Consider the following 161,581-nt stretch of genomic DNA (forward strand, 5'->3'; position numbering starts at 1 on the left):
TTCATGGATTTACTTTTAGAAGTGGGCGCGACTGGCAGTATCGACGCTGAATGCGGTAGATGCAAATTTGGCTGACCCGGCGATGAAGCCAGCGGTATTCATTTCACCAGTTCAATTGCCGTGTTCGGCTCTGGTCGAACTATAGTTGCTTGAGATACTTAATGTTCAATCACAAAAGATGTTGTTACGTTGGCCAGCCGGGCTATAGGTGTAGCAAAGTGTAACAAAATAGAGACAAAAGTATCAAAATAACCTATTGTTACTGAGGAGGAATGAATAGTTGCTTTATTATAACGACAAGTGTAATATCGATATATTGATCGGTTGCACTTGAACTTAGCGGTGCCTATTTGTTTCTGAACAAGAGTAACGAGCCCTCGGCGGCCAGTCGTCAGTTGATTGTGCAGACAGGTGATACTATTTTGAAATGTTGCAGTTTCAATAGTTTGTGAAATGCGACTACAGCATTTATGAAGGAAAAAAATGCGCAATGCATTTGAGGCATGGGCACAACGCGACGGCCATATCGTACGTCGCCGTGAGGACAAGCCTGAAGAATATCTGGTGTTCGAGACACAGCGCCGCTGGGTAATCTGGCAAGCTGCGCTCGCGCATGGCAAGACCGCGGCGGCGACGCCGAAGCCGCCCGCCAAGGCTGCTGCCCCGAAGGAGGTAGCCGCCGAGCCGGTGCGCGGCAGCGCGCAGAAGGCGCTGCAAGGCGGAAGCGACGAGGCGGCGATGCGCAACCGCGTACTCAATGAAGTGCTCGACGCGTTCAGCGACCTCGATGACGCCGCCGGTATCGAAGGCGCGCTGAAGGTCATCCAGAGCCTGAAGAAAAAGCAGAAGGCCCTGGCAGAAGACAAAGCCGAGGGCTGATGCAGTATCGGCACTACAAGGGCGGTCTGTATGAGCTGGTCTGCATGGCCACGCTCGAATCGGACCTGTCCGAGATGGTTGTCTACCGTGCGGCCGACGGTTCGATCTGGACCCGGCCCAAGGACATATTCTTTCAGCTAGTCGACGTCGACGGGCACCTGGTGCCGCGCTTCGCGCCGGTCTGCTGACATCCCCGGCCTCAGCGCCACTCTCTTTTTTCCCGGGATCCCCATGCAATTGACCAAAGCAGTAGTCGGCCTGGCTTTGTCCGGCCTGATATGCGCCGCGTCGGCGGAAACCATCGGCTCGGTCGATACCGCCTTCAAACTGATCGGCCCCGATCACAAGGTCATCGTCGAAGTGTTCGACGACCCCAAGGTGGGCGGCGTGAGCTGCTACCTGTCGCGCGCCAAGACCGGCGGCCTCAAGGGCGCAGTCGGCCTGGCCGAAGACACCTCGGACTCCTCGGTGGCGTGCCGCCAGGTCGGCCCACTGTCCTTTCCGGGCAAGGTGCCGCGCCAGGAGGAGGTTTTCTCCGAGCGCTCGTCGATCTTCTTCAAGCATGTGCGCGTGGTGCGCATGGTCGACCCGAAGCGCAATGCGCTGGTCTACCTGGTCTACTCGGACCGCCTGATCGACGGCAGTCCGAAGAACAGCGTGACGGCGGTGCCGGTGCCTGCCAACCAGCCGATCCCGCTGAAGTAATTCATGATCGGCGCTGCGCTGCCGTAAACAGCGTGAATGAATCAACGGACCGCGCTCGTGAACCCTAAACCGACAATCATACTGCTGGCCTTATTCGTCGCCGCCGCGCTGCAGGGCTGCGCCACCGTGTTCGACACCAACGAGCAGCAGCTGGAAGTGCGCGCGGTGCTCGACCATCGGGAGGTCGGTGGCGTCGGCTGCGTGCTGTCGAACCCGGCCGGACGCTGGTTCGTGGTGGCGCCAGGCCGCGTGACCGTCCGCAAGAGCCGGTCGCCGCTGGTAATCGACTGTAACAAGCAGGGCGTCGGCGCCGCCAATGAAATCGTCGACTCGAAGTTCGGCGTCGTCAAGCTGGTCGGTAATGCCGTCACGACGGCAGGCCTGGGCTACCTGGTCGACCGCGAAACCGGCGCCGGCTTCGACTACCCGGCTACCTTGACGGTGCTGATGCGCCGCGCCTCACCTGACACGCGCGACGAGGATCAGCCGGGCGCGGGTAACGCCATCTACTAAATGGAACAATCGATCAAAAAAAGGGCCGCCTGATCGAGGCGGCCCTTTTTTTCACTGCGGCGGCGTTACTGCGCGCGGTTGATCAGGAAGGTCGTCAGCAGCGGCACGGGGCGTCCCGTGGCACCTTTTGCGCCGCCCGATTTCCAGGCAGTGCCGGCGATATCGAGGTGGGCCCAGGTGTAGCTGCGGGTGAAGTTCTCGAGGAAGCACGCGGCAGTGACGCTGGCGCCGCCGGGAGAACCGATGTTGCCGAGGTCGGCGAAGTTCGACTTGAGCTGCTCGTTGTACGCCTCTTCGATCGGCAGGCGCCATGCGGTGTCGCCGGTCTGGCGGCCGGCGTCGAGCAGTTCGCGCGCGAGCGCTTCGTGAGCGTCGTCGCCGCGCGTGAACAGGCCGCTGTTGTGGTGGCCCAGCGCGACGATGCAAGCGCCCGTCAGGGTGGCGATATCGACCACCGCCGCAGGCTTGAAGCGCTCGGCATAGGTGAGCGCGTCGCACAGCACCAGGCGGCCTTCGGCGTCGGTGTTGAGCACTTCGATGGTCAAGCCGTTCATCGAGGTGACGATGTCGCCCGGCTTGGTGGCGCGGCCCGACGGCATGTTCTCGCAGGCGGCTATGACGCCGATCACATTCAGCTTCAGGTTCATCTCGCCGATCGCGCGGAAGGTGCCAAGTACCGAGGCGGCGCCGCACATGTCGTACTTCATTTCGTCCATTGCAGGACCCGGCTTGATCGAGATGCCGCCGGTGTCGAAGGTGATGCCCTTGCCGACCAGGACCACCGGCGCGTCTTTCGACTTGCCGCCCATGTGCTTGAGGACGATGAATTTCGGCGGCTCGTCGCTGCCGTTGGTGACCGACAGGAAGCTGCCCATCTTCAGCGCTTCGAGCTGCTTGCGCTCGAGGACCTCGACGTCGAACTGGTATTCCCTGGCCAGCTTGCGCGCCGTGTTGGCCAGGTAGGTCGGGGTGCAGACGTTGGCCGACAGGTTGCCCAGTTCCTTGGTCAGGTCCATGCCGTTGGCGATCGCTTCAGCCTGGGCCAGCGCGGTCCTGGCGCGGCTGTCGGCGCTCGCGATGGCCAAGGTGACCTTGCGCACGCCGGTCGGCGCCGGATCTTTTTTGCTTTTCTGGCCGTCGGTGCGGAAAACGCTCTCGTGGGCGGCGCAGACGATGGCGCGCAGCGCCCAGCCGAGGTCACGTTCTTTCACATCCGTCAGCGGGAGTGCGATAATGGCATCCGCGGCGCCGAGGTTGGCGAAGGCCTTCAGCGTGGCGCCGACGGCCGAGGTGAAGCTTTTCTCGCTGATCGTTTCGTCGGCGCCCATACCGACCAGCAGCACGCGCTCGGCGGCGCCGCTGCTGCGGCGCAGCAGCAGGGTCGTGCCAGCCTTGCCGGTGATGTCGCCGGATTTTAACGCGGCGCTGATGTCGCCGTCTTGATCGAGGGCCTTGGCCGCTTGCGACAGTTTTTTGTTTTCAAATACCGCAACGGCGATGCAGCCCGATTTGGCCGCCGCGATGGGGTTTTTTGTGTCGAATGCTTTTATGCTAAAGTCCATTTGATTCTCCGTTTCGTTTGAGACGCGCACTGCCTAACCTGTGATTATAACTTTCGAATGATCTTCCAACGCGCTCTCCGACGAGAACTGGCCAGTTCCGCCGGCGCCACCTTCACGGTGCTGTTCTCGATCCTCGTCACCTGGACGCTCATATCCATCCTGGGCAAAGCGGCCGGCGGCAAAGTCGCCTCGGGCGACGTCATCGCGCTGATCGTCTTTGCAGTGCTGAATTATCTGCCAACTATCCTGATCCTCACCAGCTTTATTTCGGTTTTGATGGTCGTCACGCGCAGCTACCGAGATTCGGAAATGGTAGTCTGGTTCGCCTGCGGCCAGTCGCTGGTGCGCTGGGTCTACCCGGTGCTCACGTTCGGCCTGCCGCTGGTGGTGCTGACGGCCGCCCTGAGCCTGTTCGCCACGCCGTGGGCGAAGATGAAAAGTACTGAATTTGTCGAGCGCTTCGAAAAGCGCGAGGACCTCAAAAAAGTCTCGCCCGGCCAGTTCAAGGAATCGACCGGATCGAACCGCGTGTTCTTCGTCGAAGGCGCCGCCGCCGGCTCGAACGCGGTGCAAAACGTGTTCGTCAATACGATCGAAAAAAACGGCAACACGGTGGTGGTGGCGAAAGAGGGCGTGATCGAGGCCGACGACAAGGGCGGCCAGTTCCTGGTGCTCAAGAACGGCCGCCGCTACCAGGGCGTGCCTGGCCAGGCCGACTTCCAGTCGATGGAATTCGAGCGCTACAGCATGCGCGTGACGACCAAGGTGCCGGTGCTCGGCGCGCATGTCCCATTCGGCAGCATGTCGAGCGCTGCGCTGCTGGTCGAACCGAACCGCTACATGCTGGCCGAACTGCTGTGGCGGATCGCTTCACCGATCATGTGCGTGCTGCTGATGCTGCTGGCAATCCCGCTCGGCTTCGTCAATCCGCGCGCCGGCAGTTCGGTCAACCTGATTCTGGCGATGCTGATCTTTATTACCTACGCTAACCTGATCAAGGTGTCGGAGGCCAGCGTCGCCCAGGGCAAGGCAAGCTTCAGCGCCGCCTGGTGGCCGCTGCACCTGCTGGTGGCGCTCAGCGTGCTGGCGCTGTTTGCCTGGCGCCTGAACGTCAACCACCGCTACCATCCGCTGGTGCTGCTGAACGCGATCAAGCATCGCCGCAACCCGCGCGAGGCGATCGCCAAATGAAGATCCTCCAACGTTATTTCGCGGTCAGTATCATGCAGGCGGTGTTCTTCGTGCTGGTGGCGCTGCTGGCGCTGACGGCCTTCATGGACCTGACGGGCGAACTCGGTTCGGTCGGGCAGGGTGGCTACATGATCCAGCACGCCTTCCTGTACGTGCTGATGCTGCTGCCGGGTCACGTGTACGAGGTGATGCCGATGGCGGCGCTGATCGGCACCATCTTCACGATGGCGCAGTTTGCCGCGAGCTCCGAATTTACCATCATGCGCGCCTCGAGCATGTCCACGCGCAGGGCCGCCTGGATGCTGTTCAAGATCGGCATCGTGTTCGTGCTGATCACCTTCGTGTTCGGCGAGCTCATTACGCCGCGCACGGCGCCGCTGGCCGAAAAGCTCAAGCTGTCGGCCAAGGGCGCGGCGGTATCGCAGGAGTTTCGCTCGGGGATGTGGACCAAGGATGTGGTGCGCAGCGACGGCATGAAGGGCACGCTGACCGGTTCGCGCTTTTTCAACGTGCGCCAGTTCCGCACCGACGGCCAGCTGATCGACGTGAAGCTGTACGAGTTCGACACCGGCTTTCGCATGCGCTCGCTGATCACCGCGGCCACTGCGACGTTCGAGGGTAATAACACCTGGCGCCTGGCCGACGTCACCGAGACGCTGTTTTCGAACAGCCAGGCGCTGCCGCCGCCGGATGCGCACGGGGCAAAGGGCGCCAGCTACCAGAGCATGTTCAGCAGCCAGGAAACCAGCGCGGTATCGACCAGGAAGCTGCCGAGCATGAAGCTGGTCTCGGAGATCACGCCGAAGATCCTGTCGGTGTCGGCGGCCGACCCGGAGCGCATGTCGGCCAACGAGCTGGCGGTCTACACGCGCCACCTGGCCGAGAACAGGCAGGAGACCGACCGCTTCAAGATCGCTTTCTGGAAGAAGCTGATCGACCCGCTGGCCATTTTCGTGCTGATGGCGATGGCGCTGCCGTTCGCCTACCTGCAGTCGCGCAGCGGCGGCATCAGCCTGAAGATTTTCATCGGCATCATGATCGGAGTGAGCTTTATGTTGACCAACACGCTGTTCTCGCACCTTGGCCTGCTCAGTACCTGGCCGCCTTTCGTCACCGCGGTGGCGCCAAGCCTGCTGTTCCTGATGCTGGCCCTGGGGGCGCTGTGGTGGGTGGAGCGACACTGATGGGGCGCGCACTCATCCTGTTTGCGCACGGCGCGCGCGCCGCGTCGTGGGCGGCGCCGTTCGAACGGTTGCGCGACCTGACCGCAGCGCGCTTGCCGGACGTGCCGGTGTCGCTGGCGTTCCTCGAATTGATGGAGCCGCGGCTGCCGGCCGAGGTGGCGCGGCTGGCGCATGCCGGGATCGACGAGATCACGGTGGTGCCGGTGTTCCTGGGACAGGGCGGACACCTGCTGCGCGACCTGCCGCTGCTGGTCGACCAGTTGCGGATCGATCATCCGGGCGTGACGATCAAGGTGGCGGGCGCGGTCGGGGAAGATCCGGCGGTGCTGGCGGCGATGACGGATTACTGCGTTGGGTCGCTCTAGCTAGCGGCGCAGGCGATTCCTGTCGGACCGGCTCAGGCGGTCAGGCGTATTGCTTCTTCTTCGGTGTCGCACTGCTGGTGCTCGCGCATTTTCAGCGCGTCGCCCAGCATGACAAGCACGGGACCGTGCGCTTCGCCGAGGCCGCGCGCCAGGGTCGCCAAAGTCAGGCGCGATATGCGCTGATCGGCGCGGCTGCAGTTTTCAATCACCACAACCGGCGTGTCGGGGCGCCAGCCTTGGTCGAGCATGCGCTGCGCCGTGACGATCGCTTCGCGCCCGCCCATGTACTGCACCAGCGTGTCCGTGTCGGGCACGTTGACCTGATCGGCGTGTTCCGGCGCCGTGCTGGACGTGAAGAAGGCAACACTGCGCGACACCCCACGCTTGGTCAGCGGCTGCTTCGTCGCCGCCGCGGCGGCCAGCGCGGTGGTAATGCCGGGGACGACTTCGACGTCGACGCCGGCGCCTTCCAGCGCGCGCAGCTCTTCGTCGGCGCGGCCGAACAGCATCGGGTCGCCGCCCTTGAGCCGCACCACCAGCGCATATTTGTTCGCGCAGTCGAGCATCTGCTTGTTGATGAACGCCTGCGCTGTCGACAGCTTGCCGCAGCGTTTTCCGACCGCGATCTTCACCGCTTGCGGGCACAACTCGAGCATCTCCGGTGTCACCAGCGCGTCGTGCAGCACCACGTCGGCTTGCGCCAACAGGCGCGCACCGCGCAGCGTGATGAGGTCCTGGGCGCCCGGGCCGGCGCCGATCAGGTAGACTTTTCCGAGTGCTTTCATGCTGTGCTCCTTAAACGTCGAGACGGATCATGCCCGCTGCAACCGTCTGGTGCGTTACTTCGTCGATCAGGATGAAGGCGCCGGTCGCCCGGATGTCGTCGTAGGCGTCGGCCGCCAGCGGCTGCTGCACCGTCAGGCCGATACGGGCGATGTCGTTCAGTTTAAGCCCTTCGGCCGGATGGCGCTGCTGGGTGTTGATGTCCAGTAGCGTGTCGACCTTGGTCACCTTGGCCGCGCTCTGGCGGGTACCGTGCTTGATCCAGTACTTGCGGCGCACGTCGAGCGGCTCGTCCGACATCCAGCAGACATCGGCCACCACGTTCTTGAGCAAGGTGGCCGGCTGCGCGGCGCCGGCCAGCAGGTCGCCGCGCGAGATGTCGAGGTGTTCGTCGAGCAGCAGCGTGATCGACTGGCCGACCACGGCCGAAGCGTGCGAGCCTTCCAGGGTCAGGATGTCCTTGACCGTCGCCAATTTGCCCGATGGCTGCACCACCAGCTTGTCGCCGACGCTGACCATGCCCGCTTCGATGCGGCCCATGTAGCCGCGGAAGTCGTCCGCTTCATGGCCGTTGTGGCGTGCCACCAGCTGGACCGGGAAGCGGAACGGCGCGTGGTGCGATTCGTCGTACACCGACAGCGATTCGAGCAGCTCGATCAGGGTCGGGCCTTTGTACCAGGCCATCTTCTCGCTCGGCGCCACCACGTTGTCGCCGGACAGCGCGGACAGCGGGATCGGCGTGATGTCCTTCAGGCCCAGCGTGGCGGCGAACTCGCGGTAGGCCTTGACGATGCGGTCGTAGACTTGCTGGTCGTAGTCGACCAGGTCCATCTTGTTGACGGCGACGACGATGTGCTCGATCTTGAGCAGGTGCGCGATGGTCGAGTGGCGCTTGGTCTGGATCAGCAGCTCAACGTCACCCTCGCCGCCGTCCTCGCGCAGCTTGACCTTGGAGACGTCGACCAGGATGATCACCGCGTCGGCGGTCGAGGCGCCGGTCACCATGTTGCGGGTGTACTGTTCGTGGCCAGGCGTGTCGGCAATGATGAACTTGCGCTTGGGCGTGGCGAAGTAGCGGTAGGCGACGTCGATGGTGATGCCCTGTTCGCGCTCGGCTTCGAGGCCGTCGGTCAGCAGCGACAGGTCGACGGCGTCGCCGACGGTGCGCTTGTGCTTCGAGCGCGACATCGCGTCGAGCTGGTCGGCGAAGATGCCTTTGCTGTCGAACAGCAGGCGGCCGATCAGAGTGCTCTTGCCGTCGTCTACCGAGCCGGCGGTAATGAAGCGAAGAAGGCCGCGTTCAGTGAGTTTTTCAGAGGGGTTGTCAATGCGGGCGTTCATCAGAAGTATCCTGCTTTCTTGCGTTTTTCCATCGATGCTTCGGAAGTCTGGTCGTCCATCCGGGTGGCGCCGCGTTCGGTGATCTGCGTGATCGCCGTTTCGGCGATGATCGCTTCGACGGTCGACGCGGTCGACGACACCGGGCAGGTGCACGAGATGTCGCCGACGGTGCGAAAGCGCACAACCTGCGTCTCGACGGTTTCGCCGTCGCGCGCCGGCGTCAGGTCGGTCAGCGGCACCAGCAGGCCGTTGCGCGGAATGACCTGGCGCTCGTGGGCGAAGTAGATCGGCGGCAGTTCGAGCTTTTCGCGCTGGATGTAGAGCCAGACATCGAGCTCGGTCCAGTTCGAAATCGGGAACACGCGCATGTTCTCGCCTGGGTGAACGCGCGTGTTGTACAGGTCCCAAAGTTCCGGGCGCTGTGCCTTCGGATCCCACTGGCCGAATTCGTCGCGGAAGGAGAAGATGCGCTCCTTGGCGCGCGCCTTTTCTTCGTCGCGACGGGCGCCGCCGATGCAGGCGTCGAACTTGTATTCGGCGATTGTCTCGAGCAAGGTTACCGCCTGCGCCGCGTTGCGCGAGTCGGTGGCCGGATTACGCAGCCGTACGGTGCCGCGCTTGATCGAGTCTTCGACCGAGCCGACGATGAGGCGCTCGCCAAGTTCGGCGGCGCGCTTGTCGCGGAAGGCGATCACTTCGTCGAAGTTGTGGCCGGTGTCGATGTGCACCAGCGGGAAAGGGAATTTACCCGGGCGGAAGGCCTTTTCGGCCAGGCGCAGCAGCACTACCGAGTCTTTCCCGCCCGAGAACAGCAGGGCAGGGTTGGCGCATTCGGCCGCCACTTCGCGCATGATATGGATCGCTTCGGATTCGAGCGTGTCGAGGTGGCGCGCGTTCATCACGTCGGAGAGCGATGGCAGGGAGTCGGTGAGTGTGTTCATTGGCGATGCCTTGTGGTGGTGGCTTATGCTGCCACGGATTTAATGCGAATCAGTTTGCCGTCGACCATGTGCAGGCCGCATTCCTTGGAATCTGGGTTTTCCCACCACCAGCGGCCGGCGCGCACGTCTTCGCCCGGCTGCACGGCGCGGGTGCACGGCGCGCAGCCGATCGACGGGAAGCCCTGGTCGTGCAGCGCGTTGTACGGCACCTGGTTGTCGCGCAGGTACTGCCAGACGTCGTCCTCCGACCAGTCGGCCAGCGGATTGAACTTGGTCATGCCGTGCGCGGCGTCGATTTCCTCGACCGCCAGTTCGGCGCGCGTCGTCGACTGGGCGCGGCGCTGGCCGGTGACCCAGGCGCGGTTGCCGGCGAGGGCGCGGCCAAGCGGCTCGACCTTGCGAATGCCGCAGCACGATCGGCGCATCTCGATGCTGTCGTAGAAAGCGTTGATGCCATTGCCGGCGACGTACTGGTCGACCGCCTGCTGGTTCGGGTGGTACAGCGTGATGTCGTAATCGTAGCGCGCCTTGACGGCGTCGACCACGGCCAGCGTTTCCGGATGCAGGCGCCCGGTGTCGAGCGAAAAAATCCCGATCGGCAGGCCGGCTTTGAGAATCAAGTCGGTCAGTACCATGTCTTCGGCGGCCAGGCTGGACGCGAACACGGCGGGCGAGAAGTCGCGCGCGATGCGCTCGAGCGTGGCCTGGGTGTCGGCGACGAGCGACGGCAGGCGGTTTGGCAGGCCATTCGTGAGGTCATTCATGCGCCGCCCCTAGATGCCGTAGCCGACGTCGGTGTTCTCGACGCGCACGTCGCGCTCGTGCCGGCGGTACAGCGGCAGGTCCTGGTCGACCGACGCCTGGTAGGTTTCGCTGAACACGGTCAGGCCCTTGAGCGCGTCATGGATGTCGCGATCCGGGCGCGTTGCGTAGGCGTCGAAACCGACGCGGTGCATCGAGAACAGCTGGTCGCGCAGGACGTCGCCGATCGCGCGCAACTCGCCCGCGTAACGCAGGCGCTTGCGCACGTTGTAGGCGATCGAGTAGCCGCGGCCATCGGTAAATTTCGGGAAGTCGATGGCGACGACGGCGAAGCGATCGAGTTCGCCCTTGATGGCATCGGCGCTTTCGTCCGGCGAAATCCACACGCCGACAGAGCCGGCAGGGCGCGCGCCGAGCGCATCGCGCTGCGCCAGCCACACGGCCAGCGGCACGATGATTTTCCCTTCAGGGACGACGGCGCCTTCCGGCGCGTCGGTGTCGTCCAGGCGCAGCACGCTCCAGTCGTCGGCGACGACTTCACGGCCCTTGATGATCTGGCTGTGGGATTCAAGCATAGTGGTCTTCTCCAACCAGGTTGCCGGCCACGATAGGGGTGGCGTAGACGTGTTCCTTGAATGGCGCGATGCCGAGGCGCTGCGCGGTGTCCACAAAATGTTCGCCTTCGATCCGGTTGCGCACGTAGACCTGCAGCAGGCGGTCGATCACCTCGGGCATCTGCAGCGCCGAGAACGACGGGCCGATGATCTTGCCGATGGCCGGCGCATTGCCTTGCGCGCCGCCGATCGACACCTGGTACCACTCGGCGCCGTCCTTGTCGACACCGAGCACGCCGATCGAGCCGACGTGGTGGTGGCCGCAGGCGTTGATGCAGCCGGAGATATTCAGTTCGATCTCGCCGATGTCGTGCTGGAAGTCGAGGTTGTCGAAGCGCTCGGCGATGGCAGCGGCGATCGGCAGCGACTTGGCGTTGGCCAGCGAGCAGAAGTCGCCGCCGGGGCAGCAGATCATGTCGGTGAGCAGGCCGATGTTGGGCGTTGCCAGGCCACGCGCCTTGACTTCGGTCCACAGCGCGAACAGGCGCGATTGCTCGACGTCGGCGAGCACGATGTTCTGCTCGTGGGTGACGCGCAGTTCGCCGAAGCTGTAGCGGTCGGCCAGGTCGGCCATAAGATCCATCTGCTCGGCGGTGGCGTCGCCCGGCGGCACGCCGGTTTTTTTCAGCGACAGGATGACCGACGCGTAGCCCGGCATCTTGTGCGGGTGGATGTTCCGCGCCAGCCAGTTGGCGAACGGTTTGCTGTCTTCGTGGCCGGTGGCCGGGTCGACGTCGGGCAGCGTGGCGTAGGCAGGCGCCGTGAAGTAGGCGGTGACGCGCGTCAGTTCTTCGGCGGTGAGCGTTTCCGCGTTGTCCTTCAGGTCGGCCCATTCGGCTTCGACCTGGCGGGTGAATTCCTCGACGCCGAGCGCCTTGAGCAGGATCTTGATGCGCGCCTTGTACTTGTTGTCGCGGCGGCCGTGCAGGTTATACACGCGCATCACCGCTTCGGTGTAGGTCAGCATGTGCTGCCACGGCAGGAAGTCGCGGATCACGCTGCCGAGGATCGGCGTGCGGCCCATGCCGCCGCCGGCCATGAACTTGAAGCCGACTTCGCCCGCCTCGTTGCGCACCATCGTCAGGCCGATGTCGTGCACGGCGATGGCGGCGCGGTCCTTCTCGGCGCCGTTGATGGCGACCTTGAACTTGCGCGGCAGGGCGATGAATTCGGGGTGGAAGGTGCTCCACTGGCGCAAGATCTCGGCGAACGGGCGCGGATCGATGATCTCGTCGAACGCGACGCCGGCGAACGGATCGGAGGTGGTATTGCGGATGCAGTTGCCGGACGTCTGGATCGCGTGCATCTCGACCGAGGCGAGCTCGGTGAGGATGTCGGGCGTCTGTTCGAGTTCGATCCAGTTGAACTGGATGTTCTGGCGCGTGGTGAAGTGGCCGTAGCCGCGGTCGTACTTGCGGGCGATGTTGGCGAACATGCGCATCTGCTTCGACGCCAGCAGGCCGTAGGGCACCGCGATGCGCAGCATGTAGGCGTGGCGCTGCATGTACAGGCCGTTTTGCAGGCGCAGCGGCAAGAATTCGGTTTCGCTCAGTTCGTCGCTGAGGCGGCGCTGCACCTGGTCGCGGTACTGGGCGATACGCTCGCGGACGATGAGATGGTCGTACTGGTCATAGCGGTACATATGATCGGTTCCTAAAAGGCGCTTGGAGCCCCAAACTAGTCCCTATGGTATTAAACTCTGCCTTTATTCCAAACTACTGAGTATTTATTTGCTTATATTCGTATCCGGCATAAGCATTCTTATAAAATGCGCTTGTCGCATGCAGTTGCCTGCGACAAATTCTCCGAAGACCACCCAATGAACCTCCACCAACTGCGCTTCGTGCGCGAAGCGGTACGCCAGAATTACAACCTGACCGACGCGGCCAAGGCCTTGTTTACGTCGCAGCCGGGGGTATCGAAAGCCATTATTGAGCTGGAGGAAGAACTCGGTGTTGATATATTTACAAGGCACGGCAAGCGGATCCGCGGGCTGACCGAGCCGGGCCGACTGGTATTGCAGTCGGTCGAGCTGATCATGCAGGAGATCGAAAGCTTAAAGCGCATCGGCAAGGAATACGCGGCGCAGGACAGCGGCAGCTTCACCATTGCCACCACGCACACCCAGGCGCGCTACATCTTGCCGAAGGTGGTGCAGGCGTTCATGCTGCGCTATCCGAAGGTGCGCTTGTCTTTACTGCAAGGAAATCCGCGCCAGATCGCCGAAATGGTCAAGGGCGACCAGGCCGACCTGGCGATCGCCACCGAATCGATCGCCGGCATCGACGGCCTGATCACGTTGCCGTGCTACCAATGGGAGCACGTGGTGGTGGTGCCGCCCGACCATCCGCTGCTGCGCTCGAAAGCGGTGTCGCTCGAAGAAATCGCCACTTATCCGCTGATTACGTACGACACCGCGTTCGCCGGGCGCAACAAGATCGACCATGCGTTCGGCCTGCGCGCGCTGAAGCCGGACGTGCTGCTCGAGGCAATCGACGCCGACGTCATCAAGACTTATGTCGAACTTGGCATGGGCATTGGTATCATAGCGGGGATGGCGTTCGATCCCGAGCGCGACAAGAACCTGCGCGCGATTCCGGTCGGCCACCTGTTCGGCATGAACGTGTCGCGCGTGGCGGTCAAGCAGGGCGCCTACCTGCGCAGTTATATCTATACCTTCATCGAGCTGCTGGCGCCGACCTTGAACCGCAAAATGGTCGAGTCGGCGATGAGCGGCGCGAAAGAAACCTACGAGCTGTAAAGCATTAAATAGAAAAGCCATGATTACTGAACAATCCGCACAGTTTTACGCCAACAGCGCTTCCAGCCATGACCTGGTGTACGACAAGCCCGAGCGCCAGGCCGACCTGGCCGCCATGCGCACCGACGTTGCCGAGGCGTTGCGCGGCCACGTGGTGCTGGAACTTGCCTGCGGCACCGGCTACTGGACCAGCATCATTGCCGGCAGTGCCGACTCGGTGGTAGCGACCGACATCAACCCGGAAATGATCGCGCTGGCGAACCTGCGCGCGCTGCCGGCCGACAAGGTGCAGTTTCGCGTCGCCGACGCCTGGAACCTGCCGGACGACATCGGCAGCTATACCGCCGTCTTCATCGGCTTCTGGTGGTCGCACGTCAAGCGAGAGCAGCAGGAAAAGTTTCTCGCGCACGTGCGCAGCAAGGTCGGCGATGTGGTGCTGGTGCTGCTCGATGATGTGTATGTGGAAGGCAGCAGCGAGACGGTCGCCCGCACCGACCTGGAAGGCAACACCTACCATATCCGCGTGGCGCCGGATGGCGAGCGTTATGAAATGCCGAAGACGTATCCGTCCGACAGCGCGCTGCGCAAGAAGCTGGCGTCGTCGGTGCGCGAGATCCGCATCACGCGGCGCGAGTATTACTGGTTGCTGACCTGCCGCCTGAAGTAAAGGACGAAAGTTAAGCGGACGGAAATGAAAAAAGGCTGGCCAGTGGCCAGCCTTTTTTCTTGCTTGCTTAGAACGTGTGGCGCACGCCGACCGTGAAGGCGGTCGGATCGGCGCCCAGTGCGGTAGCAACCGGCGTGACGTTGGTGCTCGACGAGTTCAGGCCGAAGGTGGCCAGGCCGTTGTTGCGCATCGACGCGTAGCTGGTGTACACGTTGGTGCGCTTCGACAGCGAGTAGCTGTAGGCGATCGCGAAGCCGTTGCCCTTGGCGCCGTTTTCGAACTTGTTCTGCTGCACGTTGACGAAGGCCTTGCCGGCGCCGAACGTCATCGCCGCGCCAATGTTGGCTTGCTCGAACTTGTTGTTGTTGCCGACCTGGTCGCCGACCAGGAAGTTGCCCTTGACTTCGAAGTTGCCGAACTTGTAGCCGGCGCCGAACGCGTATTCCTTGTCGTCGCCGGTGGCCAGGCGCTCGAGCACCTGGTAGCCGGCGCCGAGGAACAGCGCGCCGTTGGCATATTCGATCGCTACCCCCATCAGGTCGCCCGAAGGCTCGACGCTGCGTTCGCCTGCGCTGAAGCTTGCGCTGCCGGTGAAGCCGCTCATCTGGTTCGTCTTGTAGTTGACCGAGTTGCTGACGCGGCGGGTCAGGCGGTTGGCGTTGAACGCCGACAGGTTGCTGCCGTAGAAGCCCTGGCCGAAGATGTCCGAGCCGGCGGCGATGAACGAAATGGGCGTGTATTCGCGGCCGACGGTGACGGTGCCGAAGGCGCCTTGCAGGCCGACCACCGAGCGGCGGCCGAACAGGGCCGAGTCGCCGATGCCGGTGTCGAGCGCGAGGCCGGCTTCGACGTTGAACAGCGCTTTCAGGCCGTTGCCGAGGTCTTCCGTACCGCGAAAGCCGATGCGGCTGCTCGACTGGTTGCCGGAGTTGATGACCGTTTGGCTTTTTTCGCCAGTCGCGCCGGTGTCCTGGACTCCGACGGCGGCGTCCATGGTGCCGTATACCGCGACGTTCGATTGCGCTGCGGCCAGCATTGGCGCGGACACGATGAGGGCAACTGCCAGACGTTTGAATTGCATGTAGATCTCCAGAATGTAAAGCAACAAGATGGTTGGTTGACGATGAATACTCATGATCGACCGGGATCTTATCGAACCCATATGTCAACTTGATGACACGCGGCAATTTGGAGACAACAGGGAAATTCGGCCGGCGGCTCAGGCGTGCTCGTGCGGCTTCGGCAATGGCAGCACGATGTCGATGCGGGTGCCGGGTGGCTCGTCTGAACTGATGGTGATGTCGCCATCCATCGCCCACACGCGTTCGCGCATGCCGACCAGGCCGAGCGACTGGGCCTTTTCCATGTCGGCGGCGGCGATGCCGCGGCCGTCGTCGCGCACCGTCAGCAGCACTTCGCCGTCGACGCGGTACAGCGTGATGGTGACGTTGCTGGCGTAGGCGTGGCGGGCGATATTGGTCAGCGCCTCCTGCACGATGCGAAAGATCGCCGTGCTGGCCACGTTGCCGAGGCGCAGTTCGGCTTCGTCGGCGTATAGCGTGCAGGCAATGCCGTAGCGTTCGACGAAATCGTCGCGCAGGCCTTGCAGCGCGAAGAACAGGCCGCCCTCGTCGAGCGAGCGCGGGCGCAAGTTGGTGGCGATGCGGCGCAGCGAGGTGATGGCGGTGAGCAGGTTCTGCTCCATGCCGCGGATCAGGCGCGTGGCGGCGTCGCCGCTTTCCTGTTGCTGCAGCAGCGACAGGTCCATGCGCAGCGCGGCGAGCAACTGGCCGAGGTCGTCGTGCAGCTCGCGCGCGATGTGGGTGCGTTCTTCTTCGCGGATGGTCTGCAGCGCGGCCGACAGCTGGCGCAGCTGGGCGTGCGAGCGGGTCAGCTTGTCCTGCACCTGGTGGCGACCGGAGACGTCGCGCACGATGATGGTGTGGATCGGCGTGGCGCCTTCCACCACGGTCGACACCGAGCCTTCCAGCGGGAAAATTTTGCCGCCGCTGCGAATGCCGCTGACGGCGTAATCGGTGGCGCGCCGGCCGACGCGGCCGCCATCGCCGAAATAGGCGACGCCGCCGTCGCCCACGCTTGGCTGCGGCGTGATGAAGCGCGACAGCGGGCTGCCCTGCATGGCCTCGACGGTGCTGGCGAACATCGCCGCCGCCGACGGGTTTGCCATCAGGATGGCGTTGTCGGCGTCGGTGGAGATGATGGCGTCGCTGGCGTGCGCGATGATCTGGTCGCCGTGCTCATGGGCGCGGCGGGTCGTGCGGCGGCGGCGCGCCAGCGTGCTGCCGGCGGCCAGGCCGAGCAGCAGCATGGCCGGGCCGGGGAAGCGAAACAGTGACTTGATGAGTTCAAACATTGGCGGGCTTGCCGGTGATGGCTCGCGGATGCGGGCCCGGCGGTTACCTTACGGCGCGGTGGGATTTGGTCCTTGCGGGCGCGCAAACCGAGCGGTCAGACGGGGACGCCGAGTCCCCGATTGTTCCGTTCAGGGGATGACGGGGACGCCGAGGCCCCGGTGTAGTTGGCGCCAACGACGCCGGGGTCGCACCTGCGGACACCCTACATCTGCTTGAACAGGTGCAGGAAGCTGCGGCTCACTTCGAGCTTGTCGGACTTGCCCTTGATGAGCACCAGGTGGCGGCCGCGGATGTCGCGCGTGACGCCTTCGATGGCGTTGACGTTGACCAGCGTGGCGCGGTGGATCTGCCAGAACAGCGACGGATCGAGCTCCTCAGCCAGGTCGCGCACGGGCTTCCTGATCAAGGCTTCGAAACGCTCGGTCTGCACGCAGGTGTATTTTTCGTCGGAGCGGAAGAACAGGATGTCTTCCACCGGAATCATGCGCAGGTCCTGGCCGATGCTGGCCTGGATCCATTGCAGGTAGGCCGGCTTGGGCGCGGCCATCTTTTCTGCCAGCTGCGACAGCATCTGCGTGACACTGTCGCTGACCACCGCGGCAGCCTTCGGCTTGGCGAGGCGCTCCTTGAGGCGGTCGACAGTCAATTGCAAGCGCTCCTGCTCGGGCGGCTTGAGCACGTAATCGACCGCGCCGCGCTCGAACGCTTCGACCGCGTACTGGTCGTAGGCGGTGACGAAGACGATGTTGCTCTGGCCGCCGATCTGGCGCGCCGCTTCCATGCCGGTGATGCCAGGCATGCGGATGTCGAGGAAGGTCAGGTCGGGTTTGAGCCGGGTGACGAGCTCAACAGCCTCTTCGCCATTCTTGGCTTCGCCGACAACTTCCAGTTCGGGCCATACCTGGTTCAGGCGCATACGCAGCTGGTCGCGCATCAATCTTTCGTCGTCGGCAATAATTGCAGTTGGCATAGTCGGTTGGGCTGGTGAGGTGAATGCCAATTATTCAACGAATCGGCGCTTTAATCAATCGTTACGTGGGCTACCTGGTCGGCTGCGACGTCTGGTACGGCACTTCGACGGTGGCGATCACGCCGCTTGGCGCGTTGGCGGCGATGTGCAGATGACCCTGGTCGCCATGGAGCAGCTTGAGCCGTTCGCGGATGGTCGGCAGGCCGAGGCCGGTGCCATCGCTCGGCACCACGCCGAAGCCGACGCCGTCGTCGGCGACGATGACGCGCAGCTTGTTGCCGGCCGCTTCGGCGGAAATTTTCAAGGTGCCGCCCTCCGGTTTGCACTCGAGGCCGTGCTTGATCGCGTTCTCGACCATCGACTGCAGCATCATCGGCGGGAAGGCGGCGCTGCGCAGGTCGTCGGGGATGCGCAGGTCGACCGTCAGGCGTTCTTCCATGCGCATCTTCAGCAGGCTCAGGTACGCCTTGACCATGTCGACTTCGCGCCCGAGGTTGGTGACGACGACGTTGTCGCGCATTTGCGGCAGCACCGCGCGCAGGTACTGGATCAGGCTGCGCTGCATTGCCGCCGCGCGCGGCGGGTCGGTCTCGATCAGGTGCTCGACCGAGGCGAGCGTGTTGAACAGGAAGTGCGGCTCGACCTGCGCCTGCATCATCTGCATCTTCGCTTCCGACAGCTGGCGCTGCATCGATTCGCGTTCGACCGCGGCGTTGGCGGTCTGGGTCAGCGCTTCGGCGCGCTTCTTGCCGCCGACCAGCGCCTTGGTGGCGAACAAGGCCAGCACCAGCAGCGACACGAAACTGTTGAACCAGGTCGAGGCCTGCTTGTGGTAGCGCGTCACCTTCGCTTCGGCCGCTTCGTTGACGGCCGTCTCAATCGCGTTCGACAGCTCCTCGCCGATCTGCGGCGGCAGCGGAATGTGGACTTCGCCGCTGCCGGCGCGCACCGGCGGCACCGGCCTGGCGGGCGTTGCCGGCGGTACCGGCAGCTCGGCATCGGTGGGCGGCTCGACCGTGGCCTTGCCCTTTGCGCGCGAGCTGAACCGGATGCCGCTCTCGTCGATCAGGATGTTGCTGTCTTCCTTGCTGTTGGCCTTGTGGTCGGAGCGCACGACAACTTCCTCGCCGCCGGCGGAAAACAGTTCGTCCTGCAGGATCTTGCCGGCGATCAGCGCGACGACGGCAAAAAAGAAGAACTTCCACCACGACAGCTGGCTGACCCAGGTGGCCGTGGCGTCGAAAACGCGGTACAGCCAGCCGAGGATGCTGGTGAAAGTGCGGGGAGTGAGGCGCCTAGCTTGCATTGGGTGGTCCGTGAGCGTCGAAGATTAGTGCATCGCGAGTGTAACTGCTAGCGCCGCCGCGTGCTGCTAAAAATGCATCCCGACGCCGTCAGCACTGTTGGGATGATGCAACTGTATGCGAAGCGACGCGGCGGCGGGCGTCGTTTGCGACAGCCTGCACGATTGGCGGGGTGGATTGCATCAGGCCGCGGCGCAGGCGCGCAGCAGTTGTTCGGCGGCGTCGGCGCTGAGCGGCTCCTTGTAATAGATGCCCTGCATTGCGTCGCAGTTGTTCGATTTGAGGAAATTCATCTGCGCGCGCGTTTCGACGCATTCGGCAATCACGGTCAGGTTCATGTTGTGGCCAATGTCGATCAGGCTCTTGGCGATAATGCCGCAGTGCGTTTCGGCGCAAATCTGGTGGACCGCCACTTTCGCCAGCTTGACGTGCGATAACGGCAACTTCTGCAAATAGTTCAGGTCAGACAAGCCGTTGCCGAACGCGTCGACCGAGCGCAGAACGCCCAGCTCGCTCAGTTGCGCCAGCATTTCGGCGCCGCGCAGGTGGTTGGTGACCAGGCCTTCCTCGCGCACTTCAACGTCAAGGCTGGACGGCGCAATGCCGAAGCGCGCCAGCGTATCGGCCACCTGGTCGACATAGCGGCCGCGCGCGTATTCGCGTTGCGACACATTGATCGACACCGGCAGCTGGCCGAAGCCGGCCTTGCCGAGGCGCTGCAGGAATGCGCAGGTGTGCTGCAGGACGACGTTGCCAAACGGGACGATCATGCCGTTCTCTTCCGCGTCGGGCAGGAACGACGGTGGCAGCAGCACGCCTTTCTCTGGATGGTTCCAGCGCAGGAACGCCTCGAAGCCACTGATGTGTCCCGTGCGCAGCGAAATTTTTGGCTGGAACACCAGGAACAGTTCGTTCCTGTCGACCGCGGCGCGCATGCCATCCTCGAAGCGGTGCTTCGCTTCGCTGGTCGATTTCATCTCCTGCGAAAAGAAATGGACCTCGTTCTGGCGGGTGGCCTTGGCGTGGTACATCGCCACGTCGGCCGCGCGCACCAGCTCGAAGGCGGTGGCGCCGTCGTGCGGGTAGACGCTGACGCCGATCGCCGCGCCGACGGCGATTTGATGCGGGCCGAACACGACTGGCCGGGACATGCAGCTGCGCAAGCGCTCGACCATGCGCAAGGTGAAGCGCAGCGACGGCTGGTTGACCAGCACCAGCACGAACTCGTCGCCCGACAGGCGCGCCACGGTATCGCTGTCGCGCACCGACGACAGCAGCCGGTTGGCGACGACGGTGAGCACTTCGTCGCCGGCTTCATGGCCGAGCGTGTCGTTGATTTTCTTGAAGCCGTTCAGGTCCATCAGCACGGTGGCCACCAGCGTCTTGTTGCGCTGGGCCATATGGATCGCCTGGTCGAGCCGGTCCCACAGCAGTGTGCGGTTGGCCAGGCCGGTCAGCGCGTCATGGTGCACTTCGTGCTCGAGCAGGGCGGTGCGCTGCTTGAGTGCGGTGATGTCGTTGATGACGCCGATGAAATGGGTGATGCGGCCTTTCTCGTCGGCGACCGGGGTGATGGTCAGGTCGTTCCAGAACAGCACGCCGTCCTTGCGCTGGTTGCGGAACGTGACGTTGACTTCGCGGCGCTCGTCGATGGCGCGACGCAGCAGCAGGCGCGCTTCCGAATCCATGCCCGGCGCGGCCATGAAGCGCGAATCGCGGCCGATCGCTTCGTCGAGCCGATAGCCGGTGATGCGCTCGAAAGCGGGGTTGACGTATTCGATCGGATTGTCGCGGCCGCTGCAGCGGGTGATGACGATGCCGTTGCTGGCGGCGTGCAGCGCGCGCTCGCGCAGGCGCAGCTGCTGCTCCTGCTGGTGGCGCACCGAGATGTCGAGTCCCATGCCGCACAGGTAATGCGTGCCCTTGCATTCGATGCGTGCGCCGGTGAGCAGGTAGGGCGTGCCCTTGCCGTCCTTGTCGAGCAGGTTCGCCTCGATAAAAACTTGCTCGCCGCGCTCAAACACCTGGCGGACCTTGCCGGCGATCATGGCTCTTTCGGTCAGGTCGAACATGTCGCCGGCGTGCGCTGTGTGCATCTTTTCGGTGGAAAAGCCGGTGACGGTTTCGAGTGTTCTGTTCCACAAAGCAAAAGTGGAGTCCTCGCGCAGCACATAAAAGGTGCCCGGCAGGACGTTGATGATCGAGTGCAGCGGCATGCTGCTGATCAGTTCGCCTTCGCTGCTGTGGCGCTGCAGGGTGAACATGGCGACACAGGCGGTCGCTGCGCCGTCGGGACCTTGTTGCGGCGCAAGGGTCACTTCGGCCTGGCGGACGGCGCCATCGGCGGCGGCCAGTTCGACGTCGATGGCAAGCGGTTCGCAGGCGCCGTTCAGTGAGGCGAGGTGGCGTGCGAACGAGGCGCCGCTCGCTTCGGTGAGCAGCGACTGCGCGGCGTGGTTGGCGATGTCGGCCGCGCCGATGCCAAACAGGTCTTCACAGCCCTGGTTCCAGGTCACGATGGCGCCCGCGTCGTTGATCAGGAACGCGGCGCGGGTCGTCGGCGCGCTGGCAAGCATGGGGTCCTTCGGTTTCTTGTTGCGTTCTCGCTAGGAACTAGTTGGACAGGCGAAGTAGAGATTCGTTCCTGCACGGCTCACCCGAGCGGCTGGCGCGAAAAAAAAACCACGGCGTGCCGTGGCTTTTTCATCGCAGCGGCCGCTTAGGCGGCGACTTCTTCACGCTCGGGCAACGCGATCTGGTTGTCCTTGCTGAACTGGTAGTCCTTGAACACGTGCTCGGCCGACAGGATCTGGTACTTGCTGTCAGCGAGCTTGTGGGTCGTGTCCTTCAGCCGGTAGGTGTAATGGCCGCAGGTCCAGCAGTTGAAGTTGCGCATGTGCGTGCACAGGCAGGTCTTGTCCATCACCACGACCGTCTTCGTGTCCGGGTTGGCCAGCACTTCGCGGTTGTACGAGTTGATGTACGAACAGTTGCCGGTGGCATCGAGCAGGTAGCCGTAGGATTCGCAGCCAGGACGGATGCCGGAACCAATTGCCGGCGTGCTCTTGAGCATGCGCATCGGATAGCCGGTCGGCGAAATGCCGTTGACGATGATGTCGTCCTCGGTCGCGCGTACGTATTCCTGCTTGACGCTGTCGGGCAGGCCGCATTCGTGGGTGATGGTGAAACGGGTCGCCACCTGGACGGCGCCGGCGCCTTTTTCGAGGAAGCCGACCGCATCGGACCCGGTGAACACGCCGCCGGCCGCAATCACCGGAATCTGCAGGTTTTCGGCGCGCATGAAGGCGTGCACCTCGTCCATGATGGTGTGCAGGTCGAATTCGGCCCAGTCGAGGCCGAAGCCAAGGTGGCCGCCGGCCAACGGGCCTTCGACGATGACGTAGTCAGGCAGACGGTCGAGCTTGGCTACCTTGCGCAGGAATAGTTGCAGCGCGCGCACCGACGACACGATGATGCCGAGCTTGGCGTCGCGAAAGCGCGGGTGGTCGGCGATCAGCGCGAACGAACCGAGGTGCAGGCCGGCCGACATGGTGATGCCGTCGACGCCGGCGTCGAGCGCAGCAACCAGGCGCGTGCGCAAGGTTTCCTTCGGCGAATTCATCGTCAGCTTTTCCATGCAGTTGACGAAGATGAGGCCATCGCCACGCTTCGCTTCCATGGTCTTGCCGACGTGCAGCATCGTCGCCTCGGCCAGGCGCGCCAGGTCGAACTGGACGACTGCCTTGTCCATGTTGTTGATGTTGAACTTGTAGGTCTTGGTTTTTTCCTTGACGAAGCTCGTGTCGAACTTGCGGTCGGAAACGTCTTGCACCATTGCATCGGAAATATGGCCGATTCCGCCCAGGCGGCACACTTCCAGCGCCAGCTCGGAGGTCGAGATATCGACGCCCATGCCGCCGATCATGATTGGCACATATTCCTTATTGCCTAGACGCAGGCGGAAATCATCAACACATTTCATTGCAATCCTTAAACTACTACCGACCAAGATGACTGTTTTCTACTACCGCGCTGAACGGACGAGTTTGCGCACCCCTCAATTCTACCCTAAGCGCGTTTGGGTTTCCGGGCTGCGAACGGCGTGCGAGCCGTCCATCGGGGTCAGACCCAGGTCTGACCCCGATGGACTGTCCCTGCTCGAGGCCGGCTCGCGCGGGTCGAATCAGTCGCGGAAGTTGTTGAACTCGAGCGGCATGTCCGGCACGTCCTTGCGCAGCATGGCCATCGCGGCCTGCAGGTCGTCGCGCTTGGCGCCGGTGACGCGCACCGCTTCGCCCTGGATGCTGGCCTGGACCTTCATCTTGCTGTCCTTGATGACGCGCACGATCTTCTTGGCGTCGTCGCTTTCGATGCCATTCTTGATCTTGATGACTTGTTTGACCTTGTCGCCGCCGATCTTTTCGATCTTGCCCGGGTCGAGGAAGCGCACGTCGACCTTGCGCTTGGCCAGCTTGTTGGTCAGCACGTCGCGCACCTGTTCGAGCTGGAAGTCGGCGTCGGCGAACGCGGTCAGCTCGTTGTCCTTCTGCTCGACCTTGGCGGAGCTGCCCTTGAAATCGAAACGGGTGGTGATTTCCTTGTTGGACTGCTCGACCGCGTTCTTCACTTCAATCATGTCTGCTTCGGAGACGACATCAAACGAGGGCATGGTAAATTCCTTTTTCTTGCAGATTATGAATGGCGATAGTTTAACGGACAACCGGGCCGCAGCCCGTTGCGCCGGGCGCTTTTTTAGCGGTTCAGGCATCGTTTCCAATTATAATCGTCGAAACTACGACACCGCCATGCTCCCAGACCTCGCTATTGCCCACGATTTTTCCCTCAAATCCTGCAACACCTTCGGCATCGACGCGCGCGCACGCCGCTACCTGCGCATCCATAGCGTGGCTGAACTGTCTGCCGCGCTGGCCGATCCGGCGCTGGCGGGCATGCCGCGACTGCTGCTGGGCGGTGGCAGCAATATATTGCTGACGGGCGACTTCGACGGCGTCGTGCTGCACATGGCCATCGAAGGGCGCGAGGTGCTCGGCGAGCGCGGCGGCCACACGCTGGTGCGCGCCGCGGCCGGCGAAAACTGGCACGGTTTCGTGCAGTGGACGCTGGCGCAAGGGCTCGGCGGCCTGGAAAACATGTCGCTGATCCCCGGCACGGTGGGCGCCTCGCCGATCCAGAACATCGGCGCCTACGGCGTCGAACTGAAAGACGTGTTCGATGCCGTGACGGTGTACGACATCGCCAGCGGCCAGTTGCGCAGCATGGACGCGGCGGCGTGCCGCTTCGGCTACCGCGACAGCATCTTCAAGCACGCCGATGGCGCCGGCCTGGTCATCGTCGACGTCACCTTCGCGCTGCCGACCGCCTGGGCGCCGAACCTGCGCTATGCCGAACTGGCGCAGGCGGTGGTGCAGGCCGGCACGGCGGCGCCGAGCGCGCAGGGCATCAGCGAGACGGTGGTGGCGATCCGGCGCCGCAAGCTGCCCGATCCGGCCGTCATCGGCAACGCCGGCAGCTTCTTCAAGAATCCGGTCGTCTCCAGCGCGCGCTGCCAGCAGTTGCTGGCGGCGTTTCCGGCGCTGGTGCATCACGCGCAGGCCGACGGCAGCGAAAAGCTGGCCGCCGGCTGGCTCATCGACCAGTGCGGCTGGAAGGGCAGGAGCCTGGGCGCGGCCGGCGTCTATCCGAAGCAGGCGCTGGTGCTGGTCAACAACGGCGGCGCCACCGGGGCGGAAGTGCTGGCGCTGGCCAACGCGATCCGCGCCGACGTTGCCGCCCGCTATGGCGTCACGCTGGAAGCCGAACCGGTGTTCGTCTAGCCGAGAACGCCAGCTTTTTTTTAGCCGAAGTGGCAGATGTAGCTGAGCGTGTCGAGCGTCTCGATGTCGAACGAGGCAGTGGCGGCGACGGCGAACTGCTGGCCGGCGCCAAACTCCTGCCAGCCGGACGCGCCCGGCAAGCGCACGCGGCAACGGCCGGCGGCGATTTCCATGATTTCCGGCGCCCCGGTGCTAAACGTCAAGGTCGACGGGAAGATGACGCCGACCGACTTGCGGCTGCCATCGGCGCACACGACCGTGTGCGACACGCATTTGCCGTCGAAATAGATGTTGGCGTTGGCGGTGACGCTGACGTTGTCGAGTGTGCTCATGGTTTTTCCTCTGGTGCCGGAGCGACGATGACCTGGTTGCGGCCGTCGTTCTTGGCGCTGTAAAGGGCCTTGTCGGCGCGCGCGACCAGGCCCTCGGCGGAGCCGTCTTTCGACGGCACGATGCTGGCCACGCCGATCGACATGGTGATGATGCCTTTTGGCGACTGCGGGTTGTCGATCGCCAGCTGCTCGATGTGGGAACGGCAGGCGTTGGCGATCAGCAGCGCGCCCTCGAGGCCGGTATCTGGCAGCACAATGGCGAACTCTTCGCCGCCGTAGCGCGCGGCAACGTCGGCCGGGCGCAACAGGTGTTCGGTCAGCACCGCCGCCGCCTTTTTCAGGCACAGGTCGCCGGCCAGGTGGCCGAAGCTGTCGTTGTAGACCTTGAAGCAGTCGATGTCGCACATCAGCAACGACAGCGGCTTCTGGTCGCGCTTGCCGCGCTGCCACTCCGAGCGCATCACTTCGTCGAAGCGGCGACGGTTGGCGATGCCGGTCAGGCTGTCGAGCGCGGCCAGCTTTTGCAGTTCGATGTTGGCGTCGGCCAGATTTTTCTGGCTGGCGCGCAGGAACTGGAACGCTTCGTCGCGCTGCAGGCGCGAAATGTAGGCGGCCGAGTGGTAGCGGATGCGCGCGAGCAGTTCGAGCCGGTCGGGCAGCTTGACGACGTAATCGTTGGCGCCGACGGAAAAGCTGTGCGCCTTCAGCTTGGCGTCGTCCTTGGCCGACAGCACGATGACGGGCACATGCCGCAGGGCCGGATCGTCGCGGTAGCCGCGGATCAGGGTGAAGCCGTCCGAGTTGGGCATCACCAGGTCCTGCAGGATCACGGTCGGCTGCAGCTGCAGGGCAGTGGCGGCGGCGTCCGCGGCGTCGGTGACGTAATGAAATTCGATGTCGCTCTGGTCGCTCAGCATGCGGCGCACCGCCTCGACGATGATCAACTGGTCGTCGACCAGCAGCACGCGTACTTTGAATTGGGTAACGCCCTGGTCTTCAAAGGTGCTCGCGGCGATGACATCGGACATTTTGTTACTTTCGTGATCATGTAAACGGGACATCGTTACGGTTGACGCATGCCAATTTTACTGCGCAACGCAGTCGAAATGTTTTCTAGTGACATTATTCGTTCCGCCGCATCGAGTTCGGCCGCCGCCCGCGGCATGCCGTAGACGGCGCTGCTGGCCTGGTCCTGGGCAATGGTCGCCTTGCCGGCATGGCGCATCGCCAGCAGGCCGCTGGCGCCGTCGCGGCCCATGCCGGTCAGCAGCACGCCGGTGGCGTCCTGCGTCCAGTGCGCCGCCACGCAGCGGAAGAACACGTCGACCGACGGCCGGTAGGCGTAGTCGAGCGGATCGGCGTCGTAATGCAGCCGGTGGCGCGGCGACAAGGTCAGGTGGTCGTTGGTGCGCGCCACCAGCACCACGCCGGCCTCCAGCGCGTCGCCGTCGTCGATGGCGCGCACCGGCATGGCGATCTGCTCGCCGAGCCACTTGGCGAAGTGGCCGGCGAAGTTGGCGTCGATGTGCTGCACCACGACGATGGCGGTGCCATTCGCCGGGGTCCAGCCGGCCAGCACCTTGGCGATCGCACCCGGTCCGCCGGTGGAGGCGCCGATCGCCAGCAGGTGGCGGATGGCAGCGCCGGCGATGGGGGGCGCCGGCGATGGCGCCTGGTCGCCGGCGCTGACGCGAATCAGCTTGCCGATGGTCTTGATCTTGGCCAGCAGGGCGGTGTCGCCACCGGCCGCGCTCAGCTCCGGTGTGGCGGTGACGTCGAGCGCACCGGCGCCGAGCGCGCGAAACACCTGGCTGACATTGTCTTGCGGGCGCGCGGTGACGATCAGGATCGCGCAGGGCGAGGCCTGCATGATCTGGCGCGTGGCCTCAACGCCGTCCAGTTCCGGCATGTTCAGGTCCATCAGCACCAGGTCGGGCCGGTTCTCGGCGCACAGGCGGACCGCTTCCTTGCCGTTGCGCGCCACCCACAGCACCTCGTGCCCGCGGCCGGCCACGACCGCGCGCCGCAGCGCCTCGGCCGCCATGGCGACGTCGTTGGCGATGCCGATCTTCATGCGCCGGCCTCGCCGATCAGGTCGAGCACCGCGTCGAGCAGCGTCTCGTCGTGGAAGCTGCCCTTGGTCAGGTAGTAGTCGGCGCCGGCGGCCATGCCGCGCGCGCGGTCTTCCGGCCGGTCCTTGTACGACACGATCATCACCGGCAGCTTGTGCAGGCGCGGGTCCTTGCGGATCAGGCCGACCAGCTCGACGCCGTCCATGCGCGGCATGTCGACGTCGGTGACGACCAGGTCGTAGTCGCCGCCGCGCACCACGTTCCAGCCGTCGATGCCGTCGATGGCGATGTCGACCTGGTAGCCGCGCCCGAGCAGCAGCTTGCGCTCCATCTCGCGCACCGTCAGCGAATCGTCGACCACCAGGATGCGCTTGGCCTCGCGCTGTTCGTGCGCGCCCTGCGACATCTGGTGCAGCGCGCCTTCGCTGAGCAGCTTCTCGATCGACAGCAGCAGGTCGGCGCAATCGAGGATCAACACCGGTGCGCCGTCGTCGAGCAGGGCGGCGGCGGCGACGTCGCGCAGCTTGCCGAACAGCGGCTCGAGCGGCTGCACCGCCAGGCTTTGCTCGCCGCGGATGGCGTCTACCACCAGCGCGTAGCGCTGGTTGGCCGAACCACCGACGCCGATCACCACCACCGCCAGTTCGCTCACGCCAGGGGCCATCTGGCCCAGTTCGAGCACCTGCGCGGCCGACACCAGGCCGAGATGCTCGCCGTTGTAGTCGAAGAACTGCTTGCTCTCGAGCGTGTGCAGCTGCGACTGCGCCAGTTTGAGCACCCGCTCGACCTTGACGATCGGGATCGCGTACGCCTCGCCCTGGATGTCGATGACCAGCGCGCGCACGATCGACTGCGTCAGCGGCAGCGTGATCGAGGTACGAAAGCCGTGGCCGGGTTCGGAGTCGATGCGCACGTTGCCGTTCTGCGCGCGCACCGCCTGCTGCACGATGTCGAGGCCGACGCCACGGCCGGAAATGGCGCTGGCCGTTTCCTTCAGGCTGAAGGCGGGCAGGAACAGGAACTCCATCAGTTCGGCTTTCGACATCGCCGCCGCCATCGGCGCGCTGGCCAGCTTGCGCCGCACGACGGCGTCGCGGATGCGTTCGAGGTCGACGCCGCGGCCGTCGTCGCTGATGACGATCGACAGCATGCCATTGCGGTGGCGCGCTTCAAGCCGAACGGCGCCGGCGGCCGGCTTGCCGGCGGCGCGCCGCTCGTCGGCGCTCTCGAGACCGTGGTCGACCGCGTTGCGCAGCATGTGGTTGAGCGGGCCTTCGATATTGGCCAGGATGTCGCGGTCGACCAGCGTGTCTTCGCCGGTGATGGTCAGTTGCGCTTCCTTGCCCAGGCTGCGCGCCAGGTCGCGCACCATGCGCGCAAACGCATGCACGCCGTCGCGGAAAGGGCGCATGCGCAGCGCCAGCACTTCGTCGATCAGGTTGTTCGACACGCTCAGCACGCGCCGCTCGTAGCCGTCCAGGTCGGCCATGTGGTCGTGCAGGAACTGCTTGAGCGCGTGGGTCTTCTGCAGCGCCAGCGCCGATTTTTCGACCAGCGCCGGGTCGGCGCTGCGCACCAGCGCCTCATGCAGCTGCTCGATCGACTGGAACAGGCTGGACTGGTTGCGCTTGAAGCGCTGCAGCGACGCCATCGTCGGCTGCAGCTGGTGGGCGTTGATGCGCGTTTCGCTCGCCAGTGCCAGCAGCTGGTCGAAGTTCTGCACAGGCGCGCGCGGCCCCTGCGGCGCGGCCTCGGCCGCCGGCGCTGGCTGTGCCGGCGCCGGCTCGAGCGGCGCTGCCGGCTGCGCGGCAGGGGTGTCGTGCAGTACCGCGACCTGCGCGATCGACTCCATCGTGGCGCTGATGCGCGCCGCATTCTGGCCCAGCCAGCCGGCAACGGCGTCTTCGGCGAGGGTGGCGCACTGCACGATCAGGTCGACCGCGGCCAATAGCACGTCGATGCGGGCCGGCGACAGCTGCAAGCTGCCGCTTTGCGCGGCGACGAAGGCGTCTTCCATGCGGTGCGCCAGTTGCACCACGACGTCGAGGCCGACGATGGCCGCGGCGCCCTTGATCGAATGGGCCGCGCGCATCAGCGACTCGGTGGTAGCGTCGTCGTAGGCGCCGCGCTCGATCGCCAGCAGGGCGTCGGTCAGGATGCGCGCCTGACCGTCCGCTTCCATGCGGAACAGGTCCATCATCGAGAAGGCGCTGAGGTCGTCCTGGTCCATGCTCATCGCAGCAACCTCGCCAGCTGGTGGCCGATCAGCGCCTCATCGAGCACGCCGATGCGCATCTCGCCTTTCGCCATCACGCCCGTCAAAAAGCGGTGCAGTCCCTTGTTGATGGTCGCCGCCGGCGCCGCCAGGGCCCCTTGCGCGTAGCGCTCGATGCCGTGCAGGTCGGCCACCGGCAGCGCGAACGAGCGGCCTTCCCATTGCATCACCAGCAGGCGGGCGAACACGTGGCGCCCGCTCGCCGCCGGCGTATCGTGTTCGTCGATGCCGAGCATGGCGCCGAGCGACATCAGCGCAGTTAGCTTGCCGCCGACGCTGACGACGCCGAGCAGGCCTGGCGCGGCGCGGTGCGGCAGGCGGTGGCCGGTGGCGAGCGGGGCGACCGAACCGACGGCGCGGGTCGGCAATGCCAGCCACTCGCGGCCGATGCGAAACACCAGCGCCGACTGGTCGAGCGTGGCGCGCTGATCGGCCTTTTCGCGGAAGTGGCCGGCCCACTCGCGCCGGTAAGCGGCGTCGATCGGGCGCTGCAGGTTGCGCTGGGCGGCGGCGGAATAGACGTCGCAGTTGCGGCAGTGGACGTGCTGCGCGAGCCGGGCGCAACTCTGGTCGCCGCTGACGCCGATGCGGTTCCAGCAATCGTCGATCGCCGGCGTGTTCATCGGTTGATTCATCGGCTTTGCCCCGCGCGGCGTTCGAACAAGCGCGCGGCGCGCTGGCGAAATACGCCGGCCTGCGCGGCGTCGCCGGTCTGTTCGGCCAGCAGGGCCAGGTGGCACAGCGCGTCGTAGTGGTCCGGCTGCAGGTAGACGCAGCGGCGCCAGTAGTCGTCGGCCGCGTCGCTGTTGTGCTGGGATGCGCTGATCACCCCTAGCAGGAAGTAGGCGCCGGCCGAGTTCGGGTCGGCCGCCAGCAGCGCATGGCACGATGCAATCGCCTCCCGATAGTGGCCGCGGTCGGCCTGGCGGCGCGCGTCGGCCAGCAGGCTGGCGCAGTCGAGCGCTACCGGCGCCAGCGCGGGCGCCGCCCTGGCAGCGCCGGCCGCCGGCGCCTTCGCTGCCTTGCGTGGCGCCGGTGTCGCCGCGGCGGCGCACGGTTTGGCGACCGGCGCCGGCGTGGCGCCGGCCTTTTGCAGCGCGAACGCGCCGGGCAGGCGCAGCGGCGCAAAACCGTTGCGGCAGAACGCCGGCACTTCGGCGTAGCCGGCGAACAGCATGCCGTCGTCGGCCAGCAGTGTGCCAAGCACCGCGATGGCGGCGGTGGTGGTCGGGTCGTCGAAATAGATCAGCAGGTTGCGGCAGAAGACGACGTCGTAGCGGCCGGCCGCGCTGGCGCTGTCGAACGCGAGAAGGTTGGCCTGCGAGAAGGTCACCTGCGCGCGCAGCTCGTCGCTGATCTGGTATTCGTCGCCGCGGCGGCTGAAGTAGCGTTCGCGGAAAGCCAGGTCGGCGCCGCGAAAGGCGTTGCGCGTGTAGCGCCCGGCGCGCGCGCGTTCGACCGCCACCATCGACAGGTCGGCCGCTTCGATGCGGTAGGCGCCGGCGTGTACGCCGGCGTCGCACAGCGCCATCGCCATTGAGTACGGCTCCTCGCCGCCGGCGCACGGCACCGACAGGATGCGCATGACGCGGCCCGGCTGCGCGGCGAGCTGCTGCTGCACGAAGGCAGTGGCGGCGCTGAACGCGCAGGAGTCGCGGAACATCCACGATTCGGGCACCACCACCAGTTCGATCAGCGCCGCCAGTTCGGCCGGCGAGAGCTGCTGCAGGTATGCGGAGCTGTCGGATATGCCGCAGCGGGCCATGCGTTCGCGCAGCGCGCGCTCGACCACGTGCTCGCTCAGGTCGAGGCCACTGGCGCGCTGCAGCAGTTCGCGCGCGTTCATGCCGGCGTTTCCTGGAACAGCTGCGCGCTGACCTCGGGCGCGAGCAGGCGCTCGATGTCGACCAGCTGCAGCATGGCGCCGGTGCCCGGCGCCACCTGGCCGAGGAAGGGCGCGGCCTTGACGCCACTGTCGGCCAGCGCGTTGTCGTCGAGCGTTTCGATGCCGATCACGTGTTCGGCCAGCAGGCCAAGCTGGCGCGTGGCGCCACCGCCGAGCGGATAGTCGACCAGGATGATGCGGGTGTCGAACCAGACCTGCTCGGGCGCCATGCCGGCCAGGCGCGACAGGTCGATCACCGGCACCGGCGCGCCGTGCAGGTCCATCAGGCCGGCGACGAACCAGGGCGCCAGCGGCAGGTGCTTCAGTTCGAGCGCCGGCAGCACGCGCGCGATCGCGCCCAGGCGCAAGCAGTAGCGGTCAGGCCCGATCGAAAACACCAGCACTTTCATTGCCGTCCTTAGCTGTTGACGGCGAAGGTGGCGACCGACGACTGCAGGTCGCCGGCGGCGTACTGCAACTGGTGCACCGCTTCGCTGGTGGCCTTGAGCGACTCCACCGTCTGCTGGGTGGCGTCGTTAAGCTGCATCATGGTGTCGGAAATTTGCGAGGCGCCGACCGCCTGCGACTGCATCCCCTGCAGCACCAGGTCGAACTGCGGCGCCAGTTTCTGCACCTGGTCCATCACCGACGACAGCTGCTCGGCGACCTGGCGCACTTCGCCGACGCTGCGGCGGATCTCTTCCGAAAATTTGTCCATCCCCATCACGCTGGCCGACACCGCCGACTGCATTTCCTTGAGCATCTGGTCGATGTCCCAGGTCGACACCGACGTCTGGTCGGCGAGGCGGCGAATTTCGGTCGCCACGACCAAGAAGCCGCGGCCGGCGTCGCCGGCCTTTTCGGCCTCGATGGCGGCGTTCAGCGACAGGATGTTGGTCTGGTCGGCGACTTTCGTGATCGTGATCAGCACACTGTTGATGTTGCTGGCCTTTTCCGACAGGGCGGCCAGCTTGGCGTTGATCGAGTCGGTGGCCGAGACCATGCGCTGCATGGTCAGGTCCATGCGCTTGAGGTTATTCTGGGCGTCGGCGGTGGCGCTGGTGGTGAAGTCGGCCACCGCGGTGGCGTCTTCCATGGTGCGCAGCAACTGGGTGGTGTTGGCCGAAATCTCCTTGGTCGTCGACAGGATCTCGATGCTGGTCTGCGCCTGCTCGATGCCGGTCGCCTCCTGCTGCTTGGCCGAGGCGGCAATTTCGGTGGCCGAGGTGGTGACCTGGATGCCGGCCTTCTGCACGTCGTTGAGCAGGCGGCGCAGGTTGACAAACATGGTTTTGAGACCGTCGCCGAGGCGGCCGATGGCGTCGCTGCCGCTGATCGCCACTTCGCCCGTCAGGTCGCCCGACGCCGCCTTCGACACCACGCCGAGCAGCGAATCGACCTTGCCGCGCAATTCGTTGGTCGCCGCCAGTTCCTTGGCCTGGCTGTCCTGGATGGCCTGCGCCATGCGGTTGAATTCGACGGCGACCTTGCCCAGTTCGTCGTTGGCGCCGACGTCGGCGCGCGCGCCCTGGTCGCCGCTTGCGATCTGGCCCACCGCGCGGGTCAGGTTGTTGAGGGGGTGGAGCAGGGCGTGGGTCAATAGATAGGCAATCAGCACCGCCAGCGCCAGGCAAACCAGGCCGCCGACGCCGAGCAGCAGGAACATGGCGTGCTGCAGCGCGGCCGATGCCTCGGTGCGCATGGCGAGGAGGCGCGTTTCTTCGTCGGCGATTTCGCCGATCAGCTTGCGGATGTCCGCCACCATGCGCGCACCATTGATCACATCGGCGGCGCTGTCAACCTGCTGCGAAACGCCTGCGGTCTTGTTCAATTCGCGGCGCTTGGCGATCAGCGGCGTGATCACGTTGTTGATCCAGTTGTCGAGCATCGGCTCGAGGCGGCGCAGGCGCTGCTGCTGGGCGGCATTGTCGGCCGTGAGGGCAAGCGTCTTGGCAAGGTGGGCGCGCGCTTCTGCCTCCTCCTTTTCGATCGGCAGCACCAGCGACTCGTTACCGGTCAATATGAAGCCGCGCGTGGAGGACTGGACCTGCAGCATCGAGGTGGTGATGTGGTTCGTTTCAAGCAGCACTTCGAGGGTGTGGCGGTCCCACTGGTTCGCCTCGGATAGCTTGGAGAAGTTGTTGTAGGCCAGCGCGAGCAAGAGCAGGAAGATGGCGGCAATGGCGCCGATGCCGAACGTGATTTTGCTCTTGATGCGCAGGTCTTTAAACATGGGTTCTCCGGATACGGTATTGATCGCCGTCAATGTAACATTTTGGCGGCTCGGCGGGATGATTCCACTGAGAAACGTGGTTTTTTGGCGCGTGAAAAAAAGGCCGCCCGCAGGCGGCCTTGTCATGTCAACATGTTTACTGGCCGCGCTTGGCGCGCGCCACTGCGGCGATGCGCATGCGCAGCGCATTGAGCTTGATGAAGCCGCCGGCGTCGGCCTGGTTGTAGGCGCCGCCGTCTTCGTCGAAGGTGGCGATGTTCATGTCGAACAGCGAGTCGGTTTTCGAATCGCGCGAGACGACCGACACGCTGCCCTTGTAGAGCTTGACGCGCACCCAGCCGTTGACGCTCTGCTGGGTATGGTCGATCAGCGTCTGCAGCGCGACGCGCTCCGGCGCCCACCAGTAGCCGTTGTAGATCATCGACGCGTAGCGCGGCATCAGGTCGTCCTTCAGGTGCGCCACTTCGCGATCAAGCGTGATCGATTCGATCGCGCGGTGCCCCTTGAGCATGATGGCGCCGCCCGGGGTTTCGTAGCAGCCGCGCGACTTCATGCCGACGTAGCGGTTCTCGACCAGGTCGAGGCGGCCGATGCCGTGCTTGCCGCCGAGGCGATTGAGTTCGGTCAGCACCGCCGCCGGCGACAGGCGCACGCCGTTCAGCGCGACGATGTCGCCCTTTTCGTATTCGATGTCGAGGTATTCGGCTTTGTCCGGGGCCGCTTCCGCGCTGACGGTCCAGCGCCACATCGTCTCTTCCGCTTCGGCGCTCGGGTTTTCCAGGTGGCGGCCTTCGAAGCTGATGTGCAGCAGGTTCGCGTCCATCGAGTACGGCGCGCCGCCGTTCTTGTGCTTCATGTCGACGGCGATGCCGGCGTCCTCGGCGTACTTCAACAGTTTTTCGCGCGACAGCAGGTCCCACTCGCGCCACGGCGCGATGATCTTGACGTCCGGTTTGAGCGCATAGGCGCCCAGTTCGAAGCGCACCTGGTCGTTGCCCTTGCCGGTGGCGCCGTGCGAGATGGCGTCGGCGCCGGTTTCGTTGGCGATCTCGATGAGGCGCTTGGCGATCAGCGGACGGGCGATCGAGGTGCCGAGCAGGTATTCGCCTTCGTAGACGGTATTGGCGCGAAACATCGGGAACACGAAGTCGCGCACGAACTCCTCGCGCACGTCGTCGATGTAGATGTTCTCCGGCTTGATGCCGAACTTGATCGCCTTGGCGCGCGCCGGCTCGAGCTCTTCGCCCTGGCCCAGGTCGGCCGTGAAGGTGACGATTTCGCACTGGTAGTTATCCTGCAGCCATTTCAGGATGACCGAGGTATCGAGGCCGCCCGAATAGGCGAGAACTACTTTTTTAATGTCGCTCATGATGCTTCCGTAGAGTGGTGTTGAATTGGGATTAGCGCCCGGAGATTTCGCCCAGCAGCAGGTATTCGATCAGCGCCTTTTGCACGTGCAGGCGGTTTTCGGCCTCGTCCCAGACAACCGACTGCGCTCCGTCGATGACCGCGGCGGCCACTTCCTCGCCGCGGTGCGCCGGCAGGCAGTGCATGAACAGGGCGTCGGCGCTGGCGCGCGCCATTTTTGGGGCGTCGACCATGAAGCCGTCGAAGGCCTTCAGGCGCTCGGCGTTTTCCTTCTCGTAGCCCATGCTGGTCCAGACGTCGGTATTGACCAGGTGCGCGCCCTGGCAGGCGTCGGACGGATTGTCGAAGAAGGTGTAGCGCGTTGTCGCCACCAGCGACGGATCGATGTCGTAGCCTTTCGGCGTCGACACGTTCAGGTGGAAGCCGAAGATCTCGGCCGCCTGCAGCCACGAGTACAGCATGTTGTTGGCGTCGCCGATCCAGGCGACGGTCTTGCCGGCAATCGAGCCGCGGTGCTCGACGAAGGTGAAGATATCGGCCAGCACCTGGCACGGATGGTGTTCGTTGGTCAGGCCGTTGATCACCGGGACGCGCGAATTGGCGGCGAAGCGCTCGATGATGTCCTGGCCGAAGGTGCGCACCATGATGATGTCGCACATGCGGCTCATGACCTGGCCGGCGTCTTCGACCGGCTCGCCGCGGCCAAGCTGGCTGTCGCGCGTGTTGAGGTAGATGGCGGCGCCGCCCAGCTGGTGCATGCCGGCTTCGAAGGACAGGCGCGTACGCGTCGAGTTCTTCTCGAACACCATCACCAGGGTGCGGTCGATCAGCGGGTGGTAGACCTCGTAGTTCTTGAATTTGCGCTTGATGATCTTGGCGCGCTCGATGACGTACTCGAATTCGGCCAGCGTGAAGTCGGAGAACTGCAGGAAGTGCTTGATCGGTTTGGGCGTGGTCATACTGGCAACTTTGAGGCGAATAGCTCTTGATTATAAGGCGTTTATGGCCGAGGGGTCAGACCCGGTGTGGCATATAAAGGGTCTGACCCCTAATACAGCGTCTGTGCCGATTCGTGCAGCAGCTGGCCGTACAGTGCATGGCGGAACCTGGCGATCTTGCCTTCGGCGACAGCGGTCAGCACCGCGCACTGCGGCTCGATCAGGTGGCGGCAGTTGTAGAACTTGCAGCCGCCCAGGTAGGGCTTGAACTCGACGAAGGCGCGCTCGAGCATGCCCTCGCTCAGGTGGTACAGGCCGAATTCCTGGAAACCGGGCGAGTCGATGATCGACGCGCCGCCGCCAAGCGCGTACAGCCGCGTGAACGTGGTCGTGTGTTTGCCGGTGTCGAGCGCCGCCGAAATCTCGCGCACGGCGATGTCGGCGTCCGGCACCAGCAGGTTGATCAGCGACGACTTGCCCATGCCGGACTGGCCGATGAAGATCGACGACTCGCCCTCGAGCAGCGGCATCAGCGTCGCCACCGCGTGCTCCGGATTGGCGCGCGCCGATACTTCATGCAGCGGGTAGCCGAGCGAGGTGTAGGCCAGCAGGCGTTCGCGCGCCTTCGGCAGAAGCTCGGCGACGTCGGTCTTGTTGAGGATCAGGTGGGCCTCGATGCCGGCCGCTTCTGCCGCCACCAGCGAGCGCGAAATCAGGTCGTCGGCAAAACCCGGTTCGGTGGCGACGACGATGAACAATCGCGTCAGGTTCGCCGCCAGCAGCTTCGACTTGTACTGGTCGGAGCGGTACAACAGCGTCTTGCGCTCGGCAATCGACTCGATCACGGCCTGGTCTTCCGACGTCATCTTGAGGTTGACGACGTCGCCGACCGCGATGTTGGTCTTTTTGCCGCGGGTGACGCACTGCAGTTTGCGGCCGTCGACGTCGGCCAGGTAATGGCGCCCGTGGGCGGCGATGACGGTGCCGGTCAAACCGGTCGCGCCGCTCATGCGCCGGCCCGCAGCGCGTAGATCGCGTTGGTCTTGGCCGCGCAGATGAAGTCGTTTTGCGAGAGGGCGCCGCCGGCCGAATGGGTGTGGTAGCTGACGACGCAGTTCTTGTACGTCACGCTCAAGACCGGATGGTGGTCCTGCTGGTGGACCATCTCGGCGAGCGAGTTGACGAACTTGATCGTCTCGTGATAATCGCGGAAGGCGAAGTTGCGGCGCAGGTAGCCGTCTTCGATGCTCCAGCCGGGGACTTCAGGCAGGGCGGCGTCGATCGCCGGCTGGGCCAGCGCCGGGGCGCCTTCGATGCAGTGTTGGTCGAGCAGGGTCATTGGGCCGCCAGGTTCAGGTGCCGGATCCGCACGGTGGCGGGGGGATGGGAATCGTAGAACGCCGAGTGCAGCGGATCGGGCGTCAGCGTGGAAGCGTTATCTTCGTACATCTTGACCAGCGCCGACACCAGGTCGCGTGCGTCGGTGTGGGTGGCGGCGAAGGCGTCGGCCTCGAACTCGTGCTTGCGCGAGGTGATCGAGGTCAGGGGCGAGAGCGCGAAGGTAAAGATCGGCAGCACCAGCATGAACAGTATCAGCGCCATGGCGTCGCTGGCGAACAGCGGGTCGACGCCGAGGCCCTGGTAAAACCAGGTCTGCGTCCTGAGGTAGCCGAGCAGCGCGAGAAAACCGAGCGACACGGCGAACATGACGGCGATGCGCTTGATGATGTGCTTGAGCTTGAAGTGGCCCAGTTCATGCGCCAGCACCGCTTCGATTTCCTGCGGCGCCAAGCGGGCGAGCAGGGTGTCGAAGAAGACGATGCGCTTGTTGGCGCCGAAGCCGGAAAAGTAGGCGTTGCCGTGCGCGCTGCGCTTGGAGCCGTCCATCACGAACAGGCCCTTGGAGGCGAAGCCGACACGCTGCATCAGGCCTTCGATGCGGCTTTTCAGGCTGTCGTCGGCGAGCGGGGTGAATTTGTTAAACAGCGGCGCGATCACGGTCGGGAACAGCACCATCATCAAGAGCTGAAAGCCGCTCCACACCAGCCAGGCGTACAGCCACCACAGCGCGCCGGTTTTTTCCATCAAGGTGAGGACGATCCAGATCAGCGGCAGGCCGATCGCCGCGCCGATCAACACGCCCTTGGCCATGTCGGCCAGCCACAGCTTGCAGGTCATCTTGTTGAAGCCGAAACGTTGTTCCAGCACGAACTGGCGATAGTAATCAAATGGCAAGTCGAGCAGGCCGGAGATGGCGGCGAACGCCACCAGCAGGCTGATTTGATACGTCATGCCGGGGCCGCTGATCGGCGCCAGCGTCACGGCCAGCCACTGCAGGCCGCCCATCAGCGTGAAGCCGATCAGCACGGCGCTCGAAAACAGCAGCGAGACGAGGCCGAGCTTGGTCTTGGCAACGGTGTAGTCGGCCGCCTTCTGGTGGGCGGCGAGGGGGATGCTGGAAGCGAATTCGGCCGGTACCTGGGCGCGATGGGCGAGCACGTGGCGCACATGCCGGTTTGCCAGCCAGAAGCGCAACATCAAGGTCAAAAGGAAGAAACCGACAAACAAAACCGAAAACGCGAGTGAATACATTCTGTGCCTGTGAGAAAATGCAGGATTGATTAGGCCAAGAGAGAATTATGTCACAAGCGACCGAATTAGCCGTACCCGCGGGCGGCCACCGTCCCAACGAGTTGAACCTGATCTGGGTCGACCTGGAAATGACGGGACTCGAGCCGGACACCGACCGCATCATCGAGATTGCGGTCGTCGTCACCGACATGAACCTCAATACCATCGCCGAAGGCCCGGTGTTTGCGATCCACCAGTGCGAAGAGACGATGGACAAGATGGATGCGTGGAACAAGGGCACCCACGGCCGCAGCGGGCTGATCGAGCGGGTGCGCAACTCGACCGTGACGGAAGAGCAGGCCGAAGCGGCGCTGATCGCCTTCCTGAGGCAGTTCGTCCCGGCCGGCAAATCGCCGATGTGCGGCAACACGATTTGCCAGGACCGCCGCTTCATGGCGCGCACGATGCCGAAGCTGGAAGCGTTCTTCCACTACCGCAATCTCGACGTGTCGACGTTGAAGGAGCTGTGCCGCCGCTGGAAGCCGGACCTGGTGGGCGGGTTCAAGAAGCACCAGAAGCACACGGCGCTGGCCGACATCATCGAATCGGTGGAAGAGCTGAAGTACTACCGCGAGCATTTCATCAAGCTGTAATTTCTACGTCCACGCGAACGGCGGCAGATTGTCGCGCGCGTGGACGGGCATACTGCGGAAGCTGGACCTGTCATCAGGACAGGCTCCAGCTTTTCTTCGCCGTGGATCATGCCGAAAATTTCCGCAGCAGAAGCTCGCGCGCTCCTTGGTCGCCCTCTCCGTTGCGACGGCGATTTCGCGTGGATATCGCAAAAGGGCCTGCAGCCAGTCAAGATTCTCACTGCCGGTATTGTCGATCATGCTGGCAGGCGTCCGCATATGATGGTCGAGGTCAGTTTTACGCGCAGCGCGTCCAAGACCAAGTATCTGTTTGCTGTTCTCTTGCTAAATCGCACCAGTACTGACCGGGTGTATCAGCTCGAAGTGAGCCATACGCGGCGTAAGCAAAAGGATGCGCATGCCTTGTCCCACGAGCACATCGGCGATCGGCGCCAAGTCGGGGAGGCGGTCTGGCAGAATTGGAGCTATGATGAAGTGTTGGCGCATTTTTGCGCACAAACCAATATCAGTTTCGCACCGCTACCGCCTTCTCCGTAACGGATTATTTTTGCGAGGCAATCATGGACTGCGAATCTCTCTCCAAGATCATCGGGTACTACTGCTATCCCGTTTCCGAAGACGGCAATATTTTGCTGATCGAGACGCCTTTCCGCTTCCACGACGGTGACGATATCCCTGCATACGCCGAACTGGGTCCGCACTCGGTGCGCTTCTTCGATGACGGCGACGTCTACTGGCACTTTGCAGGGCTTGGCATTCGTATGCAGAGTGAGGAGAACAAACAACTCATCTCCGATATCGCCGAAGCGCATGGTCTTACGCGCACTGAGGTGTGGGAAGTTGAATTGGTGGCGCGACCCGACCAGGTCGCGGCAGGCTTCGCGCAGTACATCGCCGCCATGCTCGCTTTCGTGAAGTGGGAAAAGGAGCGCGATGAAGCATTGGAGGTGTTGTACCGCGAAGAGCGCGCGCGCCTCGCTTAGCAGTGGGTCCGGCCGCCAGGGCCGGACTCGGTGGACGGCTTCGAATCTGTTAGCGAGCGCCGTCAATGCAGCTGCGGACCGGCGCGCGGCACCAGTTGCTCCTCTTTGAGCATCGTCTTCTCGGTCCAGTCGCTGCCCGGCGATTGAGCGTCCCTGGCATGTTCGACGGGACTGACGCCTTTCACGCGCATGCCTTGCTCGTACACGAGCCGGCCGCCAAACCAGCCGGAAACGAGCACGCCGACGGCGGCAATGGCCGACAAAGCGAGCGAGCCTCCAGTGTGCGCCCGCTGGTCTTTGCGCATCGCTACATTTGCAGCCGTCAAGGCGAGCGCACTGCCGTTGAGGATCGCATGCATGTTGGCTGTGCGCTTGACGTCCGTGTTGGACTCGATCATCAGGCAGTCCATCGCACCGGCGGTGGCGGCGGCAACGCCGCCAATCAGTCCTCCAACCAGGCTGAAGTAGGCGGCATTCGAATAGCTCGACTTGCTCGTCGCGCCGTGCATGGCGTCGAGGATGAATCAGCATCGGGTGCAGCGGGTGGCCGGCAAAAGTTGATTTAGGCATTACGGGTCTCCTTGAATATGTTCAGGGTTCGACCGCAGGGCCGATCGGGTTCAGTGTGGCGCAGACGAACTGGCCGGAACTGCCGCTGCCGCTCAGTGTTTAACGGTGTGGGGGATCGCCATGAACACTTCGAGGAGAACGTTTCTGCACCAATCCGTCGCGCTTGCAGCCGCGCCCAATCTTGCTGCCGCGGCTCGGCATATCGTCTTGCTGGGCGATTCGATTTTCGACAACGGCGCCTACACCGGCGGCAAACCGGACGTGATAGCGCATTTGCGGCGCCGGACGCCGCATGGTTCGACTGCAACCTTGCTGGCGCGCGACGGCGCCACGACGGCCGGCATCCCCGCCCAACTGGCGCGCTTGCCACGCGACGCGACACACCTGGTCCTTTCCGTTGGCGGCAACGATGCATTGCAGCGGCAGGGGCTTTTGCAAGCGCCGGCCCGTTCAGTGGCCGAAGCGATCGAGATGCTGGCGGGAGCCGTCGGCGAGTTCGAGCCGGCGTACCGCAAGGTAAGCGACGCCTGCCTAGGGCACCGGCTGCCGCTGGTGATCAGCACTATCTACAACGGCAACTTCAGCGACGCGCGCTATGGCAAGTTGGCGCGCAATGCGGTGGCGCTGTTTAACGATGCCATCATCCGCACCGCGCTTGACTACAAGCTGAAGGCGCTCGATCTGCGCGCGGTCTGCTCGCGGCCGGAAGACTATGCCAACCCGATCGAGCCGTCGAGCATTGGCGAGGCGAAGATTGCGGGCGCCATTGTCGCGGTCGTGTCGGGATCGGCGGAAGCCAAGGGCGCGTTGCTGTTCCGCGGCGTTGGCTGACGCGCAAACGGCGATCTCGGCGGTAATGTGGTGTGGCGAACAGTCAATCAATTTATCCGCGGGTAAGCTGTGGTTTTACCCAAGGAGACCGCCATGACGAAAACCAAAACCGAACCTAGCGAGCAGTTGCATCGCGATGCTGAGCAGGCTCAGCTTGACGTCAACAAGAGCCAGCACAAGGCGGAAGAGCAGGAAGTTGTCGGCCGTCAGCAAAATGATGGCCTCAAGCCACATCAGGACACGGGCGCTCCACGCGGCCAGTAAGTGCGGCGCAACTAAAAAAAAGCCGGCGATACATCAGCCGGCTTTTTTTTCTGCAGTAACTGCTTAGCGCATCTGCGTGTAGTTGACCGGAATGAAGTCGTAGCCCTTCGATTCCTTGACGATGTGGCCGATGCCGGGGAACTGCAGGTGGGACCCGCCTACCAGGTAGCCGCCGCGCGCGGCCGCGTCGAACGCCTGGCGCCGCTCGGCGGCCGCCGTCTTCTGGTCGCTGTCGAAGGTGATCGTCACTTGGGGACGGTCGAACTGCACCGCGGCTACGTGGATCAGGTCGCCGATCAGCACCAGCTTCTGTCCCTTGCTCTCCACCAGGTAGGTTGCGTGTCCAGGTGTATGGCCCTTGCCCGACAGCGAACTGATGCCCGGCACCAGTTCGACATTGCCTTCAAACGCGGCAAACTTGCCGGCGGTGACGTAAGGATTCAACGACGCCATGGCACCCTTGAAGGAATCGGCCATCTTTGGGTTCTTGTCCATGTTGGCCTGGCTGAGCCAGAAGTCCGCTTCCTGCTTTTGCGCGCGCACGGTCGCGTTTGGAAACGCACGCTGGCCGTTGGCGGCGAGGCCGCCGACGTGGTCAGAATGCATGTGGGTAATGTAGATCTCGTCGATCTGTTCTGGCTGGTAGCCGGCCGCCTTCAGGTTGGCGACGAACTTGCCCAGGGTCGGGCCGAACAGGCCCGCCGCGCCGGCGTCGACCAGGATCAGCTTGCTGCCGGTGTTGATCAGGAAGGTGTTGACCGAGGTTTCCAGGGGGGCCTTCAGGAACGACTTGGCGAGAGCGGCGCTGATGGCCGCCGGCTTTTCGCCCTGCAGCAGCTTGTCGACCGGCAGGTCGACGGTACCGTCGTTGATCGCGGTGATTTCGAAATCGCCCAGCATCATGCTGAAGTAGCCGGGCGCGGCGGTCTTGACCATCGGTGCGGCAGCAAATACGGGGGCGCAGAATAGCGCGGCGGTTACGAGCGCGGCGAGCGCTTTTTGCTTCAGTTGTCGGGTCATCGTTGTCCTCTGGAGTGGGTCGGATCGGTCCAGCGCACGCGCCGCGCGAACGGCGTGCCGGTCCGATGTTGTAATATCGTACCTGAAGGGGCAATTCCCTGCAGGACGCGGCAACGGCGCCGGGCCGAATGCTCATTGAAGTAATGTGAAATAATTGCCCCTTGTCGCATCGGGGATCGGGAAGCATGGCTGTGTTGCAAACGAAGTGGCTGCACAAATTCATACCGACGCCGAATCACGCCAGCGGGCGCGAGCAGTTGCGCGCCGGTATCGGCGCCATCGTCGCCCTGATGCTGACCGCGTTGATGAGCTATTTTCTGCGCAAAGGGCACAGCTGCATGGCATTTCTGGTGGCGCCGATGGGCGCCACGTCGGTGCTGCTGGCCGCGCCGCTGGCCGGCGGCCTCGCCATCGTCGCCATGTTCTTGCTGCGCTGCCTGCATCCGCCGGGTGGCGCGGCACATCCTGCAGGTGCACAGTACCGACGACCTGGCGCCGACCGAACGGATCGGCGTCACGCATGAAGACCTCGACGCGGTGCTGAAAAGTTATGGCCAGGTGCTCGACATCAGCCGAGACGACCTCGAGGACATCATCCTGGCCACGGAAATGAAGGCGTACGAACGGCGCTTCGGCGTCATCACCTGCGGCGCCATCATGTCGCGCGACACTGTGACGGTGGAGTTTTCCACCGCGCTGGCCGACGCCTGGCGCCTGATGCGGCGCCACATGCTGCACGCATTGCCGGTGTTGAACAAGGCGCGGCGGGTGATCGGCGTCGTCGCGCAAAGTGACTTTCTGACGTACAGCGAGCAGGGCGAGTCGGTGTCGTTTGCCGAGCGGATGCGCCGCTTGCGGATGAATAGCCCGGACACGCATTCCGACCAGCCGGAGGTGGTGGGCCCGATCATGACGACGAAGGTGGTGACGACCAGGCCGGACAAGCCGATCGTCGAACTGGTGCCGCTGATGTCCAACACCGGCTGCACCACATTCCGGTGGTGGACGCGGACAACCGGTATATCGGCATGGTCAGCCAGTCCGATTTGCTGGCGTCGCTGTACGAAGGCCGCCTGCATGCGCCTGTTCCGGCGCCGGCCGTTAGCTGACCATTAACCGCCCCGGCATGATAGTCTGCGGCGAAACTTCGGCGGGGCTGGCGTCCACCAGCCGCAGCGGCGTGCTTGAGCGTTGCGACCGCACCACTTGTGCGCGCACTGCGTCGATCGCCTGCACCAGCATGTCGTGGCGCTTGCGCGCTTCCGAGCGCTTTTTGGAGGCGATGTCGTCAAGGCGCGGCGGCGGCAGCTGTTCGCAGTCCAGCGCAAAATTGCCATCGGCACGGCGCCTGGCCTGCAGTTCCTGCCACAGGCCGTCGTAGTCGGCGTGCACTTTGCCTTGCCGCGTCGCCGTGGTAACGACGCGGTTGCGGTTGCTCACCAACACCAGTTCGGTGCAGCCGAGCTCGTGGCCGAACTGGCGCACCATCCGCACCAGCAAGTTCTTCGGGCGCATGCCATGCAAGTCGCGCGTCGCCCGGCGCATCGCGTCGAGCCCGCCGCCGCCGGACACGCCTTGCAGGCAGCCCACGCCGAGCGCCATCGCATCGCCCTCGCGCAAGAAGGAAAAGGCGATCGACAGCAGCAGCTCGTCGCCTTGCAGCAACTGGAAAATCAGTTCGCCTTCGCGGCACAACACGCCGCCGGCACGCAGTTCGATGCGGTAAGCGCTGTCGGCCGAGCGTCCCTCCAGGTGGCACAGCGTTACCGGCTGGTGCGCCGCGCGCGCGATCAGCGGCGCCAGGCCGCGGTCGATCACCATGTCGTAGTGCGCGCGCAGCAGGTCGAGCCGGTCCTGGCAGCGCAACCCGGTACTGAAATAGGAGCGGTAAATCTTGTTGATCAGCCGCGGACAGGACGGCAGCATGGTGCCAAATAACGGGTGCGAGTTAAGCAACTGCAGCCAGCTGCCTGTCTGGCGAGGGTGGGCCAGCGCCCGTACGGTCAGTTTCAGCGATTCGCGCAGGTAAGCGACGCCGTCGAGCTCAGCGCGTAATCCTGTGCGCAGGGTGATCGGGAAGGTCATGGGGGCGGTGGGAAAATGCAGGCAAAGCAGTGGCCAGGCTGCGGGCGCGGCAGCTAAAAAGGACCATTGAAATGCGAGCGGCAGGGTCGCCAGGCGACGGCGGGTGTTTCTCTCAGAGGTGAGCGGCCCGGGGATGGGGGGCAGCGGCGCCGCGTCGAGAAGTCTGTGTGTTATTGATTTTTTGCAACTTGTAGCATCATGTGTCTGAACGTCAAGCTTGTCAATACATCGCGCCAGTTTTTTCGCCGCCCTGGACGGCGCGCGGGTTACTTGCGTTTCAGGATAGAGCCGAGCACGCCGCGAATGATTTCGCGCCCCACCGATGAGCCGATGCTGCGCGCCGCCGATTTGAGCATCGCCTGCGCCGGCGATTCGCGCTTGCCGTTGCCGCCGAACAGGCCGCCGAGCATGCCGCCGAAGGAATTGTCGGCCGCTTCGGCCTGCTTGCCGGCCGGCGCCGGCTTGGCCTGTTCTGCCTGCTGCTGCGCTTGCTGGGCGGCGGCCACGCGCGCGGCGATGATTTCGTGCGCCGACTCGCGGTCGACCGCTTGTTCGTACGCGCCGGCGACGACCGACTTGGCGATCACGGCCTTGCGGGCATCTGCGTCAAGCGGGCCGATGCGCGACGCCGGCGGCAGGATGAAGGCGCGCTCGACGATATTCGGCCGCCCCTTTTCATCGAGGAAGGACACCAGCGCTTCGCCGACGCCCAGTTCGGTGATGACCTGGGCGGTATCGAGCGCCGGGTTGGGGCGGAACGTGTCGGCGGCCGCCTTGACCGCCTTCTGGTCGCGCGGCGTGTAGGCGCGCAGCGCGTGCTGCACGCGGTTGCCCAGCTGGCCGAGCACGGTGTCGGGAATGTCGAGCGGATTTTGCGTCACGAAAAACACGCCGACCCCTTTCGAGCGGATCAGGCGCACGACCTGTTCGATCTTTTCGAGCAGCGGCTTGGGCGCGTCGTTGAACAGCAGGTGCGCCTCGTCGAAGAAGAAGACCAGCTTCGGCTTGTCGAGGTCGCCCACTTCCGGCAACTGCTCGAACAGCTCGGAGAGCAGCCACAGCAGGAAAACGGCGTACAGCCGCGGCGAGTTCATCAGCTTGTCGGCTGCCAGGATGTTGATCACGCCCTTGCCGGCGGCGTCGGTCTGCAGCAGGTCGTCGATATTGAGCATCGGCTCGCCGAAGAACTGGTCGCCGCCTTGCTCCTCGATGGCGATCAGGCCGCGCTGGATGGCGCCGATGCTGGCCGCCGAAATGTTGCCGTAGCTGGTGCGGTAGTTGCCGGCATTGTCGCCCACTTGCTGCAGCATCGCGCGCAAGTCCTTGGTGTCGAGCAGCAGCCAGCCATTGTCGTCGGCTATTTTGAACACCAGTTGCAGCACGCCTTCCTGGGTGTCGTTCAGGTTCAGCATGCGCGCCAGCAGCAGCGGGCCGAGGTCGGAGATGGTGGCGCGCACCGGATGGCCCTGCTCGCCGAACACGTCCCACAAGGTGACCGGGCAGGCGGCCCACTGCGGCGCCTCGATGGCGAGCATCTTCAGCCGCTCGTCCATCTTCGGCGAAGGGGCGCCGGCCTGCGCCAGGCCCGACAGGTCGCCCTTGACGTCGGCCATGAACACCGGCACGCCGATGCCGGACAAGGCCTCGGCAATCACCTGCAAGGTCACCGTCTTGCCGGTGCCGGTGGCGCCGGTGATGCAGCCGTGGCGGTTGACCAGGTTCGACAGCAGGCCCTGCAGGGCTGGCGGCTGCGTGGCGATGCTGGTGGCGACGGGCAATAGGGTAGACATCGTGGCGGCCTCATGGAGTGTAGAGCGATTCACTGATCGAGCGTAGAACGACACCGGCCGCTCGAAAGCGGCCGGCGGTGACTGCCTTATTCCGCCTTGTCGGCGCCGCAGCACTTCTTGTATTTCTTGCCGCTGCCGCAAGGGCAGTCGTCGTTGCGGCCGACTTTCGGCTCATCGCGCTTGATGGTTTGCACCGCGGACTTGCGCAGCGGCAGCCAGAACTTGTAAATGGCCGGCAAGTTCGCCTCGATCTCGAGCGCCAGCTTGTGGCCCTTGACCGGATCGTCGACTTCCTTCAGTTCCTCTTCCTCGATCTCGTCGGCACCGAGCAGGTAGATCGGGCGCATCAGCGGCGCCAGATCCGATTCCCAGATCGGATTCCAAGAGTCCGGGCGCAGTTCCATGCCTTCCCAGAAGCCCCAGCACCAGGCTTCGGCGTCGATCAGCGTCTCGTCGCCGTGTTCGTGTTCGCAGAACAGCGGCTCGAATTCCTTCGGCGCCACTTCGAACGTGACGGCCACTTCGTTCATGAAGCGCATGATCAGTTCGAAGATGCGGTCCGCTTCCTTCGGGTTCTTCCACTGCGGCTCGCTGTTGGCGTCTTCGCCCCACACTTTTGGCAGCCACTCGGTCGGCATGATGGTGTCCGGGCCGATCGCGATGGCTGTCAGGAAACCGTGCAGCGTATCCATCGTCATCGCATCGTCTGAACTGCGCTCGGACAACAGGAACTGGTCGAGTTCGTTGAATTCTTTTTCTGACAGGGGCTGGTCGTATTGCATCGGGTGCTCTTTCTTGAAATGAAGGCGCTAGTTTAACGCCTGCGCGCGCAAAAACCGCTACGGCGGGCATTTTAATTGCGGCTGCCGTGATGCGCGGAGTCCGACGCGGCGCGCGCCGTATCGCGCGCCACCAGCCGCGGCGGCGACAGCGCCACCGTCGGCTCGTTGCCGGTCAGCAATTGCAGCAGCGCTGCGGCGGCCAGCGATCCCAGTTCGTGGGCGTCCTGCCGGACCGTCGTCAGTGGCGGAATCGCGTGGGCGGCGGCGGGCAGATCATCGATGCCGACCAGCGAGATATCGTCGGGAACACGCATCCGGCGCCGGTATAGCGCCAGCGCCGCGCCGAACGCCATCTGGTCGTTGGCGGCAAGGATCGCGCTGAACGGCTGCCCGCCGTCGAGCAGCCGTTCGGCCGCCGCCAGGCCGCTGTCCTCGCGATAGTCGCCCTGCTGCACCAGCGCCGGGTCGTAGCGCACGCCGGCCTGGCGCAGCGCGGCGCGATAGCCGCGCAAGCGTCCGGCCGAATCGGCATGCGCCGGGTCGCCGCTGATGAGGGCGATGGCGCGGTGGCCGAGCGCGAGCAGGTGGGCGGTGGCCAGCCGCGCCCCCTCGACATGGTCGAAGTCGAGCGAAAACAGGTTCGGCGCGCGCAACTGGCGGCCGGTGACGACCACCGGCATCGTCCTGGCGAGCTGACGCAGCGCCTCGTCGCCGAGCCGGGCGCTGAGCAAGATGATGCCGTCGACGCGGCGCCCGCACAGCACGGCGACGCCGCGCGCCTCTTCGGCCGCATCCCAGCGCCCGCTGACGAACAGCGGGATGTAGCCGGCCATGCCGAGTTGCTCTTCGATGCCACGCAGGGCGACGCCGTAAAACGGACTGTCGATGGTCTGGGTGATCACGCCGACGCTGTGGGTGCGCCCGCCGGCCAGGCCGCGCGCGATCGGATCGGGTACAAAGCCGAGCGCGGCGATGGCGCGGTCGATGGCGTCGCGCTTGCTGCGGCTGACCGCGGCGGTGCCGTTGAGGATGCGCGACACCGTGCTGGGCGAGACGCCGCTGGCGGCGGCGACCATGCCGAGCGTGACCTTGGTTCCGGGGGGGGCTGCCGCCGACGGCGCGGGGGTCTTGCGCTTCATTGTTCGCGTCCTTGTGCTTGCCAAAGTGGCACCGCGTCGCATTGTGACACAGGCCGGCGCGCGCGGCTTGTGTTGACAGCGGAAACCGGCCATGGTAATTTTTGAAAGCGCTTTCATATCGGTCTGAGGCGCGCAATCACAACGACAACAACGACACGGAGACGGCGATGAAATGCGATAACTATTCGGGCAAGAGCACTACCAGGGCACTCGTTGCGGCAGGGCTGGCGATGGCGGCAGCGGCGACGTACGGGCAGCAATGCCCGAGCGCCGCGCCGCGCTTCGCGGACGAGTTCAACGGCAGCGCGGTCGATACCAGCAAGTGGGAGGTGCAGACCGGCGACGGCTGCAGCTACGGTTTGTGCGGCTGGGGCAACAACGAGTTGCAGTCCTACCAGGCGGCCAACGCGGTGGTGGCCAACGGCGTGCTGACGATCACGGCGAAAAAGCAGCGGGTCGGCGCCAAGGCGTACACGTCGGCCCGGCTGCGCACGCTGAACCGGCCGGGCGGCGGGCAGTGGACGCACGGCCGCTTCGAGGCGCGCATGAAAACGCCGAGCGGCAGCGGCATGTGGCCGGCGTTCTGGATGTTGCCGGCCAATACCACCGTGGCGTGGCCGGCCAGCGGCGAGATCGATATCCAGGAATCGACCGGCCAGAAAAGCATGTTCGCCTGGGGCACCGTTCACTACGGTTCGTCGAACGCGAACCACCAGTTCCTCAGCACCCAGATCTATCGCCAGCCCGACAGCTTCGCCGATGGCTTCCACGTGTATTCGGTCAACTGGAGCCCGTACAAGATCAGCTGGTACATCGACGACGTCTTGTACGCCACCAAGACGCCGGCGGACATGGCCAACTCGGCCGACTGGACGTTTGAATCCTACCAGTACTATTTGCTGCTGAACCTGGCCGTTGGCGGCAACCTCGGCGGCGCCGTGGACGACAGCAAGCTGCCGCAAACGCTGCAGGTGGACTATGTGCGCGGCTACGCCTATCCGCAGCCTTCGCTCAGCGGCAAGTACCTGGTCGAGCCGAACACCGCCACCACCTACGGCGTCGTCGACCAGGTCGGCACCGGCGCCACCTACGCGTGGAGCGCGCCGAACGGGCAGACGTCGAGCGCCAGTTCGTTCACGGTCAACTGGGGAACCACCGGCGGCACGGTGGCGGTCAACATCAGCGACAGCTGCGGCAGTTACACCAAGAACGTCGCCGTGACGGTGGCGCCGGTGCTCACCAGGTCGGTGGAGCTCGACGATTATGAAGCGGGCCGCAACCTGGCCTACACGACCGTCACCGGCACGTTCACCCAGGCGGTCGCCAATCCGGCGCCGGGCACGGTCAACGGTTCGGCGACGGTGGCCAAGTACGTCCGCAACGCCGGCCAGGCGTATGACCTGGTCACCGCCAGCACCAGCGCGATCGCCGACGCCTCGTTCTATGTCAGGGGCGAGAAGGCGCTCTATCTGGACGTCTACACCGCGGCGCCGGTGGGCACGCCGATGCTGATCCAGATGGAAAACAAGAACGTCGCCACGGCCAGCAATTTCCCCAGCGGGCGGCACTCGAAATACATCGGCTACACGACGCTGCAAAACGGCTGGCAACGGGTCAAGTTCCGGCTCGACGACCGGCTCGACGGCGCCACCGGCGACGCGCAGGTCAACCAGCTGGTACTGATGCTGGCGCCGACTACGCTGACCGGCGACACCTACTACATCGACAACTACAACATCTACGCCAGGTAGAGCGCGGGCGGCCGGGCCGCAGCGGCCCGGCTACCGCTTCGGCACGCCGCAGAAGCGCTCGACATACTGCTGGTGCGAGGGCAGCTGCAGCACCGTCTTGTTGACCGCGCTGCGGATGCCTTCGAGGAAGGCCAGCAGTTCGGCGTCGCCCATCAGGTCGGCCGCCTGGTGATGCTGGGCCGGCATGATGCCCTGGCCGAGCATGACCTGGATCCACGAATTTTCCGCGAACAGCTCGTTAGGGGTGCGAAACACCCGGCCGCTGTCGCGAAACAGCGCGATGCGGTGGCGCAGCGACGGCGGCACCGCCATCTCGGCGCAGGCGCGCCAGAACGGCGTGTCGCGCCGGTTCGTCACGTGGTAGTGCAGGATGATGAAATCGCGGATGTGCTCGACCTCGGCGCTGGTCTGGCGATTGTATTCGTCGACGTCGCTCTGGTGGATGCCGTCGCTGGGGAACATCTGCAGCAGGCGGATGATGCCGCGCTGGATCAGGTGGATGCTGGTCGACTCGATCGGCTCGAGAAAGCCGCTGGCCAGGCCGATGGCGACGCAGTTGCCTTTCCAGGTCTGGTGCCGCTGGCCCGGAGTGAAGCGGATCAGGCGCGGCTCGGTCAGCGCCGCGCCGTCGATATTGGCCAGCAGGCCGGCACGCGCCTGCGCTTCGTCGGTGTGGCGGCTGGAATAGACGATGCCGTTGCCGACCCGATGCTGCAGCGGGATGCGCCACTGCCAGCCGGCCTCGCGCGCGATCGAGCGCGTGTACGGCAACGCCGGCCCGGTCGATTCGGTCTGCACCGCGATCGCGCTGTCGCACAACAGCCACTCGGACCAGTCGGCATAGGCGACCTGCATGGCGCCGCCGATCAGCAGCGCGCGAAAGCCGGTGCAGTCGATGAACAGGTCGCCCTCGACCAGCGTGCCCGAGTCGAGCCGCAGCGCGGTGATGTCGCCCGATGCGGGGTCGGTTTGCACCTGGTCGATCTTGGCCTCGATGCGGGTGACGCCGAACGACTCGGCGAACGTGCGCAGGAATTTGGCGTAGCGGCTGGCGTCGAGGTGGTAGGCGTAGTTCATGCCGTTGCGCGGCAGGTGGGCGAAGCGCTGCGCCTGCGCCGCCTTCAGCTCGAGGCAATAGTCGCCGTAGTCGCCGGCCAGCGCGCGCTCGCGGCCCTTGTGCCAGAAGTGCTGGAAGCCGGCCATCCAGTGATCGGTGCCGGTCAGGCCGAACGAGTGGATGTAGTCTTGACCCGGCGCGCGCCAGTTCTCGAAGCTGATGCCAAGCTTGAAGGTGGCGGCGGTGGCGGCCATGAATTCCTGTTCGTTGATCTCGAGCAGGCTGTGGAAGTTCATCAGCGTCGGAATGGTCGCTTCGCCGACGCCGACGGTGCCGATGTCGTCGGACTCGATGAGGCGGATGTCGAGGCGGCGCCCGAGCGACTTCGACAGGCCGGCGGCGACCATCCAGCCGGCGGTGCCGCCGCCGGCGATGACGATGCGCCGGATCGGCTTGCGCTGCTGCGGGTCCGGAATGTTTGCTTGCACGGTGTCTCCTGTTAACGGTTGATTTTTTTCAGCAGTTGCGCGCGCAGCATGCGGGCGGCGTCGGCGTCGAGCGGCGCCAGCACGCGGCGCGCGGCGGCGCCGATGTGCTCGGCGGTGGCGTCGTCGGCCTCGAACACGTAATGGCGGAAGATCTCTTGCCAGGCGCGGCGCTGCGCCGGCGGCAGATCGCGCACGCTCATCAGGGCGAGCATCAGCGCCCGGCTGGGCGCCTACCTGGCGCGCATTCCGACCTACCTGATCACCGAACCGTACCCCGCGCTGTTCGGCGTGGCGGCCATGCTGGCGGCGCAAGTCGACGGCGCAGAATAATACTGGAGAGAATATGCAAACTTCCGCAAACGACGGCGCCCTGGCGCAAGACGGCGCCGGCGCGGCCAACCGCGGCGCGCTGGTGATCGTCACCATCCTGTTTTTCATGTGGGGGCTGCTGACGGCGCTCAACGACGTCCTCATTCCGCACCTGAAAGCGGTCTACACGCTGACGTACCTGCAGGCGATGCTGGTGCAGTTCTGCTTCTTCGGCGCCTATTTCGTCGTCTCGCTGCCGGCCGGCGCCCTGATCCGCAAAATCGGCTACCAGAACGGCGCCGTCACCGGCCTGCTGATCGCCGCGGCCGGCTGCGCGCTGTTCTATCCGGCCTCGCAGGGCGGCTACGGCTTGTTCCTGTTCGCCTTTTTCGTGCTCGCCTCCGGCATCACGATCCTGCAGGTAGCGGCCAACCCTTACGTGACGGTGCTCGGCGATGCGCGCACGGCGTCGAGCCGGCTGACGCTGACGCAGGCGTTCAATTCGCTCGGCACGACGGTGGCGCCGGCCCTTGGCGGCCTGCTGATCCTGTCGGCCGGCGCGCTGGCGGCGGACCAGCTGGCGCTGCTGCCGGCGGCCGAGCAGGCCGCCTACCGCGCGCGCGAGGCGGCGTCGGTGCAGGGGCCGTACCTGGCGCTGGCCGCGGCGCTGGCCGTGCTGGCGCTGCTGTTTGCCGCCGCGCGCTTGCCAAAGATCACCCACGCGGCCGCGCGCGCCGACGCCGGCGACAACGGCGGCGCCACTGCGCAGCGCCACCTGGTGCTGGGCGCGGTGGCCATCTTCCTGTACGTCGGCGGCGAAGTGAGCATCGGCAGCTTCCTGATCAACTTTCTCGGCGAGCAGAACATCGCCGCGCTGCCGCCGGCGGCGGCGGCCCACTATGTCAGCCTGTACTGGGGCGGTGCGATGGTCGGGCGCTTCATCGGCTTTGCCGTCATGCGTTATGTCAGCCCCGGCAAGGCGCTGGCGGTCAATTCGCTCGGCGCCATCGCGCTGGTGCTGTGCGCCATCTTTGGCGACGGTGCGCTGGCGATGTGGGCCATCCTTGCTGTCGGCCTGTGCAATTCGATCATGTTCCCCACCATCTTCAGCATGGCGCTGCATGGCCTGGGCAAGCATACCGGCCAGGGTTCGGGCATCCTGTGCATGGCCATCGTCGGCGGCGCCCTGGTGCCGTTCGCGCAGGGCCTGATGGCCGATACCGTCGGCCTCCAATGGTCGTTCGCGGTGCCGGCGCTGTGCTACACGTTCATCCTGTTCTACGGCATCAAGTACGCCACCTTGCACCGCACGCCGACCGCCTGATCGATCAGCGCCGATACCGCCATGACCACCACCGAGATCTTTCTGATCGCCATGCTGCTGATTTTCGCCTTGCCGTACCTGGTCTGGCGGCTCGGCAACACGGACTATTTCGCGCCCCTGGTGGTGGTGCAGATCATCGCCGGCATCCTGCTCGGTCCGGGCGTGATCGGCGCCGCCTTTCCGCAGTACTACCAGTTTGTGTTCACCCCCGCCGTGGTCGGCGCGCTCAACGGCGTTGCCCTGTGGGGCGTGATGCTGTTCGTGATGATTGCCGGTATCGAGCTCGACCTCAAGCAGGCATGGCAGCACCGCCGCGAGAGCGCGATCACCGCTTCGCTGGCGCTGGCCACGCCGATGCTGTGCGGCGCCATCGTGGCGCTGGGCATGCTCGGCTATGGTGGCTGGGCAGGGGCGAAGGCGAGCGGCTGGCAGTTCGTCGTCGCCACCGGCATGGCGTGCGCCGTGACGGCCTTGCCGATCCTGATCCTGCTGATGGAAAAGCTCGACGTGCTGCGCCGGCCGATCGGCCAGCGCATCCTGCGCTACGCCAGCGTCGACGATATCGCCATCTGGGGCGTGCTGGCGCTGATCCTGCTCGACTGGGAGCGCGTGGCGCGCCAGCTCGGCTTCCTGCTGGTGTTCGCGCTGGCCAGCCTGGCCTACCGCCGCCTGATGCTGCGCCTGCCGCCGCGCGACCGCTGGTATTGCGCGCTGATCTGGCTGGCGCTGTGCGCATTCGGCGCCGACTGGTCCGGCCTGCACTTCATGGTCGGCGCCTTTCTGGCCGGCATGGTGATGGACGGCGACTGGTTCGATCGCGCGCAGATGGACCAGCTGCGCCATCACGTGTTGCTGGTGATGATGCCGGTGTTTTTTCTCAGCACGGGCCTGCGCACCACCTGGGAGAGCGGCGGCGTGGCGGTGGTGCTCGCCGCCGGCGCCTTGCTGGTCGCCTCGGTCGGCGGCAAGCTGGCCGGCGTGCACCTGGCCGGCCGGATTCTCCGGTGGCAGCCGGGCGAAGCGAGCATCATCGGCTGGATGCTGCAGACCAAGGCCCTGATCATGATCATCTTTGCCAACATTTTGCTCGACAAGCAGATCATCACCAGCGCGACATTTACCGCCTTGCTGTTGATGGCGGTGGCCAGCACGATGCTGACGGTGCCGGTGGTGCATCCGAAACTGCATCGGATGAAGGCGCTGATTTTCCGCACTGCCTGACGGCGCCGGCGCGGCGGGCTTACAATGCCACCATGAGAACCCTGCCCGCCGTCCCACCTCCGTTTTCCTCGCTCGATCCGTCGTGCGTCCTCGACGCGCTCGATTCGGTCGGCCTGTTCGGCGATGGCCGCCTGCTGGCGCTGAACAGCTACGAGAACCGCGTCTACCAGGCCGGCCGCGAAGACGGCGGTCCGGTGGTCGTCAAGTTCTACCGGCCGAACCGCTGGGCCGACGCCGCCATCGTCGAGGAGCACGCCTTCGTGGCCGAACTGGTCGAACGGGAAATCCCGGTGGTCGCGGCGTTGACGCTGGCAGGGCGCACGTTGCACGAATTTGCCGGCTTCAAGTTCGCCGTGTTCCCCAGCCACGGCGGCCGCGCGCCGGAACTGGATGACCCGAAAACGCTCGAATGGATCGGCCGCTTCATCGGCCGCATCCACGCCGTCGGGGCGCTGGCGCCATTCCAGCACCGGCCGGCGCTGACCATCGACACGTTTGGGCGCACCCCGCGCAATTACCTGCTGGCCAACAACTTCATCCCGCCCGAGCTGCTGGCGGCGTGGACCAGCGTCGTCGACCAGGCGCTCGAGGGCGTCGCCCGCTGCTACGAACGGGCAGGGCAGCAGCCAGTGCTGCGCCTGCACGGAGATTGCCATGCCGGCAACGTCCTGTGGACCGACGCCGGCCCGCATTTCGTCGACTTCGACGACAGCCGCACCGGTCCCGCCGTGCAGGACCTGTGGATGCTGATGTCGGGCGAGCGCGCCGACATGGTGCGCCAGCTGGGCGACATCCTGGCCGGCTACGAGGATTTCGCCGATTTCGACGCGCGCCAGCTGTACCTGGTGGAGGCCTTGCGCACGCTGCGCCTGCTGCATTACTCGGCCTGGCTGGCGATGCGCTGGGACGATCCGGCGTTTCCCGTGGCGTTTCCGTGGTTTAACACGCAACGTTACTGGCAGGACAGGATTCTCGAACTGCGCGAGCAGGTCGCGCTGATGGACGAGCCGCCACTCTGGCCGGCCTAGCCATAAAGCGGGAAATGAGGCGCTTTCCCCCGTCTGCTTCGTGCGCCGCCGAAACCATTGCTGACCGATAATCGAAGCCATGACTTCCGCTGTGGAAGGCGCCCCTTCAGCTTAGCGAGAACGACCATGCAATCAGTACCGGCCCAGCACGACGACGCACATGTGAGCATTGACCTGCCGGCGGCAGAGGCGGCGCCCGCGTCCGAGGCGCCGGGCCGCGCCAAGTCGGAAATGCGGGCGATCCACGAGGCGATCGCGCGCGTCGAGGCCGAAGCGAAGGCGTCATGCGCGGCCGAGAGCCGGGCCCACGCCGAAGCGCGCGCGCGCAGCCTGGCCGAGGAGCGCGCCGCGATGGACGCCGCCGCCGCCACCGCCGCGCTGGAACACGCGCAGGCGTCGGAAGATGCGATCGAAGCGAACCGCGACCGGCTCGATTCGCTGCGCGCCGCCGCGCAAGCGAGCATGGAGCGCCTGCAGGCGGTGCGCCAGGAGACGGCCGAACTGCGCGCCCGCGTCGAAGCCGACACCAGGATCAAGCTGGCCGCCGAAGCGCGCGCCAAGTGCGAAGAAGAAGCGCGCCGCCGCGCCGCCGAACAGATCGAGGCGGAAGCGCAGATGGCCGAACGCGCCGCGCGCGCCGTCGAAGACCTCGAAGTGCACACCGAGCAGGCGCGCCTGCAGGCGCTCGAACGGGTCGCCGCGGTGCACGCGGCCAAGGAAGAAGTACTGCACATCGCCACCGCCGACGCCCGCGTGGCCACGTTGGCGCGCGAGCGCGAGCGCCAGGCCAAGGGCGCGCGCCAGACCGCCGAACTGCTCGCCGAAGCCGAAGCCGAAGCGCTGGAGCTGACGGTGCAGCGCGAGAAAGCCGACCAGGTCGCGCTGGCGTCGGCCTTCGCGCGCGCGGTCGCTGAAGCACGGGCCCTGGAAGAAGCGCGCGCGCTGGCCCACATCGAGCAGGAGCGCGAGGCGATCGCCATCGCCCAGGCCGAGTCGGAGCGGGTCGCCGCCAAGTCGATCCACCTGCGCCTGCAGACCGAAAAAGAACTGCGCGACGCCGCCATCCACCGCGAGCGCGTCGAGAAGATGGCCGCCGCCGGCGCCGAAGCGCGGCGCGAAGCGGAAGGGCGCATCATGGCCGCCACCGAGGCGCGCATCGAAGTCGACCGCCAGCTGCGCGAAGTGGCGCTGGCGCGCGCGCTGGCCGAAGCAGAAGCCGGCGACGAAGTGCGCGCCAGGATGGAAGCGGAAGCGCTCGCCATTGAAGCCGCGCGCGAACGCGCCATCGCCGAAAAAGCCGCCGCCGCCGCCGCCGACCTCGAAGCGCACGAGCAGCAGCGCGCCGGCGTGCTCGCCGGCGAACGCGCCGCCTTGTCCGAACAGGCCGCCGCGCTGGCCGCCGCCGCCAACGCCGCCGCCGCGAGCGAACTGGCCGCCGTCGCCGAGCAGGTGGCGCAGCAGGCCGAATGTGCCGCGCTGGCCAGCCGCAGGGCCGAGCAGGAACAGGCGCTCGCCGATGCCGAGCGTGCCCGCGCCGAGGCCGAGCAGCAGGCATTGCTGGCCTTGCAGGACAAGCTGGCCGCCGAACAGGAACTCGGCGCCGCCGCGCAGGCGCGCGCCGACGCGCAGTCGGCGCAGGCAGCGCTGCTGCGCCAGAAGGTCGACGCCGAGCGCCGCGCCGAACAGGCCCAGCGGGCGCAAATCGACGCCACCCGCGCGCTCGCCGAGCAGGCCGAACGCGATAGCGCGCAGCAGGTCGCCGCCGCCGACGCCGTCACCGCGCAGCTCAAAGCGGCCGCTGAACAGGCCGACGTCCAGGCCGCGCGCGCCGCCGCCGAACAGCAGCAGCTGGTGCTGGCCGAAGCAGCGCTGGCGGCCGAACACGCGGCGCTGGCGCTGGCCGAACAGCTGGTCGAGGCGCTGCGCGACAGCGCCGCCGCGCAGGCGCGAGAAAGCGCGGCGATCGAAGCGCGCATCGCGTCCGAGCATGCCGCTGCCGCCGCCGTGCGGGCGCGCCTGGCCGCCGAACAGGAAAAGGCCGATGTCGCGCACCAGATCGAGATGGCCGAGGAAGCGGCCGCGCAAGCGGTGACGGACAAGCTCGAGGCGCAGCGCCTGCTGCTCGACAGCGCCCAGGCGCACGCCGCCATGCAGCGCAAGGTGGCGATGACGACGCAGGCGATGGCCGAGGCCAGGCAGCAGCTGCTGGCACTCGAGACCGAACGCCACGCTTGCGAGCGGCGCGCGCTGGCCGCCACCAGCGAGGCCGCCGCGCAGCGCTCGTCCGAAGCGATCCAGCGCACGTCGTCCGAAACCATCACGCGCGAAGTCATCGGCCGCCTGCTGACCCAGCCCTCGTCGGTGCCGCTGAAGTAAAATGACGGCGGGGTCAGACCTCGGTGCTGCTGTCAGGGGGCTGACCCCGGTTGCGTTAGCGTCTGCCCCCCACCGGGGTCTGACCCTCAACGGAAACACCCGGGTCAGACCCCTCCGTCCTCGCGCCAAGGTCTCATGTCTTTTCATTTTCGAACCGCGCTGTGCCTCGCGCTGCTGCTGCCCCTGTCGCTCCGCGCGGCCGAGCTGGTCATCCTGGTCGACACCGCCACCGAAATGCCGATGGCGCGTTTTCGCAACTTCCAGCTGATCGAGGGCATGCACAAGGATGTCGGCGAAGCGCTCGCCGGCGCGCTCGGGCGCGAGCCGCGCTTCGTGGCGCTGCCGCGCAAGCGCATCGTCGGCGCCCTCAGCAGCGGCATGGCCGACGTGCTGTGCGGCTACATTCCCGAGTGGCTCGACGGCACCTTTCCCTGGAGCCAGCCGTTCGTGCCGCTGGTCGAAGTGGTCATCACCAGCCGCGCCTTCCCGCGCGCGCGCTTGCTGGCGGACCTGCGCGGCGAGCCGATCGGCACTGTGTTCGGCTATACCTACCCGGATCTCGAGCGCGCGCTCGGCAGCGATTTTGTCCGCGCCGACGGCCCCAGCACGGACCTGAACCTGCGCAAGCTGAGCCTGGGGCGGCTGCACCACATGGTCACCAGCAAGCACCTGATCGATTACCGGATGAAGCTGGCCGATCCGCCGCTGGCGCTGCATCCGCCGCTGGTGGTCAAGCACTACCTGACCGGCTGTGCGCTGTCGCCGAAGGGCGCCGTTTCGCCGGCCCAGATGGAGCGCGCCGTGGCCCAGCTGCAGCGCGACGGCACCATCACCGCCATCATGGCGCGCTACCAGTAATTACTGCTGCAGCGTGACTTTCTCGATGAAGTATTCGGTCTCGCCGAAGCAGGCGCTCGGCACGCCCTTGTGCTGCGAGTACGTCAGGTTGACGCGCTTGCCCATCGCCGCCATCAGCTGCTTGGCGACGAGGTCGTCGCGCACCGAAAACCCGAAGCGCTCGGGGATTGCGCCGGGCATGCTGGTGAGCAGGATTTCGCCTTCCCAGGTCTTGCAGATCCAGCCCTTGCGCGAAAACTTCTGCAGGTAGCCGGCGCGTTCGCCTTCGGCGTACGACACCTGCAGCGTGATCCAGGCGTAGGCGGCGAAGATTGCTACCGCGGCGGCAAGCACCGCCAGCAGGATGAGGGGCAAGCGTTTCGGACGGTTCATGGGCATATTCTCGCGGTGGATGAAGGGCGCGCCCATTCTGCCATGATCGTGGCAATAGTCAAACCATTAAGGACAGGCGCACTCCGCCTCGTCGCCTGCCTCCGCCTCTTCGCGCGCCATCCGCTTGCTGTGGCGCACGGACGACCACAGCGACACGCCGATGAAGGCGACGCCGGACAGGCCGGTGAACCACTCGGCAATGTGATACTCGACGCTGGCGAACATGATCAGCGCCAGGATGCCGATCGCGTAGTGGGCGCCGTGCTCGAGATACACGAATTCGTCGAGCGTGCCGCGGTACACCATATAGACGGTGAGCGAGCGCACGAACATCGCGCCGATGGCCAGCCCCAGCATGATGATGACGACATCGTTGGTAATGGCAAAGGCGCCGATCACGCCGTCGAAGCTGAACGAGGCGTCCAGCACTTCGAGGTACAGAAAGCCGCCGATCGAGCCTTGCGAGACGGCCTTGCCGAGCGCGGCGCCTTCGCCTTCCTTTTGTTCCAGCAGGCCGCTGATCCAGTCGACGCCGATGTACACCAGCACCCCGACGGTGCCGGAAATGATGACCGCCAGCTTGCGCGCCGGTGGCACCATCGTCATGCAGAAGTACACCGCGACCAGGGTCAGCAGCACGGCCAGGCCCTCGGTGCCGTACTGGCCGACCTTGCGTTCGATCCAGCCGAGCCAGTGCAGTTCCTTGTCGTCGCTGAACAGGAAGTTGAGGAACACCAGCAGCAGGAAGGCGCCGCCGAAGGCCGACACTTCGGCGTGGTGTTCGACCAGGTGGCGCGAATATTCGGCCGGCGTGTTGATCGCCATGTTCCACACGTCGACCAGACCGAGGCCCGTGGCGGCGGCCACGATCACCAGCGGGAACACCAGCCGCATGCCGAATACCGCCACCAGGATGCCGACGGTAAGAAACAGCTTGCGCCAAAATTCGTTCCAGTGGCGCAGCACGGTGGCGTTGACCACCGCGTTGTCGAACGACAGCGACACTTCGAGCACGCCGAGCACGCCGGTAATCCACAGCGCCTGCAGCATGGCGCCGGTGCCGCCGCGCGAATACCCCCACCAGCCAGCGAGCGCCATGAGGATGACGGTGACCCCGATCGACAGCCTGAAATGGCGCATGCTTTCCCTTTAATTGGTTGAAATGCCACAGTGATCGTGAGTTTAACGCGACTTGGCCCGGTCGCGGCGCGTTCGCGGTCGCCGCCGTGGCGGGCTTCTGCGATAATTCTCCACGGCATTTTCGATACACAGCGGCATTTAGGATCACACGATGGACATTTCTTACCTTGTCACCCCCTTCATCACCTGGCTGGTGGTCGGCCCGATCAAGTTCCTGATCACCAGCGTGCGCCAGCGCCGGCTCGCCTTCGACCTGGTCGGCAATGGCGGCTTTCCGAGCAACCACAGCGCCGTCGTCACCAGCATGGCGACCCTGATCGCGCTGCGCGAAGGCATCGACCACCCGGCGTTCGGCGTGGCCGTCACGCTCGCCTTCATCGTCATGGTCGACGCCAACAGCCTGCGCCAGCACGTCGGCCGCCAGGCCGCGGCGATCAACCGGCTGGCCGCCGGCGCGGCGCCAAAGCCGCTGCGCGAGCGGATGGGCCACACCTTGGTCGAGATCGGCGGCGGCATCTGCACCGGCATCGCCGTCGGTTTCGCCATCAACGCAGTGGCAGGGGCCCTGTAACAGCGCCGAAGTTGCGCCATTTCATCAGCCGGAAATGCAGTTCGTCGCCTCCCAACGCATTTCATCCCTACAAATCGGCAGGCCGAATCGCGCCGATTGACTGGTCCATACGGCTCAAGGATACTGTGCCGCTGATGATTCGTCGTGCCGCTGTCACGTGTTAAAAAATTAATATTTCCGGAGAATACAATGCTGCGTAAAACCATGCTCGTCCTCGCTATCGCCTCGGCGCTGGTTGCCTGCAGTAAGGCAGCGAAGGACGCCAAGCCAGGCGCCGACGCCAAGGCGGTCCAGTTGCAGATTGCTCCGGAAGACTTGCTGACGGTGCGCAGCAACGCGCTCGCCTCCGGCCCGGTCATCACCGGCTCGGTACAGCCCGAGCGCAAGGCCGACCTGCGCGCCGAGGTGTCGGCCGTGGTGCTGCAAGTGCTGAAGGAAAACGGCGAGCAGGTCAGGCGCGGCGACGTGCTGGTCAAGCTCGACGAAGCGGCGATCCGCGACAGCCTCGGTTCGGCCGAGCAGGCCGCGCGCGCGTCGAGCCAGGCGTTCGAGCAGGCCGAGCGCCAGGTCGAGCGACTCAAGACGCTGCGCGCGTCCGGCATGACGTCGCTGCAGGCGCTTGACGAAGCCGAAACGCGCCGCAACAACGCTCAGAGCGACGTGGCGGCCGCGCGCACCCGCGCCGTGCTGGCCCGCCAGCAGCTGCAGCGCACCCTGGTGCGCGCGCCGTTTGATGGCGTCGTGGCCGACCGCAAGGTATCGGCCGGCGACACCGCCGCCATCGGCAAGGAACTGCTCAAGGTGCTCGATCCGACCAGCATGCGCTTCGAAGGGCGCGTCTCGGCCGATCGCATCAGCGCCGTCAAGGTCGGCCAGCCGGTCAGCTTCCGCATCAATGGCTACACCGGCCAGGAATTTCGCGGCGTCGTCAGGCGCATCGACCCGATCGCCAACGAAGTCACGCGCCAGGTCGAAGTGCTGGTCGGGTTTGCCACCGGCGCCCAGCCGAAGGTGGCCGGCCTGTACGGCGAAGGGCGCATCGAAGCCGACAGCGTCGCCGCGCTGATGCTGCCGGAAGGGGCGCTGATGCGCGCCGGCGACAAGGCCTACGCCTGGCGCATGAAGGACAAGACGCTGTCGAAGGTCGACCTGGTGATCGGCACGCGCGACCCGCGCACCGGCAACTACGAAGTGCGCCAGGGCCTGGCCGCCGGCGACACCGTCATGCGCAACCCGAGTTCGAGCTACAAGGACGGCCAGAAGGTCGAGATGGCGCCGGCCCGTGTGGCCGCGGCGCCCGCCGCCAGCGCCGCCGTGCAGGGGAAATAAGCCATGTTCCTTTCCGACTTTAGCGTCCGCAAGCCGGTCGCGACGATTGTCCTGATCCTCGCCATCATGGCGCTGGGCCTGATGGCCCTGACGAAATTGCGCGTCAACCAGGAGCCGGACGTCGAGGCGCCGATGCTGTTCGTCAGTATTCCGTATCCGGGCGCCTCGCCCGACACTGTCGAACGCGAAATCATCAACCGCATCGAAAAGCCGCTGCTGGCCATTGCCGGCGTCGAGAAGATCGACAGCTTCATGAACGAGGGCAGCGCCGGCGTGCAGATCGAGTTCGCCTTCAAGAAGAACCTGATCGAAGCGTCCGACGAAGTGCGCAACGTCATCAGCAGCGTGCGCTACAAGCTGCCGACCGAAATGCGCGAGCCGATCATCACGCGCTGGGATTCGTCGGCGCAGCCGATCATGAACATGGCGCTGTCGTCGAACAGCCTGACCCATGCCGAACTGTCGCGCCTGGCCGAAGATACGCTGGCCGACCGCTTCCGCGCCATCGATGGCGTGTCCAACGTCAGCGTCGGCGGCGCCCTGCGGCGCGAGCTGTCGGTGCTGCTGCGCGCGGAAAAACTGCGCGAGTACAACGTGTCCGTCGGCGACGTTGTCAACGCGCTGCGCACCCAGAACACCAATGCGCCGGTTGGCAAGGTGCGCGGCGCGCTCGATGAAAAGAGCATCCGCCTGGTCGGGCGCATCGAGTCGCCCGAGGAATTCCAGCAGGTCGTCGTCAAGCGCCGCGGCGAGGAGGTCGTGCGGCTGGCGCAAGTTGCCCAGATCAAGGATGATTTCGCCGAAATCAGCAGCTTCTCGATCCGCAGCGGCAAGCCGAACGTCAGTATCCAGGTGGCGCGCTCGCGCGACGCGTCGACCGTGTCGGTGGCCAAGGACGTGCGCGAACTGGTCAAGAGCCTCGAGAAGGAGATGCCAAAGGGCACCAAGCTCGAAGTGACCCGCGATGGCGGCGACAACGCCCAGAAGAGCCTGAACAACGTCATCGAGTCGCTGGTGCTCGGCGCCGTGCTGACCATTTTCGTCGTGTATGCCTTCCTCAACTCGTGGCGCTCGACCTTGATCACGGCGCTGTCGCTGCCGACCTCGGTGATCGCCGCCTTCATCGCCGTCTGGCTGTGCGGCTTCACATTGAACTTCATGACCTTGCTCGGCCTGTCGCTGGCGATCGGCGTGCTGATCGATGACGCCATCGTGGTGCGCGAAAACATCGTGCGCCACATGCAGATGGGCTCGGACCGCCGCACCGCCGCGCTCGAAGGCACCGCCGAGATCGGCCTGGCGGTGGCCGCCACGACGTTCTCGATCATCGCCGTGTTCATTCCGGTCGCCTTCATGCCGGGCATGCCGGGCGAGTGGTTCCGCCCGTTCGCGCTGACGGTGACGTGCTCGGTGCTGGTCAGCCTGGGCATTTCGTTTACGCTCGACCCGATGCTGTCGGCCTACTGGGGCGACCCGGTCGACCACCACACGGCGCCGAAGACGGGCCTGTCGCGCGTGCTGCAGCGCTTTAACGACTGGTTCGACCACCAGGCCGGCCGTTACGGCAACGTGATTGCCTGGGCGCTGCACCACCGCATCTGGATGGCGATCATCGCCGGCGGCACGCTGGTGGCCGCCATCGTGTTGCAGGTCACCATCGGCGGCTTCGGCTTCATGCCGGCGTCCGATTCGGGCATGCTGATGATCGACGTGCGCACGCCGTCGTCGTCGTCGATCGACTACGGCCGCCTGAAGATGGAGAAGGTCGCCGAGATCGCCCGCACCTTGCCGGAAACGAAGGACACCAACAGCAACATCAGTGCCAGCGGCGGCCGCGTGTATGTCGACATCGACAAGCGCGCCACCCGCAAGCGCAGCGCCAAGGAAGTCGCGGCCGATCTGCGCGAGCGGATCCGCCCGGTGGTCGGCGCCGAATTCGTCGTCATCGACGACCTGAGCGGTGGCGCGCGCAAGCCGGTGCAGATCGACTTCACCGGTCCCGACTCGCGCAAGCTGCTTGAAATTACCAACGCCTACATGGAGAAGCTGCGCCAGGTGCCAGGCGCCGTCGACGTCGGCCTGTCGGAGCAGGATCCGAAAAACGAGTTGCGGATCGAACTCAATCGCGGCCTGGCCAACTCGATGGGCATTTCCGTCAACGACGCCGCGCAGGCGTTGCGGGTGGCGTTTGCCGGCGTCGAGGTAGGCGACTGGGTCGACCCGACCGGCGAGACGCGCGACGTTGCCGTGCGCCTGCATCCGGACGACCGGGTCAGCGCCGAGAACATCGAGCGCCTGCCGATCGCCGTCACCGGCACCACGCAGATGGTCCCGCTCGACCAGATCGCCACTGTGACCATGGGCAAGGGGCCGTCGCGGATCCAGCATACCGACGGCATGCGCACCATTTCGGTGTCGGCCAACGCGCAGGGCCGTTCGACCGGCGAAGTCACCAGCGACGCGATGAAGCTGGCCAAGGCGTTCGACTACCCGCCAGGCTACGGCCTGAAGCTGGGCGGCGCCGGCAAGAACCAGCAGGAGTTGTTTACCGGAATGATCATCGCGCTGCTGTCGGGCATCGGCCTGATGTACCTGATCCTGGTGATGCAGTTCAGCTCGTTCACCGCGCCGCTGGCGGTGATGATGTCGCTGCCGCTGTCGCTGATCGGCGTCGTGGTGGCGCTGTTGATCACCGGTAGCACCATTAATCTGATGAGCCTGATCGGCATCATCATGCTGATGGGCCTGGTGGCGAAGAACGCCATTCTGCTGCTCGACGCGGCGCGCAAGCGCGAGGCCGAAGGCTACGGGCGTGAAGACGCGCTGATGGAAGCGGGCCGCATGCGCTTGCGGCCGATCCTGATGACCACCTTCGCGCTGATCGCCGGCATGTTCCCGGTCGCGCTGGGCCTCGGCGAAGGCGGCGAGTTCTACCGACCGCTGGCGATCGCCATCATTGGCGGGACCATCACGTCGACTATCCTGACCTTGCTGGTCGTGCCGACCTTCTACGACAGCATCGAGATCTCGCGCGACCGCATGGTGGCCAAGTTCAAGCGCCGTGCCGCGCGCATGAACCCGGTGCTCGCTTTCTTCCAGACCTTTGTCGAGGCGATCCTGACGCTGGTGTTCGTGCGCCTGATCTTCCGCAGCATCATGTGGTTGTTCCGCAAGGTGACCGGCCGCGGCCGCCGTCCGCTGGCGGCGCCGGGCGTGACGCCGGTGGTCGCCCTCGACAAGCATTGACTCTAGCGATGCCGGCAGTCACGCCGGCATCGCCCATATGGAAACGCGTGCTTGGAGCATTGCAGCAGACAGGCCCGCTTGACGCGGGCCTTCTTGTCATGCAGCGAGCCCGTTTGCGTCGGCAGTTAGCGCGACGGTGGCGTCGTGCTTGGCGTCGTCCCGCTGCCGGTGCCGCTCGGCGTGGTGGTCGAGTCGCTCGGCGAGGTGCCCGAGGTGCCGGAAGTGCCCGAGGTGCCGGAAGTACCCGAGGTGCCGCCGGTGCCCGAAGTACCGGAGCTGCCGCTGCCGCCGGTGCCGCCGGTGCCCGACGTGCCGCCAGTACCCGACGTGCCGCCAGTACCCGACGTGCCGCCAGTACCTGAAGTGCCGCCGGTCGAGCCGCTGCCGCTGGCGCCGCTGGTGCCGGTGTCGCCGCCGCCGGTGCCGCTGGTGCCGCTGGTGCCGCTGGTGCCCGAACCCGAGCCCGACGTCGTCGCAGGCGTGGTGGCGGAGGTGTCGCCGGCTGCTCCCGGCGCGGTGTCGTTTTTCTTGCAAGCGCCGAGCATTGCAGCGAGCACGGCGGCGGAAAGGATGACTTTTGTTACGTTTGAATAAGCTTTCATTGTTTAACTCCTCGTTCACGTCTATCTTGTGCCGCTGCGGCCTGCGATACGACATGCAGGCGAACAGCAGCGCCAGGTCAGCCCCGCAATGAGCCTGATGTAGGCCCCTTCAGGGACCATCAGGGAACCAACGCAGCGAGACACGCGGCCCCGTTCAGTGCACGAATTCGACTGTAAAAATTAGACTTGGAACACGTCCGCCGGTTCGGCGATTCGCGCGATTGGCGTAAGTAAGGCGGCGTGGTTTGACGCACCTCAAACAAGAGGGCAAAACGGTCAACCGCGGGCAAACGACTCCATCAGCGCCGGGATCTCGTTGGGGATTTCGCGCGCGAGGTAGCCGAGGATGCCGAAGCGCTCGGCCAGCAGTTCGCCGGCGCGGGCATGCAGCGCCACGCCCCAGCACGCCGCCTGGGGCAAGCTGGCGCCGCGCGCGGCCAGCCCGGCAATGATGCCGGCGAGCGTGTCGCCGGAGCCGGAAATGGCCAGCCCGACGTTGCCGCCTTCGTGCTGCCAGCGCGCGCCGTCGGCTGCGATGACGAGGGTGCGCGCACCCTTCAATGCCACCACCGCGTTCCAGCGCCGCGCCGCCTGCGCCGCATGGCGGTCCGGCGCGGCGCTGATGTCTTCCTTGCTCTGGCCCGTCAGGTGCGCCATCTCGCCGGCGTGCGGCGTCAGGATGACCGGCTGCTCGAAGCGGAACGGCGCCTCGCTGTCGCCGTCCTCGTCGGGCGAGAGCAGGATTGCCATCGCGCACGCGTCGAGCACGACGCTGACATCGCTGCCGCATAAGCGCGGCAGCAGCGCGCGCACCAGCGCGGCGGTGGCCGCTTCGTCCTGCATGCCGGGGCCGATCAGGATGGCGTTGACCTTGTCGGCCAGCGGATCGAGCATGCCGACCGCCTCGCCGGTGAAGCCGCCTTGCTCGGTTTCGGCCAGGCCGATCACGCGCGCCTCCGGCAACGCCAGCGCCACCAGCTGCGCAACGCTGGCGCCGGTGGCGATGGTGAGCTTGCCGGCGCCGGCGCGCAGCGCGGCGGTGGCGGCGAGGATCACGGCGCCCGGCATTTCGCGCGAGCCGCCCAGGATCAGCACGTGGCCGCGCTGTTCCTTGTCGCCGTCGGTGGACGGCATCGGCAGCGGCCAGGCGCGCAGTGCTGCCGCGTCGACATTGACGCACGGCGGCGTAGGGGTGGAAGCAGTCTCCATCGGCCCCGGCCGCCTACGCTTTCGGAGCAGCGGGCACATCTTTAGACACCGTGATCGGCGTGCCGGCAGCTTCCAGGGGAGCGACGAAATTGACCAGTTTGAGTTGCAGCTTGCCGCGCTTGCCCAGGCTAGGGTCGAAGCTGTACGACGTTACCGAGCAGTTCGGCACGTCGCCGTTGCGGTCGTATTCGAGGATGGTGGCCTCGTCGAGCCGTTCGAGCAGGTAGCGAAAGCAGTTGACGGTGACCTGGTGGCCGACGATGAGCACGCGTTCGCCGGCGTATTCGCGCGTGATGGTGTCGAGCACGCTGCGCAGGCGCAGGATGACGTCGCACCAGCTCTCGCCGCCGGGCGGGCGGAAATAGAATTTACCGACGTGCTGGCGCTGTTCGTACAGGTCCGGGTAGCGGTGCGAGATGCCGTGCGTGGTCAGGCGGTCGAGGATGCCGAATTCCTTTTCGCGCAGGCGCTCGTCGACCCGCGCCGTCAGCTGGCCGGCGCCGTCGATGCCCTGGCGCACGATGCGCGCCGTTTCCGCTGCGCGCAGGTAGGGCGAGTGCAGCACCACGCTCGGCTGCCGGTCCGGCGCCATCGCTGCGAACCAGTCGCCCAGTGCGTGCGACTGTTGCACTCCCAGTTCGGACAACGGCACGTCGACGTCGCGTTCGGCGATGTCGATCATCAGGCCCTTGGCCGCCTCGGCCGCGTCGCGCGCGACATTGCCGGCGCTTTGGCCGTGCCGCACCAGCCAGATTTCTTGTGGCCACTTCTGTTCCATTATTGCCTGCCCATCCATGTTGACACGGAGTCATCATAAACGGATTCGGCGGGCGCTCAGCGCACGATAGCTGCGCTGCGGGCGGCCTCAGGCGGCCAGCGGTTCGCTGTCGAGTTCGACTTCGCGGTCATTGTCGAACACGGCCATGTCGGTCTGTCCCAGCAGCCGGCTGGTGAGGGTGCCGGCGGTGATCGAGCCGCTCACGTTGAGCGCGGTGCGGCCCATGTCGATCAGCGGTTCGATCGAGATCAACAGGCCCGCCAGCGCCACCGGCAGGTTCATCGACGACAGCACGATCAGTGCGGCGAAGGTGGCGCCGCCGCCGACGCCGGCCACGCCGACCGAGCCGACCGTGATGATCGCCACCAGCGGCACGATGAAGGCGGCGGTGAACGGGTCGATGCCGACGGTCGGCGCGATCATCACCGCCAGCATCGCAGGGTAGATGCCGGCGCAGCCGTTCTGGCCGATGGTCGAGCCGAACGAGGCGGCGAAATTGGCGATGCCTTCCGGCGTGCCGAGGCGCGCCGTCTGGGTCTGCACGCTCATCGGGATGGCGCCGGCGCTGGTGCGCGACGTGAATGCGAATGCCAGCACCGGGAAGATCTTCTGCACGTAGCGCAGCGGATTGAGGCCGGCGGCGGCGATGATCGCCAGGTGCACGCAGAACATCAATGCCAGCGCGCTGTACGAGGCGCCGACAAAGCTGATCAGCTTCATGATGTCGGCCACGCTGGAACTGGCCACTACCTGCGCCATCAGCGCGAACACGCCGAACGGGGTCAGGCGCAGCACCAGCGTCACCATCCGCATCACGATCACGTGGGCAACCTTGACGAAGTGGTTGAACGAGGCGAACACGTCAGGTTTCTTGACGGCGATGCCGGTGGCGGCGATGCCGATAAAAATCGAAAACAGCACCACGGCGATGGTCGACGTCTTGCGCGCGCCGGTCATGTCGAGGAACGGGTTGGCCGGGATGAAGCTGAGGATCATGCTCGGCAGCGAAATTGCCTGCGCATCGGGCAGCTTGCCCTCCAAATACGCCGCGCGCGCCACTTCCGCCGTGCTCGACGTCAGGCCGACCGCGGTCAGGCCGAACAGCTTGGCCATCAGGATGCCGATCAGCGCCGCCAGCATGGTGGTGACGATCAGCGTGCCGATGGTGAGCGCGCTGATTTTGCCGAGCGAGGAAGCGTCCTTCAGCTTGACGATGGCCGAAATGATCGACACCATGATGAGCGGTATGATGATCATCTGCAGCAGCTTGACATAGCCCGAGCCGACGATGTCGAGGTAGGCATTGGTTTCCGTCACCACCGGCGAGGCGGCGCCGTACAGCACCTGCAGCGCCACGCCGAGCAGCACGCCGAGGCCCATGCCGGCAAATACCCGCCTGGTGAACGACACGTGCGTGGCCTGCATGCGGTAGAGCGCAAAGCAGATGGCGAGCGCGACGGACAGATTCAGGATGACTGGAACGTTCATGGTTTTCCTCGGAGTGGGCGGGCAGGGCGTGGTCATAACGCCAAGCAACGAATCGATGCATTCTAACTATATTTGGGATCGAGCGCGCCGCGCCGCAATTTAGCGACTTGGCATACCCCCCGCATAAGTTACCGTCGTCCTCGCGAACGCGGCGACCCCATGCCGATGGTCAGCCATCGGTGCCTCACTTCCCCAGCACCAACTGCCAATACCCCACATCGGTCCACTTGCCGAACTTGAACCCCACTTCAGTGAAATGGGCCACCTTCACGAACCCCATCTTCTCGTGCAACGCCACGCTGGCCGCATTCGGCAGCGCGATGGCGCCGATCGCCAGGTGGTAGCCGCCGGTGCGCAAGCGGTCCAGCACGACACGGTACAGTGCGCTGCCGACTCGCTGGCCGGCGCGCTCGTGGTCGAGATACACCGAGCTTTCCACCGAAAAACGGTAGGCATGCCGCACGCGCGACTTGGTCGCGTAAGCGTAGCCGGCGATAGCGCCATCGATTTCAGCGACCAGCCACGGCAAGCCGGCGGCCTGGACATCGGCGATGCGGCCAGCCATGTCGATGGCCGACACCTCGGTTTCCTCGAAACTGATGGAGGTGGTCAAGACATAATGGTTGTAGATGGACGCGATCGCTTCGGCATCATCCGCGCGGGCATCGCGCATGTTCATTTAGGTTTCCTCCTGAACATATTCTACCCTCGGATGTCTCGCAGTATTGGAGAAGCCACTCCCTGCGGTAGGCAAAAAAAGTCGTTCCCGCGCAGGCGGGAACCGCTACCACCTCAAAACAGTGAAGGTCTCACTGATCACAGATGGCATGGATTCCCGCCTGCGCGGGAAGTCGGGTTCGCTAATGGCGGGCACGACGAGCTAACAATGGTCAGCGCGCGTCAGGCCTGTTCGAACGCCGGCTGGCGCGCCGGCGCCTTGCTCTGAAAGCCAGGGTGCGTCAGGAACAGGTCCGCCACCCACTCGACGAACACGCGCACCTTGGCCGACAGGTGGCGGTTCTGCGGATACACCACGTTCACCGGCAGCGGCGCCGAGTGCCAGTCTTCCAGCAGCAGTTCCAGCTGGCCCGAGCGCAGGTAGGTGTCGATCGTATAGCTTGGCATCTGCATCATGCCAAGGCCCGCCAGGCCGGCGCTGATGTACGCGGTCGAATCGTTGACCGCCAGGCAGGATGGCGGGGCGATCTGGATCTGTTCGTCGCCGCGCGCGAAATCCCACTCGTGGATCTTGCCCGTCTTTGAGGAGAAGTAATTGACGCAGCGGTGCCGCACCAGGTCGTTCGGATGCAGCGGGCGGCCGTACTTGGCCAGGTAGGCGGGCGAGGCGCAGGTGATGAAGTGCAGCACGCCGATGCGGCGCGCGATAAGGCTCGAATCGGGCAGGGCGCCGCCGCGGATCGCGCAGTCGACGCCTTCCTCGATCAGGTCGACCGGGCGGTCGCCGCAGCCGAGTTCCAGCGCGATGTCCGGATACAGCTCGAAAAAGCCCGGCAGCGCGGGGATGATGATGTCGTTGGCCACGCCGGTGGCGACGTCGACCCGCAGCCGTCCGCTCGGGCTGGCCCGGTTGCGCGACAGCGATTCTTCGGCTTCGCGCACGTCCGACAGGATCCGCAGGCAGCGTTCGTAATAGGCGGCGCCGTCGGAGGTCACGGTGACTTGCCGCGTGGTGCGGTGCAGCAGCTTGACCGACAGCGACAGTTCCAGCGACTGCACCAGCGTCGACACGGACGCTTTCGGCAGTTGCATGTTCTCCGCCGCGCGGGTGAAGCCGCCCGCGTCGACGACTTGCACGAACACTTCCATGGCCAGCAGTTTATTCATATTTCCCTCCATTGTTCAGAAATATGAACAATCAATTCGCTATTGTCGTCTTTATTAGTTTGCAGAACAGGTTTAAAGTACACGTACTGCATCAAAGGATGCAAGCAAAAGCAACACAAAGGAGCACGTCATGCGAATTAAAGATGCCATTATTACAGTTATTGGACTGCTGCTGAGCCTCAGCGTCCTGACCGGCATGACGTATTCCGAGCAATTCCAGCAAGCGGCAGTGGCCGAACGCGGCACTTTTGATGCACTTGCACATGACCTGTTCACCGGTTCCGAAGTCGCCAGCGCCGATCTCGCCACCGACGGCAGTGCCCAATGAACGCGATGGCCGACCTGGCGATCCGCGAGCTCGAAGTAGCCGGCGCGGCCGGGCCGCTGGCGGCGCGCCTGTACGCCGCTGCCGGCGTGCGCGGCAAGAAGGACACCCTGGTGGTATTTTTCCACGGCGGCGGCTTTGTCGCCGGCGACCTCGATGAAGCCGACGAATTCCTGCGCCGCACGAGCACAGCGGCCTGCGGCGGCGCCAACCAGCTGGTGCTGGCCTCGCGCTATACCCTGGCCACCGAACGCCCGTTCCCCGCCGCCGTCGAAGACGCCCATGCGGTGCTGAAGTGGGCGAAGAAGAACAAGGCCAAGCTTGGCTGGAACGGCACCCATCTGGTCGTCGCCGGCATCGAGGCCGGCGCCAACCTCGCCGCCGTCTGCGCGCTGATGTCGCGCGACCGCGGCGGCCCTGACCTGGCCGCGCAGATCCTCATCATGCCGATGCTCGATCCCGGCCTGACCACTTGCTCGATGCGCGAAGTGAAGCTCGATGACGCAATGGCCAGCGTGGCCGACAAGTGCGCGGCCAGCTACCGCGACTATCTGCCCAACGGCGCCGACCGCACCCACCCGTACGCGTCGCCGCTGCAGTCGAGCCGCCTGAAGAACCTGCCGCCGGCGCTGATCCTGTCGGCCGAAGACGACCCATTGCGCGACGAGGCTGAACAATACTGCGCCAAGCTGTCCGCCGCCGGCGTCGCCACCACCCTCAAGCGCCTGACCGCCGTTTCGCTGGAAGACGCCTCGGCGCGCAATGAGTGCGCCTGCGCCGAAGGCGCGATCGTTGAAATCTCCCGCTTCCTCGCTTCGCTGGCGCCGCCCCCCAGTTGACCTGAGCCCGAGTCCCTAAGTACCACCCCCACCGCTGAACCAGGCGCCCGGCCGGGCGCCAAGGGATAGCTATTGCCGTTGCTTTTGCATGTCGCCAGCCTTTGGCCGAACAAGCAGGCGCCGTTACGCCTGTCGATCTTAATAAAAAAGGAATCAACCATGAAAACCACCCACAACTTCAAGCTCTCCGTGCGCCCCCTGGCTGCTGCCATCGCGCTCGTCGGACTGACCGCGATCGGCCTGTCCGGCTGCGGCCCCGCCAACAGCAAGGCCCAGCAAGGACCGGCCGCCGGCGGACCGCCAGTGACCGCGGCCACCGTGCTCGAACGCCAGGTCAACGAGACGCAGGAGTTCTCCGGCCGCCTCGAAGCGCTGGAGCGGGTCGACATCCGTGCCCGTGTCGGTGGTTTCATCACCTCGGTCAATTTCAAGCCGGGCAGCATGGTCAACAAGGGCGACGTGTTGTTCGTCATCGACGCGCGCCCGTTCCAGGCTGAAGCGAACCGCGCCGAAGCGACCGCCGTGTCGGCGCGCGCCAAGGCCGACCTGGCGCGCCTCGAACTGGCCCGTTCCGAGCGCCTGGTGGCTGACAAGGCGATCGCCCAGCGCGAGGTCGACGAGAAGGCCTCGAGCCTGAAGGAGTTGGATGCCAACGTGCGCGCCGCCCAGGCTTCGCTCGAAGCGGCGCGTCTGAATCTGGCCTACACCCGCGTCACCGCGCCGATCAGCGGCCGCGTGTCGAAAGCAGAAATCACCACCGGTAACCTGGTCGACGGTGCAGCAATCCTGACGTCGGTGGTGTCCAACAAAGGTATCTACGCCAGTTTCGACGGCGACGAAGAGACCTACCTGCGGGTGGCCCGCGTGGCGCAAAAAGGCATCCCGGTGGTAGTCAAGGTGGGCCTGGCCAATGAAGTCGGCTTCCCGCACGAAGGCAAGCTCGAATTCGTCGACAACCGGCTCGATTCGGCCACCGGCAGCGTGCGCATGCGCGCTACCTTCGGCAACGAGGACAACGTGCTGGTGCCTGGACTGTTCGCGCGTGTCCAGCTGTCGGGCGACCCACAGGCAAAGAACAGCGCCGCCGTCATCAGCGAGCGCGCCATCGGCACTGACCAGAACCGCAAGTTCGTCTACGTCGTCAAGGCCGACAACACGGCCGAATACCGCGCCGTGGTGCTCGGCCCCGTGGCCGACGGCATGCGCGTGGTGCGCGAGGGCCTGAAACCGGGCGAAAAGATCATCGTCAACGGACTGCAGCGCGTGCAGCCAGGCGCGAAGGTCACGGCCCAGGTGGTGGCGATGGACGCCGATGCCAAGCTGGCCGTCGTCGCCATGAATACGAAGGAAAAATAACATGAATTTCTCTCGCTTCTTCATCGACCGGCCGATTTTCGCGGCCGTACTGTCGATCATCATATTCGTCGCCGGCCTGCTGTCGATCTTCAAGCTGCCGATCTCCGAGTATCCGGACGTGGTGCCGCCTTCGGTGGTGGTGCGCGCGCTGTACCCGGGCGCCAATCCGAAGATCATCGCCGAAACGGTCGCCGCGCCGCTCGAAGAGCAGATCAACGGCATCGAAGGCATGCTGTACATGTCGTCGCAGTCGACCTCCGACGGCGCCCTGGCGCTGACCGTCACCTTCAAGGTCGGCACCGATATTGAGACGGCCGAGACGCAGGTGCAGAACCGCATCCAGCGCGCCTTGCCGCGCCTTCCCGAGGAAGTACGACAGATCGGCGTCACCGCCGTGAAGACCTCGCCCAACCTGACGATGGTGGTCCACCTGGTCTCGCCGACCGGGCGCTACGACGACCTCTACCTGCGCAACTACGCCGTGCTGAACGTGAAAGACCAGCTGGCGCGTATCCAGGGCATGGGCGACGTCCAGCTGTTTGGCGCCGGCGACTACGCGATGCGCGTCTGGCTCGATCCGCAAAAAGTGGCGGCGCGCGGCATGACCGCGGCCGACATCGTCGCAGCCATCCGCGAACAGAACGTCCAGGTCGCGGCCGGCGTGATCGGCACGTCGCCGTCGAAAAACTCCGAGTTCCAGCTCACCGTCAACACCCAGGGCCGCCTGTCGACCATCGAGGAATTCGGCGCCATCATCGTGCGCACCGGTGCCGACGGCGCGCTGACGCAACTGAAGGACGTGGCGCGTCTCGAACTCGGTTCCAACTCTTACGCACTGCGCTCGCTGCTGAACAACAAATCGGCGGCGGCGATTGCTATTTTCGAAGCGCCTGGCTCGAACGCGCTTCAACTGTCCGCCGACGTGCGCGCGAAGATGGCCGAACTGAAGGCCGACTTCCCCGAAGGCGTCGAATACAGCGTGGTGTACGATCCGACCCAGTTCGTGCGCGAGTCGATCAACGCCGTCATCCACACCCTGCTTGAAGCGGTGGCGCTGGTGGTACTGGTGGTGATCATCTTCCTGCAGACCTGGCGCGCATCGATCATCCCGCTGGTGGCCGTGCCGGTATCGATCATCGGCACCTTCGCGGTGATGCTCGGCTTCGGCTTTTCGATCAATACGCTTTCGCTGTTCGGGCTCGTGCTGGCGATCGGTATCGTCGTCGATGACGCCATCGTCGTGGTTGAAAACGTCGAGCGCAACATCGAAGCGGGCCTCAGCCCGCGCGACGCCACGGTACAGGCCATGAAAGAAGTGAGCGGCCCGATCATCGCCATCGCGCTGGTGCTGTGCGCCGTGTTCGTGCCGATCGCGTTCGTGTCCGGCCTGTCAGGCCAGTTCTACCGGCAGTTCGCGCTGACGATCGCCATCTCCACCGTTATCTCCGCTTTCAGCTCGCTGACCTTGTCGCCGGCACTCGCCGCCGCGCTGCTGAAGCCGCACAGTGCCAAGAAAGATCGTCTGACGCGCGGCATGGACAAGGTGTTCGGCGGCTTCTTCGGCTGGTTCAACCGCTTCTTCGGCCGCACCTCGGTGCGCTACGAAAAAGGCGTCAACGGCGTCCTCAAGCGCAAAACGCTGTCGGTGGCGATCTATGCCATGCTGGCCATCGCCGCGGTATTCATGTTCAAGGTGGTGCCAAACGGCTTCGTGCCGGCGCAGGACAAGCAGTACCTGGTCGGCTTTGCGCAGCTGCCCGACGCCGCCTCGCTGGACCGTACCGAAGCGGTAATTCGCCGCATGTCCGACATCGCCTCGAAAGTGCCCGGCGTCGAATCGTCGATCGCGTTCCCTGGCCTGTCGATCAACGGCTTTACCAACGCGCCGAATGCCGGCATCGTGTTCACCACGCTCAAGCCGTTCGACCAGCGCAAGGGCAAGAACGAAAACGGCGACGCGATCGCCGCCGAGATCAACAAGCAGCTTGGCAGCATCCAGGATGCCTTCATCATGGTGTTCCCGCCGCCGCCGGTCAATGGCCTCGGCACCACGGGTGGGTTCAAGATGATGGTGGAAGACCGCGCCAACGTCGGCAACGATGAACTGTACAAGGCAGTGCAGGCGATGCAGGGCAAGGCGTGGGCCGACAAGAACCTGGCCGGCGTGTTCTCCAGCTTCCAGATCAATGTGCCGCAGCTGTTCGCCGACGTCGACCGCGTCAAGGCCAAGCAGCTCGGCGTGCCGCTGGCGACCATCTACCAGACCTTGCAGATCAACCTTGGCTCGCTGTACGTCAACGACTTCAACCAGTTTGGCCGTACCTACCAGGTGCGCGTGCAGGCCGACGCGCCGTTCCGTTCGAAGCCGGAAGACATCGCGCAACTGAAGGTGCGCAACGACAAGGGCGAGATGATTCCGCTGTCGTCGCTGATGCGCGTGAAGGACAGCTATGGTCCTGACCGCGTGCAGCGCTACAACGCCTACGTCTCGGCCGACATGAACGGCGGCCCCGCGCCTGGCGTGTCGTCCGGCCAGGCCCAGGCCGCGATGGAAAAGATCGCCAAGGACGTGCTGCCGAAGGGCGTGACGTTCGAATGGACCGAACTGACCTACCAGGACATCTTGTCCGGCAATACGATGATGTACGTGTTCCCGCTGTGCGTGCTGCTGGTGTTCCTGGTGCTCGCCGCGCAGTACGAGAGCTGGACCCTGCCGCTGGCGGTGATCCTGATCGTGCCGATGTCGATCCTGTGCGCGCTGGTCGGCGTCAAGCTGACCGGCGGCGACAACAACATCTTCACCCAGATCGCGCTGTTCGTGCTGGTGGGGCTGGCGTCCAAGAACGCGATCCTGATCGTCGAATTCGCCCGCGAACTCGAAGACCACGGCCGCAGCGTGGTCGAAGCCGCGCTGGAAGCTTGCCGCCTGCGCCTGCGTCCTATCCTGATGACGTCGATCGCTTTCATCATGGGTGTGCTGCCGCTGGTGTTTTCCACCGGCGCCGGCTCCGAAATGCGCCATGCGATGGGCGTGGCGGTCTTTGGCGGCATGCTCGGCGTGACGTTCTTCGGCCTGTTCCTGACGCCGGTGTTCTACGTCCTGCTGCGCACTTTCGCCAAACGACTCGACCACAAGGTCGAACCTGAAACCAGCGTGGCCGTGGCCGCGCAACCGGAAGGAGCCATCTGATGAACAAGCTCGCAATGCGCATTGCCCCGTTGCTGGCGGCGCTGCTGCTGGTGGCCTGCTCGAGCACTCCGGTGCTCGACGCGCCGGCGGTGCCGGTGCCGGCCGCTTTCAAGGAAGCGTCGCAGCCGGTGACGGCCGCCGACGGCACCACCTGGAAAAGCGCCCAGCCGGCCGAGGCGCAAGCGCGTGGCCAGTGGTGGCTGGCGTTCCATGACCCCGTCCTGAGCGCGATGGTCGACGAGGCCACGACCGCCAACGCCAGCCTGGCCGTTGCCGCGGCGCGCGTCAAACAGGCGAGGGCGCTTGCCGGCCTCGCCGAATCCGATCGCAGTGTGCAGCTGGGCGCCGCTGTCGGCGCCCAGCGCAGCGGCGCCACGTCGCAGCGAAGCACGGCGTACCAGGCCAGCCTGTCGGCAAGCTATGAAGTGGACCTGTTCGGCCGTGTGGCCGCAGGCGTGAGCGCGGCGCAGGCCGATGCGTCCGGGTCCGAAGCGACCTACCGCTCGGTGCTGCTGGCGCTGCAGGCCGACGTCGCCCAGACGTACTTCCGCATCCGCGCTACCGACGCCGAACTGGCGGCGCTGGCCAAGAGCGTCGACCTGCGCCAGCAAAGCGTGAAGGTCAACCAGAGCCGCTTCGACAATGGCGACATCGGCGAATTCGACCTGGTGCGCGCCAAGACCGAACTGGCGGCGGCGCGCGCCGAAGCGATCGGCCTGCAGCGCCAGCGCCTGCAGCTAGAACATGCGCTCGCCGTTTTGCTGGGCAAGCCGGCGGCCGATTTCGCCGCGCAGTCGAACCCGCTGCTGGAAGCGGCGCTGCTGCCGGCAATTCCGGCCGGGCTGCCGTCGGCGCTGCTGGAGCGGCGCCCCGACATCACCGCCGCCCAGCGCGCGATGGTGGCGTCGAACGCGCGCATCGGGCAGGCGCGCGCGGCCATGTTCCCGGCACTCGGCCTGTCCGCTGCCGGCGGCGGCGAATCGAGCGCGCTGTCGAACGTGCTGAAATGGAGCAGCCGCTCGTGGCTGCTGGGCGCGCTGATGTCGGTGCCGATCATCGACGGCGGCCGCAACAAGGCCAACGTCGCGCGCAGCGAAGCGGTGCTGGAAGAGTCGGTCGCGGCGTACCGGCAGAACGTGCTGGTGGCGTTCGCCGAGGTCGAGGACAACCTGGCCGGCCTGCGCATCCTGGCCGGCCAGTCCGAGCAGATCGATGCCGGCGTGGTGCTGGCGCGCCGCTCGGCCGACCTGGCGCAGAAGCTGTACCAGGCGGGCCGTTCGAGCTACCTCGACCTGCTCGACGCGCAGCGCAACCTGGCGCTGATCGAACGCAACGCAGCCCAGCTGCGCGGCAGCCAGGCGGTGACAACGGTCGCGCTGATCCGCTCGCTCGGCGGCGGCTGGGACAACGCCGGCGTCAACTAAGCTTTCGGCTGGGCCCCGGCGACGCGTATCGCCGGGGCAGGCCAATCGGTCAAACGATGGGCGCACGGCAACACAACGTCGTTCCTTGCCTATTGTCGTTATCATCGAGCCATCAACCGAGGAGCAATCATGACAATCAACAAAGACATCGAGCTGGAAGGCCAGCTGCCGATCCCGACCCATCCAACCGACCCGGCCGCCAAGCGCCACATCGACAAGGTCGTCGGCGAGGAAGTGCTGACGACGCCCGATTACAACGCGCCGCCGTCGGAAGGCGCGATCAAGTCGACCGGCCCGGCTGGCGATCCTGGCGTCGGCGGCGCCCTCGGCCAGCCGCCGCCGCCGGCGCGCGACACCGGCGACATTCCCGGCGGCGACGACGACGCCGAGATGGGCGAGCAGCAGGGCGGCGGCGACGAGATCTCCGACGAGATGAAGCCTCGGCATTAATCGAAACATTCCCGGCTAGTAAAAAACCCCGCTTCAGTGCGGGTTTTTTACGTTTGGCGAACCGGTCTCCTGGCCGGGTGCAGCGGCGGCCATCACCGCCGCCAGCGTCCTGACCGCTTCCTCGATCCGGCCCACGTCGACCTGCGCATATCCAAGGATCAACCCGTTCCAGCCGTTCTTGCGCAGGCCGGACGCATGGGCGCTGAGCGCGCGCGCGACCACGCCGCGCGCCATCGCCGCCGCGGCGATCTCGGTGTCGACCAGGCGCGGATCGACGAAACGAAACGACAGGTGAATGCCGGCCGAGCTGCCGTGGATGACGATGTCGTCGCCCAGATGGCGCTGCAGTGCATCGACCAGCGCGTCGCGCCGGCTGCGATACAGCCTTCGCATGCGGCGCAGATGCACGCCGAACTGCCCGCTACGCAGAAAATCGGCCAGCGCCAGCTGGTCAGCCACGCGCCCGTGCGGCGCCATGCGCGCCTGCACCGCGCGCAAAGGCGCCACCAGGTTTTCCGGCACCACCATGTAACCGGTGCGCAGCGCCGGAAACATCGTCTTGCTGAACGTGCCCAGATAGACCACCGGCGCGTCGCCCGACAAGCCCTGCATTGCCGGCAGCGGCGGGCCCTCGTAGCGGAACTCGCTGTCGTAATCGTCTTCGATGATCAGGGCGCCGCATGCCTTGGCCTGCGCCAGCATTGCAAGCCGGCGTGGCATGTCGAGCACCGTGCCGGTCGGGTACTGATGCGATGGCGTAATGTAGATGAGCCGCGGCTTGTTCCTGGTCCACTCGTGGGCGCCTGGATGGATGCCGTCGTCGTCGACGTCGATGCCGACGGTGCGCAGCTGGGCTGACCGGAACGCCGCCACCGCGCCAAGATAGCCGGGGTTTTCCAGCCACGCGGTGTCGCCGGCGTCGGCAAAGGTGCGCGCGCAAATTTCCAGGCTTGCCTGCGTGCCGCTGGTGACGAACACCTGGCCGGCATGACAGCGCACTCCGCGCGACGCCCCGAGATAGGCGCTGATTTCTTCGCGCAGGGCAGGGATGCCGGCCGTATCGGGATAATTGAGCTCGTCGCTGCCCATCGACCGCCAGGCCCGGTCCAGCGCGCGCCGCCACAGCGCCACCGGAAACGCATCGAGCGCCGGCACGCCTGGCGCAAAGGCGCCTGTGTCCGAGTCGGCTTCGGCCATGGTGCGCACGCCTTGCATGCGCCGCGCGATGGCGCCGTTGGCCGGCGCGCCGGCCGGCTTGCGTGGCGCCGGCAACGCCAACGCGGCCACCAGCGTGCCGCGCGCGGTCGCCCGCACCAGGCCTTCGGTCGCCAGCTGGTCGTACGCATACAGCACCGTATTGCGCGCGATGCCCAGCTCGGACGCCAGCGCGCGGCTGGCCAGCAGGCGCGTGCCGGCAGCCAGGTTGCCGCCGATGATGGCCGCGCGCAGGCAAGCGTGAATGACGCGCTGGCGCGGCCAGTCGGCCATTTGCTGCGTCTGTTCGAAGCTGCTCAGAAGAACCTTGTAATCCATCGCTGCATGCGTCGTCGAATGGTGGAACTGGCAAAGTATAGGCGTATCCGACGCAATTCAGTGGCTCTAAATTTTCATGATGGACTGGTGCTACCGGTGGGATACCTTCGTTGATAAGCTGGTGTCTTCTCCCTCGTTTGATTGGTGCCACTCGCGATGAAGCTGATCTTTTTTGGACTGTTGGCCGCGCTCTCTTGTGCGGAACCGCCGGCCGCCGCCGAAGCTGCCGCTGACGCCGTGGCCGCGAAGGTGCGCGATGGCCTCCACGATTTCGACGGCGAGATCGGCGTATGGCAGACCAGGTTAAAGCGCCTGCGCAATCCACTTGGCGGGTCAAGCGAGTGGCTCGCCTACGAAGGTACGACGTTGGTACGGCGCGCCGTCGACGAACGCGCCAACCTGGTCGAACTGGACGTCAGCGGCGCTGCCGGCAGGATTGCCGGCGTTTCGATGCGGCTCTATCATCCGGCCAGCGGCCAGTGGTCCCTGCATTTTGCCAATCTCGCCAACGGCGAGATGACCGATTCGATGCAGGGCGCCTTCACCAACGGCCGCGGCGTCTTTTACGGACACGACACGGTTGCCGGCCGGCGCGTCTTCGTGCGCTTCCTCGTCATCCCGCAGCACCAGGACCAATGGCGCTTCGAACAGGCCTATTCGGCCGATGGCGGCAAGACCTGGGAAGACAACTGGATTGCCGTCGACACCAGGTCGGTGCCGGCCGCAGATCAAAAGGTCCGCCAATGAAGCGCCTCGCTGCCGTCCTCGTATTCCTGTCCGCTCTCGAACCGGCTTGCGCCGCTCCCAAAATGCCATCAACACCATGCTGCGATGTCGTCGAACTACGCCAGTACATTACCTATCCCGGCAAGCGCGACGAACTGATCACAATGTTCGACCGCGATATCAACGATCCGCACCGCTTCACCTGGCTGCGCGGCTTTGCCTCGATGGCCGAGCGCAAGCAGGCACTGGGCGAATTCTATTTCGGGGCGCTGTGGAAGTCGTGGGCCGGCCGGGCCAGCGCGACCTTGTACGATAACGACGACGTGCTGCTGCTGCATCCGGCCGCGCCTGGCAGCGCGTTTATCGTCGATCCCGCCATGCGCGCGCCGCGCGACGCAACCGCTTCGCAGGCTGGCTTCGTCGTCGCGACGATCTACTACTCCAAGCAGGAAGCCGGCGCCGATTTCATCCGGCACTTCGACGCCGACCTGGCGCCGGTATTCACGCGCGGCGGCGCCCGCATCCTGGCGCGCTACGTCAGCGAGAAAAGTTCCAACACGTTCGAGCGCCTGCCGGTGCGCGAGAACGTCAACGTCTATGTGTGGTTCGCCCATTTTGCCGATCGCGCCGTTTACGAGCAGTACCTTCGTCATCTTGCAAATGACCACCACTGGCGCGATGACCTGTTTGCGCCGCTGTACAAGTCGCTCGCGCGCGCGCCGGAAACGCTGATGCTGACGCCGTCAGTACGGTCGCAGATCCGCTGATCGATTACACTTACCCACCACCAGGAGACAACCATGAGCAACAGCGCCGTCAAAGTTATTCCCGAAGGCATGCACAGCCTGACCCCGTTCCTGATCTGCGCCAACGCGTCCGATGCGATCGATTTCTACAAGCGCGCATTTGGCGCACTGGAAGTGAGCCGCACGGCGCAGCCCGACGGCAAGCTGATGAATGCGATTTTGCGCATCGGCGACTCCTCGCTGATGCTGATGGACGAAAATCCGCAATGGGGCGCCCTCGGTCCCGGTCTGCTCAAGGGCAGCCCGGTGAGCCTGCATTTGTATGTTGACGATGTCGACGCCGCGTTTGCGCTGGCCGTCAAGCAAGGCGCCACCGCCAAGATGCCGCCGGCCGACATGTTCTGGGGCGACCGTTTCAGCGCGCTGACCGACCCGTTCGGCCACAGCTGGTCGCTCGCCACCCATATCCGCGACATGACGCCTGAGGAAATCCAGGCAGCCGCTTCCTGCGCCGGTTCGGCCTCGGCGGAAGCGCCGCAATGAGGGCAGGGCAGCCGCTGCGCCTGATCGGCATGCTCGACTCGCCCTACGTGCGCCGGGTTGCCATCGCGCTCGACCTGTTGGGCGTGCCGTTCGAGCACGAATTACTGTCGGTGTTCAGCACCTTTGAGCAATTCCGTGAGATCAATCCGGTCGTCAAGGCGCCGACTCTGGTATGCGCCGATGGCGCGATCCTGATGGAATCGTCCCTGATTCTGCAGTTCGTCGAGGCCGACCAAGGCCGCTCGCTGTGGCCTGTCGACAAGGACGAGCGCCGGCGCGCATTCGAGGTGGTCGCGCTGGCGCTGGCTGCCTGCGAGAAAGGCGCGCAGATTGTGTATGAGCGCAATTTGCGTCCGGCGGCGGCACAGCACGAGCCGTGGGTCGAGCGCGTTACATCGCAATTGCTGGCTGCGTACAGCGCGCTGGAACAGCATGTTGTCCGATCGCCGGCGCTGTTTGCGGATTCGACCCAGCACCCTGCGATGACGGCCACGGCGGTCTGGGGTTTCACGCAAGCGATGCTGGGCGAGCTTGTGCCGGCGGCGGATTATCCCGCGCTTGCCGCGGTGGCGGATCGTACCGAGCAGACCGCGCCGTTTCTGAAGTATCCATCGGGCGGGCCAGGGGTTCCCTTGCATCCGGCGTAGCATCGCCAGACCCTTCGCGGCGAATCCGTGGCAGTGTTCGACGTCAAGCCGCGGCTGGGCCTGAGCGCTGAGCCACGCCATGGCAGACAAAATCTCCAATTGACGCCTACTAGTCCTCGTGGCTCCCGCCATCCTTCGCAGCAGTAATTTCCCCCAACAGTGTTTCCAGGTCCGCGGGAAGCACAGGCTTGGTCAGGTGAAAGTTAAAGCCAGCCTCGCGTGCCAGCCGCTTGTCCTCAGCCTGGCCCCATCCGGTCAGGGCGATCAGCACGATGCCCGCGCCCCAGGCCTGCAGGCGAATCCGGCGGGCTACTTCGTAGCCATTGAGCGTAGGCATTCCAATATCTAGAAAAATCACGTGCGGCTTCAATTGCGCCGCCATTTTCAGTCCACTCGGGCCGTCGTGTGCTGTCACCGTGTCGTTGCCCATAATCGTGAGCAACATGCTTAAGGTTTCGGCGGCGTCTGCATTGTCGTCCACCACCAAAATGTGGTGATGAGCTGAGCGAATTTCCGGGTCGGGCTGCGCGTTTCGCTCCTGCGCCGCTAGCGAGGCCGCCACGGGTAGGCGAACCACAAATTCACTGCCATTGCCGTTACCACCGCTGATGACCTCGATGGAGCCGCCGTGCATCTCAACCAAGCGCTTGACGATAAATAGACCGATACCCAGACCTCCCTTGGACCGTCCCATGCTGCCGTCAATCTGTTTGAACATGTCAAAAACGTGCGCAAGCATTAGTGTCGGGATGCCCATGCCACTGTCCTGTACCGATACCACGGCCTGCGCGCCTATCTGTTGCATGGTGACCCGGATTTGCCCGCCACGGTCGGTAAATTTGGCTGCATTGTTGAGCAGGTTGGAAAATACCTGCGCCATGCGGGTCAGGTCGGCATCGACGTAGATAGGATCGGCAGGCAACTTGATCAGCAGCTCGTGATTGGCCCTGGCGATGGCGGGTCGGCTCGCTTCAATGGCCTGATGTATTGCTGCTGCCAAGTCAATGCGATCCATTCGCAGATCGATCTTGCCATGGCTAATGCGGCTCAAGTCCAACAGGTCATCAATCAGATGCACCATCTGCGTGACTTGCCGCTCCATCATCGCGCGAACGCGCTCAGTAGCGGCTGCGTCGCCTTGCGCCATGCGCATGATTTGCAAGCCGCTACGAATGGGCGCCAACGGATTGCGCAGCTCGTGGGCGAGCGTGGCGAGAAATTCATCTTTACGCTGGTCCTCCTCGCGCAGGCGGGCGACCAGGCGCTCGCGTTCCTCCTCGTCGCGCTTTCGGTCGCTGATGTCATTAATCAAAACCGCAACCCGAGGTGTCCCGTGGCCGTCCAGGCGAAACGCGTAGATGTCGAGCCACCTTCCATCAAGCATTGGCGCATTGTTGATGAAGCGAATTGGCTCGCCGGTAGTGGCGACTCGTCCGAACGTCTCGCACCATTGCCCCCCTACATCGGCAGCAATTTCCTGCATGCGCATGCCCTCTGCATTGCGTAGTCCAGTGTGTTTCTCAAACGCGGGGTTTATTTCCAAATACCGGAAGTCAGTGGGCAGACTAGTCGCATCAAAAATCATTTCGATCACGCAGTAACCTTCGTCCATTGACGCGAACAAGGTGCGATACTTTTGCTCACTTCTCCGCAGTGCCTCCTGCACCTGCCGACGCGCTGTCACATCGCTGGCCATGCCGAACCATTCAGCGACATCGCCGTCTTTGTCCAACAGCGGGATTGCCCTTGAGAAGGTCCAGCCCAAGGTGCCATCGACGCGCACAACCTGGTGTTCGAGTTCGAAGTTGCCCTTGGTGCGGACGGCCTCGCGGATGGCGTCGATCACGCGTTGCTGATCATCAGGATGAATATATTTTTCGAGCCATGAACGGCTCGGCTCGTGGGTGTCGACGATGAATTCCCGGCCTTGGAGATGACGCATCTCGGTCCAGTCCGCGTTCATCCGATAGACGACATCGGAACTGGCGCTAACAAGCGCTCGGAACTGTGCTTCGCTGGCGCGGACGGCTTCGATACTGTCGCGCCGCATGCGTGCCATTTGGAGGTGCGCAGCCACACGTGCCAGGAGCTCCCGTCCGCTAAACGGTTTGACGAGATAATCGTCTGCGCCTTCCTGCATACCCTCGATGCGGCTGTCTTCGCCAGCACGAGCCGACAGCATGATGATCGGTACGCTTGCCGTCCGCGGGTTGTCGCGCAGCGCCTGCAGTAGCCCAAAGCCGTCGAGACGAGGCATCATCACGTCTGTCAGGATCAGATCAGGGGTGCGCTTCAGTGCCGCTGCGAGCGCCGCCTCGCCGTCCGGTACCGCTTCGGTGCGGTAATGCGGCTCCAGCATACGGACGAGGTACTGCCTCATGTCGGTGTTGTCGTCCGCGATCAGCACCGTCGGACGTTCACCATCGGCTTGCTGGGGCGCCATGACTCGGTCAATCGAAGTGTCTTGCAATGACGACAAATCCGCAGCGGGAGCAGCGGTCTGCCCGGCGCTGGGGAGCCATCTCAAAGCTTCCTCGGCAAACACATTTGCCGATGTCGTTCGCTGCGCGGCCCGGGGGCCGTTGCCGACCTGGTCTTTGGGCAGGTGCTGCGCGCCCAAGGGAATCGAGATCGCAAACGTTGTCCCTAGCCCAAGTTCGCTATCGATAGTGATTGCGCCCCCATGGAGCTTGACAAGCTCGTGGACGAGCGCAAGCCCGATTCCGCTTCCCTCGTGCGTGCGCCCCTTTGCATTTTCGACGCGGTGGAAGCGCTCGAACATCCGGGGAACTTCATCTGCGGGCACGCCGGTGCCAGTGTCAGACACGCGCAGTTCCACGGCGCGCTCTGCTTGTCGGAGCGAGACAGTGATTTTCCCCTCGAACGTGAACTTGAAGGCGTTCGACAGCAAATTAAGAACCACGGTCTCCCACATTTCCCGGTCCACGAACACCGGTTCGCTCAGAGGAGGGCAGTCGACGCAAAGTTCCAGCCCAGCCTTCTCGCAGGCCGAGCGGAAATTGCTTGTGAGCTCGGCGGTAAGCTCGGCCAGGGCGGTTGGCTCAAACGCGGCGCGGGCCCGCCCGGCCTCGATCCTTGAAAATTCCAGCAAGCTATTGACCAGGCGCTGAAGTCGCAACCCGTTGCGGTATACAACTTCCAACTGCTCGGGCCGCAACTGGGGCGAATGCTCGCCAGGCGCGGCGAGGGCGTCTTCGATTGGACCGAGTATCAGGGTCAGTGGCGTGCGGAACTCATGACTGACGTTGGAGAAGAACGAGATTTTTGCGCGATCCAGATCGGCGAGTGCCTGTGCTCGTCGCCGCTCTTCATCATATGCGCGGGCGTTCGCGACGCCCGCACTCAGCGCCGAAACAAGCAAATCGTAGAAGCTCCGATACACCTCGTCCAATTTTAAACGCGAACTGACCCCGGCTACCAAAATCGCCACCGGACTGCTGGTTCCTGGCGGGATAATCGGTAGCGCCAGCGCCTGGGTCGGCGGCTCGCCGTATGGACCAAGGGCGGCCAGGTCGATCCTTGTGGCAAGATCGTCCATCGTCACCGCCAACCCGGAGCGACAAACGTCTTCCAGCGGCCAGGGGCTCGGTTCATTGTCGTCCAAATAAAACGTCTCGGCTAGCACGCCGGGCTCGGCGATGCGGTCGGTCGCTCGAACCAATCTGCCCGAAGCGTCGGGCCCGAGTGCGTATAGCCGGGCAAAGGGCACGTCAAGCTCGAACTGCGCGAGCGTGTGCGCGGACAACGCAAGCACTTCGTTGACGGACTTGCCTTTGCTTGCATGCGCAGTTAAGTCGCGCAGCGTGCGAGTGCGGCGTTCGCTGAGCGTTTGAGCGGTCATCTCGATAACGGGGTGGAACAGGCCGCCAACTCGCCCCTCCTCGTCGCGGATCGGACTAAAGGAGAAGGTAAAGAAACACTCCTCGATGTACCCATGCCGTTCCAGAAAAATTTGCTGGCTTTCCAGGAAGGCCGTGTTCCCCGCCAAGGCCGAGTCGTGCGCTGTTCCAATTACAGGCCACGCTTCGCTCCAGCATTCCGAGAATTTCTGTCCCATCGATCGCGGATGCTTGTTTCCGCAAATGACTCGGTAGGCATCGTTGTAGATCTGCACAAGCCCCGGTCCCCAGATGACGCAGATCGGTAAATCGGAGGCCAGGCAAATACTGACGGTCGTTCGCAGGCTCTGCGGCCACAAAGCGACTGGCCCTAAAGCAGTTCTTGCCCAGTCCATCGACCGGATCAGGCTACCCATTTCGCCGCCTCCCATCAGAAAGGCGAGGGGGTTGGAAATGTCGTCGATCTTTTCAGGATTCATCTGAGCCTTGCGATGTAGGAACGGGACTGCAGCTAAGCTCGGAGTAAATAATTCGGCATCATGCGCCACAGCGCATCGCATTGCCCGCTACCTATTCGAGGCAATAATGTCAATATGCTGTTTGAAAACGAGTGCGGGAACAATGTCCACAAGAATTGAAGCAGCGGAGCTTACTGGCTCGGCTTGCAAGAATGCAAGGAACAACATAGCAGCTTACACGCGAAGACATGTAATTGTTGGAATATCGGAAAGTTGGCGATGCTGGGGGTGCAACAACCTTGCTGGTCATTCAATTTGCAATTCGGCTTGGCGAATCGCGGTTGCGGCACCTACTTATGCGGATCCGGAAACAAAAAAAGCAGTTACGATCACTCGTAACTGCTTGTCTCGACTACTGCTTATTCGTGGTAGGCCGTGCGGGATTCGAACCTGCGACCAACGGATTAAAAGTCCGCTGCTCTACCAGCTGAGCTAACGACCCGAAAGAAGCAAGATTATAGGGGCCACCAGCGTTCCTGTCAAATGCCCAAGGCCATATATTTTTGCGATTTGCCTTACTTCAGCGTTGCCAGACGGTCTTTTGCGGCGGCCGCGGCCGACGAGGCAGGGTACTTCAGCACCAGCTGCTGCAATGCCTTCTTGGCGTTCTTCTTGTCCTTCAGCTCGGTATAGCTGCTGGCAATGTTGAGGATCGCATCAGGCGCCGTGGCGCTGTCCTTGTACGTGCTGGCGACCACTTCCTGCGCCGTGATGGCGTTCTTGTAATCGCGCTGCGCGTAGTAGGCGTTGCCGAGATAATACTGCGCGTTCGGCGAGTAGCTCGAATCGGGATAGCGGCGCACAAACGCCGATAATGCATTGGCGGCCGTCTTGTAGTCGCCCGACTTGAAGATCGCCATCGCCGCTTCGTACGACTTCAGTTCGCTGGCGTCGACTTCTTCCTGCTTGCCGTCGATGTTCACTTGGCGCGGCTCGAGTTTGGCGATGCGCGAATCGAGGTCGGCGTAGAAATCCTTCTGGCGCTTTTGCGAGTTGGCGATTTCGTTGGCGAGCACTTCGAGCTGGCCGCGCAGGCGCGCGATTTCCTGCATCGTCTGTTCATGCTGGTTGACCAGCTCGAGCGAGGCGCTCTTGTCGGACTTGGTGTCGATGCGCGCGTTCATGTCGCGCGACAGGTTATCGACCTTGGCGCGCAGGTCGAGGATCGCCTTGCGCGCTTCGTCGTCGTCGAGCAGGCCGGCACTGGCATGCAGCGGAATCCAGGCGGCCAGCGCCAGGCATGCGGCTGCAATGCGGAATTTGGTATTTTTCATGGTCGTGACTTTCTGAAAAAAACGGGGCGGATGCAGTCTGCACTGCACGCCGCCCCGTTGTCAATCGGCCGTATCAGGCAATCGATTAGTAGACGATATCGGCGCGGCGGTTCTCAGCCCAGGCCGCTTCGTTGGCGCCAACTGCTTTCGGCTTTTCTTCGCCCAGCGACACCGCTTCCATCTGCGATTCGGCTACGCCCATCGTGCCCATTGCCTTGCGCACTGCCTCGGCACGCTTCTGGCCCAGCGCCAGGTTGTATTCAGTGCCGCCGCGCTCGTCGGTGTTGCCTTGAATCAGGACCTTGCGCGCCTTGTTCTTGGCCAGGTAAGCGGAGTGGTTCTCGACCGTCTGCTTGGCATCGTCACGCACGACGAAGCTGTCATAGTCGAAATAAACGCTGCGCTTGGCCAGCACGCCTTTTGGATCGTTCAGCGGATCGGCAGTGCCGGTCTCGACTGGACGGATGTCGCGGCTGTCGGCCACTGGCTGTGCGGCGCGCTCTGGCGTGCGCTCGACAACCGGTGCTTCATTCAATTTGACGGGCGAGCTGCAAGCGGACAGCAAGGCTGCGCTCGAAACGATCAAGGCCAAACTTTTAAAGTTGCGCATGTTATTTTCTCCTGGTCAGTGTTAAAAATTTACTTCATGAACGGGCCCCAGCTGGGCGCCCTGATATTTCCTGCATTCGTCGTCAGGCGCTGCTTGACGCGCCCATCCACCGACACCACGGCCAGGCCGCTGCGACCGGCCGTCGCGTACATGATGTACTTGCCGTTCGGCGAAAAACTCGGTTCGGTGGCGCCGACTGCCAGGCGCTGTTCCTGGCCGCTGGCCAGGTCCATCGCGTACAGCGAGTAGGCGCCGTCGCGCTGCGAGATCCACGCCAGCGTCTTGCCGTCCGACGAGATGCGCGGGCTGACGTTGTAGCTGCCGTTGAAGGTGACGCGGGTGGCGTTGCCGCCGCTGGCGCTCATCTTGTAGATCTGCGGGCCGCCGCTGCGGTCGCTGAGGAAATAGATGCTCTGGCCATCGGCCGAAAATTGCGGCTCGGTGTCGATGCCATTGCTGTTCGACAGCCGGCGCAGGCCGCTGCCGTCGGCATTCACGCCGTAGATCTGCGAGTGGCCATCCTTCGACAGCGTCACCGCCAGGCGCGCGCCGTCCGGCGACCAGGCCGGCGCCGAGTTGCTGCCTTTCTCGTTCGAGATGACCTTGCGCTCGCCGGTGACCAGGTTCTGCACATAGACGACGGGCTTGCGCTGCTCGAACGACACGTAGGCGACCTTGCCGCCGTCAGGCGACCAGGCCGGCGAAATGATCGGCTCCTTGCCGCGCGCGGCAACCTGCATGCCTTCGCCGTCGGCGTCGGCCACTTCCAGGCGGTAGTCGCTGTTGCTCACTTTGTTGACGTAGGCGATGCGGGTCGAGAAGGCGCCGCGCGTGCCGGTCAGCTTTTCGTAGATGTCGTCGGCGATGCGGTGCCCCTGCAGGCGGGCGTACTTTCCCGTCACCGTGTTCGACAGCGCCGACAGTTGCGACGACTTGATCGTGTCGAGCAGCTTGTAGCGCACTTCGAAGCGGCCGTCGGCGGCGCGCACGACGCTGCCAACGACGAGCGCATCGGCGCCGCGCGATTTCCACTGGGCGAAGTCGATCGCCGAGGTGTCCGACAGCGCGGTGCCGGCGTCGATCACCTTGAACACGCCGCTGCGCTCGAGGTCGGCCTTGATGACGGCCGACATCTGCGCCGGCGCGACGCCTTCATCGGCGAACGCGGCCACCGCGATCGGGATCTGGGTGCTCGAGACACCCTGGATCTCAACGCGCACCTGCGCGTGCGTGGCGCCGGCGATCAGGCTAAGTCCAAACAAAAACAGCGGGATATTTTTCTTCATGGGTCGATTCGGTCCAGGTTGGTGGAAACGGGCGCTATCATTTCAGGTCCTTCATCGCGAAAGCAATCTCAAGCGTGCGCAACACGGTACCATTTTTATTCTTTGGCAATGGCGACGATTTGAGAATGCCTTTCTCTACCGCATCATCGAACGCGGGGATGCCACTGCTCTTGGTCAGCCGCACGGAGATAATCTCGCCGCTCGGTAACTGTTCAATCTTGAAGACCACTTCCGGCTTGCCGGGCACTTCGGTGCTGCCGGCGTACGACGTGCTGCTCTTGATCTTGCTGTTGATGGCGGCCAGGTAGCTGGTGTCGACGCGCGACGCGGTCGACTTCGCCGCCTCGCCGCCGGTGCCGGCGCCGGCCATCATGCGGCTCAGTTCGGCGGCGCGCCGTTTCTCGGATTCGGCTTCTTCCTTCGCCTTGGCCAGTTTCTCGACCTTCAGCTTGTCGGCCAGCTTTTTCTCTTCCAGCTTCTTGGCCAGCTCTTGTTCTTTTTGCTGCGCCTTCTTGTCGGCCAGCTCTTGTTCCTTCTGCTGGGCCTTCTTGTCGGCCAGCTGCTTCGCCTTCATTTCCTTGGCCAGCTTCTGCTCTTCCAGCTGCTTTTCTTCTTCCAGTTCCTTGCGCTTTTCCGCCTTGCGCTTTTCGCGTTCGAGGGCGATGTCGGGCGCCTTCGGCGCGACCGGCTCTTCGACCCGTGGTGGCGGCGGCTGCACCACCTTCGGCACCGGCGCCGGCTGCGGCTCGATCACTTGCGGCGGCGGCGGTGGCGGCGGCGCCGCGCTTTGCGTCTTCATGTCCCACACTTCGGCCTCGACCTGCACCGGCGTGGTGTTCTGCCAGCTCACGCCGATGTACAGGAACGCCAGCAGACCCGCGTGCACCGCCGCGGCCAGCACGATCGACGGCCAGCGGCTCGGTTCGGGCGGCACGTGGTAGGGAGCGCCGTTGGCAGTTGTGCTAGTCATTGTGTTCGACCATTACTTGGTCGCCAGTCCGACCCGGTTGATGCCCATTTTTTTCGCTTCCGAGATCAGCTGGACGACGTCGTCGTACTTGCTCTCCTTGTCGCCGGCGATCAGCACCGGGTACTCCGGGTTTTCCGCATGCAAGCTGCGCAGGCTGCGCAGCAGGGCGGTGCGGTTCGGCATGTCCTGCGGCGCGCTGCGGTTCTTGCCGTTGATGCCGATCGACAGCGACGTGTCCGGCTTGAGCACCACGTGGATGTAATCGTCCGGCGGCAACGCCGACTTTTCCGCGCTCGGCAAGTTGATCACGCTCGGGCTGTTGGCCGGCGGCACCACCATGAAAATGATCAGCAGCACCAGCATCACGTCGATGTACGGCACGACGTTGATCTCGGACTTGAATTTGCGGCCGCGGCCACCGCGCAAGCTGCTGGAAAAGGATGCCATCTGGTTCTCCGTTCAGTGCTTAGCGCGACTGGCGCTGCAAGATGTTCGAGAATTCTTCGACGAAGCTCTCGAAGCGGATCGCCAGGCGGTCGATGTCGTGGGTGAAGCGGTTGTACGCCACCACCGCCGGGATCGCGGCGAACAGGCCGATCGCGGTGGCGATCAGCGCTTCGGCGATGCCGGGCGCCACTGCCGCCAGGGTTGCCTGCTGCACATTTGCCAGGCCGCGGAACGCATTCATGATGCCCCACACCGTGCCGAGCAGGCCGACGTACGGCGACACCGAGCCGACCGAGGCGAGGAAGTTCAGGTGGATGTCGAGGCCGTCGAGCTCGCGCTGGAAGGCGGCGCGCATGGCGCGGCGGGCGCTGTCGAGCACGGCGCCCATGTCGAGCGCGTCCTTGGCGACCTGCTTGCCCTTGATGAATTCGCCCATGCCGGCTTCGAAGATGCGGGCCAGCGCGCCGCTCTGGTCGCGCTGGCTGCTGGCGCTCTGGTGCAGGGTGTGCAGGTTGCCGCCGGCCCAGAAGCTGCGCTCGAACTGTTCGGTCTGGCGGCGCGCGGCGCGGATCGCGAACATCTTGCGGAAGATATAGGTCCAGCTGGTCAGCGAGACGATCAGCAGCAGCGCCATGATGAGCTGAACGATCAGGTGGGCGTTGCCGATCAGGGCCAGGAAGGAAAGATCTTGAGCTGCATTCATCGAGTGGTCGCTATGCTGTGAATTGGTGGGTGAGTGTCAGGCGGCACGCATTTTATCAAGGACCGCGTCGGGCAGCGCCCGCGGCGTGACGGCGCGGTCGACGCAGCCGACCTTGACGCGCGCGCTGGCCAGCAGCGCGTCACCGCGCGTTGCCTGCTGCACGAACAGAATCGACGCCCGGCCGAGCTTTTCGATTCCCAGTGTCAATGTTATAACATCATCGAGTTTCGCTGGCGCATGATAGTCGATGCCTGCCGACGTCACGACGAACATGGCGTCGTGATTGGTCGCCAGGTCGTGCTGGTCGACGCCCAGCTGGCGCAGCCACTCGGTACGGGCGCGCTCGAAGAACTTCAGGTAGTTGGCGTAGTACACAATGCCGCCGGCGTCGGTATCCTCGTAGTACACGCGGACGGTCCAGGTGAAAACTGAGGGCATTTCAATTGACATTTAGTGAACTTGAGAAACATTTTACGGCATTTTGGCTGCGAATGTGCTCTAGCGGACATAAGCGTATCGCGCGCAGCGAGCGTAGTAGACGTTAGCGCGCAAGCCGAGGCCAAGCATCGTAACAATTGCTAACAATTAGCGGCACTGCGATACATGCATCGCAGCGTTTTCTTTAGCCCCCATCCTCAACACCGTCAGTGGTGCGTGCTAGACGCGCTTGATGGCGAACGGGCCGAAGCCCTGGCACGTCGGCATCATCTCGATACTGTTGATATTAATATGCGGCGCCAGCGTGGCAATCCAGTACGCCGTCTGCGCGATGTCCATGGCCGTCAGCGGCACCGTGCCTTCATACACCTTGGCCGCGGCGGCATCGTCACCCTTGAAGCGTACGTTGGAAAACTCGGTGCCGCCACACAGCCCCGGCGCCAGGTTGGTCGCGCGCACGCCCGTGCCGACCAGGTCGGCGCGCAGGTTCAACGTAAACTGGTCGACGAACGCCTTCGTCGCGCCATACACGTTGCCGCCCGGGTAAGGATAGGCGCCGGCGACCGAGCCGAGGTTGATGATCAGCCCGCTCCCGCGCTCGACCATGGCCGGCAGCAGCGCGCGCGTCATCGTCACCAGGCCGGTGCAGTTGGTCGCGATCATGGTTTCCCAGTCGGCCAGCGGCGCTTCATGGGCCGGCTGGGTGCCCAGCGCCAGCCCGGCGTTGTTGATCAGCACGTCGACCTGGCGCCACGATTGCGGCAGCAGCGACAGCGCTTCGTTGATCGACGCCTTGTCCGTCACATCCATCACCAGCGGCAGTGCCAGGTCGCCCAGTTCCGCGGCGAGCGCGTCGAGGCGGTCCTGGCGGCGCCCGCTGATGACGACCTGGTGGCCGTGGCCGACGAACGTGCGCGCCATTTCGGCGCCGAAGCCGGCCGACGCGCCGGTAATAAATACGATCATGATGGGATTTCCGTGTGAGGAGGGGGGAGATAGCCGGCATAAATTGTAGCCGAAACGGAAGCTGTTGCCCGTGTCTGCCTCGAATTGGCCCTCGCACGGCTGTTTCCTTGCCCAAACCGGGGCTTTAACTTACAATTTGTCCTCCATTATGTCTCACGTAACTGGCGAAAAGCCGCGGCCTGTCGGGCCAGTCGGCGAAAGGTGGGCTTCCACCGGGGAACGTGAGATTTCATTAGCCGTTCGCCTGGGCAGCCACCGATGGAAGTCGCGCGATGAGGCTGCCTGTTCGGTTTTCCGGTCTCCCTCATTTCGATCCATACTGCCAGGTGCTCTGCACCGATATCCGATTGGAGTTTTTTTCATGTTTGCAAAAGATCACACGCTCGCCAAGGTTGACCCGGACCTGTTCGCCGCCATCCAGAAGGAAAACCAGCGCCAGCAAGACCACATCGAACTGATCGCGTCGGAAAACTACACCTCGCCTGCCGTGATGGAAGCGCAAGGCTCGCAGCTGACCAACAAGTACGCCGAAGGCTATCCGGGCAAGCGCTACTACGGCGGCTGCAAATTCGTCGACATCGCCGAGCAGTTGGCGATCGACCGCGTCAAGCAGCTGTTCGGCGCCGAAGCGGCCAACGTGCAGCCGAACTCCGGCTCGCAAGCGAACCAGGGCGTGTTCTTCGCCATGCTCAAGCCTGGCGACACCATCATGGGCATGTCGCTGGCCGAAGGCGGCCACCTGACCCACGGCATGGCGCTGAACATGTCGGGCAAGTGGTTCAACGTCGTCTCCTACGGCCTGACGCCGGAAGAGGACATCGACTACGAGGCGATGGAGCGCCTGGCGCGCGAACACAAGCCGAAGCTGATCATCGCCGGCGCCTCGGCGTTCTCGCTGAAGATCGACTTCGAGCGCTTCTCGAAAATCGCCAAGGAAATCGGCGCCTACTTCATGGTCGACATGGCGCACTACGCCGGCCTGATCGCCGCCAACCTGTATCCGAACCCGGTGCCGCACGCCGACTTCGTCACCTCGACCACGCACAAGTCGCTGCGCGGCCCGCGCGGCGGCATCATCCTGATGAAGGCCGAATTCGAAAAGCAGATCAACTCGGCGATCTTCCCCGGCATCCAGGGCGGCCCGCTGATGCACGTCATCGCCGGCAAGGCAGTCGCGTTCAAGGAAGCGCTCGAGCCAGCGTTCGTCGAGTACCAGACCCAGGTCGTCAAGAACGCCGACGCGCTGGCCAAGGCGCTCATCGCGCGCGGCCTGCGCATCGTGTCGGGCCGCACCGAGTCGCACGTCATGCTGGTCGACCTGCGTTCGAAAAACCTGACCGGCAAGGAAGCCGAAGCGATCCTCGGCCGCGCCCACATGACGTGCAATAAGAATGGCATCCCGAACGATCCGCAAAAACCGTTCGTCACTTCCGGCATCCGCCTCGGCAGCCCTGCGTTCACCACGCGCGGCTTCAAGGAAGACGACGCGACCACGGTGGGCAACCTGATCGCCGACGTGCTCGATAACCCCAACGACGAAGCGACGATCGAACGCGTCAAGGTCGAAGTCAAGAAGCTGACCGACAAGTACCCGGTCTACGCCGCCTGAGCAGTTTGCAGCACCCCGCGGGCCGCCTGGTGGTGGCCCGCGCCGATCAAGCAGCGCACGCAGGGCCACCATGAAATGTCCGTTCTGCCAGCATGACGAAACCCAGGTCCTCGATACGCGCGTATCGGAGGAGGGCGACGCCGTGCGGCGCCGGCGCCGCTGCGCGCAGTGCGACAAGCGCTTTACCACCTACGAGCGCATCGAGCTGTCGATGCCGATCATCGTCAAGAAGAACGGCAGCCGCACCGAGTTCGCGCCGGCCAAGCTGCGCGGCAGCTTCATGCTGGCGTTGCGCAAGCGCCCGGTGTCGGCCGAGGCGATCGACACCGCCGTCGCCACCATCGAGGAAAAGCTGCTCACCAGCGGACGGCGCGAAGTCGACAGCGGCTACGTCGGCGAACTGGTGATGCAGGAGCTCAAACGCCTCGACAAGATCGCCTACATCCGCTTCGCCTCCGTCTACAAGAACTTCGAGGACCTGGCCGAATTCCAGCAGGCGATCGCCGAAGTCGGACAAGCGCCCAAAGCGCGCAAATAGCGCCATCGTTTTTCACCTTCCCCGCACGATTGAGCCACCTCACGGCTGGCTTCAACACGCCTGATAACTTGGTTCTCAAGCGATCCAGGTCAACACGCAGCATGCAGGCTCTGCAGTAAAACTGCCGGCCGCGCACGCGCCTGAACGAGCGCAGCTTACGGAGGTGAATTGGTGCGATTGGCTTTGCGGGCGCGTTGTCGCTGTCATCCTCGTCTTCGTTGTCGCCCGCCTTCCAGCGGCGGCTACTCGCTCCTCGAAGTGCTGGTGGCGGTGTTCGTGCTCGCCGTCGGCATCCTCGGCGCCGCCGCCACCCAGCTCGCGGCGCAGCGCACGCGCCACCAAGCTAGCCTGATGTCGAGCGGCGTGCAGCTGGCCAGCAGCCTGGCCGACAGCATGCGCGCCAACGCCGAAGCCGGCGCGCCTTTGCTAGACCTCGATTACGATGCCGCTGCCGACGGGCCGCCCGCGCCGACCGGCCCGCAATGCCTGCCTGGCGACGCCTGCAGCGGCGCCGAGATGGCTGCCGCCGAACTCTATCGCCTCAAGCACGCCGTCCACGCCGGCTTTCCTGGCGGGCGCGTAGTGGTATGCCGCGATAGCGAATCGTGGGATCCGGCTCGCGGCGCGCTGCGCTGGGCCTGCAGCGGCGCCGCGTCGGCGCCGTTCGTCATCAAGCTTGGATGGCGCGGCAAAGAGGCCAACGGCAGCGATGCGCGTGACGGCGCGGGCGAATTCGCGCCCAGCGTGGCCATCGCCTGGCCGGGAGCGGCCAAATGATCGCGATGCAGCGCCAGCGCGGCGCCACCCTGGTCGAACTGATGGTCGCCTGCGCCGTCGGCATGCTGGCGATGCTGCTGGCCGGCGGCCTGCTGGTGTCGGCCAACGCCGCCTACCTTGTGCAGGTCGACGCGGCGGGGCTCGACGACAATGGCCGCTACGCGCTTGAAGTCATCACGCGCGCGGCGCGCCAGGCGGCGTTTGTCAATTGGGAGCGCGACCAGGCCGGCGCCGACCTGGCTACGGCGCCGCCGCATGTCCGCGGCATCGATGCGCGTTCGCTCAGCCGCGCCACCGAGGGCATCGATGCGCCGCTGACAGACGCCGTCAACGGCAGCGACGTGCTGGCGGTTCGCTTCACCGGCGCCGCCGACGGCAGCGTGGTCAGCTGCGCCGGTTTTGCCGTCGGCGAGGTCGACGACGGCTGGAGCATCTTCTACGTCGGCCGCAACGCCGGCGGCCAGGCCGAGCTGCGCTGCAAATACCGCGGCAAGAACAGCTGGGGCGCGGACGCGATCATCGGCGGCGTCGATTCCTTCCAGGTGCTGTACGGCCTCGATACCGATTCCCCGCCCGACGGCGTGGCCAACGAGTTTGCCAGCGCCGCGGTCGTCGACGAGCGCGACGCCGCGCTGGTACTGGTGGCCGCCGGCCCGGCGGCGCGCGAACGCGAACTGCGCCGGCGCACGCACTGGAAGCGCGTCACCGCTGTGCGGGTGGCGCTGGTTCTGCATGGCGCACGGGCGCGGCCCGGCAGCGAGCCGATCGTGTTCGACCTGTTCGGCCGCGCATATTCCGACGGTTTCGGCGGCGCCGACCGCGGTGTGCAGCTGGCCGAAGACAGGCTGCCCGACGAGCTGCGCGATCGCGAACGGCGCCTGTTCGCTGCCGACGTATTTCTGCGCAATGCGCCGGCCGAGGTGGCGCGATGAGGCGCGTTCAGCGCGCTGGCGGCGCGGCGTTGATGACGGCGCTGTTCGTGCTGGTGGCGATCACGATCGTGGGCCTGGCGGCCGCGCACACGGCGCTCAATGCCGAGAAATCGGCGCGCAGTGAACGCGACCGCCACATCGCCTTCCAGGCTGCCGAAGCCGGCCTTGCCGATGCCGAGCGCGACATCGAAGGCGGCGCCAATCCGCTGTCTGCGCGCGCCACGCTGTTCGCCGGCGGCAGCGCGTTAGGCTTTGCCGAAGGCTGCGGGCGCGCGCCGGACAACCTCGGACTATGCGCGTACGCGCCGGCGCCGCCGGCCTGGCAAATGGTGAACCTGTCCGGCGCCACCGACGCCGCCGTCCCGTATGGAAAGTTCACCGGCGCCGCGCTGCCCATTGGCGGCGGCGCGCTGCCGGGCAGGGCGCCGCGCTATGTCATCGAGTTGATGCCGCTGGCACGCGCCGGAGAGGCGGCTGGCCGGCCAGCTGCCAACGTCTATCGCGTCAGCGCAATCGGATTCGGCGTGCGTCCCAGCACACACGTGGTGCTGCAGTCGTTCTACCGCAAGGTGGCGGCGACGGGTCCGTCCGCGGCGCAGGTGTCGCTGCGCTCCGCCGACGCGCTGTCCGGCCAGCGACACGCAGCCGTCGTGTCGATGCGCGGGGCGACCGCCTCAATCAAACGCGCAGGCAGGATACGACCGGCGGCATGCATGCGCGCCGCCGCCGCGCCGCTTCAGCCAGGGCAGCGCAGTGGCCGCTCCGCGGTCGGCGTGCGCGGCAATGGGACAGCCGTGCTGCTCGAATCAAGCTTCGACGATGTGGCGTGGACCGGTCAGCTCACTTTGCGCGGGTTATCCGTTGGTGCGGACGGAGCGGTCGCTATCGACGACGCGCCGCTGTGGCAGGCGCTCGCCGTGCTGACTGGCAGTCCGGTGCAGTCTCCGCGGCCGTCGCCGCAACAGCGCAAGATCTACACGCTGCTGCGCAACGCTGACGGATCGGCGGCCAGCGTCCCGTTCAGATGGGACGCGCTGGGAAACGATGAACGTGGCGGGCTCGATGCCGGCGGCGTTGGCGCAGACAGGGTGGCATTCCTGCGTGGGGCGCGCGAGCGCGAAATCGGCCAGCCTGGTGGCGTATTGCGCCGCCGCGCCGGCGTCCTGGGCGACACCATCCACAGCACGCCGCTGTTCGTCGGCGCCCCATCGCCGGCGGTCGCGGGACCCGGCTACGATGCCTTCCACGCGCGCCACAGCGGCCGCGTGGAGGCCATCTACCTCGGCGCCAACGACGGCATGCTGCATGCGTTCGACGCCCGCGACGGCGCCGAACTGTTCGCCTACATCCCAAACGCGCTGCTGCCGGTGCTCGGCCAGCTGAGCGACCCTGACTACCGCCATCGGCCCTACGTCGACGCCAGCGTCGGCCAGGCCGAGGCGCTGCTTGGCTATCGCTGGCGCTCGGTGCTGGTGTCCGGCATGGGCATGGGCGCGCGCGGCGTCTTCGCGCTCGATGTCAGCGACCCGGCCGCGTTCGACGCCGGCGAGCGCGCGTTCTGGGAGTTCACTGAGGTGGACGATCCCGCCATTGGCCACGTCGGCCAAGCGCCGCTGATCGCCAAGGTCAAGGTCGGCATCAAGGAATCGGCGCCGCAGTACAGGTATTTTGCCGTGGTGGCCAGCGGCGCGCCGGCTTCACAGGACGGCGCGTTGTTTCTGCTCGCGCTCGACAAACCGCCCACCGAACGCTGGCAGCGTGACATCAACTACTACAAGCTCGATGTGCCTGCGGCGGTCTCCGGCCAGGCGAACGCGCTCGGCCAGCCAGGGTTGGTGCTCGCCAGCGATGGCAGCGTGCGCTACGCCTACGCCGGCGACTCGCAGGGAACGATGTGGCGCTTCGACCTGAGCAAGCTGCCGTTTTCCAGCGGGCCGCTGTTCGAGGCGCGCGACGATGAAGGCCGGCGCCAGCCGATCAGCCATGCGCCGCAGGCGGTGTTTGCACCCGGCGGCGGCTACCTGATCCTGTTCGGCACCGGCACACAGGACGAGCAGACTGCCAATTACGCCGTGCAGTCGTTCTACGCGGTGAAAGACAGCGCCGCCAGTCCGCCGGAAATGGTCAACGGGCGCAGCGAACTGGCGCGCCGCACGCTGTCGGGCGATGTCACCTACACCATCGACGGCGATGAATTCGACTACACCGGGCCGCGCGCGAAGAAGGGCTGGTATTTCGACTTCCCGTACTCGTCGATTGATGGGGAGAAGCTCGGCGCCAGCCCTGTCGTGGCGGGCGGCACTGTCCTCGTCAGCACGATCATTCAAGGCGCCGATCCTTGCGCTGGCCCGTCGACCCGCACCTATGTGCTCGACACGCTGAGCGGATTCGCATTCGACCGCAGCGGCGCGGCGCTAAGCGGCAATGCAACAGGAAAGAAGAGCAAAGGCCCGCTTCCCGTCATCCTGGAACTGAGCGCCATCAGCGCCGCGCCCACGCCAACGGGCACGGCGCGCGTCACCCGCAGGCTGGGCGTAATTCACCTGCAGGGCGACGACGGCACGGCGCCAGAGGTGGAGCAGGTCGACATCAGCGTGCCGGCTCGCCGCCTCAGCTGGCGTGAAGTGGCCAACTGGCAGGAACTGCATGAAGCCGCCACCAAATAAGATCGAGGAGAAGCGATGGAGCGGGAACGCGGATTTACCCTGATCGAGGTGCTGATCGTGCTGGCGATCGTGGTCACCCTCGCCGCCATCGCCTATCCGAGCTACGCCGGCTTCGTCACCAAGACGCGCCGGCTGGAAGGGCAGATCGCGCTGATCGAGACGATCCAGCAGCAGGAGCGCTTCTACACGCGGGCCAGCACCTACATCGGCTTTTCGTCCGAGTCGAGCGACGAGCGGGAAAAGCGCTTCAAGTGGTATTCCGGCGGCGCCGCGGCGGGCAGCGCGTACGAACTGAGTGCGCGCGCCTGCCCCGGCCGCGAGCTGTCGCAGTGCGTCGAGGTGCTGGCCACGCCAGGCACCGCCAAGGTCGACGCCAACTTCCGCGACGCCGACTGCGAAACGCTCACGCTCAACAGCGCCGGTGAACGCGGCGCCAGCGGACCGTCCGGGCGCTGCTGGCCATGAGCGCCTGGCGCCGGCGCGGCTTCACGCTGGTGGAGCTGGCGGTCGTGCTGGCGATTGCGGCGGTGACGATGAGCGTCGCGCTGCCCGACCTGCGCCAGATAATTCGTTCGCAGCAGCTGAAGGCAGCGGTCGGCGACCTGTTCGGCGCCATCGACCTGGCCCGCACGCAGGCGATCGCGCGCGGGCGCAAGGTGATGCTGGCGCCTGCCGACGGCGCGTCGAACGACTGGAGCGGCGGCTGGGTGGTGTTCGTCGACGAGGACGGCGATCGCCGGCCCGGCGGCGCCGAGGAGGTCATCATGCGGCACGAGGCGCTGGCGCCCGGCATCGCCGTCGATGGCGCATTTTCAAGCCAACAGGGCGCGGCCTATCTTGCTTATAATAGTATGGGTCGCGGCTGTTCCGATACCAGCAGCCTGGCGGCGCGCTGGGGCACGCTGTCGCTGGCGATGGGCCAGCAGCGTCGGCGCATCAAGATCAACATGCTGGGCCGCGCCCGCATCTGCGATCCGGCCCGCGACGGCGCCAGTTGCGGCGGCGACGATCCCTGATTCACCAACCGACAAGACGACCGTGCAAATACTGAACGACACCGATGGCATGACGCTGGCGCTGGAATGGGCCGCCCGCGGCATGTTCATCACCGCGCCCAATCCACGCATCGGCTGCGTGATCGTGCGCGATGGCGCGGTGATCGGCGCCGGCCACACGCAGCCGGCCGGCAAGGCGCACGCCGAAATCGAGGCGCTGCGCGACGCCGCCGCGCGCGGCAACGACGTGCGCGGCGCCACCGCCTACGTCACGCTCGAGCCGTGCAATCACCATGGCCGCACGCCGCCGTGTTCGGACGCGCTGGTGCGCGCCGGCCTTGGCCGGGTAGTGGCGGCGATGGAAGACCCGAATCCGCTGGTGGCCGGGCAGGGCCTGGCCAAGCTGAAGGCCGCCGGCATCGAGGTCGCCTCGGGCGTGCTGGCCGAGCAGGCCTACGAAATGAACATCGGCTTTTTCTCGCGCATGCGGCGCGGCCTGCCGTGGGTGCGCCTGAAGGCGGCGGCCAGTCTCGACGGCATGACGGCGCTGCACAGCGGCGAAAGCCAGTGGATTACCGGACCGGAAGCGCGCGCCGACGGCCACGCCTGGCGCGCTCGCGCCTGCGCCATCCTGACCGGCATCGGCACCGTCAAGGCCGACGATCCGCAGCTCACCGTGCGCGGCATCGACACGCCGCGCCAGCCGCGCCGCGTGATCGTCGACAGCAAGCTTGAAATCGCGCTCGATGCGCGCGTGCTGGCCGGCGCACCCAGCTGGATCGTGGCGGCCAGCGCCAATCCGGCGAAGGAAGCGGCGCTGCGCGCGGCCGGCCACGACGTGATCATGCTGCCCAACGCCGCGGGCAAGGTCGACCTGCCGGCGCTGATGCGCGAATTGGGGCGGCGCGAGATCAACGAGGTGCACGTCGAAGCCGGCTCCAAGCTGAACGGTTCGCTGATCCGCGAGGGTTGCGTCGACGAGCTGCTGGTGTACCTGGCGCCCAGCCTGATCGGCGATGCGCAAGGCATGTTCGCCATCGGGCCGCTGCAGTCGCTGGCGCTGCGCCAGCGGCTCAAATTCCACGAGGTCAAGCAGGTCGGCGAAGACTTGCGTATCCTTGCAAGAATCGCCCATATTTAGGAAGTACGCCGCATGTTTACTGGAATCGTCGCCGCCGTAGGAAAAATCAGTTCGGTCCAACCGCTCGCTGGCGGGCTCGAAGCGGGCGTGCGGCTCGACATCGACGCCGGACCGCTGTCGCTGGACGACGTCGCGCTGGGCGACTCGATCGCCATCAACGGCGCCTGCATGACCGTGGTCGAGAAGACGGCGTCGGCGTTCAGTGTCGACGTCTCGCGCGAGAGCCTGAACTGCACCGCGGGGCTCGATGCCGTCGGTGAAGTCAACCTCGAAAAGGCGCTGACATTGGCCGAGCGCCTCGGCGGCCACCTGGTGTCGGGCCACGTCGATGGACTCGGGACGGTGCACAGGTTCGAAGCGGTCGGCGAATCGTGGGAGCTGGTGATCGACGCGCCGCGCGAGCTGGCCAAGTTCCTCGCTTTCAAAGGGTCGGTGGTGGTCAATGGCGTGTCGCTGACGGTGAACCGGGTCGAGGATATCGACGGCGGCGTGTGCCGCTTCTCGATCAACCTGATCCCGCATACGATCTCGGTCACGACGCTCAAGCACCTGCGCGCCGGCAGCCGGGTCAATCTTGAGATCGACCTGATCGCGCGATATGTCGAGCGGATGCTGTCGGTGCAGAAGGCGTAAGCGGAGCTGCCGGTGACATGAAAACGCCGCGTCTCACGCGGCGTTTTTTTGTTGGCCCCAGCACGTCATCCGCGCGAGGATGATGTGAAAACGTATGCGGCGGATTCCGTGGCGGTGGCTTCGGCTCGGTCCTACTTCTTTTCGGGGTACAGCACCAGCTGCACGTAGTTGTTCAGGTCGAAGTAGCGCCTGGCCGCTTCCTTCAGGTCGTCCGACGAAACCGCTGCCAGCCGCTGTTCGTACGTCAGGATCGAATCCGGTTCGTAGTCCTGCAGCGCCGTCAGCTTCAGGTACGACAGCCAGTAGCCGTTCTCGCGCATCGAGCGGCGGTGCGTCTGCAGCAGGTTCTGCTTGACCTTCTCGAGGTCGGCCGCGGACGGCCCCTGTTCCTTGATCTGCGCGATCTCGGCAAAGGTCGCGGCGATCACCTTGTCGACGTTGGCCGGCCCGGTCGGCAGCGACACGCCAATCGAATAGCTGCCATACGGGATTTTGCTGACGGTGCCGCCCATGCCGCCGCCATAGATCAGCGTCAGCTTCTCGCGCAGGATGTCGGTAATGCGGATGTTCATCACGTCCATCAGCACGCGAAGGCGCAGCGCCTCTTCGCGCGAGTACACGGCGTCGCCGTGGAAGGTGAGCGAGACGTGGCTCTTCGCTTCCGCGCCGGCGTACACCGCTTTTTTCACCACACCGGTCACCGGGCGCACGCCGACGTCCTTGTAGCCGATCGGCAGATCGGTGGTCGGCAGGCTGGCCAGGTAGGTGGCGATCAGCGGCCGGATCTTGGCGCTGTCGAAGCTGCCGACCACGATGAAGGTCATGCCCTTGGCGCTGCTGAAGCGCTCCTTGAAGATGGCGATGCTGCGCCCGAGGCTCAGCTTCGAAAAGTCTTCCGGCCGCGGCGGGCGGGCGATCCACGGGTTGTTGTTGTACAGGGTCGAGATCAGGGTGTCCTGGAACACTGCCTCCGGCTGCGCCATGACATTGCGCGCGCCCTCGACCTGCTTGCCGAGGAACGACTTGTACAGGTCCTCGTCACGCCGCACGCCGGTGAACCGCAGGTACAGCATCTGCAGCATGGTCTCGACGTCGGCCGTGCCTGAGCTGCCGAGGACGTTGTCGGCGTATTGACCGAGGCCGACGCTGACCGAGGCGGCTTTGCCCGCCAGGACCTTGCGCATCTCCAGCAACGACATATCGGCCAGGCCCATCGTGGTGACGACCGCGCTGGCGTAGCGCGCGTTGAGAATGTCGGCTTCGGCAAACAGCGTCTGGCCACCGAAGCGGTCGGCGCTCAGGATCACCTGGTCGTTATTGAAGTCGGTCGGTTTGAGGATCACCTTGACGCCGTTCGACAGCGTCAGCGTGGTCAGGCCAAGCGCCTTGTCCTCGACTTCGCCGACGATGCTGCCGGCGGTCGGCAGCTTGGCCATCAAGGAATCGGCGACCGGCTTTTCTTCGCGCGCGGCGAGCTTCACCTTGGCTGCAGCGCCGGTCCACGCCAGCAGCTGCGGGCCGGTGGGGGCAGGCGTTTCGGCCTTGTCCGAGCCGGAATACGCCACCAGCATCGAGGTGTCGACCGGGATCGTCTTGCGCGCGAAGCGGTTCACTTCATCGACGCCGATGCCGGGCACCAGCTCCTGCACGTAGCGGTATTCGTTTTCGATGCCGGCAATCGGTTCCTGCTGCAGGAAGTTACGGATGTATTCGGCGGCGTAGACGCGCGAGTTGGTTTTATCGCGCTCGCTGTGGGCGCGTTCCATCGTGCGCATCAGGTTCTTCTTGACGCGTTCGAGTTCCTGCGCGCTGAAGCCGAACTGGCGCGCGCGCTGGTTTTCCTGCACCAGCGCGTCGATCGCCGGCGCCGCGCCGCCCTTGCCGAGCGCCGCGTTCAGCTCATACGCTTGGTAGCGCGGGGTGATACGCGACAGCGAGCTGCTGGCGGCCATGAACGGCGGCTCGGCCTGCTGCGCCATTTCCTGCAGCCGCTGGCTCATCATCGCGGCAAACAGCGACTGGATCAGCTTTTCGCGGTAGTCGGCGAAGGTGTCGCGGTCGCGTGCTTCCAGTACCGGATAGCGGATGGTGACGGTGTTCCCTGATGCTTCCTTGTCGGTGACGACGACCGCCTCGGTGTTTGACAGGGTCGGGATGCGCACCGGCTGGCGCGCGCGCGCCCGCGGCGGATTGTTCAGGCCGGAGAAGGTCGCCTTGACCAGCTTTTCGGCGTCGGCCGGCTCGATATCGCCGACCACCACGACCGCCATCAGGTTGGGGCGGTACCAGTCGCGGTAGAAGCGCCGCACGGCGTCGTGCCTGAAGTTTTTCAGTATCGCTTCCTGGCCGATCGGCAGGCGCTGCGCGTAGCGCGAGCCGTTGAAGAACTTCGGCAGCAGCACCTTGCTCATGCGGTCATCGGCGCCCTTGCCGAGGCGCGCCTCTTCGAGCACGATGCCGCGCTCCTTGTCGATGTCGTCCGGGTTCAGGGTCATGCCCTGGGCCCAGTCCTGCAGCACCAGGAAGCCCTTGCGCACGTTCTCGCCGTTGTCGGTCGGGATGGGCAGGATGTAGACCGTCTCGTCGAAGCTGGTGTACGCATTCAGGTCGGCGCCGAACTTGACGCCGATCGACTGCAGATACGAGATCAGTTCATGCTTCTTGAAGTTGGTCGAGCCGTTGAAGGCCATGTGCTCGAGGAAGTGGGCGAGGCCCTGCTGGTCGTCGTCTTCGAGCACCGAGCCGGCCTTGATCACCAGCCGCAGTTCGAGCTTCTTCTCCGGCTTGCCGTTTTTCTGGATGTAGTAAGTGAGCCCGTTGGGCAGCTTCCCCACCTTCACTTGCGGGCCGACCGGGATCTGGTCGGACAGCTTGATGGCGGCCAGCGCCGCGGAAGGGGGCATCAGCAGGGCAGCTGCCAGGCATGCGATAGTGAGGAGATTTTTCTTGGTCATCGGGGCGGTAGAATAGGAGGGGCGCGATGGCGCATTGTACGGGCGAACGGCCGGGTTCCGAATGGTCAAGATGATTAGTCTATCAGCAATGTTTCCGGACGGCGCGACGAAATTCGCTGCCGATGCGTTGAGGTGCGGCAGCGTTTAGCCTGTGGGATGCCGCCAAATCCTTTAAAATAGCGGATTGCGCAACTCGCCCGTCCCAGAGGAATCTCATATGTCTATCTCCAGCACCGAGGAAATCGTTGCCGAACTGAGCGCCGGACGGATGGTCATCCTGGTCGATGAGGAAGACCGCGAGAACGAGGGCGACCTGGTGCTGGCCGCCGATTTCGTCACGCCCGAGGCCATCAATTTCATGGCCAAGCATGCGCGCGGCCTGATCTGCCTGACGCTGACCGAAGAGCGCTGCGACCAGCTCGACATCGGCATGATGACGTCCCGTAACGGCACCTCGTTCGGCACCAATTTCACCGTCTCGATCGAGGCGGCCGAAGGCGTCACCACCGGCATCTCGGCGGCCGACCGCGCCAAGACGGTGCAGGTGGCGGTGGCCAAGGGCGCCAAGCCGTCGGACATCGTGCAGCCCGGCCATATCTTTCCGCTCAAGGCTGTCAAGGGCGGCGTGCTGATGCGCGCCGGCCACACCGAAGCGGGCTGCGACCTGACCGAGATGGCGGGCCTGACGCCGGCGTCGGTGATCTGCGAGATCATGAACGACGACGGCACCATGGCGCGCCTGCCCGACCTGCTCGAGTTTGCCAAGGAACACAGGCTGAAGATCGGCACCATCGCCGACCTGATCCATTACCGCGGGCAGAACGAGTGCCTGGTCGAGCGCGTGGCCGAGCGCCAGGTCAACACCGAGTTCGGCGAATTCCGCCTGGTCGCTTTCCGCGACACGCCAAGCGGCTCGGCGCACCTGGCGATGGTGCACGGCGAGCTGGCGCCGAACCTGGAGTCGCTGGTGCGCGTGCACCAGCCGGTATCGATCCTCGACCTGCTGGAAAGCCGCGCCACCACCCACTCGTGGACGATGGCGTCGGCGATGCAGGCGATCAAGCAGTCGGAACGCGGCGTGATGGTGCTGCTCAATTGCGGCGAATCGGCCGACCAGCTGTTTGCCCACTTTGCCGCGCTCGACACGCCGGCGGTCAAGCCAGCCGGCCGCGCCGCCAGCATGGACTTGCGCACCTACGGCATCGGCGCCCAGATCCTGAAGGACCTTGGCGTGGGCAAGATGCAGCTGCTGGCCAGCCCGCGCAAGATGCCGTCGATGACAGGTTTCGACCTCGAAGTGACCGGATATCTCGCCAAGCCGGGCACCTGAAGCGTACCATTGATGCATTCGTCCACATAATTAACCACACATCAAGAGGCCAGCCATGACGGTAGGAACTTATGAAAGCAATTTGACCGGTAGCGGACTGCGCATCGGCATCGTGCAGGCGCGCTTCAACGCCGACGTCGGCCATGGCCTGCTGTCGTCCTGCTTGGCCGAACTCAAGCACCTGGGCGTATCGGACGAAGACGTGCTGCACGTGACCGTGCCGGGTGCGCTGGAAATTCCGCTGGTGCTGCAGAAGATGGCTGAGACGCAGCAGTTCGACGCGCTGGTGGCGCTTGGCGCGGTGATCCGCGGCGAGACGTACCACTTCGAGCTGGTGTCGAACGAGTCCGGCGCCGGCATTACCCGCATCGGCCTCGACTACGGCATGCCGATCGCCAATGCGGTGCTGACCACCGAGAATGACGAGCAGGCCGAAGCGCGGATGGAGGAGAAGGGCACCGAAGCGGCGCGCTGCGCCGTCGAGATGGCCAACCTGCTGCTGGCGCTCGAAGAGTTGCAAGCCGACGAAGATTAAAACCGGATTTCAGAACAGGTAAGTACACCATGACAGACAAGACCCCGCACGCCAACCCGAGCAAGAACCGCACGCCCCGTCACCGGGCGCGCGAGTTTGCGTTGCAGGGACTGTATCAGTGGCTGCTCAATAACGAAGACGCGACGACCGTCGTCAACAACATCCGCGCCGCGCACGGTTTCGAGAAGGCCGATGCCGATCACTTCGCGGCCTTGCTGTACGGCGCGATCAAGGATTCGGTGGCGCTGCGCGAGGCGTTCGCGCCGCTGATCGATCGCGGCGTCAAGGAGCTGTCGCCGATCGAACACGGGGTGTTGCTGCTTGGCGCGTACGAGCTGAAGAACAATCTGGAGATTCCTTACCGCGTGGTCATCAACGAGGCGGTCGAGCTGACCAAGTCGTTCGGCGGCATCGATGGGCACAAGTACGTCAACGGTGTGCTCGACAAGCTGGCGCCGAAGCTGCGCGCCGAGGAAGTGGCGGCGGATTCGCGCCGGTAGTCGACGCGCAAGCAGCATCGATGCAATGAAAAAGCCGCCGCAGTGATGCAGGCGGCTTTTGCACATGCGTGCTCAGCATGGATCCAGTAGCATGGACGTAAAAAAAAGCCACCGCAGACTGCCGGTAGCTTTTTTACGTGCGTCGCGATCGGATCAGAGGCCGGCGATGGCGTCGTTGCCTCGCTCTGGCGCCGTTGCTTCAGGCTTCGGCTGCGCCGGCGCGGCTTTGGCAACAACCTGGGCTGGCGAGTTGGTCGTCGGCACACGCTGGCCGCCGGCAACCTGCTTCAGGCGGCGATACTCAGCCAGCACCTTCGAGCCGTAGCCAGAGTCGGTCTCGAACGCGGCAGCGCCAACGTACGTTTTCAGGCCGGCCTCGATCGAACCGCCGCGGGTGACGTAGTCCTTGAGGATCAGCGCGCCGACGCGGATGTTCGCCACTGGATTGAGTGCAGCCTGCACGCCGCCCAGCTTCTGGAACTTCTCATGGTGAATCTTCGACATCACCTGCATCAGGCCCTGCGCGCCAACCGAACTCTCGGCAAACGGGTTCAGGCCCGATTCGATCGCCATCACTGCCAGGATCAGCAGCGGGTCGAGCTTGATGTCGTGCGCCGTGGTGTAGGCGGTCGATACCAGCATGTCGGCGGCGTCGCCGGCAACGCGGTAACGCTTGGCCAGCCACGTGGTGACGAACTGCTGCTGCTTCTTGTTGCCTGCCAATGCCTTGTCGGCCACGACAGGTGCCGGCGCCGCTTCAACGGCGGGGTTGGCCACAGGCTGCTCATCCATCAGGGACGCGAGCGCTGGCGCTGGTTCAGCTTGCGCAACAACCGGCGCCGGTGGCGCAAGAAACTCCGAGACCTGGTGCGCCATGTCGGGACGGGCGTACAGGACGGCCACAACTGCTACTGCGGAAAGACCAAATACGGTCAGGGTGTGCTGCGCGGTGGTCGCGAGACCACGGGCCGTTTTCGTTACGGAAGACCACGTAACAGGCTGGGCAGCCATAGTTTGGGCGAGCTTTGCTGTCGCCCCGTTGAAACGATTTATCATCGAATTCCCCTTTGTCGCGGAAAAAGCTATCCCCACGGCGCTAAAAGCGCACATCGGACACCAAATGCCGTGCATCAGAAATATCGTCCATCGCCGCTGTTGCGTGCGAATCGACGCCGTCATTGCTTGCTTGAGCTGGCCGTTCCCAGAGGTATTGGGCCAGTGGCTAAACAACTGTTTCCGGGGATAAGGCAGACGCCTCTTGGAAACACTCCTAAAATGTCATGTGGGGCCCCGACCCCGTGAATGTATGAGAACAGGCTAAAATCATGTCCTTTGGACGCGCCTATCTCATCAAGTAGGCAAATTGTAGAAGCTGGTTTATATCAAGTCAATACTAGCACGACTGATCTTTATAACTTTTAGATCTTACTTCTGATACTGCATCGCAGCAAAGTCGCATGAAATCAATCACTTATCGTGGCTATTTCAACAACTCCCTATCTGCGGAAGAAAAATTAAAAACCGATGAAATATACTGATCTGCGTGATTTTGTTTCCCAGTTGCAAGAAATTGGCGAATTAAAGCGCGTTTCCACGCCAGTTTCGCCGAATTTGGAGATGACCGAGGTGTGCGACCGCGTTTTGCGCGCTGGCGGACCGGCCTTGCTGTTCGAGCATCCCACCGGCCACGACATGCCGGTGCTGGGCAACCTGTTCGGCACGCCGCGCCGGGTCGCGCTCGGGATGGGCGCCACCGACGTCGGCGAGCTGCGCAAGATCGGCCACGTGCTGGCGCAGCTGAAGGAACCCGAGCCGCCGAAAGGCTTCAAGGACCTGATGGGGCTCGGTTCCCTGGTGAAGGCGGTGTGGGACATGTCGCCGAAGGAAGTGCGCGGCGCGCCTTGCCAGGAAATCGTCTGGGAAGGCAACGACGTCGACCTGTCGCGCCTGCCGATCCAGCACTGCTGGCCGGGCGACGCGGCGCCGCTGATCACCTGGGGGCTGGTCATTACCAAGGGGCCGAACAAGAAGCGCCAGAACCTGGGCATTTATCGCCAGCAGGTGCTCGGGCCCAACAAGGTGATCATGCGCTGGCTGGCGCACCGCGGCGGGGCGCTCGACTTCCGCGAGCACGGCATCGCCACCAAGGGGCAGCCGTATCCGGTTGCCGTCGCGCTCGGCGCCGATCCGGCCACCATCCTCGGCGCGGTGACGCCGGTGCCCGACAGCCTGTCCGAATACCAGTTCGCCGGGCTGTTGCGTGGCAGCCGGACGACGTTGGTGAAAGCGATCGGCAGCGAGCTGCGCGTGCCGGCCTCGGCTGAGATCGTGCTGGAAGGGCATATCCTGGCCGATCCGAACCATCCGTCCGGCTACGAGCACGCGCTGGAAGGCCCGTTCGGCGACCATACCGGCTACTACAACGAGCAGGACAGCTTCCCGGTGTTTACGATCGAGCGCATCACGATGCGGCGCAATCCGATCTATCACTCTACGTATACAGGCAAGCCGCCGGACGAGCCCGCCGTGCTGGGGGTGGCGCTGAACGAGGTGTTCATTCCGCTGCTGCAAAAGCAGTTCAGCGAAATAATCGATTTCTACTTGCCGCCGGAAGGTTGCAGCTATCGGATGGCGGTGGTGCAGATCAAGAAGCAGTATGCCGGCCACGCCAAGCGGGTGATGTTCGGCGTCTGGAGTTTCCTGCGCCAGTTCATGTATACCAAGTTCATTGTCGTGGTCGATGAAGACGTCGACATCCGCGACTGGAAGGAAGTCATCTGGGCGATTACGACCCGGGTCGACCCCCTGCGCGACACGCTGCTGGTCGACAACACGCCGATTGACTACCTCGACTTCGCCTCGCCGGTGAGCGGCCTTGGCAGCAAGATGGGCATCGACGCCACCAACAAGTGGCCGGGCGAAACGAACCGCGAGTGGGGCACGACGATTGCGATGACGCCGGCCGTGAAGGCGCGCATCGACACCATCTGGCAAGAGCTCGGCATCTGATCTCCACCGGGGTCAGTGCCGACATTCGGACACGGCCCCATCTGTAACTGACCCCGGGGGGGGGGGGGCTCGGGAACGTCGAGCTCGTGTCCAAATGTCGGCACTGACCCCGGCGGGGCACTGAGCTCGTGTCCAAATGTCGGCACTGACACCGGCGGGGCACTGTAACGTTGGGCTCGTGTCCGAATGTCGTCACTGACCCCGGGGGGGAGGCGATGACATCGGCGTTTTGCGGGTTGTTTCCATTATCGGGCCGGTCGGTTATAATGAGCGTTGGCGGGCCCCTGCGCATCGTGGCATGGCTAACCTGGTCAGGTCGGGAACGAAGCAGCCACGGCTATTACCCATGAGTGCCGCAGATCAGGCTCGCCTCCTCATTCTTTCTCAGCGCGTTTTCGACGCGCGTCCAGTGCCGCTTTCACGCTCCCCATATCGACTGCTACAATTGCCGCCCAGGCAGCATGTTTCCCCGCTGCGCCCGCTATCTACGGTAAAATCCCAGCATGTCCTATCAAGTACTCGCCCGTAAATACCGCCCCCGCAACTTTGAAACGCTGGTCGGCCAGGAGCACGTCGTCCGTGCCTTGTCGCACGCGCTGCAAACCGGCCGCCTGCACCACGCCTATCTGTTTACAGGTACGCGCGGCGTCGGCAAGACCACGCTGTCGCGGATCCTCGCCAAGTCGCTCAATTGCATCGGCCCGGATGGCGCCGGCGGCATCACCGCCACACCCTGCGGCGTGTGCGATGCCTGCACCGCGATCGATGCCGGCCGCTTCGTCGACTATATAGAGATGGACGCGGCGTCGAACCGCGGCGTCGACGAGATGGCCCAGCTGCTCGAGCAGGCGGTGTACGCGCCGTCGAACGCGCGCTTCAAGGTCTACATGATCGATGAGGTGCACATGCTGACCAACCACGCCTTCAACTCGATGCTGAAGACGCTGGAAGAGCCGCCCGAGCACGTCAAGTTCATCCTGGCGACGACCGATCCGCAGAAGATTCCGGTCACCGTGCTGTCGCGCTGCCTTCAGTTCAACCTGAAGCAGATGCCGCCGGGGCATATCATCAGCCACCTCGACAATATTCTCGGGCAGGAGGGCATCACCTTCGAACAGCCGGCGCTGCGCCTGCTGGCGCAAGGCGCTCACGGCTCGATGCGCGACGCGCTGTCGCTGACCGACCAGGCAATTGCCTATGCCGCCGGCGAAGTGACGCTCGAAGCGGTGCAGGGCATGCTCGGCGCGCTCGACCAGTCGTACCTGGTGCGCCTGCTCGACGCGCTGCTGGCGCAGGACGGCGCCGACCTGATGGCGGTGGCCGACGAGATGGCCAGCCGCAGCCTGTCGTACAACGGCGCGCTGCAGGACCTGGGCACCTTGCTGCATCGGATCGCGCTGGCGCAATCGGTGCCGTCGGCGGTGCCGGAAGACTTGCCGGAGCTGGCCGACATCATGCGCCTGGCAACGGCTTTCGATGCGCAGGAAGTGCAATTGTTCTACCAGATCGCGGTACATGGCCGTAACGAGATCGGCCTCGCGCCGGACGAATATGCCGGCTTTACGATGACCTTGCTGCGCATGCTCGCCTTCCGTCCGGGCAACGGCGGCGCGGAAGGCGTCGCGCCGGCCGGACCGACTGTCGCGCGTCCGCCGGTGCAGCCGCGGCCAGCTCCGTCGCCGGCGCCGGCGCGCGCCGCGTCCGCGGCAGTGGCAAGCCACGCCGCGGTGACGCCGCCGCCGCCCGTTCAGCAGGCACGTCCGGCGCCGCCGCCGCCACCGGTGCAAGCCGCGCCGCCGGCGCCAACCGCAGCGCCTGCCGCCCCCGCAGCGGCGGGCGCGCCGGCAATCAATTCGGCGCGCGCCGCCATCAACGCAGCGCTTGAAGCGGCGCGCGCGGCCAGCCGCGGCCAGAACGTGTCGCCGAAGCGGCCGACGGCGATGTCGAACCAGGCTGCCGCCAACGCTGCCGCCCCGCAAGCTGCCGCGGCGCCGGCGCCTGACCCGGAGCCCGCTCCGCCACCGCCGCCCGCCGCCGCCCCGCCACCGGCAATTGCCAAGGCAGCGCCGTCCGCGCCGCCGCCACCATGGGATCAGCCTGCCGGGCAGCCAGCCGACGACGATGACGGCCCGCCATCGTGGGCCACCGAATTTTCCGACGACACCGCGCTGGCGCAGGAAGCGCCGGCGGTGGCCGCCGCACCGGCCGCCGCGCGCGCGCCGGCCGCGCCGCGCCCGGAGTACGTGATTACGCCGGTGCCGGAAATCGAATGGGACGGCAACTGGCCGGCGCTGGCGGCAACGCTGGCATTGCGCGGCGTGTCGCAGCAGCTGGCGCTGCAGAGCGAACTGCTCGAATGCACCAGCGACGGCCACCAGAGCACGTTCCGGCTGCGCGCGCCGATCGATACGCTGCGCGCCGGCGGCAATACCGAAAAGCTGACGGCCGCCATCCAGGACCGCTTCCCCAACACCCGCGTCGCCGTCGACATCGAACTCGGCCAGGTCTGGTACACCGCCAGCGTCGAGGCGCAAGCTTACCGGGAGCATCGCATGCAGCAGGCCGAGCAGACCGTCGCCGCCGACCCGTTCGTGCAGGAAATGGCGCGCCAGTTGGGCGCCTTCGTCGTGCAAGGTTCAGTGCGCCCGCCGGCCGTCGCCCCCTGAACTGAATTATTCGCCCTATTGTTTGTCTACTTTTTAGATTTCGGAGAATCCATCGTGATGAAGAACCAGCTCGCAGGCTTGATGAAGCAAGCCCAGACCATGCAGGACAACATGAAGAAGGCGCAGGAGCAGCTGGCGCTGGTCGAAGTCGAAGGCCAGTCCGGCGCCGGCCTGGTGAAAATCGTCATGACGTGCAAGAACGACGTCAAGCGCGTGTCGATCGATCCGTCGCTGCTGGCCGACGACAAGGACATGCTGGAAGACCTGGTCGCCGCCGCCTTCAACGATGCGGTGCGCAAGGCAGAAGCGACCTCGGCTGAGAAGATGAGCGGCATGACCGCCGGCATGGCGCTGCCGCCAGGCTTCAAGATGCCGTTCTGATTCACCGATGTCGAAGTCGCTCGATTTCCTGACCGAGGCGTTGCGCAGGTTGCCCGGCGTCGGCCCGAAATCGGCGCAGCGCATGGCGTTTCATTTGCTGCAGCATGACCGCGAGGGCGCGGCGATGCTGTCGCGTGCGCTCTACCAGGCGGTCGACACGGTGCACCACTGCGCCATGTGCAATACCTTCGCCGAGACCGACGTGTGCGACCTGTGCCAGGACGACGCGCGCGAGCGCACCTTGCTGTGCGTCGTCGAAACGCCGGCCGACCAGATGATGATCGAGCAGACCTTGACGTACAAGGGCCTGTACTTCGTGCTGATGGGGCGCCTGTCGCCGCTGGACGGCATCGGCCCGAAAGACATCCACCTCGAAAAATTGATCGGGCGCGCCGCCGACGGCGTCGTCGGCGAAGTGGTGCTGGCCACCAACTTCACCAACGAGGGCGAGGCGACGGCGCACTACATCAGCGAGATGCTCAAAGCGCGCGGCCTGCGCGTGTCGCGCCTGGCGCGCGGCGTGCCGGTCGGCGGCGAACTCGAATACGTCGACGCCGGCACCATCGCGCGCGCCATGCTGGACCGGCGCGCCACCTGAAAAGGCGCAGCTACTGAGCGCTGAGCCCGCCATTGCTGGCGCGCCGCGTTGCGGGGCGCTGGCCGGATCCATTTGAGTGTGCGCAAACCGCAGCTGTCATGCGCTGCTATCGTGGGCCTCACTCAAGTGGGCTCTCCCTCATGCACCTCGTCGATATCACCATGTTCTATGCTACCGAAGGTGGCGGCGTCAGCACCTATCTGAACGCCAAGGCACGCTGGCTGGCCCAGCGCAGCCGCGTTTCCCACAGCATCGTCAGCCCGAATGTCCACAGCGGCGGCGCCGCGCCGGCGCTGGTGGGAATTCCTGCCATCCCTTTTCCCGGCATTCACGGCTACCGCATGCCAACGTCCGTGGGCGCCACCGCCAATATCTTGCGCGCGCTGCAGCCGGACCTGATCGAGGCGGGCGACGCCGGTCACGGCGCCTGGGCGGCATTGCGCGTCAAACGCGAACTCGGCACGCCGGTGGTGGCCTTTTATCACTCCGACCTGCCGCGCCTGATGTTCAACCGCTTCGGCGACCTTGCCATGCGCGCCGCCCGCAGCTACCTGGCGCGGCTGTACCGCCGCTTCGACATGGTGATGGCGCCGAGCAAGCTGATGGTCCAGCAACTGAACGAGATGGGCATCGACGGCGCGGTCCACCAGCCGCTCGGCATCGACGCCGACATCTTCCGGCCGCAGCGTCGCATCGACACCTTGCGCCAGCACCTGCACCTGCCCAGCGACGCGCGCCTGCTGGTGTACGCCGGCCGCTTCACGGCAGAAAAGAAACTCGCAGTGCTGATCGACGCGGTGCGCAAGCTCGGCCGGCCGTATCACCTGGTGCTGGTCGGCGGCGGCGAAACGCTGCCGCACTATCCGCAGATCACCTACATCCCGTTCAAGCGCGACCAGCGCGCGCTGGCGCGGCTGCTGGCCAGCTGCGACGTGATGGTCCATCCCGGCGACTGCGAAACGTTCGGCCTGATCGTGCTCGAAGCGATGGCGTGCGGCTTGCCGGTGGTGGCCACCGGCGGCGGCGTTGCCGAACTGGTCGACGAGAAAACCGGCCTCGTCGTGCGCCCCGACAGCGCGGCCTGCCTGGCGGAAGGCATCGAGGCGATCTTCTGCCGCGACCTGGCAGCGCTGGGGGTCAATGCGCGGCGCAAGGCGCAGGAGCACTACGACTGGAGCCTGATCATGCCGCAGCTGCTGAACCGCTACGGTGGCCTGCTCGCCAGCCACCAGCGTGCCGAATTCGACGCCGAGCGCATCTGTGCCACTGACTGAAAGAACGCTGTGCGTGGCCATCCACGATGTCGCCCCCGACACGTGGGAAGACTGCCTGCGCCTGCACCAGGCGGTGCGCGCGGTGGCCGATATTCCGCTGACCTGGCTGGTGGTGCCGCGCTATCACGGCCGCTCGCTGCCGTCGGCGCCGATGGAGCGTGCGCTCGACGCATTGCTGGCGCAAGGCCACGAGCTGGCGCTGCACGGCTACACGCACCTCGACAGCGCACCGCCGCACGCCGGCTGGCGCAGCCGCTTCCTGCGCAACGTCTTCACGCAGGGCGAGGGCGAGTTCGCCGCCATCGGCGAGCAGGAGGCGAGGCAGCAGATCGAACTGGGCCTGGCCTGGTTTGCCGAGCGCGGCTGGGAAGTGCGCGGCTTCGTGCCGCCGGCCTGGCTGCTGGGGGAGGGCGCCTGGCGCGCGCTGCGCACGTTCTCGCTCGACTACACCACCACGATGACGCACTTTCACCTGCTGCGCGCACGCCGCTCATTGCTGGCGCCGTCGCTGGTGTACGCCGCGCGCAACCAGGCCGGACGCCTGCTGTCGCCGCCCCTGGCCGACGCAACGGCTGCGGCGATGAAGCCCGCGCCCTTAGTGCGCCTGGGCCTGCATCCGCGCGACGCCCACTATCCGGCGCTGCTGCGGCATGCGCAGCGCCTGGTCGAGCGCCTGCTGGCCGAGCGGCGCCCGCGCACGAAGGCGGACTTCGCGGCGGCATGGGCCGCTGTGCCGGCCAGTGCCGCCATCACCAGTACGGACCCCACAGGCCGCCGCCGCCCCAGTGCGAACGCCCGAAGCCCCCATACACGCGGGTCGGATAACCATAGCGGGTGATGTCGTCCTTGGTGCTGAGCTGCAGCACGCAGTTGCGCCATGGGTCCGACTGCGGCTGGTAGCCGAGCCTGGCGCACGCGGGACCATATTCGACGATGATGCGGTCCATGTCCGCCTGCATGCGGGCGGCGCGCTGCTGTGGAGTGGTGCAGCCGGCGAGCAGGAGCGCGCTGGCCGCAACGATCATGAGCTGTCGCATATCGATTCCTTTCAAGGTGCAGCGCACGCCTGGCGGCAGAGCGCTAGATTTGAGCTTAGGAGCGAGCCCTTCGCGATGCCTGATCCAGGTCAATCGGGCCGAAGAAAACCGGTGGCAGCGTCGGCGCCGAAATTGTTCCGGAGTTGGTGTTTTTCTGGCACCATTCCCCCAAACATGGATAACGAGGGGAATCGATGCGACGAGGCGCGATCAAGAGCTGGTCGGTACGGATAGTGTTTTTACTGCTGGCCTTGCTGGCGCTGGTGTTGCTCGGCGCGTGGCTGTATCTGCGCGCCAGCCTGCCACAGCTCGACGGCGCGCGCCGCGTCGCCGGCCTGAACGCTGCCGTGACGGTGACGCGCGACGATCATGGCGTGCCGCTGATTGCCGGAAGCAACCGGCACGACGTCGCTTACGCCACTGGCTTTATCCATGCGCAAGACCGCTTTTTCCAGATGGATCTGCTACGCCGGGTCGGCGCCGGCGAGCTGGCCGAGCTGTTCGGGCCGAAGGCGGTGCCGGTCGACACGGTTCGCAGGAAGCATCGCTTCCGCGCGCGCGCCGAGGCGTTGCTCAAATCGATGCCGGCCGACGACCGCCAGTTCATCGAGCGTTACGTGGCCGGCATCAACGACGGCCTGAACGCGCTTGGCGCCAGGCCGTTCGAGTATGCGCTGACCGGCACCGCGCCGCGGCCGTGGAGCGCCGCCGATTCGCTGCTGGTAGTGTGGGCGATGTTCTTCGATTTGCAGGGCATGCAGGAGCCGCGCGAACTGGCGCGCGGCTGGATCGCCGACCACACCGATGACGCCCAGCGCGCCTTCTTGCTGCCCGAGTCGACCGAGTGGGATGCGCCGCTCGACCAGGCTGCGGTGGCGGCATCGCGCCCGCCGATACCGCCGGCGGCGCCAGGCTGGTGGGGGCCGCGCCGCAAGGTTGGCGCGCTACTGCGCACCGCATCGGCCGACTTCGTCGATTCCGTCGGCAGCAACAACTGGGCCGTCGCCGGCAGCCGCAGCCGGGACGGCGGCGCCATCGTATCGGACGACATGCATCTCGGCCTGCAGCTGCCGACAACCTGGTATCGCCTGGCGCTGCAGTTCGCGGACGCGCAGGGCAAGCCTCGCCGCATGGTGGGCATTACCTTGCCCGGCTCGCCGCCGGTGATCACGGTCGGCAGCAATGGCCACGTGGCCTGGGGCTATACCAACAGCTACGGCGACTTCCTCGACCTGGTCGCGCTCGAAGCCGATCCGGCCAACGCGGCGCGCGTGCGCACGCCGAATGGCTGGGAGACGCTGGCCAGCATCGAAGAGACGATCCTCGTCAAGGGCGCGCCGGCGCGAAAAATCATCGTGCGCGAAAGTTCGCTCGGACCAGTGCGCGAGGCCGGCGGGCGCACTTATGCGATCCACTGGATCGCGCATTTGCCCGCCTCGCTCAACCTCAATCACCGCAAGCTCGAGACGATCGACACGCTCGATGAAGCGCTCACCGTCGCGGCGACGATCGGCATCCCGGCGCAAAATTTTATCGCCGGCGACGACAAGGGCAACATCGGCTGGACCATCACGGGCATGCTGCCGCACCGCACACAGGACGCGGGCATCGCCAGCTTTCCGATCGCAGCCGGCGGCGCGGCGACGACATGGGACGCGCCGCTGGCGCCGGCCGAGTATCCGCGGTTGATGAATCCTGCCGACGGCCAGCTGTCGACCGCCAACAGCCGTCAGCTGATGGGCCTTGGCGCGAGCGTCATCGGCGACGGCGGCTTCGACATCGGCGCGCGCAACCAGCAGGTGCGCGACGGCTTGCGCGCGCTCGGGCCGAAGGTCGACGTCAAGGCGGTGTATGGCGTCGCGCTCGACGACCGGGCAATCTTCATGGCCGGCTGGCGCACGCGCGCCATCGCCGTGCTCGACACCGCCGCGGTAAAGGACAAGCCGCAGCGCGCCGAATTTTTACGCTTGCTGCACAGCGGCTGGAGTGGGCGCGCCAGCGTCGACTCGACCGGCTACCGGCTCGCGCGCGGCTTCATGTGGGCGCTGCACGACCAGCTGTTCGATGCGGCCAACGGCGCGATGGCGGAAGTCGACGACAAGGCGACGATGCAGGCGGCCAGCACGCGCTGGCCGGTGGTGGTGGCGCGCCTGCTCGACGAGCGCCCGGCCGGCTGGTTGCCGGCCGCGTATCCCGACTGGCGCGCGCTGCAGCTGGCGGCGATCGATCAGGTGATCGCCGAGCTGACGCGCGACGGCGCGCCGCTGGCCTCGGCGACCTGGGGCGCGCGCAACACGGCCGCAGTGGCGCATCCGATCAGCATGGCGGCGCCGGCGCTGCGGCACTGGCTGTCGGCGCCGCCCGACCAGCTGGCGGGCGACTCGAACATGCCGCGCGTTGCAGGCCGCGCTTTCGGCCAGTCGCAGCGGATGACGGTCACGCCGGGCAAGGAGGAGCAGGGAATCTTCAACATGCCGGGCGGGCAGAGCGGGCATCCGCTGTCGCCGTTTTTCCTGCGCGGGCACGCCGAGTGGGTGGCCGGGACGGCGGGGCGGCTGCTGCCTGGCCCGGCGCTCCACACGCTGCGCTTCGAGAAGTGAATAGAACCACAAGCCATAACACCGTGGGCGGGGATTCAAACTCGAAGAATCAATCAGACAGTTCTGACTTAGTCGGTGCCGGCTCGGGGCAGGGCTGCAGCAGCATCTGCGTGATCGCCTCGTGGGGCGACGGGTGGCCCAGGAAGAAGCCCTGCACCAGGTCGCAGCCGTACTCCTGCAGCAGCCCGAGTTGCGCGTCGGTCTCGACGCCTTCGGCCACCACCACCATCTTCAGGCCGTGCGCCATGGCGATGATGGCGCGCGTGATGGCGGCGTTCTCGGAGTCCTGCGGCAGCCCGCTGATGAAGCTCTTGTCGATCTTTAGCGCCCGCACGTCGAAGCGCTTCAGGTAGTTCATCGACGAATAGCCGGTGCCGAAGTCGTCGATCGACAGGTGCACGCCGATCCCGCGCAACTGCTCGAGCGTGGCCATGGTCGCGCGCGCGTCATCCATCAGCGTGCCTTCGGTCAGTTCGAGTTCGAGCAGCCGCGGGTCGAGCCCCGTGTCGTGCAGCGCCGACACCACGATCTGCGTCAGGTTCTCGTCCTTGAACTGCTTGGCCGACAGGTTCACCGCCATCCGCAGCGGCCGCTTGGCCACGCGCTGCCATGCCCTGGCCTGGTTGCACGCGGTGCGCAGCACCCATTCGCCGATCGGCACGATCAAGCCGGTTTCTTCGGCCAGCGGGATGAATTCGGTCGGCGAGATGATGCCGCGCTCGGGATGGCGCCAGCGCACCAGCGCTTCGACGCCAACGATGTCGCCGCTGCGCACTTCGATCTGCGGCTGGTACAACAGGTACAGCTCTTCGTTCTTGAGCGCCTTGCGCAGGCCCACTTCGAGCTTCACGTGGCTCATGATCTGCATCGTCAGCGATGAGCTGTACAGCTTCGCGTTGTTCTTGCCGCAGTTCTTGGCGTGATACATCGCGGTGTCGGCAAACTTGAGCAGCGAATTGCAGTCGTCGCCGTCCTCCGGGAACAGCGAGATGCCGATGCTGGCAGTGACGAAAATCTCGTTGCCCTCGATGAGGAACGGCCGGCGCATCGCTTCCTTGACGCGGTGCGCCACGGCGAGCGCGTTCTCGACCCGTTCGAGGTCCGGGATCAGGATCGTGAATTCGTCGCCGCCCAGGCGCGCCAGGTTGTGTGACTGGTCTCCGCGCGACACCAGGTCGCTCGGCCGGGTCGTTTCGCGCAGGCGCTCCGAGACGATCTTGAGCAGGTGGTCGCCAACGTTGTGGCCGAGCGTGTCGTTGATGCGCTTGAAGGCGTCGAGGTCCATGAACAGCACCGCGAACTTCTTGTTGCCGACCTTAGAGCGATGCAGTTCGCGTTCCAGCGTTTCGAGGAAGGCCTGGCGGTTCGGGATGCCGGTCAGGCTGTCGCAGTAGGCCAGCCGGCGGATCTGTTCTTCCGTGCGTTTGCGCTCGCTGATGTCGCGCACCAGGCCAAGCACTTCGCTGGCGCCGGTGGCGACCAGGCGCGCTTCGTAATGATGGATGACGCCGAAGCGCACCAGTTCGTAGTCGACCGAGCGCACGTGCAGCGTATCGAGCACGCCGCGCATCTGTTCGAGCAGGCGGTCGGCGATGTCGCGCGGGAGCACCTCGGTGATGTGCTTGCCGACGCAGGTCTCGACCGGGAGGGCGGCGATCGCGTCGTGGCCGTGCATCTCGTTGCCCGGCTCGTAATCGAGGTAGAAGCCGTCGCGATTGAGGCGGAAGAAGGTGTCGGGGATCGCCGCCAGCACCGCGCGGTTGTGGGCGTCGGCCATGCGCAGTCGCACGATGGCGTCGGAGGCGCGCAGCACGTACAGCACGCGGTGGCCGAGGATCGGCCAGTTGATCGGCTTCGACACGAAGTCGGTGGCGCCGGCTTCGTAGGCGCTGGTGACCGCTTCGATGTCGTCGCCGCCGGTGACCATGATGATCGGCACCGGCGCGCCGGTTTCGATGCGGCGAATCTCGCGGCAGGCCGAGAAGCCGTCCATGTTTGGCATCTCGACGTCGAGCAGGATCAGGTCCGGCGCCATGCTCTGGAAGTAGGCGACGGCCTGCTCGCCGTCTTCCGCTTCGATGCCGTCAAGGCCGACCTGGCCGAGCATTTCGAGCATCAGCAATCGCATCACCGGATCGTCGTCGGCAACCAGGACGACGCCGCGCTTGTTGGGGGTTGGAGAGACCATGTCAAGTTTCCTTCTCTAGGATGGCACTGAGCGAATCCCGGACTGCCTGGAATTCGTGCTCCATGTCGGTGAGGATGCCGGATGCGCCTTCAGTGCTGTCGGTGCGGCCGAGGTTCTCCATTTCCTTGCACATCTGCGCCAGCGCCTCGGCGCCGACGTTCGCGCTGCTCGACTTGAGGCTGTGCGCGACCTTGCGCAGGCTGCCGGTATCGAGCCCGGCGATGGCCTGGCGCAGCGTCTTCAGGTGCTGCGGCGTGTCGCCGACGTAGGCGGCGACGACGCGCTGCACCAGGGCGCCGCCGCGGTCGTGCGACAGTGCGCGGATGTTTTCGAGCGCGTGCATGTTGATGACGTCGCGCTGCAACAGTTCACGCGTGGCCGCCGGCAGCTTCGGGCGCTGCTCGCTGTGGTGCACCCTGGCCACCAGCGGGGCAACCGCGGCAGCCGGGCGCGGATCGGTGCGGCGCACGTTCGGCACCACCAGCGGCGTGAGGGGCGGCGCCATGGCCTGCACGGCGCGCTCGCCGTCATGGCCGGCGGCGGCCAGCGGCAGCGCGATCCAGCGGCTCATCACGGCGGCCAGCTGCTGCTGCGTGAATGGTTTGCTGAGGTAGTCGTCCATGCCGGCGGCCAGGCACGATTCGCGGTCGCCCTGCAGCGCGTTGGCGGTGATGGCGATGATCGGCAGGCTGCGCGAACGGCCGTTCTCGCGCTCATGGCGGCGGATCGCGGAGGTGGCGGCAAAGCCGTCCATCACCGGCATCTGGCAGTCCATCAGCACGGCGTCGTATTTACCGGCCTGCACCGCCTGCAGCGCTGCTTCGCCATTGCGCGCGCACGTCACTTCGAGGCCGAGGCTGTCGAGCATCGCGGTGGCCACTTCGACGTTGACCGGGTTGTCTTCGGCCAGCAGCACCTTGCGCAGGCGCGCCGGGCCGCCGACAGGCTGGCGCACCGGCGGCGGCGGCTCGGCCAGCGGCGCGGCGACGACAGCTGCCTTGCGCTGGCGCGCGGCGACGCATTCGAACAGGTCGCCGGCGCGCACCGGCTTGATCAGCTGGTAGGCCACGCCGGCTTCGCGCCGCTGCACCGGATCGGCCGCCAGGCGGTCGGCACTGACCAGCAGCAATCGGGTGGCGCGGGTGGCGGGATCGGCCTTGATGGCGGCGGCAACGGACAGGCCGCTGGTGCGCTCGAGGTCCATGTCGAGGATGGCGACGTCGTACGGGCGCCCGGTTGCGGCGGCCGCGGCCAGGCGCTCCGGCACTTCCATCGAGGAGCCGACGCAATCGCACACGACGTTCCACGCCAGCATCTGGCGTTCGAGTTCTGCGCGGCTGCTTTCGTGTTCGTCGACGATCAAAACGCGCAGTCCTTCGATGGTGGTTAGCGAAAATCCGGGCTCGTCGGGGTCAACGCGGCGCTTGTCGAAACTTACCGTGAACCAGAAAATGGAACCTTGCGTTAAGGCATTGTCGACCCCGATTTTGCCGCCCATCAACTCGACCAGCTGCTTCGAGATCGCCAGGCCCAGGCCGGTGCCGCCGTACTTGCGGGTGGTCGAGCCATCGGCTTGCGAGAACGCTTCGAAGATGCGCCCGCGTGCTTCGCGCGAGACGCCGATGCCGGTGTCGTGCACCTCGAAGCGCAGCGCCACCGACTGCGGGTCTTCGCGCGTGACTTGTACCTTGGCGAGGATGCGGCCGTGGTCGGTGAACTTGATGGCGTTGCCGAGCAGGTTGGCCATGATCTGGCGCAACCGGTTCGGGTCGCCGCAAATCGAGATCGGGATGTTGTTGGCGATGTCGAAGTCGAGTCCGATACCCTTGTTCTGCGCCTGCGGCGTGTAGACGTTGTTGATGTCGTCGAGCAGGTCCCACAGGTTGAAGTTGATGTATTCGACCGACAGCTTGCCGGCCTCGATCTTGGAAAAGTCGAGGATGTCGTTGATGATCACAAGCAGGTGTTCGCCGGAACTTTTGACCAGCTTGGTGAACTTGCGCTGAGTGTCGGTCAGGCTGGTGCCGAGCAGCATTTCCGTCATGCCGAGCACGCCGTTCATCGGCGTGCGGATCTCGTGGCTCATGGTGGCCAGGAATGCGCTCTTGGCGGTGCTGGCCGCTTCGGCGGCGTTCTTGGCCTTTTCCAGCTGCTCGGTGCGCACGCTGACTTGGCGCTCGAGCTCGTCGCGATGGTGGGTCAGGGCGGCGCCGCGGCCTTCGATTTGCGCCAGCATGTCGTTGAAGCTGTCGATCAGGGTGCCCAGTTCGTCGGTGCGTTCGTGCGCGATGCGCAAGGTGTAGTTCTGGCTGGCCGACACTTTCTGCGCCGCGTTGATCAGCTTGGTCACCGGATCGGCGATGCTGCTCTTGAAGCGCGTCGCCAGCAGCAGCGCCACCGTCAGCGAGCCGCCCATCGCAGCGGCGATCACGCCCAGGCTCTTGAGGATGTCGAGCCACATGTTGGTCAGATCCGCTTCGATCATGACGATGCCGACCGCATGCTCGCTGCCGGTGACGGGCCGGTACAGGCGCATCCGCGTGCTCCAGAACACGCTGCCGTCGGCGTTGGCCTGGGCGAGCGCTTCCTCGCTCAGGCCGACCGGTTCGACGTTCTCGAATGCCTCGTCGGCCCGGCCCGGCGCGACGTAGCGGGCGAACACCTTGCCGTTGCGGTCGAACAAGGTGGCGTTCGATATTTCTTCCTTCGCCTTCAGCGCCGACAAGGTGGCCTGCGCCGAATTGCGGTCGTTGAACACGAGTGCATCGACGCTGTTGGTGCCGATCACGCCGGCGAACGACGACAGTTGCATGCCCTCGTCCTTGCGGTGATTTAGCACCGACGTCACGGCGAAGGCGATGAAGACGAATATCAAGGCCGTGCCAGTAGACAGGAACGAAATGATCGTCAGTTTCTGGTTGAGGCTGGAGCGCTCAAAATTTAGCATGGGGCCCACCTGTTGGGCGAACGTTAAGGGATGGGCGATTCGCCCTACAGGGGATTGCAATTCCGGCAGGAAAAATATACGGGTAAAGAATCTCGACACACTTGACGTGTCGCAAATGAGACGGGTCCCCGTGGAAACAGATAGGTTTTTCTGCGGAAATACGTGGTAGGAAAACCGGAAGGGCGGATCGGATAATGCCCGACGTGCAGGCGAGAGAAGGTGCGCCGGCACTAGCTGGGGTACATACTGAGCGAACTGTGCGGCACTGGATGCTCAGTATGGATCCGCGCCAAAAAGCGCCAGCGCGACCCAGCCAAGCTGGCTTTGCAGACGTTTGATCGTTGACTCCTCCAAGGGGTTGACGACCACCTTTTGAGTTAGACCCGGCAAGCTCCTTTGATATCCGAGCGTCGGGTGCGAAAGAATCTCACTTTGTGTCCGCACGGCAATAAAACGGTTGCTATTGCTCAGTTGCTGAACTAGTATCAATGCTATTTCATGGCGTAAAGACGAAAGATGGCCGCTCCGGAGTTCCCACAGATACCGCTGGTCGACATGCGCGCCGCGGCCAACACGGGCAACCAGTGGGTGGCGGTGACTTTGCGCGTCGATGGCGCCGGCGTCGCCGACCCGGCTGACGTCACCGCTGCGTGGCACGCCGTGTTCGCCAGTCCCGACTTGCTGGCCGCCGTCGCGCCGCTCGACTGCGTCGTCTTTGTGGCCAACCCCGGCATCCTGACCGCCGCGCTGCTCGACCTGATGCCGCCCAACCGCGTGGTGTTCGCCATCGACGCCGATGCGCTGTCCGACGAAGGCGCGCCAGGGCACATCAGCGCGCTGCACGATGAAGGCTACCGGATCCTGATCGACGGCGCCGTGCCGGCCGGCTTCGCGCCGCCGCCGATGTTGCGCGCCGTTTCGCTCGACTGCACCGACCGCATGTTCTCGCCTGGCACGCTGTCGGCCCTGTTCGGTCCGCACCTTGCGCGCGCCGTGAACACCGGCGCCCAGCGCGAACAATGCGAGCGGGCAGGCTTCTCGTGGTTCAGCGGCAGCTACCCGATTCATCCGGAAGCGTCGGACACGCCGGACGATGGCAGCTCCCGCAAGCGCCTGCTCAGCCTGCTCGGCCTGCTGGCGGCGGACGCCGAGACGCATGCACTCGAAACGTTGCTCAAGCAAGATCCGGCGCTGTGCTTCCAGCTGCTCAAGCTGGTCAATTCCGCCGCCTTCGCGATCAGCACGCCGATCACCAGCTTTAGCCAGGCGATCGGACTGCTCGGCCGGCGCCAGCTGCAGCGCTGGCTGCAACTGTTGCTGTACGCGCGCCAGCGTGAAGACGGCCTCGCCAATCCGCTGCTGCCGGTTGCCGCGTTGCGCGCCGCCCAGATGGAGTCGCTATGCAAGCAGGGCGGCGGCGATCGCAATGAGCAAGACCTGGCGTTCGTCGTCGGCGTGTTCTCGCTGCTCGATGTGCTGCTGGGAATGCCGATGGACGAAATCGTCGGCGCGCTGAACCTGCCGCCGGCCGCCGCCGCCGCGCTGACCGAACGCAGCGGCGCGCTGGGCCGGCAGCTGCGGCTGGTCGAAACAGATGCGCCATCGCAAGACATGCTGCGCGAAGCGGACGTGACGCCGTTGCAGTGGTGGAACAGCCAGCTGCACGCGCATCACTGGGCGATCCAGGTCAGCCGGAACTTATAGATGCTTGTGCACCTCGCCTCCGACTTCATCGCCTGCAGCGGCGCCTTGTGCGACGCGGTGCTGAGGTTGCGCGGCAAGGTTCTGCACGAAGAACTCGGCCGTATCGCGCGGTGCCTCTTGGCCAGCCCGTACGGCGTGTTCGCACCGGCCAATAACGTCGGCATCGCGGAGGTCGAGGCCTTGCCGGCCGAAGTCGGACAATTGTGCCAGGAAGTTGCCAGCGACGGCAATTATTTCGGCCTCTACACCGTCTTTGGCCGCAGCAGTTTCAGCGACCACGACCGCAATCTGCTGGCCAGCCTGGCCAAGCTGACCGCCAGCCTGCTGCAAGTGCATTCGCTGGCGCAGCGCTCCACGCATGCTTACGTGCAGGTCGAGGCGCAGCTTGCGCATCAGCTGCAGATTCTCGACCAGATCCAGGAATCGGTGCTCACGCTCGACCAGATGGGCTACATCACCAGCTGGAACAAGGGCGCCGAGCGCTTGTTCGGCTACAGCGACGTCGAAGCGATCGGCAACCACATCCTGTTCTTATATGTGGACGAAGAGGCCGGCCACGACGCCGGCTTTGCCGATGCGCACGGACGCATGATGGAAGTGCGCCGCCGCAAGAAATCCGGCGAAGTGTTCTGGGCCAGCATGACGCTGACGCCGCTGTGCGACGGCGCCGAGCAGCCGGTGGGCCTGATCGCCTACCTCAGCGACATCACCGAACGCAAGCAGGCCGAAGAGCGGCTGCATCACCTGGCCTATTACGACGCGCTGACCAGCCTGCCGAACCGCACGCTGCTGACCAAGCTGATCGACCAGGCGCTGATGGCGGCGCAGCGCAACTCGACGACCGGATGCGTGCTGTTTATCGACCTGAACCGCTTCAAGTGGATCAACGACACGCTGGGCCGGCGCATTGGCGACGAACTGCTGCGCCAGGTATCGCTGCGTTTCCGCGCGACGCTGCGCGATGAAGACATCGTCGCGCGCCTGTCCGGCGACGAATTCGTCGTCGGCCTGTTCGACATCCGCCAGCACTTTGAGGCGACGACGGTGGCGCAGAAGCTGCAGGCGTCGCTGCTCGAGCCGTTCCTGATCGAGGGCCACGACCTGCGGGTGGGCGCCAGCATCGGCATCAGTGTCTATCCGCAAGACGGCGGCGACGCCGAAACCTTGCTGCGGCTGGCCGACATCGCGATGGCGCGCGCCAAGCAGAGCCACGACGGCCTGGACGACAGCGTGGCCTTCTACAGCCTCGACATGAACCAGGGCATGCACGAGCGCATGCGCATCGAATCGGGCCTGCGGCACGCGCTCGGCCATGGCGAGCTGCTGCTGTATTACCAGCCGAAGTTCCAGATCGAAGGCAATCGACTCGTCGGCGCCGAGGCACTGGTGCGCTGGCTGCACCCCGAGCGCGGACTGATACCGCCGGCCGACTTCATCCCGCTGGCCGAAACCACCGGGCTGATCGTGCAAGTGGGCGAGTGGGTGCTGGAAGCGGCGTGCGCGCAGGCGGCGATCTGGCAGAGTGCCGGCGTGCCGCCGCTGCGCATCGCGATCAATGTATCGGCGCGCGAATTTACGGCCACCTTGCCGGGCCGGCTGGGGGCGACGCTGGCGCGCTACGGGCTGGATCCGTGCTGGCTGGAACTGGAGATCACCGAAAGCGCGCTGATGCACGACATCGAGCGCGTGATCGACATCATGGGGCAGATCAACGCGCTGGGCGTGACCTTGTCGCTGGACGATTTTGGCACCGGGTATTCGAGCTTGTCGTACCTGAAGCGGTTCCCGATTCATACGCTGAAGATCGACCGCTCGTTCACTACCGGGCTGCCGGGCGACGCCAGCGGCTGCGCGATTGCGACGACCATCATCAGCATCGGGCAGCAGCTCAAGCACAAGGTGATCGCGGAGGGCGTGGAGACGGTGGAGCAGCTGGAGTTCCTGCGTGCATCGGGCTGCGATGAAGTGCAGGGATACTTGTTCTCGCGGCCGCTGCCGGCCGACGCGTTCGAGACGGCGCTGCGGGAGAACTGGCTGCTGGTCTGAGAGGCGAGGGCGCTTGGCGTCGCTATCGGCGGGGGGATGATTTATGTATAATGCGGGTCTGCAGGAAGCGTGGCCGAGCGGTTGAAGGCACCAGTCTTGAAAACTGGCGACGGTGTGAGCCGTTCGTGAGTTCGAATCTCACCGCTTCCGCCAGCTCATCAGTAAGCTCCCCAAACGGGAGCTTTTCCCAGCCTGCCGAACAAGGCCGAAGCGGCCCGTCGAGGCGTCTTGCTCGAGAAGCGTATCATCGAACGCTGGTGTGGGCGGAGTACTGCATGGTTCGAGTCGTATCTACTGATTGAACTTCCACGAGTAATTTCTGTTCATATATCACTTGCAGGCCCGTCCCAGCTTTGGATTTTTAGTCATCGTTCGACCTTACAACCCACTCATTTTTTCATCGCCCGGGCCGGCTTGGCTGCCTTCGCAGGTGCTGCCTTTTTCCGATTGGCTGGTACATCCATTTCGCCTGGATCCAAAAAAAGTAGCGTATCAACGTAAGATATAATGCGACTCAGATAATCCGGCGAGATTGCCTGCATCATTGCCAGCGAGCGCAGTACCAGCATGTGGGAATTGATCGGCCCGGCATTTATCGGCGCCTGTTTCATGGCCAGAGCCAGCTGTTTGTCGACGCTCAGTCTGGCCCAGGTAGCGCGTGATTCGCGCACTGTCTTCAGCTCGAGGGTGGAGGAGCCGTTTGCGGTCGAGTGCGATGTTGCATGTTGTACGGGCGGATGCCCCGGTGCACCGGTCAAGGCCGGTTCAAGTTGCGATACCAACTCATTCAATGCTGCACATTGCTCGCGTGCTTCCAGCGTGGCTAGAAAGTACCGTAAACCTCTGAAATCGTTGCCGGCGAACAGCCGCTGCAACTCGGTGTCGGCCTGTGGATGCTTCTCGCAAGCAGTAGCATGCAGTCTGGCCGCGGCAGCGCGCGCCTGCTCGAATCGCTCGGCAAATACGGCCAGCGCCTGCGCGAGCTTCGCCTCCAGCATGTGCCGCACGCTCCCGTTGTGTGCCGCAGCACGCCGCGCCAGGGTTTCGAGATAGTGCCACCCTGCAGCATCAAACCGTTCTCCGCCCTGATTCCTCATGCTCGCAAGCAGGATATCAATGTTCGATTGCGGTACCGCCTGCGCCGAATCCGAGGCCGGTATACCAACGTCACCCATTGGAAGGCGCTTTGGCAGAAGAAGACTTGGGCACCGGCGCCATCTCCACCCGCCGATTCTGCGCGCGCGCCGTGTCATCGGTGTTCGGTTTTACCGGCTGCTCAGAACCGAATGCGGCGGCAAACACCATCGACGAAGGCATTCCTTGCTCGACCAGCGTGCGCGTTACCGTTAGCGCACGCTGCGCCGACAGTTCCCAGTTGTCCGCAAACGGGCCGTTGCGGATGGCCTTGTCGTCGGTAAAGCCACTGACCATCAACATCTCGTCGCGTGAGGCGAGGTAGGCGCGCAGCGGCACTACCAGGCTGTTGAGCAACTGGCGGCCATCCGGCTGCAATTTGTCCGAATTTTGCGCGAACAGAACCTGGCCACTGATGCCGATGCGGCCATTGTTCAGGGTAATGCGGCCGCTCGCCAGCGGAACCGCCAAGGCCTTCTCCAGCGTCATGCGGCGCTGTTCCTCTGCATGACGTTTCTTCACTTCTTGCTGCAGGCTCGAGCTCAGTTCCATCTGCACGCCAACCACTGCCACCAGCAGCAGCACGAATGCGCCCAGCAGGCCGGACATCAGGTCGCCAAAGACGGCCCAGACTGGCGCGCTATGTTCGGATGCGTCCATGTCTTCCATTATCTGCCTTCGTCCGCCAGCATTGCAGGCAGCTGGCGCAGCTCTTCGATGATCACCTTTTGTGAACTCATGGAGAGGTCGATGATCTCACGCGCCTGTGCCACGTAGTAGGCCAGTTGCCCGTCACTGCGCGTCATGGATTTGTCCAGGGCGACCTCGATGCGGTCGAGGTTGGAAGCGAGTTTTTCATTCGCTGCATTGAAGGAGTGTACCGCTACGCCGAAGGCGGCCGCCAGGCTGGCCACATCCACCGCGCTGCTGGTAACACTGGCGGCAATCTCGGAAAGCTTGCCTGATTCGCTGGCAATGTCCGCGGAGAACGCGATGCTGGCTTCGTCGAGTTTGACGGACGACGACGCCACAAGCGAGTCGATCACCGCGCGCTGTTCGTGAGAAGCATGGTTGATGACGTCCAGCAACGCGTTCAGGGTTTCCATGATGCGGCTGCGTTCTTCCAGCAGAGCATTGTCGCGCGCAACGCTATGGGAGATCTCCTGGCGCATTTGGCCGATCACCTCGGCGGCTGCGCGCGGCGCCTCGGCGGCGGTTTCGATCAGGCGCTTGATCGGCTCTTCCAATGCAGTGCCCAATGTTGCCAGATGCGTGGTGACGGCGGCCTGCAGGTCACCCAAGTGCGCCACCGCCGCGGCGCCACGCGCGGCCTCCTGATCGCGCAGCGCGCCTAGTTCGGTCTGCAGCATGCCGGCCAGCTGGTCCATGCGCTGGCGATGCTGGTCCAGCCACTGCGCTTCAGTGGCGATGCGCGAGCGAATCAAGTCTTCGGCCGTTGTGATCAGGCTTGTCGTTTGAGCCAGCGATGTACCCAATCCGGCCTGGGTTTGGTCGGCAAGCTCCCGCACGGCGTGCGTGACGGCGGTGCAGATTTCGCGCTGTTGGGTAAGCAACTGCGCGCCGCTTTCACGCAATTCGCGCGTGAGCGTTGCCACTATTGCTTCCAGCGACTGTGACATGGCCTGCTGTCGCTGCTCATCATGCGCGGCCTGCCCGGCCTGCAGGTTGGCATGGGCGTCGCCTACTTTTTCGACCAGTGCGGCTGCGCGCTGGTCGAATGAAGCGCTGAACGCTTCCAGGGAACGCCCCATATCGGTGGTGAGGCTGCGATTGGCTTGCTGCTGGCTGTCGAGCGCGTCGCCTACTTTTGCGACCATTGCGCCTGCGCGCTGGTCGAACGAGGCGCTGAACGCTTCCAGGGAACGCCCCATATCGGTGGTGAGGCTGCGATTGGCTTGCTCCTGGCTGTCGAGCGCGTCGCCTACCTTTGCGACCATTGCGCCTGCGCGCTGGTCGAATGAGGCGCTGAACGCTTCCAGGGAATGCCCCATATCGGTGGTGAGACTGCGATTGGCTTGCTGCTGGCTGTCGAGCGCGTCGCCTACCTTTTCGACCATTGCGCCTGCGCGCTGGTCGAATGAGGCGCTGAACGCTTCCAGGGAACGCCCCATATCGGTGGTGAGGCTGCGATTGGCTTGCTGCTGGCTGTCGAGCGCGGCGCTCCACGTCTGTGTGACGCTGGCGGTGGCGACGCCGAAGCGATCGGCCAGGCCGTCGAGCTGTTGCTGCACGGTGGCGGCGGTGCGTTCATGCATTGCCGTCGTTTCCTTCGCAATGCCGTGCATCGTTGCTTCAAATATTGGCTTGATGCTCTCGCCGGCCGCCTGCGCGCTGTCGGCCAGGCTTTCGCGCAGCGATTTGTCGACCGAACGTGCCAGCTCTGTGTAAGCCTCGCTTGCACGGCTGTGGAACTGTTCCTGATTGCCGAGCAGGCGTTGGTTGAGCTGTCCGCTCATCGCTTCGATTTGCAGCATCATTGCTTGCAGCTTGTCTACCACCTGCGGCATGGCCTCGGACTGCACCTGCAGCGCCCGGAAGGTTTGCTCGCGCTGGCGGGCGTGCGAGAAGCCGCTCAGCACTGTGGCGGCCTTGGCATCGAGGAGTTGGCCTGCTTGCATCCGCTCGCGACGGCAGAGTGCAGACATCAGGCCCAGCACGGCCGAGGCCGCGACACCGGCGACCGAAGTGCCAAAAGCCAGGCCCAGGCCCTTTACCGGCACTGCCAGTGCCGAGCGCATTGTTTCGAGGTCGGCACTTTTCTCCAGGGTGAAGACTGCTCCCTTGAGCGTAACGACCATCCCAAGGAAGGTGCCGAGCATCCCCAGCATGACCAGCAAGCCGACCAGGTAGGGCGTGAGGGAAGGGCCGGGCAGGCCGGCACGCTCGCCCTCGGTACGCAGGCGTACGGGATGCTGCAGCGAACCATGCAAGCCGGACAAGAATCGGTTCAGGTCCGGGAGATCTTCCGCGATCGCGCCGAGGGCCATGGTGAGGCTGGCGGTGGCTTGTCGGAAGCGGTGCAATTCGACGGCACCGGCAAGATACACCGCGAAGATCAGCGCGGTCATGGCCATTGCCAGGGCGCTGGAATCGATGAAGCCGACGCCGACCCAGATGACCGCGAGTGCGCCGGTGACGAAGGCGAGGTTGAACAAAAGTTTATTCATGGTGTTCTTTTTGATTGAATGCTTCAAGGAGTCCTGCGCACGGCTGCAAGCGCAGTTCAGCGCCGGCGAGCAGCAGCGTTTGCAGGGTCTGGCAGAAGCGCGCCAGCCAGCCGCCGGGATGCATCCAGGCCGCCGGGGTATCGGGTTGGCCGCTCGCGGTGACCTGTTCCTGGTGCGCGGCGTACTGGGCATCGAAGTGCTTTCGCAACAGCAGCGGCACCCTGGCCAGTAGCCGAGCCTCGCGCTCGCGCAAAAACCTTTCCATCACGACGTCGAGCTCAGCGAGCTTTCTGAGGCGGGGCGAGGCCTTGGCCAGCGCGTCGCGCAAGTTCACGCGCAGCGGCTCTACGCTCAGTTCGATGTCGCGCTGGTGGGCATCATGGAATTGCCGGTAAGGTGCATACGATACCTCCGGCTCCACCAGCGGCAGCTTGATATGCGTATTGCCGCCCGCGCAGCTTTTCGTGATCGAATTGACCATGAATGCGCGGGTTCGCTCGAATTCGGCAGTCAGGCGCACGCTAGTTGCTTCGCGCAGCACCGTGCTCTGCGCCGGTACCTTGGCCATGCCGCTTTCAAGCACGGACGATAAGGCGATCGCGTCGGTAAAGTGCATCCATTGTCCCAGCTTGTCCGCAAAGTCACGCGCCGGCTCGGCGCCTTCCAACAGGTCGAGTTCAGCAAGGCAGCGGATGAGTTGGGAACTGTGGAAATTTGTACGTGGAAGGTCGCGCGTCATGGCGCATAGAGTCAGAAGGGGGAACGGAGGCGGAATCGGGGTGCGGACGCCGATGCGCGGGCTTATGCCTTGTTTCCTGGGAAGTAAGGCTACCGGATTATAGCGGCTTCGAAGGGGGAACTCAATTTAGCCGGGCGCTGCCGTCGGCGAACGGAGAACTGGGCAGGAGTCGAAGCGCCGGCGTGGCATCCGGAACCGCCAAGGCTAATCGCTTCCGCTGCTCCTTGGTCACGTTTAAACAGGAACCAGGCTAATCCTGTTTGGCGGCATCGAAAAAATAGCCCTTCCAGTAGACGACCATCTTGTTGTGTCCCTTGATCAGCGCCTCAGTGCACGCCAGTTCGACTGCCTCAACTGTCGTCGGAAGTCCGAGCCGGCCGACTGGCGCGTGCGCTGTTTCGCGAACGTACTTGGCGGTATCCTCGTAGTGCCGCGTAAATTTTGGCGGCTTACGGCAAGCCTCGCCCGCTAACGTCACTTGGTGAAGGGTGATGACAAGGAATTGCCCTACCAGCGCCGCCGCTTCATCATCGTCTATAGAAGAGATCTCTGACGAGTCGAGCAACTTAGTAAGTTTCCAAGTGCCGAGCAAGTCGGCGTTGTTGAGCTCAGTTGCTCGTGCCGTTAGCCGTGTGGAAGCGACGATGCAAATCGTTAGAATGCACAGAAGTATCCGTAAGCAGTTTTTCGATTGCAGAAATGACATGAGCGTTCTCCCTAGTTAGCTGGCCGTGCGGATTCGACGGAGCGGAATGGCGCCGCTTCTTCGGCTCGCCGCGGTATAAGTCCGCGCGCCACGACCCTTTTGCCGTTCACCATGGTCTTGGTCAGCTTCGAGATATTGTCCGCAGCCCCCTCCAGATCGCCACTATCAACCAGATCGAATGTCCCGCTCGCGCCGCGCGCACCGGTATTGTAGGTAAGGCTGACGAGCGAGTCGAACTGTGCCTGCGTCAGTGCGTGGCTTGTTACGTTACGACGCACCTCACGTTCTGCTTTTGCTACCCTGCGTGCGAACTCGGCGTCGACCTCCGCCCGGCTCACTTTTTTGCCCAACTCGTCGCTACTGCAATGGCCTCTATGCGCCAGAATGCCCGCACCCCAAGTGCAATTTCCTTTGCCAGGACCCATGTCGTCGTAGTACTTGAAGACATCGACCTCACGTCGACGCATTCTGGCCTGCGCATCAGGACTCATGCTTAGGTTGTCATTCACCGCGCTCTCTGTTTGGTTCGCCGATTGTCCCATGTTCGCTCCTGAAGAAATGCCGGAAATTCATAATCTATATCTGCAAGCACCACCGTAGGTTGTGTTGCGACAACGGAAGATTTGCGCGGCCGTCTGATAATTCTCTCGCAGTTCAACGCTAAATCGAGGAAGAAAGAATGGCTATCGACGTATATTTGCAAATTGAGGGAATTAAAGGCGAATCGCAAGATGACAGGCACAAGGATTGGATCGAATGCCAATCGGTAAACTGGGGAATTCGTCAGCCGAAGAGCGCCACGGCTTCAACTGCTGGTGGGCACACTGCCGAACGCGCTGAGTTGAGAGACGTAACTTTTACGAAAATGGCTGATTTAGCCTCGCCAATACTGATGCAGCACTGTGCCATGGGCAGAACGCTCCCAAAGGCAAGGTTCGAGTTCATGCGCGCTGACGGCAATGGCCAGCCGATCATCTATTTTCAGATTGAACTCGACAATGTCCTTATCGGTGGGATTGAACCAAGCATTGAGCCCGGCACAATACTCGATGAACATGTCAGTCTTAAATACTCGAAAATTAAGTGGCGCTACATCCAGCAAAAGATTGGCGGAGGTGGCGGCGGAAGCACCGTTGGCGGATGGGATCTTGCTGCAAATCGAGTAGCAAGCTGACTGGCCTACGGGCTTGGTGGCAGGTCTTCATAATTGTAGGCCACGGTTTCATCAGTCAAACATCTGGCGGTCTACTGGCAACGTCAAAGTTCGGTCCTCAAGGCGGCGCCGGTACCGAGCGATTGAAGCTTGGCCAACACTTCTCAATGAGTTTAACTTCAATAAAAAGACTTCCGTCGTTTTCCATCTGCTCCTTTTCGTCCTTGGTCAAGAGAGCCCTGTTAAGCTTAACTTGCCAGGGTGACAGTTCCAATTCTGCGGTTCCGCCCCCCTTCGTAATCTTATCAAGTTGCACCTGATTCAGACCATTGAAACGCACTTCCGTTTCCAACGTTCCGTGGCAGTCACAGCTGCCATCGCAGCATCCGATTGTTACCCAAAGCACCACCTCCTGAAACGTACAACTATCCTCTTCAGCCCCAGGGTGAGGGTGAGGGCAAGGTAAATTTAGCATGAACTGCAAAGCTCGGATGGACACCCGGCGTGGTGCTAACCAGACACTATTTAAAGAAGTGACTTTCTTTGCTGATGTTTAGTATTTTTAGCTTTCACGATAATAATTTACAACTATTTTAGCGTGGACGCTAAGTATTGTTGTTCTTTCAAGCCTAATATGTTAGTCTATACGCTAATATGTACAACAAAATTTAGTCTCAACGCTATGAAACTTTCGGAACTGCTCAGCGACCGCCGTGCCCAATCGAACCGTACCTTGCAGCAGATTCACGACGTAACAGGCATTGCGACGTCGAGTCTCAGCAAGCTGCTCAGCGGAAAATCGGAAGCGAAAGCCGGTACGCTTGAAGCGCTGGCAGACGCGCTTGACGCTACCTGGGTTCTGGTGCCCAAGCATCTGCTTCCTGAAGTGCAGCGGCTGCTGTCCGGAAAGGCCATCGGCCCCGATGAGGCGCCGTCGACCGTAGACCAGCTGTTCGGAGGTAGCGCCAATGAGTAACGAGCTCCTGCCGCGCTACCTGGACGTCTTCCTGCAAGGTCAGCATATTGGCTGGCTGTGCGAAGCCGGGCGTGTAACGCGCTTCATTGCTTCGGACGAATATGTGGCGAACGCGCGGCGCCCTACCTTGTCGATTTCGATGACGGTACCCGGCGAGGACGAGCTGACCCGCAAGACGTTGACCAACTACTTCGACAGGGCTGTCTACCGTGAGCGCGGGGAGCTGCCTCCGTTCTTCGCCGGCCTGCTGCCCGAGGGCGCGCTGCGCCGGCGCCTGGCGGCAACGCGTAAGGACCCGCGTGACATGGATGACTTCGGCGTGCTGGCCGCCGCCGGCGAAGATTTGCCTGGCGCGGTCCAGGTGCTGCCGGCCGACCTGGACAAGCTCACGGCGACCGCCCGGACATTCGGCGTGACGGGCGGCTCGGACAACCTCGAAATCAGTGTGCCGGAGCGGGCGGCCGAAGGCGCCGCGTCTCTGTCTGGCGTCCAAGACAAGCTCGCGCTGTCGAGCGTGCAAAACGGCCAGCGCTACTGCATGCCGGTTAAGGGCACGCTCTCGGACCTTATTGCCAAGCTGCCGCTCAAGGGTGACGACTCGCAGGTTTTCAACGAATATGCGTGCATGCAGCTGGCCGCGCAGGCCGGCGTGAACATCGCGCAGTGCCGCACTGTGCAGATGCGGGAAATGGTCGGTCGCGACGAGCTGGTAGCGGCCCTGGGTCCGGACACGCATTTTCTGGCGGTTGACCGGTTCGACCGTGGTCCCGGCAGCGCGGTGCACATGGAAGATGCGTGCCAGCTCCTTCGCCTGATGCCGAACCAGAAGTACGCCGGCCGCGACTACTTCGTTCGCCTGGTGCAGGTGCTCAATCGCTTTAGCACCCGCGGCATCGAGGACGTGCGCCAATTTTTCATTCGCCAGGTGGTGAATACCCTCCTGGGCAATTCGGATGCGCATCTGAAAAACTTCTCCGTGCTCTACCACAACGGCGTGATGCCTGAACTCTCACCGGCCTACGACATCGTTTGCGTCGCGGCGCTGCCGGGCTTCCAGGGATTCGGCACCAACGTTGCCATCGACAAGTACCAGCGCAAGGAAACGGTCGACGATTACCTTGCCGTGGCCAAGAGCGCCGGCATTTCCGAGCGCATTGCCAAGGCGGCAGTCAAGCAGACGGTCAACCGGGCCAAGGAGCAGTGGCCGGACGCGCTGGCCAAGTTGAACGCGCCCGAGGCGGTGCGTGCCGAGATTCTGGACCGCCTGGCCACGCTACCGCTGGCGAAATAGCGCCTGCCGGAGCGATTTTTCTCGGATTGAGCCCACAGGGCGGCTTCTGGCAAAGGACGTCAACGTTCGGTCCGCAAGGACGGCGCCGGTACCGAGTTCGGCTTCACAATGTTGAATCTCGAGAAAGCTCGCGGGTTGATGGGAGGGGCGCCTCAGTACCGGAGCTGCCGCCAAACGAAAATGTTGGACAGTTCTACGGCCGTTGGCATACCACGCATTGCCAGTGGACGCCGTTGTTAGAATGCCGGTAATTCAAGTCAGTTATGAACGGGCCTGTCGTTTGCGACCTGCACCCGACCAACTGCAACCACGCAGATTTGATGCACATCATTAGTTTTTCGCATCGTGTGTGCGAAGGTGACCACCATCAGACAAGAGGGAGTCATCATGCGCACGATGAAAGCGGCAGTCTACGTACGACCCGGCGTTATATCGCTGGAGGAAAAACCGGTGCCAACGGCAGGTCCCGGCTGCGCGGTGGTGAAGATCACGACCACGACGATATGCGGCACGGATATCCATATCCTCAAGGGAGAGTTTCCGGTCGCGGCGGGCCGCACCATTGGCCACGAACCAGTGGGCATCATTGCCGAGCTCGGCGCCGGCGTCGAAGGCTACAGCGTCGGCCAGCGCGTGGTGGTGGGCGCGATAACCCCCTGCGGCCAGTGCTACACTTGCCTCGACGGCCACCAGGCCCAGTGCGGCGGCAAGCCCGCCGGCGGCTGGCGCTTCGGCAATACGATCGACGGCAGCCAGGCCGAGTACCTGCTGGTGCCGAACGCGATGTCCAATCTGGAGCCGATTCCGGACGGCCTGAGCGATGAGCAGGTCCTGATGTGCCCTGACATCATGAGCACCGGTTTCGGCGGCGCGGAAAGCGGCGACATCCGGATTGGCGATACCGTCGTCATCTTCGCCCAGGGCCCGATCGGACTGTGTGCGACAGCGGGCGCGAAACTGCGCGGCGCGAGCCTGATCATCGCCGTCGACGGCCTTCAGGCCCGGCTGGACGTGGCCAGGGCCATGGGCGCCGACGTGACGATCGACTACACCAAGACCGATCCGCTCACCGAGATCATGCGCCTGACGCACGGCCGCGGCGTCGACGTGGCGATCGAGGCCTTGGGAACCCAGGTTACCTTCGAACAATGCCTTCGCGCGCTGAGGCCGGGCGGCACGCTGTCCAGCCTGGGCGTTTATTCGGGCAAGCTATCCATTCCGCTCGACGCGTTTGCCGCGGGACTCGGCGACCACCGTATCGTCACTACGTTGTGCCCCGGCGGAAAGGAACGCATGCGCCGTCTGATGAACGTCGTCGCGTCCGGCAAGGTCAACCTGGAACCGATGGTGACGCACCGCTTCCGGCTCGATGAAATCGAACTTGCCTACGATTTGTTCGCGAACCAGCGCGACGGCGTGCTCAAGGTGGCGATCACGCCGTGAGACAGGAACGCTTCAAATTTGCGAAGTCCGCCCGGCGTTACCTCGCCGAGGTCAATACCGCTTCAACCGGCGCGCTGACATGGCCGCCATGGTGCCGCGGCTAGCGGTCACCGTCGCATAGACTGGGCCAAATTGCATCGGATTGATGGCAACCCAGCAATTTTGATGTACATCATATATTTTTTGCAAGGCGTGTGAGAAGGTGCATCTGGTTGACAATTACCCCTTCGAAACCTGCCGCCATGATGACTGAGAAAATCCGCACCTTGTTGGCTGAAATGAATACCCTTGAAGAAGAACTGGCCGCGACCTTGCGCGAAGAGCAAAGTAAAATGTTTTTCCAGATCGATGGCAAACGGGTGCAGTTCGAACGCACGGTGCGTGCCGAGCACCGCAAGCTCAAGAGCAATCTGCTTCATTGGCTGGTGACGTACCGTCCGCAGAACCTGCTGACCGGCCCGATCATCTACGGCATGGCCGTCCCACTGCTGCTGGTCGACCTGTGCATCAGCGTCTACCAGGCGTGCTGCTTTCCGGTCTACGGCATTGCCCGGGTGCGGCGCGACAACTACATCATTTTCGACCGCCAGAATCTCGAATACCTGAACATCATCGAAAAGTTCCACTGTACGTATTGCGCGTACGGCACCGGGCTGCTCGCCTATTGCACCGAAATCGTCTCGCGCACCGAACAATATTTTTGCCCGATCAAGCATGCACGCAAGATGCTCGGCAACCATCGGCGCTACGCCGGATTCCTCGAATTCGGCGACGCAGTCGATTACGAAAAAAAGCTCGAAGCATACCGGGTTGCCTTGGGTAAGCCGGATTAAGCATTTCAATTCCTCAGGAGCGACAGCATGCGGCAAGAAAAAATGACCACCAAGCTTCAGGAAGCGCTGTCGGACGCGCAGAGCCTCGCGGTCGGCAATGACAATCAATATATCGAACCGGTCCACCTGCTGGCGGCTTTGCTGGACCAGGACGACGGCGGCGCGCGTTCGTTGCTGCAGCGCGCCGGCGTCAACGTGGCCAGCCTGCAGACGTCGCTGCGCAGCGCGTTCGAACGGCTGCCGATAGTATCCGGCACCGGCGGCGAGACCCAGGTCAGCCGCGCGCTGATGAACGTGCTCAACCTGGCCGACAAGGACGCCCAGAAGCGCGGCGACCAGTTCGTCTCGAGCGAGATGGTCTTGCTGGCGCTAACGGACGACAAGTCCGACGCCGGCTTGCTGGCGCGCGAAGCGGGCCTGACGCGCAAAGCGCTCGAAACGGCGGTCGACGCGGTGCGCGGCGGCGAGGCGGTCAATTCGTCCGATGCCGAAGGCCAGCGCGAAGCGCTCAAGAAATACACGCTCGATGTGACCGAGCGGGCGCGCCAGGGCAAGCTCGACCCGGTCATCGGGCGCGACGACGAGATCCGCCGCACCATCCAGATCTTGCAGCGGCGCACCAAGAACAATCCGGTGCTGATCGGCGAGCCGGGCGTGGGCAAGACCGCCATCGTCGAAGGCCTGGCGCAGCGCATCGTCAACGGCGAGGTACCCGAGTCGCTCAAAGGCAAACGGGTGCTGTCGCTCGACATGGCCGCGCTGGTGGCCGGCGCCAAGTTCCGCGGCGAGTTCGAGGAGCGCCTGAAATCGGTCCTCAAGGAACTGGCGATGGACGAAGGCCAGACCATCGTCTTCATCGACGAGATGCACACGATGGTCGGCGCCGGCAAGGCCGAAGGTGCGATGGACGCCGGTAACATGCTCAAGCCGGCGCTGGCGCGCGGCGAACTGCACTGCGTCGGCGCCACCACGCTCGACGAGTACCGCAAATACATCGAGAAGGACGCCGCGCTCGAACGCCGCTTCCAGAAGGTGCTGGTCGACGAGCCCAGCGTGGAGGACACCATCGCCATCCTGCGCGGCCTGCAGGAAAAATACGAGCTGCATCACAAGGTCGAGATCACCGATGCTGCCATCATCGCCGCGGCCGAACTGTCGCACCGCTATATCACCGACCGCTTCCTGCCCGACAAGGCGATCGACCTGATCGACGAGGCGGCTGCGAAGATCAAGATCGAGATCGACTCCAAGCCGGAAGTGATGGACCGCCTCGAGCGCCGCATCATCCAGCTGAAGATCGAGAAGGAAGCGGTCAAGAAGGAAAAGGACGAGGCGTCGCAGCGGCGTCTGGGCCTGATCGACGACGAGATCGCGCGCCTGGAACGCGAGTACAACGACTACGAGGAAGTGCTGAAGGCGGAAAAGGCGATCGTGCAGGGAACCACCCACATCAAGGAGGAGATCGAACGGATCCGCCACCGGATGGAGGAAGCGACGCGCGAGAGCAATTGGCAGCTGGTCTCCGAGCTTCAGTACGGCAAACTGCCCCAGCTCGAGGCGCAGCTGAAGAAAGAGGAAGACGTCAGCGCGCGCGACGCGGCCGGCTCGACGCCGAAGCTGCTGCGCACCCAGGTAGGGGCGGAGGAAATCGCCGAGGTGGTCGCGCGCGCGACCGGCATTCCGGTGTCGCGCATGCTGCAGGGCGAACGCGACAAGTTGCTGCACATCGAGGAAAAACTGCACGAGCGGGTAGTCGGGCAGGATGAGGCCATCGTCGCCGTGTCGGACGCGATCCGCCGTTCGCGCGCGGGGCTGGCGGACCCGAACCGGCCGTACGGCTCGTTCATGTTCCTTGGCCCGACCGGGGTTGGCAAGACCGAGCTGTGCAAGGCGCTGGCGGGCTTCCTGTTCGATACCGAAGAATCGATGATCCGCATCGACATGAGCGAATTCATGGAGAAGCACTCGGTGGCGCGCCTGATCGGGGCGCCGCCGGGCTACGTCGGCTACGAGGAAGGCGGCTACCTGACCGAGGCGGTGCGGCGCCGGCCGTACAGCGTGATCCTGCTCGACGAAGTCGAGAAGGCGCACCATGACGTCTTCAACGTGCTGCTGCAGGTGCTCGACGATGGCCGCATGACGGACGGGCAGGGCCGCACCGTGGACTTCAAGAACACCGTCATCGTGATGACTTCGAACCTCGGTTCGCACATGATCCAGTCGATGGAGAGCGACGATCCGGCGCTCGTCAAGATGGCCGTCATGGGCGAAGTGCGCAGCCATTTCCGGCCGGAGTTCATCAACCGGATCGACGAGATCGTGGTGTTCCATGCGCTCGACGAGCACAACATCGGCGCCATCGCCAAGATCCAGCTGCGCCTGCTCGAACAGCGCCTGGCGAAGATGGAGATGACGCTGGAAGTATCGGACAAGGCGCTGCAGCAGATCGCCGAAGCCGGTTACGATCCGGTGTATGGCGCCCGTCCGCTCAAGCGCGCGATCCAGCAGCAGATCGAAAATCCGTTATCGAAGCTGATCTTGTCGGGGGAGTTCGGCGTCAAGGACACCATCGCTGTCGAGGCCATGGGCGGCCGGCTCGTGTTCAACAAGCCAGCGCTGAAAGCGGCCGCCGATGTCCCGGCCGGGTAGGGCGCGCCTGGCCATCGTGCCGCGCGTTGGAACGACTGTGTCGGCCTGTGACGCGATTACCAAGTTGCGAAGGAGAACCATGCCTGTTTCGTATCTGAATCGCGCCGCCTCCAACCGCCTGCTGGCGAGTCTGCCGGCCGCCGCCCTCGACCGCATGCTGCCCCACCTGAGCCTGGTGTCCATCGCCACGGGAGAAACGCTGTACCAGGCAGGCACGGCGCAGCCTTACGTGTATTTCCCCGTCAGCGGTGCAGTAGTGCTCAGCTACGTGGGTGGCGCCACGCACGCCGACATATCCGTTGTCGGCAACGAAGGGGTCATCGGCATTCCGCTTTTCCTCAACGGCGCCGTATCGCCATGCCGCGCCGTCGTGCGCGATGCCGGCTCGGCGTACCGCATCAGCACGCACCGCCTGACCGCGGAGTTCAACCGTGCCGGGCAGCCGCTGAGGGTGTTTCTTGCCTACGCCCGCGCCTTGACAGCGCAAATGGCACAGACGGCCGTCTGCAATGGCGCGGCCACAATCGAGCGGGATCTGTGCGCCGCCTGCGGCCATGCCAACACCTGTCCGCTGGCCGGCAGATTACTTACCTGACCCTCTTGCCCGACGCCGGCCGCAATTCATGCCGGCCGGCGTCGCTTGCTCAACGCGCGGCGTAGCAGTTTTCGCAACTCGCTGTACCACAGCACTACGCTTGCGGTCGCCGCGCACCCGAACCACTGTGCCAGATCCAGCGGCGCAGTTCCAAAGGCAACATTGAGGAAGGCAAGGTGGACGACCGCTACCTGCAGCAGCACTGACACGCCAACCGCGCCCCACAGCCATGGGTTGGCGAACAGGTGTGCGAATGCACTGCTTGTGTCGGAACGCGCCGTGAAGCAGGTGAACATGCTGCACAGTACCAGGACGGTAAACGCTGCGGTGCGCGCGGTGGCCAGGTCGGATTCACCGTCGATCAGCCCGCCGGGCAGATAAAGGTCGATCGTCAGCAAGGTCGCCGCCGCGATCACCAGGCCAGTCTGGACCACATCCGACCACATGCGGGCGTCAATGATAGGCGCGCTGACATGGCGCGGCTTGCGGCCCATGAGTTCGTCGACGGACGAATCGACGCCCATCGCCAGGGCAGGGCCGGAGTCGGTGACCAGATTGATCCACAGGAGCTGGGTGGCGAGCAGCGGCAGCACGACGGTATCGCCGGCGCCTTTCAGTCCCAATACGCCGGCGCCGACCACGCCGAGGAACACCGTCAGCACCTCGCCCATATTGGTCGAAAGCAGGTAGCGCAGAAACTTGCGGATGTTATCCATGATGGCGCGGCCTTCGCGCACGGCCTCGATGATGGTCGCAAAGTTGTCGTCGGCCAGAATCATCTTGGCCGCTTCCTTGGTCACCTCGGTCCCGGTGACGCCCATCGCGATGCCGATGTCGGCCGCTTTCAGCGCCGGCGCGTCGTTGACGCCATCACCCGTCATCGCGATCACGTTGCCGTCGGCCCGCAGCGCGGCGATGATGCGCAGCTTGTGCGCCGGCGACACGCGGGCATAGACGAACGTCTTGCGCACGGCCTCGGCGAAGGCCGCATCGTCGAGTTTATCTATTTCCACTCCCGTCAACGGCGTGGCGTCAGGCTCGCCGATCGCGAGATCGGCGGCGATGCGGGCGGCGGTGCGTGGATGGTCGCCGGTAATCATGATGACGCGGATGCCGGCGCCGCGCGCTTCGCCAATCGCCACCCGCGCTTCCGGACGGGGTGGGTCGATGATGCCCACGGTGCCGACGAAAATCAGCTCGCGCTCGAGCAGCTCGCCGCCGGCCCGGTCCTCGTCCGCGGCAAGTGGCCGGTAGGCCACGGCGAGGGTGCGCAGCGCGGCGTCGGACAGCGAGTCGACATTGGCCAGGATCTGCGCGCGTTTTGCGTCGTCGAGGGCAACGACCGCCATCCCCACCCGCACCCGCGTGCACTTGTCGAGCAAGACGTCCGGGGCGCCCTTGGTGATGACCACGGCTTCATCGCCATGTTCATGGTCAAGCTCGATCGTGGACATCATCTTGCGCTCGGACGTAAAAGGGATTTCAGCCACGCGCTCGAAGCGCTGCGCCCGCCGCTCGCTGACCCCGAGCTTGCGCTCGGCAACCAAAAACGCCGCTTCGGTCGGGTCTCCCTGGATTTCCCACGCGGCGTTCGCGCCCTGGCGCAGGTCGGCGTTGCCGGCCAGGCTGCCGCCGCTGAGCATGACGATGATTTCCTGATGCAGCGATCCCGCTTCCAGCGCGGCGCCTTCGTGCTCGACCCGGCCTTCCGGGGCGTAACCTATCCCGGTGATGCGCGTGTCCCCGGACGCGGTGATCACGCGCTCGATGGTCATTTCCGCCCGCGTCAGGGTACCGGTCTTGTCGGACGCGATCACCGAGACCGAGCCCAGCGTCTCCACCGACGACAGTTTCTTGACGATCGCGTTATGGCGGGACATGCGCTGCACGCCGAGCGCAAGCACCACCGACAACACGGCGGGCAAGCCCTCGGGAACAGCCGCTACCGCCAGCGACACGCCGAGCAGCAATACCGGGACGACGTCGGCCGCGCTGCGGATGTCGGACATTAACAAGATCGACGTCACCACCACCAGCGCGATGACCACAATCGCCACGCCCAGCATGCGCCCGATGCGCCGGACTTCCTTTTCCAGCGGCGTCGGCTCATCGGCGGTAGCTTCGAGCATGGCGGCAATCGCGCCCATTTCGGTGGCCATGCCGCACGCGGTGACAACGGCGCGCCCGGTGCCCTGCGCGATGGCCGTTCCGCTGAAGACCATGTCGAGCCGGTCGCCGAGCGGCGCCGCCTTCGCCAGCGTGGCGGCGTCCTTGAGCACTGCCTCGCTTTCACCGGTCAGCGCCGCTTCCTGCACGCGCAGCGACGTCGCCTGCACCAGGCGTGCATCCGCTGCCACGGCATCACCCTCCGCCAGCACCAGCATGTCTCCACGCACCAGTGCGGCACTAGGTACCCGAAGCACCAGGCCGTCGCGCAGTACAGACGAGCTCGCCGCCGTCATGCGGCTCAGCGCCTCAACCGCGTTCTGCGCCTTCGATTGCTGCACAAAGCCCAGCACAGCGTTGAGCAAGACGATCGCCGCGATGACGATCGCATCGACCGGCCAGCCCGCGCGGCCGTCGATCCACCAGGCAACTAGCGCGATGCCAATTGCCGCAATCAACAGGTAGACCAGGGGATCGCGAAAGTGCGACAGGAAACGGCGCCAGGCGGGCGGCCGCGGGGACGAGCGCAGTTCGTTGTCGCCGTCTTGCTGAAGCCGACGCGCCGCCTCCGCGGACGTGAGCCCGTTGGCGAGATCCGCGCCGACCGCTTGCGCTATCTGGTCAACGCTGATGACGGAAGGATCAAGGGGAGCGTTGCCCCGATTCGCAATTTCGCTCATGTGCCGGCGCCTGCTTTCATCGGGACACAGCCTCGGTCTGGCAACTCCCGCATGAGATTGCTGCCAAAGCATACACCCTGCTTGCGATAGGTAACGTCTGTGACGGCCTTCTTCACGCATCCGCGCGTGCGAACAGCCTATCGCGCGAAATGCCCCTCGATCTCCTCCAGCGTCTTGCCTTTGGTCTCCGGCAGCAGGAAGGCGGCAGTCAGGAAGTACAGCACTGTGCAACCAGCGCCGTAGAAGAACATCGTCGCGTAGCCGTACTGGCCCACCGTCGGCAGGAACACCGCCGCAATCACCGTCGAAACGAACTGATTGATCAGCAGCGCGATACTCATGCCGTTCGACCGTATGCGGGTCGGCATCAGTTCGGACAACGCCAGCCATACGCACACGCCTGGGCCCACAGCGAAGCTGGCCACGAACAAGCACATCGCCAACGCGACTTGCCAGCCATGCGTGGTGGACGGCACGGCGGCCACGTGGGCCTGCGTGATGCGCAGTGGCTCTGTCGCGCCTTCGGCCGGATCGGCAAATGGATTGAGGTGCAGCTTGCGGAAGAATACCCCGATCACGCTGTCCGCTTGCACGGTATCTTCACGCGTCATGCGCAATGTCGGCAGCGCGGCGTCGTCGCTACGGCGGGCCTGCACGTTGGTGAAAGGGCCGTACGAGTATGCGACGGTCAGCTGCTGCGGTGCGCCGCTGCTATCCGAGCCAAGCGCCTTCAGGGTGGCGCCGTCGAGGCGCAGTTCGAGTCCTTCATTTTGCACGCGCGCTTGCAGCACGGCGGCGACATCGCGCCGACCGCTTTCCACGCTCTGGAACAGCAGGCCAGATGTCAGCAGGGCGATAACGATGCCGGCGGTGCCTAGCTTCAGCAGGAACTTGCGGCCTTTGCGATCGACCAGCACCACAGCAACCACGGTCATCACGGCGTTCAGCATTTTGAGCGCGACGTCGGCCATGTTGGCGGTGGCGCCGGGCAGGCCTGCCTGGTTAAGGATATTGACGACGTAAGCGAGGATGGAGTTGATGCCGGTCGCTTGCGTCAGCGCCAGCACCAGGCAGGCCAGCAGGAAGGGGAGCATGTAGCGGCGGCTCAGCAGCCTGTCGTCTGCGGCGCGGCTGACTTTGACGCCTTTCGCCGTCACCGGCGCGAGTGCGTTCGATATGTCGCGCAGTTCGGCCTCCGCTTCGGCTGCAGGCCGGGTGCGCAGCAGCGCCTCGCGGGCGCCTTCGATGTCGCCACGCTGCGCGAGCCAGCGCGGCGACTCCGACAGCATCAGGCAGCCTGCCGTGAACACCACGCCAGGCGTCAGGCACATCCAGAAAATGCTGCGCCATGCGTGATCCTTCGCGGCGAACACGGTGGCCGCGCGATCAATCTCCGACAAGCTGCCAGCGGCCGCCGTCGCAGTCTCCACCGACTGCGCCTGGAACAAGCCGATCAGCGCCGCGGCCACCAGACCAATCGTCAGCAGCAGCTGGAACAGCGCCGCGCCGCGTCCGCGCTGGCGCGCATGCAGGCACTCGGCCAGGTACAGCGGGACCACCACGCCGATCAAGCCGCCGCTGATCCCTTGCAGCAGGCGGCCCAGCAGCAGCGGTACGTAGCCGTCTGCCAGGGCGATCAACGGAATACTCAGTGTGAACAGCAGGCCGGCCAGCACCATCGCCCAGCGCCGCCCGATCCAGTCGGCCAGCGCGCCGGCGAACAGCGACGACAGCACGGACCCCAGCAGCACGGCAGCGACGATAAAACTCAGCTGCTGCGCGCTCAGGCGCCACGCCACCGACGCCGTCGATTCAAGATAGGGCAGCGCGCCGGCGATGATGCCGACGTCGATTCCGTACAGCAGTCCGCCCATGCCGGCAATGAACAACAGGAAGCGCATCGCGCGTGCGGGTGCTGCTGTCTGGGTGGCTTGCATCGAAACTCCGGCTAGTGGGGGGGAAGGTCAATGGCTTCGCCTTCAACGAAGACGGCCACCGGCTGCAGGTCGGCGTTGAGCACAACGATATCGGCCCAGGCGCCCGCCGCCAGGCGACCGCGTTCGGTCTCGCCCAGGTAGTCCGCCGGATAAAGAGATAGACGATTCGACGCATCGGCCAGGTCCAGGCCAAGGTCGACGAAATTGCGCAGCGCCTGGTCCATCGTCAGCACGCTGCCGGCCAGCGAGCCGGTCGCCAGCCGCACGCAGCCCAGGCATTTATACACGCGCTGGCTACCCAGTCCATACTCGCCGTCCGGCATGCCGGTGGCAGCGGTGGCGTCGGTCACGCCATACAGGCGCGGAATGGCGCGCAGGGCGGCGCGTATTGCGCCAACATGCACGTGCTGCAAATCGGGGATGATCTCTGCGTATTCGGCATGCGCCAGCGCGGCGCCCACAATGCCGGGCTTGTAGTGGTTCAGCGCGGTCATGCCGTTGAACAGGTGCGTGAAGCCGGCGGCGCCGGCTGCCAGCGCGGCGACGCCGTCTTCGTAGCTGCCGTTGCTGTGGCCGATCTGCACGCGGATGCCCATGTCCTTCAGCTGCGGGATCAGCGCCAGGTGGCCCTCGACTTCTGTCGCCAGCGTCAGCGCGCGGATCGGCGCCAGCGCATGATAGCTGCGCACCAGTTCCATGCTGCCGATGGCGATGGCGTCGGCCGGCTGCGCGCCCAGGCGGTGGATGCTGAGGAAAGGACCTTCCAGGTGCACGCCGAGCATGCGCGCGGCGCCAGGCGGCCGTTCGGCGATTGACGCGGCCAGCCCGTTCAGCGCGCGGCGGATGGAGTTGTCGGTCGCGGTCATGGTGGTGCCCAACATGGCCGTGGTGCCGTGGCGTGCGTGGCTGCGTGCCACTTTGACGCCGGCGTCGCCGCCCTGCATGATGTCGACGCCGCCAGCGCCATGCACATGCAGGTCGATGAAGCCAGGCAGGATGGTCAACGCGCCGCCGGCGCCTTCCTGGATCGCCTGGATGCGCTGGTCGAAGGCGATGCTGCCGTTGATCCAGCCATCAGGGGTGAGGATTCGGCCGCTTAACAATGGGTCTATTCCGCGATGACGAGTTCGATGCCGGCGTCGAGCAGGCCGTCGCGATACTCGCGGCTGATGCTGGCGTCGGTGATGACAGTGTGGATGCGATCCATCTGCACGATCCGGTGCAGGCTCACGCGGCCGAACTTGGAAGCGTCGGCCAGCACGATGATCTTCTTGGCCCGCTCCACCATCTTGTGATTCAGGCTAGCCTCGGCCTCATGGTGGGTCGTCACGCCGAACTGCAGATCGAACCCGTCGACGCCGAGAAACAGCTTGTCGAAGCTGTAGGCCTGCAAACAGGCTTCGGCCTGCGTGCCCTGGATCGACAGCGACTGCTTGCGCAGCAGGCCGCCGGTCAGGATCAGGTCCACGCCAGGCGCGTCGGCCAGCTCCCAGGCGATATTGAGGCCGTTGGTCATCACCGTCACGTTCTGCGCCTCGCGCAGATGGCGCGCAAGCGAAATGGTAGTAGTGCCCGAATCGATGATGATGTTATCGCCCGGTTCGACCATGCGCGCGGCCCAGGCGCCTATGCGCTCCTTCTGCGCGTGATTGATCGCATCCTTTTGCGGGATGGTGTGCTCGGTCGGCGGCGTGCGGGTCAAGGTGGCGCCGCCGTGGCTGCGCGTGGCCAGGCCTTGCGACTCGAGCCTGCTCAAATCGGTGCGGATGGTCACGGCGGATACGCCCATCTGCTCAACGAGCTCGGTCACCTGGACCGAACCATGTTGAGTGAGCGCCTGCAGGATCGAGGCGCGGCGTTGACTGGTATTTCGCATGGTGTTTTTAGTGTCGTTTTGCCAAAAGATGAGCTTAACAGATCGCCGACGCAGTTCCTGCAGGCGCAATGTCCTCCGCCGGCGCGATGGCGTTGGCATTGCGGTTGCAGGCGCGCGCATATTGCGCCAGCACGCGGCCGATGCGGTGCTCGAGCAAAGCGTTGGCGTCGGTCGCCAGTAGGCCTTGCAGCACTTCGAGGTACTGCTCCGGCAGGTGCTGGCTCAGCAGAGATAGCGGGATCTCGCGCGCGTCGAGATTGGCGCACAGCTTCTCGACAGCGGCGGCCACCGGCGCCTCGCCCCAGTAATAGCGGCAACGGTCGCTCAGGCCGTAGCGGCGCAACAGGCGCTGCTCGGCGCTGCTGCCGGGATAGTGCTTGCTCCAGTGTTTGGGCTGGGCCAGCATCACCTCGTCCAATACCTGCATCAGGCGCGATGTCTGCCCGGCCGCCACCAGTTCGTCTTCGATGCGGCACAGCGCGAGCAGGCCTTCGCGCAGCGCGAACGTGGCGGCCGGACCCACTTTGAGGATGGCAAAGTGGTCGCGCACCATGTCGTGCAGCGCCGATTCGCGCTGGTAGTCGGTGGAGTGGGCTTCGAACACGATGCCCGGCTGGCCGGCGACGAACGCCGACAGCGTCGCCGCCTGCGCCGCATCGTAATGCTGGATGCGGCTATGGTCGAAGTCCACGCCCGGCTGGACCACCATCGCGATCACGCGGCGCCATGCAACGTGCAGGTCCAGGTCCATGAAAGCTTTGCGGTGCACGTCCAGCGTGCGCTTGGCGGCGCCTGCCGCAGTCACGGCGCCTGCCTTCGCCAGGTCGGCTTCGCCGCCGGGCACCGGCACTTCGGTGCCGATCACGTACACCGGCGCCGGCAGGCCGGCTTGTTCGGCCGCCTGTTCGGCCACCATGCACAGCCGCGCCGAACGTTCGGCGATGATCTCGTCGCTCAGGTATTCGGGATCGTCGGCGCAGCGCATGCTGCAGTCGAGGTGGATCTTGTGGAAGCCGGCCGCCACGTACGCCGCGATCAGCGTTTCGGCGTTTTGCATTGCGGTTGTCGCGTCAAGTTCCTGCCATGCATTCGGGCCCAGGTGGTCGCCGCCAAGCATGAGCCGCTCGAGCGGAAAGCTGTGCTCGCGCGCCAGCTGGTGCACGTAGTCGCGGAACTGCCGCGGCGTCATGCCGGTGTAGCCGCCGAACTGGTCGACCTGGTTCGAAGTCGCTTCGACCAGCAACACCGTGTCGTATGTGGCGGCTACCCGCATGGCGGCGCGCAGCACGCTGGGATGGCTGCAGCACACGCTGTACAGGCCCACGCATTCACCGCGGCGGTGGGCGGCGACGATCTGCTGAACGGGCGACAGGGACTTGGTGGTTTTCATAGGGCTCAATTGTCGTTCGATGATGCGGTTGAATTTTGCCGGGCGAGGAGGGCGGCGCCGCGCGCGCCACCAGCATCGCCAAACGCCGGCGGCAGGATCGGCGGCGTGCGCACGCCAGCGAACAGATGGCGGCGCACGGCGCCAGGCAGCTGCTGGTACAAGTGCGCCAGCTGCGACAAGCCGCCGCCGAGCACGACGACATGCGGGTCGAGCGTCATCACCAGGCTCGCCAGCGCATGGCCGAGCAGGTCGACGTGCACTTCCAGCGTCTTGGCGGCGGTGGCCGATCCGGACTGCGCATGCGCGACGATGGACAGCGGCGTCTCGTCGCCGCCGCCGAAATGGCGATGCAGCTGGCTCATGCCAGGGCCGGATACGTAGCGCTCCAGGCAGCCGCGCCGGCCGCACGGGCATTCGTACAACGGAAGGGCATATGGCGCCAGCAGTGAGGGGGCGAGCGGCCAATGGCCCCATTCGCCGGCCACGCCGTTCGAGCCGCGCAGCAGGCGGCCGTCGAGACAATAGCCGCCGCCGGCGCCGGTGCCGATGATGGCGCCGAACATGCTCGGCATGCCGTCGGCCGCGCCGCCCTGCGCTTCGGACAAGGCGAAGCACTGGCAATCGTTGCCGACGGCGATAGGGCGCTGCAGCGCTTCCTTGAGCGAGCTGACCACCAGCCGGCCGTTCAACGCCGGCACGTTTGAGCTGAGCTGGCGTCCGCTCTCGCTGTCGGTAATGCCCGGCAGGCCGATGCCGACCGCGGCGCGCATGCCCAGCACCGCATCGGCACGAACGAGCAGCGCCTGTATGGCGTCGAGGAATTCGACGAAGTCGACGCACGGCGTGGCGATGCGCTCGCGGTGGACCTCCTTCAGGTCGTGGCCTTGTTCGATGTACGACACCAGTTCGATCTTGGTGCCGCCGACGTCGATGCCGTGGTAGCCGCGCGCTTCAGAGTTCATCATGGCGATAGATGGTAACGCCTTGAACCACGCGGTTCACGATGCCGCCGGTGAAGGGATTATCGGGACGCAGGTTCAGCAGCGCCGACTGGTGCAGCGCGTACTGCTGCGCCATCAGCAGCCAGACAGGCGCCAGCCAGGCGTCAGGCCATGATGGCGTGTCGATGCCGATGTCGCCGCCGGCACCCACCGTGACGCAGGCATTGGCTACCTGGTCGCGCTGAAGTTCGGCCAGCAGGTCGTCTTCGTAGCGGCGCGATAGCGGATCGGCGCTGCGGAACATCACGACCAGCGTTTGCTGGTTGACCGCCGCCTTCGGGCCGTGGCGAAAGCCAAGCGGGGTGTTGGCCATCGCCAGCACGCTGCCGGCGCTCAGTTCAAGTACCTTCAGCGCCGCTTCCTTCGCCAGCGCCTCGAGCGGACCGCTGCCCAGATAGACCACGCGCGTTACCGGCTGCGCCGCCAGGCGGGCCACCGGCGCGGACCAGTCGACCATGGCCTGCTCGGCCACATCGGCCAACGTTTTCAGTCGGTCCACGTGGAAGCCGGGGTCGAACACGTTCAACGCCGCCAGCAGCATGCAGGTAAAGCTGCTGGTCATGGCGAAGCCGCGGTCACAGCTCGCGGCCGGCATCATCAGATTAAGACTCGCATCGTCGGGGGCGCTTTGCTGCGCCAGCGCGCCATCGGCGTTGCAGGTGATGTTAAGGAAGCGCGCGCCCGGAACCAGGTCGCGCACGAGCTGCATGGCGGCGGTGCTCTCGGGGCTGTTGCCGCTGCGGGCGAGCGACACCAGCAGCGTCGGCGCGCCGGCTTCGAGGTACAGGGCCGGGTGCGTCAACAGGCTGGTGGTGGAGATGGCGCGCACCTGGCATGGCCAGGCGGCGTTGATCTGGTCCGCAATGATTTCGCCCACGTAGGCGGAGCTGCCGGCGCCGGTCAGGATCACGCGCTGCTGCGGATCGCGCAGCCTGTCGGCGAGGAAGGCGGCGATGCGGCCTTGTTCGGCGACCAGATGCGCGGCGAGCTCGCGCCACAGGGCGGGCTGGTGGGCGATCTCTTCTGCGGTATGGATGCCGCCGATGTCGCCCCATGAAAGGGCAGTCCGCTGGAATAAGGTAGTCATCGAAAGGTTTCTTGATTAGGTCGAATAAATAATAAGATCTATTCGTTCTAAAGTCAATTTCGAAAGTAAAAAGAAAGATAGTTGATTGGTCGCTACAGCTTAATTGTAGCTGTTTTGCTACGATATCGAAAGTTTACGATCATGCGGGCGGTTTATACGAAAGGTTTTGACGTTTAATTTACGGAAAAACCTTTTTTTTGTTGACCATGCTGATTTTTATTTTTAGAGTGAATACATCGCAAGCAACAGACTTTCGAAAACGAATGAAAACAGAAGGAGAGACCAGCATGCACCAAAGCCGCTTCAAACCTCGCATCACCGCCATCCACCAGGCCACGCTAATCCTTATCGGCTTGACCGTGGCGGCCGCCGGCAGCCCAGCCTGGGCGCAGTCCAACGCCACCACGACCATTTTCGGCCAGGTCAAATCGCCCGCCGGCGCCACGGTCGTGCTGGAGAATCTGGACACCGGCGTGCAGCGCACGCTGACGCCGGATGCAGCCGGGCGCTACGTCGCCAACTCGATGCCGCCGGGACGTTATGCGGCGCGCGTGCTGCGTGGCGGTTCGGTACAGGATACGCGCGAAGTCGAAGCGCTCGTGGGCAGCGGTGCCGAGGTCAATTTCGAGAACGATCAGGGCGGCCAAACGGTGGTGGTGCGCGGCACGCGTACTTTCATCGATGTCTCCAACACGAATAACGGCGTGGTGTTTACCGCCAAGGAATTGAAGGCGCTGCCGGTAGCGAACGATATCGCTTCGGTGGTGCAGCTCACGCCTGGCGTGGCGCGCGGCACCAACAGCCAGTACGGCAACGCGCCGTCGATCGGCGGCTCCGGCCAGTCGGAGAATGCGTTCTATGTCAACGGCTTCCCGGTCACGAACATCCTGACCCAGGTCGGCGCGTCCGAATTGCCGTTCGGCGCGATCTCCAACTTGCAGGTGCTGTCCGGCGGCTACGGCTCGGAGTTCGGCCGCTCCACCGGCGGCGTGGTCAATATCACGACCAAGAGCGGCGGGAACAAGTTTGAATTCGGCGGCAAGCTGTCGACCATTCCCGGCGGCCTGAAAGGCAGGCCGGAAAATATCTACTATCCGAATACCGGCGCCAATCCCAAGACCGACGGCAATCTGCTGTACTGGAACCGCGATAACACCAGCTCGAGCAAGACCGCGGGACTGTACGGCAGCGGCCCGCTGATCAAGAACAAGCTGTTCGCGTTCGTCGCGCTGGAACGCACCAAGTCCGACTCGGAAGCCGTCGGCGCCTCCACCGATACCACCGGCACCGCCTTGCGCACCGGCTGGAGCACCAGCGCGGCGACGGTGGAGCGCTACCTGGCCAAGATCGACTACAACATCACCGATAACCACCGCCTCGAATACACCAAGCTGTATGACCGCACCGAGTCGAGCAGCCGCGCCTATGGCTATTCGTATGCTACGCGCTCGCACGACAACGTCCCCGGCAACGCCGGCGAGACCGCCATCAACTGCTGCGGCGCCTCGGCCGCCCCCGGCTCCAACGTCAATATCTTCAAGTACACCGGGTACATCACCGACAACCTGACCGTGACCGCGCTGTACGGCGATTCGCGCACCAGCCATCTGCGCCTTCCGGCAGGCTACGACGCCAGCCTGGCGCAGGTGTCGACCGGCGCCACCGTGCAAGTGCCGGGCCTGGCCTACGCGTCGCCGCAAACGGTGACCGGCAACATCGTCGATCCCGCATCCGGTGACCGCCAAAAAGCCAAGCGCCTGGACCTCGAGTACAAACTCGGCGCCCACTCGCTGCGTGGCGGTATCGATCGCATCGACGTCGAATCGATGGTCGGCTTCACGCTGGCCGGCGGCTACCGCTGGAGCTACCGCAAGGCTGCCGACCCGGCTCGCGCGATCAACGGCGCCTTCGAGACGCCGGCGCAAGGCGGCGGTTACGGCGCGCAGGGCTTCTACGTCAGCCGCGATTTCTACAGCAATCTCGCGCGTCCGACCAGCGAACAGTCGGCGCAGTACATCCAGGACCACTACCAGGTCACCGACCGCATCCTGCTGGACCTGGGCCTGCGCCGCGAACAGTTCACCAATTACACCAGCACCGGCGACGCTTTCATCTCGCAGCGGAACATGATCGCGCCGCGCCTGGGCGCCACCTGGGACTACAACGGCGACGGTTCGCTCAAGCTGTTCGCCAACGCCGGCCGCTATCACCTGCCGGTGCCATCGAACCTGTCGAGCAATATGGCCGCGCCGTTCACCTCCACCAGCGAGTTGTTTACCTATACGGGCGCGGATCCGGTTACCGGCGCTCCGACCGGCCTGCACCAGATCGGCAAGCCCTACTCGGCCAATAACGCGTACGGCCAGGCGCGCGACGCGCGTGAAGTCACCGCCGTTGGCCTGAAGCCGCTGTCGCAGGACGAGTTCTCGCTCGGCTTCGAGAAAGCCTTCAACAAGCAGCTGGTGGTGGGCGCCAGCACCCTGTACCGCAAGCTGAACGACACCAACGACGACACCTGCGACCAGCGTCCGATCGACGACTGGGCGGTCCGCAACAACGTCGACACCGGCCATTGGGGCGGCTTCCAGTGCGCGATTATCAATCCTGGCCGCGACAGCGCGCTGATGATCGATTTCGCCGACGGCAAAGGCCTGCGGCGCGTCGACATCACGGCGGCGCAGTGGGGCAACCCGACACCGGAGCGCAGCTACAAGGCAATCACGCTGTTCGCCGAGCACCCGTTCAGCAGCGGCTGGTACGGCAAGCTCACTTACACGCTGTCGGCCTTGAAGGGCAACATGGAAGGCCAGACCGACACCATCGGCGGCGGCGACGTCGGCCTGACCATCAGCGACGACCACAAGGAGCTGATGTACAACGCCTACGGCTATCTGCCTGGCGACCATCGCCACGCCATCAAGGCGTATGGCTTTGCGCAGGTAAGCCCGGAAGTGACCGTCGGCGCCAACCTGTCGCTGATGTCTGGCGCGCCGCGCAACTGTATCGGCGAACTGCCGGCCGATCTGAAGTTCGACAACGACTACGGCTCCGCCTACTTCTACTGCAACGGCGTCGCGACGCCGCGCGGTAGTCAGGGCCGCTTGCCGTGGCAGGCGCAGCTCGACCTGAACCTGGCTTACGCGCCAAGGTTCGCCAAGGGACTGAGCCTGAAGGTGGACGTGTTCAACCTGTTCGACCGCAAGACCATCCAGCGCTACAACGAGACGCGCGAAGACGGCGGCGCCATCGCCAAGAGCTACCTGCAAGTGACCAGCCGCACCGCCCCGCGCTCGGTGCGCCTGACCGCCGAATATGCATTCTAAGTGGAGCGAACCATGAACCGACGTTATTTGTTTTTGTACTCGTCTGTGCTGATGCTGGCCGGCTGCGGCGCCGACAGCGCGCACTCACTCGGTCGGGCCGATGCGACGGCGGCCAAGGCGACTGTAGTAGCGGCCCCGGTAACTGTGGCGCTGGCCGGCAACGCCTTCATCACCGCCCCGGCATCCGGCGCCGGCGGGATCATCAACGACAACGGCCTGGCCAACTGGACCAGCGCCAGCACGGTGACCAGCGCCTACTTCCGCATGGCGTCCGCCGGGTCGGTAACGCTGGCGCTGGACGCCAAACTAGCCGGCAGCAATAAAAGCACGATCCGGGTGACCGTCAACGGCACCGCGTTCACCGTGGCGCTGGCCGGCGCCGCCAGCAAGACGTACGCGGTCGGCACGGTCAATGTCGCCGCGCCAGGCTATGTCAAGGTCGACCTGCAGGGCATCAGCAAGGACGGCGGCTATTTCGGCGACGTTGCGGCGCTGAAGGTGACTACCACCGCCACCATCAACTACGCCAACGACGCGGCCAATTACTACTGGTCGCGGCGCGGGCCGTCGGTCCACATGGGCTACACGACGCCGGCCAACACGGAGTACTTCTACAACGAGCTGACCGTGCCGGCTGGGCAGGATCCTGCCGGGTCCTACTACATGGCGAACGGCTTCGGCCAGGGCTATTTCGGCATCCAGGTCAAGTCGCCGACGGAGCGCTGGATACTGTTCTCGGTATGGGATGCGGACAACGGCGGCAAGACAACGCTGGTCAGCAAGGGCGCGGGCGTGGTCGACAACACCTTCGGCGGCGAAGGCACCGGCGGCCAGTCCTACCTGACGTACAACTGGATCACTGGGAACACCTATCGCTTCATCACCCGCGTGCGTCCGGACGGCGCCGGCAGCACCGACTATTCGGCCTGGTTCTATGCGCCAGAGACGGGCTTGTGGCGCTTCATGGCGACCTGGAAGCGTCCATCCATCTCGACCTACCTGACCGGCGCGCACTCGTTCCTCGAGAACTTCATCGACACCAAAGGCTATACTGCTCGCCGCGTCTCCTTCGGCAACCAGTGGGCACGCTCGGTATCTGGCGCATGGACGGAGCTGACGACAGGGCGCCTGACCGGCGACGCCACGGCCACCAATGCCCAGCGCATGGATTACGCCGGTGGCGTGGACAACGGCCGCTTCTACCTGCGCAACGGCGGCTTCTTCGCCGATTATGTCCCGGTCGGACAAACCTACACCCGGCCCTCGACTGGCCAGCAACCGGCGGTGGATGTCACCACGCTGCCACAGTAAGACGATCTTTTTGAAGGAGTCCCATGAATTCAGCTTTTAATCGACGCCACTTCCTCGCCGCCGGCGCCGCCTTTGCCGGCGGCCTGATGCTGCCGACGGCTTTTGCGGCGGGGCGCCAGCGTCTGCGCCTGGGCATGATCGGCACGGGCATGCGCGGCCAGGTGCTGTTGCAGGAGCTGCTGCGCCGCGACGACCTGGACGTGGTGGCGCTCTGCGACATCGAACCGATCATGCTCGGCAAAGCACTCAAGCAGATCGAGAAGTTCAACAAGCCGCGGCCAAAACTGTTCGGCGAAAACCGCGATCCGCAGGCCTACAAGCGCATGCTCGACGCCGGCGAGCTCGATGGCGTGATCATCGCAACGCCATGGGAATGGCATGCGCCGATGGCGATCGCCGCGATGCAGGCCAAGGTGCCAGTCGGCTGCGAAGTCGTTGCGGGCATCACGCTGCAGGATCACTGGGACGTGCTGAATACGCAGCTCAAGACCAGGACACCGTATATGCTGCTCGAGAACGTATGCTTTCGGCGCGACGTGATGGCGGTGCTTCAGATGGTGCGTGCAGGCCTGTTCGGTGAGCTGGTGCATTTGCAGGGCGGCTATCAGCACGACCTGCGGGCGGTCAAGTTCAACAACGGCGACCCGGCCAAGCCGTACGGCAGCGGCGTGGAATACGGCAGCAAGGGCTGGTCCGAAGCGCGCTGGCGCACCGAGCATTCGGTGCGGCGCAACGGCGAGCTGTATCCGAGCCATGGCATCGGCCCGTGCGCGATGTACACCAACATCAATCGCGGCAACCGATTCACGCGCATCAACGCCTTCGCTACCAAGGCGCGCGGCCTGCACGACTACATCGTCAGGCAGCCGGACGGCGCCAACCATCCTAGCGCAAAGACCTCTTTCAAGCTCGGTGACGTGGTAACCACCACGCTGTCGTGCGCGAACGGCGAAACGATCCTGCTGCAGCACGATACGTCGCTGCCGCGCCCCTATTCGCTGGGCTTCCGGGTGCAGGGCACCGACGGGCTGTGGATGGACCTGAACAATTCGATCCACATCGAGGGCAAGAGCCGTGCGCACCAGTGGGAAGACTTCCAGGCCTATCAGGACAAATACGAGCATCCGCTGTGGCGCAAATATGCCACGGCGGCGGAGGGTGCGGGCCACGGCGGCATGGACTTCTTCGTCATCCACTCGTTCGTGGAAGCGTTGAAGGCGCAGGCGCCGATGCCGATCGATATTTACGACGCGGTCAGCTGGAGCGCCATCACGCCGTTGTCCGAGATGTCGATTGCGCAGAACTTCCAGACGCTGGACTTCCCTGACTTTACCGGCGGCCAGTGGAAAACGCGCAAGCCGATTTTCGCGTTCGACGATCGCTATTGATCATCGGACGATGTCGGGGTTGAGATGACTCGACCCCGACATCGTCCGCCACAGGCAGGGTCTGCTGGCCTCTGTCCGGCAATGGACGCGTGCAGCTGGCGCGCGAAGTCATTGCGTTGCAACGCCCGAGGCCGTAAAAGCGAAGGCGCTCAGTACAGTGATTATGAAGGCCGTGGAAATCGAGGTCGTGAGTGGGGCAGAAACCATCGATGGACGAAAACGGTGGCAGTCTGATGTGAGAGCATATCGAGACGATGGGACAGTCAATTTGATGCTGAAAGAGATGAATTGGAGCTACAGCAATCTTGTTCAACAGCGCAGCAGTCCTTTCGATCCCGATCTGATTTACATTCGCAACATGACCAGTGACGGAACTTTAGTACGCATAACGGCGAATAAACTGCCTGCGGGGGCAATTGAAAGAAAGGGCACCATCGCCATCGAGGGCCATGGGCGCAGGTACGAGGTCAACGTCACGGTCAGGAAATAACCTTTAAGTTGGTGACAATCGAGCCGCCAACCGTAAAAACGCTGGAACCTCGTTAGCGAAAACGAAGGTTCCAGCGGGATGATGCGCCGGGATTACGAAACCGGTTGCGGCTCTGTGTCTTCCGGTGACGTGGCGACGATCGCTTCCACCGTGGCGCTAGGCTCGGTGTCTTCCGCCGAAGCACCAATCAGCGCGCTGACGGCGGCAAAGAAGGCGTCGACCATCGGCGTCGGCGTTGGAGCCGGCGTCGGCGCCGGCACCGGTGCATCCGGCGCGCGGTAGTCGTCGCCGTCGCCACCGCAGGCGGTCAGGCTTACCGCTGCCAGCATCGTCACCGCGACGATGACCGCGCGTTTGCGGCCGGGGATTGTGAATGGCTTCATAGGTTTCTCCTCGACTTAGTTATTGCCCGGCAGCGGGGTGTTCAGGTACGGGAACACGCCCTTGAAGTCGGCAGCGGTCTTGCGCACGCCATCGGTCAGCGCTGCACCGCCAGCTGGTGCATCGGATGGCTTGCAGCCAACTTTGAGCGTATCGGTGGCGCCGGTCAGCACGCACAGCGCGCCCATGGCAACGCGCAGCGACAGGTCGGTGACGTCGTCGGCTGGACGGCGGCCGTTCGGGAAGCCGGCGTTGTCGCCGGCGGCTACGCCGAGCGGGCTCTGCGTAGCGACCGGACGCGGCGCGATCGTCGTGTTCAGGCGCAGCATCTCGGAGGCGACCACGTTCTTAGGCTGGTTGACGCCCTCGATACCCTTCAGGAACACGGTGACGAGGTCG

143 protein-coding genes, 2 tRNA genes, 1 other RNA gene, 2 pseudogenes and 1 riboswitch (1 of these 149 running past the window's edge) are annotated in these 161,581 nt (G+C 64.6%); of the genes and pseudogenes, 72 read left to right on the forward strand and 76 right to left on the reverse strand.

Annotation, left to right across the window (positions count from 1 at the left end):
* A protein-coding gene (xth, locus tag ACP7DD_RS07435; RefSeq protein ID WP_426174078.1) for an exodeoxyribonuclease III crosses the window boundary here: on the reverse strand, positions 1–5 show its beginning. The gene continues 760 nt to the left of window position 1, outside the view; 5 of the gene's 765 nt are visible here — the first part of the coding sequence; the start codon lies at positions 3–5; its stop codon lies beyond the left edge, outside the window.
* A 478-nt stretch (positions 6–483) separates the two neighbouring features.
* Between xth and ACP7DD_RS07440 the strand changes: the two genes are divergently transcribed.
* The 4 genes from ACP7DD_RS07440 to ACP7DD_RS07455 are packed head-to-tail and all read left to right on the forward strand — an operon-like array spanning position 484 to position 2,097.
* Complete coding sequence (locus ACP7DD_RS07440; protein WP_426174080.1) at positions 484–879, forward strand: hypothetical protein; 396 nt, start codon at positions 484–486, stop codon at positions 877–879.
* Entirely contained in the window at positions 879–1,067 is a 189-nt protein-coding gene (locus ACP7DD_RS07445) for a DUF1653 domain-containing protein (protein WP_426174081.1), read from the forward strand. The genes ACP7DD_RS07440 and ACP7DD_RS07445 overlap by 1 nt, the downstream gene beginning before the upstream one ends.
* Before the next feature lie 43 nt (positions 1,068–1,110).
* Positions 1,111–1,584, forward strand: a complete 474-nt coding sequence (locus ACP7DD_RS07450) for a CreA family protein (protein WP_426174082.1) — start codon at positions 1,111–1,113, stop codon at positions 1,582–1,584.
* Positions 1,585–1,641: 57 nt separating this feature from the next.
* Positions 1,642–2,097, forward strand: a complete 456-nt coding sequence (locus ACP7DD_RS07455; RefSeq protein WP_426174083.1) for a hypothetical protein — start codon at positions 1,642–1,644, stop codon at positions 2,095–2,097.
* Between the two features lie 65 nt (positions 2,098–2,162).
* On the opposite strand, the gene ACP7DD_RS07460 is transcribed toward ACP7DD_RS07455, so the two are convergent.
* Positions 2,163–3,659: a leucyl aminopeptidase gene (locus tag ACP7DD_RS07460; protein ID WP_426174084.1), complete on the reverse strand. Its 1,497-nt coding sequence runs from the start codon at positions 3,657–3,659 to the stop codon at positions 2,163–2,165.
* Positions 3,660–3,716: 57 nt separating this feature from the next.
* Here ACP7DD_RS07460 and lptF point away from each other — a divergent pair, with 57 nt between their 5' ends.
* Genes lptF through ACP7DD_RS07475 form a run of 3 tightly spaced genes read left to right on the forward strand, consistent with a single transcriptional unit; the run spans position 3,717 to position 6,399 of the window.
* Positions 3,717–4,850 carry an LPS export ABC transporter permease LptF gene (gene lptF, locus ACP7DD_RS07465; protein ID WP_426174085.1) on the forward strand — a complete coding sequence of 378 codons (1,134 nt, stop codon included), beginning with the start codon at positions 3,717–3,719 and terminating at the stop codon, positions 4,848–4,850.
* A complete protein-coding gene (gene lptG, locus ACP7DD_RS07470) occupies positions 4,847–6,034 on the forward strand; it encodes an LPS export ABC transporter permease LptG (protein WP_426174086.1) in 1,188 nt (395 codons plus the stop codon). The genes lptF and lptG overlap by 4 nt, the downstream gene beginning before the upstream one ends.
* Positions 6,034–6,399 carry a sirohydrochlorin chelatase gene (locus ACP7DD_RS07475; RefSeq protein WP_426174087.1) on the forward strand — a complete coding sequence of 122 codons (366 nt, stop codon included), beginning with the start codon at positions 6,034–6,036 and terminating at the stop codon, positions 6,397–6,399. The genes lptG and ACP7DD_RS07475 overlap by 1 nt, the downstream gene beginning before the upstream one ends.
* A 32-nt stretch (positions 6,400–6,431) precedes the next feature.
* Here ACP7DD_RS07475 and cobA read toward each other — a convergent pair whose 3' ends face one another.
* Genes cobA through ACP7DD_RS07505 form a run of 6 tightly spaced genes read right to left on the reverse strand, consistent with a single transcriptional unit; the run spans position 6,432 to position 12,482 of the window.
* Positions 6,432–7,184 carry a uroporphyrinogen-III C-methyltransferase gene (cobA, locus tag ACP7DD_RS07480; protein ID WP_426174088.1) on the reverse strand — a complete coding sequence of 251 codons (753 nt, stop codon included), beginning with the start codon at positions 7,182–7,184 and terminating at the stop codon, positions 6,432–6,434.
* 10 nt (positions 7,185–7,194) lie between these two features.
* Positions 7,195–8,523 carry a sulfate adenylyltransferase subunit 1 gene (locus ACP7DD_RS07485; RefSeq protein WP_426174089.1) on the reverse strand — a complete coding sequence of 443 codons (1,329 nt, stop codon included), beginning with the start codon at positions 8,521–8,523 and terminating at the stop codon, positions 7,195–7,197.
* Positions 8,523–9,464: a sulfate adenylyltransferase subunit CysD gene (cysD, locus tag ACP7DD_RS07490; RefSeq protein WP_426174090.1), complete on the reverse strand. Its 942-nt coding sequence runs from the start codon at positions 9,462–9,464 to the stop codon at positions 8,523–8,525. The genes ACP7DD_RS07485 and cysD overlap by 1 nt, the downstream gene beginning before the upstream one ends.
* 23 nt (positions 9,465–9,487) lie before the next feature.
* A complete protein-coding gene (locus tag ACP7DD_RS07495; RefSeq protein WP_426174091.1) occupies positions 9,488–10,228 on the reverse strand; it encodes a phosphoadenylyl-sulfate reductase in 741 nt (246 codons plus the stop codon).
* Positions 10,229–10,237: 9 nt separating this feature from the next.
* The gene (locus ACP7DD_RS07500; protein ID WP_426174092.1) at positions 10,238–10,801 is read right to left on the reverse strand and encodes a DUF934 domain-containing protein; all 564 of its coding nucleotides are present in this window, start codon (positions 10,799–10,801) and stop codon (positions 10,238–10,240) included.
* The gene (locus tag ACP7DD_RS07505; protein ID WP_426174093.1) at positions 10,794–12,482 is read right to left on the reverse strand and encodes a nitrite/sulfite reductase; all 1,689 of its coding nucleotides are present in this window, start codon (positions 12,480–12,482) and stop codon (positions 10,794–10,796) included. Before ACP7DD_RS07505 ends, ACP7DD_RS07500 begins: the two co-directional genes overlap by 8 nt.
* Positions 12,483–12,659: 177 nt before the next feature.
* On the opposite strand from ACP7DD_RS07505, the gene ACP7DD_RS07510 reads away from it, so the two are divergent.
* Both ACP7DD_RS07510 and ACP7DD_RS07515 read left to right on the forward strand, forming a co-directional pair.
* Complete coding sequence (locus tag ACP7DD_RS07510) at positions 12,660–13,601, forward strand: CysB family HTH-type transcriptional regulator (protein ID WP_426174094.1); 942 nt, start codon at positions 12,660–12,662, stop codon at positions 13,599–13,601.
* A 10-nt stretch (positions 13,602–13,611) separates the two neighbouring features.
* A pseudogene (locus tag ACP7DD_RS07515) lies at positions 13,612–14,268 on the forward strand (class I SAM-dependent methyltransferase); the annotation flags it as partial.
* Positions 14,269–14,335: 67 nt separating this feature from the next.
* Here the strand turns inward: ACP7DD_RS07515 and ACP7DD_RS07520 are convergent.
* From ACP7DD_RS07520 to ACP7DD_RS07550, 7 genes are all read right to left on the reverse strand, one after another.
* Positions 14,336–15,349, reverse strand: a complete 1,014-nt coding sequence (locus ACP7DD_RS07520; RefSeq protein ID WP_426174095.1) for a porin — start codon at positions 15,347–15,349, stop codon at positions 14,336–14,338.
* Positions 15,350–15,487: 138 nt separating this feature from the next.
* Positions 15,488–16,642 (reverse strand): ATP-binding protein, encoded by a 1,155-nt coding sequence (locus ACP7DD_RS07525; RefSeq protein ID WP_426174096.1) that lies wholly within the window; start codon positions 16,640–16,642, stop codon positions 15,488–15,490.
* Positions 16,643–16,845: 203 nt separating this feature from the next.
* The gene (locus ACP7DD_RS07530) at positions 16,846–17,613 is read right to left on the reverse strand and encodes a LytR/AlgR family response regulator transcription factor (protein ID WP_426174097.1); all 768 of its coding nucleotides are present in this window, start codon (positions 17,611–17,613) and stop codon (positions 16,846–16,848) included.
* 70 nt (positions 17,614–17,683) lie between these two features.
* Entirely contained in the window at positions 17,684–18,919 is a 1,236-nt protein-coding gene (locus ACP7DD_RS07535; RefSeq protein WP_426174098.1) for a sensor histidine kinase, read from the reverse strand.
* 180 nt (positions 18,920–19,099) lie between these two features.
* The gene (locus tag ACP7DD_RS07540; protein ID WP_426174099.1) at positions 19,100–21,493 is read right to left on the reverse strand and encodes a sensor domain-containing protein; all 2,394 of its coding nucleotides are present in this window, start codon (positions 21,491–21,493) and stop codon (positions 19,100–19,102) included.
* Between the two features lie 143 nt (positions 21,494–21,636).
* Positions 21,637–22,899 carry a nitronate monooxygenase gene (locus ACP7DD_RS07545; protein ID WP_426174100.1) on the reverse strand — a complete coding sequence of 421 codons (1,263 nt, stop codon included), beginning with the start codon at positions 22,897–22,899 and terminating at the stop codon, positions 21,637–21,639.
* 201 nt (positions 22,900–23,100) lie between these two features.
* Positions 23,101–23,586: a YajQ family cyclic di-GMP-binding protein gene (locus ACP7DD_RS07550; protein WP_426174101.1), complete on the reverse strand. Its 486-nt coding sequence runs from the start codon at positions 23,584–23,586 to the stop codon at positions 23,101–23,103.
* Between the two features lie 136 nt (positions 23,587–23,722).
* Between ACP7DD_RS07550 and murB the strand changes: the two genes are divergently transcribed.
* A complete protein-coding gene (gene murB / locus ACP7DD_RS07555; protein ID WP_426174102.1) occupies positions 23,723–24,751 on the forward strand; it encodes a UDP-N-acetylmuramate dehydrogenase in 1,029 nt (342 codons plus the stop codon).
* A gap of 20 nt (positions 24,752–24,771) precedes the next feature.
* Here murB and ACP7DD_RS07560 read toward each other — a convergent pair whose 3' ends face one another.
* From ACP7DD_RS07560 to ACP7DD_RS07620, 13 genes are all read right to left on the reverse strand, one after another.
* The gene (locus ACP7DD_RS07560; protein ID WP_426174103.1) at positions 24,772–25,083 is read right to left on the reverse strand and encodes a pyrimidine/purine nucleoside phosphorylase; all 312 of its coding nucleotides are present in this window, start codon (positions 25,081–25,083) and stop codon (positions 24,772–24,774) included.
* Complete coding sequence (locus tag ACP7DD_RS07565) at positions 25,080–26,111, reverse strand: diguanylate cyclase (RefSeq protein WP_426174104.1); 1,032 nt, start codon at positions 26,109–26,111, stop codon at positions 25,080–25,082. Before ACP7DD_RS07565 ends, ACP7DD_RS07560 begins: the two co-directional genes overlap by 4 nt.
* A 35-nt stretch (positions 26,112–26,146) precedes the next feature.
* Entirely contained in the window at positions 26,147–27,157 is a 1,011-nt protein-coding gene (gene cheB, locus ACP7DD_RS07570) for a chemotaxis-specific protein-glutamate methyltransferase CheB (protein WP_426174105.1), read from the reverse strand.
* Positions 27,154–29,391: a hybrid sensor histidine kinase/response regulator gene (locus ACP7DD_RS07575; protein WP_426174106.1), complete on the reverse strand. Its 2,238-nt coding sequence runs from the start codon at positions 29,389–29,391 to the stop codon at positions 27,154–27,156. Before ACP7DD_RS07575 ends, cheB begins: the two co-directional genes overlap by 4 nt.
* Positions 29,388–30,065, reverse strand: coding sequence for a chemotaxis protein CheW (locus ACP7DD_RS07580; protein WP_426174107.1), 678 nt, complete (start codon positions 30,063–30,065; stop codon positions 29,388–29,390). Before ACP7DD_RS07580 ends, ACP7DD_RS07575 begins: the two co-directional genes overlap by 4 nt.
* Positions 30,062–31,276 carry a CheR family methyltransferase gene (locus ACP7DD_RS07585; protein WP_426174108.1) on the reverse strand — a complete coding sequence of 405 codons (1,215 nt, stop codon included), beginning with the start codon at positions 31,274–31,276 and terminating at the stop codon, positions 30,062–30,064. Before ACP7DD_RS07585 ends, ACP7DD_RS07580 begins: the two co-directional genes overlap by 4 nt.
* Positions 31,273–31,725: a chemotaxis protein CheW gene (locus tag ACP7DD_RS07590; RefSeq protein WP_426174110.1), complete on the reverse strand. Its 453-nt coding sequence runs from the start codon at positions 31,723–31,725 to the stop codon at positions 31,273–31,275. Before ACP7DD_RS07590 ends, ACP7DD_RS07585 begins: the two co-directional genes overlap by 4 nt.
* Positions 31,726–31,733: 8 nt before the next feature.
* Positions 31,734–33,548: a methyl-accepting chemotaxis protein gene (locus ACP7DD_RS07595; RefSeq protein WP_426174111.1), complete on the reverse strand. Its 1,815-nt coding sequence runs from the start codon at positions 33,546–33,548 to the stop codon at positions 31,734–31,736.
* Positions 33,549–33,684: 136 nt separating this feature from the next.
* On the reverse strand, positions 33,685–34,917 hold the full coding sequence (locus tag ACP7DD_RS07600) for an argininosuccinate synthase (protein WP_426174112.1): 1,233 nt from the start codon (positions 34,915–34,917) through the stop codon (positions 33,685–33,687).
* Between the two features lie 31 nt (positions 34,918–34,948).
* Positions 34,949–35,875: an ornithine carbamoyltransferase gene (gene argF / locus ACP7DD_RS07605; protein WP_426174113.1), complete on the reverse strand. Its 927-nt coding sequence runs from the start codon at positions 35,873–35,875 to the stop codon at positions 34,949–34,951.
* 89 nt (positions 35,876–35,964) lie between these two features.
* Positions 35,965–36,864, reverse strand: a complete 900-nt coding sequence (gene rsgA / locus ACP7DD_RS07610) for a ribosome small subunit-dependent GTPase A (protein WP_426174114.1) — start codon at positions 36,862–36,864, stop codon at positions 35,965–35,967.
* Positions 36,861–37,193, reverse strand: coding sequence for a 4a-hydroxytetrahydrobiopterin dehydratase (locus tag ACP7DD_RS07615; protein ID WP_426174115.1), 333 nt, complete (start codon positions 37,191–37,193; stop codon positions 36,861–36,863). The genes rsgA and ACP7DD_RS07615 overlap by 4 nt, the downstream gene beginning before the upstream one ends.
* A complete protein-coding gene (locus ACP7DD_RS07620) occupies positions 37,190–38,446 on the reverse strand; it encodes a M48 family metallopeptidase (RefSeq protein ID WP_426174116.1) in 1,257 nt (418 codons plus the stop codon). The genes ACP7DD_RS07615 and ACP7DD_RS07620 overlap by 4 nt, the downstream gene beginning before the upstream one ends.
* A gap of 47 nt (positions 38,447–38,493) precedes the next feature.
* Between ACP7DD_RS07620 and orn the strand changes: the two genes are divergently transcribed.
* The 3 genes from orn (at position 38,494) to ACP7DD_RS07635 (ending at position 40,061) form a co-directional block, all read left to right on the forward strand.
* Positions 38,494–39,078: an oligoribonuclease gene (gene orn / locus ACP7DD_RS07625; RefSeq protein ID WP_426174117.1), complete on the forward strand. Its 585-nt coding sequence runs from the start codon at positions 38,494–38,496 to the stop codon at positions 39,076–39,078.
* 108 nt (positions 39,079–39,186) lie between these two features.
* Complete coding sequence (locus ACP7DD_RS07630; protein WP_426174118.1) at positions 39,187–39,615, forward strand: hypothetical protein; 429 nt, start codon at positions 39,187–39,189, stop codon at positions 39,613–39,615.
* 23 nt (positions 39,616–39,638) lie between these two features.
* Positions 39,639–40,061, forward strand: coding sequence for a DUF1828 domain-containing protein (locus ACP7DD_RS07635; protein WP_426174120.1), 423 nt, complete (start codon positions 39,639–39,641; stop codon positions 40,059–40,061).
* Positions 40,062–40,123: 62 nt separating this feature from the next.
* Here the strand turns inward: ACP7DD_RS07635 and ACP7DD_RS07640 are convergent, their stop codons facing one another.
* Positions 40,124–40,570, reverse strand: a complete 447-nt coding sequence (locus tag ACP7DD_RS07640; protein WP_426174121.1) for a DUF2231 domain-containing protein — start codon at positions 40,568–40,570, stop codon at positions 40,124–40,126.
* 166 nt (positions 40,571–40,736) lie between these two features.
* Here ACP7DD_RS07640 and ACP7DD_RS07645 point away from each other — a divergent pair, with 166 nt between their 5' ends.
* Positions 40,737–41,462, forward strand: coding sequence for an SGNH/GDSL hydrolase family protein (locus ACP7DD_RS07645; RefSeq protein ID WP_426174122.1), 726 nt, complete (start codon positions 40,737–40,739; stop codon positions 41,460–41,462).
* Positions 41,463–41,555: 93 nt separating this feature from the next.
* Positions 41,556–41,726: a hypothetical protein gene (locus ACP7DD_RS07650; RefSeq protein WP_426174123.1), complete on the forward strand. Its 171-nt coding sequence runs from the start codon at positions 41,556–41,558 to the stop codon at positions 41,724–41,726.
* Positions 41,727–41,789: 63 nt separating this feature from the next.
* Here the strand turns inward: ACP7DD_RS07650 and ACP7DD_RS07655 are convergent, their stop codons facing one another.
* Positions 41,790–42,746 (reverse strand): MBL fold metallo-hydrolase, encoded by a 957-nt coding sequence (locus tag ACP7DD_RS07655; RefSeq protein WP_426174124.1) that lies wholly within the window; start codon positions 42,744–42,746, stop codon positions 41,790–41,792.
* Between the two features lie 185 nt (positions 42,747–42,931).
* Here ACP7DD_RS07655 and ACP7DD_RS07660 point away from each other — a divergent pair, with 185 nt between their 5' ends.
* The 3 genes and pseudogenes from ACP7DD_RS07660 to ACP7DD_RS07670 all read left to right on the forward strand — a co-directional run bounded on the left by ACP7DD_RS07660 (position 42,932) and on the right by ACP7DD_RS07670 (position 43,855).
* Complete coding sequence (locus ACP7DD_RS07660; RefSeq protein ID WP_426174125.1) at positions 42,932–43,270, forward strand: HPP family protein; 339 nt, start codon at positions 42,932–42,934, stop codon at positions 43,268–43,270.
* A 133-nt stretch (positions 43,271–43,403) separates the two neighbouring features.
* Positions 43,404–43,493: pseudogene (locus tag ACP7DD_RS07665) on the forward strand (hypothetical protein); the annotation flags it as partial.
* Between the two features lie 254 nt (positions 43,494–43,747).
* Positions 43,748–43,855 carry a hypothetical protein gene (locus ACP7DD_RS07670; protein ID WP_426174229.1) on the forward strand — a complete coding sequence of 36 codons (108 nt, stop codon included), beginning with the start codon at positions 43,748–43,750 and terminating at the stop codon, positions 43,853–43,855.
* Here the strand turns inward: ACP7DD_RS07670 and ACP7DD_RS07675 are convergent.
* From ACP7DD_RS07675 to ACP7DD_RS07690, 4 genes are all read right to left on the reverse strand, one after another.
* The gene (locus tag ACP7DD_RS07675; protein WP_426174126.1) at positions 43,848–44,831 is read right to left on the reverse strand and encodes a DUF535 family protein; all 984 of its coding nucleotides are present in this window, start codon (positions 44,829–44,831) and stop codon (positions 43,848–43,850) included. The genes ACP7DD_RS07670 and ACP7DD_RS07675 overlap by 8 nt on opposite strands.
* Before the next feature lie 266 nt (positions 44,832–45,097).
* Positions 45,098–46,621, reverse strand: coding sequence for a helicase HerA-like C-terminal domain-containing protein (locus tag ACP7DD_RS07680; protein WP_426174127.1), 1,524 nt, complete (start codon positions 46,619–46,621; stop codon positions 45,098–45,100).
* 86 nt (positions 46,622–46,707) lie between these two features.
* On the reverse strand, positions 46,708–47,403 hold the full coding sequence (locus ACP7DD_RS07685; protein ID WP_426174128.1) for a UPF0149 family protein: 696 nt from the start codon (positions 47,401–47,403) through the stop codon (positions 46,708–46,710).
* 71 nt (positions 47,404–47,474) lie between these two features.
* Positions 47,475–48,659, reverse strand: a complete 1,185-nt coding sequence (locus ACP7DD_RS07690) for a LacI family DNA-binding transcriptional regulator (protein ID WP_426174129.1) — start codon at positions 48,657–48,659, stop codon at positions 47,475–47,477.
* 50 nt (positions 48,660–48,709) lie between these two features.
* Between ACP7DD_RS07690 and ACP7DD_RS07695 the strand changes: the two genes are divergently transcribed.
* Complete coding sequence (locus ACP7DD_RS07695) at positions 48,710–50,293, forward strand: family 16 glycosylhydrolase (RefSeq protein WP_426174131.1); 1,584 nt, start codon at positions 48,710–48,712, stop codon at positions 50,291–50,293.
* Positions 50,294–50,323: 30 nt separating this feature from the next.
* Here ACP7DD_RS07695 and ACP7DD_RS07700 read toward each other — a convergent pair whose 3' ends face one another.
* Both ACP7DD_RS07700 and ACP7DD_RS07705 read right to left on the reverse strand, forming a co-directional pair.
* Positions 50,324–51,838 carry a tryptophan halogenase family protein gene (locus ACP7DD_RS07700; protein ID WP_426174132.1) on the reverse strand — a complete coding sequence of 505 codons (1,515 nt, stop codon included), beginning with the start codon at positions 51,836–51,838 and terminating at the stop codon, positions 50,324–50,326.
* An 11-nt stretch (positions 51,839–51,849) separates the two neighbouring features.
* On the reverse strand, positions 51,850–52,050 hold the full coding sequence (locus ACP7DD_RS07705) for a hypothetical protein (RefSeq protein WP_426174134.1): 201 nt from the start codon (positions 52,048–52,050) through the stop codon (positions 51,850–51,852).
* A 131-nt stretch (positions 52,051–52,181) separates the two neighbouring features.
* On the opposite strand from ACP7DD_RS07705, the gene ACP7DD_RS07710 reads away from it, so the two are divergent.
* The 5 genes from ACP7DD_RS07710 to ACP7DD_RS07730 all read left to right on the forward strand — a co-directional run bounded on the left by ACP7DD_RS07710 (position 52,182) and on the right by ACP7DD_RS07730 (position 58,954).
* Positions 52,182–53,471: a sugar MFS transporter gene (locus ACP7DD_RS07710; RefSeq protein ID WP_426174135.1), complete on the forward strand. Its 1,290-nt coding sequence runs from the start codon at positions 52,182–52,184 to the stop codon at positions 53,469–53,471.
* 21 nt (positions 53,472–53,492) lie between these two features.
* Positions 53,493–54,692, forward strand: coding sequence for a cation:proton antiporter (locus ACP7DD_RS07715; RefSeq protein ID WP_426174136.1), 1,200 nt, complete (start codon positions 53,493–53,495; stop codon positions 54,690–54,692).
* A gap of 32 nt (positions 54,693–54,724) precedes the next feature.
* Entirely contained in the window at positions 54,725–55,720 is a 996-nt protein-coding gene (locus ACP7DD_RS07720; protein WP_426174138.1) for a serine/threonine protein kinase, read from the forward strand.
* Positions 55,721–55,846: 126 nt separating this feature from the next.
* On the forward strand, positions 55,847–58,096 hold the full coding sequence (locus ACP7DD_RS07725; RefSeq protein WP_426174139.1) for a hypothetical protein: 2,250 nt from the start codon (positions 55,847–55,849) through the stop codon (positions 58,094–58,096).
* Positions 58,097–58,231: 135 nt separating this feature from the next.
* Entirely contained in the window at positions 58,232–58,954 is a 723-nt protein-coding gene (locus tag ACP7DD_RS07730; RefSeq protein WP_426174140.1) for a substrate-binding periplasmic protein, read from the forward strand.
* Here the strand turns inward: ACP7DD_RS07730 and ACP7DD_RS07735 are convergent, their stop codons facing one another.
* Entirely contained in the window at positions 58,955–59,326 is a 372-nt protein-coding gene (locus ACP7DD_RS07735) for a hypothetical protein (RefSeq protein ID WP_426174141.1), read from the reverse strand.
* A gap of 66 nt (positions 59,327–59,392) precedes the next feature.
* Positions 59,393–60,466, reverse strand: a complete 1,074-nt coding sequence (locus tag ACP7DD_RS07740; protein WP_426174142.1) for a DUF475 domain-containing protein — start codon at positions 60,464–60,466, stop codon at positions 59,393–59,395.
* Between the two features lie 151 nt (positions 60,467–60,617).
* On the opposite strand from ACP7DD_RS07740, the gene ACP7DD_RS07745 reads away from it, so the two are divergent.
* The 4 genes from ACP7DD_RS07745 (at position 60,618) to ACP7DD_RS07760 (ending at position 66,206) form a co-directional block, all read left to right on the forward strand.
* Entirely contained in the window at positions 60,618–61,037 is a 420-nt protein-coding gene (locus ACP7DD_RS07745; RefSeq protein WP_426174143.1) for a divergent PAP2 family protein, read from the forward strand.
* A gap of 189 nt (positions 61,038–61,226) precedes the next feature.
* Positions 61,227–62,366 carry an efflux RND transporter periplasmic adaptor subunit gene (locus ACP7DD_RS07750; protein ID WP_426174144.1) on the forward strand — a complete coding sequence of 380 codons (1,140 nt, stop codon included), beginning with the start codon at positions 61,227–61,229 and terminating at the stop codon, positions 62,364–62,366.
* A gap of 3 nt (positions 62,367–62,369) precedes the next feature.
* Positions 62,370–65,612: an efflux RND transporter permease subunit gene (locus tag ACP7DD_RS07755; protein WP_426174145.1), complete on the forward strand. Its 3,243-nt coding sequence runs from the start codon at positions 62,370–62,372 to the stop codon at positions 65,610–65,612.
* Between the two features lie 144 nt (positions 65,613–65,756).
* Complete coding sequence (locus ACP7DD_RS07760; protein ID WP_426174146.1) at positions 65,757–66,206, forward strand: hypothetical protein; 450 nt, start codon at positions 65,757–65,759, stop codon at positions 66,204–66,206.
* 284 nt (positions 66,207–66,490) lie between these two features.
* Here the strand turns inward: ACP7DD_RS07760 and ACP7DD_RS07765 are convergent, their stop codons facing one another.
* The 5 genes from ACP7DD_RS07765 to ACP7DD_RS07785 all read right to left on the reverse strand — a co-directional run bounded on the left by ACP7DD_RS07765 (position 66,491) and on the right by ACP7DD_RS07785 (position 71,534).
* A complete protein-coding gene (locus tag ACP7DD_RS07765; RefSeq protein WP_426174147.1) occupies positions 66,491–67,423 on the reverse strand; it encodes an NAD(P)H-hydrate dehydratase in 933 nt (310 codons plus the stop codon).
* A gap of 13 nt (positions 67,424–67,436) precedes the next feature.
* The gene (locus tag ACP7DD_RS07770) at positions 67,437–68,201 is read right to left on the reverse strand and encodes a histidine phosphatase family protein (RefSeq protein WP_426174149.1); all 765 of its coding nucleotides are present in this window, start codon (positions 68,199–68,201) and stop codon (positions 67,437–67,439) included.
* Between the two features lie 87 nt (positions 68,202–68,288).
* Positions 68,289–69,689 carry an L-cystine transporter gene (locus ACP7DD_RS07775; RefSeq protein WP_426174150.1) on the reverse strand — a complete coding sequence of 467 codons (1,401 nt, stop codon included), beginning with the start codon at positions 69,687–69,689 and terminating at the stop codon, positions 68,289–68,291.
* A 184-nt stretch (positions 69,690–69,873) separates the two neighbouring features.
* Complete coding sequence (locus tag ACP7DD_RS07780; RefSeq protein WP_426174151.1) at positions 69,874–70,368, reverse strand: arsinothricin resistance N-acetyltransferase ArsN1 family B; 495 nt, start codon at positions 70,366–70,368, stop codon at positions 69,874–69,876.
* A 221-nt stretch (positions 70,369–70,589) separates the two neighbouring features.
* Positions 70,590–71,534 carry a LysR family transcriptional regulator gene (locus ACP7DD_RS07785; RefSeq protein WP_426174152.1) on the reverse strand — a complete coding sequence of 315 codons (945 nt, stop codon included), beginning with the start codon at positions 71,532–71,534 and terminating at the stop codon, positions 70,590–70,592.
* A 130-nt stretch (positions 71,535–71,664) separates the two neighbouring features.
* Between ACP7DD_RS07785 and ACP7DD_RS07790 the strand changes: the two genes are divergently transcribed.
* The 6 genes from ACP7DD_RS07790 to ACP7DD_RS07815 all read left to right on the forward strand — a co-directional run bounded on the left by ACP7DD_RS07790 (position 71,665) and on the right by ACP7DD_RS07815 (position 79,118).
* Positions 71,665–71,862 carry a hypothetical protein gene (locus ACP7DD_RS07790; RefSeq protein WP_426174153.1) on the forward strand — a complete coding sequence of 66 codons (198 nt, stop codon included), beginning with the start codon at positions 71,665–71,667 and terminating at the stop codon, positions 71,860–71,862.
* Positions 71,859–72,698: an alpha/beta hydrolase gene (locus tag ACP7DD_RS07795; protein ID WP_426174154.1), complete on the forward strand. Its 840-nt coding sequence runs from the start codon at positions 71,859–71,861 to the stop codon at positions 72,696–72,698. The genes ACP7DD_RS07790 and ACP7DD_RS07795 overlap by 4 nt, the downstream gene beginning before the upstream one ends.
* A 159-nt stretch (positions 72,699–72,857) precedes the next feature.
* The gene (locus tag ACP7DD_RS07800) at positions 72,858–74,054 is read left to right on the forward strand and encodes an efflux RND transporter periplasmic adaptor subunit (protein ID WP_426174155.1); all 1,197 of its coding nucleotides are present in this window, start codon (positions 72,858–72,860) and stop codon (positions 74,052–74,054) included.
* Between the two features lies 1 nt (position 74,055).
* On the forward strand, positions 74,056–77,244 hold the full coding sequence (locus tag ACP7DD_RS07805; RefSeq protein WP_426174156.1) for an efflux RND transporter permease subunit: 3,189 nt from the start codon (positions 74,056–74,058) through the stop codon (positions 77,242–77,244).
* On the forward strand, positions 77,244–78,668 hold the full coding sequence (locus ACP7DD_RS07810; RefSeq protein WP_426174157.1) for an efflux transporter outer membrane subunit: 1,425 nt from the start codon (positions 77,244–77,246) through the stop codon (positions 78,666–78,668). Before ACP7DD_RS07805 ends, ACP7DD_RS07810 begins: the two co-directional genes overlap by 1 nt.
* 129 nt (positions 78,669–78,797) lie before the next feature.
* Entirely contained in the window at positions 78,798–79,118 is a 321-nt protein-coding gene (locus ACP7DD_RS07815; protein WP_426174159.1) for a hypothetical protein, read from the forward strand.
* Positions 79,119–79,151: 33 nt separating this feature from the next.
* Here ACP7DD_RS07815 and ACP7DD_RS07820 read toward each other — a convergent pair whose 3' ends face one another.
* Complete coding sequence (locus tag ACP7DD_RS07820; protein ID WP_426174160.1) at positions 79,152–80,651, reverse strand: PLP-dependent aminotransferase family protein; 1,500 nt, start codon at positions 80,649–80,651, stop codon at positions 79,152–79,154.
* A 156-nt stretch (positions 80,652–80,807) separates the two neighbouring features.
* Here ACP7DD_RS07820 and ACP7DD_RS07825 point away from each other — a divergent pair, with 156 nt between their 5' ends.
* From ACP7DD_RS07825 to ACP7DD_RS07840, 4 genes are all read left to right on the forward strand, one after another.
* A complete protein-coding gene (locus ACP7DD_RS07825; RefSeq protein ID WP_426174161.1) occupies positions 80,808–81,398 on the forward strand; it encodes a hypothetical protein in 591 nt (196 codons plus the stop codon).
* A 62-nt stretch (positions 81,399–81,460) separates the two neighbouring features.
* Positions 81,461–82,144: an NIPSNAP family protein gene (locus ACP7DD_RS07830; protein ID WP_426174162.1), complete on the forward strand. Its 684-nt coding sequence runs from the start codon at positions 81,461–81,463 to the stop codon at positions 82,142–82,144.
* 33 nt (positions 82,145–82,177) lie between these two features.
* Entirely contained in the window at positions 82,178–82,666 is a 489-nt protein-coding gene (locus ACP7DD_RS07835; protein ID WP_426174163.1) for a VOC family protein, read from the forward strand.
* Positions 82,663–83,313: a glutathione S-transferase family protein gene (locus tag ACP7DD_RS07840; protein WP_426174164.1), complete on the forward strand. Its 651-nt coding sequence runs from the start codon at positions 82,663–82,665 to the stop codon at positions 83,311–83,313. Before ACP7DD_RS07835 ends, ACP7DD_RS07840 begins: the two co-directional genes overlap by 4 nt.
* Before the next feature lie 109 nt (positions 83,314–83,422).
* On the opposite strand, the gene ACP7DD_RS07845 is transcribed toward ACP7DD_RS07840, so the two are convergent.
* The 10 genes from ACP7DD_RS07845 to ACP7DD_RS07890 form a co-directional block, all read right to left on the reverse strand.
* On the reverse strand, positions 83,423–87,721 hold the full coding sequence (locus tag ACP7DD_RS07845; protein ID WP_426174165.1) for an ATP-binding protein: 4,299 nt from the start codon (positions 87,719–87,721) through the stop codon (positions 83,423–83,425).
* 336 nt (positions 87,722–88,057) lie between these two features.
* A tRNA-Lys gene (locus ACP7DD_RS07850) sits at positions 88,058–88,133 on the reverse strand.
* A gap of 73 nt (positions 88,134–88,206) precedes the next feature.
* Positions 88,207–88,965 (reverse strand): tol-pal system protein YbgF, encoded by a 759-nt coding sequence (gene ybgF, locus ACP7DD_RS07855; RefSeq protein WP_426174166.1) that lies wholly within the window; start codon positions 88,963–88,965, stop codon positions 88,207–88,209.
* Positions 88,966–89,050: 85 nt separating this feature from the next.
* Positions 89,051–89,575 carry a peptidoglycan-associated lipoprotein Pal gene (gene pal / locus ACP7DD_RS07860; protein WP_426174167.1) on the reverse strand — a complete coding sequence of 175 codons (525 nt, stop codon included), beginning with the start codon at positions 89,573–89,575 and terminating at the stop codon, positions 89,051–89,053.
* 29 nt (positions 89,576–89,604) lie between these two features.
* Entirely contained in the window at positions 89,605–90,861 is a 1,257-nt protein-coding gene (gene tolB, locus ACP7DD_RS07865; protein WP_426174168.1) for a Tol-Pal system beta propeller repeat protein TolB, read from the reverse strand.
* A 37-nt stretch (positions 90,862–90,898) separates the two neighbouring features.
* Positions 90,899–91,831, reverse strand: coding sequence for a TonB family protein (locus tag ACP7DD_RS07870; protein WP_426174169.1), 933 nt, complete (start codon positions 91,829–91,831; stop codon positions 90,899–90,901).
* A 12-nt stretch (positions 91,832–91,843) separates the two neighbouring features.
* Positions 91,844–92,278 (reverse strand): ExbD/TolR family protein, encoded by a 435-nt coding sequence (locus ACP7DD_RS07875; protein ID WP_426174170.1) that lies wholly within the window; start codon positions 92,276–92,278, stop codon positions 91,844–91,846.
* Positions 92,279–92,297: 19 nt separating this feature from the next.
* On the reverse strand, positions 92,298–92,981 hold the full coding sequence (tolQ, locus tag ACP7DD_RS07880) for a protein TolQ (protein ID WP_099788690.1): 684 nt from the start codon (positions 92,979–92,981) through the stop codon (positions 92,298–92,300).
* Between the two features lie 36 nt (positions 92,982–93,017).
* Positions 93,018–93,419 carry a tol-pal system-associated acyl-CoA thioesterase gene (ybgC, locus tag ACP7DD_RS07885; protein WP_426174171.1) on the reverse strand — a complete coding sequence of 134 codons (402 nt, stop codon included), beginning with the start codon at positions 93,417–93,419 and terminating at the stop codon, positions 93,018–93,020.
* 219 nt (positions 93,420–93,638) lie between these two features.
* Positions 93,639–94,385: an SDR family NAD(P)-dependent oxidoreductase gene (locus ACP7DD_RS07890; RefSeq protein ID WP_426174172.1), complete on the reverse strand. Its 747-nt coding sequence runs from the start codon at positions 94,383–94,385 to the stop codon at positions 93,639–93,641.
* 147 nt (positions 94,386–94,532) lie between these two features.
* A riboswitch (ZMP/ZTP riboswitch) is annotated at positions 94,533–94,642 on the forward strand.
* 104 nt (positions 94,643–94,746) lie between these two features.
* Between ACP7DD_RS07890 and glyA the strand changes: the two genes are divergently transcribed.
* From glyA to ACP7DD_RS07935, 9 genes are all read left to right on the forward strand, one after another.
* Positions 94,747–95,994, forward strand: a complete 1,248-nt coding sequence (gene glyA, locus ACP7DD_RS07895) for a serine hydroxymethyltransferase (protein WP_426174173.1) — start codon at positions 94,747–94,749, stop codon at positions 95,992–95,994.
* A 70-nt stretch (positions 95,995–96,064) separates the two neighbouring features.
* A complete protein-coding gene (nrdR, locus tag ACP7DD_RS07900) occupies positions 96,065–96,532 on the forward strand; it encodes a transcriptional regulator NrdR (protein WP_426174175.1) in 468 nt (155 codons plus the stop codon).
* Between the two features lie 171 nt (positions 96,533–96,703).
* Positions 96,704–97,309, forward strand: a complete 606-nt coding sequence (gene pilV / locus ACP7DD_RS07905) for a type IV pilus modification protein PilV (RefSeq protein ID WP_426174176.1) — start codon at positions 96,704–96,706, stop codon at positions 97,307–97,309.
* Complete coding sequence (locus ACP7DD_RS07910) at positions 97,306–98,241, forward strand: PilW family protein (RefSeq protein WP_426174177.1); 936 nt, start codon at positions 97,306–97,308, stop codon at positions 98,239–98,241. The genes pilV and ACP7DD_RS07910 overlap by 4 nt, the downstream gene beginning before the upstream one ends.
* Positions 98,238–100,907, forward strand: coding sequence for a PilC/PilY family type IV pilus protein (locus ACP7DD_RS07915; protein ID WP_426174178.1), 2,670 nt, complete (start codon positions 98,238–98,240; stop codon positions 100,905–100,907). The genes ACP7DD_RS07910 and ACP7DD_RS07915 overlap by 4 nt, the downstream gene beginning before the upstream one ends.
* Positions 100,908–100,922: 15 nt before the next feature.
* A complete protein-coding gene (locus tag ACP7DD_RS07920) occupies positions 100,923–101,372 on the forward strand; it encodes a type IV pilin protein (RefSeq protein WP_426174179.1) in 450 nt (149 codons plus the stop codon).
* Positions 101,369–101,923: a GspH/FimT family pseudopilin gene (locus ACP7DD_RS07925; RefSeq protein ID WP_426174180.1), complete on the forward strand. Its 555-nt coding sequence runs from the start codon at positions 101,369–101,371 to the stop codon at positions 101,921–101,923. The genes ACP7DD_RS07920 and ACP7DD_RS07925 overlap by 4 nt, the downstream gene beginning before the upstream one ends.
* Before the next feature lie 49 nt (positions 101,924–101,972).
* Positions 101,973–103,043, forward strand: coding sequence for a bifunctional diaminohydroxyphosphoribosylaminopyrimidine deaminase/5-amino-6-(5-phosphoribosylamino)uracil reductase RibD (gene ribD / locus ACP7DD_RS07930; RefSeq protein ID WP_426174230.1), 1,071 nt, complete (start codon positions 101,973–101,975; stop codon positions 103,041–103,043).
* 12 nt (positions 103,044–103,055) lie between these two features.
* Positions 103,056–103,676 (forward strand): riboflavin synthase, encoded by a 621-nt coding sequence (locus ACP7DD_RS07935; protein WP_426174181.1) that lies wholly within the window; start codon positions 103,056–103,058, stop codon positions 103,674–103,676.
* 131 nt (positions 103,677–103,807) lie between these two features.
* Here the strand turns inward: ACP7DD_RS07935 and ACP7DD_RS07940 are convergent, their stop codons facing one another.
* A complete protein-coding gene (locus tag ACP7DD_RS07940) occupies positions 103,808–106,630 on the reverse strand; it encodes a M16 family metallopeptidase (protein WP_426174182.1) in 2,823 nt (940 codons plus the stop codon).
* Positions 106,631–106,847: 217 nt separating this feature from the next.
* Here ACP7DD_RS07940 and ribBA point away from each other — a divergent pair, with 217 nt between their 5' ends.
* The 3 genes from ribBA to nusB are packed head-to-tail and all read left to right on the forward strand — an operon-like array spanning position 106,848 to position 108,995.
* Positions 106,848–107,960 carry a bifunctional 3,4-dihydroxy-2-butanone-4-phosphate synthase/GTP cyclohydrolase II gene (gene ribBA, locus ACP7DD_RS07945; RefSeq protein WP_426174184.1) on the forward strand — a complete coding sequence of 371 codons (1,113 nt, stop codon included), beginning with the start codon at positions 106,848–106,850 and terminating at the stop codon, positions 107,958–107,960.
* Positions 107,961–108,015: 55 nt separating this feature from the next.
* Positions 108,016–108,495 (forward strand): 6,7-dimethyl-8-ribityllumazine synthase, encoded by a 480-nt coding sequence (gene ribH / locus ACP7DD_RS07950; protein ID WP_426174185.1) that lies wholly within the window; start codon positions 108,016–108,018, stop codon positions 108,493–108,495.
* 29 nt (positions 108,496–108,524) lie between these two features.
* Positions 108,525–108,995: a transcription antitermination factor NusB gene (nusB, locus tag ACP7DD_RS07955; protein ID WP_426174187.1), complete on the forward strand. Its 471-nt coding sequence runs from the start codon at positions 108,525–108,527 to the stop codon at positions 108,993–108,995.
* Between the two features lie 153 nt (positions 108,996–109,148).
* On the opposite strand, the gene ACP7DD_RS07960 is transcribed toward nusB, so the two are convergent.
* On the reverse strand, positions 109,149–110,006 hold the full coding sequence (locus tag ACP7DD_RS07960) for a transglycosylase SLT domain-containing protein (RefSeq protein ID WP_426174188.1): 858 nt from the start codon (positions 110,004–110,006) through the stop codon (positions 109,149–109,151).
* Between the two features lie 513 nt (positions 110,007–110,519).
* Between ACP7DD_RS07960 and ubiD the strand changes: the two genes are divergently transcribed.
* The 7 genes from ubiD to ACP7DD_RS07995 all read left to right on the forward strand — a co-directional run bounded on the left by ubiD (position 110,520) and on the right by ACP7DD_RS07995 (position 117,761).
* Complete coding sequence (gene ubiD, locus ACP7DD_RS07965; RefSeq protein WP_426174189.1) at positions 110,520–112,004, forward strand: 4-hydroxy-3-polyprenylbenzoate decarboxylase; 1,485 nt, start codon at positions 110,520–110,522, stop codon at positions 112,002–112,004.
* A gap of 275 nt (positions 112,005–112,279) precedes the next feature.
* Positions 112,280–112,378, forward strand: an RNA gene (ffs, locus tag ACP7DD_RS07970) — signal recognition particle sRNA small type.
* 129 nt (positions 112,379–112,507) lie between these two features.
* Positions 112,508–114,670: a DNA polymerase III subunit gamma/tau gene (locus ACP7DD_RS07975; protein ID WP_426174190.1), complete on the forward strand. Its 2,163-nt coding sequence runs from the start codon at positions 112,508–112,510 to the stop codon at positions 114,668–114,670.
* A 54-nt stretch (positions 114,671–114,724) separates the two neighbouring features.
* A complete protein-coding gene (locus ACP7DD_RS07980; RefSeq protein WP_099788673.1) occupies positions 114,725–115,051 on the forward strand; it encodes a YbaB/EbfC family nucleoid-associated protein in 327 nt (108 codons plus the stop codon).
* A 7-nt stretch (positions 115,052–115,058) separates the two neighbouring features.
* Complete coding sequence (recR, locus tag ACP7DD_RS07985) at positions 115,059–115,649, forward strand: recombination mediator RecR (protein ID WP_426174191.1); 591 nt, start codon at positions 115,059–115,061, stop codon at positions 115,647–115,649.
* Positions 115,650–115,810: 161 nt separating this feature from the next.
* Positions 115,811–116,923, forward strand: a complete 1,113-nt coding sequence (locus tag ACP7DD_RS07990; protein WP_426174192.1) for a glycosyltransferase — start codon at positions 115,811–115,813, stop codon at positions 116,921–116,923.
* A 13-nt stretch (positions 116,924–116,936) separates the two neighbouring features.
* The gene (locus ACP7DD_RS07995) at positions 116,937–117,761 is read left to right on the forward strand and encodes a DUF2334 domain-containing protein (RefSeq protein ID WP_426174193.1); all 825 of its coding nucleotides are present in this window, start codon (positions 116,937–116,939) and stop codon (positions 117,759–117,761) included.
* On the opposite strand, the gene ACP7DD_RS08000 is transcribed toward ACP7DD_RS07995, so the two are convergent.
* The gene (locus ACP7DD_RS08000) at positions 117,673–117,960 is read right to left on the reverse strand and encodes a hypothetical protein (RefSeq protein WP_426174194.1); all 288 of its coding nucleotides are present in this window, start codon (positions 117,958–117,960) and stop codon (positions 117,673–117,675) included. The two genes, ACP7DD_RS07995 and ACP7DD_RS08000, sit on opposite strands and share 89 nt — an antisense overlap.
* 194 nt (positions 117,961–118,154) lie before the next feature.
* Between ACP7DD_RS08000 and ACP7DD_RS08005 the strand changes: the two genes are divergently transcribed.
* Positions 118,155–120,560 carry a penicillin acylase family protein gene (locus ACP7DD_RS08005; protein ID WP_426174195.1) on the forward strand — a complete coding sequence of 802 codons (2,406 nt, stop codon included), beginning with the start codon at positions 118,155–118,157 and terminating at the stop codon, positions 120,558–120,560.
* 49 nt (positions 120,561–120,609) lie between these two features.
* On the opposite strand, the gene ACP7DD_RS08010 is transcribed toward ACP7DD_RS08005, so the two are convergent.
* The 3 genes from ACP7DD_RS08010 to ACP7DD_RS08020 form a co-directional block, all read right to left on the reverse strand.
* Positions 120,610–122,748, reverse strand: coding sequence for a putative bifunctional diguanylate cyclase/phosphodiesterase (locus tag ACP7DD_RS08010; RefSeq protein WP_426174196.1), 2,139 nt, complete (start codon positions 122,746–122,748; stop codon positions 120,610–120,612).
* A 1-nt stretch (position 122,749) separates the two neighbouring features.
* On the reverse strand, positions 122,750–125,695 hold the full coding sequence (locus ACP7DD_RS08015; RefSeq protein WP_426174197.1) for a response regulator: 2,946 nt from the start codon (positions 125,693–125,695) through the stop codon (positions 122,750–122,752).
* Positions 125,696–125,968: 273 nt separating this feature from the next.
* Positions 125,969–126,184 (reverse strand): hypothetical protein, encoded by a 216-nt coding sequence (locus ACP7DD_RS08020; protein WP_426174198.1) that lies wholly within the window; start codon positions 126,182–126,184, stop codon positions 125,969–125,971.
* A 27-nt stretch (positions 126,185–126,211) separates the two neighbouring features.
* Between ACP7DD_RS08020 and ACP7DD_RS08025 the strand changes: the two genes are divergently transcribed.
* From ACP7DD_RS08025 to ACP7DD_RS08035, 3 genes are all read left to right on the forward strand, one after another.
* Positions 126,212–127,399 (forward strand): HDOD domain-containing protein, encoded by a 1,188-nt coding sequence (locus ACP7DD_RS08025; protein ID WP_426174199.1) that lies wholly within the window; start codon positions 126,212–126,214, stop codon positions 127,397–127,399.
* Entirely contained in the window at positions 127,400–129,445 is a 2,046-nt protein-coding gene (locus ACP7DD_RS08030) for a putative bifunctional diguanylate cyclase/phosphodiesterase (RefSeq protein WP_426174200.1), read from the forward strand.
* 63 nt (positions 129,446–129,508) lie between these two features.
* Positions 129,509–129,598 (forward strand) — tRNA-Ser (locus ACP7DD_RS08035).
* 236 nt (positions 129,599–129,834) lie between these two features.
* On the opposite strand, the gene ACP7DD_RS08040 is transcribed toward ACP7DD_RS08035, so the two are convergent.
* From ACP7DD_RS08040 to ACP7DD_RS08065, 6 genes are all read right to left on the reverse strand, one after another.
* A complete protein-coding gene (locus tag ACP7DD_RS08040) occupies positions 129,835–130,620 on the reverse strand; it encodes a DUF2894 domain-containing protein (RefSeq protein ID WP_426174201.1) in 786 nt (261 codons plus the stop codon).
* The gene (locus ACP7DD_RS08045) at positions 130,613–131,248 is read right to left on the reverse strand and encodes an OmpA family protein (RefSeq protein WP_426174202.1); all 636 of its coding nucleotides are present in this window, start codon (positions 131,246–131,248) and stop codon (positions 130,613–130,615) included. Before ACP7DD_RS08045 ends, ACP7DD_RS08040 begins: the two co-directional genes overlap by 8 nt.
* Positions 131,248–133,767 carry a DUF802 domain-containing protein gene (locus ACP7DD_RS08050; protein WP_426174203.1) on the reverse strand — a complete coding sequence of 840 codons (2,520 nt, stop codon included), beginning with the start codon at positions 133,765–133,767 and terminating at the stop codon, positions 131,248–131,250. The genes ACP7DD_RS08045 and ACP7DD_RS08050 overlap by 1 nt, the downstream gene beginning before the upstream one ends.
* Positions 133,760–134,506 (reverse strand): DUF3348 domain-containing protein, encoded by a 747-nt coding sequence (locus ACP7DD_RS08055; RefSeq protein ID WP_426174204.1) that lies wholly within the window; start codon positions 134,504–134,506, stop codon positions 133,760–133,762. The genes ACP7DD_RS08050 and ACP7DD_RS08055 overlap by 8 nt, the downstream gene beginning before the upstream one ends.
* Before the next feature lie 250 nt (positions 134,507–134,756).
* Positions 134,757–135,212, reverse strand: coding sequence for a hypothetical protein (locus ACP7DD_RS08060; RefSeq protein WP_426174205.1), 456 nt, complete (start codon positions 135,210–135,212; stop codon positions 134,757–134,759).
* A gap of 11 nt (positions 135,213–135,223) precedes the next feature.
* On the reverse strand, positions 135,224–135,754 hold the full coding sequence (locus ACP7DD_RS08065) for a lysozyme (RefSeq protein ID WP_426174207.1): 531 nt from the start codon (positions 135,752–135,754) through the stop codon (positions 135,224–135,226).
* Positions 135,755–135,891: 137 nt separating this feature from the next.
* Between ACP7DD_RS08065 and ACP7DD_RS08070 the strand changes: the two genes are divergently transcribed.
* Complete coding sequence (locus ACP7DD_RS08070; protein WP_426174208.1) at positions 135,892–136,386, forward strand: Hcp family type VI secretion system effector; 495 nt, start codon at positions 135,892–135,894, stop codon at positions 136,384–136,386.
* Positions 136,387–136,483: 97 nt separating this feature from the next.
* Here ACP7DD_RS08070 and ACP7DD_RS08075 read toward each other — a convergent pair whose 3' ends face one another.
* Positions 136,484–136,717 (reverse strand): hypothetical protein, encoded by a 234-nt coding sequence (locus tag ACP7DD_RS08075; protein WP_426174209.1) that lies wholly within the window; start codon positions 136,715–136,717, stop codon positions 136,484–136,486.
* Between the two features lie 330 nt (positions 136,718–137,047).
* On the opposite strand from ACP7DD_RS08075, the gene ACP7DD_RS08080 reads away from it, so the two are divergent.
* The 6 genes from ACP7DD_RS08080 (at position 137,048) to ACP7DD_RS08105 (ending at position 144,152) form a co-directional block, all read left to right on the forward strand.
* Entirely contained in the window at positions 137,048–137,341 is a 294-nt protein-coding gene (locus ACP7DD_RS08080; protein ID WP_426174210.1) for a helix-turn-helix domain-containing protein, read from the forward strand.
* Positions 137,334–138,632 carry a type II toxin-antitoxin system HipA family toxin gene (locus ACP7DD_RS08085; protein ID WP_426174211.1) on the forward strand — a complete coding sequence of 433 codons (1,299 nt, stop codon included), beginning with the start codon at positions 137,334–137,336 and terminating at the stop codon, positions 138,630–138,632. The genes ACP7DD_RS08080 and ACP7DD_RS08085 overlap by 8 nt, the downstream gene beginning before the upstream one ends.
* A 387-nt stretch (positions 138,633–139,019) precedes the next feature.
* On the forward strand, positions 139,020–140,075 hold the full coding sequence (locus tag ACP7DD_RS08090) for an NAD(P)-dependent alcohol dehydrogenase (protein WP_426174212.1): 1,056 nt from the start codon (positions 139,020–139,022) through the stop codon (positions 140,073–140,075).
* Between the two features lie 242 nt (positions 140,076–140,317).
* On the forward strand, positions 140,318–140,908 hold the full coding sequence (locus ACP7DD_RS08095; protein ID WP_426174213.1) for a hypothetical protein: 591 nt from the start codon (positions 140,318–140,320) through the stop codon (positions 140,906–140,908).
* 27 nt (positions 140,909–140,935) lie between these two features.
* The gene (clpB, locus tag ACP7DD_RS08100; RefSeq protein ID WP_426174214.1) at positions 140,936–143,557 is read left to right on the forward strand and encodes an ATP-dependent chaperone ClpB; all 2,622 of its coding nucleotides are present in this window, start codon (positions 140,936–140,938) and stop codon (positions 143,555–143,557) included.
* 79 nt (positions 143,558–143,636) lie between these two features.
* Positions 143,637–144,152, forward strand: a complete 516-nt coding sequence (locus ACP7DD_RS08105; RefSeq protein WP_426174215.1) for a Crp/Fnr family transcriptional regulator — start codon at positions 143,637–143,639, stop codon at positions 144,150–144,152.
* A gap of 26 nt (positions 144,153–144,178) precedes the next feature.
* On the opposite strand, the gene ACP7DD_RS08110 is transcribed toward ACP7DD_RS08105, so the two are convergent.
* From ACP7DD_RS08110 to ACP7DD_RS08140, 7 genes are all read right to left on the reverse strand, one after another.
* Positions 144,179–146,998: a cation-translocating P-type ATPase gene (locus tag ACP7DD_RS08110; protein ID WP_426174216.1), complete on the reverse strand. Its 2,820-nt coding sequence runs from the start codon at positions 146,996–146,998 to the stop codon at positions 144,179–144,181.
* Between the two features lie 137 nt (positions 146,999–147,135).
* A complete protein-coding gene (locus ACP7DD_RS08115) occupies positions 147,136–148,935 on the reverse strand; it encodes an MFS transporter (protein WP_426174217.1) in 1,800 nt (599 codons plus the stop codon).
* Between the two features lie 11 nt (positions 148,936–148,946).
* Complete coding sequence (gene nagA / locus ACP7DD_RS08120; RefSeq protein WP_426174218.1) at positions 148,947–150,038, reverse strand: N-acetylglucosamine-6-phosphate deacetylase; 1,092 nt, start codon at positions 150,036–150,038, stop codon at positions 148,947–148,949.
* Positions 150,039–150,043: 5 nt separating this feature from the next.
* Positions 150,044–150,811, reverse strand: coding sequence for a DeoR family transcriptional regulator (locus ACP7DD_RS08125; RefSeq protein WP_426174219.1), 768 nt, complete (start codon positions 150,809–150,811; stop codon positions 150,044–150,046).
* Positions 150,812–150,845: 34 nt separating this feature from the next.
* The gene (locus ACP7DD_RS08130) at positions 150,846–152,201 is read right to left on the reverse strand and encodes a D-tagatose-bisphosphate aldolase, class II, non-catalytic subunit (protein WP_426174220.1); all 1,356 of its coding nucleotides are present in this window, start codon (positions 152,199–152,201) and stop codon (positions 150,846–150,848) included.
* Between the two features lie 5 nt (positions 152,202–152,206).
* A complete protein-coding gene (locus tag ACP7DD_RS08135; RefSeq protein ID WP_426174221.1) occupies positions 152,207–153,166 on the reverse strand; it encodes an ROK family protein in 960 nt (319 codons plus the stop codon).
* Positions 153,153–154,289, reverse strand: coding sequence for an SIS domain-containing protein (locus tag ACP7DD_RS08140; RefSeq protein ID WP_426174222.1), 1,137 nt, complete (start codon positions 154,287–154,289; stop codon positions 153,153–153,155). The genes ACP7DD_RS08135 and ACP7DD_RS08140 overlap by 14 nt, the downstream gene beginning before the upstream one ends.
* Before the next feature lie 287 nt (positions 154,290–154,576).
* Here ACP7DD_RS08140 and ACP7DD_RS08145 point away from each other — a divergent pair, with 287 nt between their 5' ends.
* From ACP7DD_RS08145 to ACP7DD_RS08160, 4 genes are all read left to right on the forward strand, one after another.
* On the forward strand, positions 154,577–157,612 hold the full coding sequence (locus ACP7DD_RS08145; protein WP_426174223.1) for a TonB-dependent receptor: 3,036 nt from the start codon (positions 154,577–154,579) through the stop codon (positions 157,610–157,612).
* Between the two features lie 12 nt (positions 157,613–157,624).
* Positions 157,625–158,923 carry a DUF3472 domain-containing protein gene (locus ACP7DD_RS08150; protein WP_426174224.1) on the forward strand — a complete coding sequence of 433 codons (1,299 nt, stop codon included), beginning with the start codon at positions 157,625–157,627 and terminating at the stop codon, positions 158,921–158,923.
* Between the two features lie 23 nt (positions 158,924–158,946).
* Positions 158,947–160,311, forward strand: coding sequence for a Gfo/Idh/MocA family protein (locus tag ACP7DD_RS08155; protein ID WP_426174225.1), 1,365 nt, complete (start codon positions 158,947–158,949; stop codon positions 160,309–160,311).
* A 163-nt stretch (positions 160,312–160,474) separates the two neighbouring features.
* Positions 160,475–160,801: a hypothetical protein gene (locus tag ACP7DD_RS08160; protein WP_426174226.1), complete on the forward strand. Its 327-nt coding sequence runs from the start codon at positions 160,475–160,477 to the stop codon at positions 160,799–160,801.
* A 92-nt stretch (positions 160,802–160,893) separates the two neighbouring features.
* On the opposite strand, the gene ACP7DD_RS08165 is transcribed toward ACP7DD_RS08160, so the two are convergent.
* Entirely contained in the window at positions 160,894–161,184 is a 291-nt protein-coding gene (locus tag ACP7DD_RS08165) for a hypothetical protein (RefSeq protein ID WP_426174227.1), read from the reverse strand.
* 15 nt (positions 161,185–161,199) lie between these two features.
* Positions 161,200–161,581: DUF4331 family protein (locus tag ACP7DD_RS08170; RefSeq protein WP_426174228.1), on the reverse strand; the 382-nt coding region annotated here is incomplete at its 5' end.

It is taken from the genome of Massilia sp. TWR1-2-2, assembly GCF_049897565.1.
In the GTDB taxonomy this organism is placed as follows: domain Bacteria; phylum Pseudomonadota; class Gammaproteobacteria; order Burkholderiales; family Burkholderiaceae_D; genus JAFCUW01.

Coding starts and splice junctions, on each gene's coding strand:
- ACP7DD_RS07440 (WP_426174080.1), top strand. CDS start 484: ATGCGCAATGCATTTGAGGCATGGGCACAACGCGACGGCCATATCGTA.
- ACP7DD_RS07445 (WP_426174081.1), top strand. CDS start 879: ATGCAGTATCGGCACTACAAGGGCGGTCTGTATGAGCTGGTCTGCATG.
- ACP7DD_RS07450 (WP_426174082.1), top strand. CDS start 1,111: ATGCAATTGACCAAAGCAGTAGTCGGCCTGGCTTTGTCCGGCCTGATA.
- ACP7DD_RS07460 (WP_426174084.1), bottom strand. CDS start 3,659: ATGGACTTTAGCATAAAAGCATTCGACACAAAAAACCCCATCGCGGCG.
- lptF (WP_426174085.1), top strand. CDS start 3,717: ATGATCTTCCAACGCGCTCTCCGACGAGAACTGGCCAGTTCCGCCGGC.
- lptG (WP_426174086.1), top strand. CDS start 4,847: ATGAAGATCCTCCAACGTTATTTCGCGGTCAGTATCATGCAGGCGGTG.
- ACP7DD_RS07475 (WP_426174087.1), top strand. CDS start 6,034: ATGGGGCGCGCACTCATCCTGTTTGCGCACGGCGCGCGCGCCGCGTCG.
- cobA (WP_426174088.1), bottom strand. CDS start 7,184: ATGAAAGCACTCGGAAAAGTCTACCTGATCGGCGCCGGCCCGGGCGCC.
- ACP7DD_RS07485 (WP_426174089.1), bottom strand. CDS start 8,523: ATGAACGCCCGCATTGACAACCCCTCTGAAAAACTCACTGAACGCGGC.
- cysD (WP_426174090.1), bottom strand. CDS start 9,464: ATGAACACACTCACCGACTCCCTGCCATCGCTCTCCGACGTGATGAAC.
- ACP7DD_RS07495 (WP_426174091.1), bottom strand. CDS start 10,228: ATGAATGACCTCACGAATGGCCTGCCAAACCGCCTGCCGTCGCTCGTC.
- ACP7DD_RS07500 (WP_426174092.1), bottom strand. CDS start 10,801: ATGCTTGAATCCCACAGCCAGATCATCAAGGGCCGTGAAGTCGTCGCC.
- ACP7DD_RS07505 (WP_426174093.1), bottom strand. CDS start 12,482: ATGTACCGCTATGACCAGTACGACCATCTCATCGTCCGCGAGCGTATC.
- ACP7DD_RS07510 (WP_426174094.1), top strand. CDS start 12,660: ATGAACCTCCACCAACTGCGCTTCGTGCGCGAAGCGGTACGCCAGAAT.
- ACP7DD_RS07520 (WP_426174095.1), bottom strand. CDS start 15,349: ATGCAATTCAAACGTCTGGCAGTTGCCCTCATCGTGTCCGCGCCAATG.
- ACP7DD_RS07525 (WP_426174096.1), bottom strand. CDS start 16,642: ATGTTTGAACTCATCAAGTCACTGTTTCGCTTCCCCGGCCCGGCCATG.
- ACP7DD_RS07530 (WP_426174097.1), bottom strand. CDS start 17,613: ATGCCAACTGCAATTATTGCCGACGACGAAAGATTGATGCGCGACCAG.
- ACP7DD_RS07535 (WP_426174098.1), bottom strand. CDS start 18,919: ATGCAAGCTAGGCGCCTCACTCCCCGCACTTTCACCAGCATCCTCGGC.
- ACP7DD_RS07540 (WP_426174099.1), bottom strand. CDS start 21,493: ATGCTTGCCAGCGCGCCGACGACCCGCGCCGCGTTCCTGATCAACGAC.
- ACP7DD_RS07545 (WP_426174100.1), bottom strand. CDS start 22,899: ATGAAATGTGTTGATGATTTCCGCCTGCGTCTAGGCAATAAGGAATAT.
- ACP7DD_RS07550 (WP_426174101.1), bottom strand. CDS start 23,586: ATGCCCTCGTTTGATGTCGTCTCCGAAGCAGACATGATTGAAGTGAAG.
- murB (WP_426174102.1), top strand. CDS start 23,723: ATGCTCCCAGACCTCGCTATTGCCCACGATTTTTCCCTCAAATCCTGC.
- ACP7DD_RS07560 (WP_426174103.1), bottom strand. CDS start 25,083: ATGAGCACACTCGACAACGTCAGCGTCACCGCCAACGCCAACATCTAT.
- ACP7DD_RS07565 (WP_426174104.1), bottom strand. CDS start 26,111: ATGTCCGATGTCATCGCCGCGAGCACCTTTGAAGACCAGGGCGTTACC.
- cheB (WP_426174105.1), bottom strand. CDS start 27,157: ATGAAGATCGGCATCGCCAACGACGTCGCCATGGCGGCCGAGGCGCTG.
- ACP7DD_RS07575 (WP_426174106.1), bottom strand. CDS start 29,391: ATGAGCATGGACCAGGACGACCTCAGCGCCTTCTCGATGATGGACCTG.
- ACP7DD_RS07580 (WP_426174107.1), bottom strand. CDS start 30,065: ATGAATCAACCGATGAACACGCCGGCGATCGACGATTGCTGGAACCGC.
- ACP7DD_RS07585 (WP_426174108.1), bottom strand. CDS start 31,276: ATGAACGCGCGCGAACTGCTGCAGCGCGCCAGTGGCCTCGACCTGAGC.
- ACP7DD_RS07590 (WP_426174110.1), bottom strand. CDS start 31,725: ATGAAAGTGCTGGTGTTTTCGATCGGGCCTGACCGCTACTGCTTGCGC.
- ACP7DD_RS07595 (WP_426174111.1), bottom strand. CDS start 33,548: ATGTTTAAAGACCTGCGCATCAAGAGCAAAATCACGTTCGGCATCGGC.
- ACP7DD_RS07600 (WP_426174112.1), bottom strand. CDS start 34,917: ATGAGCGACATTAAAAAAGTAGTTCTCGCCTATTCGGGCGGCCTCGAT.
- argF (WP_426174113.1), bottom strand. CDS start 35,875: ATGACCACGCCCAAACCGATCAAGCACTTCCTGCAGTTCTCCGACTTC.
- rsgA (WP_426174114.1), bottom strand. CDS start 36,864: ATGAGCGGCGCGACCGGTTTGACCGGCACCGTCATCGCCGCCCACGGG.
- ACP7DD_RS07615 (WP_426174115.1), bottom strand. CDS start 37,193: ATGACCCTGCTCGACCAACACTGCATCGAAGGCGCCCCGGCGCTGGCC.
- ACP7DD_RS07620 (WP_426174116.1), bottom strand. CDS start 38,446: ATGTATTCACTCGCGTTTTCGGTTTTGTTTGTCGGTTTCTTCCTTTTG.
- orn (WP_426174117.1), top strand. CDS start 38,494: ATGTCACAAGCGACCGAATTAGCCGTACCCGCGGGCGGCCACCGTCCC.
- ACP7DD_RS07630 (WP_426174118.1), top strand. CDS start 39,187: ATGCCGAAAATTTCCGCAGCAGAAGCTCGCGCGCTCCTTGGTCGCCCT.
- ACP7DD_RS07635 (WP_426174120.1), top strand. CDS start 39,639: ATGGACTGCGAATCTCTCTCCAAGATCATCGGGTACTACTGCTATCCC.
- ACP7DD_RS07640 (WP_426174121.1), bottom strand. CDS start 40,570: ATGCACGGCGCGACGAGCAAGTCGAGCTATTCGAATGCCGCCTACTTC.
- ACP7DD_RS07650 (WP_426174123.1), top strand. CDS start 41,556: ATGACGAAAACCAAAACCGAACCTAGCGAGCAGTTGCATCGCGATGCT.
- ACP7DD_RS07655 (WP_426174124.1), bottom strand. CDS start 42,746: ATGACCCGACAACTGAAGCAAAAAGCGCTCGCCGCGCTCGTAACCGCC.
- ACP7DD_RS07660 (WP_426174125.1), top strand. CDS start 42,932: ATGGCTGTGTTGCAAACGAAGTGGCTGCACAAATTCATACCGACGCCG.
- ACP7DD_RS07675 (WP_426174126.1), bottom strand. CDS start 44,831: ATGACCTTCCCGATCACCCTGCGCACAGGATTACGCGCTGAGCTCGAC.
- ACP7DD_RS07680 (WP_426174127.1), bottom strand. CDS start 46,621: ATGTCTACCCTATTGCCCGTCGCCACCAGCATCGCCACGCAGCCGCCA.
- ACP7DD_RS07685 (WP_426174128.1), bottom strand. CDS start 47,403: ATGCAATACGACCAGCCCCTGTCAGAAAAAGAATTCAACGAACTCGAC.
- ACP7DD_RS07690 (WP_426174129.1), bottom strand. CDS start 48,659: ATGAAAGCGCTTTCAAAAATTACCATGGCCGGTTTCCGCTGTCAACAC.
- ACP7DD_RS07695 (WP_426174131.1), top strand. CDS start 48,710: ATGAAATGCGATAACTATTCGGGCAAGAGCACTACCAGGGCACTCGTT.
- ACP7DD_RS07705 (WP_426174134.1), bottom strand. CDS start 52,050: ATGCTCGCCCTGATGAGCGTGCGCGATCTGCCGCCGGCGCAGCGCCGC.
- ACP7DD_RS07710 (WP_426174135.1), top strand. CDS start 52,182: ATGCAAACTTCCGCAAACGACGGCGCCCTGGCGCAAGACGGCGCCGGC.
- ACP7DD_RS07715 (WP_426174136.1), top strand. CDS start 53,493: ATGACCACCACCGAGATCTTTCTGATCGCCATGCTGCTGATTTTCGCC.
- ACP7DD_RS07720 (WP_426174138.1), top strand. CDS start 54,725: ATGAGAACCCTGCCCGCCGTCCCACCTCCGTTTTCCTCGCTCGATCCG.
- ACP7DD_RS07725 (WP_426174139.1), top strand. CDS start 55,847: ATGCAATCAGTACCGGCCCAGCACGACGACGCACATGTGAGCATTGAC.
- ACP7DD_RS07730 (WP_426174140.1), top strand. CDS start 58,232: ATGTCTTTTCATTTTCGAACCGCGCTGTGCCTCGCGCTGCTGCTGCCC.
- ACP7DD_RS07735 (WP_426174141.1), bottom strand. CDS start 59,326: ATGAACCGTCCGAAACGCTTGCCCCTCATCCTGCTGGCGGTGCTTGCC.
- ACP7DD_RS07740 (WP_426174142.1), bottom strand. CDS start 60,466: ATGCGCCATTTCAGGCTGTCGATCGGGGTCACCGTCATCCTCATGGCG.
- ACP7DD_RS07745 (WP_426174143.1), top strand. CDS start 60,618: ATGGACATTTCTTACCTTGTCACCCCCTTCATCACCTGGCTGGTGGTC.
- ACP7DD_RS07750 (WP_426174144.1), top strand. CDS start 61,227: ATGCTGCGTAAAACCATGCTCGTCCTCGCTATCGCCTCGGCGCTGGTT.
- ACP7DD_RS07755 (WP_426174145.1), top strand. CDS start 62,370: ATGTTCCTTTCCGACTTTAGCGTCCGCAAGCCGGTCGCGACGATTGTC.
- ACP7DD_RS07765 (WP_426174147.1), bottom strand. CDS start 67,423: ATGGAGACTGCTTCCACCCCTACGCCGCCGTGCGTCAATGTCGACGCG.
- ACP7DD_RS07770 (WP_426174149.1), bottom strand. CDS start 68,201: ATGGAACAGAAGTGGCCACAAGAAATCTGGCTGGTGCGGCACGGCCAA.
- ACP7DD_RS07775 (WP_426174150.1), bottom strand. CDS start 69,689: ATGAACGTTCCAGTCATCCTGAATCTGTCCGTCGCGCTCGCCATCTGC.
- ACP7DD_RS07780 (WP_426174151.1), bottom strand. CDS start 70,368: ATGAACATGCGCGATGCCCGCGCGGATGATGCCGAAGCGATCGCGTCC.
- ACP7DD_RS07785 (WP_426174152.1), bottom strand. CDS start 71,534: ATGAATAAACTGCTGGCCATGGAAGTGTTCGTGCAAGTCGTCGACGCG.
- ACP7DD_RS07790 (WP_426174153.1), top strand. CDS start 71,665: ATGCGAATTAAAGATGCCATTATTACAGTTATTGGACTGCTGCTGAGC.
- ACP7DD_RS07795 (WP_426174154.1), top strand. CDS start 71,859: ATGAACGCGATGGCCGACCTGGCGATCCGCGAGCTCGAAGTAGCCGGC.
- ACP7DD_RS07800 (WP_426174155.1), top strand. CDS start 72,858: ATGAAAACCACCCACAACTTCAAGCTCTCCGTGCGCCCCCTGGCTGCT.
- ACP7DD_RS07805 (WP_426174156.1), top strand. CDS start 74,056: ATGAATTTCTCTCGCTTCTTCATCGACCGGCCGATTTTCGCGGCCGTA.
- ACP7DD_RS07810 (WP_426174157.1), top strand. CDS start 77,244: ATGAACAAGCTCGCAATGCGCATTGCCCCGTTGCTGGCGGCGCTGCTG.
- ACP7DD_RS07815 (WP_426174159.1), top strand. CDS start 78,798: ATGACAATCAACAAAGACATCGAGCTGGAAGGCCAGCTGCCGATCCCG.
- ACP7DD_RS07820 (WP_426174160.1), bottom strand. CDS start 80,651: ATGGATTACAAGGTTCTTCTGAGCAGCTTCGAACAGACGCAGCAAATG.
- ACP7DD_RS07825 (WP_426174161.1), top strand. CDS start 80,808: ATGAAGCTGATCTTTTTTGGACTGTTGGCCGCGCTCTCTTGTGCGGAA.
- ACP7DD_RS07830 (WP_426174162.1), top strand. CDS start 81,461: ATGCCATCAACACCATGCTGCGATGTCGTCGAACTACGCCAGTACATT.
- ACP7DD_RS07835 (WP_426174163.1), top strand. CDS start 82,178: ATGAGCAACAGCGCCGTCAAAGTTATTCCCGAAGGCATGCACAGCCTG.
- ACP7DD_RS07840 (WP_426174164.1), top strand. CDS start 82,663: ATGAGGGCAGGGCAGCCGCTGCGCCTGATCGGCATGCTCGACTCGCCC.
- ybgF (WP_426174166.1), bottom strand. CDS start 88,965: ATGAAAAATACCAAATTCCGCATTGCAGCCGCATGCCTGGCGCTGGCC.
- pal (WP_426174167.1), bottom strand. CDS start 89,575: ATGCGCAACTTTAAAAGTTTGGCCTTGATCGTTTCGAGCGCAGCCTTG.
- tolB (WP_426174168.1), bottom strand. CDS start 90,861: ATGAAGAAAAATATCCCGCTGTTTTTGTTTGGACTTAGCCTGATCGCC.
- ACP7DD_RS07870 (WP_426174169.1), bottom strand. CDS start 91,831: ATGACTAGCACAACTGCCAACGGCGCTCCCTACCACGTGCCGCCCGAA.
- ACP7DD_RS07875 (WP_426174170.1), bottom strand. CDS start 92,278: ATGGCATCCTTTTCCAGCAGCTTGCGCGGTGGCCGCGGCCGCAAATTC.
- tolQ (WP_099788690.1), bottom strand. CDS start 92,981: ATGAATGCAGCTCAAGATCTTTCCTTCCTGGCCCTGATCGGCAACGCC.
- ybgC (WP_426174171.1), bottom strand. CDS start 93,419: ATGCCCTCAGTTTTCACCTGGACCGTCCGCGTGTACTACGAGGATACC.
- ACP7DD_RS07890 (WP_426174172.1), bottom strand. CDS start 94,385: ATGATCGTATTTATTACCGGCGCGTCGGCCGGCTTCGGCGCCGAAATG.
- glyA (WP_426174173.1), top strand. CDS start 94,747: ATGTTTGCAAAAGATCACACGCTCGCCAAGGTTGACCCGGACCTGTTC.
- nrdR (WP_426174175.1), top strand. CDS start 96,065: ATGAAATGTCCGTTCTGCCAGCATGACGAAACCCAGGTCCTCGATACG.
- ACP7DD_RS07910 (WP_426174177.1), top strand. CDS start 97,306: ATGATCGCGATGCAGCGCCAGCGCGGCGCCACCCTGGTCGAACTGATG.
- ACP7DD_RS07915 (WP_426174178.1), top strand. CDS start 98,238: ATGAGGCGCGTTCAGCGCGCTGGCGGCGCGGCGTTGATGACGGCGCTG.
- ACP7DD_RS07920 (WP_426174179.1), top strand. CDS start 100,923: ATGGAGCGGGAACGCGGATTTACCCTGATCGAGGTGCTGATCGTGCTG.
- ACP7DD_RS07925 (WP_426174180.1), top strand. CDS start 101,369: ATGAGCGCCTGGCGCCGGCGCGGCTTCACGCTGGTGGAGCTGGCGGTC.
- ribD (WP_426174230.1), top strand. CDS start 101,973: ATGACGCTGGCGCTGGAATGGGCCGCCCGCGGCATGTTCATCACCGCG.
- ACP7DD_RS07935 (WP_426174181.1), top strand. CDS start 103,056: ATGTTTACTGGAATCGTCGCCGCCGTAGGAAAAATCAGTTCGGTCCAA.
- ACP7DD_RS07940 (WP_426174182.1), bottom strand. CDS start 106,630: ATGACCAAGAAAAATCTCCTCACTATCGCATGCCTGGCAGCTGCCCTG.
- ribBA (WP_426174184.1), top strand. CDS start 106,848: ATGTCTATCTCCAGCACCGAGGAAATCGTTGCCGAACTGAGCGCCGGA.
- ribH (WP_426174185.1), top strand. CDS start 108,016: ATGACGGTAGGAACTTATGAAAGCAATTTGACCGGTAGCGGACTGCGC.
- nusB (WP_426174187.1), top strand. CDS start 108,525: ATGACAGACAAGACCCCGCACGCCAACCCGAGCAAGAACCGCACGCCC.
- ACP7DD_RS07960 (WP_426174188.1), bottom strand. CDS start 110,006: ATGGCTGCCCAGCCTGTTACGTGGTCTTCCGTAACGAAAACGGCCCGT.
- ubiD (WP_426174189.1), top strand. CDS start 110,520: ATGAAATATACTGATCTGCGTGATTTTGTTTCCCAGTTGCAAGAAATT.
- ACP7DD_RS07975 (WP_426174190.1), top strand. CDS start 112,508: ATGTCCTATCAAGTACTCGCCCGTAAATACCGCCCCCGCAACTTTGAA.
- recR (WP_426174191.1), top strand. CDS start 115,059: ATGTCGAAGTCGCTCGATTTCCTGACCGAGGCGTTGCGCAGGTTGCCC.
- ACP7DD_RS07990 (WP_426174192.1), top strand. CDS start 115,811: ATGTTCTATGCTACCGAAGGTGGCGGCGTCAGCACCTATCTGAACGCC.
- ACP7DD_RS08000 (WP_426174194.1), bottom strand. CDS start 117,960: ATGCGACAGCTCATGATCGTTGCGGCCAGCGCGCTCCTGCTCGCCGGC.
- ACP7DD_RS08005 (WP_426174195.1), top strand. CDS start 118,155: ATGCGACGAGGCGCGATCAAGAGCTGGTCGGTACGGATAGTGTTTTTA.
- ACP7DD_RS08010 (WP_426174196.1), bottom strand. CDS start 122,748: ATGGTCTCTCCAACCCCCAACAAGCGCGGCGTCGTCCTGGTTGCCGAC.
- ACP7DD_RS08015 (WP_426174197.1), bottom strand. CDS start 125,695: ATGCTAAATTTTGAGCGCTCCAGCCTCAACCAGAAACTGACGATCATT.
- ACP7DD_RS08025 (WP_426174199.1), top strand. CDS start 126,212: ATGGCCGCTCCGGAGTTCCCACAGATACCGCTGGTCGACATGCGCGCC.
- ACP7DD_RS08030 (WP_426174200.1), top strand. CDS start 127,400: ATGCTTGTGCACCTCGCCTCCGACTTCATCGCCTGCAGCGGCGCCTTG.
- ACP7DD_RS08040 (WP_426174201.1), bottom strand. CDS start 130,620: ATGGGTGACGTTGGTATACCGGCCTCGGATTCGGCGCAGGCGGTACCG.
- ACP7DD_RS08045 (WP_426174202.1), bottom strand. CDS start 131,248: ATGGAAGACATGGACGCATCCGAACATAGCGCGCCAGTCTGGGCCGTC.
- ACP7DD_RS08050 (WP_426174203.1), bottom strand. CDS start 133,767: ATGAATAAACTTTTGTTCAACCTCGCCTTCGTCACCGGCGCACTCGCG.
- ACP7DD_RS08055 (WP_426174204.1), bottom strand. CDS start 134,506: ATGACGCGCGACCTTCCACGTACAAATTTCCACAGTTCCCAACTCATC.
- ACP7DD_RS08060 (WP_426174205.1), bottom strand. CDS start 135,212: ATGTCATTTCTGCAATCGAAAAACTGCTTACGGATACTTCTGTGCATT.
- ACP7DD_RS08065 (WP_426174207.1), bottom strand. CDS start 135,754: ATGGGACAATCGGCGAACCAAACAGAGAGCGCGGTGAATGACAACCTA.
- ACP7DD_RS08070 (WP_426174208.1), top strand. CDS start 135,892: ATGGCTATCGACGTATATTTGCAAATTGAGGGAATTAAAGGCGAATCG.
- ACP7DD_RS08080 (WP_426174210.1), top strand. CDS start 137,048: ATGAAACTTTCGGAACTGCTCAGCGACCGCCGTGCCCAATCGAACCGT.
- ACP7DD_RS08085 (WP_426174211.1), top strand. CDS start 137,334: ATGAGTAACGAGCTCCTGCCGCGCTACCTGGACGTCTTCCTGCAAGGT.
- ACP7DD_RS08090 (WP_426174212.1), top strand. CDS start 139,020: ATGCGCACGATGAAAGCGGCAGTCTACGTACGACCCGGCGTTATATCG.
- ACP7DD_RS08095 (WP_426174213.1), top strand. CDS start 140,318: ATGATGACTGAGAAAATCCGCACCTTGTTGGCTGAAATGAATACCCTT.
- clpB (WP_426174214.1), top strand. CDS start 140,936: ATGCGGCAAGAAAAAATGACCACCAAGCTTCAGGAAGCGCTGTCGGAC.
- ACP7DD_RS08105 (WP_426174215.1), top strand. CDS start 143,637: ATGCCTGTTTCGTATCTGAATCGCGCCGCCTCCAACCGCCTGCTGGCG.
- ACP7DD_RS08110 (WP_426174216.1), bottom strand. CDS start 146,998: ATGAGCGAAATTGCGAATCGGGGCAACGCTCCCCTTGATCCTTCCGTC.
- ACP7DD_RS08115 (WP_426174217.1), bottom strand. CDS start 148,935: ATGCAAGCCACCCAGACAGCAGCACCCGCACGCGCGATGCGCTTCCTG.
- ACP7DD_RS08125 (WP_426174219.1), bottom strand. CDS start 150,811: ATGCGAAATACCAGTCAACGCCGCGCCTCGATCCTGCAGGCGCTCACT.
- ACP7DD_RS08130 (WP_426174220.1), bottom strand. CDS start 152,201: ATGAAAACCACCAAGTCCCTGTCGCCCGTTCAGCAGATCGTCGCCGCC.
- ACP7DD_RS08135 (WP_426174221.1), bottom strand. CDS start 153,166: ATGATGAACTCTGAAGCGCGCGGCTACCACGGCATCGACGTCGGCGGC.
- ACP7DD_RS08140 (WP_426174222.1), bottom strand. CDS start 154,289: ATGACTACCTTATTCCAGCGGACTGCCCTTTCATGGGGCGACATCGGC.
- ACP7DD_RS08145 (WP_426174223.1), top strand. CDS start 154,577: ATGCACCAAAGCCGCTTCAAACCTCGCATCACCGCCATCCACCAGGCC.
- ACP7DD_RS08150 (WP_426174224.1), top strand. CDS start 157,625: ATGAACCGACGTTATTTGTTTTTGTACTCGTCTGTGCTGATGCTGGCC.
- ACP7DD_RS08155 (WP_426174225.1), top strand. CDS start 158,947: ATGAATTCAGCTTTTAATCGACGCCACTTCCTCGCCGCCGGCGCCGCC.
- ACP7DD_RS08160 (WP_426174226.1), top strand. CDS start 160,475: ATGAAGGCCGTGGAAATCGAGGTCGTGAGTGGGGCAGAAACCATCGAT.
- ACP7DD_RS08165 (WP_426174227.1), bottom strand. CDS start 161,184: ATGAAGCCATTCACAATCCCCGGCCGCAAACGCGCGGTCATCGTCGCG.